216 protein-coding genes and 10 pseudogenes (2 of these 226 cut by a window edge) are annotated in these 222,065 nt (G+C 65.9%); 106 read left to right on the top strand and 120 right to left on the bottom strand.

The features are described 5' to 3' along the window. The 4 genes from ABL844_RS32335 to ABL844_RS32350 all read left to right on the top strand — a co-directional run. Window positions 1–393, top strand: partial view of an SDR family NAD(P)-dependent oxidoreductase gene (locus ABL844_RS32335; protein WP_418126142.1) — the 3' portion only. The gene continues 387 nt to the left of window position 1, outside the view; the window shows 393 of its 780 coding nt (coding positions 388–780); the start codon falls outside the window, past its left edge; its stop codon occupies window positions 391–393. Window positions 394–406: 13 nt separating this feature from the next. Then, window positions 407–1,597, top strand: coding sequence for a CaiB/BaiF CoA transferase family protein (locus ABL844_RS32340; RefSeq protein WP_418132180.1), 1,191 nt, complete (start codon window positions 407–409; stop codon window positions 1,595–1,597). A gap of 13 nt (window positions 1,598–1,610) precedes the next feature. Then, the gene (locus ABL844_RS32345) at window positions 1,611–2,387 is read left to right on the top strand and encodes an enoyl-CoA hydratase/isomerase family protein (RefSeq protein WP_369662768.1); all 777 of its coding nucleotides are present in this window, start codon (window positions 1,611–1,613) and stop codon (window positions 2,385–2,387) included. A gap of 113 nt (window positions 2,388–2,500) precedes the next feature. Beyond that, window positions 2,501–3,484, top strand: coding sequence for a Bug family tripartite tricarboxylate transporter substrate binding protein (locus tag ABL844_RS32350; RefSeq protein WP_418132181.1), 984 nt, complete (start codon window positions 2,501–2,503; stop codon window positions 3,482–3,484). Window positions 3,485–3,503: 19 nt separating this feature from the next. On the opposite strand, the gene ABL844_RS32355 is transcribed toward ABL844_RS32350, so the two are convergent. The 13 genes from ABL844_RS32355 to ABL844_RS32415 all read right to left on the bottom strand — a co-directional run bounded on the left by ABL844_RS32355 (window position 3,504) and on the right by ABL844_RS32415 (window position 15,251). Further along, the gene (locus tag ABL844_RS32355; RefSeq protein ID WP_418126145.1) at window positions 3,504–4,376 is read right to left on the bottom strand and encodes a LysR substrate-binding domain-containing protein; all 873 of its coding nucleotides are present in this window, start codon (window positions 4,374–4,376) and stop codon (window positions 3,504–3,506) included. A gap of 103 nt (window positions 4,377–4,479) precedes the next feature. After that, on the bottom strand, window positions 4,480–5,202 hold the full coding sequence (locus ABL844_RS32360; RefSeq protein ID WP_184642426.1) for an ABC transporter ATP-binding protein: 723 nt from the start codon (window positions 5,200–5,202) through the stop codon (window positions 4,480–4,482). Then, a complete protein-coding gene (locus ABL844_RS32365; RefSeq protein ID WP_184642425.1) occupies window positions 5,183–5,950 on the bottom strand; it encodes an ABC transporter ATP-binding protein in 768 nt (255 codons plus the stop codon). The genes ABL844_RS32360 and ABL844_RS32365 overlap by 20 nt, the downstream gene beginning before the upstream one ends. Beyond that, window positions 5,947–6,960, bottom strand: a complete 1,014-nt coding sequence (locus ABL844_RS32370; RefSeq protein ID WP_184642424.1) for a branched-chain amino acid ABC transporter permease — start codon at window positions 6,958–6,960, stop codon at window positions 5,947–5,949. The genes ABL844_RS32365 and ABL844_RS32370 overlap by 4 nt, the downstream gene beginning before the upstream one ends. After that, complete coding sequence (locus ABL844_RS32375; protein WP_418132182.1) at window positions 6,957–7,826, bottom strand: branched-chain amino acid ABC transporter permease; 870 nt, start codon at window positions 7,824–7,826, stop codon at window positions 6,957–6,959. Before ABL844_RS32375 ends, ABL844_RS32370 begins: the two co-directional genes overlap by 4 nt. Window positions 7,827–7,841: 15 nt before the next feature. Further along, window positions 7,842–9,020: an ABC transporter substrate-binding protein gene (locus ABL844_RS32380; RefSeq protein WP_184642422.1), complete on the bottom strand. Its 1,179-nt coding sequence runs from the start codon at window positions 9,018–9,020 to the stop codon at window positions 7,842–7,844. A 91-nt stretch (window positions 9,021–9,111) separates the two neighbouring features. Continuing rightward, window positions 9,112–9,756 (bottom strand): isochorismatase family protein, encoded by a 645-nt coding sequence (locus ABL844_RS32385; protein WP_184642421.1) that lies wholly within the window; start codon window positions 9,754–9,756, stop codon window positions 9,112–9,114. Next, window positions 9,753–10,796 (bottom strand): 2,5-dihydroxypyridine 5,6-dioxygenase, encoded by a 1,044-nt coding sequence (locus tag ABL844_RS32390; RefSeq protein ID WP_184642420.1) that lies wholly within the window; start codon window positions 10,794–10,796, stop codon window positions 9,753–9,755. Before ABL844_RS32390 ends, ABL844_RS32385 begins: the two co-directional genes overlap by 4 nt. A 24-nt stretch (window positions 10,797–10,820) precedes the next feature. After that, entirely contained in the window at window positions 10,821–11,816 is a 996-nt protein-coding gene (locus tag ABL844_RS32395; RefSeq protein ID WP_184642419.1) for an amidohydrolase family protein, read from the bottom strand. A 17-nt stretch (window positions 11,817–11,833) separates the two neighbouring features. Further along, entirely contained in the window at window positions 11,834–12,349 is a 516-nt protein-coding gene (locus tag ABL844_RS32400) for an aromatic-ring-hydroxylating dioxygenase subunit beta (RefSeq protein WP_184642418.1), read from the bottom strand. After that, window positions 12,346–13,656, bottom strand: coding sequence for an aromatic ring-hydroxylating oxygenase subunit alpha (locus ABL844_RS32405; protein ID WP_418132183.1), 1,311 nt, complete (start codon window positions 13,654–13,656; stop codon window positions 12,346–12,348). The genes ABL844_RS32400 and ABL844_RS32405 overlap by 4 nt, the downstream gene beginning before the upstream one ends. Window positions 13,657–13,665: 9 nt before the next feature. Further along, window positions 13,666–14,937 carry an NAD(P)/FAD-dependent oxidoreductase gene (locus ABL844_RS32410; protein WP_184642416.1) on the bottom strand — a complete coding sequence of 424 codons (1,272 nt, stop codon included), beginning with the start codon at window positions 14,935–14,937 and terminating at the stop codon, window positions 13,666–13,668. After that, the gene (locus ABL844_RS32415) at window positions 14,934–15,251 is read right to left on the bottom strand and encodes a non-heme iron oxygenase ferredoxin subunit (protein WP_184642415.1); all 318 of its coding nucleotides are present in this window, start codon (window positions 15,249–15,251) and stop codon (window positions 14,934–14,936) included. Before ABL844_RS32415 ends, ABL844_RS32410 begins: the two co-directional genes overlap by 4 nt. A 429-nt stretch (window positions 15,252–15,680) precedes the next feature. On the opposite strand from ABL844_RS32415, the gene ABL844_RS32420 reads away from it, so the two are divergent. The 6 genes from ABL844_RS32420 (at window position 15,681) to ABL844_RS32445 (ending at window position 23,435) form a co-directional block, all read left to right on the top strand. Further along, complete coding sequence (locus tag ABL844_RS32420; RefSeq protein WP_184642414.1) at window positions 15,681–18,062, top strand: xanthine dehydrogenase family protein molybdopterin-binding subunit; 2,382 nt, start codon at window positions 15,681–15,683, stop codon at window positions 18,060–18,062. Beyond that, window positions 18,059–18,910, top strand: coding sequence for an FAD binding domain-containing protein (locus ABL844_RS32425; RefSeq protein ID WP_418126147.1), 852 nt, complete (start codon window positions 18,059–18,061; stop codon window positions 18,908–18,910). Before ABL844_RS32420 ends, ABL844_RS32425 begins: the two co-directional genes overlap by 4 nt. Before the next feature lie 6 nt (window positions 18,911–18,916). Beyond that, window positions 18,917–20,122 (top strand): xanthine dehydrogenase family Fe-S subunit, encoded by a 1,206-nt coding sequence (locus ABL844_RS32430; RefSeq protein WP_418132185.1) that lies wholly within the window; start codon window positions 18,917–18,919, stop codon window positions 20,120–20,122. Then, complete coding sequence (locus tag ABL844_RS32435; RefSeq protein ID WP_418132186.1) at window positions 20,119–20,925, top strand: alpha/beta fold hydrolase; 807 nt, start codon at window positions 20,119–20,121, stop codon at window positions 20,923–20,925. Before ABL844_RS32430 ends, ABL844_RS32435 begins: the two co-directional genes overlap by 4 nt. Window positions 20,926–20,999: 74 nt before the next feature. Continuing rightward, entirely contained in the window at window positions 21,000–21,536 is a 537-nt protein-coding gene (locus tag ABL844_RS32440) for a MarR family winged helix-turn-helix transcriptional regulator (RefSeq protein ID WP_184642410.1), read from the top strand. A gap of 108 nt (window positions 21,537–21,644) precedes the next feature. Further along, window positions 21,645–23,435, top strand: coding sequence for an acyl-CoA dehydrogenase (locus tag ABL844_RS32445; protein ID WP_418132187.1), 1,791 nt, complete (start codon window positions 21,645–21,647; stop codon window positions 23,433–23,435). Window positions 23,436–23,548: 113 nt separating this feature from the next. On the opposite strand, the pseudogene ABL844_RS32450 reads toward ABL844_RS32445, so the two are convergent. Next, window positions 23,549–24,408 (bottom strand): annotated as a pseudogene (locus ABL844_RS32450) (EamA family transporter). Then, window positions 24,408–25,292: a MurR/RpiR family transcriptional regulator gene (locus ABL844_RS32455; RefSeq protein ID WP_418132188.1), complete on the bottom strand. Its 885-nt coding sequence runs from the start codon at window positions 25,290–25,292 to the stop codon at window positions 24,408–24,410. The pseudogene ABL844_RS32450 and the gene ABL844_RS32455 overlap by 1 nt, the downstream one beginning before the upstream one ends. Before the next feature lie 85 nt (window positions 25,293–25,377). Between ABL844_RS32455 and ABL844_RS32460 the strand changes: the two genes are divergently transcribed. Then, window positions 25,378–26,274 (top strand): oxidoreductase, encoded by an 897-nt coding sequence (locus ABL844_RS32460; RefSeq protein ID WP_418132189.1) that lies wholly within the window; start codon window positions 25,378–25,380, stop codon window positions 26,272–26,274. Between the two features lie 206 nt (window positions 26,275–26,480). Here the strand turns inward: ABL844_RS32460 and ABL844_RS32465 are convergent, their stop codons facing one another. The 4 genes from ABL844_RS32465 to ABL844_RS32480 form a co-directional block, all read right to left on the bottom strand. Continuing rightward, complete coding sequence (locus ABL844_RS32465; protein WP_418132190.1) at window positions 26,481–27,326, bottom strand: tetratricopeptide repeat protein; 846 nt, start codon at window positions 27,324–27,326, stop codon at window positions 26,481–26,483. After that, window positions 27,323–28,255 carry a Ku protein gene (locus tag ABL844_RS32470; protein WP_418132191.1) on the bottom strand — a complete coding sequence of 311 codons (933 nt, stop codon included), beginning with the start codon at window positions 28,253–28,255 and terminating at the stop codon, window positions 27,323–27,325. The genes ABL844_RS32465 and ABL844_RS32470 overlap by 4 nt, the downstream gene beginning before the upstream one ends. Before the next feature lie 96 nt (window positions 28,256–28,351). Then, window positions 28,352–30,874, bottom strand: coding sequence for a DNA ligase D (ligD, locus tag ABL844_RS32475; RefSeq protein ID WP_418132192.1), 2,523 nt, complete (start codon window positions 30,872–30,874; stop codon window positions 28,352–28,354). Window positions 30,875–30,922: 48 nt separating this feature from the next. Continuing rightward, entirely contained in the window at window positions 30,923–31,852 is a 930-nt protein-coding gene (locus ABL844_RS32480) for a Ku protein (RefSeq protein WP_418132193.1), read from the bottom strand. A 188-nt stretch (window positions 31,853–32,040) separates the two neighbouring features. Between ABL844_RS32480 and ABL844_RS32485 the strand changes: the two genes are divergently transcribed. Then, window positions 32,041–33,222, top strand: a complete 1,182-nt coding sequence (locus tag ABL844_RS32485; RefSeq protein ID WP_418132194.1) for a serine hydrolase domain-containing protein — start codon at window positions 32,041–32,043, stop codon at window positions 33,220–33,222. A 237-nt stretch (window positions 33,223–33,459) separates the two neighbouring features. Next, window positions 33,460–33,645: a helix-turn-helix domain-containing protein gene (locus tag ABL844_RS32490; RefSeq protein WP_418132195.1), complete on the top strand. Its 186-nt coding sequence runs from the start codon at window positions 33,460–33,462 to the stop codon at window positions 33,643–33,645. A gap of 30 nt (window positions 33,646–33,675) precedes the next feature. Here the strand turns inward: ABL844_RS32490 and ABL844_RS32495 are convergent, their stop codons facing one another. Together ABL844_RS32495 and ABL844_RS32500 are read right to left on the bottom strand one after the other, a co-directional pair. After that, on the bottom strand, window positions 33,676–36,780 hold the full coding sequence (locus tag ABL844_RS32495; RefSeq protein WP_418132196.1) for an EAL domain-containing protein: 3,105 nt from the start codon (window positions 36,778–36,780) through the stop codon (window positions 33,676–33,678). After that, window positions 36,777–37,796 (bottom strand): TRAP transporter substrate-binding protein, encoded by a 1,020-nt coding sequence (locus ABL844_RS32500; protein WP_418126528.1) that lies wholly within the window; start codon window positions 37,794–37,796, stop codon window positions 36,777–36,779. The genes ABL844_RS32495 and ABL844_RS32500 overlap by 4 nt, the downstream gene beginning before the upstream one ends. A 248-nt stretch (window positions 37,797–38,044) precedes the next feature. On the opposite strand from ABL844_RS32500, the gene ABL844_RS32505 reads away from it, so the two are divergent. After that, window positions 38,045–38,494, top strand: a complete 450-nt coding sequence (locus tag ABL844_RS32505) for a hypothetical protein (protein WP_418132197.1) — start codon at window positions 38,045–38,047, stop codon at window positions 38,492–38,494. A 307-nt stretch (window positions 38,495–38,801) separates the two neighbouring features. On the opposite strand, the gene ABL844_RS32510 is transcribed toward ABL844_RS32505, so the two are convergent. The 4 genes from ABL844_RS32510 to ABL844_RS32525 all read right to left on the bottom strand — a co-directional run bounded on the left by ABL844_RS32510 (window position 38,802) and on the right by ABL844_RS32525 (window position 39,988). After that, window positions 38,802–39,122, bottom strand: coding sequence for a hypothetical protein (locus ABL844_RS32510; RefSeq protein ID WP_418132198.1), 321 nt, complete (start codon window positions 39,120–39,122; stop codon window positions 38,802–38,804). A 6-nt stretch (window positions 39,123–39,128) separates the two neighbouring features. Then, window positions 39,129–39,416, bottom strand: coding sequence for an RNA recognition motif domain-containing protein (locus ABL844_RS32515; RefSeq protein ID WP_184641719.1), 288 nt, complete (start codon window positions 39,414–39,416; stop codon window positions 39,129–39,131). Window positions 39,417–39,477: 61 nt separating this feature from the next. Continuing rightward, a complete protein-coding gene (gene infA, locus ABL844_RS32520; protein ID WP_418132199.1) occupies window positions 39,478–39,744 on the bottom strand; it encodes a translation initiation factor IF-1 in 267 nt (88 codons plus the stop codon). A 28-nt stretch (window positions 39,745–39,772) separates the two neighbouring features. Next, complete coding sequence (locus ABL844_RS32525) at window positions 39,773–39,988, bottom strand: hypothetical protein (RefSeq protein ID WP_184641721.1); 216 nt, start codon at window positions 39,986–39,988, stop codon at window positions 39,773–39,775. 376 nt (window positions 39,989–40,364) lie between these two features. Here ABL844_RS32525 and ABL844_RS32530 point away from each other — a divergent pair, with 376 nt between their 5' ends. Further along, window positions 40,365–40,577, top strand: a complete 213-nt coding sequence (locus tag ABL844_RS32530) for a hypothetical protein (protein ID WP_184641722.1) — start codon at window positions 40,365–40,367, stop codon at window positions 40,575–40,577. A 15-nt stretch (window positions 40,578–40,592) separates the two neighbouring features. After that, the gene (locus tag ABL844_RS32535) at window positions 40,593–40,787 is read left to right on the top strand and encodes a hypothetical protein (protein ID WP_369662800.1); all 195 of its coding nucleotides are present in this window, start codon (window positions 40,593–40,595) and stop codon (window positions 40,785–40,787) included. 83 nt (window positions 40,788–40,870) lie between these two features. On the opposite strand, the gene ABL844_RS32540 is transcribed toward ABL844_RS32535, so the two are convergent. Both ABL844_RS32540 and ABL844_RS32545 read right to left on the bottom strand, forming a co-directional pair. Beyond that, window positions 40,871–41,677 (bottom strand): transglutaminase-like domain-containing protein, encoded by an 807-nt coding sequence (locus ABL844_RS32540; RefSeq protein WP_418132200.1) that lies wholly within the window; start codon window positions 41,675–41,677, stop codon window positions 40,871–40,873. A 617-nt stretch (window positions 41,678–42,294) separates the two neighbouring features. After that, window positions 42,295–43,239, bottom strand: a complete 945-nt coding sequence (locus ABL844_RS32545) for a LysR family transcriptional regulator (RefSeq protein WP_369662802.1) — start codon at window positions 43,237–43,239, stop codon at window positions 42,295–42,297. Between the two features lie 310 nt (window positions 43,240–43,549). Between ABL844_RS32545 and ABL844_RS32550 the strand changes: the two genes are divergently transcribed. Then, window positions 43,550–46,309 carry an endo-1,4-beta-xylanase gene (locus tag ABL844_RS32550; protein WP_418132201.1) on the top strand — a complete coding sequence of 920 codons (2,760 nt, stop codon included), beginning with the start codon at window positions 43,550–43,552 and terminating at the stop codon, window positions 46,307–46,309. A 293-nt stretch (window positions 46,310–46,602) separates the two neighbouring features. On the opposite strand, the gene rrtA is transcribed toward ABL844_RS32550, so the two are convergent. The 7 genes and pseudogenes from rrtA to ABL844_RS32585 all read right to left on the bottom strand — a co-directional run bounded on the left by rrtA (window position 46,603) and on the right by ABL844_RS32585 (window position 54,480). Continuing rightward, entirely contained in the window at window positions 46,603–47,196 is a 594-nt protein-coding gene (gene rrtA, locus ABL844_RS32555) for a rhombosortase (RefSeq protein WP_418132202.1), read from the bottom strand. A gap of 358 nt (window positions 47,197–47,554) precedes the next feature. Continuing rightward, the gene (locus ABL844_RS32560) at window positions 47,555–48,046 is read right to left on the bottom strand and encodes a hypothetical protein (protein ID WP_418132203.1); all 492 of its coding nucleotides are present in this window, start codon (window positions 48,044–48,046) and stop codon (window positions 47,555–47,557) included. Between the two features lie 268 nt (window positions 48,047–48,314). Then, window positions 48,315–49,169 (bottom strand): annotated as a pseudogene (locus tag ABL844_RS32565) (MFS transporter); the annotation flags it as partial. Between the two features lie 298 nt (window positions 49,170–49,467). Further along, window positions 49,468–49,857: an ester cyclase gene (locus ABL844_RS32570; protein ID WP_418132292.1), complete on the bottom strand. Its 390-nt coding sequence runs from the start codon at window positions 49,855–49,857 to the stop codon at window positions 49,468–49,470. Window positions 49,858–50,273: 416 nt separating this feature from the next. Then, entirely contained in the window at window positions 50,274–50,708 is a 435-nt protein-coding gene (locus ABL844_RS32575; protein WP_418132293.1) for a DUF7281 domain-containing protein, read from the bottom strand. Window positions 50,709–50,995: 287 nt separating this feature from the next. Continuing rightward, window positions 50,996–52,261, bottom strand: coding sequence for an HNH endonuclease (locus ABL844_RS32580; RefSeq protein WP_418132204.1), 1,266 nt, complete (start codon window positions 52,259–52,261; stop codon window positions 50,996–50,998). A 152-nt stretch (window positions 52,262–52,413) separates the two neighbouring features. Beyond that, window positions 52,414–54,480 carry an esterase/lipase family protein gene (locus ABL844_RS32585; protein ID WP_418132205.1) on the bottom strand — a complete coding sequence of 689 codons (2,067 nt, stop codon included), beginning with the start codon at window positions 54,478–54,480 and terminating at the stop codon, window positions 52,414–52,416. Window positions 54,481–54,821: 341 nt separating this feature from the next. Between ABL844_RS32585 and ABL844_RS32590 the strand changes: the two genes are divergently transcribed. The 3 genes from ABL844_RS32590 to ABL844_RS32600 all read left to right on the top strand — a co-directional run bounded on the left by ABL844_RS32590 (window position 54,822) and on the right by ABL844_RS32600 (window position 58,758). Next, window positions 54,822–56,618 (top strand): phospholipase D-like domain-containing protein, encoded by a 1,797-nt coding sequence (locus ABL844_RS32590; RefSeq protein WP_418132206.1) that lies wholly within the window; start codon window positions 54,822–54,824, stop codon window positions 56,616–56,618. 185 nt (window positions 56,619–56,803) lie between these two features. Beyond that, a complete protein-coding gene (locus ABL844_RS32595) occupies window positions 56,804–58,621 on the top strand; it encodes a 3'-5' exonuclease (RefSeq protein WP_418132207.1) in 1,818 nt (605 codons plus the stop codon). After that, the gene (locus tag ABL844_RS32600) at window positions 58,618–58,758 is read left to right on the top strand and encodes a hypothetical protein (RefSeq protein ID WP_418132208.1); all 141 of its coding nucleotides are present in this window, start codon (window positions 58,618–58,620) and stop codon (window positions 58,756–58,758) included. Before ABL844_RS32595 ends, ABL844_RS32600 begins: the two co-directional genes overlap by 4 nt. A gap of 47 nt (window positions 58,759–58,805) precedes the next feature. On the opposite strand, the gene ABL844_RS32605 is transcribed toward ABL844_RS32600, so the two are convergent. The 5 genes from ABL844_RS32605 to ABL844_RS32625 form a co-directional block, all read right to left on the bottom strand. Next, the gene (locus tag ABL844_RS32605; protein ID WP_418132209.1) at window positions 58,806–59,147 is read right to left on the bottom strand and encodes a hypothetical protein; all 342 of its coding nucleotides are present in this window, start codon (window positions 59,145–59,147) and stop codon (window positions 58,806–58,808) included. Between the two features lie 334 nt (window positions 59,148–59,481). Next, window positions 59,482–60,783, bottom strand: a complete 1,302-nt coding sequence (locus ABL844_RS32610; protein ID WP_418132210.1) for a DUF5677 domain-containing protein — start codon at window positions 60,781–60,783, stop codon at window positions 59,482–59,484. 23 nt (window positions 60,784–60,806) lie between these two features. Then, window positions 60,807–61,190, bottom strand: coding sequence for a DUF6527 family protein (locus ABL844_RS32615; RefSeq protein ID WP_418132294.1), 384 nt, complete (start codon window positions 61,188–61,190; stop codon window positions 60,807–60,809). 74 nt (window positions 61,191–61,264) lie between these two features. Next, window positions 61,265–62,455, bottom strand: coding sequence for a ThiF family adenylyltransferase (locus ABL844_RS32620; RefSeq protein WP_418132211.1), 1,191 nt, complete (start codon window positions 62,453–62,455; stop codon window positions 61,265–61,267). Then, on the bottom strand, window positions 62,430–63,179 hold the full coding sequence (locus ABL844_RS32625) for a multiubiquitin domain-containing protein (protein WP_418132212.1): 750 nt from the start codon (window positions 63,177–63,179) through the stop codon (window positions 62,430–62,432). Before ABL844_RS32625 ends, ABL844_RS32620 begins: the two co-directional genes overlap by 26 nt. Window positions 63,180–63,453: 274 nt before the next feature. Between ABL844_RS32625 and ABL844_RS32630 the strand changes: the two genes are divergently transcribed. The 3 genes from ABL844_RS32630 (at window position 63,454) to ABL844_RS32640 (ending at window position 66,604) form a co-directional block, all read left to right on the top strand. Beyond that, a complete protein-coding gene (locus ABL844_RS32630) occupies window positions 63,454–63,840 on the top strand; it encodes a helix-turn-helix domain-containing protein (protein ID WP_418132213.1) in 387 nt (128 codons plus the stop codon). Between the two features lie 35 nt (window positions 63,841–63,875). After that, window positions 63,876–64,991 (top strand): protein kinase domain-containing protein, encoded by a 1,116-nt coding sequence (locus ABL844_RS32635; protein WP_418132214.1) that lies wholly within the window; start codon window positions 63,876–63,878, stop codon window positions 64,989–64,991. A gap of 86 nt (window positions 64,992–65,077) precedes the next feature. Continuing rightward, a complete protein-coding gene (locus ABL844_RS32640) occupies window positions 65,078–66,604 on the top strand; it encodes a hypothetical protein (RefSeq protein WP_418132215.1) in 1,527 nt (508 codons plus the stop codon). Window positions 66,605–67,329: 725 nt separating this feature from the next. Here ABL844_RS32640 and ABL844_RS32645 read toward each other — a convergent pair. Continuing rightward, window positions 67,330–67,572 carry a helix-turn-helix domain-containing protein gene (locus ABL844_RS32645; RefSeq protein ID WP_418132216.1) on the bottom strand — a complete coding sequence of 81 codons (243 nt, stop codon included), beginning with the start codon at window positions 67,570–67,572 and terminating at the stop codon, window positions 67,330–67,332. A 239-nt stretch (window positions 67,573–67,811) separates the two neighbouring features. On the opposite strand from ABL844_RS32645, the gene ABL844_RS32650 reads away from it, so the two are divergent. Together ABL844_RS32650 and ABL844_RS32655 are read left to right on the top strand one after the other, a co-directional pair. Next, window positions 67,812–68,333 (top strand): helix-turn-helix domain-containing protein, encoded by a 522-nt coding sequence (locus tag ABL844_RS32650; RefSeq protein ID WP_418132295.1) that lies wholly within the window; start codon window positions 67,812–67,814, stop codon window positions 68,331–68,333. Window positions 68,334–68,533: 200 nt separating this feature from the next. Further along, window positions 68,534–68,728: a YqaE/Pmp3 family membrane protein gene (locus ABL844_RS32655; protein WP_184641781.1), complete on the top strand. Its 195-nt coding sequence runs from the start codon at window positions 68,534–68,536 to the stop codon at window positions 68,726–68,728. Window positions 68,729–69,009: 281 nt separating this feature from the next. Here the strand turns inward: ABL844_RS32655 and ABL844_RS32660 are convergent, their stop codons facing one another. Then, entirely contained in the window at window positions 69,010–69,282 is a 273-nt protein-coding gene (locus ABL844_RS32660) for a helix-turn-helix domain-containing protein (RefSeq protein ID WP_418132218.1), read from the bottom strand. A gap of 307 nt (window positions 69,283–69,589) precedes the next feature. On the opposite strand from ABL844_RS32660, the gene ABL844_RS32665 reads away from it, so the two are divergent. Continuing rightward, the gene (locus tag ABL844_RS32665; protein ID WP_418132296.1) at window positions 69,590–70,111 is read left to right on the top strand and encodes a helix-turn-helix domain-containing protein; all 522 of its coding nucleotides are present in this window, start codon (window positions 69,590–69,592) and stop codon (window positions 70,109–70,111) included. Between the two features lie 25 nt (window positions 70,112–70,136). On the opposite strand, the gene ABL844_RS32670 is transcribed toward ABL844_RS32665, so the two are convergent. Together ABL844_RS32670 and ABL844_RS32675 are read right to left on the bottom strand one after the other, a co-directional pair. Next, window positions 70,137–70,676, bottom strand: a complete 540-nt coding sequence (locus tag ABL844_RS32670) for a hypothetical protein (protein WP_418132220.1) — start codon at window positions 70,674–70,676, stop codon at window positions 70,137–70,139. 65 nt (window positions 70,677–70,741) lie between these two features. Beyond that, window positions 70,742–70,900: a hypothetical protein gene (locus ABL844_RS32675; RefSeq protein ID WP_418132222.1), complete on the bottom strand. Its 159-nt coding sequence runs from the start codon at window positions 70,898–70,900 to the stop codon at window positions 70,742–70,744. A gap of 77 nt (window positions 70,901–70,977) precedes the next feature. Here ABL844_RS32675 and ABL844_RS32680 point away from each other — a divergent pair, with 77 nt between their 5' ends. Further along, a complete protein-coding gene (locus ABL844_RS32680; RefSeq protein WP_418132224.1) occupies window positions 70,978–71,403 on the top strand; it encodes a hypothetical protein in 426 nt (141 codons plus the stop codon). A gap of 8 nt (window positions 71,404–71,411) precedes the next feature. On the opposite strand, the gene ABL844_RS32685 is transcribed toward ABL844_RS32680, so the two are convergent. After that, entirely contained in the window at window positions 71,412–72,296 is an 885-nt protein-coding gene (locus ABL844_RS32685) for a hypothetical protein (protein WP_418132225.1), read from the bottom strand. Between the two features lie 225 nt (window positions 72,297–72,521). Between ABL844_RS32685 and ABL844_RS32690 the strand changes: the two genes are divergently transcribed. Continuing rightward, a complete protein-coding gene (locus ABL844_RS32690) occupies window positions 72,522–72,785 on the top strand; it encodes a hypothetical protein (RefSeq protein ID WP_418132226.1) in 264 nt (87 codons plus the stop codon). Between the two features lie 70 nt (window positions 72,786–72,855). Here ABL844_RS32690 and ABL844_RS32695 read toward each other — a convergent pair whose 3' ends face one another. The 10 genes and pseudogenes from ABL844_RS32695 to ABL844_RS32740 all read right to left on the bottom strand — a co-directional run bounded on the left by ABL844_RS32695 (window position 72,856) and on the right by ABL844_RS32740 (window position 79,935). After that, window positions 72,856–73,050: a CcdB family protein gene (locus ABL844_RS32695; RefSeq protein WP_418132227.1), complete on the bottom strand. Its 195-nt coding sequence runs from the start codon at window positions 73,048–73,050 to the stop codon at window positions 72,856–72,858. Window positions 73,051–73,057: 7 nt separating this feature from the next. Beyond that, window positions 73,058–73,327, bottom strand: coding sequence for a type II toxin-antitoxin system prevent-host-death family antitoxin (locus ABL844_RS32700; protein WP_418132228.1), 270 nt, complete (start codon window positions 73,325–73,327; stop codon window positions 73,058–73,060). A 131-nt stretch (window positions 73,328–73,458) separates the two neighbouring features. Continuing rightward, a pseudogene (locus ABL844_RS32705) lies at window positions 73,459–73,650 on the bottom strand (transporter); the annotation flags it as partial. 138 nt (window positions 73,651–73,788) lie between these two features. Next, window positions 73,789–74,096, bottom strand: a pseudogene (locus ABL844_RS32710) (oxidoreductase); the annotation flags it as partial. A gap of 28 nt (window positions 74,097–74,124) precedes the next feature. Further along, window positions 74,125–75,147, bottom strand: a complete 1,023-nt coding sequence (locus ABL844_RS32715) for a porin (RefSeq protein WP_418132229.1) — start codon at window positions 75,145–75,147, stop codon at window positions 74,125–74,127. 34 nt (window positions 75,148–75,181) lie between these two features. Then, complete coding sequence (locus ABL844_RS32720) at window positions 75,182–76,168, bottom strand: Bug family tripartite tricarboxylate transporter substrate binding protein (RefSeq protein WP_418132230.1); 987 nt, start codon at window positions 76,166–76,168, stop codon at window positions 75,182–75,184. A gap of 84 nt (window positions 76,169–76,252) precedes the next feature. Beyond that, window positions 76,253–77,242: a quinone oxidoreductase family protein gene (locus ABL844_RS32725; RefSeq protein ID WP_418132231.1), complete on the bottom strand. Its 990-nt coding sequence runs from the start codon at window positions 77,240–77,242 to the stop codon at window positions 76,253–76,255. A 49-nt stretch (window positions 77,243–77,291) separates the two neighbouring features. Continuing rightward, the gene (locus tag ABL844_RS32730) at window positions 77,292–78,212 is read right to left on the bottom strand and encodes a dioxygenase (RefSeq protein WP_418132232.1); all 921 of its coding nucleotides are present in this window, start codon (window positions 78,210–78,212) and stop codon (window positions 77,292–77,294) included. Between the two features lie 91 nt (window positions 78,213–78,303). Continuing rightward, window positions 78,304–79,338 carry a tripartite tricarboxylate transporter substrate binding protein gene (locus tag ABL844_RS32735; protein WP_418132233.1) on the bottom strand — a complete coding sequence of 345 codons (1,035 nt, stop codon included), beginning with the start codon at window positions 79,336–79,338 and terminating at the stop codon, window positions 78,304–78,306. 60 nt (window positions 79,339–79,398) lie between these two features. Continuing rightward, window positions 79,399–79,935: a cupin gene (locus tag ABL844_RS32740; protein ID WP_184641791.1), complete on the bottom strand. Its 537-nt coding sequence runs from the start codon at window positions 79,933–79,935 to the stop codon at window positions 79,399–79,401. A gap of 186 nt (window positions 79,936–80,121) precedes the next feature. On the opposite strand from ABL844_RS32740, the gene ABL844_RS32745 reads away from it, so the two are divergent. The 5 genes and pseudogenes from ABL844_RS32745 to ABL844_RS32765 all read left to right on the top strand — a co-directional run bounded on the left by ABL844_RS32745 (window position 80,122) and on the right by ABL844_RS32765 (window position 84,104). Next, window positions 80,122–81,051: a LysR family transcriptional regulator gene (locus ABL844_RS32745; protein ID WP_184641792.1), complete on the top strand. Its 930-nt coding sequence runs from the start codon at window positions 80,122–80,124 to the stop codon at window positions 81,049–81,051. A 120-nt stretch (window positions 81,052–81,171) separates the two neighbouring features. Next, a pseudogene (locus tag ABL844_RS32750) lies at window positions 81,172–81,502 on the top strand (IS3 family transposase); the annotation flags it as partial. A 279-nt stretch (window positions 81,503–81,781) separates the two neighbouring features. Continuing rightward, window positions 81,782–83,149, top strand: a complete 1,368-nt coding sequence (locus ABL844_RS32755) for a HEAT repeat domain-containing protein (protein WP_418132297.1) — start codon at window positions 81,782–81,784, stop codon at window positions 83,147–83,149. Between the two features lie 433 nt (window positions 83,150–83,582). Further along, window positions 83,583–83,822, top strand: coding sequence for a hypothetical protein (locus tag ABL844_RS32760; protein WP_418132234.1), 240 nt, complete (start codon window positions 83,583–83,585; stop codon window positions 83,820–83,822). Window positions 83,823–83,903: 81 nt separating this feature from the next. Then, window positions 83,904–84,104: a hypothetical protein gene (locus ABL844_RS32765; protein WP_418132235.1), complete on the top strand. Its 201-nt coding sequence runs from the start codon at window positions 83,904–83,906 to the stop codon at window positions 84,102–84,104. Window positions 84,105–84,344: 240 nt separating this feature from the next. Here ABL844_RS32765 and ABL844_RS32770 read toward each other — a convergent pair whose 3' ends face one another. Continuing rightward, the gene (locus tag ABL844_RS32770; RefSeq protein WP_418132236.1) at window positions 84,345–85,481 is read right to left on the bottom strand and encodes a YihY/virulence factor BrkB family protein; all 1,137 of its coding nucleotides are present in this window, start codon (window positions 85,479–85,481) and stop codon (window positions 84,345–84,347) included. A 277-nt stretch (window positions 85,482–85,758) separates the two neighbouring features. Here ABL844_RS32770 and ABL844_RS32775 point away from each other — a divergent pair, with 277 nt between their 5' ends. Then, the gene (locus tag ABL844_RS32775; protein WP_184641809.1) at window positions 85,759–86,619 is read left to right on the top strand and encodes an IclR family transcriptional regulator; all 861 of its coding nucleotides are present in this window, start codon (window positions 85,759–85,761) and stop codon (window positions 86,617–86,619) included. A gap of 18 nt (window positions 86,620–86,637) precedes the next feature. On the opposite strand, the gene ABL844_RS32780 is transcribed toward ABL844_RS32775, so the two are convergent. The 5 genes from ABL844_RS32780 to gstA (ABL844_RS32800) are packed head-to-tail and all read right to left on the bottom strand — an operon-like array spanning window position 86,638 to window position 91,015. Further along, window positions 86,638–87,642, bottom strand: coding sequence for a Bug family tripartite tricarboxylate transporter substrate binding protein (locus ABL844_RS32780; protein WP_418132237.1), 1,005 nt, complete (start codon window positions 87,640–87,642; stop codon window positions 86,638–86,640). 38 nt (window positions 87,643–87,680) lie between these two features. After that, on the bottom strand, window positions 87,681–88,664 hold the full coding sequence (locus ABL844_RS32785) for a Bug family tripartite tricarboxylate transporter substrate binding protein (protein WP_418132238.1): 984 nt from the start codon (window positions 88,662–88,664) through the stop codon (window positions 87,681–87,683). Between the two features lie 35 nt (window positions 88,665–88,699). After that, window positions 88,700–89,677: a Bug family tripartite tricarboxylate transporter substrate binding protein gene (locus ABL844_RS32790; RefSeq protein ID WP_418132239.1), complete on the bottom strand. Its 978-nt coding sequence runs from the start codon at window positions 89,675–89,677 to the stop codon at window positions 88,700–88,702. Between the two features lie 32 nt (window positions 89,678–89,709). After that, window positions 89,710–90,357, bottom strand: a complete 648-nt coding sequence (gstA, locus tag ABL844_RS32795) for a glutathione transferase GstA (protein WP_418132240.1) — start codon at window positions 90,355–90,357, stop codon at window positions 89,710–89,712. A 31-nt stretch (window positions 90,358–90,388) separates the two neighbouring features. Beyond that, the gene (gstA, locus tag ABL844_RS32800; protein WP_418132241.1) at window positions 90,389–91,015 is read right to left on the bottom strand and encodes a glutathione transferase GstA; all 627 of its coding nucleotides are present in this window, start codon (window positions 91,013–91,015) and stop codon (window positions 90,389–90,391) included. Between the two features lie 581 nt (window positions 91,016–91,596). Between gstA (ABL844_RS32800) and ABL844_RS32805 the strand changes: the two genes are divergently transcribed. From ABL844_RS32805 to ABL844_RS32860, 12 genes are all read left to right on the top strand, one after another. Continuing rightward, window positions 91,597–92,583 (top strand): Bug family tripartite tricarboxylate transporter substrate binding protein, encoded by a 987-nt coding sequence (locus tag ABL844_RS32805; RefSeq protein WP_418120771.1) that lies wholly within the window; start codon window positions 91,597–91,599, stop codon window positions 92,581–92,583. A 50-nt stretch (window positions 92,584–92,633) separates the two neighbouring features. After that, a complete protein-coding gene (locus ABL844_RS32810) occupies window positions 92,634–94,193 on the top strand; it encodes an acetolactate synthase large subunit (RefSeq protein WP_418132242.1) in 1,560 nt (519 codons plus the stop codon). A 46-nt stretch (window positions 94,194–94,239) separates the two neighbouring features. Further along, complete coding sequence (locus tag ABL844_RS32815; RefSeq protein WP_184641816.1) at window positions 94,240–95,034, top strand: SDR family NAD(P)-dependent oxidoreductase; 795 nt, start codon at window positions 94,240–94,242, stop codon at window positions 95,032–95,034. 25 nt (window positions 95,035–95,059) lie between these two features. Continuing rightward, complete coding sequence (locus ABL844_RS32820) at window positions 95,060–96,097, top strand: WD40/YVTN/BNR-like repeat-containing protein (RefSeq protein WP_184641817.1); 1,038 nt, start codon at window positions 95,060–95,062, stop codon at window positions 96,095–96,097. 16 nt (window positions 96,098–96,113) lie between these two features. Beyond that, window positions 96,114–96,641: a VOC family protein gene (locus ABL844_RS32825; protein ID WP_418132243.1), complete on the top strand. Its 528-nt coding sequence runs from the start codon at window positions 96,114–96,116 to the stop codon at window positions 96,639–96,641. 55 nt (window positions 96,642–96,696) lie between these two features. Further along, window positions 96,697–97,299, top strand: a complete 603-nt coding sequence (locus ABL844_RS32830) for an amino acid synthesis family protein (RefSeq protein ID WP_176666444.1) — start codon at window positions 96,697–96,699, stop codon at window positions 97,297–97,299. Window positions 97,300–97,319: 20 nt separating this feature from the next. Then, window positions 97,320–98,171, top strand: coding sequence for an alpha/beta fold hydrolase (locus tag ABL844_RS32835; protein ID WP_184641818.1), 852 nt, complete (start codon window positions 97,320–97,322; stop codon window positions 98,169–98,171). A gap of 27 nt (window positions 98,172–98,198) precedes the next feature. Then, window positions 98,199–98,495: an NIPSNAP family protein gene (locus ABL844_RS32840; RefSeq protein WP_184641819.1), complete on the top strand. Its 297-nt coding sequence runs from the start codon at window positions 98,199–98,201 to the stop codon at window positions 98,493–98,495. Between the two features lie 47 nt (window positions 98,496–98,542). Further along, complete coding sequence (locus ABL844_RS32845; RefSeq protein ID WP_418132244.1) at window positions 98,543–100,225, top strand: bifunctional 3-(3-hydroxy-phenyl)propionate/3-hydroxycinnamic acid hydroxylase; 1,683 nt, start codon at window positions 98,543–98,545, stop codon at window positions 100,223–100,225. 90 nt (window positions 100,226–100,315) lie between these two features. Then, complete coding sequence (locus ABL844_RS32850; RefSeq protein WP_418132245.1) at window positions 100,316–101,767, top strand: NAD-dependent succinate-semialdehyde dehydrogenase; 1,452 nt, start codon at window positions 100,316–100,318, stop codon at window positions 101,765–101,767. 11 nt (window positions 101,768–101,778) lie between these two features. Continuing rightward, a complete protein-coding gene (locus ABL844_RS32855) occupies window positions 101,779–103,230 on the top strand; it encodes an NAD-dependent succinate-semialdehyde dehydrogenase (RefSeq protein WP_418132246.1) in 1,452 nt (483 codons plus the stop codon). A 117-nt stretch (window positions 103,231–103,347) separates the two neighbouring features. Further along, window positions 103,348–103,938, top strand: a complete 591-nt coding sequence (locus ABL844_RS32860) for a nitroreductase family protein (protein WP_418132247.1) — start codon at window positions 103,348–103,350, stop codon at window positions 103,936–103,938. Between the two features lie 27 nt (window positions 103,939–103,965). Here ABL844_RS32860 and ABL844_RS32865 read toward each other — a convergent pair whose 3' ends face one another. The 6 genes from ABL844_RS32865 to ABL844_RS32890 all read right to left on the bottom strand — a co-directional run bounded on the left by ABL844_RS32865 (window position 103,966) and on the right by ABL844_RS32890 (window position 112,988). Continuing rightward, window positions 103,966–104,994, bottom strand: a complete 1,029-nt coding sequence (locus ABL844_RS32865; RefSeq protein ID WP_418132248.1) for a WD40/YVTN/BNR-like repeat-containing protein — start codon at window positions 104,992–104,994, stop codon at window positions 103,966–103,968. Window positions 104,995–105,014: 20 nt separating this feature from the next. Beyond that, the gene (locus ABL844_RS32870) at window positions 105,015–107,285 is read right to left on the bottom strand and encodes an efflux RND transporter permease subunit (protein ID WP_418132298.1); all 2,271 of its coding nucleotides are present in this window, start codon (window positions 107,283–107,285) and stop codon (window positions 105,015–105,017) included. A 201-nt stretch (window positions 107,286–107,486) separates the two neighbouring features. Next, entirely contained in the window at window positions 107,487–109,151 is a 1,665-nt protein-coding gene (locus ABL844_RS32875; RefSeq protein ID WP_184641825.1) for a DUF1302 domain-containing protein, read from the bottom strand. Between the two features lie 46 nt (window positions 109,152–109,197). After that, window positions 109,198–110,598, bottom strand: a complete 1,401-nt coding sequence (locus ABL844_RS32880; RefSeq protein ID WP_184641826.1) for a DUF1329 domain-containing protein — start codon at window positions 110,596–110,598, stop codon at window positions 109,198–109,200. A gap of 267 nt (window positions 110,599–110,865) precedes the next feature. Continuing rightward, window positions 110,866–111,495 (bottom strand): cytochrome b, encoded by a 630-nt coding sequence (locus tag ABL844_RS32885; RefSeq protein ID WP_418126284.1) that lies wholly within the window; start codon window positions 111,493–111,495, stop codon window positions 110,866–110,868. 38 nt (window positions 111,496–111,533) lie between these two features. After that, window positions 111,534–112,988, bottom strand: a complete 1,455-nt coding sequence (locus ABL844_RS32890) for an aldehyde dehydrogenase family protein (RefSeq protein ID WP_418132249.1) — start codon at window positions 112,986–112,988, stop codon at window positions 111,534–111,536. Window positions 112,989–113,283: 295 nt separating this feature from the next. Between ABL844_RS32890 and ABL844_RS32895 the strand changes: the two genes are divergently transcribed. Beyond that, the gene (locus tag ABL844_RS32895) at window positions 113,284–114,246 is read left to right on the top strand and encodes a helix-turn-helix domain-containing protein (RefSeq protein ID WP_418126288.1); all 963 of its coding nucleotides are present in this window, start codon (window positions 113,284–113,286) and stop codon (window positions 114,244–114,246) included. A gap of 150 nt (window positions 114,247–114,396) precedes the next feature. Beyond that, complete coding sequence (locus ABL844_RS32900; RefSeq protein ID WP_418126290.1) at window positions 114,397–115,869, top strand: APC family permease; 1,473 nt, start codon at window positions 114,397–114,399, stop codon at window positions 115,867–115,869. A gap of 18 nt (window positions 115,870–115,887) precedes the next feature. Here ABL844_RS32900 and ABL844_RS32905 read toward each other — a convergent pair whose 3' ends face one another. Continuing rightward, on the bottom strand, window positions 115,888–116,436 hold the full coding sequence (locus tag ABL844_RS32905; protein WP_418126292.1) for a GNAT family N-acetyltransferase: 549 nt from the start codon (window positions 116,434–116,436) through the stop codon (window positions 115,888–115,890). A gap of 158 nt (window positions 116,437–116,594) precedes the next feature. On the opposite strand from ABL844_RS32905, the gene ABL844_RS32910 reads away from it, so the two are divergent. Beyond that, a complete protein-coding gene (locus tag ABL844_RS32910; protein WP_106937971.1) occupies window positions 116,595–117,335 on the top strand; it encodes an IclR family transcriptional regulator in 741 nt (246 codons plus the stop codon). Between the two features lie 34 nt (window positions 117,336–117,369). On the opposite strand, the gene ABL844_RS32915 is transcribed toward ABL844_RS32910, so the two are convergent. Continuing rightward, the gene (locus ABL844_RS32915; protein WP_418132299.1) at window positions 117,370–118,692 is read right to left on the bottom strand and encodes an aspartate aminotransferase family protein; all 1,323 of its coding nucleotides are present in this window, start codon (window positions 118,690–118,692) and stop codon (window positions 117,370–117,372) included. Window positions 118,693–118,975: 283 nt separating this feature from the next. Between ABL844_RS32915 and ABL844_RS32920 the strand changes: the two genes are divergently transcribed. Genes ABL844_RS32920 through ABL844_RS32930 form a run of 3 tightly spaced genes read left to right on the top strand, consistent with a single transcriptional unit; the run spans window position 118,976 to window position 122,307 of the window. Then, on the top strand, window positions 118,976–120,376 hold the full coding sequence (locus tag ABL844_RS32920) for a flavin monoamine oxidase family protein (protein ID WP_418132250.1): 1,401 nt from the start codon (window positions 118,976–118,978) through the stop codon (window positions 120,374–120,376). A 60-nt stretch (window positions 120,377–120,436) separates the two neighbouring features. Further along, on the top strand, window positions 120,437–120,814 hold the full coding sequence (locus tag ABL844_RS32925; RefSeq protein WP_418132251.1) for a nuclear transport factor 2 family protein: 378 nt from the start codon (window positions 120,437–120,439) through the stop codon (window positions 120,812–120,814). A 41-nt stretch (window positions 120,815–120,855) separates the two neighbouring features. After that, window positions 120,856–122,307 carry an APC family permease gene (locus ABL844_RS32930; protein ID WP_418132252.1) on the top strand — a complete coding sequence of 484 codons (1,452 nt, stop codon included), beginning with the start codon at window positions 120,856–120,858 and terminating at the stop codon, window positions 122,305–122,307. Between the two features lie 16 nt (window positions 122,308–122,323). On the opposite strand, the gene ABL844_RS32935 is transcribed toward ABL844_RS32930, so the two are convergent. From ABL844_RS32935 to ABL844_RS32955, 5 genes and pseudogenes are all read right to left on the bottom strand, one after another. After that, window positions 122,324–124,048 (bottom strand): cyclic peptide export ABC transporter, encoded by a 1,725-nt coding sequence (locus tag ABL844_RS32935; RefSeq protein ID WP_418132253.1) that lies wholly within the window; start codon window positions 124,046–124,048, stop codon window positions 122,324–122,326. 111 nt (window positions 124,049–124,159) lie between these two features. Then, window positions 124,160–124,480 carry a hypothetical protein gene (locus ABL844_RS32940; RefSeq protein WP_418132254.1) on the bottom strand — a complete coding sequence of 107 codons (321 nt, stop codon included), beginning with the start codon at window positions 124,478–124,480 and terminating at the stop codon, window positions 124,160–124,162. A 381-nt stretch (window positions 124,481–124,861) separates the two neighbouring features. Further along, window positions 124,862–125,365 (bottom strand): annotated as a pseudogene (locus ABL844_RS32945) (efflux RND transporter periplasmic adaptor subunit); the annotation flags it as partial. 179 nt (window positions 125,366–125,544) lie between these two features. Next, the gene (locus tag ABL844_RS32950) at window positions 125,545–126,414 is read right to left on the bottom strand and encodes an SDR family oxidoreductase (protein WP_418132255.1); all 870 of its coding nucleotides are present in this window, start codon (window positions 126,412–126,414) and stop codon (window positions 125,545–125,547) included. 54 nt (window positions 126,415–126,468) lie between these two features. Then, window positions 126,469–127,404, bottom strand: a complete 936-nt coding sequence (locus ABL844_RS32955) for an NADP-dependent oxidoreductase (RefSeq protein WP_418132256.1) — start codon at window positions 127,402–127,404, stop codon at window positions 126,469–126,471. 103 nt (window positions 127,405–127,507) lie between these two features. Between ABL844_RS32955 and ABL844_RS32960 the strand changes: the two genes are divergently transcribed. After that, the gene (locus ABL844_RS32960; protein WP_418126328.1) at window positions 127,508–128,383 is read left to right on the top strand and encodes a LysR family transcriptional regulator; all 876 of its coding nucleotides are present in this window, start codon (window positions 127,508–127,510) and stop codon (window positions 128,381–128,383) included. A 537-nt stretch (window positions 128,384–128,920) separates the two neighbouring features. On the opposite strand, the gene ABL844_RS32965 is transcribed toward ABL844_RS32960, so the two are convergent. After that, window positions 128,921–129,091, bottom strand: a complete 171-nt coding sequence (locus ABL844_RS32965; RefSeq protein ID WP_418132257.1) for a hypothetical protein — start codon at window positions 129,089–129,091, stop codon at window positions 128,921–128,923. Between the two features lie 66 nt (window positions 129,092–129,157). Here ABL844_RS32965 and ABL844_RS32970 point away from each other — a divergent pair, with 66 nt between their 5' ends. Continuing rightward, complete coding sequence (locus ABL844_RS32970; protein WP_418132258.1) at window positions 129,158–129,910, top strand: hypothetical protein; 753 nt, start codon at window positions 129,158–129,160, stop codon at window positions 129,908–129,910. Between the two features lie 75 nt (window positions 129,911–129,985). Here the strand turns inward: ABL844_RS32970 and ABL844_RS32975 are convergent, their stop codons facing one another. After that, entirely contained in the window at window positions 129,986–130,909 is a 924-nt protein-coding gene (locus ABL844_RS32975; protein ID WP_418132259.1) for a YihY family inner membrane protein, read from the bottom strand. 84 nt (window positions 130,910–130,993) lie between these two features. On the opposite strand from ABL844_RS32975, the gene ABL844_RS32980 reads away from it, so the two are divergent. Further along, the gene (locus ABL844_RS32980; protein WP_418132260.1) at window positions 130,994–131,260 is read left to right on the top strand and encodes a hypothetical protein; all 267 of its coding nucleotides are present in this window, start codon (window positions 130,994–130,996) and stop codon (window positions 131,258–131,260) included. Between the two features lie 57 nt (window positions 131,261–131,317). Further along, window positions 131,318–132,019: a hypothetical protein gene (locus tag ABL844_RS32985; RefSeq protein ID WP_418132261.1), complete on the top strand. Its 702-nt coding sequence runs from the start codon at window positions 131,318–131,320 to the stop codon at window positions 132,017–132,019. Between the two features lie 214 nt (window positions 132,020–132,233). Here ABL844_RS32985 and ABL844_RS32990 read toward each other — a convergent pair whose 3' ends face one another. Both ABL844_RS32990 and ABL844_RS32995 read right to left on the bottom strand, forming a co-directional pair. Further along, window positions 132,234–132,551 carry a CcdB family protein gene (locus tag ABL844_RS32990; RefSeq protein ID WP_184642815.1) on the bottom strand — a complete coding sequence of 106 codons (318 nt, stop codon included), beginning with the start codon at window positions 132,549–132,551 and terminating at the stop codon, window positions 132,234–132,236. Window positions 132,552–132,558: 7 nt separating this feature from the next. Next, a complete protein-coding gene (locus ABL844_RS32995) occupies window positions 132,559–132,828 on the bottom strand; it encodes a type II toxin-antitoxin system prevent-host-death family antitoxin (protein WP_418126340.1) in 270 nt (89 codons plus the stop codon). Between the two features lie 756 nt (window positions 132,829–133,584). Here ABL844_RS32995 and ABL844_RS33000 point away from each other — a divergent pair. The 4 genes from ABL844_RS33000 (at window position 133,585) to ABL844_RS33015 (ending at window position 137,005) form a co-directional block, all read left to right on the top strand. Then, entirely contained in the window at window positions 133,585–134,667 is a 1,083-nt protein-coding gene (locus tag ABL844_RS33000; RefSeq protein ID WP_418132262.1) for a type IV toxin-antitoxin system AbiEi family antitoxin, read from the top strand. Next, window positions 134,655–135,524: a hypothetical protein gene (locus tag ABL844_RS33005; RefSeq protein WP_418132263.1), complete on the top strand. Its 870-nt coding sequence runs from the start codon at window positions 134,655–134,657 to the stop codon at window positions 135,522–135,524. Before ABL844_RS33000 ends, ABL844_RS33005 begins: the two co-directional genes overlap by 13 nt. Before the next feature lie 442 nt (window positions 135,525–135,966). Continuing rightward, a complete protein-coding gene (locus tag ABL844_RS33010; RefSeq protein ID WP_418132264.1) occupies window positions 135,967–136,515 on the top strand; it encodes a signal peptidase II in 549 nt (182 codons plus the stop codon). Between the two features lie 331 nt (window positions 136,516–136,846). Continuing rightward, window positions 136,847–137,005, top strand: a complete 159-nt coding sequence (locus ABL844_RS33015) for a hypothetical protein (RefSeq protein WP_418132265.1) — start codon at window positions 136,847–136,849, stop codon at window positions 137,003–137,005. 74 nt (window positions 137,006–137,079) lie between these two features. On the opposite strand, the gene ABL844_RS33020 is transcribed toward ABL844_RS33015, so the two are convergent. Then, a complete protein-coding gene (locus tag ABL844_RS33020; protein ID WP_418132266.1) occupies window positions 137,080–138,072 on the bottom strand; it encodes a Bug family tripartite tricarboxylate transporter substrate binding protein in 993 nt (330 codons plus the stop codon). 34 nt (window positions 138,073–138,106) lie between these two features. Further along, a complete protein-coding gene (locus tag ABL844_RS33025; protein WP_418132267.1) occupies window positions 138,107–139,336 on the bottom strand; it encodes a M20 aminoacylase family protein in 1,230 nt (409 codons plus the stop codon). Between the two features lie 103 nt (window positions 139,337–139,439). Between ABL844_RS33025 and ABL844_RS33030 the strand changes: the two genes are divergently transcribed. Continuing rightward, window positions 139,440–140,402, top strand: coding sequence for a LysR family transcriptional regulator (locus ABL844_RS33030; protein ID WP_418126353.1), 963 nt, complete (start codon window positions 139,440–139,442; stop codon window positions 140,400–140,402). Between the two features lie 170 nt (window positions 140,403–140,572). Here ABL844_RS33030 and ABL844_RS33035 read toward each other — a convergent pair whose 3' ends face one another. Continuing rightward, complete coding sequence (locus tag ABL844_RS33035) at window positions 140,573–140,947, bottom strand: nuclear transport factor 2 family protein (RefSeq protein ID WP_418132268.1); 375 nt, start codon at window positions 140,945–140,947, stop codon at window positions 140,573–140,575. Window positions 140,948–141,051: 104 nt separating this feature from the next. On the opposite strand from ABL844_RS33035, the gene ABL844_RS33040 reads away from it, so the two are divergent. From ABL844_RS33040 to ABL844_RS33050, 3 genes are all read left to right on the top strand, one after another. Next, on the top strand, window positions 141,052–142,077 hold the full coding sequence (locus ABL844_RS33040) for a LysR family transcriptional regulator (RefSeq protein WP_418126357.1): 1,026 nt from the start codon (window positions 141,052–141,054) through the stop codon (window positions 142,075–142,077). Between the two features lie 550 nt (window positions 142,078–142,627). Further along, the gene (locus tag ABL844_RS33045) at window positions 142,628–142,924 is read left to right on the top strand and encodes a hypothetical protein (RefSeq protein WP_418132269.1); all 297 of its coding nucleotides are present in this window, start codon (window positions 142,628–142,630) and stop codon (window positions 142,922–142,924) included. 326 nt (window positions 142,925–143,250) lie between these two features. After that, window positions 143,251–143,742 (top strand): helix-turn-helix transcriptional regulator, encoded by a 492-nt coding sequence (locus ABL844_RS33050; protein WP_418132270.1) that lies wholly within the window; start codon window positions 143,251–143,253, stop codon window positions 143,740–143,742. Between the two features lie 248 nt (window positions 143,743–143,990). Here the strand turns inward: ABL844_RS33050 and ABL844_RS33055 are convergent, their stop codons facing one another. The 3 genes from ABL844_RS33055 to ABL844_RS33065 are packed head-to-tail and all read right to left on the bottom strand — an operon-like array spanning window position 143,991 to window position 145,455. Continuing rightward, window positions 143,991–144,470, bottom strand: a complete 480-nt coding sequence (locus tag ABL844_RS33055; protein WP_418132271.1) for an SRPBCC family protein — start codon at window positions 144,468–144,470, stop codon at window positions 143,991–143,993. Continuing rightward, entirely contained in the window at window positions 144,467–144,808 is a 342-nt protein-coding gene (locus ABL844_RS33060; protein ID WP_418132272.1) for an ArsR/SmtB family transcription factor, read from the bottom strand. The genes ABL844_RS33055 and ABL844_RS33060 overlap by 4 nt, the downstream gene beginning before the upstream one ends. Next, on the bottom strand, window positions 144,808–145,455 hold the full coding sequence (locus ABL844_RS33065) for a glutathione S-transferase family protein (protein WP_418132273.1): 648 nt from the start codon (window positions 145,453–145,455) through the stop codon (window positions 144,808–144,810). Before ABL844_RS33065 ends, ABL844_RS33060 begins: the two co-directional genes overlap by 1 nt. A 201-nt stretch (window positions 145,456–145,656) precedes the next feature. On the opposite strand from ABL844_RS33065, the gene ABL844_RS33070 reads away from it, so the two are divergent. The 3 genes from ABL844_RS33070 (at window position 145,657) to ABL844_RS33080 (ending at window position 148,171) form a co-directional block, all read left to right on the top strand. After that, window positions 145,657–145,749 (top strand): SEC-C metal-binding domain-containing protein, encoded by a 93-nt coding sequence (locus ABL844_RS33070; RefSeq protein WP_418132274.1) that lies wholly within the window; start codon window positions 145,657–145,659, stop codon window positions 145,747–145,749. A gap of 194 nt (window positions 145,750–145,943) precedes the next feature. Beyond that, a complete protein-coding gene (locus ABL844_RS33075) occupies window positions 145,944–146,300 on the top strand; it encodes a hypothetical protein (protein ID WP_418132275.1) in 357 nt (118 codons plus the stop codon). Beyond that, window positions 146,300–148,171, top strand: a complete 1,872-nt coding sequence (locus ABL844_RS33080) for a RecQ family ATP-dependent DNA helicase (RefSeq protein ID WP_418132276.1) — start codon at window positions 146,300–146,302, stop codon at window positions 148,169–148,171. Before ABL844_RS33075 ends, ABL844_RS33080 begins: the two co-directional genes overlap by 1 nt. A gap of 1,132 nt (window positions 148,172–149,303) precedes the next feature. Here ABL844_RS33080 and ABL844_RS33085 read toward each other — a convergent pair. Further along, the gene (locus ABL844_RS33085) at window positions 149,304–150,116 is read right to left on the bottom strand and encodes a hypothetical protein (RefSeq protein ID WP_418132277.1); all 813 of its coding nucleotides are present in this window, start codon (window positions 150,114–150,116) and stop codon (window positions 149,304–149,306) included. A 223-nt stretch (window positions 150,117–150,339) separates the two neighbouring features. Further along, the gene (locus tag ABL844_RS33090; protein ID WP_418126374.1) at window positions 150,340–150,930 is read right to left on the bottom strand and encodes a hypothetical protein; all 591 of its coding nucleotides are present in this window, start codon (window positions 150,928–150,930) and stop codon (window positions 150,340–150,342) included. Window positions 150,931–151,253: 323 nt separating this feature from the next. On the opposite strand from ABL844_RS33090, the pseudogene ABL844_RS33095 reads away from it, so the two are divergent. The 10 genes and pseudogenes from ABL844_RS33095 to ABL844_RS33140 form a co-directional block, all read left to right on the top strand. After that, window positions 151,254–151,513 (top strand): annotated as a pseudogene (locus tag ABL844_RS33095) (DUF2958 domain-containing protein); the annotation flags it as partial. Window positions 151,514–151,890: 377 nt separating this feature from the next. Next, window positions 151,891–152,664 carry an enoyl-CoA hydratase/isomerase family protein gene (locus tag ABL844_RS33100; RefSeq protein WP_418126375.1) on the top strand — a complete coding sequence of 258 codons (774 nt, stop codon included), beginning with the start codon at window positions 151,891–151,893 and terminating at the stop codon, window positions 152,662–152,664. A 135-nt stretch (window positions 152,665–152,799) separates the two neighbouring features. Further along, window positions 152,800–153,441, top strand: a complete 642-nt coding sequence (locus tag ABL844_RS33105; RefSeq protein ID WP_418126377.1) for a TetR/AcrR family transcriptional regulator — start codon at window positions 152,800–152,802, stop codon at window positions 153,439–153,441. Window positions 153,442–153,543: 102 nt separating this feature from the next. Continuing rightward, window positions 153,544–154,515, top strand: coding sequence for a Bug family tripartite tricarboxylate transporter substrate binding protein (locus ABL844_RS33110; RefSeq protein WP_418132278.1), 972 nt, complete (start codon window positions 153,544–153,546; stop codon window positions 154,513–154,515). A 10-nt stretch (window positions 154,516–154,525) separates the two neighbouring features. Beyond that, on the top strand, window positions 154,526–155,293 hold the full coding sequence (locus ABL844_RS33115) for an SDR family NAD(P)-dependent oxidoreductase (protein ID WP_418132279.1): 768 nt from the start codon (window positions 154,526–154,528) through the stop codon (window positions 155,291–155,293). Between the two features lie 14 nt (window positions 155,294–155,307). After that, window positions 155,308–156,498, top strand: a complete 1,191-nt coding sequence (locus ABL844_RS33120; RefSeq protein ID WP_418132280.1) for an acyl-CoA dehydrogenase family protein — start codon at window positions 155,308–155,310, stop codon at window positions 156,496–156,498. A 4-nt stretch (window positions 156,499–156,502) separates the two neighbouring features. Then, window positions 156,503–157,597: an acyl-CoA dehydrogenase family protein gene (locus ABL844_RS33125; RefSeq protein WP_418126385.1), complete on the top strand. Its 1,095-nt coding sequence runs from the start codon at window positions 156,503–156,505 to the stop codon at window positions 157,595–157,597. Window positions 157,598–157,607: 10 nt separating this feature from the next. Then, the gene (locus tag ABL844_RS33130) at window positions 157,608–159,722 is read left to right on the top strand and encodes an acetate--CoA ligase family protein (protein ID WP_418132281.1); all 2,115 of its coding nucleotides are present in this window, start codon (window positions 157,608–157,610) and stop codon (window positions 159,720–159,722) included. Beyond that, window positions 159,709–160,266 (top strand): nuclear transport factor 2 family protein, encoded by a 558-nt coding sequence (locus ABL844_RS33135; protein ID WP_418132282.1) that lies wholly within the window; start codon window positions 159,709–159,711, stop codon window positions 160,264–160,266. Before ABL844_RS33130 ends, ABL844_RS33135 begins: the two co-directional genes overlap by 14 nt. A gap of 189 nt (window positions 160,267–160,455) precedes the next feature. Next, the gene (locus ABL844_RS33140) at window positions 160,456–161,682 is read left to right on the top strand and encodes a porin (protein WP_418132283.1); all 1,227 of its coding nucleotides are present in this window, start codon (window positions 160,456–160,458) and stop codon (window positions 161,680–161,682) included. On the opposite strand, the gene ABL844_RS33145 is transcribed toward ABL844_RS33140, so the two are convergent. Then, window positions 161,679–162,473 carry an SDR family NAD(P)-dependent oxidoreductase gene (locus ABL844_RS33145; RefSeq protein WP_418132284.1) on the bottom strand — a complete coding sequence of 265 codons (795 nt, stop codon included), beginning with the start codon at window positions 162,471–162,473 and terminating at the stop codon, window positions 161,679–161,681. The two genes, ABL844_RS33140 and ABL844_RS33145, sit on opposite strands and share 4 nt — an antisense overlap. Before the next feature lie 199 nt (window positions 162,474–162,672). Here ABL844_RS33145 and ABL844_RS33150 point away from each other — a divergent pair, with 199 nt between their 5' ends. Further along, window positions 162,673–163,428 (top strand): IclR family transcriptional regulator, encoded by a 756-nt coding sequence (locus ABL844_RS33150; protein WP_418126394.1) that lies wholly within the window; start codon window positions 162,673–162,675, stop codon window positions 163,426–163,428. A gap of 148 nt (window positions 163,429–163,576) precedes the next feature. Further along, complete coding sequence (locus tag ABL844_RS33155; RefSeq protein ID WP_418126396.1) at window positions 163,577–165,250, top strand: flavin-containing monooxygenase; 1,674 nt, start codon at window positions 163,577–163,579, stop codon at window positions 165,248–165,250. A gap of 86 nt (window positions 165,251–165,336) precedes the next feature. On the opposite strand, the gene ABL844_RS33160 is transcribed toward ABL844_RS33155, so the two are convergent. The 19 genes from ABL844_RS33160 to ABL844_RS33250 all read right to left on the bottom strand — a co-directional run bounded on the left by ABL844_RS33160 (window position 165,337) and on the right by ABL844_RS33250 (window position 184,821). Next, on the bottom strand, window positions 165,337–166,125 hold the full coding sequence (locus ABL844_RS33160; protein WP_418132285.1) for an SDR family NAD(P)-dependent oxidoreductase: 789 nt from the start codon (window positions 166,123–166,125) through the stop codon (window positions 165,337–165,339). A gap of 14 nt (window positions 166,126–166,139) precedes the next feature. Next, window positions 166,140–167,099, bottom strand: coding sequence for a branched-chain amino acid ABC transporter permease (locus tag ABL844_RS33165; RefSeq protein ID WP_418132286.1), 960 nt, complete (start codon window positions 167,097–167,099; stop codon window positions 166,140–166,142). A 10-nt stretch (window positions 167,100–167,109) separates the two neighbouring features. Beyond that, on the bottom strand, window positions 167,110–167,991 hold the full coding sequence (locus ABL844_RS33170) for a branched-chain amino acid ABC transporter permease (protein ID WP_418132287.1): 882 nt from the start codon (window positions 167,989–167,991) through the stop codon (window positions 167,110–167,112). Between the two features lie 42 nt (window positions 167,992–168,033). Further along, on the bottom strand, window positions 168,034–168,753 hold the full coding sequence (locus tag ABL844_RS33175) for an ABC transporter ATP-binding protein (protein WP_418126403.1): 720 nt from the start codon (window positions 168,751–168,753) through the stop codon (window positions 168,034–168,036). Continuing rightward, a complete protein-coding gene (locus tag ABL844_RS33180) occupies window positions 168,746–169,495 on the bottom strand; it encodes an ABC transporter ATP-binding protein (RefSeq protein WP_418126405.1) in 750 nt (249 codons plus the stop codon). The genes ABL844_RS33175 and ABL844_RS33180 overlap by 8 nt, the downstream gene beginning before the upstream one ends. Window positions 169,496–169,515: 20 nt before the next feature. After that, window positions 169,516–170,268 (bottom strand): SDR family NAD(P)-dependent oxidoreductase, encoded by a 753-nt coding sequence (locus ABL844_RS33185; RefSeq protein WP_418126407.1) that lies wholly within the window; start codon window positions 170,266–170,268, stop codon window positions 169,516–169,518. A 15-nt stretch (window positions 170,269–170,283) separates the two neighbouring features. After that, window positions 170,284–171,177 (bottom strand): SMP-30/gluconolactonase/LRE family protein, encoded by an 894-nt coding sequence (locus ABL844_RS33190; RefSeq protein ID WP_418126409.1) that lies wholly within the window; start codon window positions 171,175–171,177, stop codon window positions 170,284–170,286. A gap of 51 nt (window positions 171,178–171,228) precedes the next feature. Then, window positions 171,229–172,452 carry an ABC transporter substrate-binding protein gene (locus ABL844_RS33195; protein ID WP_418132288.1) on the bottom strand — a complete coding sequence of 408 codons (1,224 nt, stop codon included), beginning with the start codon at window positions 172,450–172,452 and terminating at the stop codon, window positions 171,229–171,231. A gap of 88 nt (window positions 172,453–172,540) precedes the next feature. Further along, window positions 172,541–174,193 (bottom strand): long-chain-fatty-acid--CoA ligase, encoded by a 1,653-nt coding sequence (locus tag ABL844_RS33200; RefSeq protein WP_418126413.1) that lies wholly within the window; start codon window positions 174,191–174,193, stop codon window positions 172,541–172,543. 218 nt (window positions 174,194–174,411) lie between these two features. After that, complete coding sequence (tnpB, locus tag ABL844_RS33205) at window positions 174,412–174,582, bottom strand: IS66 family insertion sequence element accessory protein TnpB (RefSeq protein WP_418126416.1); 171 nt, start codon at window positions 174,580–174,582, stop codon at window positions 174,412–174,414. A 394-nt stretch (window positions 174,583–174,976) separates the two neighbouring features. After that, on the bottom strand, window positions 174,977–176,383 hold the full coding sequence (locus ABL844_RS33210) for an FAD-binding oxidoreductase (protein ID WP_418132289.1): 1,407 nt from the start codon (window positions 176,381–176,383) through the stop codon (window positions 174,977–174,979). A gap of 21 nt (window positions 176,384–176,404) precedes the next feature. Next, the gene (locus tag ABL844_RS33215; RefSeq protein WP_418126420.1) at window positions 176,405–177,157 is read right to left on the bottom strand and encodes an ABC transporter ATP-binding protein; all 753 of its coding nucleotides are present in this window, start codon (window positions 177,155–177,157) and stop codon (window positions 176,405–176,407) included. 22 nt (window positions 177,158–177,179) lie between these two features. Further along, window positions 177,180–178,310, bottom strand: coding sequence for an ABC transporter substrate-binding protein (locus tag ABL844_RS33220; protein ID WP_418132290.1), 1,131 nt, complete (start codon window positions 178,308–178,310; stop codon window positions 177,180–177,182). 78 nt (window positions 178,311–178,388) lie between these two features. Then, window positions 178,389–180,212, bottom strand: a complete 1,824-nt coding sequence (locus ABL844_RS33225; RefSeq protein WP_418131974.1) for an ABC transporter permease subunit — start codon at window positions 180,210–180,212, stop codon at window positions 178,389–178,391. A gap of 10 nt (window positions 180,213–180,222) precedes the next feature. Beyond that, window positions 180,223–181,095 (bottom strand): branched-chain amino acid ABC transporter permease, encoded by an 873-nt coding sequence (locus ABL844_RS33230; RefSeq protein ID WP_418131975.1) that lies wholly within the window; start codon window positions 181,093–181,095, stop codon window positions 180,223–180,225. 54 nt (window positions 181,096–181,149) lie between these two features. Continuing rightward, complete coding sequence (locus ABL844_RS33235; RefSeq protein ID WP_418131976.1) at window positions 181,150–181,755, bottom strand: DAK2 domain-containing protein; 606 nt, start codon at window positions 181,753–181,755, stop codon at window positions 181,150–181,152. Beyond that, window positions 181,755–182,753: a dihydroxyacetone kinase subunit DhaK gene (locus ABL844_RS33240; protein ID WP_418126430.1), complete on the bottom strand. Its 999-nt coding sequence runs from the start codon at window positions 182,751–182,753 to the stop codon at window positions 181,755–181,757. The genes ABL844_RS33235 and ABL844_RS33240 overlap by 1 nt, the downstream gene beginning before the upstream one ends. A 158-nt stretch (window positions 182,754–182,911) precedes the next feature. Continuing rightward, window positions 182,912–183,892, bottom strand: coding sequence for a Bug family tripartite tricarboxylate transporter substrate binding protein (locus ABL844_RS33245; protein ID WP_418131977.1), 981 nt, complete (start codon window positions 183,890–183,892; stop codon window positions 182,912–182,914). A 38-nt stretch (window positions 183,893–183,930) separates the two neighbouring features. Then, complete coding sequence (locus ABL844_RS33250; RefSeq protein WP_019655277.1) at window positions 183,931–184,821, bottom strand: dihydrodipicolinate synthase family protein; 891 nt, start codon at window positions 184,819–184,821, stop codon at window positions 183,931–183,933. 156 nt (window positions 184,822–184,977) lie between these two features. Between ABL844_RS33250 and ABL844_RS33255 the strand changes: the two genes are divergently transcribed. Continuing rightward, window positions 184,978–185,709 (top strand): GntR family transcriptional regulator, encoded by a 732-nt coding sequence (locus tag ABL844_RS33255; RefSeq protein WP_418131978.1) that lies wholly within the window; start codon window positions 184,978–184,980, stop codon window positions 185,707–185,709. 277 nt (window positions 185,710–185,986) lie between these two features. Here the strand turns inward: ABL844_RS33255 and ABL844_RS33260 are convergent, their stop codons facing one another. After that, entirely contained in the window at window positions 185,987–186,655 is a 669-nt protein-coding gene (locus tag ABL844_RS33260; protein WP_418131979.1) for a TetR/AcrR family transcriptional regulator, read from the bottom strand. Window positions 186,656–187,032: 377 nt separating this feature from the next. On the opposite strand from ABL844_RS33260, the gene ABL844_RS33265 reads away from it, so the two are divergent. From ABL844_RS33265 to ABL844_RS33275, 3 genes are read left to right on the top strand one after another with little or no spacing between them, the layout of a single operon-like run. Beyond that, the gene (locus ABL844_RS33265; RefSeq protein WP_418131980.1) at window positions 187,033–187,866 is read left to right on the top strand and encodes a tripartite tricarboxylate transporter substrate binding protein; all 834 of its coding nucleotides are present in this window, start codon (window positions 187,033–187,035) and stop codon (window positions 187,864–187,866) included. Continuing rightward, entirely contained in the window at window positions 187,866–188,639 is a 774-nt protein-coding gene (locus ABL844_RS33270) for a cyclase family protein (protein ID WP_418126441.1), read from the top strand. Before ABL844_RS33265 ends, ABL844_RS33270 begins: the two co-directional genes overlap by 1 nt. 19 nt (window positions 188,640–188,658) lie before the next feature. Continuing rightward, complete coding sequence (locus ABL844_RS33275) at window positions 188,659–190,353, top strand: CocE/NonD family hydrolase (RefSeq protein WP_418131981.1); 1,695 nt, start codon at window positions 188,659–188,661, stop codon at window positions 190,351–190,353. A 439-nt stretch (window positions 190,354–190,792) separates the two neighbouring features. Here the strand turns inward: ABL844_RS33275 and ABL844_RS33280 are convergent, their stop codons facing one another. After that, window positions 190,793–191,521: an alpha/beta fold hydrolase gene (locus ABL844_RS33280; protein WP_418131982.1), complete on the bottom strand. Its 729-nt coding sequence runs from the start codon at window positions 191,519–191,521 to the stop codon at window positions 190,793–190,795. A 94-nt stretch (window positions 191,522–191,615) separates the two neighbouring features. Between ABL844_RS33280 and ABL844_RS33285 the strand changes: the two genes are divergently transcribed. Together ABL844_RS33285 and ABL844_RS33290 are read left to right on the top strand one after the other, a co-directional pair. Next, window positions 191,616–192,017, top strand: a complete 402-nt coding sequence (locus tag ABL844_RS33285) for a MerR family transcriptional regulator (protein WP_418131983.1) — start codon at window positions 191,616–191,618, stop codon at window positions 192,015–192,017. Window positions 192,018–192,056: 39 nt separating this feature from the next. After that, window positions 192,057–192,770: pseudogene (locus ABL844_RS33290) on the top strand (IS5 family transposase); the annotation flags it as partial. 59 nt (window positions 192,771–192,829) lie between these two features. Here the strand turns inward: ABL844_RS33290 and ABL844_RS33295 are convergent. Beyond that, a pseudogene (locus ABL844_RS33295) lies at window positions 192,830–193,070 on the bottom strand (MBL fold metallo-hydrolase); the annotation flags it as partial. A 405-nt stretch (window positions 193,071–193,475) separates the two neighbouring features. On the opposite strand from ABL844_RS33295, the gene ABL844_RS33300 reads away from it, so the two are divergent. The 8 genes from ABL844_RS33300 to ABL844_RS33335 all read left to right on the top strand — a co-directional run bounded on the left by ABL844_RS33300 (window position 193,476) and on the right by ABL844_RS33335 (window position 201,018). Further along, the gene (locus tag ABL844_RS33300) at window positions 193,476–194,417 is read left to right on the top strand and encodes a ThuA domain-containing protein (RefSeq protein ID WP_418131984.1); all 942 of its coding nucleotides are present in this window, start codon (window positions 193,476–193,478) and stop codon (window positions 194,415–194,417) included. Window positions 194,418–194,523: 106 nt separating this feature from the next. Beyond that, window positions 194,524–196,746 (top strand): PQQ-binding-like beta-propeller repeat protein, encoded by a 2,223-nt coding sequence (locus ABL844_RS33305; RefSeq protein ID WP_418131985.1) that lies wholly within the window; start codon window positions 194,524–194,526, stop codon window positions 196,744–196,746. A gap of 39 nt (window positions 196,747–196,785) precedes the next feature. After that, window positions 196,786–196,860 (top strand): pyrroloquinoline quinone precursor peptide PqqA, encoded by a 75-nt coding sequence (pqqA, locus tag ABL844_RS33310; protein WP_080898329.1) that lies wholly within the window; start codon window positions 196,786–196,788, stop codon window positions 196,858–196,860. Window positions 196,861–196,914: 54 nt separating this feature from the next. Then, on the top strand, window positions 196,915–197,835 hold the full coding sequence (gene pqqB / locus ABL844_RS33315) for a pyrroloquinoline quinone biosynthesis protein PqqB (RefSeq protein ID WP_418131986.1): 921 nt from the start codon (window positions 196,915–196,917) through the stop codon (window positions 197,833–197,835). 30 nt (window positions 197,836–197,865) lie between these two features. Further along, window positions 197,866–198,594, top strand: a complete 729-nt coding sequence (gene pqqC, locus ABL844_RS33320; RefSeq protein ID WP_418132300.1) for a pyrroloquinoline-quinone synthase PqqC — start codon at window positions 197,866–197,868, stop codon at window positions 198,592–198,594. Beyond that, a complete protein-coding gene (gene pqqD / locus ABL844_RS33325; RefSeq protein WP_418131987.1) occupies window positions 198,591–198,860 on the top strand; it encodes a pyrroloquinoline quinone biosynthesis peptide chaperone PqqD in 270 nt (89 codons plus the stop codon). The genes pqqC and pqqD overlap by 4 nt, the downstream gene beginning before the upstream one ends. Then, window positions 198,838–200,022: a pyrroloquinoline quinone biosynthesis protein PqqE gene (gene pqqE, locus ABL844_RS33330; protein ID WP_418131989.1), complete on the top strand. Its 1,185-nt coding sequence runs from the start codon at window positions 198,838–198,840 to the stop codon at window positions 200,020–200,022. Before pqqD ends, pqqE begins: the two co-directional genes overlap by 23 nt. 12 nt (window positions 200,023–200,034) lie before the next feature. Continuing rightward, window positions 200,035–201,018 (top strand): alpha/beta fold hydrolase, encoded by a 984-nt coding sequence (locus tag ABL844_RS33335; RefSeq protein WP_418131990.1) that lies wholly within the window; start codon window positions 200,035–200,037, stop codon window positions 201,016–201,018. Here ABL844_RS33335 and ABL844_RS33340 read toward each other — a convergent pair. The 5 genes from ABL844_RS33340 to ABL844_RS33360 form a co-directional block, all read right to left on the bottom strand. Beyond that, complete coding sequence (locus tag ABL844_RS33340) at window positions 200,999–202,369, bottom strand: ELWxxDGT repeat protein (RefSeq protein ID WP_418131991.1); 1,371 nt, start codon at window positions 202,367–202,369, stop codon at window positions 200,999–201,001. The two genes, ABL844_RS33335 and ABL844_RS33340, sit on opposite strands and share 20 nt — an antisense overlap. A 69-nt stretch (window positions 202,370–202,438) precedes the next feature. Further along, complete coding sequence (locus tag ABL844_RS33345; protein ID WP_418131992.1) at window positions 202,439–203,719, bottom strand: TRAP transporter large permease; 1,281 nt, start codon at window positions 203,717–203,719, stop codon at window positions 202,439–202,441. Next, window positions 203,716–204,279, bottom strand: coding sequence for a TRAP transporter small permease (locus ABL844_RS33350; RefSeq protein WP_418126492.1), 564 nt, complete (start codon window positions 204,277–204,279; stop codon window positions 203,716–203,718). Before ABL844_RS33350 ends, ABL844_RS33345 begins: the two co-directional genes overlap by 4 nt. Beyond that, window positions 204,276–204,731 carry a type II 3-dehydroquinate dehydratase gene (locus ABL844_RS33355; RefSeq protein ID WP_184642287.1) on the bottom strand — a complete coding sequence of 152 codons (456 nt, stop codon included), beginning with the start codon at window positions 204,729–204,731 and terminating at the stop codon, window positions 204,276–204,278. The genes ABL844_RS33350 and ABL844_RS33355 overlap by 4 nt, the downstream gene beginning before the upstream one ends. A gap of 20 nt (window positions 204,732–204,751) precedes the next feature. Beyond that, the gene (locus ABL844_RS33360) at window positions 204,752–205,753 is read right to left on the bottom strand and encodes a TRAP transporter substrate-binding protein (RefSeq protein ID WP_418131993.1); all 1,002 of its coding nucleotides are present in this window, start codon (window positions 205,751–205,753) and stop codon (window positions 204,752–204,754) included. 152 nt (window positions 205,754–205,905) lie between these two features. On the opposite strand from ABL844_RS33360, the gene ABL844_RS33365 reads away from it, so the two are divergent. The 4 genes from ABL844_RS33365 (at window position 205,906) to ABL844_RS33380 (ending at window position 208,956) form a co-directional block, all read left to right on the top strand. Beyond that, window positions 205,906–206,688, top strand: a complete 783-nt coding sequence (locus tag ABL844_RS33365) for an IclR family transcriptional regulator (RefSeq protein ID WP_418126498.1) — start codon at window positions 205,906–205,908, stop codon at window positions 206,686–206,688. Window positions 206,689–206,714: 26 nt separating this feature from the next. Further along, complete coding sequence (locus ABL844_RS33370) at window positions 206,715–207,731, top strand: TRAP transporter substrate-binding protein (RefSeq protein WP_418131994.1); 1,017 nt, start codon at window positions 206,715–206,717, stop codon at window positions 207,729–207,731. A 330-nt stretch (window positions 207,732–208,061) separates the two neighbouring features. Then, window positions 208,062–208,313: a hypothetical protein gene (locus ABL844_RS33375; RefSeq protein ID WP_184642408.1), complete on the top strand. Its 252-nt coding sequence runs from the start codon at window positions 208,062–208,064 to the stop codon at window positions 208,311–208,313. Next, window positions 208,303–208,956, top strand: a complete 654-nt coding sequence (locus tag ABL844_RS33380) for a hypothetical protein (protein WP_418126502.1) — start codon at window positions 208,303–208,305, stop codon at window positions 208,954–208,956. The genes ABL844_RS33375 and ABL844_RS33380 overlap by 11 nt, the downstream gene beginning before the upstream one ends. A 260-nt stretch (window positions 208,957–209,216) precedes the next feature. On the opposite strand, the gene ABL844_RS33385 is transcribed toward ABL844_RS33380, so the two are convergent. Continuing rightward, entirely contained in the window at window positions 209,217–209,432 is a 216-nt protein-coding gene (locus ABL844_RS33385; protein ID WP_221297835.1) for a hypothetical protein, read from the bottom strand. A gap of 799 nt (window positions 209,433–210,231) precedes the next feature. Between ABL844_RS33385 and radC the strand changes: the two genes are divergently transcribed. From radC to ABL844_RS33415, 6 genes are all read left to right on the top strand, one after another. After that, window positions 210,232–210,858, top strand: coding sequence for a RadC family protein (radC, locus tag ABL844_RS33390; protein WP_418126504.1), 627 nt, complete (start codon window positions 210,232–210,234; stop codon window positions 210,856–210,858). Between the two features lie 311 nt (window positions 210,859–211,169). After that, window positions 211,170–211,565 (top strand): ATPase, encoded by a 396-nt coding sequence (locus tag ABL844_RS33395; RefSeq protein WP_418126506.1) that lies wholly within the window; start codon window positions 211,170–211,172, stop codon window positions 211,563–211,565. Between the two features lie 645 nt (window positions 211,566–212,210). Next, window positions 212,211–213,110, top strand: coding sequence for an ArdC family protein (locus ABL844_RS33400; RefSeq protein WP_418131995.1), 900 nt, complete (start codon window positions 212,211–212,213; stop codon window positions 213,108–213,110). A gap of 738 nt (window positions 213,111–213,848) precedes the next feature. Next, window positions 213,849–214,208 (top strand): DUF2958 domain-containing protein, encoded by a 360-nt coding sequence (locus ABL844_RS33405; protein WP_418131996.1) that lies wholly within the window; start codon window positions 213,849–213,851, stop codon window positions 214,206–214,208. 557 nt (window positions 214,209–214,765) lie between these two features. Then, the gene (locus tag ABL844_RS33410; RefSeq protein WP_418131997.1) at window positions 214,766–215,347 is read left to right on the top strand and encodes a hypothetical protein; all 582 of its coding nucleotides are present in this window, start codon (window positions 214,766–214,768) and stop codon (window positions 215,345–215,347) included. Window positions 215,348–215,785: 438 nt separating this feature from the next. After that, window positions 215,786–216,445 (top strand): relaxase/mobilization nuclease domain-containing protein, encoded by a 660-nt coding sequence (locus tag ABL844_RS33415; protein ID WP_418131998.1) that lies wholly within the window; start codon window positions 215,786–215,788, stop codon window positions 216,443–216,445. A 189-nt stretch (window positions 216,446–216,634) separates the two neighbouring features. Here the strand turns inward: ABL844_RS33415 and ABL844_RS33420 are convergent. Then, window positions 216,635–216,741, bottom strand: a pseudogene (locus ABL844_RS33420) (integrase); the annotation flags it as partial. Window positions 216,742–216,927: 186 nt separating this feature from the next. On the opposite strand from ABL844_RS33420, the gene ABL844_RS33425 reads away from it, so the two are divergent. Continuing rightward, window positions 216,928–217,332: a VOC family protein gene (locus ABL844_RS33425; protein WP_418131999.1), complete on the top strand. Its 405-nt coding sequence runs from the start codon at window positions 216,928–216,930 to the stop codon at window positions 217,330–217,332. Between the two features lie 178 nt (window positions 217,333–217,510). Here ABL844_RS33425 and ABL844_RS33430 read toward each other — a convergent pair whose 3' ends face one another. Both ABL844_RS33430 and ABL844_RS33435 read right to left on the bottom strand, forming a co-directional pair. Continuing rightward, complete coding sequence (locus tag ABL844_RS33430) at window positions 217,511–217,633, bottom strand: excalibur calcium-binding domain-containing protein (protein WP_418132000.1); 123 nt, start codon at window positions 217,631–217,633, stop codon at window positions 217,511–217,513. Window positions 217,634–217,797: 164 nt separating this feature from the next. Further along, window positions 217,798–218,034 carry a hypothetical protein gene (locus tag ABL844_RS33435; protein ID WP_418132001.1) on the bottom strand — a complete coding sequence of 79 codons (237 nt, stop codon included), beginning with the start codon at window positions 218,032–218,034 and terminating at the stop codon, window positions 217,798–217,800. A gap of 351 nt (window positions 218,035–218,385) precedes the next feature. Here ABL844_RS33435 and ABL844_RS33440 point away from each other — a divergent pair, with 351 nt between their 5' ends. Next, window positions 218,386–219,852 carry a PLP-dependent aminotransferase family protein gene (locus ABL844_RS33440; protein WP_418132002.1) on the top strand — a complete coding sequence of 489 codons (1,467 nt, stop codon included), beginning with the start codon at window positions 218,386–218,388 and terminating at the stop codon, window positions 219,850–219,852. A 204-nt stretch (window positions 219,853–220,056) separates the two neighbouring features. Here ABL844_RS33440 and ABL844_RS33445 read toward each other — a convergent pair whose 3' ends face one another. The 3 genes from ABL844_RS33445 to ABL844_RS33455 are packed head-to-tail and all read right to left on the bottom strand — an operon-like array spanning window position 220,057 to window position 221,452. After that, the gene (locus tag ABL844_RS33445) at window positions 220,057–220,248 is read right to left on the bottom strand and encodes a hypothetical protein (RefSeq protein WP_418125938.1); all 192 of its coding nucleotides are present in this window, start codon (window positions 220,246–220,248) and stop codon (window positions 220,057–220,059) included. 40 nt (window positions 220,249–220,288) lie between these two features. Then, window positions 220,289–220,759: a cyanase gene (gene cynS, locus ABL844_RS33450; protein WP_418132003.1), complete on the bottom strand. Its 471-nt coding sequence runs from the start codon at window positions 220,757–220,759 to the stop codon at window positions 220,289–220,291. Window positions 220,760–220,789: 30 nt separating this feature from the next. After that, on the bottom strand, window positions 220,790–221,452 hold the full coding sequence (locus tag ABL844_RS33455) for a carbonic anhydrase (RefSeq protein ID WP_418132004.1): 663 nt from the start codon (window positions 221,450–221,452) through the stop codon (window positions 220,790–220,792). Between the two features lie 123 nt (window positions 221,453–221,575). Between ABL844_RS33455 and cynR the strand changes: the two genes are divergently transcribed. Then, on the top strand, window positions 221,576–222,065 hold the 5' portion of the coding sequence (gene cynR / locus ABL844_RS33460) for a transcriptional regulator CynR (RefSeq protein ID WP_418132005.1). The gene runs 392 nt beyond the window's last position; only the first 490 of its 882 coding nucleotides appear in the window; the start codon lies at window positions 221,576–221,578; the stop codon falls past the right edge of the window.

Genomic DNA, 222,065 nt, shown 5'->3' on the forward strand with positions numbered 1-222,065 from the left:
TCCAAGGCGGTCCTGGCGCAGATGGCGCAGAACCGGTTCGGACGCATCATCAACATCGGCTCTCGCGCGTGGCTGGGCAACCGCGGCCAAGCGGCCTACTCTGCCTCCAAGGGCGCCGTGGTGAGCCTGACCCGCTCTCTGGCGCTCGAATATGCGCGCAAGGGCATCACGGTGAACGCTGTCGCTCCGGGCATCGTGGAGACGCCGCTGTTCGCGACGCTCACCGAAGAAGTGCGCCAGAGCCTGCACAAGACCGTGCCGATGGAGCGGATCGGCCAGCCGCAGGACATCGCCCGGGCGGTGCGCTTCTTCGCGGAACCCGGATCGAGCTACGTCACCGGCCAGCTCCTGTACGTCTGCGGCGGCCGCAGCCTCGGCAGCCCGTCGGTATAGCGGGCCGGATCGCATGCTCGCGAATGCATTGACCGGTTTGAAAGTGATCGACTTCACGCAGGTGATGGCCGGGCCGACCTGCACGCTGTACCTGGCCGATCTCGGCGCCGACGTGGTGAAGGTCGAGACGCCCACGGGCGATCTCTCGCGGGCCCTTTCGCCATGGGTCAACGGCGAGGGCGTCGCCTTCCTGGCGCTGAACCGCAACAAGCGCAGCATCGTGCTCGACCTGAAGCAGCCGTCGCACCGGCAGGCCGCGCAGGAACTGATCGCGCAGGCCGACGTGCTGGTCGAGAGCTTCCGTCCCGGCGTGATGGCGCGTTTCGGGCTCGACCACGCCACGGTGTCCGCGGACAACCCGCGGCTCATCTACTGCTCGGTATCGGCATACGGCCAGCATGGCAGCAGCAAGGATCTGCCCGGCGTGGACGGCGTGCTGCAGGCCGTGAGCGGCCTGATGAGCGTGACCGGGGCGCCCGATGGAGAGCCGTGCAAGGTACCGGTGCCGGTCGTCGACCTGGTCACCGGCTCTCTGGCGGCCATCTCGGTGCTGGCCGCCCTCCAGGAGCGGCAACGCACGGGGCTCGGTCAGCACGTCGAGGCGAGCATGTTCGCCAGCGCCATCGCACTCCAGCACGTGAGTTTCGCGTCCTACTTCGCGGATGGGCTCGTGCCCGGACCGCAAGGCAATGCAGCGCCGTATTCGACGCCTAACGAGGCCCTGCGCTGCGCCGACGGGTGGATCATGGTCGCGGCCTACCACCCTGCACGATGGCAGGCGCTGTGTGCCGCCATCGGTGCACCGGAGCTCGCCTGCGATCCGCGCTTCGCAGAGAACAAGAGCAGGCTGCAGCACCGCCAGGCGCTGCTGCGCGAGCTGGAAGCTCGCATGCTCGCGCATCCGCGCACCTTCTGGCTGGAGAAGTTCACTGCGGTGGACATCATCTGCGGCCCCATCAACGACTATGCCGAGGTGGCGCAGTCCGCCCCCTTCGTCGAGGCGTCCCTCGCGGAAAGCGTGCAGCACCGCGTCGCCGGCACGTTGACGCTGACGCGCAGCGTGCTCGGCGCGGTGGGCGAGCGGCCACGTGCGCGACGCGCCGCCCCCACGCTCGGCGAGCACACCCGCGAGGTGCTGGCCACACTGGGCATGCCAGCCGGCGCCATCGACTCGGTGGCCGCGGCCAGCCCTTCCCAGACCTGAAGAACAGAAAACCATGCCCATCGTCTACACAGTCCAGGATGGCGTCGCCATCGTCACCCTGAATCGGCCCGAGGCCATGAATTCCATCGACCCGGAATCCAACGAGCAACTGCTCGGCATCTGGGACCAGGTCTGCAACGACGAGGACGTCCGCGTGCTCGTCCTCACCGGCGCGGGCGAGCGTGCCTTCTGCACGGGTGCGGACCTCAAGAAGACGATGCCGTCGGGCGACGGCGTCGCGCGGGAAGTCTTTCGCGGCGGCAACCGGCACTTCAACTTCGGCACGCTGCACACCGACAAGCCCGTGGTCGCGGCGATCAATGGTTACGCCCTCGGCGGCGGACTCGAGCTGGCCCTGCTGGCGGACATCCGCATCTGTTCGGACAACGCCCAGTTCGGCTTGCCGGAGGTGCGCGTCGGCAGCATCCCGGGGGCGGGCGGCACGCAGCGCCTGATCCGCGCGGTAGGCCAGTCCGATGCCATGTGGATGCTGCTGACGGGCGAGCGCATCGACGCCGCCGAAGCGCTGCGCATCGGCCTGGTCAGCAAGGTGGTGCCGCTTTCGGCGCTGCAGGAAACGGCCATCCGGCTCGCGCGCACGATGGCGGCCAATGCCCCGCTGGCGATGACGGCGGCCAAGCGGCTCGCGATGAGCGGGCGCGAGCTGCCGCTGGCCGGCGGGCTGGCGCTGGAACGCCAGGCCTTCGGGCTGCTCAGGGACAGCGAGGACCGGCTGGAGGGGCGCCGCGCCTTCGCCGAGAAGCGCGCCCCGGTGTTCCGAGGCCGCTGAACTCCTCGACTGGAGGACGACGGCGTCGACGAAGACGCCGCCTCCAGCTGATCCGCCCCACCTTGCCCTACTTGCATCCGGACGACCGATCCGGCTTCCTCCTGGAGCATCTCTTGAAGACACTGCCTGCTTCCTGGCGCTGCAGCCTCGCACTCGCCATCGCCGCCTTCGTCGGCGCACCGCCGGCCATTGCTGAGCAAGGCGGCCGGCAACCGGCCAGGATCCTGGTGGGCTTCTCGCCCGGCGGCACCCTCGACGTGGTGACGCGTGCGCTCGCGGATCAGATGCACGACTCGCTGCACCGCACGGTCGTGGTGGAGAACAGGCCGGGCGCTGGCGGAAGGATCGCGATCGATGCGATGCGTGCCGCCCCTGCCGACGGCAGCGTGGCCATGCTGTGCCCCGACTTCCTGACGTCGATCTACCCCTTCGTCTTCAACAAGCTCAACTACGACCCGCAGCGGGACGTCCTCCCGGTGTCGACGGTGGTCGAGTTCGCGATGGCGCTGGCCGTACCCGCCTCCTCGCCGGTGAAGACCTTCGGCGAATACGCCCAGTGGGTGCGCGCGCATCCGCAAAGCGCCAACTTCGGCCATGCGGCGTCGGGTGGACCGACGCATTTCCTGGGGCTGCAGATCGGCAAGATCATCGGAACGCCGCTGCAGGACGTCCCCTTCCAGGGCGCGGCCCCGATGATCGTGAACCTTGCCGGCGCCAACATCGCGGCGGGCACTTCCACGGTCGGCGACTTCGCGCAGCACCACGAGGCCGGCAAGCTGCGCGTGCTTGCCGTCACCTCGGCCCAACGCTCCGCGCTCCTGCCGGATGTGCCGACCTTCGCCGAGCTCGGCCGCAAGGAACTCACCACGGTCGGCGTGCTGGCCATCTGCCTGGCACCCGGGACGCCTGCACCCGTCGTCGCTGAATGGAGCGACGCCGTGCGAAAGGCGGCCTCGACCGAGCAGTTCGCGAAGAAGGTCGGCGCGCTCGGTTTCGTGAACACGGGAAGCTCACCCACCGCTGCACGCGCCAGGTTCGCAGAGATGCGCGCATTCTGGGAGCCCGTGGTCAAGGCCTCGGGCTTCAAGGCCGACTAGCAGGCCCCCGGGGGCACGCCTAGCGGACCGACCGGATCCACTCCCTGAACAGCCGCACCGGGGCGGTGGCCGCCTTCATCGGGTCGCAGACGAGGTAGTAGCCGAGTTCCGTCCGTGCCATGTGGTCGACAGCGACCACCAGGCGGCCGGTTCGAAGGTCGTCTTCCACGTAGGCACGCTGGGCCATCGCGATGCCCAGGCCATCGGCCGCGGCCTGATAGCACAACGCGGCGTTCGCCAGGGTGATGCCGCGCGGGCGGGCGGGATCCGCAAGACCGGCGGAGCCGAACCAGAGCGGCCACGCTTGCGGCCGCATCATGGAGTGCAGCAGGTTGGCCTGCAGCAGGTCGCGAGGTGTCTGCAACGGCCCCGCCTGGCCCGGTGCGCAGACCGGGACGAACTCGTCGTCGAAAAGGTGGTCCAGCTCGACGTCGGCCCACTCGCCCATGCCATGGCGGATCGCGCAATCCGCGCCTTCGAGCCGCATGTCGTCGGCCATGGCGATCGTTGCGATCTCCAGTGCGATGTCGGGGTGCTCCGCGTAGAAGCCATGCAGGCGAGGAACGAGCCAGCGGATGGCCAGGCTCGGTGTCACCTTGAGGCGAAGCCTTCTTTCACTCCGATGCTCGGCCAGGTCGCCGAGTGCGTCCTGCAGGCGGTCGAAGGCATCGCAGACGCGGTGGGCGAGCCTTTCGCCCGCCGCCGTGAACCCGATCTCGCGGCCGGACCGCTGGAACAGCTGCACGCCCAGCCCGGCCTCGAGCTGCTTGATCTGCTGACTCACGGCCCCGGGCGTGACGTGAAGCAGCTGGGCTGCCCGCGAGACTCCCTTGGCCCGGTACACCGCATCGAAAGCCCGCAGCGGACTCAGGAGAGCGCGAAGGTTCTGCATGGCGGATAGAAGCCGTGCCGCATTCAGCCGCTGCTGCCGCTGCCGACGAAGGCGCGAGCCGGCGACGGCACACCGCACCCCGATCGCGCAGCAGGCATCGGCCTTAGCACTTCTGGATCCCGATGGTGCGGTTCAGGAGTTGCTCGTCCTGGCGCAGCGCGGCTGCCGAGCCGGCATACGCGGCGACGCCGCGCTCCAGCACGATGACGTTTGTCGAGAAGTCGAGCACGACGTCCACGTGCTGTTCCACGAGGATGCACCCGACCCCGAGCTTGTCGCTCATGCGGACGATGGCATCCATCAGCTCCTCGCGCACCATCGGGGCCAGGCCCTCCAGCGGCTCGTCGAGCAGCAGGATGCGCGGCTGCCCGACGAGCGCCCGCGCCACGGACAGCATCTGCTGCTCGCCGCCCGACAGCTGGGTGCCGCCGTTGCGCCGCCGCTCCTTCAACCTGGGAAACAGTTCATAGACCGCGGGAAGCGCCGCGCCGGCCGAGCGCCCCTGGAGACCCGACAGCAGGTTCTCCTCCACCGTGAGCGAAGGGAAGATGTCGCGGCTCTGCGGCACGTAGCCCAAGCCGGCGCGGGCGCGGGCGAAGGTGCTGGCGCCGCTGATGTCCTTGCCGCCGAAATGGACGCGCCCCTTCATCAGATCGGCCAGGCCCGTCGCGGTCGCCAGCGTCGTCGTCTTGCCGGCGCCGTTGCGCCCGATCAGCCCCAGCCGCTCGCCTTCGCGCACGCTGAAGCTCAGATGTTCGACCACGGGCACGCCGGCGTAGCCGGTCGTGACGTCGTCGAACCGAAGTTCAATGGGAGTGCTGGGCATGGTGGCCGTCTCGTCCGAAGTAGATTTGCTTGACTTGTTCGTTGGCCGCGACTTCCTGCGGAGTCCCCTCCACCATCACCGCGCCGGCAACCAGGACGATGATGTGCGAGGCGAAGCGGAACACCAGGTCCATGTCGTGCTCGATGAGCAGCACCGACAGGTCCTTCGGAAGGCTCTCGATGGCGCTCATGATGCGGCCGCCTTCTCCCTGCGGCACGCCCGCGCCGGGCTCGTCCAGCAGCAGCACCTCGGGTTTCATGGCGAGCGCGAGCGCGATCTCCGCAAGCCGCTGCTCGCCGAGCGCCAGCCGTCCCACCACCCGGTTCGCATAGGGCTGCAGGCCCAGCATGCCGAGCGTCTCGTGGACCTCGTCGTGCACACGCGCCGAACGCGCCGGCGAAGGCCACCACTGCATGGAGGCGCGCAGCCGCTGGAGCACCGCGACCTTGACGTTCTCCGCCACGGTCAGGTCCTTGAACAGGCGGCTGATCTGGAACGTGCGGACGATGCCGCTGCGCACGCGTGCGTACTGCGGCAGCTGCACGATTGAGCGGCCGTCGAGCTGGATGTCGCCGGACTTCGGACGGATCGCGCCGCTGAGCAGGTTGACCAGCGTGGTCTTGCCGGCGCCGTTCGGCCCGATCAGTGCCGTGCGCGCGCCCTGCGGGAGCGACAGCGTGACGTTCTGCGTGACGGCCAGGCCGCCGAAGGAGTGGCACAGGTTGTGGGTTTGCAGCCGGGGGGTCATCGGGCTCCTCCCTTGCGGCCCAGACGCCTGGCGTACGCCGCGGCCCGGTCCAGGAGCCCGATCAGGCCCTCGGGCAGGACGATGAGCACGAAGATCAGCATCGAGCCGATCACGAAGAGCCAGTGGTACGGGTTCAACGTCGATGCGATGTGGTGGATGGTCATGTAGGCGACGGTGCCGAGCACCGCACCCGACAGGCGGCGCGTGCCGCCCAGGACGATCATGACGACGACGCCCGCCGACGTCGTGAAGTCCAGCATGAAGAGATTGGCCACCTTGCTGGTCTGCGCGGTCAACGCGCCAGCCAGGCCCGCCACGACGCCGCCGACGGTGTAGACGGCCAGCAGGTGCAGGTACACGCGCCCGCCCAGCGCCTGGACGCGGCCCGGGTCCTGCCGGATCGCCCTGGCCGTCAGGCCGAAGGGCGAATCGACCAGGTTGCGCACGAGGAAAAACACCAGCACCAGCGCGCCCAGCGCGTAGAAATAGCCGGTGTGGCCCATGAAGTTGAACTCCCAGATGCCGAACAGCGGGGCGACCTCGAAGCCGGCAAGTCCGTCGTCGCCGCCCGTGAGCCATCGGGCCCAGTTGGCGAGCTCGAGCAGCAACTGCGCCACGGCGATGGTGAGCATGACCAGCGTGAGCTTGGTCGAGCGCAGCATGACGGCACCGCTGAGCAGCGCGATCAACCCTCCGCCCAGGCCGCCGAGCAGCAGCCCGACGATCGGATCGGCCGTCAGGTACAGCGCTGTCCAGCCCGCGACGTAGGCACCGGCGCCGTAGAGCGCGGCCTGGCCCAGGGTCGCGATGCCCGCCTGCCCGAGCACGAGGCTCAGCGACAGCGCGAAGATGGACATCGTCGCCATGTTGGTCAGCAACCCCAGGTCCTGCGGGAACAACGCGAAGGCCAGCAGCCCCGCCAGCGTCAGGACGATCTCGGCGCGCAACTGCGTCCACGGGCGGGCGCGGGGCGGCACAGCCATCACCATGGGTGGAATCACCGCACTCATGCTTGCCTCCCGAACAGCCCCTGGGGCCGCAACAGCAGGACGACGATCATCGTCAGGAAGAAGGCAGCCGATGCGAGCTGCGGAACCATGTATTTCATCGAGGTCTCCACGATGCCGAGCAGCAATGCTGCGAAGAAAGAACCAAACAGATTTCCGTTTCCACCCACGGCCACGACGGCCAGGAGGATCACGAGGTACTTGGAGGCATAGGTCGGCTCCATCGGCAGCAGCTCGGCACCGGCGATGCCGCCCAGCGCCGCGAGCGCGGCACCGATCGCGAAGGTGGCTGCGTAGATCTTCGTCGTGTCGATGCCGATGGCCCGGGCGATGGGCGCGTTGTCGACCGCAGCGCGCACCCGGATGCCGAAGGACGACCGGTCCACTGCGAACCACAGGACGACGACGACCAGCAACCCGCAGGCGACGACGATGAGCCGGTGCCGGGGAATGGAGCGAAAGCCCAGGTCCACCGAGCCGCCGAACGCCTCGGGAAGCGCGACGGAGGTCACCGACGATCCGAACATCAGGTTGACCGCCGCGGTGGCGACGAACATCAGTCCGATCGTCACCAGCATCTGGTCGAGATCGTCGCGGCGGTAGAAGCGGCGCAGCAGGGTGCGCTCGAAGATCAAGGCCAAGAGGGCCACCAGGGCGATCGCCAGCACGAAGCCCAGCCCGATGGGTACGCCCAGGCGCTGCGGAATGCTCGCTGCGAGAAAACCGCCGAGCATCGCGAAGGCGCCATGGGCCAGGTTCACCACACGCATCAGGCCCATGGTCATCGACAGGCCCACGGTGATCATGAACAGGATCATGGCGTACGTGACGCCGTCGACCAGGATGCTGCCCAGAAGCGCGAAAGACATGCTGCAGTCTCTGCGTTACTTGGCCGCGCCCTGGATGCGCCCGTAGTCGGGCTGCATCTCGAAGGTCCTGAACTCGCGGTTGACGAAGCGCCCCGAGGCGTCCTTCTCGACCACACGCATGTAGACGTTCTGCACGAACTCGCGGGAAGCCGGGTCGATCTTCACCGGGCCGCGCGGGCTCTCCCACGAAAAGCCCTTGGCGGCGGCCAGGGCCTTGGGCCCGTCGCGCTTGCCGTCGGTTGCCTTGACCATGTGATAGATCACATGCAGGCCATCGTACGCATTTGCGAGCTGGACGGTCGGAATGGCCTTGGGCGCCACCTCTGCCAGCGCCTTGACGGCAGCATTGTTCAGCGGCGAGTTGTGCGTCGCCGAATAGAACATGCCGGTCTCGATGCCGAGCAGCTCGGGGCCGATCGCGCGCAGTTGGTCTTCATCCGTCTCGCCCGTGCCCAGGAAGCGCACCCCTGCGGCCCTCAACCCCGCTTCGTTGTAGGCCTTGATCATTGCGTAGGTGGCCGGCCCCCCGGGTCCGAAGACGTAGAGCGCGTCGGGCTTGAGCGCCTTCACGCGCTGCATCAGGGGGCCGAAGTCCGTCGTCTTCAGCGGCGCACGGATCGCCTCGAGCAGCTTGCCGCCTCCGGCGACGAACGCGGTGTTGAAGGCCTTCTCGGCGTCGAGGCCGGGACCGAAGTCGCTGACCAGCGACACGACGTTCTTCACGTTCTTCTCGAGCGCGTACTTGGCCACCGGCACGGCCATCTGCGGCAGCGTGTAGGAGGTGCGCAGCAGGTAGTCGGACTTCTCGAGAAGCGACGAGGTCGACGCGTTGAAGATCACGACAGGTACCTTCGCCTCCTGCGCGAGTGCGGCGACAGCCAGCGTATCGGGCGTGAAGTACAGGCCGGCGATGTACTGGGCGCCTTCCTTGATGATGAGCTCCTGGGCCAGTGCCTTGGCCTGCGCGGGATTGATCTCCGGCAGGTCGCGGTAGACGACCTCGATCGTGTGCCCGCCTGCAGTGGTGCCGTTGAGCTTCTGGTAGGCCTTGGTCGCTCCTTCCCAGGTCTGCCCCACCGCGGAGAACGGTCCGGACATGGGCGCGATCACACCCACCTTGATGACGTCGGCGCGGCTTTGCAGCGCGAGCGATGCGAGTGAAACCGCGATCGCGGCAATGAGTTTGAGGGTCATCTTCTTCTCCAGGTAGTGGGGGTCGCTGGCGGGTTCATTCGCCCGGGTTTTGACGAGAGGTCGGTCGGGAGTCGTGGGGTGCGGCCAGGCTTCAGGCCGGGACGCCGCGCGGCTGCACTGCTTCGGTCGCCTGCAGTGCGGCGTCGCGAGGCATCAAGGTCGCGTACTTCTGGTCCATGTCGAAGAGGTTGGCCTCGTGCGCCTGCAGCGACCGGTCGCCCACGCAGTCCGTGACGACCAGGGGGCGAAAGCCGTGGCACATGGCATCGACCACGCTGGCACGGACACACCCGCTGGTGGTGCATCCCGCGATCAGCAAGGTCTGCACGCCGCGTTGCGACAACCAGGAAGCCAGCGAGGTGCCGAAGAAGGCCGACGGATGGATCTTGCGCAGCACCAGCTCGCCGTTGCGTGGCTGCAGCTGCGCGACGATCTGGCTCTGCGGCTCGTCCTCGCGCAGGGCCAGGATGGGCGGCACCTTGAGGGCGAAGATGTTCGCATCGGCGCCGTCGTCCTGGTACACGACCCGCGTGTGCACGATGGGCCATCCGCGCTCGCGCGCAGCGGCCAGCAGGCCGCGGGTGCATTCGATGGCCGGCTCGATGTTGCCGCCGCCGAACGTGAGCGGATCCGCGAACCCGTTGACGAAGTCGATGATCAGCAGGCCGTATGGCGCCTTCGGGGCGACGGCATTGCCAAAGCCCTGCTTCTGGTAGATGTCCGGATCGGCGCTCATCGGAAGGCCTCGTCGATGACCTTGCCGTCGCGAACCACGACGACGTCGTCGAGCTTCACCGTGCAGTTGCGCAAGGGAATGTCCAGGTGGCAGGGCGTGGTGCGAGGCCCTCCGGCCTCGTTGTTGGGGCCCAGCGAGAACAGGAAGTTGCCTTCGAACGCACGCGCGTCCTGCCCGGACGTGGCTTCGCGGTCCACCAGCGACAGCGTGTGCCAGTAGCAGCGCGGCTGCATCCCCCAGCCGATGTGCGCGATGGCGTAGGCCTCGGGGTCCTTGTAGGCCTCCATGAACTCGCGCAGCAGCGCGGCGTCGATGTCGCCCTCGATGCTGCGCACGAAGCCTTCGCGCAGCTGCATGGTGATTTTGTCCGAGACGTAGTTCTTCTGCGGCAGCAGGATGTCACCGCGATCGATCACGATGGTGCCGTCGCTGCCGCCCTCGTTGGCGAAGGTGAAGAGGAAGCCGCTGGGCCAGTGGTCCCAGCGCCCGGGCTCCTCGCAGAAGCCGTACTCGGAGATGGTCGGGTAATCACCGAGCTTGAAAGTCACGTCGGTACCGGCCGGCGAGGTCACGTGCATCTTCCTGGCGGCCTTGAGCAGCTTCGATGCGGCGAGCACGCGCTCGCGATCGGCCTCGGTGGGTACCGCCCGCACCAGCACCTCGGGCGGCTCGACGGCCAGGAGGATCTTCGTCCCCGACTCGAGGATCTCCATCTGCTCGGGCGAGAACAGCAGCAGCATCAGGTCCAGCACGATGTCGCTGTTCTTCATCGCCGCGAGCGCGACCGGGTTGTTGGTGAGGGGCGTTTCTCCCAGGTAGTTCATCAGGTCGCGGCTGGGGGCCTTCTCCGCGTTGATGGGCTGCAGTTCGATCCTGGTGACGACCGCGCCCGCGGCCTGCGCCGCGATCGTGGCGGTCTGCAGCGTCTGGGGGTGGGTGTGGGGGCCGCACAGGATCGAGACCTTCTGGCCCGGCTCCACCTTGCTGAGCTTCAGAACCTCGTTCCAGGCCTTGACCATCTGGTAATCGCTGACTGGCATGTTTCGTCCTTTGTTTGAAAAGTTTCAGATCTGCAGGAGCGCAAGGTCCTGCGGGCTGCCGAGCTTGAAGAGCCGGCGCGCATTGCCGTGGCAAACCAACTCGCGGGTGCGCGCGTCGAGCGGCGCCTGCTCGACGAAGGCGCAGGCTTCGGCGGTGGACTCGTAGGGGTAATCCACGGAGAAGAGCACGGCATGGGCGCCGAGCTCGCCGATGGCGCCCAGCAGTGCCGGCGCGGAGCACACCCCGGACGTCGTGATCAGGATGTTGCTGCCGATGTACTCGCTGGGCTTGCGCGCCAGCTTGATGCCCGAGGGGTACGCGGCGAAGCGGCTGTCGATGCGCCAGCGTTGATACGGCAGTGCCTCGCCCATGTGGCCCAGCAGCAGGGTCAGTCGCGGGAAGCGGTCGAACACCCCGCCGAACAGCAGGCGCAGCGCGTGCCCCGCGGTCTCCACGCCCCACCCCCAGGTGGCCCCCTGAAGCACAGGCATGCCCTCCAGCAGCGCCGGCGGCTGGCTGAACGCGTTGGGGTGCAGATAGATGGGCACGCCGAGTGCCTCGGCGCGCTCCCAGAACACGTCGAACTCGCTGCCTTCGTAGTAGCGGCCCAGGGTATGGCCGTTGATCAGCGCGCCCTTGAAGCCGCACTCGACGACGGTGCGCTCGAGTTCTCGCGCTGCGGCCGCCGGGTCCTGGAGCGCGACGTGCGCGAAGGCGCCGAAGCGCTGCGGATGGCGCGCCACGCGCTCGGCGAGGAACTCGTTGTTCTCGCGTGCGCGCCGCACGGCGGCGGCGCCGTCGGTCTCGGCCTGGACGCCGGGCATCGTCTGCGACAGCACGGCGTACTCGATGTTGCCCGCGTCCATCTCGGCCAGGCGCTGGTCGTCGAAGTCACTGAGCCTGGCGTCGAGCCGCGCCACGAAGTCGGCCGGCAGCGCTCGCGTGTACTTCGCGGAATAGGCATCGAAGCCGGGGGCGCTGAAGTGCTCTTCGAGCGCGATCTTGGGTGTTTGATTCATTGTCGTCCTCAATGGATTCAGGCCGGGTATGCCAGGGCCGTGTCGAGAATTTCCGTGTCGTGCACCACTTCGCGGCTGGCAATGAGCAGCCGTTCGCCGTCGCGCACGAAGCGGTCGTGATAGATGCCCGCGAGATGCACGGTGGAAGGCCCCTCGACCAGGGTCTGCATCAGGATGAAGGGGGTCTGCGAACTGATCGTGTCGCCCGTCTCCTGCAGCACGCGCGTGATTCCCAGCACATGCAGCATGTGCCGTGGCGCGAACATCTGCGAGTGCGCCACCGCGAGCGCGCGGTCGGTGATCATGTCCAGGCCCTCGCAGTAGACGAGGCCCACGGGCATGTCCAGCAGCGCGTTCTGGCGCGAGGTGATCCGGTAGGTCGCGTCCTTGCTGAAGAACTCGGGCCAACGCTCGATGTCGTTGGCATCGAGTGCTGCGCAGTACTCGACATGGAACGAGTCGACCTCGGCGCGCAGCTCGGCCGCGCGGCGCGGCGAGATCGTGGACCTGGCGTAGGCGAGCCGCTCCTTCATGCTGCCACCTCCGCGACACGGATGCCCATGACGTCCCGGTAGTACTGGTAGAGCGACCGGATGCACGACTCCGAGATCAGGTTGCGCGCCGTTCCCTGGTGGCCCGCGTCGAGCTTGACGACGTTGTTGTCGGTGGACGAATTGCGGATGCCTTCCTGCACGAACTTCAATGCCTCGTTGTCCTCGAGGCCCAGGAAGCCGGACGGGCCCATCAGGTTGCCCTGCCGAAGGCGGTGCCGCGTCATCTCGGGCGTGTCGTCCTCGTAGCCGAACATGGTCCACTGCATCACCATGCTGTTGGGGCCGTTCGGAATGATCTGGCGCACACCCATCGTGTTCATCTGGCGCTGCACGATCAGGTTCGGCCACATGGTCATCATGTTGGCGGACCAGGGCGAGTCGAACTCGCGCACGTAGTCCAGGAACCGCTCGTCGCGCAGACGGAGGTTGTCGCTGAACGACCGCATCTCGGCCTTGTCGTCGGCGGCGACCGTGGCATAGACCTGGTCGGGCTTGGACGATGCCATGTAGCCGTGGCAACCATGTTCCTTGTCGGCGAAGACGATCGACTTGATGCCGGGCACCAGAAGGCCGAACACCACGAGGAACGAATGCAGCAGCGTCGCGTGGTACGGGTCCTTGAGGTTCTCGTGGTACATCTTCCAGTTGCACGGAAGCTCGTTGCGGCAGTAGCCCAGGATCTTGAGCTTCCTGCCCGAGAACGGAACGTCGAACTCCTCGACGATCTCCTTGGTCATGTACTCCTCCAGCGGCGGCGTCTTGTCGGAGTAGGTGGCGAACACCACGCCGTTGCGCGTGGCCACGCGCAGTTGCCGGGTGCCGTGCTCTGCGTTCTTGAAGTCCGGCGGCATGCCGCCGACCTTGTTGATTCCGCGCTTGAACGGCACGCCCTGCAGGTTGCCCTTGAGGTCGTACGACCACTGGTGGTAGGGGCAGACGAACTCCTTCGCGTTGCCGTGGCTGGAGCGGCAGAACTCGGCGCCGCGGTGGGCGCATCGGTTCTTGAAGACGGAGATCGTGTTGTCTTCCGCGCGAACGATCACCACGGCCGTGGCGCCGACGTAGCCCCGCTTGTAGTCGCCGGGGTTTGGGATCTCGGCTTCCAGTGCGACGAAGTTCCAGGTGTCGCCGCGGAAGATGCGCTCGATCTCCTGGTCGTAGATGGCCTGGCTGGTGTAGACCCAGTCCGGAATGTTGTTGAGCGCGTCCGCGGGCCAGACGCACTGTTCCAGGGGCGGGTTCTTTCGGGCATTCGTGATGCCGATGACCGCCTGCGATTGATACATGAAAGCTCCTTAGGCTCTGAGGGGTGGTTGAACGGTGGAAGGGGGGCTGCCTCGCATCTGCCTGGCCCATGCACGCAGATCGGTGGCGTCGCGCTGGAATTCGTCGAGCAACACCGGCTGCCGCTGCTCGAAGAGGGGCCGGATGGCGCGCAGATCGGCCCCGGCGTTGATGGCCACGCCGTGCAGCGGCACGGCGCCGCGGTGGCCGATCCACAGCACCTTGCCGGTGGCCGGATCGCCCCGGCGCACATAGTCGAGACCGGGGGCCGGCAGGCCCAGCATCTGGATGTTGTGCCGGCCCTGGTCGGTCCAGAACCAGGGCACCGCCGGTGTCGGGCCGGTCGCACCGAGCATGGCGGCCGCGGCGGTGCGTGCCTGCTCGTTGGCGTTCTGCCAGGATTCCAGGCGCGTCGGCGCCGCGTGCCCCGGGCGTTGCTGGCTGGTGCAGTCGCCGCACGCGAACACGTGCTCGTCGCTGGTGCGGCACTGCGCGTCGACGAGAACGCCGCCGCCCGCCGCGATCTGCAGGCCCGCATCGCGGGCCAGTGCGTCGTTGGGCGAAAGGCCGATGGCCACGACGATCTCGTCCGCCTCCAGATCGCCGGCATGGGTCGACAGGCGCATACGGCCATCAGGCAGAGCGTTGACGCCTTCGAGGGCAGTGCCGAGCAGCAGTCGCGCGCCTGCCTGCCGCAGGCCGGACTCGAGCCACGCCGATGCTTCGGGCGGAAGAAATCGATCGAGCACGGACGTCGCGCGTTCGATCACGGTCACCGCCGCACCGGCCGACAACGCGGAACTGGCGATCTCGAGGCCAAGAAAGCCGCCACCCAGGATCGCGACCCGCGGCTTGCCCTGTAGGGCCGCGCGCAGCCGCCGCGCATCGTCGAGAGTGCGCACGTAGTGCACGTGCGGTCGGCCCGCCGGTGCGCACGCCAGCGTGCTGGCCTCGCCGCCCGTGGCGATCAGGCACATGTCGTACGGGAGCACCTGGCCATCGGCAAGGCGAACCTGCCTCTTCGAGAGATCCAGGGCTACCGCATCGCTGCAGCTTCGAAGATCGATGTCGCCGAGTGCCCAGGCGTCCTGCGCGAGGACGTCGAGGCGCGGCTCCTCGGCCGCGACCAGCACGGCCTTGGACAACGGGGGCCGCTCATACGGCCTGTGACGCTCGCGCCCCAGCATCGTGATGCGTCCGCGGTAGCCGTGTTCGCGCAGCGCATGGGCGGCGACCGCCGCGGCCTGGCCCGCACCCACGATGACGATGCCGGGCGAAGTCATTTCGCGGCCGGCGACATCACGTAGATGTCATCGCCTTCCTGCTTCACGGCGTGGGTACGCAGGTCCACGGTGACCGGCGCGCACAACGCCTTGCCCGTGCGGATGTCGAAGCGCCCCTGGTGCAGCGGGCATTCGACACAGCCGTCCTCGACGTAGCCTTCCGAGAGCAGCGCGGTGGCATGCGTGCACATGCTGTCCGTGGCGAAGAACTCGTCGTCGACACGAAACAGCGCGACGCCGTGGCCTGCGACGTTGAGGGTTTTCGCTTCATCGTTTTTCAGCTCTCGCGCCGAAGCGACTTTGATCCAGTTCATGGCTCCATCCGGGGATTTCCGGACCTTTCAAAAATAGTCAGTGAACTGTCATATTAGTTGGGCGTGGCTGCGATTTCAAGTACGGGTTTTTACTGTCCGAAGCTGCACCAGATTGGATTTGAAAAGGGGCGAACAAACGCCAATAAAGGGCGATATGCCAATGCAGATGCACCACTTTCGAGATGTACCGTCGTTAGGGTTTGCATCGACAGCAGCCGGCTTCCATTGCGCCGACATCAGTCATATACTTGTGCATGTGAACTGTCATATCGTGCGATGCAGGTGTCGAAACGCACATTGACGATCTAGGCCCTTTTGCGGGGTTCGGCGAACAGACCTGTTCTTGCGCGTCGATCACCTGGGCATTGCCGGGCACGGGCGGATTCGATGAAGTCCGGCACCAGGAAACCAGTCAAGAAAAGGAAACGCATGGACCGAGCAGACATTCCGGCGAGGCTGTTGAAGCGCGAGGGCATCGGCGCCCGGGTGCCTCGCAAGGAGGACGCGCGCCACCTCGTGGGAAAGGGCAACTTCGTGGGCGACTTCGTGCTGCCAGGCCTGCAGGAGGTCGCGTTCCTGCGCAGCCCGCTCGCGCATGCGGTGGTCACCGGCGTCGAGATTCCCGAAGCGCTTGCGGGGAAGGTGTTCCTGCGCGACATGATGTCGGATGCGGTGGACATCGGGTCGCCGTCTTCGGTGCCCACCTACCAGTATTCGGCGCTGCCGCCATTGGCGTCGGGCAAGGTTCGTCACGTCGGCGAGGCGATCGCGATGGCAGTGGCCCCCACGCGCGCCATGGCGGAAGACCTGCTGGAGGAAGTGGAGGTCACGTACGACGAACTGCCCGTGTACCACAGCACGGACTCCGCGCTCGCGGCCACGGGGGAGTTCATGCACCCCGAATGGAAGGACAACGTCTTTCTCACGCTGCGGGCCAATCGCGACTTCGAAGAACTCGCCGCGAAGGCCGAGGTGAAGGTCAGCCGCACGGTCGAGCTGTCGCGCCAATGCATCGTGCCGCTGGAGGGCAAGTCCGTCCTGGCCTACTGGGATTTCCAGACCGACCAGCTCGTGGTCGTCAGCGCCACCCAGGTCCCGCATCTGCTGCGCGTGGGCATCGCCCAGCACCTCGCGATGAACGAGGAAGCCGTGCGGGTCGTGTCCCCGGACGTCGGCGGCGCCTTCGGCTACAAGGGACAGCTCTATCCCGAAGACCTCTGCGTCGCCTGGCTGGCCAAGACCTATCGCACGCCGTTTCGCTACCTCGAGGATCGGCGCGAGCACCTGATCGTCGGCGCCAACACACGCCAGCATCACTACCGGCTCACGGCCTATGCGGACCGCACGGGCAGGCTGCTGGCGCTGGATGCCGTCATCACCATCGACGGCGGCGCCTATTCCTACTATCCCTTCTTCGTCGGCCTGGAACCTGGCCAGGCGATCGGCAACCTGCCGGGGCCCTACAGCTTCCGCGGCTATCGGTGCGAGACTCTCTGCGTTGCGACCAACAAGCCCGGGTTCATGGCCTACCGCGGCGTCGCGCGCACGGGCGTCTGCTTCGCGATCGAGCTGCTCATGGACGCCGTGGCCCGCGAGGTGGGACGGGAGCCGTGGGAGGTGAGGCTGGAGAACCTGGTGCCGGCCTCGGCCATGCCCTATGTGAACGTGGCCAACAAGCACTTCGACAGCGGCGACTTCCCGGCGAGCCTGCGCCGCGCCGTGGAGATGATCGGGCTGCAGGCCGTGCGTGAGCGCCAGGCGCGCGGCGAGCCCGACGGGCGGCTGATCGGCTTCGGCACGGCCACCTATACCGAGCAGTCCGCCCACGGCACGACGGTGTTCGCGAACTGGGGGCTGCCAGTGGTGCCCGGCTTCGACCAGGCGGTCGTCAGGATGACCGCGGACGGCGGACTCGAAGTGCGCGTGGGCGTGCACTCGCACGGCCAGGGCATGGAGACCAGCTTCGCGCAGATCGCCAACGACGTGCTCGGCATTCCGGTGTCGAGGATCCGGGTGGTGCACGGGGACACGGCGCTCACGCCGTTTTCTTCGGGCACCTATGCCTCGCGCGCCACCGTCATGTCGGGAGGCGCCATCTCGGTCGCGTGCAAGGAACTGCTGCCGCGGATCCAGTCGATCGCCGCCTACCTCATGGGGGTGGATGCGCAAACCGTGGCGTTGATCGAAGGACGCGCGGTGTCCGGCGACAAGTCGATCCCGCTGTCGCAGGTCGGGGGCGCGTGGTATCTCACGCCGCAGGACCTGCCTGCCGACGTTCATCTCGGCGGCCTGGAGGTGTCCCGTGCGTACAAGCCCAACGTCGATACCGGCACATTCACCTATGCGACGCATGCGGTGGTGGTGGCCGTCGACACCGAAACGGGCGAGGTCGAGATCCTCGACTACGTGGTCGTGGAGGACTGCGGGACCATGGTCAATCCGATGATCGTGGAGGGCCAGACCATCGGCGGCATCGCACAGGGCATCGGCACCGCGATGTACGAGGAGAGTCCGTACGACGAACAGGGCCAGCCGCTGGCTTCCACCCTGGCCGACTACATCCTGCCGGGCGCCACCGAGGTGCCGCGCATCCGCATCGACCATTTCGAGACGCCTTCGCCGCACACCGAATTCGGAGCCAAGGGCGTCGGTGAAGGCGGTGCGATCGCGCCGCCTGCGGTGATCTTCAACGCGGTGAACGACGCCCTGCGCGGTACCGGCGCTGCCGAGGTGCTCATGACGCCCCTGACGCCGCGCCGCCTGCTCGCGGCCCTCGAAGGCGCCAATCGCGAAGAGGAGCACGCCCGATGAAAGCGCCCAAGTTCGCATACACGCGCGTCCTCGATGTCGGCGAGGCGATCGCTGCACTGGCGGCAGGCGCAGGCGCCGCGAAGGCGATGAGCGGGAGCCAGTCCCTCGGCCCGATGCTCAACCTGCGGCTGGCGCGGCCTGCTCAGGTGGTCGACGTCGCGCAGATTCCCAGCCTTCGCACCGTCAGCCGCAAGGGCGACTGGATCGAGATCGGCGCCGCCGTCACCCATGCGGAGATCGAGGACGGCATGCACCCGCCGCTGGCCGCGCACCCCATGCGCGAGGTCGCAGGCGGGATCGCCTACCGCGCGATCCGTACCCGCGGCACCGTGGGCGGCAGCCTGGCGCATGCCGATCCCGCGGCCGACTGGGTGGTGGTGCTGGCGGCACTCGGCGCACGCATGGTGGTCAGATCGCCACGCGGCGAACGCACGATCGACGCCGACGCATTCATGCTCGGCGCCTACACGACCGTGCTCGAGTCCGATGAGCTGATCGTGTCGGTCGCCGTGCCTTCGGAGACATCCTTCATGCACTGGGGATATCACAAGGTCTGCCGCAAGCCGGGCGAGTTCGCGGAGGCCAGCGCCGCGGTGTATTTCGACGCTTCGCGCGAGCGTGCGCGGATCGTCCTCGGGGCGGCCGACGGCCCCCCCCTTCTGCTGAATCCGCTCGCAGCCGAGATCGCGCGCGACGGTGCCGGCGCGGCCGGCCGCGAGTCGCTGCGGGCAGCCGTACGCACCGCACTACCGGAGCGCGACGCCATCGACCGGAAGCTCTTCACCGCCTGCCTGGAGCGTGCACTCGAGCAGTCGGGCGTCCTGGCCGGTGCCAAACACGCGGAGTAAAAAGACTTGGACCCGATTTCCATTCAAGTGAACGGTCGCAGCATCAGCCGGCCGGCCGAGCCCAGGGTGCATCTGGGCGATTTCCTGCGCGACGAACTGCGCCTCACCGGAACGCACCTCGGCTGCGAGCACGGCGTGTGCGGCGCCTGCACCGTGCTCGTCGACGGTCAGCCCACGCGCTCGTGCATCACCTTCGCCGTGGCATGCGAAGGCCGGGAGGTCACCACCATCGAGGGCTACGACGACGATGCGGCGATGCAGCGGCTGCGGCAGGCATTCACGCGCCACCATGCGCTGCAGTGCGGCTTCTGCACGCCGGGAATGCTGACCACGGCGCGCGACATCGTGCTTCGACTGCCCGACGCCGACGAAGCGCGCGTGCGCCTGGAGCTGTCGGGCAACCTCTGCCGCTGCACGGGTTACCAGGGCATCGTCGACGCCATCCTGGACGTGCTCCAGCAGCAGCGCGACACCCCCGACGTGCAGTTCGAGAAGCTGCGCCAGAGACTGGTCGCGCCGCGAACGGTCGCGCTGAAACGCGTCGACGCAGCGACGCCCATCACATCGCCTTCGCCGGGCCGGAGCGCGGCATCCGATACGGCCGCCGTGGCGGACATGCCGGAGGTGGACCCCGTGGCGATGGCCAAGGCCAAGGCGAAGGGCAACGCCATCGAGGTCCATTTCGACGTACCCCATCCGGTCGACAGGGTGTGGGCATTCATGGGCGACCTGCCCGCGGTGGCGTCCTGCCTGCCGGGCGCGACCATCGACTCGCACGAGGGTGAAAGGGTCAAGGGCACGATCGCCATCAAGTTCGGGCCGATGTCCGCAGCCTTCGCCGGCGCGGCGCGGCTGGAACGCGACGATGCCGCCAGGCGCGCCGTCCTCAGGGGCGCGGGCCAGGACAGCCTGAGCAAGTCGCGCACCCAGGGCGACATCACCTATCGGCTCGAAGCGCTGTCCGCGGACAGCACCCGGGTCCACGTGGACATGATCTACGCGCTGCAAGGGCCGCTCGCGCAGTTCTCGCGCTCGGGGCTGGTGAAGGATTTCGTGCGCCGCATGGTGGCGGACTTCGGCAAGCAGATCTCCCGCCGGCTGAGCGGACAGGCTGCCTCGGTCGACGAGCCGCAACCCACGGTCTCCATGGCCGCGATGATGTGGAGCGTGCTGTGGAACCGCATTCGAGGCTGGTTCGGAAGGCCGCAATGAGTTCATTTCTTCATGGCTATCACGTGCGGGCCAACGGGGTGCGGCTGCACCTGCTGCGCTATGGCGGCCAGGGCCCGCGCATGCTCCTGTTGCCCGGCATCACGAGCCCGGCCATCACATGGGGCTTCGTCGCCGAGCGGCTGGCTCGCCACTTCGACGTCCATGTGCTGGACTTCCGCGGGCGGGGCCTGTCCTGGAGCGTGCCCGGCATGGACGCCAGCCTCGATGCCATGGCGGGCGACGTGCTCGATCTGCTGCAGGTGCAGGGGTGGTCGTCCGCCACGTTGCTGGGGCACTCCATGGGAGCGCGCGTCGCGATCCGCGCCGCGTCGCGCGACGCGCGCCGCCTCGACAGGTTGCTGCTGATCGATCCGCCCGTCTCCGGCCCCGGCCGCCGACCCTATCCCGTGCCGCTGTCGTGGTACGTGGATTCCATCCGGATGGCCATCCAGGGCATCACGGCCGACGAGCTGCGTCCCTACGCGCAAACCTGGACGGACGAACAACTGCAACTGCGCGCCGAATGGCTTCACACTTGCAGCGAGGAGGCGGTGGTCCAGGCGCATGCCGGTTTTCACAACGACGACATCCACGCCGATCTGGCGAGGTTGCAGACGCCCGGGCTGCTCATGACGGCGGGGCGCGGCGGCGTGGTGCTCGCGGAAGACCTGGCGGAGATCGAAACCCTCGCACCCCGCTTGAAGCAGTGCACGGCCCACAGCGCCGGCCACATGATCCCATGGGACGATGAGCTGGACTTCCACCGCCTGTTGGGCGAGTACCTCGAGGTCGACCTGCTGTAGATGCGGGCGTTCTCGTTCCTTTGCATATGGGGGAGCCGATACACTCGCCGGCTGACACTATTGGCGATCTCGAGATGATGACGAAGCGTTCTCCCGCCCGGAAGAAGACAGGTGGCACCACCGAGGTTGAGGCGGCAAAGCCCAAGGGTCCAGAGCCGTTCAATCCGCTGCGCGAAGTCATGTGGCGGCGCCCGGGCTTCCTGATCCGCCGGCTCACTCAGATCGGCCAGGCGATATTCTTCGATCTCTGCAAGTCCGAGAGCATCACGCCGCTGCAGATCGGCATGTTGACCGCGCTGTCGATGAATCCGTGGCTCGATCAGAAGGCCCTCGGCCGCGAGCTTTCCCTGGATCGAACGACGACGGCCGAAGTGGTCAAGCGCTTGGTCGACAAGGGGCTGGTCGAGACGCGCGTCAATCCGGACGATCGTCGATCGAGGCTGTCGGTGATCACCAAGGACGGGCTGAACCTGATCAACGACCTGCAGGAGAGCATCCACCGCTCGCAGGAGCTGCTAATCGAGCCGCTGTCACCAGAGGACCGCGCCGTCTTCATGAGATTGCTGGCTCAGCTCGTGGATGCCCACGAGAAGATGGAGAAGCAGGGCTAGTCGGCCTGGCTTGAAGCTCCGCGTCGTCCTGACGTCTACCCGGCGCTCCTGTTGTGGAGGGGCCGAGCTTTTCATTTACTTTGGATCTGCTTCGAAAGAAAAATCGAGATGAGTTACGTCGCGCCCCTCAAAGACATGCTGTTCGACATCGAGCACCTGGCCAACATCGGCGAGATCGCGAAGCTGCCCGGCTTCGAGGATGCCGGCCTCGAAACCGCACAGGCCGTGCTCGAAGAGTGCGCGCGCTTCAACCAGGACGTGATCGCGCCCCTGAACGTGGCGGGCGACCGCAATCCCTCGTCGTTCAAGGATGGCGCCGTCACCACTACGCCGGGCTTCAAGGAAGCCTTCGCGCAGTACGTGGCGGGCGGCTGGCAGGGGCTGCAGCATCCGGCGGACTTCGGTGGCCAGGGCCTGCCCAAGACCATCGGCGCTGCTTGCGGCGAGATGCTCAACTCGGCCAACATGAGCTTCGCACTGTGCCCGCTCTTGAGCGACGGCGCCATCGAGGCGCTGCTCACGGCCGGCTCCGACGAGCTCAAGGCGACCTACCTCGAAAAGCTCGTGAGCGGCCAGTGGACGGGCACGATGAACCTCACCGAGCCGCAGGCCGGCAGCGACCTCGCCATGGTGCGCAGCCGCGCCGAGCCGCAGCCCGATGGCACCTACAAGGTGTTCGGCACCAAGATCTTCATCACCTACGGTGAGCACGACATGGCGCAGAACATCGTGCACCTCGTGCTGGCCCGCGTAGCCGGTGCGACCGAGGGCGTGAAGGGCATCAGCCTGTTCGTCGTGCCCAAGTTCCTCGTGAACAAGGATGGCTCGCTGGGCGAGCGCAACGACGTGCACTGCGTGAGCATCGAGCACAAGATGGGCATCAAGGCGTCGCCCACGGCCGTGCTGCAGTATGGCGACCACGGCGGTGCCATCGGCTATCTCGTCGGCCAGGAGAACCGCGGCCTTGAATACATGTTCATCATGATGAACTCCGCCCGCTACGCCGTGGGCATGCAGGGCATCGCGATCGCCGAGCGTGCCTACCAGCACGCCGTGGCCTACGCGAAGGAGCGCGTGCAGAGCCGCCCGGTGGACGGCTCCATCAACGCCAGCGCGCCGATCATCCATCACCCCGACGTCAAGCGCATGCTGATGACGATGCGCGCCTATACCGAGGGCTGCCGCGCGATGTCCAGCGTGGCGGCTGCGGCCTACGACGCCGCGCACCATCACCCCGACGCGGACGCTCGCAAGCAGAACCAGGCCTTCTACGAATTCATGGTGCCGCTGGTGAAGGGCTACAGCACCGAGATGAGCCTGGAGGTGGCATCGCTGGGCGTGCAGGTGCACGGCGGCATGGGCTTCATCGAGGAGACCGGCGCGGCGCAGTACTACCGTGACGCCAAGATCCTGACGATCTACGAAGGCACCACCGCCATCCAGGCCAACGACCTCGTGGGCCGCAAGACGGCGCGCGACGGCGGCCAGACGGCCAAGGCGATCGCCGCGCAGATCGAGAAGACCGAAGCCGAGCTGGCCAGGATCGACAACCCTGCTGCAGCGGCCGTGCTCAAGCGCCTGAAGGCTGCGCGCCAGGCCTTCGTCGAAGTCGTCGATTTCGTGGCCGGCCAGACCAAGGCCTCGCCCAACGCGGTGTTCGCGGGCAGCGTGCCCTACCTGATGCTCGCGGGCAACCTGGTGGCAGGCTGGCAGCTCGCGCGTTCGCTGATCATTGCGCAAGACCTTGCCTCGCGCAGCTTCGACACCGACTTCATGCTGGCGAAGATCGCCACCGCGCGCTTCTACGCCGAGCACATCCTCAACAAAGTGCCGGGCATCCGCGACAGCATCGTCGACGGTGCCGAGAGCGTGACGGCGCTGGCGCTCGAGGCTTTCTGAAGCAAGGATGCAGGCCTCTTCCTCCGCGCGACGAAGGTCAAGTCCGGTGGTTCTTCTCTGCTGCCGAAACCACGATTCGCAATCGCGCTATCCCATGGCCACCCGTATGAACATCAAAGGCTGATCGCCGCGATCCCGGCCAGCACGATCACGCCCCGGCTATGCGGCGCGCGAGATGGTCTTCGCGAAAGAGCCAGCACGCGAGGAAGGCGCCTATGACGATGGACGACTCTCGCAGCGGCGCGATCAGCGCCACTGGCGCACTCAGCATGGCGGTGAGAACGAGGATGTAGGCCAGGGGGGACAACACGGCCACGACGAGGATCGGCACAGCGTTGGCACGCAGGACATCGGGAATCCGATGCCGCTGCATCAGCGCGATGGGTGTCAGGATCAGGCCTTGCAGAAGGAGCGTGCCCGCGTAATAGCTCACGGGCGCCAGGTGCCACGCGGTGACCGCGTAGCTGTCCCAGAGGGTGTATGCGGCGATGGTGGCACCTGTCGCTGCTCCCCAGAGGATCCCCGGCACGGTACGGTGGCTGCCGCTTCTGAAGAGATTTCCGACGACGACGAGGATGCCCGTGACGATGAGCAACGCTCCGAGCATGGCGACCGCGCTGGGCCGTTCTTCCAGCAGGACAACCGCGAACAGCATCGTCAGCATGGGTCCCGTACCGCGGGCGACCGAATAGACCACCCCCAGCTCTGCGCGGTCGTAACCGGCCTGCAGGATCAGGGAATAGGCGATGTGCAACGCGGCCGAGACGGCGGAACCCACCGCGAGCCGCCAATCAAGCAGCTGTTGTGCCTTGGCCAAGAGGGCCATGCCGATCGGCAGGCACAGCAGCGCCGAGGCGCAGGTATAGGCCCAGACGAACAGGAAGGTGTCGCCGCGCTTGTATTTCGAGGCGATGTTCCACAGCGCATGGGCTGCCGCCGCAGCAAGCACGAGCGCGACGGTGCCGGGCCGCATCAGCAGATGCTGGGCAGGTCGATGCCTGCCCGCTCCGCCAGGCGGCCGCGCTCGGGGTCGCGCAGCGCAAGCATTGCGACCAGCGCGTCGATCACGACGAGCTGGGCCACCCGGCTCCCGGCTGCGGCCATCTGCGCCGGCAGGGGCGCACCGCCGACGACCAGCGCAATATCCGCGAGGGTCGCCAGGGGTGTGCCGTACTGATTGGTGAGGGCGATGAGCAAGGCCCCGGCAGACGATGCTGCATCGGCGATGGCGAGCGTCGTCGAAGTACGTCCGGTCGAACTGACGGCGATGACGACATCGCCGGGGCCGAGGAGACGCGTCGCGATCATGGCCGACAGGTGGTCCTGGATGCCGATGGTCGTTACGCCGACCGCGCGCAGGCGGAAGACTGCGTCTGCGGCGACCGTCGCCGACGGGCCGGCACCGAATGCGACGACCTGTCGCGCAGACTGGATGGAGCCGACCGCTTCATCGAGCGCGGAGATTTCGACGGCCCCGGCCAGCGCGGCCAGCGCGTCGGTGCCTGCGCGGATGGAGGTCTCGAGCACAGTGGCCGGGGTTGCATCCGCAGCGAGCGCTTCAGGCGGCGCGAAGAACCGGGTGGTGCCGCGGGCGCGAGCGATCTCGATCTTGAGTTCGGTGAAACCAGTGAACCCGATGGCCCGTGCCGCGCGGACGACGCTCGGCGGTGAAACGCCGGCACGAGCGGCTACCTGCGCGGTCGTGCTGACGCCGACGAACAGGGGATCGGCGAGCAGCAGAGCCACCACCTTCGCTTCGCTGGGGGCCAGATCGCCGCAGCGGGCCTGGATGCTCCCCAGCCATTGCCCAAGTTGCCTATCGCTGGAAGAAACTCCATTACAAACTTCATAATTCATTTGGAATACATTACATTTCGCATCCGAAGCAGTCAACCGCCGCGCAAGCGGATGCCCTGAAACCAAGTCGCAGGAGTCGCGTTGCGTGAATCCAGAAAGCAGTCCATCCGTCGCCGTCGTGGGTCCGGGTGCCATCGGCACCACGATCGCGGGGGTGCTGCACGAGGTCGGCCGCGCGCCGGTGCTGTGCGGCCGCACGTCCCGCGATCATCTGGCGCTGCGCGATGGCGATCGCCTGATTCCCATTCCCGGTCCGGTACGGACCGATCCCAGGCAGATCGATCATCCGGTCGACCTTGTCTTTCTCGCCGTCAAGTCGACGCAGATTGAGGCAGCTGCGGCATGGCTGGCCGCATTGACCGGTCCGGAGACCGTCGTGTGTGTTCTGCAAAACGGCGTGGAGCAGCTAGAGCGGGTCGCTCCCCATTGCCCGCGTGGGCGGATCACGCCCGCCGTGGTGTGGTTTCCTGCGCAGGCGCAATCCGATGGCTCGGTGCGCTTGCGTGGCGACGCTCGACTGAGCTTGCCGGACACGCCGGCTTCGCGCGTGATCGCCGAAGCGCTGCAAGGCACCCGCTGCGTCGTCGAGCTGGCGGCCGATTTCAAATCCCTGGCCTGGCGCAAGCTGATGCAGAACGCGGTGGCCGGACTTATGGCGCTCACGCATCGTCGCTCGGGCATGTTCACTCGATCCGACATCGCCGTGCTCACTCTGGCGTACCTGCAGGAATGTCTGGCGGTGGCCCGCGCCGAGGGCGCCCAACTCGGCGACGAGGTGCCGCACGCGATCCTCGACAAGTTCCAGGCGTCTCCCGCCGACATGGGCACGTCCATCCTCACCGATCGCGAAGCCGGCCGGCCGCTCGAATGGGACATTCGCAACGGTGTCGTCTCACGTCGCGGCCGGACCCACGGCATTCGCACACCCATCAGTGATGTCTTGGTCCCCCTCCTCGCGGCAGCGAGCGATGGTCCTGGCTGATTCCACATCTACGCCCTCGCTGTCCTTCCGCCTCGCTCCTGGCCGATGGGATCCTCAGCGGGTCGTCGACATGGACTCCCGTGGAGGATGCCGTGGGCGGGCAGGCCATGCCCTCTTCGATGCGGTCGGGCCGATGCGTCAGGACCGGCAGCTCACCGTTGGCCACCTCTTCGATGACATCACGGCCATGGCCATGGCTGGCAACGTCATTCCCGCGGCATCTTCGGACCGAGGCGCCGAAATGCGCTGAAATGGCGAATCGCCATCTTCTGATCTCCGATGTCCGCATAAAGCAACGCCGCGTTCCTGTGGGCGTCGAGCAGGTCCGGCTGCAGCCGAAGCGATTCTTCATAGGCCGCCAGCGCTGCGTCAGCTTTGCCGCATCCTTCCAGGGCCACTGCGAGATTGAAGTGCATCAGCGGGTCATCAGGACAGAAATGCAATCCGTCCGCGTAGAGGTCTGCGGCGATCTCGCATCGGCCGGATTCGCAGAGCATGAAACCCAGATTGAGGTACGCGTGCGCATACGAAGGGTCTTCCGAGAGGATATCCCGGTACATCGCTTCGGCGGCTTCAGGCCTTGTTTCTTCCAGTGCTTCGGCTCGGGCGAACCGTGCATCTAGTTGGGCACCATCGGGGACGGGCTCGCGCGGGCCGGGGAAAAGGCTCACGGCGCTGCCGCCGGACGCGATCTGCAGGTCAAGGACGAACTGCCCCGTCTGAGGTTCCCAATGGGCCTCGCCGAACCTGACCGTCACACGGTCCCCCTCGGAGGTGATGCGCATGCCCTGAAGCGGCTGCTCTTCAGGCAAGCTCGCCTTGAGGTGGCGAAGCGCTTGAAGGATCTGGCGCGTGGGAATGCGCGCGGCGCGCAGGTCGTGGGCGGAGCGAAGCAGCACCAGGTCCTGGAAAGAAAACTTCCAGGCCCGGTTCTGCTCCTTGACCGGCCTCACGAACCCCAATTCGATGAGCTTGAGCACCGCGTGGCGTGACAATCCCAACGATTGCAGCACCGCGCGAAGCGTCTGTGAGGATTCCGCCGGCGTCTTCACTTCTTCATTCTCGTGCGCGATGCGGGTACGAGCGTCTTGGTCGTGGACGGCGGAGCACGCTTGGCCTTGGCAGCGGGCTTTCGCAGCGGGACGACCGTCGGGGCGCTCTTCGCAGGCGAAGTGCGCGGCTTGTGTGCCGCCGTCGGCCGCTTCTCCAGGCTCGCCTTGAGCATCTGGGTCAGGTCGACGATCTGGCCGGAGGAAATGGCGTCTTCGGGATGTTCCGCGGCCACGATTTCCTCGCCGGCGATCTTCGCATCGATGGCCGCCAGGATGCGCTTCTTCTCCTCGTCCTCGAACAGCGTCGGGTCGTAGGTGTCCTGGGAAATCTGCTGGATCAATTGCAGCGCGAGCTTCAGCTCCGCCGCCGAGGGCTCGAGTTGCTCGATGCGCAGGTCCTTGAGGGAGCGCACCTCCTGCGCATACAGCAGCTGCTGCAGGATCAAGCCTTCCTCCTGCGCACGCACCTGCACCACGTACTGCTTCGACTTCCATGCCCATTTGGCCAGAGCACAGCGCCCGCTTTGCAGCATGGCTTTTTTCAGCAGGTTGTAGGGCTTGCCTCCCCGCTTGTCGGGCGCGAGGAAATAAGGCTTGTCGTAGTAGATCGGATCGACCGCATCGGCCGGGATGAACGCGACGATGTCGATCAGATGGCTGGCGCCGTCCTCCAGTGCCTTCAGTTCGTCCGGCTGGAAGACGACGAAACGGTCCGTGTCGAACTCGTACCCCTTGATCAGCTCCGCCCGTGGAATGACCCGCTTCGGATTGACCGCGGACACGTACTGCTGCTTGACCCGCTCCCCCTGCCTGGAGAGCAGGTTGAAATGCACCGCGGCCGCGCTTTCGGTGGCGGTGTACAAGCGCACGGGAATCGACACGAGGCCGAATCCGAGCGACAGGGAAGCGATCGAGCGAGGGGTGGCCATGGATGAACCTCCGCAAGGAAAAATCAACATGCCACTTTTCTGGCGGGTCGGAAAGAGGTGAAGGCCGTCAATTGCGCGCGGTCCGCGGCGATGGAGCTACTTCCTGTAGCCGAGGCGCTTCATCGCTTCGGCCAGCGGCTGGCGCTTCTTCCAGTAGCCCTCCCAGGGGTCCTCCGTCTGAAAGGAGAGGTACTCGCGCGCGGTCCGGATATTCCACTGCGCACCGCTCTTGAGCTGCCCGAGGTCGTCCCAGGCCACCGGCATCGAGACGCCAAGGCCGGGCCTGGCGCGCGTGGAGAAGGCCACGGCCGTCGTCGCCCCATGCCCGTTGCGCAGGTAGTCGACAAAAAGCTTGCCGACGCGGTTGCTTGGCCCGCTCTTGGCCACGAAGCGCGCGGGGATCGTCCGGGCCAGGTGCTGGACGATGGCTTGCGAAAAGCCCTTGACGGTCTCGTAGTCGTAGCGCGGCGCCAGCGGCACGACGACGTGCAGTCCCTTGCCGCCGCTGGTCTTGAGCCAGGCCTGCAGCCCCAGGGCGTCGAGCATCGCGCGCACGAGTGCCGCGGCCTCCTGGACATGGTCCCAGGTCGTTCCCTCGCCGGGGTCCAGGTCGAACACCATCCGGTCGGGCTTGTCGATGTTCTTCGCGGTGGAATTCCACGTATGGAACTCGATCACGTTCATCTGCGCGGCCCCCACCAGCGCCTTGGCGCTTGCGATCTCGAGCAGGGCGGCATGGCCCGGCCACAGGTTTTCAGGCAGCTCGGTGATGCCGGGAATGCCGATCTTCTCGCCGTGCTTCTGGAAGAACAGTTCGCCGGTCACCCCCGTGGGACCCCGCACGAGGGAGCAGGGCCGCCCCTTCAGGTGCGGCAGGATGAACTGCGCGACCGACTCGTAGTAGCGCACCAGGTCCAGTTTGCTGGCCCCCGTGGCTTCGTCGATCACGCGTTCGCCATGGCTGACCTTGACGGAAGCCACCGACGATCGGCCGGCCTTCCCGCCGGTCGGTGCGGCGGATGGCCCGAGCTGCTTGGGCCGCTCGCGCACGATGACCTTCGCGGGCTTGTCGTCGCGCAGCCCGATGAAGGACGCATGCCGTATCTGGTCGTCCGGCGTCCACTCGGCAAAACTCACCTCCGCCAGCAGCCGGGGCTTCACCCAGCGCTCGCTGCCGGCCTTGCGCCTGGACCAGCGGCCCGGCCTCGCGTCGCCCTTCTCGAACGGGGACTTCGCGGCAGCCAGCGACAGCAGCCTCTGCTTGACCTCCCACGCTTCTTCGCTGCTCCAGCCGGTGCCCACGCTGCCCACGGACACCAGCTTGCCGCCGGCATCATGAATGCCCAGCAGGAGGCTGCCGACCTGGTCGGTACGGTCCGTCCGGTCGGTGTAGCCGCAGATCACGAACTCCTGGCGCAGCTTGCACTTGAGCTTGAGCCAGGTTTCGCTGCGCCGGGAGACGTACGGTGCATCGGCGCGCTTGGCGATCACGCCTTCCATCTGCATCTGGCAGGCGGAGCGCAGCAGCGATGCGGGATCGGCTTCGAAGTTGTCGCTGAAGCGCACGTGGTCGGTGGATTTTTCCGCGAGGAAGTCCCGAAGCAGCTGGCGGCGCTGCGTCAGGGGAAGAGGGCGCAGGTCGTGCCCCTCGAAGAACGGGACGTCGAAGACAAAGAACACGATGTGGTCAGCGCCTTGCCCGCGGTCGAAGGCGTTCTGCAGCGCATTGAAATCCGGCGCGCCGTTCTCCCCGAGCACGACGATCTCTCCGTCCAGGAAGGTCGAATGAAGGCCCAGGCTGCCAAGCTCGCGCGCCAGCGTGGGCATGCGTGCCGACCAGTCGTGTCCGCCACGGGTGATGAGCGCAAGCTTGCGCTTGTCGAACCGGGCCATCAGCCGATAGCCGTCGAACTTGATCTCGAACAGCCATTCACCGCCCGAGGGGATGCCCGCAACAAGGGTGGCCAGCTGCGGCTTGATCTCGGCGGGCAGGGCCGCCTTGCGCGCAGGCCTGGAGGGGCCGGATGTCTTTCCGGCCGGCTTCGCCGCAGGAGCCGCCTGCTTGAGAGGCCTGGCGATGACGCTGTCGGGCAGGGCGGCGATCACGTCGTACTCGGCGTGGGCGCGCGCGAAGGCATCCTTCTTCTTGAAGAGGATCCAGGGCTCCTGGCGCTCGCCGCCCTTGGCGATCTTCACGAGTTCCCACAGCCCCTCGAGCTTCTGGCCGTGCAAGCGGAACAGCAGCTTCCCGGCGGCTAGGCCTTGGTGGGGGTCGCCGACCGGTTCCCACGTGCCGTTGTCCCAGACGATGACGGTTCCTGCGCCGTACTGCTTGGGCGGGATGGTGCCTTCGAACGAGGAATAGGAGATCGGGTGGTCTTCCACGTGGATGGCCATCCGCTTTTCCTTCGGATCGAAGCTGGGGCCCTTGGGCACGGCCCAGGACACCATCACGCCGTCGAGTTCGAGCCGGAAGTCGTAATGCAGTCGCGAAGCGGCATGCTTTTGCACCACGAAGGTGAGCGCATGCGGGCTCGGCTGGCCTCCCTCGGCGGGCTCCGCAGTGACGGCGAAGTTCCGCTTCGCCTTGTACGTGGACAGCGCGTCACTCTTGGCCATCGGGCGTCCCTCTCAGGGGCCGGGCGGCGAGGCACCCGTGGCGCCTCCTCAAGCCGCCTTTCGGGTCTTGGCGGACGCCTTCTTCGAGGCCGTCTTTCGCGCGGTTCCGGCGGATTTGGCCGGCGCCTTGGCACTGCTGCGCTTCTTGGCTGCCGCATCGCTCGCTTTGGGAGACTTGCCGCCTTTGAGGCTGCGCTGGAGCAGTTCGGTCAGGTCGATCACGTTCGAGCTGTCTTCCGGGGCTTCTTCCTCGGGCTGGATGACGGTCTCGGTATCGCCGGCCTTGACCTTCTTCTGGACGATCTTCATGACGGCGCTCTTGAACTCGTCCTTGAAGTCTTCCGGGTCCCACTTGCCTGACATGCTGCCGACCAGTTGCTCGGCCATCTTCATCTCTGCCGCGCTCACCTTGGCGCCCTTGACCCCCGCAGGAGGCAGGTCGAGGCCTTCCAGGCTTTTGACTTCGTCGCCCCATCGCAGCAGGTTCAACACCATCGCCTTGCCAGAGGGCACCAGCACGGCCAGATGTTGCTTGGTGGCGATGACCACCTTGGCCAGTCCGATCTTGCCGGTCTTCAGAAGCACCTCGCGCAGCAGCGCGTAGACCTTCTGGCCCTTGTTGATCGGCGCAACGTAGTAGGGGCGTTCCAGATACAGGAAGGGCAGCTCCTGGGCATCGATGAAGCGCTGGATCTCGATCGTCTGCGTGGTGCGGGGATAAACGGCTTCGATCTCGTCGGGGGAGATCACGACGTACTTGCCGTCCTCGTACTCGAAGCCCTTGACGATGTTGTCCTTGTCGATCTCCCGGCCGGTCTTCTTGTTGATGCGCTTGTAGCCGACCGGATCCATGCTGCGCTTGTCCAGCCAGTCGAAATCGATGCCCTGCTCGATGCTGGCGGTGTGCAGGCCCACGGGGATATGGACCAAGCCAAAGGTGATGGCGCCTTTCCAAAGGGTTCTGCTGCCTGTTGCCATGTCGATTGCCTTTTCTCAGTCCTCGGTCGCGCGGAAGATCGTCGTGGCATAGCCACCTAGGGGTCAGACCTTCCCGCCGAGGGACCTCGGGCCTTGTGGGACATCGGCGGTCTCTCGCGGAGGACAAGTGCTATCTCTGTGCGCGGCGTGCTAGCTGCCGCGTTTGGCGAAGTTCTGCGCACCCTCCCATGAACCGCGGCCATGTTTTGAGGGCTGAGGTCGGCCAGGAGCAGCCGTTCGAGGTATCCGGCAACTTTGCCCTGAAGGGGCATTCGTGCTGCCGCCCGGTCACGGTTCGCCGGCAGAATGGAGGCTGGGCTGTCGTTCAGCGGCGACGCCCTTCAACAAGCAGCGCGAGGGACAAGATGCGAAGATTCATCGTCTGGCTTTGTGCGATGGTTGCGTCCACAGCTTTTGCGCAGGCGCTGCCGGCTTGGCGAACGTCTACGCCGGAAGAGCAGCGCCTGGACGCCGCTGCCTTCAAGAACCTCGACAAAGACATCGAGCAGGAACTGGGCGATGTCCAGAGCTTGGTCGTTGTCCTCCAAGGTCGGACCGTATACGAGTACTACCGCGATGGCGACCCGAACGCATTGCGGGACACCCAATCTGTCACCAAGAGCGCCTTGGCGCTCCTGGTAGGCACTGCTTTGAAGCGAGGGCAACTGTCTTCTCTCGAGCAGCCGGTTGTCGAACTCATGCCGGAGTGGCGCGCTCTCAACTCGGACCCTCGCGCGCAGAGCATCACGTTGCGACACCTGATGGCCATGACTGCTGGATTTGCGGTAGATGACCGTTCAGGAACTGCAGCACCGCTCACGCCGACTTCCGCTTGGGCAAGGTCAATTCAGACAGAGCCAGGGCAACGCTTCGCCTACGACAACAGTGGACCTCCCATGGTTCGAGCCGTCCTCGAACGAGTGACCGGACGTCCGATGGCAGACCTCGTGCGCGAGCAACTCGTGACGCCTCTTGAAATGCGGCAGCCTGCGTACTCTCGTGACGGCATTGCTTCCATGAGAACTGTGGACATGGCAAAGCTGGGGCACCTGATGCTGCTGGATGGCACCTGGGCTGGCGCCCCGTTGCTGCCTCCGGGCTTCGTAGCCCAGATGGTCAAGCCTCAAAGTTCGGGCGGGCCGCCCGCTCACTTGCCCTATGGACTGTTCTGGTGGGTGCCTTCGGGTTCCACCTTCTTCGCCAGCGGCTACGCTGGGCAGCTGATCTGGGTCCACTCCCCTCTCGGCTTGGTTGTGGCCGTGACATCCACGATTTCGCCGGATAGCGCGCATCGCGGGCAGGCCCTGAGGCTCGCGCGAGGCCCTGTGTTTCAGGCAGCCCAGCGGCGACTGGCTTTGCCCCCCAAATAGGCCTGAAAAGCTCATCAGATTTCAGAGCGAGCCCAGGCGAAAGAAACAAGAATCCACGAGTGGAATATTCTTGCCGGTCGGATGAGAGACGACATTGGGGAACCTGGTCGAAGTCAGATGTTGCCGTGCTGACCGAGTGTGGATTTCCGGGGCGTCAGGCGGGCGCTGCGCCTGAAAGTTCGGCCGGGCGCATGCGAGGAGAAATATCCGCGACATCGGTCGAGTTGCGCTCAAGCCATGATCGACACCCCGTTATCGGCACTCCGAACGTACCAGGCATTGGCACGCTGCAGGAGCTTCACAACCACTGCACGCGACCAGGGCTTGGCTCGATCCGCCGTGAGCCGACACGTCGCTGCGCTCGAAGCTCAGTTGGGCCAGACGCTGGGGCGCGGTCGGGCGAGCGGAGTCTGTGAGCCCTGAAGGCATCCATCCGCGATGCCAGGCAGCCGTTCACTGCCGTAGGACCATCGGGTTCGATGACGGAAACTTCGTATCCAGCTCGCGCTCGTAGCTTTCGAGGGGCTGGGGGACGCCGAACAGGTAGCCCTGGCACACGTCGCAGCCGTGGCGCATCAGGAACTCGCGCTGCGCATGAGTTTCCACGCCTTCGGCCACGATCTCCAGTTCCAGGTTGCGCGCCAGGCCGATGATGGCCTGGATGATCGACTCCACCTTCGGATCGAGCCCGATGTTGTGCACGAAGAACTTGTCGACCTTCACCTGGCTCAGCGGCAACTGGGTCATGTAGGACAGCGACGAGTAGCCGGTGCCGAAGTCGTCCATGGAGAATTGGATGCCCAAGGCGGCCAGGGCTTCCATCTTGCCGATGGCGTCGGCCACCTTCTCGTGCAGCAGGCTTTCGGTGAGCTCCAGCTTGAGCCTGCCCGGATCGGCGCCGGTTTGCATCAGCACTCGGCTCACCTGGTCGACGAAATCCGCCTCTCGGAACTGCCGGGCGCTCACATTGACCGACAGCTGCAGGTGCCGCCTCCGCGGATCGCCGCGCCATGCCGTGAGCTGCCTGCAGGCGGTCTCCAGCACCCACAGGCCCAGCGGGATGATGAGCCCGGTGTCCTCCGCCACGTCGATGAACTGGCCTGGCATCAGCAACCCGCGTGTCGGATGGTTCCAGCGCACCAGCACCTCCGCGCCCACCACCCGGTCCTCGCCGGTGACCTGGCTCTGGTAGTGCAGCACGAACTGCTGTGCCGCGATGGCGGCATGCAGTTCGTTTTCCAGCGCGGCGCGCGCGGTGATGCGGGTCTGCATTTCCGTCTCGAAGAAGCGCATCGCGTTGCCGCCGTCCGTCTTGGCGCGGTACATGGCGATGTCGGCCTGTTTGAGTACCTCCTCGATCGAGGCAGTCCGGGCATCGAACAGGCAGGCGCCAATGCTGCACGTGGCGTGATGATGCTGGACACCGAGCTGGTACGGCTGGTTCAGCTGCGCGAGGATGGCCGCACCGACGGTCTCGGTCTGCGAGGTGGCCCCACCGAGCTGGTCACTCAGGTTTTCCAGGATCACCACGAACTCGTCGCCGCCCAGACGCGCCACGATGTCGCCCTCGCGCAGGCAGCGCTTGAGTCGCTGCGCCACCTGCTTGAGCAACTGGTCGCCCACGTCGTGGCCGAGCGCGTCGTTCAGCGTCTTGAAGTTGTCCAGGTCCAGAAAGAGCAGCGCGCACAGCCCCGGCTGCCGCGCGGCATTGCCGATGGCATGGTGCAGGCGATCGAGCAACTGCCGGCGGTTGGGCAAGCCGGTGAGCGTGTCGTAGAAAGCCAGGTGCTCGATCTCCCGAGCCGCGCGCTTGCTTTGCGTGATGTCGCGCAGGATCACGATGAAGCGCGCACTGCGTTCCTCGCCGTGGCCGCGCGAGGCTTCGGCCAGTGCGTTGGCTCTTTCATCGGTCATCACCTCGACCGACTTGCGCGATGCAGAGATCTCGAACCAGCTGCGCTCGCCCTTGTCGCGTCGCTCGAACTGGCGCCCGGCCGAATAGCCCTTGACCTGCGCTTCGCGCACCGCCGCCATCACCTGCGAGGCGGCCTCGAACGGCAGCAGCTCCTGCAGCGTGCGGCCCACGGGATCTCCGATGTCGGCGGCGGGAAAGGGCACGCGCGGCGCATGATAGCCATGGCAGCGGCCATCCAGGCCGACCTCGAGCAGCAGATCGGGCAGGGCATCGAGCGTGGCCTGCAACTGCGCCTTGCTCTCGATGATGGCGGCCGTGTGGCGACGCTTCTCGGTGATGTCCTGGTAGACGCAGACCATGCCGCCGTCCGGTGTGCGGTTGCGGGTGGCGCGGATCACCTGGCCGTTCTCCAACAGTGCTTCCTGCTCGGAATGCGGTTGGACCAGCTGCGCCGCATTCAAGGCTGACCAGCCGGCGGGGCCCTGGCTGTGCACCACGTGCCGGGCGGTTTCGTCCATGATGCGGCGAAAGGGCAGCTGTGGCGCGATCATCGATTCGGTCCACGGGAACATTGCGACGAAGCTGCGGTTCCAGGTGAGCACGCGGTGCTCGGCGTCCAGCAGGATGAAGCCGTTGACCATCGATCCCAATGCCTGGTCCAGCGTGGCCTTGGAGCGCATCAGCTCCATCCGGGAGCGCCATTGGCGGCGCAGCTGGATGTGCGTGAAGCACGCCACCGCCAGGATCATCAAGCCGATGACCACGCCGGTCCAGGCGATCAGATCGCGCTCGCGTCGCCAGTCCCTGAGCGCAGCGCCCAGCGGCATGCTCGCCACGATCAGCAGATTGCGGTGCAACGTGGGCCGGGCCACCACGATGGCCGGCTCACCGCTCAGGCGCGCGGCCATCCGCCGCGGCTTGCCGTCGCTGGTCTGCTCGTGCAGGGGCGGCTCGATCTGCCGATCGGCCAGGTCGTCGCGTGGCGGCAGGCTCGCCAGGAGGGGGCCGGCGTCGCGCTCCAGCGTGACCTCCAGGTCGCGCAAGCCGCTGCCTTGCGTCATGATCGTCGCGAGCAGCGACAGCTGCACCTCGGCCACCGCCAGCATGCGAGAGCTGTCCGCCAGCGTCACGGCGCGGGCGAAATACAGCACCTTCTGCGAGGTGACTGCGCTGAGGGCCGGCGCGCTGATCGCCAGCGTCGACACCGGCTTGGCCAGCACGCTGTCCACGAAGCCCGCGGGCAGAGCGAGCGGCAGGTGTTCGCCGCGCCGGTCCGACGAGGCCACCACGGCCCCACGCGCATCGACGAAGGCCACGTGGCGCACCAGCAGGTTCTGCCGCACCATGTTGCCGAGCAGCTGGTGTGGCCCGGGGCTGCTTGCGTCGTTGCCGGCACTGGCGGCGTTCGAGTCGCGCAGCAGTTCGTTGGCTCCTGCAAGCAGCATGTCGACGCTCAGCAGCGCGCGATTGAGGGCCGCCTCGGAACCGGTCACGAAGCGGACCGTCTGGCCCTCGTGATCGGTGATGGCCTTCTGCCTGGACTCCCAGACGATGAGGGACGCCACGGTCCCCGCGGTGGCGAGGAAGACCAGCGCCACGCCGAAGACGATGGCGGTGATTCGGCGGGGAAAACGCGCCGTCACGGTGCTGCTGCCCGGGCCTGGATGCCGACCACCGGTGCGACCGTCTGGTTCCAGGTCGTGGCGCACACCGGACCGCAGCGCTGCACCCATCCGGGCAGCACGCGGGTCGCAAGGATCTCGCGGCGGCGGGCCTGGTCCTGCGGCGATGGCCGCACGGCCACCATGCGCCCCTTGAGGGCCTTGCTGCAGCCCGCGGTGCCCGTGTTGCAGGCGATGCCTTCCTCGGTATCGCGCTCCGACTGGGCCCAGACGGCGGCTTCCAGCCGCGGCAGTTCCTTGCGCAGCAGCGCCTGCAGCTCGGGCGGCAGCGCATTCAGGCTTTCGCGGTTGGCCGCGAACACCGCCACGCCCCAGTTCAGCGGCATGGCATAGAGGGCGCTGGTCACCGCGTGCAGGCCGAGCGTGTGCCCGGACATGGTGCCGGTGATGACGCAGTCGGTATTGCCCGATTTCATGTTCGCCATGATCTGCGAGAACTCGGTGTACACCGGCGTGCCGCCCAGTGCCGTGACGAAGTCGGCCTGCGTCGAGCTGGATACGCGTGTGCGCCGGCCCGCGAGGTCGCCGAGTTGTTGCATCGGCTTGTTGCAGAACACCTCCTGCGCCGGGTAGATGTAGACCGCCAGCAGCTCCACGTCATAGCGCTCGCGCAACGCGTGCGTCAGGTAGGGGCGGAACGCGCCGACCACGCGGCGCAGCGTGGCGATGTCGGGGTTCAGTCCGGCCATGTCGGGCGCGCCGAGCTCCGGAAATTGGGTGGAAACCTGGCTCAGCAGCGCCGTGCCGAAGGGCACCACGCCGAGCTGCATCAGGCTCAGCATTTCCTGGCCCGGCACCCCGGCACGGTCGAAGGGCACGATGCTGGCGGTGTAGCGGCCGCCGGACAGCGCCGCGAGGTCACGCGTCCAGAACTGCTCCTCCTGCCCCGTGTACTGGGTGACCCCGGCCAGCCCTCCGACGATGCGCAGGCGTTGCACAGGCGCCGTCTGCGCATGGCACAGCGATGCGACGAACATCAGAAGTGCGACGAGGTAGGCCAAGATGACGCTGTGCGAGCAAGGGCGGGCAAAGCCCGGGTGTAGGGAGTGGATCGGCGAACTTCATCATGGCACAGGAGCGCCGGACGGCGGCATGTCTGGGGGCCCCCGTGTTGCGCGCCGGGCACGCTTGCCAGCCTGGCCAGGCCGGTGTGGCCGCCAAGACGGGCGCGCAGGGGCTTTCGGGGCCATCGGCAGGCGGATCCTTTCCTGCCTGCGCTGCAAGCTTGCCGACGCAGACCGTCCACTCGTGCAAGGCCCTCAACGGGGGCAGTCGCGAACTCCAGCGGCTGTGGTCGCGATTCGGCTTCGAAGGCGGGATGCGGACTCGGTGCGGCAAGGATGCTCGCATCCAGATATCCGGATCCACCGGACTCTCCCTAGCCTGTTGCGCGAAAAGTCAAGAGGCGACCGCCTCGAACGCAGGCACTCTGGCGGCGACCCGCATCAATGCTTGCAACACCGATGTTGTCCCCGAGTTATCCACAAAGATTTCAACAAACTCGTGGAACAACTCCTTGCCGGAAACCATTCCGCGCCGCGGCCTCATCCAAGCTTGGCGGGTCCCGGCGGCACGGCCGCGTGAAGTTGATGCGGTCTTGATATGGCTCGGCGATGAGGCGATGTTCGACCTGCCCACCGACCTCACGCTGAGCTGGAGGCTTGCCTTGTGGTGATTTCCTTGTGCCGATCGGGACGAGGGGGACGACTTGATGCAAGCGCTGGTCGTGTCGTGTCGGGCGGCCGCTGCCTGCAGTGCGTCTTTTCTGACGCACCACCACGGCCATGCCTTGTATCTCATTGCGAGAACTGGGCGAATGAATCGAAATATCCGCTGTATCGCGAATTCCCGAGCGAGACGGCAACGCACGGCCCGGACGACAACACGCTGTGCAGCGACGCTGCTGCGCGCCATGCATGCCAGGCAGCGTTCAACGTGCGCGCCCGCCGGTCGGCAACTGAGCCAGTTGGGCGCGATTCCTGTCAGGCTTGCGACTTCTTGCGCCACTCCCAGGGCCCGAAGGTCTGCCGGCGCCGCAGCTCGGCGCGTCCTTCTGCGGTGATGTCCTCGATCACGATCGATAGGGGATCGGCCGTGTCTGCTGGACGAGATTTCGACCCTGCGTTTTGCAGAAGGATCCATTTCTTCGCATTCAGCGCCCCCGTGAAGGAAACCTCCTCGGGTTTGAGGATGCTCAGCGGAAAGACCGCATGCTCGATGCTCCGGAGGAAGGCAACATGCGCAATGGACTCTGCCTTGTCTGCCTCTGTCAAGCCCAGTACGAAAGAGGGGCTGATGGTCATGGCGACTCAGTAGCGGGGGCCACCGCCAAAGCCGCCGGCGCGCGGCTCCATCGGACGTGCCAGATTGACGGTCAGCGCACGTCCATCAATTTCCTTGCCGTGAAGCCCCGAGATGGCGGCCTGCGCTTCCGCAGGTGAGCCCATCTCGACGAAACCAAAGCCCTTGGAGCGACCGGTATCGCGCTCCATCATGACCTTGGCCGAGGAGACAAGACCGAAGGCCGAAAATTGTTGCTGCAGCGCGTCTTCGCGCACCGCGTACGAGAGATTGCCGACGTAGAGTTTGTTGTCCATGATTTGCTTTCTTGAGTGAACCGAAATTCGGTATGAAATGGATGGGAGTCGGCGCGCAGGCTTACCGAACAGGGCGCCGCACGAGCGAAGAGCCGCTCTGGGTGCGAGGCTCCAGATGACGGAACGTGATCCGCCCCTTGTTGAGATCGTAGGGCGACATCTCCAGCGAGACTTTGTCGCCTGCGAGTACGCGGATGCGGTGCTTGCGCATCTTTCCGCCCGAGTAGCAGATCAGGCTGTGCCCGTTGTCGAGAGTGACGCGAAAGCGCGAATCAGGCAGCACCTCCTGCACCCGGCCCTGCATTTCAATCAGTTCTTCCTTGCTCACGACGCTCCTTCAGTGATCGGCCGGATGCTCAGGCCAGTTGGTTGTTCAGTACGAAATGGCGGCCTTGCATCAGTGCATAGCGCGCCGCACGTGCGGCACTGTCGAAACGCGGAATGAGCCGGAAGACCCGGTCATGCATGCCACGGCGGATGGAAACCGAGGCTGCGTACTGCCCGGTATCCGTGAGTTTGGTCATGGGGGTGACGAGGTATCTGCCCACCTCGTGGGCCTGTGGAATTTGCATGTGATAAAGCGAGCGCTAGCCCTGAAGGCGCGCCGAGGCGCGCGTGCCGGCACTGGACCGGTCAGGCGCGCGAAGTGGATGCGTGAAGGAAACGGCAGAACGGTCCGTGGGATGTTCTCTATTGAACGGACCGAAGATGAAGCTCGCTGAGAGGGATGGCGCTCCGGCGAGGGTGGCGAAAATGGGCCACCTTGTCGGAGAGTTGAGGCCTTTGCGGCGGGCGATTGCCGCGAGGTGCCAATCAGGGATTGAGGCAACGAGCACGCCGCAATCGATGCACTGAGTGTAGGTGATTTCGGGGCGCGGTGGTTTTTCATGCCCCGCAGGCGGTGTTCCAGTGTTACGCTGACTCGCTCCATTCGCATGAAGGACCCGCATGACTCAGGCGCTTCTCTCCCTCTCTCGGCAGGAAGCGCTTCGCGCGGATCTGCCCCAAGTGGCCGATCTGCTGCACCACCGGCGTGCGGGTGAAATCGATGAGGCAGTGATCGACGATATGGTTTCGTTGTCCTGGCTCGAATGGCTGGGCGGATCGCTTCAGCTGACGACCACAGGTGTGAACATCTGCCGCCAGCAGCAGCCGAAGTAGGAATGTGCCTGAGCCATGAACCAGACGGACGTGATGCTCAAGATCGTGGAGATGGCTCGCATTGGTGGGGCACTTCCCGCAGACGAGGCTGTGTCACTGGTCGCGGCGAAAGTCGCGGGCTTGGACATGTCATGCGAGGGCGTTCAACAGGAAGCGACCGACCTGATGCGTCTGGGCGCGACGATCTGGTCACTGGCCGGCCCGAGATAGCCAACGGCTGCCAGCCCGTCCCGCCCCGTCCGCTCCCAGGCGACAGCAGGGACCACAGCGAAGATTCGCGGTGCCTTTGGGGCTCATTGAACTTCGTCGCACCAGACCTTGAAACCCTCCAATTGATCCGGTCCGAAGGTGCAGGACAACGCCACGTCGCTGGCATCCCGCCCCTGTGCAATCAACACGCGACCGATGCGCGGCATGTTGTTGCGCGCATCGAATGTGTACCAACGATCACCCAGGAATGCCTCGAACCAGCCTGCGAAGTCCATCGGGCCGAATGGTGGCGCAGTTCCGACATCGCCCAGGTATCCAGTGCAATAGCGGGCTGGAATGTTCAAACAGCGACATAGAGCGATGGCCAGGTGCGCATAGTCCCGGCATACGCCTTTGCCCTCCTTGAAAGCCTCCAGGGCCGAGCGGGTACGTCGGGCATGCTGATAGCCGAACTCGATATGCTGGTGCACGAAATCGCACACCGCCTGCACACGCGCCCATCCGCTGGGTCCGCTTCCAAAACGCTGCCAAGCAAAATCGGACAGCAAGTCGGTTTCGCAGTAACGGCTGCCCAACAGATACACCAAGGTGGATTCGGGCAGGTGTTCCACCGCTGTCTGCGAAGCAGAAGGGGCAATACTGTCCGGCAGGCCGCTGTCGCGGATCAAGGCATCCGTGCTCAATACGAAGCGCCCTGCGGGAGCGACCAGGCGCGTGCACCAGTTCCCAAACAGGTCTCGGTAAGCCGCCGTGGACACCGCCGGATGCGTGAGCAGATGATCTGGACGCAGGAGGTCCGATGCTCTTGAATAGTGGATGTTGAGATTCAGAATCATCGGAGTCGGCCGAGGAAACTTGTAGGCGATCTCGAAGCCGAGTTGGATGTTCATGGCACCATCATGCACCCTGATTCGATGCTTCCTTGAAGAATAAGTAATTCCTGAGCTCCGGCCCTTGCCCGTTGCATCGCAGGTTGTTCGGCTTTCGGGACAGGCGCCACCTCCGAAGCGTGTGGGCCCAGATCCCTAGGAACGGCGCGCCGTCCTACACGAGATCGCCGCTGAAGCGCTACCGTCTGCTGACTTGCCGCTCGCGCCAACCATCGATCTTGATGTCGTACCCGTGGGAAGCTGTCCGGAGACCACCATGGGGAGCGAGCGTCTTGTCCACGAAGGAAGATTGGGACTCTGGGCGTGCTCTACCGTTCGTCAACCCATCGAAAGCGGCGGACTATGTGCCAGTGCCGAGGTCACCTTGGACGGCAAGCATCGCTGCAGATTGACGTTGGTCCTTCCACGATCCTGGGTTGAAACTGATCTTGAATCCTTCAAGCGGCGTTGCCTGAACTGGATCTTGGAAGCAGACGGTCGCACGAACGTCAATGCCCCGGTGAGTTCGCCTTGACGGCCAGTCGGTGATCAGCTGCTGCCCGCAATGCGACAGGCGCCCTTCGATACGCGATTCGACTGGCGGAATAGGGCGGCTGTTAGCGCCAGTGCAATCGCCATCAGCGGAGGATGCCCGACGCCGCTTCGGCCTCGTGGTCCGCCATGTTGCGGATCACGTCCATGAACGCCAGCACGGCCGTGCTGGGGGGCTCGCCTTGCAGCGTGATCAGGCCGAAGTCGGGCATGCGGGTGGGGAGTTCTGTCGCGATGCGCGTCAGCAGACCGCGCCGTACATATTTGTCCACGAGCGCGGCAGGCTGCAGCGACAGCATGGTCGTGCTCTGCATCAGCTCCAGCGCGAAGAGAAACGATGGCGTCTCGACGATGCCCGAGGTGAGCGACAGGCCTGTGCTGCGCAAGATGTCATCCGACACCTTGCGCAGCGCGGTGGACGCCGGATACAGGATCCATGGCCAGTTGGACAGCTCCCTCAGCCCAGGGGCGTTCGGCCCGCGCAACGGATGGTGCACGCCCGCGGCGATCTGCAGGCTTTCACTGCTCAGGTTCTCGTAGTGGAACTGGTCGCGCTGGGATTCGTCGGTGAAGCGGCCGATCATCACGTCGATCTTGCGCTCGGCCAACCACACGATGAGCTGGTCGCTGCTCTGCTCCAGCACCTTCACCACCAGCAACGGCCGCAGGCGCTGCAGCTCGGCCACCGCGGCAATCAGCAGATGCGCCGCACCCGAGATGGCGCCGATCGACAGATGGCCGTGCCCGCCCTGCTTCAGGGTGCTGAACTCGTCCACGAACTTGCGATAGCCGTCCAGTGCCGAGTGCGCATAACGCAAGGTGAAGAGTCCCAGCTCGTTCGGTTGCATGTCGCGCGGCAGGCGATCGAAAAGCCGCGCTTCCAGCATCTCCTCGATGTCCATCAACACCTTGGTGGCAGCCGGCTGCGTGATGTACATCTGCTCGGCAGTCAGGCGCAGGTTGCGTGTCTTTCCGAGGATGTCGAGGAACTGCAGATGCCGGAAACGCAGACGCGAGACTTGGGCCAGCATCAGCGATTTACCAGGGGTCTTGCCTGAACTCATCAGCATTTGGAATGGATGCTAGCGAAAAAGTCAGTGGACCGGCAGGGGGCGCTCACCTAGCCTTCGTATACGTCACCCAGGGCTCCGCAGAGAGCCGGCGAGTCGCGGCAAGTTCGCCGCACCCCGCATATTCCATTCCGGAGACATCATGAAATTCAGATCACTGGGTCTGGCGACTGCACTGCGGGTCGCATTGGCCGGCTCGCCTTGGCGCAGATCAAGGAACACGTGCAACGAGAACTCCCCGATCGTCGGAACCACCAGGAGGATCGGGATCATGTTCGGCAGACTGGACATCAAGAGCCTCCTGATTGCGCTGCCAGCCGGACTTGTGATCGTGAACGCCGCCCTGGCGGCCGATCGGCCAACGAACCCCGCCGACTGGCCTGCGCTGAAGGACGTGTACAAGAACCACTTCCTGATCGGCAGCACCAATCTCGACGCGCGCAACTTCGGCGCCGAGGTGGTGCCGGGCGAAAACTCGGTCGCTGCGATGACCGTGAAGCACTTCAATGTGGTGACGCCCGGCAACGCGATGAAGCCGGAGTTCTGGAATGGGGGAATCAGCAATCCGACCCCCAACTTCCTCACCAACCTGAGCTCGGGCATCAACGCAGACATCGGCGCGGCCAATGCGCGCGGCGTCAAGGTCACCGGGCACGTGCTGGTCTGGCACAACCAGTCGGCCCAATGGCCTGCTCCCAACGTCGCGACTGCGAATGGCGGATGGGAAACCCCGTGGGACTACGCAACGGCGAAGACCAACCTGGAGTACTACATCCGGACCGTGGCCGGGCATTTCGATCAGGAACCGTTCAAGACCTACGCCTGGGACGTCGTCAACGAAGCGTTCAAGGACAACCCCGACAACCCCGCCGACTGGAGGAACGCCCTGCGAACCGGCTACAGTCCCGAAGAGCGCCCCTCCCGATGGGCCCAGGCCTACGCCAAAGGCGGGAAGAGCTGGGACTACATGTATGACGCCTTCCACGCGGCGCGCCAGAACACGACCGCGATCCTGAACTACAACGACTTCAACGACAACGAGCGAGCCTCGAAGGCCACCGCGATCGCCTCGATGGTCAAGGAGTTCAATGAACGGTACGCGGCCGAATCGGCCGCGGGCAAGGGACGCATCCTTCTGGATGCCAAGGGAAACCCCAGGCCGCTGGTCGACGTCATCGGCACGCAGGGGCACTGGGACATGAGGCTCAACCTGGACGCCTTCGAGAGGACCATCAAGACCTATCTCGAAACCGGGGTGAATGTCGATCTGACCGAGCTGGATCTCGCACCGCTCCTGGGGCTGGACAAGGGCCAGCGGATCCAGAACGGCCCCGAGATGGACGCCCTGTTCAAGGAGCAGGGCATCCAGTACGCGAAGCTTTTCAGCCTGCTCAAGGAGTACGCCGCCGGCCCGGGAGGTCGTCACCCCGAGTACAAGGGCGGCGTGCACCGGGTGACCTGGTGGGGAATGACGGACCCGGGCTATCACACCAACGGATATCCGTGGTCCGCCGTCGGCCAGCCGAAGGAGGCGTACTGGGCCACGACGAACCCCGAGCAGTACCTCATCGATGCGGGCTTGCCGCCGAACGGGGTCACCGCGACCTTCAGCTATGGCGGAGAAAGCTTCACGGCCAGGACCTGGGGCGGCAGGAACGCTCAGGCGACGCTCGACATCAACGTGCCGGTGGGAACGAAGAACGTCGTCTTCACCGCCGCCAACGTCTCGCTGCCCGCGGGGTTTGCCGTCGAGAGCATGAAGTTCAACCCGCCCGACTGCGCCGTGGCTCCCGGAAAACCGTGCCATGTGACGGTGACCGCGCGAGGAGCCGCGCCGGCCACTGCGTCCGTCGAGAACACGGCGACGTTCGTACTGTCCTTTGGAAAGATGAGCGTCGGGTGGATGGATGCCGCCAACGCCCTGGAGGCACCTCTGTCCTATGCGGAGGTGCGCTTCAGCGACGGCGTGACCGCATTCAAGCGGTACAAAACCTCGTATGGAAGCGACGGGATGGCGAGAGCGTCCGGCGTCGTGGAGACGAAGGCTGTGCCGAAACATGGCCGCACCACGCTCGTCCTGCAGCCGCAGGACCCGATCGTCGGCCCGTTCGGGTTGAGGTTGCAAAAGAATGCGTCGACGCAGAAAGCCTGGCGACTCGCCACGAGATTCGAGCCTGGCAGGACGTACATGGTCGTGTCCTCGGAATCGGCTTCCAACGGACAGACGCAGGCCGCCGCGTTGACCAACAGGAGCAAGCCCGCGACCACGTCATCGCCGGAATCGCTGTCGCGCACGCCTGTCGTCCTGCGTGGCGACATCCTTGTGCCATTGCGCAATTCGAATGCGCCCCAGAGCGAGCCCGCGCTCGCCCAGGACAACCTCAAGTTCGTCTTCGAGGAGGCGAAGAGCCCTGCCGCAGGACCGTACGCGGCGCAGGAAGGGCACACGATGCAGAGCTTCATCCATGGCACCAACGCCTACCCGCATGTCGTGTTCAGAGGCAACGGTGCGGCCGGCACCGTCGTGGCGGGTCGGAATTCGCTGATCACGCGACAGACGAATGGCCAGGAGGGTTCGCAGGTCGCCGACAGGGCACTGGATCAGGCGGTGTGGTTCAACACGCCCATCGATCCGAAGACCGGCGAGATGAAGATGTTCCTGTACACCGACAAGGATGGTGCCAAACAGCATCACGTCCTGAAGGAAGTGAGCGATGGCGAGACGCCGAACAGGGACGCCGGGAACGCCATCAGCCAGCGACAGGGGGCCGTGGGCGGGTTCGTCGCCATGCAGGCGGAGAGTCCCAAGGAAGGCACGAGTGTCAGGCTCTACGCCTACGACATCGAGTCCTACGCGCCGGACAACGAACCGCCGCCGACGACCACCCCGCCGACGACGGAGCCTCCGCCGCCGGCAATGCCGATTGCCTTCCCATTCCGCAGACGCGGCGGATCGCTGGACGCGGGCGACCTCGCCCTGGCGCTGGCCGGACTCGCGGCGCTTGCGGTCGCCCGGCGCCGTCGGCGGTGACGCCGGCCCCGGGGGGCAGGCCTCGGCCGCGGCTGCATCGCAAGCGCGCCCTCATGCGTCCTCGTGGCCCGCCTTGACGGCAAGGCGGGTCAGAAATCGATGGTGTGGCGGGGCGCGTGAATGCAAGGGCCGAGTCGCTGCCGCCGTCCTGTGCACTCGGCGCGCCAGCTTGATCCTGAAAGGAGAAAGGATGCGGTGCTGGTGGAGCGTCGATCGATCTGGCCATGCAGAGCCGGCGATGGTCGTGATCCCCTTCCCGTCAGAACGGGAGGAAGGGCTCCAATGAGGTCGGCTCAGGCCCGCCGCAAGTGCGGCCAAACCTCCTGCCAGAGGCAGAGCGCCAGCGCGCACAGCGCGCCGTACAGGTGCGCCTCGACCATCACGTCGCCGCCGATCAGCGCACGCTGCGCTTCCGAAGGCGGATGGAACATCTGCCAGCCGATGCGTGCGAGGACGGCGACCAGGACGATCAAGGCCACGCGATCGCCACGCCAGGCGCGCGGCGCCAACACCCAGATGAACAGCCCATAGAGCACGCCGGAGAGGCCCGCGTAGTTCGTGGCCTCGGGCGAGGCGGCCACCAGCAGAATCCCCACGCCGAGGGCCAGCACAACGATCGCGGTGGCCCAGGCGCGCCAGCTGCGGGTGCCCGCCGCGAACGCGGCGCACAATGCCAGCCCGCCAGCGTTCATCAGGCAGTGCCCCCAACCGAGATGCACCGCATGCGCCGAAAGCAGGCGCCAGGGCTGTCCGCCGAGCACGGCCGCGCGTTCGTAGCGCAGCGCTTCGTACACCGGCTCACCACCCGCCTGCAAGACCAGCACCAGACAGGCGAGCGCGATGGGAACGAGCCAATTGGCAAAGGACCGCTGTGAGAGAGGTCGCATGCGGGGCGGCCCATTCAGGGATTCGGGTTAATGTCCATGAGGGAAGTGTGTCCGCATGCAAACCACGGGCGCCCGAGTGTATCGCCGAGGCCGTGCAGCATCTTCAGAAGGGGACTGAAGCACTCCTTCTCTTCGCCCACTCTTGCGGCGATCACGAAGCCGAGCGGACTCCGTTGCCCCCTTGAATGCATTGCGCGCGAAGGAAGTCCGACTCAGGTTCGAAGAGCGGTCGCCCGCCGTGCTCCCCGGCCTCGTCGATCGACGCCTCATGGACAGAAGGGCGATCCGATCGAGCGGAGACCAGCCCGGAGCCTGGCGTCGAGTCAGCCTCTGCCCAAAAGCGCCCAGGGTGAAGCGCTCATTTCCTTTGCGCCATTGGCACGGACACCGAAATATTGTCGATCTGCGCACCATCGCTGTAGTACGTTCGCACTTGGCGGCCATCGAACGTCCATTGATCCCATTCGAAAACGTCATCATCTTCCATGGAGCGTTGAGGCTTGCCATAAACACGCAGCGCATCCTCTCGCGTAGCCACGGCGGATTGGCCGAAGGGCGCGATACCCACGTACGCGTCGACGTCTGCGGCGCCACCAGGATAGAAGAAGGCGCCCGCGAAGATGTAGGGGCCGTCACCGCGAGGCTCGCCACGCTTCAGTTGGAAGGCTGCACGAGGAACGAAGGTCAGACTCACGCCCTTCGCCTTCAGATGAACGAAATCGCTGCCTTCGGAGCTGAGCTTTTTCTCCGACAGGCTGGAGAGAGATCCTTCGTTGGCCTCGATGGCCTCGACGATCTGCGCGTCCGCGTTGCTGAGGCCAAGCAGCTGATGAATGTTCTCAATGCCCATACGATTTCTTTGCTGTTTTTCGCGATCTTTTTTGTGGTCCGGCCCATCCGCTCTTCCCGCGCTCGTCGGTGGCGGCGGAGAACGCCTTGGCTGATCTCTCATAGGTGCCATGGCATTCCGATGGCGAGCCATCGGTGCTGGGAACGTGGGGCCGTGCGCATTTTGCTACGAAGTTCCCAGCAGTCGATCAACCGGGGCACGGTCTCGAGCCAGCGCAGGCGCCATCCGAGTTCGGTGGTTCGTTGCGCTGCTTCTGCTGAAACGCCGCCTTCTCATTCTTCGCTGCAGCAGCGCTTCGCCCGAGGGCGAAAATCAGTGCGACCGTCGCCAGGCTCAGCGGGACGAACGAGACCCACAGCACCGTGTTCCATCCATAGGCCGAAAGCAACCCCCCGGAGGAGAAGGAGCCGATCGCCATCAGGCCGAACACGATGAAGTCGTTGAGGGACTGCACCCGAGTCTTCTCCTCGGGGCGATGAGATTCCAGCACCAAGGCCGATGCGCCGAGGAAGCCGAAGTTCCAACCAAGCCCGAGGAGGATCAAGGCCCACCAGAAATGCGCCACGTCGATGCCGCCGAGCCCGACTGCCGCCGACAGGCCGGTGAGGACCAGGCCGACGGTCGCGACGCGCCCGGCGCCAAAACGCGCGATCAGGTGGCCCGTGAAGAAGCTGGGTGCGTACATGGCGATGACATGCCATTGCAGGCCCAGATTGGCCGATGCCTGGGAATGCCCGCAGATGTGCATCGCCAACGGCGCGGCCGTCATCAGGAAATTCATCAGCATGTACGACACGGCGCCGCAGATGGCTGCGGCCACGAAGCGCGGCTGTCGTGCTATCACCGCTAATGGCCGCCCGCCGGCGATTTCGGCGGCCGAAGGCATCGGCAGCCGCACACCCATGAGGATGAATGCCGAGACTGCCGCGACCGCAGCCTGCACGAGGAAGGTGGCAGCGAACGTGTGCGCAGGCCACAGGTCCATCGTCCATGTCACCAGTTGCGGCCCCACGACGCCCGCGGCCACGCCTCCGGCCATGACGAGCGACAGCGCGCGTGCCCGCCGCTTCGGCTCGACCCCATCGGCCGCAGCAAAGCGGAACGACAGCACCACGGCCGCGTAGCGGAAGGTCGCTCTCGATAGCGGCACTCAAGCGGCCAAGTTCTCTGAGGCCTCCGAGCGCTTCAGCGCCGAGTAAAGTAGCCTGCTCGAACGGGTCATGGACGAAGACCTCGATGCCTTGGCCCGCGAGGTCGAGAAGCTTCAGACCACGACAAGGAAGCCGGCGGATAGGCACACCCTTCAACGCCAGCCCTGCCATCAGACCTGCCGCGGCGTGACGTTCACTACGAGCCCAAGACCATCACACGCCGCACGCCGGGGCTGCGGCCTGTGCCGGCGGCAGCCATTCACCTAACGCTTATGGAAGTTGCGCTTCAATTGCTGACTTGTCGATGACGGACCAGACCCGAGCGATCTTGTGATCGCGAAGTTCGTAGAACACGTTCTCCGAGAACACGATCCTCTTGCCGTTCACGGTCAGGCCCAAGAACTCGCCTTGAGGCGAGCAGTCGAATCGAAGTCTGCTCCCCACGCAGTTCACATCCGCGACCAGCAACTCCACTTCGTAGCGAAGGTCAGGAATAGTGGCGAAGTCGTTTTGAAGCATCGCCCGATAGCCCGCCAAACCGAGCTGCCGGTCGTTGTGACGCACGTCGGCCTCAACGAAGTCGCCAAGCCGAGACCAGTCCTGCGCATTGAGACAAGCGACGTAGGCGAGGTAGAAGTCTTTGATGTGTGTTGCCTGCAATTCCGTTCTCCAAAGCGTTTTCATTCATCCCACTGACCCATCTTCGCACCGCACCGCACCGCATCGCACGGCGTTCCGACGGGCTCAAGATGGCAGAGGCGGGGCATATGTCGCCGGCTGCAGAAACGATGTACAACGATATGGCAAGCCAATATATGCTTGAGTGCCCATATTGGGAGAAAGCCCCTCTCTTGCTATGCCGGTCGGGCTCACGAACGTGCGCGTATCAGGACTGCTGAGAGAGCGTTCGGTCATGACGCCACATCCCTCTTTGGCAGCAGTGAGTGAATGCTGCGGCCGAAGACGCTGCCGTCCGAGGTCAGTTCTTGAATGTTTGCGGCGAAGCGCCGGCGGTCGCTTGAATTGCTCAATCACGCCGACTCGCAACGGCGGGGCGAATCACGCTGATGATCCGCTCAGCGGGGAAAGCCTTCCTGATTGAGGCCGGTCGCAAGGCTACGCAGCCGGCCCCAGGCCAGAGTGATCGAAGCATCGTCGACGGCGTCCAGATGCGCCGAACTGTGCTGGTAGGAGTTCGTATAGAGGTGCGTGCGCTTCTGAGCCAGCACGGCCTCACGCAATGCAGGCCAAGGCGGCAGACAGACGGCCTCTCGCCGGGGTAATGACGCCGCCATCGACAGTCCCTTGGGGTCGAAGTCGAAGAAGGCGAGGGTAGGGCGGTCGTCGTGCGCGAGCAGCCTTGCGGCCGCGTCGGTGCCGAAGAGGCGCGGCCCGCCCCGATAGATGGCCATGCAGGGCCGTCCCTTCACGTGCTCGTTCAGCCAGGTGAATTCGTGCAGCTGCAGCAGCGGTTCCAGGTTTTCACACACCAGCAGCACCTCGTAAGGCACGGCCAAAGCCGCAGTTCAAGAAGCAAGTGTTGGCCGTCGCCTGAGTTCCACGTTTTCTTGCCGTACCAGCGCAGCTTGCCTGCGTTCGCCCGCAGGCGAGCTTGAGGCCATGCGGGCGAAGAAGGGATTTCCGGTATAGATTTCCGCGCCCATCTGACCTACGGTTCCATCAAGCGCCGACCTAGCGTATTTGCCTTCACCCCTTGTTCGGACACGCGTGTGTCCAACAGCATGCGGGTCAAGGCTCCGTGAAAAAGCGAGCCGGCCCTGGGTGGGAAATCAACACGTCACGATTCAAGATTGAGCCAGCCGCACCTCAGCTCGTGATGTTTCAAGGCTTCAGAAAGTGCGGCCATGCTCGGGTCTATGGGCTCTCGCAGTGGCACGTCATTGAAGCTTGCGTACTCGGAGTTGCCAAGCGCTGCGCTCAGCCGGATCTTTCTAGTCCTGGAGTCGACGCATAGCAGGTGCAGGTCGAACAGCTTGTGGAGGTCCGATCGTAGTAGCAGGCCGTTGCCGACCAGATTGGTGTGCACGCCTTTGTAGGGAATGATGTGTGCCGCCTCGAGAAGTGCCTCGACCCTGCAGCCTGAGATGGCACACGCGCCGCCGTAGGCAGTCAGCAGCGCCTTGCGGAACTCCGGTTGACCGTCACGCTGAACGATGGCCGCCATGATGCGGCGACGCGCATCCTCTGAAGGATCGAACATCCCTGCCGTCGAGGCGGCGTCGCGTGCGTCGTCGAGTTCGGCGAGATCCGCATTGCCGAGGAATCGGGGCCGCAGGACCATATCGCCAACGTCGGCGAGTTCCCAGACACCATCGATATTGGGCTTGTACGTGTCGAACAGCACGCCCCGACCCCTGCCTCTACGTATGAGCTGATCGTAAGGATGCCCCGTGTCGGTTCTTCGTGGTTTCAGATTCACGGCATGGTTGCCGCGGGAGTTGCAGTTCACCGATAGAACCGAAAGATCCGGTCCCATGTTTGACTTGACGAAATCCGGGATCCTCGATGCGATGAGTTCGCCGACCTCTGCGGAAGAAGCCGGGCGGCCGAATTCGCGCACCGCGTCCAAGACTATTTCCCACGTAGGCTTATCGCCGTAGCGATATGCGCGGCTCCGAGGTTCCGGTGATCGTGTGGCATGACGGCTGAGTGGGGCGCTGTCGGGGTTGACGCCGAGAACGTCAGCATCCCCATCGACTTCGCCGACGTTTAGATGCGATGCGAACCATGCTTCGATCTGCATCGGGGACGGGCCATCCCCTGGCTTGAACCCCGATAGAAGAAGAACGGGAAGGCGTACATGCTCGATCCCGAGGCTGTCCCCTGGCTTGAGCCGGAATCCATGAGCCTCCTCTTCATCGTCATCCCAGACGAAGACGGCTCGCACCTGTCCGTGGCTGGCAATCCTGTCCGGCGCGCGACCGAGATTGCGCAGTAGATTCTTCGCCCCATCCTTCCCCGAGATCGCCTTCTCGAGGGTCGTGTGCTTCGGATGCTGGCGCCATCCGTTTCGTTCGTGCACCGCGGCGAATTGAATGCCCATTGGGTTGGTCCTCCGTATGCGGATGATCTTGTGTTTGCGGTCAGGCAAAGGCGCGATGAGCACGACGCGGGGCACGTCTGGCTGCGCGAATGATCGTGCAAACCGTCCGAACCGCGGAGAAGGCGCTCGCCTAGTCAGACCGCTGACTCTCTTCATCTGGCGGTGGGGGACCTCCGACAGAAGTCCCCTTGGTCGAAGCAATATTGCAGGCCCGATTCGACATCGTTGCAGGGCCTGGTCAGCGCCTCCTTGGCATAGGGCCAACCGACGGCCGCCGTGCGAAGGTACGGTTCTGCCTCCCTGCATTGCCCTGACTCGAGAAGCGACTTGCCAAGGTTCCTGCGCAACGTGCTCGCGAAGTCGGCCTCGGGCCTGGAGAGCTGCTCCTTCACAGCTTCCAACTCCCTGACGCCATATTCGGCGCGCGTCAGGCTCATCGAGGCGGCCTTCCAGTCGAGTTGCTTGGCCAGGGCCAAGCCGCGGTTGCCTTCTGCGAATGCGAAGTCAGGATTGCCCTGGTCAAGAATGCGCGCCGAGGCCCCGAATTGCTTCAATGCAACCGCGCTTCGGTTCGCCGCCGGTGCCGCTGCGACCTTGGCCTTGGCAATTGAATAGGAGGCGGCGCAGTCACCGCGCTTCTGGCACAGAAGCGCATTGAAGTTGGCGATGGAATCCAGAGCCCCCTGGAGCAGCCGCGATTCCTTATTGGCCGCCCCTTGCGGTTCCAGTGATGCGCGTATTTGCGCGGCATCCGGGCCGTTCGACATGAACTTTGCAATGGCGGCCATCCAGTCGGGGCGAAGGGTCGCTGCCTGCGCGATATCGGAAACCCAGATGGCGGCGAGCGCCTGTGGCAGGTGGTTGCCGAAGTAGTCATCGAAGAAATTAGGGTCGCCCGGAAGATTGCCATGAACGCTCTCCACGCCCATTCGCCGCGAGAAAGTCCCGACGCTCGGCTGGTTCATGGCGCTCGCGTAGGGGACGCGTCCATCGCCCCAGGTCGACCCCCATTGGTCGTACTCGGAGATGTAGGGTGCCCGGTAGCCGGCTTGGTCGGGCACCTTCCAGATGCGTGAGTAGTACAGCCAGGTGGGATAGCCGAGTGGCGCGGGCTGGAACTGCGAGCGGAACTCTCTGGCTTTCGCGAGCACCTTGGGCAATGAAGCAGGAAGGGCATAGCTCTCGGAGCTGCTGCCCTTGCGAAGCATCTGCTTGCCCGCGGGGAGGGCCCAAAATGCGACGTCGTAGTAGCTGGTGCCTGGTGTTCCTTCGGGCTGATCATTCCCTGCGGGAACGCCCACGCAGGAGACGATGTCCCCATTGTCAGACGGTGGCGGGCTGAGCTCGATGGCACCGGGCCAGCTCAGCAGCAGCGGGCGGATGCCCTGCGTGAATTGCGCGGCAACGCCGTTCTGGAACGCGTCGGCCAGTTTCTCGGTCCAGGAGGTCAGCGCCTTCAAGGTGCTTCGCACCTGAAGTTGATCATCGCGGGTGGGCTGGATGTAGCCGCTTTGCACCATCCGCACGATCTCGCAGCTGCCGCGCAGGGGAGACCCGAGCATTGTCAACTGGAGCACGCGACGGCCGTGTCCGTACTCGCCGCGGGCGTGCTTGCTGGCCCACGTCCAGCTCACCAAGCCGCCCATGCTGTGAGCGACGATCACCAGATCGGAATGCTTTGCCTCCAAGCCGGAGATGCACCTGTCGAGATCGCGCGCGCCCGAACGGATGTCTCGCCGCCAGTCGTAGCCGCATGCCAATACCTTGACGCCGTTGGCTGTACCCCAATTCTCGATCGCTGAGAAGGCATCGCCGTAAAAGTCCATCGGACCGATCGATCGCAGGAGTGCCGCCTTCACGCCGGACTCGGCCTGTTCGTCCACCAGCTCTTCTGGGAGCTCGAGGCGGGAAATGAGGGAACCGGGGTTCTCCAGGCGGCCGAAGATGTTCTGGCCATTGGGCGCTGTGAGTTCGGAGCCAAGAATCCCGGGTACGAAGACAACGGCCAGCCGAGCGCGCGCCGCGTCGAGCTCCACTCCTATCTCCGGCTGAACTGCGGCGGCCTTGCGCAGTGCATCCAATGTCCCCGTCAAGGTGGTTCCTGCGGCCGTGTCCGACCACGCGATGACCGGCGACTGTGCCAAGCTCGTGGCTGAAAAGAGCAGGCAGAGGCAAGCTGTGCCGAAACGGCGCGCGAGCAGTCCGGAAGAATTCGACATGCCGATGCCTCTCTCTCCTCAGCGCAGCGCCCGGCGCCTGGATCGGTCGTCGAGCGGGTCAGCGAACTCAAACCTTGGGCTGTCGAGAACGGGTGCGTGGCATCTGTCGCCGCGCATCCGCATTCTCAGGCAGGCCGAAATCGTACTGCGCGAACGGGCACTGCATCGCTACCTTGTTTGTGGGATGCCGAGCCGGCTTCTGTCTCGCATATTCATGGCTTGAGGCGCAGGTGTGGACGGGGACCTCGCCAAACTCGCTCTTGGGTTCCCGCAAGCTTGTCTTGATGGCGTCATAACTGGGGACCAGAAACCCGCCTACGTCAACGTTGAGAGGGGGACCTATGCGCTTTAAGTCTGAAAAGAAGGGCGGCTTCCAGATCTTTGCCGTTGCCGGCGTCAACACCATATCGTTCGGCATCTCGGCCTCTGCTACGGCGAGAAAGGGGCTGCTGGGTTTCGCGGTGGAGCGGGTCGATCCTCGAAGCGGGGAGAAGTACTTCGTGTACGGCATGAAGGTCTTCCCCTCCGTCATCCCCAACCCGGACGAGTCCACGCGCGTCTCGACCTTCGACCATCCGATCCAGAGTTTCGTGTGGGACGACTTCACCGCCAAGGACGGTCGAGACTACACCTACAACTTCTACCCTGTCAGGGGGAAGCCCAAGAACCTTGACCGCTCGGCCGAGCCGGTATCCATCGATGTGAAGACGGAGAAGCTGTTCACCAAGGGCACACACGACGTCTTCTTCAACCGCGGGGTCGCCAGCAGCCAGGCGTACGCGCGCGAGTTCCACAACATGAAGCCGGATGACATCGCCGACCCGAAGGAGCGCGCGCGTGCGATGGAATGGCTCAGCCGCAGCCTCGACGAGGCCCTGCTTGCCTTCATCGAACAGGCCAAGGCGGGCGACGAACTGTTCGGGTGCTTCTATGAGTTCCGATACGAGCCGGCCGCCCGGGCCTTTGCCCAGGCCGCGGAGAAGGGGGTCCGGGTCCGCTTGATCGTGGATGCCAAGGACAACGCATCCACGGACAAGAAGGGCAAGTTCCACGAGGCTTTTCCGCGCACGGAGAACCTCGCGATGCTCAAGTTGGTCAAGCTGCCGACGAAGCACTATGTCCTGCGCGAGATGCGGGCGAATGACATCCAGCACAACAAGTTCATGGTGCTGCGCAGGAAGGGCGAGCCGCGCGCATCGCAGGTCTGGACAGGGTCGACCAACCTGTCTGTGGGTGGTATTCACGGCCAGACGAATGTCGGCCACTGGGTGCGAGACAGCGACACCGCCGAGGGCTTCGCCGCCTACTGGAATTTACTCGGGGCCGACCCGGGCGCAGCGGACGGAAAGACCGCCGAAGGCCGGGCGGCCAACAAGGCCTTCACCACCGCCGTGGAGCAACTGAGTCCGACGTTGACGGAGGACGACGCGATCGCCCAAGGCATCACCCCGATCTTCAGCCCGCGTGCTGGGCTCAAGATGCTCGAGCGCTACGTCGCGATGCTCTCGGGGGCCCAGACCCATGCCTGCATTACGTTAGCCTTCGGCGTCGGGAAGCAGTTTCGCGAGTCGCTGTTGAAGAAGAACAGCATGAGTGCCCTGACCTTCCTGCTGCTCGAAAAGGAGGACCAGCCCAACCCGAAGAGCAAGGACAAAGACGAGTGGCAGCCGATCAACGCGAAGAACAACGTCTACAAGGCCTTCGGCTCCTACCTGCAGGATGCGGCCTATCAGTTCGCGCGTGAAACGAACGCCCGCATGCTCGAGCTCAACAGCCACGTGGCCTACATCCACTCGAAATTCATGCTGGTGGATCCCCTGGGGGCCGATCCCGTGGTGGTCACGGGGTCCGCCAATTTCTCGGAGCCGTCCACGCGCAGCAATGACGAAAACATGATCATCGTGCGAGGCGACCGGCGTGTGGCCGACATCTACTTCACCGAATTCAATCGCCTGTTCTTTCACTACTACTATCGATCCGTCGTGGAAGTCACCTCCCGCATGCGCGGAGAGAAGTCGCGCACGCCCAAGGATGCGCCGCAGTTCCTGAAGGAGGATCCCAAGGAGTGGCTCGCCAGCTACGCGCCGGGAAAGTTCAGGGACAAGCGCGTGGCGATGTATGCGGGAATGACGCTCTAGATGTCCCCTGAACCGGCGCGGGCGGCCCCGCGGCTTTGCTTCGATTCGGCCGGTCGAAGGCGCTCCGATGAACGGCGGGGTTCAAGGTGCATTCCTCCGTGGGGCCTGCTGGCGTTGAACGCGATTGACGGCCACTGCTTGTTACGGTAGCTTGCTTTCATCGACTCCTCGATGTCATCTCTTCAATGGCCGTCCTGATTCCTGCGTTGAGCACCTGCGTCGCCCGGATGACCCCGGGTGAGCGGCGATTGGCCGAGCGGCTGCAGCAGAAGCTCGATGAAGACTACCTGCTGTGGTACGACGTGCCCATCGGTCCCAAGCTGTGCCACCCCGACTTCGTGGTGCTGCATCCCAGCCGGGGCCTGTTGATCCTGGAGACCAAGGATTGGCGCCTGGACACCATCCAGCAGGCCAGCCGCGGCGACTGGCTGATCGCGCCGGATGGGGTGGCCAAGAGCGTGTCCAATCCGGTCGAGCAGGCCCGCCACCAGGCGCAGCAGGTCGTCGATGCCCTCAAGCGCGACCCTCAGCTGATCCAGCACGAGGGCAAGTGGAAGGGCATGCTCACCTTTCCGTGGAGCTACGGGGTTGTGCTCACGCGCATCACGCGCAAGCAGTTCGAGTCCGCGGGGCTCGGCAGCGCGATCGAGCCCAACCGGGTGGTCTGTTCCGACGAGATGCTGGAGGATGCCGAGCCGGAGGACTTCCAGAGCCGGCTCTGGGACATGTTCCCGGTGCTGATGCGCGGCACGCTGTCGCTGCCACAGATCGACCGGGTGCGCTGGAACCTGTTTCCGGAGGTGCGGGTGCCGGAGCAGGGCGCGCTCTTCGACGACGCGGACGACACGGCGACGATCCCCGACCTCCTGCGCGTGATGGACCTGCAGCAGGAACAGCTGGCGCGCAGCCTAGGCGACGGCCACCGCGTCATCCACGGTGTCGCGGGATCGGGCAAGACCATGATCCTGGGCTACCGCGCCGAGTACCTGGCCAAGGCCGCGGTGGATTCGCACAATCCGGTGCTCGTGCTTTGCTACAACGAGCCGCTGGCGGTGAAGCTGCAGGCTACGATGCAGGCCAAGGGATTGGCCGAGCGTGTCCAGGTCCGGCATTTCCACAAATGGTGCCGGGACCAGCTCGTGGCGTTCGGCCAGCCGCTGCCACCCAACGACCTTCCGGTGGGCGCCAAGATGGAGCAGATGGTGCGCAACGTCATCGAGGGAGTGGACCGCAAGATGATCCCGTCGGGCCAGTACCTGGCGGTGCTGGTCGACGAAGGCCATGACTTCGCACCTGAGTGGCTCAAGCTGGTCACCCAGATGGTCGACCCGGCGACCAACAGCCTGCTGTTGCTGTACGACGATGCGCAGAGCATCTACGACAAGCGCAGCGGCAAGCCCTTCAGTTTCAAGAGCGTGGGCGTGCAGGCGCAGGGCCGTACGACGATCCTGAGGATCAACTACCGCAACACCCGCCAGATCCTGCAGACGGCGAGTGCGATGGCGACCGAGCTCCTGCGGCCCCAGGAGAAGGACGACGACGGCGTTCCGCTTGTCCAGCCGGTGAGCTGCGGCAGGGAAGGGCCGGAGCCGATCGTCATCGATCTGCCGAGTACCCAGGCGCAGGCCGACCGGATTGCGGAACTCATGGCCAGTGCGCACAACGAGGGGCATGCCTGGGGCGACATGGCGGTGCTGTGCCGGAGCTGGGCGCTGATGGACGAATGTGCGCGGGCGCTGGGGCGTCGCCGCCTGCCGCACAAGGTGCGCAAGGGCACGCATGATTTCGACCCGAGCGCGGACACCATCAAGGTGATGACCCTGCATGCCAGCAAGGGGCTGGAGTTTCCGGTGGTTGCGGTGATGGGGGCACGCCAGGCCGGTGCGGGCCAGGAGGAGGGCGTGAAGGAAGGCCGCGAGGCACTGGAAGAGATGCGCTTGTTCTATGTCGGTGCGACGCGCGCGACGTCGCGGCTCATGATTGCCAATGCCATCTCGCAGTGAGCAAGACCTATCTGTTGATCGATTTGCAGAACCGGCACCCGCCGCCGGAGGACGTCGCGTCGTGGATGGGCTCGAATGGCGAGGCCTGGATTTTCTATGGTGAGCACGAGATCGGATTGCTCGCACAGTATATGTAGTTGAGTGAGTGGAGACGATCAGGCCTCCTGGCACTCGGGCCTGTGTCTTAGCTCCTTTGAGCGCGAGTGCTTGGCACGGAGGTCAGCCAGCCACAAAACATGTTGACTCCCAGACCGCCGAGCAGCAGCGAGATGATGACGTCCCATCGCTCAATGGCCGTGCGGCCAACCTTGGCTTCGACGGACGAAATCCCCCCGTGCTCGCTCATGACAGAAATTGATTCCTTGAACACGTCCGACGAGAAAACGTGTCCGATCGCAAGCCCGATCAGAATCAATGATGCGACAAGAACGCAGAACGAGCCTGGACCGCGACCTCGCACCGTCATGACAACCATGAACAGCACCACGAGGTACCCGAGGTTGTGAGCGTTGATAAGTCCTGACATTTGTTTGAGACGCCTCCGGGCAGATGTGTGTATGTTGAGGAAATTGAAAGCGAAGACCGCTCGCGTCGAGAAGGATTCGCATTCGGGCTTGATTGTGAGGATTCAACGTTAGCTGTCTTACGCCCTCAGAAAAATCGAGGACTTGTGCGTCACGCATGGAAAGTAAGGGTGAGTGGTGGGATCGAAATTGCTTAACTTTCCCCTCTTGGGTGAACGTATATTGACTTATAGGACTCTTGACTACTGGCGCTTCACGCTGCCGCCTCTCAGATTTTTTGGCGAAAGCGGCAGCTCATGGCCAATAGCCAAAGTTAATCTCTCGATTTCAGAAGTATCAAGCCATTGAGGAAGGACGATCAGCTTGCTCAACTGCGACTCTTTTTGTTCGCCGTTTCTCCAACTTGGTTCGACGCGCAAGTTCATCTTTGCGAAGGAGCGTGTCTGCGGCAAGAAGTGCAGGTGCTACAGCATCCTTGACATGAAGAATACTGTTTAACTCAGTGAGGCGGTCCAAATCAGTGTCTCGTCCCAGGTAGAGGCTGGTGATAAGCGCTAGCGTCTGCGCTGTGCGTACGCCTGGTTCAAGAAGACCGGCGTTGCTGCGTCCTGCCAGGAGTACGCCTTCGTCAGCCATTGAACCGAGATTGAAAAACAGGCTTCGAGCACCTGCATGGACGTTGAAGGAGGCCAACTTGTAGTAGCTGTTCATTGACTCGCGGCCGGCCGACTTTTGCAAATCCTTGAAAGTCGGCTTCTTGAGGTTCAGTGCGTCCGCAGCCCATCCATATGGATGAGCGAATGTTGGACCGAATCGATCAATGACCCGCTTATATTGGCGCTCGATCTGGCTTCGCTCGCGCTTTCCCACAGGTGCAAAGCCCAACGGCACCTGTGTTGCATCGTGATCGTCCGCCTGGCGCTTTACATCGACGGCGTCATGAAGTATGTAACGTTCTGCCAGATTCTCGTCACCCTCCGAGATCACGGCAGCCGTGACAGCGAGTTCATGCAGCGTCCGCCAGCGCGCCATTGCCCCGTCAGCGAAGCCATTCTCCATAAGGCAGATGACTTCATCCGCAACTTGGCATGCTCGCGTGTGAAGTCGGACCAGCACCCATCTACGATGTACATGTCCGCGGGCACGGGATTTTCGGTGCCGCATGAGTGTCTCCCGGCCAAGTTCGCGGCAACAGGTGAGCAGCATCCGCAGAAAGCTGAGCCCGCCGCCCCAACGCTCTTCTAGACGTTGACGAAAGCCTTCTTGCTCTTCCGATTGGTTCGCTGACTCGACAACCCATTTTTCACATAGGCCTTCGAAATAGAGCAGACTGACTTTGCTCGCTGCCTTGGCAATAGTCTCGGGCAGAGCTTCTCTCATCCTTGCAACTGTGGCTTCGAGTTCTTTCAGGTCGGCATTCGTGAAGACCAATTCAAGTTCGCGAATCGAGCTTGATCTACCTTGTTTCCAGGAAAACTTACCGGGCGAGCCATTCATCACATGAGCCGCGAAGGATTTTGCTATCTTCGCTGAGATCTCGATGCCTACTTCTTTGGTTTTTCGACGTAGAAGCTTTTGCAAAGCTATCGCAGGCAACTCATCAACAGCCCGGCGGACTGATTCCTTGATCACAGTCATATGTCTACAGGGTCATCTCTCGGTTACCTGAATAGGTCGATGAACCACACCCATCGCGAACGGGATTTCTGCGCAGGTGGCCCTGCAGGTTCATTCAGTTGAGTAATCGGAGCATTTTCTTCGTCGCGCCGAACCTCGGATCGCTTGGCATAGTGCGCTTGCTTGGATACACGGTCCCTTTGTCTGCCACGTTCAATCATGTCTTCGGACATATTGGCTGCCCACTTGATCTTCCCCTGCCGGATGAAGTAGTGCGATCGGCAGGGAAAGCTCCAATTCCCGATAGATGGCTCGAGCGAAACATTTTCACCATCGAATAGCAGCGTCCAGTCCGTTGGTGATAGCGGGGTGACTACTTCGAGACCGCAGCCGCATGCGCATCGGTGTGCGGCCAATGAATACGACATAGAAACGTAGAGAACGCCTTCTTCCAAGGCGTCTGGAACGTACTCAACGAATCGATGGGCGAGTCGGCTGTGCGTCAAAGCCTGACCTCGTTGTTGACGATCTTGTTGAGGCTGCTGGTGAACGTGCAGTCGTGATCACCACTGTCGTCGTGGTAATAGTTGCAGAGCCTTTTCCATCGGATCACGGCGAGCACCGCGTTCATGGCATTAAGTTCAGCCACCTGGATGTTGCTGCGATACAGTTCGTCCGCCTCGCGGTCCCCTGTCGATACTCTTGTGGCCAAGTGTTCGCGCATGCTTGGCGTGCTCGTCGTCACCCGGCAAGTACCCCAGAGTCTGTTGGTCTCCTCAACAACTTGGACCTCCATCCCAACATCAATAAACGGAACGTTTGTGCCACTTAGGAAATCGAGTATCGTTCGCCTGGCAGATCCGCGATCCACGCAAACAAACACAAAGTCGAACTGTGATAGCTCTGCGACATTCGCTTCCGAAATGTATGTGTCGTGGCTGATGATGCCTCGTCGCATCTGTGCATATCGTTCTCTCAGGTACTCGACCTTTGGCAATCCTTTTTCTAGATCGTCGCGCGACGCTGCGCCGGGCGCGCGAAAAGCGTTGTGTTGCCTGAACCGATCTCCATCGAACATGTGAATTTCTGCAACGTGAGTCTTGGCTGCCAGATCCAAGATGTAAGCGCCGGTCCCGCCTACTCCGACGATGCAAATCTTCTGGTTCTTCATCTGCTGCGCAATCATCTGAATTCCGGCGCGGCTCGATGCCGTGTCTTCGTACTCGAACACCGAGTCCGACTCCTGAGGCTCCACTACCCGGAATGTCATTGGATCGCAGTCGGGATATCTTGCGCGGGCCTGATGCCAGATGACGTTCACATAGCTGACCATCTTTTCAAAGTAGTCGATGAACGCGCCCGAACGAGGCTTATTCGAAAATGAAAAGTTGGGCGCAAGCCCTTCTGCCCATTGAAATGGCCCTGTTCCGTGCTCCAAGGCAGTGATTCGCGTCCCGTCAGCATTGTGGGGATAGGAACCAAAAAAATAGGCGACGTGCGTGCTTGGTGCCGCAGTTTGTAGCGGTGATGCAAGCGTCAACTCGCTGGCGAGCGTCCCGTACAGCAGGTTGCCGGCAGCATCGAGGTAAGGTACCGCGTGGACCAACAAGTAGTTGGAGCGGACCTCCACCTCATATCCAGCATCGCGTAGCCGCTTGAGGTCTGCACTACGACTTATCAGTAACTGTGACATAGAAAGTCATCCCGTCCTTGATCCACACATGCTGCTTGTCGACCATCGAGCCCTCTGGGTTTTGGTGTGGGCCACGCGCATAGGTGATCGAGTAGACCGTGTTGGGTTGCGGGACCGCGTCAGGGAAGGCCATCTTAACTACGTCCCAATAGCTGAGCATTCGCTTGTGGACCTCCCGTGGCCGCGCGTTCACAATGATCCGAACCAAAATTGGCTTGATCACATAGCGTTCCACGCCAGGGGTGGTCAGGTCGGCAAAATCGCTGTCGCCGACGATATGGTCTCCGCCAACAGGCAGGACTTGCCAAACGTCATGAGCGTGCGTCTTGACGCCAGCCAGCCGCTTGATCGTGGCGCCAGTGATCTGACTCGCGCCCCAGTCGAATGTCCTATCGTCGACCAAGAGGCGGAAGGTCCGATCGCTGCGAAACACCACAAATCGCTCTGTGCCTGCCGTACGCAAATCAACATGCTCGTCGGGGCGCAAACTTTCCAGTTGGCCGTCCAGCAAGAGCTGGAACGCAATGTGTTCGACAGGATTCGTCACGCCTGCTGCTGCGAGCACCTGTGAGCCCGTCACAACGGCCGAGGGTACGACCGCAGTTCGATAGACGAGATTTTCGTCCCCGATCAAGATGCCATAAGGCCCGTCGCCACGTAACGCGCGCCCATCAGCGACCGCGGCCGCGACATCCTCGACGCCTGATTCAAATCTGCTTTCCATAAGTCGCCCTTCTTTGCCCGCCTGTGCTTCGGTAACTGCCTGACCCAAATTGACCAGTGGCCTCAATTTAGTGGGTTGTGCTAATAATGTCAAGCATGCTAATGATAAGCTATGTTCGCTTAGGGGAGATTGAACTTTTTACCGAGAGAAATGAGCGCGATTCGGATGTGGCTGTGGCTCGGTTTCCCAGGAGAAGCCGGCTTGAAGCCTCTGCCTTACTTAGCGGCCAATCTAGGTGCTTGATAAACTTAGCAATCGGATGCATACTTCGGTCATGACCGAGTTGAATGAATCCGTAGGGCGAATGCCGAGCCTTCTTGGCGCGCACTTGGCGGCAGTCCGTAAAGACCGTGGCTATTCCCTGCGCCACGTGGAAGACCTGACCAAGAAATCTGTTTCCAACGCGTACTTGAGCCAGGTGGAGAGCGGGAAGATCCAGCAGCCGTCTCCCAATATCCTTCATGCGTTGGCTGCGGCCTACAAAATCAACTATGAACAGCTGATGGAGATGGCTGGATACATCTCCACCGGTAGCAAGCGAGGAGGAACTGCACGCAAGTCCAGCGCACTTGCGGAGCTGAACCTGAGCCCCGAAGAGGAAGTGGAGCTTCTGGAATACCTGCAATTCAGGCGCGCCCAGAAGGAAAAGTTGGGCAAGTAATCGACCGCAACGGTCCAGTGGAGGAGCTACAAGAGATGAGTGCGATACCCGCAATTGCTGCCCCGGCGGCTGCGACAAATCCTGCGTTTGATCTGATAGGGCAAACCCTTGGAGGTGGATGGCTGGTGACGGAGCGCTTACCTCGTAGCGGTGAACCTGGCGCTGAGGATCAAACGGGGGGCTATTTCTCGGTGGGCTACATCGCAACGAAAGGCACGAGGAAGGCTTTCGTTAAAGCGATTGACGTCCAGGGCGTTATAGAAAACAAGAACAGCGGCAAGACCCTGATGCAGCGCCTGAAGGAGATGACGGACAACCACTCGTTCGAGAGCGCAATCCTGGAGGTATGCAGAAAGGCCAAGCTGGATCGGGTGGTGGAGGTCATCGATAGCGGTCAGTTGGAGTTGCCAGGCTCGCTCCTTGGGCTCGAGGTGCCTTTCATCATGTTCGAGATGGCCGATGGTGACGTTCGCAAAGCTATTGGTGCTAGCGAGAAGATCGACGCCGCTTGGAAATTCAGGGTCTTGCATGATGTGGCGATAGGTATTCAGCAACTCCACCGCAACGACATTTCTCATCAGGATTTGAAGCCATCCAACGTCTTGGTGTTTGAGCAAGGAGGCGCCCTGGCCAAGCTCGGCGACCTCGGGCGTTCTTCCCGCCGAGGCCTGAGTGCCCTACATGATGCAGCCCCACTTCCCGGCGCTGTCGCCTATGCCCCCCCGGAGCAGGTTTTCGGGATTACACCTGAGCGATGGGAGGATCGCCGCGAGGGTTGTGACATCTACCACCTCGGCTCCCTGGCCGCATTTCTTTTCACCGGCGTGGTCCTCTCCGCAAGGCTGGCACAAGCACTACCTTCAGGCATGAGGCCGTACCTATGGGGAGGCGAAGCTGGGTGTGACTATGAAACAGCTCTACCCATATTGAAGAAGGCCTTGACCGAATTCATCGCCGATTCGCAGGCGAACTTTCCCGTTTGGGCAGCCGAGGACCTTGGCCAAATCATTGTTGCTGCATGCGACCCTGACTACCGGGTGAGGGGCGACGCTGCTGCACGTCAGCGAAGCGGCAATACAGTCGGTATCGACGCATTCGTCTCGCGCTTCGACCGACTGGCGAAGAGCGCAGCGGTCAAGACCAGGAACTGATCGTGCTTCGCGACAAGACTCAGCGACGGATCGTTCCTCGTTGGCGCCCTTCTGGCTTGGCGTCTTCCTCGGCAGATTTCACTGCCTTGAAGAAGCCCTCCATCCGGGCGTCGCTCGCCCTTGACGAAAGAGGGCAAGCACTGCGCGCATTCCTCGCGGACCGAAATCTCGGCACCGCGTCAGAGGCCCTTACTGAGGCCCTCCTGGAAGGGAATGCCGACGGAGCCAAACGCTGCGCTGCTTACATTCGCCAGAATGCCGATAGTGCGCCAGCTCCGCTTCTACGACTCGCAAACGAAGCTGCTCCTGGGGAACTACCGTCCCCGAACGGCGCTGTTGAGGTTGCGCGTTGGCGATCGCTCTTGAAGCTCTCGCCGAGAAATGCAGTTGTGTGGGCAGATATGGCCCGCCACTATGCGGCTCAGGGCGACAAGAAGCAGGCGACCAGATGCATGCAGACGGCGCTGCAACTCGCTCCGGATCACCGTTGGATGCTGAGGACTGCCTCTCGGTTTCTGGTGCACCAGCAGGACTATGCCGCGGCGCACAAGCTTCTGGCTAATCACCCCCGCACGAAGACCGATCCCTGGTTGATGGCTGCCGAGTTGGCGTGCGCGCACGTGGCCGGCAAAGTTCCCAAGTCGTGGAAGGCAGGGAATGACGCACTGCGATACGATCGCTTCTCTGCAGTCCACGTTTCCGAACTGGCGACGGCGATCGGCATGATGGAGTTGGAAGGCGGAAACAAAAAGCAAGCAAAAAAACTGGTGCAGCGCGGTCTGATCGTTCCGACGGAAAACACTCTCGCTCAAGTCATTTGGGCAAAGGAAGCGAAACATCTCGGCGATGGATTTGTCGGCCTGAGCAAACTCGTCAGTGCGCGAGAAGACGCATTTGAAGCCAGCTACAAAATCGGGCTTCGGCAGGGCGACTTCCCGCGAGCTTTCGCGGCCTGTCGACAATGGATGGACGATGAACCCTTCGCTGCGCGGCCGAAGATGGAGACAACGTTCATCGCGTCCTTGCTGGACGACTACGATCTGATTCAGCGTATTGCGCGAAAGATATCGAAGACGGACGGCAAGCTCTCCTCCGAAATGGAGATGAATGTCTTATTTGCCGAATTGAGTTCGGGTCAGATAGACGCCAAAGATCCAGACACCTTCGGCAAGACCGTGGCGCGCCTCAAGACTCTCATGGATATCGGGGGGCTGCTGACCGTTCATGCCACAGCGAATCTCGCCTTGCTTAGCTACCGTAGCGGAAATCCTGAGGCTGGAAGAGATCTATATAGGGTAGCCATCGACCTGGCCCGCAAGCAGGAGGGCATCGAGAATGCGGCACTTGCAGCAACCTTTGCCGCCCGAGAGGCAATTCTCGCCGGGGCCACCGACGCAGAGCTTCACTTGAACGAAGCTGATGAACTGGCGACGAAGGCCGGAAGTGAGGCATCGCAGTTCTATAACAGGAAGCTTCGTGCGTTGATTGCAGCGCCGGACCGAGCGGGAGTGATACTTTCTCCAAGTTCAACGGATCAGTTTCTGAAGCCCATCAAGATACTGAAGATGGCAAAGGACGCAGGGGGATTTGTTCTAACGATTGGGCGGCGCTAGCAACGCAAGCGTCTGGCGAAGTCAGGACGGCAAGTGCGACCCGAGACCATCTATCGTTCCGGGCGGCCCTCGGTGGCGATGACCTTCAACAATCCGCTGAAGCGAGGGCTGTCGTACCTCAGGGGTGCGATGAACTGCTTGGCTTCGAACCAGATCAGCGTTTGCACGGCTTGACCGCCGCTCACGCCTTCAAGGTAAATCGCCGGCGGTCGGTGAACGGGTAGTCCATTCCCAGTGAGCTGAACTTGCAAAAAGAGATCGTACCAGCGCCCGTCATCTGCGTCGAAGCACAAGCTGTATGAACCGCCGTCCCGGCAGATGTCCGCAGCTCAGATCCTTTGCACTTTCATGGTTGCATTGTCACTGAGCCCTGTTTGAGTTCAGGCTGCTTCCAGCGATGCGGCAGCAAGTCTTCAATCCGGCTGGCCGGTTGCCGGCGACGATTTGGGCTGTATATGGGCTGGGGCAGTACAAGACCGACAAGAAGATCGAAAGGCGATCAGCCGAAGGTTGTGATGGTGGCGGTTGGCACCGAAAGGTGGCCCGTCTTCATTCAATCTCAATGCTGGCCGCACAGGTCCTTGATGATTAGTCGACATCCCCGGTAGAGGATTCCGTTTCGAGGCGGCCCATCTACTTAGTCATCGTGCGTGCACAGCGCCTAATGAGTTGGCGCGGCGCTATAAGGCCTTGCAGTACGGATCAACGTGCAGAGGGGGACGCCCTCATTCCTCGAGGAGCTGATAGGGCCGGATCTCCAAGGCCAAGGCGAGACGCTCGAGGTTGTCGAGAGAAATGTTGCGGGCTTGACGCTCAACGTGAGCGACAAAGGTCCGATGCAGTCCCGCCTCGAAGGCCAGTGCTTCCTGCGACCATCCCCTCAATCCGCGTTGCCGGATCAAATTCAGTGCGAGCACTTCCCGCGCCGACGCTGCGGGGTGCTTCGAAGAATTCTTAGGGCCAACCACGTGGGAAGTCTTCGAGAAGGATGCTTTTAAGTCAGCCGTGTTTGAGTCACAATCAGCGAGCCGTCTGCATCTACGAAGAGCATGCGTTCATGCGAACTTCCCGGCTTCCATCTCCGTTTCCCACCGCCCGGTCGCCTAGGTTGCCGGCATCGATCGCGCGCGCGCGTCCCAAAAAATCGTCGCAGCCTTTGCGGAGTTCGTCTGCGTCACGCATCGGAGCACAGGTGAGGGCGCTGCGCATGGCGGCGGGGATGTCTGCTGGGCGACTGGCGTTGGCGTCGGGGATCTCCGCCTCGATGCTCTCGCGGATCGAGCGCGGGCTGGTCTCACCCTCGGTGGAGACTCTGGAGCGGCTTGCGCAAGGTTTGCACGTGCCGGTGTCTCGCTTCTTCGGTGATCAGTCCCGGCGCACGGACTTCTGTCATGTGCGGGCGGGCCAGGGGCTCGTGGTCGATCGCGTCGGGGCCGTGGCGGACTATCGGTACGAGCTGCTGGGGCATTCGCTGTCCGGCAACCTGTTCGTGGAGCCCTACTTGGTGACGCTGCTGCCGGAGGCAGGGCCGTACGTGACCTTCCAGCACCCGGGGCTCAAGTTCCTGTACTTTTTGTCAGGGGTGGTCACGTACCGTTATGGCGCGAGGGTGGTCGAGGTGGGGGTAGGGGACACGCTGATGTTCGATGCGACGATGCTGCATGGCATCGAGGTGATCCATTCGGGGCCGGTGTCGTACCTTTCGGTGGTGTTCACGCTGCGCGAGTGACGCAAAGTTGGCTCCACCTCTACATTGATTCTCATCAATGTGATGTGATCCTGCTTCGAGTCGTTGGTCTCGGGTTCGGACGAACAGGTTTCATCGCTGCCTGAAATTCGTGGGCAGCGTGGCTTGGCGTCAAGCTGGTCACGGCGGGGCTTGAGATTCCAACGGGTTGAATGACTGTCCGACGATCTAGGAGAGAAAAAGTGCGCCTGCTGATTGCTTTGATCCTGCCTTGGCTGACATTCTTCACCATCGGCAGGCCGATTGCCGGTGTGATCTGCCTCGTTCTCCAGCTCACGATCATTGGCTGGCTGCCCGCGACGATCTGGGCTGTGTATGGGTTGGGGCAGTACAAGACCGACAAGAAGATCGAAAAGGCGCTCCGTCAAAGGGCGTGACCAAGGCGGCGGGCGCCGGAAGGATACGCTCGCCTGTTCCATGCTGGCCGCGCTCATCGTTTGAGGGGCGGTCAGCAGCACGGCTGGCTTGGAGGAAGGTCGGCGTCCCCAGGTGCGATTGCGCGTGATCCGGTCGATGGCCCGCTGTTGCATCGGCAGCGCGATGCACCCCTTTCTCTTCCTATCCTGATGTTCGGCATGCCGAACATCAGGGGACTGCGCGCGGGAATCCGCGTCCGCCTGTCCTGCCTGATCGTGGGAATTGAGGTCTGCTGAAGGCCCTACCCGGTTGCCGGCTTGGCTCGGAGTTCCTTCCGGTAGCGCTTCATGAGGGAGTGCATGAGCTCTGCCGGATCTGTTTCGAGCCCGTTGCACAGAAGAACGAGGCTGGTCAGCGAAGGGCTCGAGGTGCCGGTCTCGAGCTTGGCGATGAATGTCCGATTGAGTCCCGACGCAAATCCAAGCTCCTCCTGATTGAAGCCGCGCACTGCCCGCCGAGCTTTGAGCTCGGCCGCAAAGGCTTTCAGCAGTGCGGGATCCTGCGTCGATCGCATGCGATGACTCTCATCGCACGGTCTTCTTTATGCACCCGCTTGTATGGTACAAAATGAGAGCGCGGCGCCCTCCGTATCGAATTTGGATCGCAAGGGGTGTCGGAGAACTCGGCCAGAACTCTCCCGTTCAGGCTTTCCTTGCGGGCACGAAATCCAAATGACGCATCGCCACATCGCCTCGCCTCTCCCTACGGGACGCCCGTTGCGCCTGCCAGCCTCGGTAACGCGCGTCCGACCGCGGCGACCGGCACCCGTCGCTCGCAGTTCGTCCGCGTCGCGCATCGGCGCTCAGGTGAGGGCCCTGCGCATGGCGGCGGAGATGTCCGCTGGCCAACTGGCGCTGGTCTCGGGGATCTCCGCCTCGATGCTCTCGCGCATCGAGCGGGGGCTGGTTTCACCCTCGGTGGAGACTCTGGAGCGGCTCGCGCAGGGACTGTCTGTGCCGGTGTCGCGCTTTTTCGGGGATCAGGCCCGACGCACGGACTTCTGTCATGTGCGGGCAGGGCAGGGGCTCGTGGTCGACCGCATCGGTGCCGTGGCTGACTACCGGTATGAGCTGCTGGGGCACTCGCTGTCGGGCAATCTGTTCGTCGAGCCCTACCTGGTGACGCTGCTGCCGGAGGCCGGGCCCTACGTGACCTTCCAGCATCCCGGGCTAAAGTTCCTGTACTTTTTGTCAGGGTTGGTCACCTACCGCTACGGCGCGAAGGCGGTGGAGGTGGGGGCAGGGGACACGCTGCTCTTCGATGCGACGGTGCTGCATGGCATCGAAGTGATCCATTCGGGGCCGGTGTCGTATCTCTCGGTGGTTTTCACGCTGAGGGAGTAGGGCGGCGTGCCGCCCGCCTGGACTGTCAGCGCTGCGCACCTTCCTGTTTCGCGAGGTCGGCGATGAACCAGTCCCTGGCGAACTGGTTGACGTCCTCCATCTGCCTGCTCAGGACCCCCAGCATGCCTCCGGTCCAGGTCTCGTAGGCGGGCGTGCCGTCGAGCTTGCGCACGTTCTGCGGGAACGTGCGGATCGTGTACACCGGATTCTGTTCGCCGAATTCCTGGCCGAGTTGCGCGTAGTACGCGCCGTCGAGGGAGAACTTCGGCGTGCCTCTGTGCGCAAGGAGGACCTTGTCGAAGCGCCTGGCCTTGTGGGACTGCGCGCTCTGGAAAAGTGCCCTCAGCACATCCACCGTCGCCGCGTCGGCGTCGACTCTGCGCAGGTCGATGACCAGCACGGACGGCATGACGCCATACCGGTGGTATGCCCAGAGCGAGACCTTCTGGTTGCGCGCGTCCTGCGCGAGACGCTCGCTGACGGGCCGGTGCGCTGCGACGTAGTTCCAGCCCGCCAGGGCGAGGGCGCAGGCGGCCACCGCCGCGATCAGGATGCGTTTTTTCATGGGGGCTTCTCCTCGCTGAGTGCGAGGCATTGTGCCGCGCGCGGCCGCGACCCGGACGGGCCTGCTCAGTGCCAGTCGCGCCGTGCCACGAGGAACGAAGGCAGCGCGAAGAAAACGGCCAGCTCGCACAGCAATGCCGCGAGGCAGGCGAACGGCAGCGATCGGTCGATGCCGTACAGCGCGGTGCTGACGGCCGGCGTCACCACCAGCGCCACGCCCTGCATCGTGGCGATCAGGCCCGCGACGGCACCTTGCCGCTCGGATGGCGGCCAATGATGCGCCGCCGTCCGAGGAACCTGGCGTGCAGCATCTGCGTGCCGAACAGGGCCAGCCCGTCGTCGTGAGCGCCATGACCAGCCTCGGGCCGACCTGCGCCGTCTCGAGGCCAAGCCGGTCCTGGAAGTGGGAGCCCGCGATGATCTGGATGGAGACGATGGCGATTCACGACATCGGGCTTGCCACCCTCCACGGCCACAGCCCTGGCGCGACCGGATTCACGGGCGGGGGCTTCCTGCCCATAGGCCGCCTGGCGTCCGGTGGCACCGCCGCCCAAACCACGAGGAAGGCCAGCAGGCACAGCGCCCCGTCCACCACGAGCGGCCATTCCACACCGTTGGCCGCACCGATCAGCGCCATGCCGCTTGCGCAGTTTCTGGTGCCGGCGACGGTAGGCAGTCGCCGGCATGCGCTGCCGCGCTGCTGGGCTTTTAATTCTGAAGTTGCATAGGGCCGGCGCTACAGGACCTTGACGAAGCCACTGCCCGGTGCTTTCACCATTCGCTCGAAATTCCTGCTGTAGTTGTATTTCGCGTCGACCAGAAGAGCAGGCGGGAACAAATCTTCAATCGTCATCTCTCTGCCCAATACTTCCTTGGTGACAAACTTGCAGTAGTCGTTCACGCCGAATGCCTTGTGAAAACCTCCTGGATTCGATGCTTGATATGTGGCGAGCGCCACCTTCTTTTTCTCTCTTCCGACTTCGACAAAAGCTTCGTAGCGGGCGGGTTTGGGAAGCTTCTCTCCACGAAGCTCCGTGAGCAGCATGAGGCCTTTGGAAACTTTCTTGTGATCACCGCCCATATGAAAATCAACCGAAGACGCTTGGAAGCATGCGGTGACGAAAGCGCAGCAGGTGGTTCCGCGATTCTCGCTAAAACCCGCTCGCTGGCGGGCAGCCCACTTGAAAGCTCGATATAGTGCATCGAATCCAAATGGCGGATTGATGTCTGTTCGCAGGGAATTCTGAACCCCGTAATAGCGGCTTATGTCGATGCCTGACTCAGACAATCCATAAGAATATGGGGTCAGTTTGCCCCGGGCGCCGTCTTTCTTGATGCTGTAGGTTGTCAGAGGCCCTTGTTTTGTCTGCTTTTGCGTCGCGGTCCTGAGGTGGGCCCAAAGCCTGGCAAAGGGCAATCCGTTTGACAGCTCGACGGAATGAGGCGCCGGGCGATAGACGGTGAACCAATTTCCGCTGGCTTCACTCTTGTCGATGTCGATGATTTCTCGATAGACGGCCGTATCCCTGGACGCAGCATGAATCACCTCAATTTCTTGAGAGGCATCGCCCGGCAATATGCTGTCCAGACTGACGAAGTTCTTGGGATCAGTTACCAGCATCGTGTGGTGGAACGCCCCTTGCCGAAAGATGATATCGCCCCGCTGAATCACGAAAATCCCTCCCGTGCCTTGAAGTGCTGGCGGCGCAAACTTTAGCGGCGCCGCGACAGGTTCGCCAAACGGTCGTCACCCGCAAATATATTGCGCCTCCCATCGTCGATAAGAGGTACTGCGGGATTGTCGTTCCAGTCTCGAAAACTGCAAGTGCGGTGCGATTGGAACTGTTTGGATTTCACCAAGGATCGGCTGCTGGTACTTGAACTGCTGATTGGCAATCGAATGGTGAGCGGGGAACGGCATGCCTTCTTTGAAGTACCTGGCTCGATGCCGGCCGGCAGGGACGTGGTGGCCGCCGGTCGTTCAGCGTTCGCCGAGATCGTGCGGGGTTCGCTTTGGCGCGGGTGCGGAGCGCCGGAGCGTCGTGCCAGAGGCTCGACTCAGATTCCGCTGATCACTGCATCCAGTGCACCCACGAAGTCGTTGGCCTGAGATCGCAGGTTGCCCCGGACAGAACCCAGATCGTTGACCCGAAAGGGTGCGGCCAGATGGGGCAATGCCATCAGCATCGCTGCGTTCCCGCCGATGGTCGGGCAGAGGGACCGCGGCATCGCAGCCGGCATGTGGCACGCAGTGCCAACGGCATCACGAGGCAGGTCGGGAGCTTGTCGAGGATCTTGCTCTGGATGTCCACCATCCAGGGAATCTCGCCGCGCTGCGCCTTGGACGGGTTGGCATAGACGTCGAACTGGGCCATCGTGCAATCACCAGGGGCGGTAGTCCTCGCCGAAAACACCCACGCGCTCGACCAGCCCGTTCTGGGCTGCAATCCACTCCGCATAGGTTTCGTTGAATTCGCGCTTGTGCTGGCCGGGCGTCTTCTTTCGTTCGAGTGCCTCGAGTTCGGCGTAACGGGCAGCCGAGACCATCACAACCGCGACGCGGTCGTTCTTCATGACCTGCACGGGCTCGCGCTCGGCCTGACCGAGGCAGTCGCCGAAGCGGTTCTTGGCATCGGTGGCACTGACTTGCATGCTTGGACTCGGGTGAGAGTGATCAGCCATCTTGGCCATTCTTCAGCAAGAATGCCTTGGCATTCCCGTTGGCGCATTGCATGCAATGCGCCCATGGTGTGCGCTGGTTGCCAGGCCACCGAGACCAAACATCAAAGACTGACCGCCGCGATCCCGTCCAGCACGATCACTCCCCCGCCCATCCGGCGTGCGAGATGGTCCTCGCGGAAGAGCCAGCACGCGAGGAAAGCGCCGATGACGATGGACGACTCGCGCAGCGGCGCGATCAGAGCCACCGGCGCGCCCAGCATGGCGGTGAGAACGAGGATTTAGGCGAGCGGGGACGGTCTGCCTCGCCCCTGGTGGATGTCGCTTTTTTCATATGAGCGGGACGAGCAGCTCGAAGGCAGTGCTGGGAATACCGCACGAACTCGAAGGCCCGCGTTCGAAGAAGTGACCTGGCCGATGGTCCAGGCAAGCCTTCAGAAGGCGCTCTTGACGATGCTGCCGTCGACGCGAAGGGCCACCCCCATGGTCGCCGAAGCGAGTGGACTTGCCACGTGGACCACGAGGGAGGCCACTTCCTGTGGCGATGCGAAGCGCTTGATCAGCGAGGTCGGGCGGATGTGGTCAAAGAACTCCGCCTCGACCTGCTCGAAGCTCTTGTCGCTCGAGCGCGCTATGCTTCCACGAAGTCGCCGACGCCGCGCGACACAGCGAACTGGGCGGTCTTCGTCATGCCGTAGTGGATCATCTCGGTGAGTATCTGCACCGCGGTTTCGCTCGAGACATCGTATCGGTCGGCTCATGGGCTGCGTTCAGAAGGCGTGGTTCACGCCGAGCTGCAAGCCCGACGAGCGCCGGCCCGCCACACCGGCGGGCGACGAATCGGCTACCACGTAGGCAGCATTACCGCGGTTGCTGATGCGTGAGTAGGCGCTGTACAGCGTGGTGCGCTTGCTCAGGTTATGTGCGTAGCCGATGGCGAACTGGCGGGCGGTGCCGCCGGTGCCGGGGCTCGGGCCGGAGCGTTCGGAGCGCGCGAACGATACCCGGATTTGCCCCGCGCCCACGGGAACCGACGCACCGATCAGCGCGTTCGTCTGCCGCTCGCGTCCCAGTCGATGGCGCAGGTGGTTGGCGTAGGCCTTGACCGCGCCGAAGTCATAGCTGCCGCCGACGGTCACGGTACGGTAGTCGTCGACGCCCACAGCGGTCTGCCCGTAGGCGGCGGCTACGTTGAGCGGGCCCGACTCGTAGCCCAGCCGGCCGCCGCGGTAGCCGGCGCCCTGGGCGCCTTCGGCCGCCGCGAACATGAACTGCCCGTACAGGCCGCCGAGGCCGCGCGGCAGGACGTAGCCGGCCGAGTTGCTGGCGCGGGCCTGCGTGCGTGCACGGCCCAGGCCGAGCGGCCAGCCTTCGACGATGTTGCTGCTGCCGCCCACGCCGACCGTCCCGAAGGGCGAAAAGCTCGACACGTTCCAGAACGTGGGGGTGTAGTCACGGCCCAGCCGCAGCTCGCCGAGGTCCTTGGTCATCAGGCTCACGGTGGAGCGCCGGCCGAAGCCGCCTTGCGTCACGCCAGTGTCGGGCAGCACGGCGGTTTCGAGCCAGAAGCCGGCCGCGAGTCCGCCGCCCAGGTCTTCCATGCCGCGAAAACCCAGGCGACTGGGCAGCAGGTAGCCGCCCTGGTCCATGGCCTTGGTCGAGGCGTGGCCGGCCTTCGAGTAGGTGAAGTTCAGGTCGATGCTGCCGAACACCGTCACGGACGATTGGCCCTGGGCGGCGCCAAACGCGCCCATGGCCGCAAGGGCAAGCAGAAGTTTGAGTTGTTGTCTCATGTCTTTCTTTCGAAGCGCTGCGGTCGAGGGGTGATCAGCTGTCGATGCGGATGCCCGCGCGCCGGATGAGCGCGGTGGTCGAAAGGACCTCTTCGCGCACCTGCTGCGCAAAGGCCTGCTGCGGCATCGGTGCGGCGTCGGCGCCGAGCTTGTCCAGGCGCGCGCGCACCTCGCTGGTCTTCAGGGCGCGCACGGTCTCGGCATGCAGATGCGCCACGGTGCGCTCCGGTGTCCTGGCGGCCACGAACATGCCGACCCAGAACAGGTGGTCCGCGTCACCGACGCCGCTTTCGGCGGTGGTCGGCACCTGCGGCAGCAGTGGCGAACGCCGCGGCGCGCCGATGGCCAGCGCGGCGAGCTTGCCGCCTTGGACCAGTGGGGCGGCCAGCGCCAGCGGCGCCAGGAACCAGTCAAGCCGCCCGCCCATGAGGTCGGTGAGCGCCTGCGGCGTGCCCCGGTAGGGGATGTGCGCGGCCTCGATGCCGGTGGCGATGCGGAACTTCTCGCCCGCGATGTGCGAGGCGCTGCCGTTGCCCGAAGAGCCGTACACGAACTTCTGCGGGCCTGCCTTCACCTTGCGCACGAGGTCCTGCAGCGAAGTGAAGCCGCGGTCGGGCGGCACCACCAGCACATTGGGCATCGACGCCAGCATGGTGACCGGCGTGAAGTCGTTCAGCGTGTCGTACTTGAGCCCGGGGTAGAGCGCGGCGTTGGCGACGTGGCCGGTCGAGTGGATCAGCACCGTGTGACCGTCGGCTGCGGCGTTGACCACCGCGCTGGCGCCGAGCGTGCCGCCCGCGCCGGGCCGGTTGTCGACCACGCAAGGCTGGCCGAGGTACTGCTGCAGACGTTCGCCGACGATGCGGCCTACCACGTCGGTGGTCGATCCGGCGGTGAAGGGAATGACCAGCTTCACGGGCTGGTTGGGGTAGGCGGGCTGCGCGAAGAGCGTAGTGGGAAGGCCGGCGATGCCGCCCGCAGCTGCTGTGAGGCGAAGCAATGTCCTGCGATGGATGTCCATCGTTGTCTCCTTGTTGTGCGTGGGGGAGGGCCTACCTGCCGGGCAGGCCCCGAAGTGATGAACGGGGCTGCACCCCGGGAACGTTCAGGGCGCCAAAACCAGCCGCTCCATCGAGCCTTCGAGCACCTGCAGGTAGGCCTGGCGTGCACGGTCCAGCGGCAGCACCGAGCCGTCGTTCACGTCGAAGCCCTGCAGGCTGCCGTCTTCGAAGCCCGGCAGCAGCGTGCGGAACACATCCGCGCATTGGCTGGCCGTGAGCTTCAGGCTGTCCACGCCGAGCATGTGCAAGTCGCGGCGATAGAAGGCCATGATGTCGAAGGGCACGTTGCGGTCGGGCGTGGAGATCAGGATCTGCGTGCCGCCGACCTTGAGCGATGCGAGCGCTGCGGCGAAGTACGGTGAGCCGACGGTGTTGTAGGCAATGTCCACGCCTTTGCCATCGGTCATCGACAGGACTGCCTGTGCGATGTCGTCGCGCGTGCCGTCGATCACATCGACCTGCGCGCTCGCGTGGCCCGTGTACCGGGTGGCGCCGCGCTCGACGCCGATCACGCGCGCGCCGGCGCGCGTGGCCAACTGCACGGTGGCCTGGCCGACCTTGCCGTTCGAGCCGAGCACCAGCACGGTCTGGCCGGGCCCCGCGAGGTGGGCGCGGCGCAGGCCTTCATATGCCGTCACGAAGGGCACGCCCACCGTGGCGGCCGAAGCCATGGCGATGCGTTCGGGCTTGGCGACGAGCGCTGCCACGGGCAGCACGAGGTAGCGCGCGTGCGTGCCGTCGCGCGTGATGCCGAGGTCGCCGCCGGTGCCCCACACGGCGCGGCCGATCCATTCCGACGGACCGGCGACGACGCGCCCGGCGTAGTCGCGGCCCGGCGTGCGGGGCCAGATGGCATACGGCATCAGGCCCAGCGCCGCCTTGACGTCGCTGGGGTTGATCGCCGCGGCAAGGACTTCGACGATGGCGCAGCCGGCCGGTGTCTCGGGCTGTGCGATGTCAACCAGGTCGGGGTTCAGTGCATCGGAGCTCGGGGCCCTGGCGCTGAGGCGAAGGGCGCGCGGTGGTGTCCTCATGGTGCTATGTCTCGTGGTACGGAGTGAAGTGAAGAAAATGTGTGTGCGGTCAGGGCAGCGGCGGCGTGGGCAGGCACGTTTCGCCGGGCTCCAGCCGCAGTTCGAAGTCGAGGTGGAAGTGGCCCGCGCTGTCGGGTTCGAAGTCGCGCAGCAGCGAGCCCACCGCGCCGAAGGCCGCGTCGCTGTAGGCGTACGGATCGCGCGCATCGAAGATCTGCGTCGCCAGCACCTTGTGGCCCGGCGCGATGGCGATGAAGTGCAGGTGTGCCGGGCGCATGTGGCTGCGGTTCTGCAGCGCCAGCAGCTCGCCGCAAGGTCCGTCGGTGGGCACGCCATAGCCCGAGGGCTGCACGCTCTCGAACCAGAAGCGGCCGTCGGCGTCGGTCTCGAAGACTGCGCGCAGGTTCATGTCTTCCTGCTCCGGGTCCTGGTTTTCGTACAGTCCACTGGGCGCGGCCTGCCAGGTTTCGATGCGGGCACCGGCGAGGGGCGTGCCGTCCAGCGACAGCACACGGCCGCGTACATGCAGCGTCTCGCCGGCCGTGTCGTCGGTCGCGATGCGCACGCCGTTGGGCCTCACCGGCTGGTTCGCGCGCCAGAAGGGGCCGATGAGCGCCGGCTCGGTGCCGCCCGCGGCGAGCACGGCCTTTGCGTCCATGAGCAGCACCAGCGTGGCGAGGCCGAGGATGTCGGCAAGCAGGATGCCTTCGTGCTTGCTCGGGCCGGTGGCCTGGCCGATGCGCACCATGAAGTCCAGGCCCTTGAAGAGCTCTTCATAGGTCAGCGTCACTTCCGAGGCGAAGGCGTGCAGGTGGCGGATCATCGCGTCGAGCACAGTGCGGGTGCGCGCGTCGCGCGTGCCCTGGTTGGCGTCCAGCACGGCCTGCAGCAGCGCCTGGGCGTTGGCGGGAATCGAGCGCTGCGCAGGCGGTGCCTCGGTATCCGTGGGCGTCTCGGTGGCAGAAATCATGGGAAGTCCTGGAGAGTGAAGAAAATGAAATCGGCACGATGCCGCCCGGCACGCATCGGCGCACCGCTGTGGCTGAAGGGGCGTGGGGCCGCTAGTCGGCGCGGATGCGCGCGCGGCTGGCGACGGCGGTCCAGCGCGGCACGTCTTCGGCGACGCGCGCGGCGAGGTCGGCGGGCAGGCTTGCGACCGTCTCGAAGCCGAGTTCTCGGGTCTGGCGCTGCACGTCGTCGAGCGCCAGGATGCGCCGCACCTCGGTGTGCAGTCGCTCGATGGCGGCGACAGGCGTGCCCGCCGGCGCGAACAGCGCCTGCATGGTTTCGGAGCGGTAGCCGGCAAAGCCCGACTCCGCCACCGTCGGCACCTGCGGCAGCTCGGCCCAGCGCGCGCGGCTGCCGACGGCCAGCACCCGCAGCGTGCCCGCCGCAATGTGGGCCTTGGCAGCCGGCAGTGCGGTCAGCGCGCAATCGACCTGTCCGCCGAGCACGGCCTGCACGGCAGGGGCCGCGCCGTTGTAAGGCACGTGCAGCAGCTCGATGCCGGCGCGCTGCCACAGCAGCTCGCCGCCCAGGTGCACGCTGTTGCCCTTGCCGGGCGTCGAGTAGGTGAGCGCGCCTGGTCGGCGTTTAGCGGTGTCGATCAGCGCCGACAGGCTGGTAAGCGGGCCCGTCGCCGGCACCACGATCACGTCGGGCGAGCTGACGGCGAGCGACACCGGTGCGAACTGGCGCAGCGGGTCATAAGGAGGCTTGTCGGCAAACAAGGCCGGATTGGTCACGAACGCGGACGAGACCAGCAGCAGCGTCTGGCCGTCGAGTGCAGCGCGTGCCACCGACGCGATGCCGATGTTGCCGCCGGCGCCCACGCGGTTGTCGACGAGCACCGGCTGACCCAGTGCTTCGGCGAGCCGCACGCCCACGATGCGCGCGATGATGTCCGAGGTGCCGCCGGCGGCGAACGGAACGACGATGCGCACAGGGCCTTTGGGGCTCCAGGTCGGCTGGGCGCGAACAAGGCCGGCGCCCAGCGCCGCGAGTGCAGCGGCGAGGGCGTGTCGCCGGTTCATGCCGTGTGCCACGCCGCACGTCGGCATGCGGCATGCGGCCTCGAAGTCCTGGGGGATCGTCATTTTTTGTCTCCTCGGGTGGTGCCTATGAGCCTTGCGCAGTTCGGGCGGTCGGCGCGGCGACTACTTGCTTTCTGGCGCCGTCTCTTTGATATAGCCGTCGGTTCCGTAGACCAGGCCGGTGGCCTCTGCAGCCCTGACGACATCCTCGTGCCAGGCGATGCGCCCGCATTCTTCGTCGGTTCCACCGACGACCGAATACACCACCAGCGCGTGATCGTTCGGATTGCGGAAACCGCGCATCACGCCGATGGGGCACGAGATCACGTCCCACTGGTTGAGCATCACGGAGTACTGGCCCTTCTCGCCCCAGATGACCTCCATCTGCCCGTTCAGCGGACAGAAGACTTCCTCGGTCTTGTGCGCGTGAAGGCTGGCACCCTGGCCAACCGGGATTTCGATGAAGGTCACGCCGAAGCGGTGGTTGCCCGGAATTGCCGGCTGGACGCCTTTGTTCTCCAGGACGCCGCGGTTCATGATCTTGTAGATGTTCTTCTTCATGCCCGGCAGCCGGCTCTCGATGAAGGTCTCGCCGTACGGCGTGACCTTGCCCCAGCGGGCGATGCGGGTGGATTCCATTTCCTGGAGGGTGGGGTCCATGTCTATTCCTTGATGCGATGATGTTCGGATTCGTTGAAAAAGCAGCGGATTACGTTCTGCGAGGCCCACTGTAGGCAACGGTCATTCGTGCGTCCATTACCATTTTTCGAGCGGCTCGATAACATTTCGGTATGGGGAGTGCGATGCCCATCGACCACTCTTGCTGCAACGACTTGGACTCCCTGCATGGACCTCAGACAGCTTCGGTATTTCGTGGTACTCGCCACGCAGCAGCACTACGGCCGCGCCTCTGCCGTGCTGCACGTCGCGCAGCCAGCGCTGAGCCGGCAGATCCGCCTGCTCGAGGAAGAACTGGGCGTGCGCCTCTTCGAGCGGCACGCGCGCGGCGCGACACCGACCGAAGAGGCTGTGTTCCTCATGGAGCGCGCATCGTTCCTGCTGCGCTATGCCGAGCAGATGAAGCAGGACATGACGGCGCGTCAACGCGACCCGAGCGGCCCGGCGGCCATCGGCTTGTCGCCCGCTCTCGCGCTGCTGCTCGCCGTGCCACTTGCGCGCGCGGTGCGCGAGCAGTTTCCCGATGTGCGGCTGCGCATCGTCGAAGGCTTCTCGCAGTCTCTACTGGGCATGCTGGAGCAGGGGGCGGTCGACATCGCGATCCTCAACGGGCCGATGCAGTTGACCAACGTGCTGGCGACGCCACTCATGACCGAAGCGCTGTGCCTCATCGGGCGCACCGATGACGCGCGGCTGATGCGCATGACGAAGATCAAGCTGCCCCGGCTGGCCGGCCTGCCTCTGGTGATGACGGGCGTGTCCAAGTCGGGCGTGCGGCTCGAGTTGGAAGCGGCGGCGGCGCGCGCGGGCGTGGTGCTGAACCCTGTGGTCGAGGTCGAGACCTTGAGCGTGGCGGCCCGCCTGGTGGAAGAAGGCCTGGGCCTCACGGTTCACTTCGCCGCGGTCGTGCAGGACGAGATCGAGGCCGGACGCCTGGTCGCGATTCCCATCGAGGGGCTGCGGTTGCGGCGCGTGCTGGCTCGCGCTTCCGACCGGCCGCCATCGCGCGCGACCGAAGTGCTCATCGACATCCTGCGGGCCGTGGTGCAGGAGCGCGTGGATTCGGGGCGCTGGCCGCATGCGATGCTGGACCGCTGAGCGCCGCCACGCCAGTTGGACGATGTCGACACTCGCGGTGGCATCTTCAGAAATTCTGAGTACTTCGGATTTTCGCAAGTGAAAATTCTTTTACTTCAAGCATGTACGCCCAGCACGAAGATGCTGGATGCTGCCATCGAGACCGTGGCCGAAACCACCGACTGGCCCGTGGCGCACCGCGATCGTGGTGACCACTACGCTGGCCAGGCTGGCTAACAAGAATGAGCGACGCGCATCTCGCTCGCTCGACGCCTTGCAAAGCCTGCCCGCCTGGCAACGCGGCCCGCGAAGACGCTTCGGTCGACCGAAGACCGAACTGTTTTATCCTCGGTACCGGACGAGCACCACCGTTGAGGAATTCATGGAAGCGGTGGGTTCCTGCATCCGTGGATGCAACCAGAAGCGGATCGAAATCTCTCTTGGCCCCGTCGAATACCGTGAGAACCTTGGTCGGCTGCGACGAAATTCGCTCGGCCGCGCCAGCCTCACAAAAATGAGCTATGAAATGCTGGACCAAGCACGTGTAGAGGCCGCGGAAAAAGAGGCCGAACAAGCGACGGACATCGCCGGGCGACTTGCTCCCTGGTTGCCGCTGTGGGCCGACGGGGATGAAGAAACGCGCAGTGCCGCCTTGTCTGCCTTGGCAGATTCTCGATCGAGAGGGGATGCAGTGACGAAGGTGTTCGTCGAAGCCGCCTGCGATCCCCTTCCAGCCGCGAGATGTCAAGCCATGTGGTGGTTCGGCGACGAGGAGGACAGGGGCGTCGGCACGGCGGCATTCGAGGCGTTGACGGCGGGCCTGCGGGACGTGGATGCCTGCGTGCGCGCCGCCGCCGCTCAAGGTCTGCGTTTCAGCGACCCCGCTGCGATCGAACCGCTGTTGGTCGCACTGCGCGATACGGATGCCGATGTGCGCAGCAACGTCGTGATCGCTCTCAAAGACTTCGACCTGCCCGTCCCGTCCATCTTCGAGGCATTGATCCGCGTTTTCCACCACGATCTCGACTTGGAGGTTCGAGAGAATGCGCTCCATGCACTGGCTTACCTGGACGCAACCCAGGCATTGGATGTGCTCCGATCGGCCGCTCGCGCCGAGGACTTGAGGCTCCGGTTGGCCGCTGCAATGGCGCTTGGCGATTCACGCTCGCTGCCTGAGACGCATCGGCTTGAACTCGTTTCGTTGATGCTGGCGGATACCGATGGGGAAGTCCGTGAGCGTGCCGTCCGCTCGCTAGCCCCTTTGTTTGACGAGCAGCCTGGCGCTGCTTCGCTTCCGCTTTGGCACGCTGCGCTGCACGACCCAGCTGAAAATGTCCGGGTGGCGGCGCTGGAGGCATTGCCGCTTGCAGGCCAAGGCGTTGCGCAGCGCTTGTCGTCGCTCGTGTCCGAGCTGCTTGAGGACCCCGTTGACGAGATACGCCATGCCGCGATCAAGGCACTTGAGTTCGACGCGGGCGCGCCGATTCCTCCGGCATTGCTCCGTCTATTGCAGTCGCCTGGGAAGACTGGCCTCCATGCTCGCAAGCTGGCGGTGCAGGCACTCGCCGACCGTGGTCTCGCCGATGACGCGGTCCCGCTGTTGTTGCCACTCCTGAGTGAGGACGAGCTGGCAAGGGACGTGACGGACGCGCTCATCGATCTACCGGATCGCCGAGCACTCGCCCCGTTGATAGCGCAGCTCGATAACGAGGATGATGACTGCTGCGCCAACGCCGCGCTGGCGCTGGCTGCGATTGGCGATAGCGAAGCCATCGAACCGTTGATCCGCACTTTGGACAGACGTGAGCCTTACGTGCGTCGACGCATCGTGTGGGCATTGAGTTTCTTCACCTCAACGCGTGTGATGCCGGTATTGACCGGGAGCTTGTCGGACCCTTCGCCCGACGTGGCCCGTACCGCAGCCAAGGCGCTGCTGGAGACGCTTACGCCAGCCCAAGTTCGTGCGTTGCTATCTCGCGTGCCTCTGCTTCGTCGGTTACCGGCGCCAGCGCGCGAGCTACTGCGCCGCGAGCGCGAGTACGTATTGGAAGAAGGTGATGCTTCTTCGGGTCCGAGGTGTCAGCGTCTGGTTCGTCTGGGAGCCACAGAGTATGAATAAGCGCGGCTAACGAATCGAGCGAGGTCGCGAAGCTGACGCAGCAAGCCCGAGGCAGCGGCGCGACATGAACGTCAATTTGACGTTCCGCCGGCGCTTCGCTGGTGGCACTGGGAGGTGGGCGATGCTCGCTTCAATGTCCTGGCCAGGGGTTCGTCTCGTCCCGGTACTGCGTCTCATGGGCGATGCCCGGGCGGGGCTGCGGAAACAGGGGCGGTCGTTCGCGAACCCGCGCGAGCGCCTTCAGCGACCACCGCCAGCAGGGCCGCCGGGTCGGCCTGCGCCTCGCGGTTCCTCCTACAACTGTGAGAGGGACCAGCCGACGAGCTGCGGCGTGCAGTCTGCCTACCTTGTCGCGAAGTCCTTCCCGAGGGTGAGGGCTCCGACGATCGGCGTCGTTGCGTTCGGTCCAAAAATTGCGATGAGAACAATCGTCATGGACAACATGCTGGATCTGGTTCAGTGGCCGGCTTTTCTGGCGTCACTCGCTGCGGCCTGGCTGGTTGCATCCGATACGAGGCGGCGCAGAAACTGGGGGTTCTGGGTGTTCTTGCTCAGCAATGTGCTGTGGACGGCGTGGGGCTGGCACCGCTCTGCTTATGCACTGATCGCGCTGCAGGTCTGCCTGGCGGCCCTCAACATGCGGGGGCTGCTCAAGACAGAGCCTTCGGGGTAGGCGTTCCACATCTCTCATGCTGCGGCTTGTTGAACTGCCGGGCGAGAGCACTGTGAATGACGCACTGAATGAGGAAACCACATGCACCGCAGACATCGGGACACGAAGGTGCGCATCGGCCGCCGCCTCCTGGCCGCGCTGCTCGCGGCAGCCGTGGTCAGCGTTGTCAGCTTGCTCTTCGCCTATGGCATGCACGCGCCAAAAAAAGCACCCGGCGATGTCCCTGCCCGAGGCGCCGCGACGCTGCCGCAGGACAACGCGGGTCCGTCCACTTTGAAGTAGCTGCACGGTTGCCGGGCCGGCCACGTGCATTGCCGGCAAGGACTTATTCCACGGAGGAACCATGTTCGCCGCCGTGCGGGGTGGTGCCGGCCCGACGGTCTTGCTCATGCGTGGCCCCTGGCCCCTTGCGGAGCGCATTGCCGGCCTGATGCTCATCCGAGCAGATTCGCCCGTCCCAGCGACCCAGCCTGAGCGATATCTCCCTTCAGGTGCAGGCCTCGAAAGCAAGCAGCGCCGGCTTCAGCTCCGGCCTCGCCGATGCCGGTCGGGTCGAGCGCGGCGCTTGCCGTTGAGCAGCGAGTGAAGCATCACGAAACCCGCCGCCACGGCAAGCCGCCCAGCGAGCGCCACGATCAGGTCCTTGCGCTCCAGAGCCGCGTGCGCCTCAGAAGGCTTGCGCAGGCCCCCGGGCGTTCCTTCTACATCGTCTGTTCCTGCTTCGGCCTTGTGCGCTGTTTCCTGGGTGGCGGCTTGCGCCTTGGCCGCCGCCACAGAACCGTGCGCATGGGCGTAGACCTTGGTGAACTCGGCGCCGAGCAAAAAGATCTGCGCCGCGTAATAGACCCAGGCCAGCAGGACGACGAGGGAACCTGCCGCTGCAAATGATTCGTTGACACCGCTCTTGCCGAGATACAGACCGATCAGCACCTTGCCGATCTCGAACAGCACCGCCGTGACGGCCGCGCCGGTCCAGACATCCCGCCACGCGATGGGGGCGCTTGGCATGAACTTGAAGATCATCGCGAAAAGGACCGTCAGGATGCCGAGCGACACGAGCAGGTTGAGGCCCTGCAACATCACCTCCCATCCCGGCACCAGGGTCGCGCTCCAGGTGCCGAGCGCGGCCAGGGCGGCACTCACCACGAGGGAAACCATCAGCAGGAAGGCCAGACCCAGGATCAGCCCGAACGACAGCACGCGCGCGCGCAGGATGCCCCATAAGCCGTGAGGCTTCGCGCGCTCCGGCACGTGCCAGATGCGATCGAGCGCACTTTGGAGCTCCGCAAACACCGTCGTTGCGCCCACCACGAGCACGGCGATGCTGATCGCCCCGGCGATCAGCCCCCGGGAGGGCTCGCTGGCACTTCGGATCAGGCCTTGCACCGCGAGTGCGCCTTCCTCGCCCACCAGGCCCGAGAGCTGTGCGGCGATCTGGCCCTGCACGGCCTCCGTGCCGAACAGGGCGCCTGCCACCGCGATGACGATGACCAGCAGCGGCGCCAGCGAAAACATCGTGTAGTACGCGATCGCCGCTCCCATGCTGGGCGCCAGATCGTCGATCCATGCACTGATCGCCTCCTTGCACAGAGGCAGGAGGCGGACTTTGCGAGGGTGGCTGCCTGAAGCATCGGGTGCTGAGAGACGGGCTCGTGTCATCCGGTGCCCTTCGCTGTGTATGGCGCGTGGCGCGGAAATCGGTCCATGGCGGCATGATGCGCAGTTCAGGCGGCTGTTCAGTAGGAAAGCGGCGGCAGTGGGCGTCGGGCAGCGGACGGCCGGCCGTACAACGTTCCCATTGGCGGACGGATGGACGCGAACGAGGCGAGCATGTTGATCGGCGCAGCACTGGCGGACATCGGCGCGGTATGCGTTCCCGACCTGCTCGCGCAACCTTACGTGTTTCCCACGAATCGCATCCACTAAGATCAGTTCGATGAAGCAAGAGGGCGGGCGCGGGGCGCGCCGGATGGAAAATATGGAGCGCGGGGCGCGTGCCGGTGCAGGCGCGCCGGCGGCGGCCGACGAGCTCGATGGGGGATCGCGCGGCGCCCCTGAGTCGAGTCTCTCGCGCCTGCTTGGCACGCTGGGGCTCTTCTCCACGGCCAGCCCCTCGCTCACGGTCGAAGAGATCGCCACCCGCCTCAAGGTGCCCAAGAGCACGGCCTACCGCTACATCCAGGAGCTGTCGAAGGTGGGCCTGCTGGTGCGGCTGGACCGCAGCATCACGCTGGGTCCGCGCATCATCGAGCTGGACCGCTGCATCCGCGAGTCCGACCCGGTGATCCGCGCCGCCGCGCCACCCATGCGCGAACTGGCCGAGCAGACGGGCCTGGATGTGTTCCTGTCCAAGCTCTATGGCCACTCCATCATCACGGTGCACACCGAGTTCAACGACCCGCTGCCGCACCTGCGCTATGGCCGCGGGCGGCCGGTGCCGGTGTCGCGCGGCGCGAGCGCGAAGGCCCTGGTGGCCTTCCTGCCGGCCGCGCGGCTGCGCAAGCTGCACCAGGAAATGGCCGGCGAGGCGGCCGACACCCCGCCGTGGGATGCGTTCTACGAAGAGGCCCAGCGCATCCGCCGCGAGGGCTACTGCCGGACCTCGGGCGAACTCAACGAGGGAAAGACAGGCGTCTCTGCGCCGATCTTCGGGCGCGGGCGGCTCGTGGTCGCCAGCGTCACCGCGCTGGGCAGCGATGCGCGGCTGGCGCTTTTCGATGCGGAGGCGATCGCCGAGCTGGTCAAGCGCACCGCGCACATGATCAGCGTGCGCCTGTCGGCCGACGGGCACCTGTAGACGCGCCAGCCAGCTCGTTCAGAAGACGATGTTGGCCTTCTTGACGATGGGCGCGGCCGCGGCCAGCGAGCGGCGCCAGGTCTCCAACGCCTGTGCAGGCGTGCTCACCACCGGCTCCAGGCCCAGCCCCACCATGCGCGACTGCACCTCGGCGTCACCCGCGATGGACTGCAGCGCCGCCGCGAGCCTGGCCACGACCGGAGCCGGCGTGCCCGCGGGAGCGAACACCGCGAACCAGCCGGCGTTGCCCATATCGCGCACACCCAGTTCCTCGAAGGTGGGCACCGCGGGCAGCGAACTCACGCGGCGCAGGCCGGTCACCGCCAGCGGGCGCACCGAGCCGGCCGTCACCATGGCCTCGACGGCGGCGACGGTGAGGAACACCGCATCCACCTGGCCGCCCATCAGGTCGGTGATGGCGGGCGACGAGCCCTTGTAGGGCACGTGCAGCAGCTCGACGCCGGCCGATCCGGCCAGCACCTCGCCCATCACGTGGGCCGAGGAGCCCGCCCCGAAGCTGCCGTAGCTGAGCTTGCCGGCCTTGGCCTGCTGCAAGAAGGCGCGCAGGTCCTTGGCGGGGCTGTCGGCGCGCACGGCCAGCACCAGCGGCGCATTGGCCATCACGCTGACGATGGTGAAGGCCTCCTGCATGCTCTTGCCGGGCGCGACCTGCTGCTTCGAGGCGAGCGCGGCGATCACATGCGTGGAGTTGCTGCCGAACATCAGCATGTGGCCGTCGGCCGGCGGCTGCAGCACGGTGCGCGCGGCGATCAGGCCATTGGCGCCAGGCTTGTTGTCGATCACGACCGTGCCGCCCAGTGCGCCCTGCAGCTTCTGGCCGATGAGGCGGGCCACCGTGTCGGTACCGCCGCCGGCTGCGAAAGGCACCACGAGGTTGATCGGCCGTTCCGGCCAGGTGACGGCGCGTGCCGGGCCGCTGCCGCAGGCGACCAGCGCAGCGAGTGTGCCGAGAGCCTTGCGGCGATGGACGAGAAGTTCGCGATGGAACGAAGCTGAAGTCATGGTGTGGCGGGAAAACTGGAGAAGAAGAGGGCTGTGCGTCAGTCGACGCGGATCTGCCGCGCCTTGACGATGCGGTCATAGGTTGCGCGGCCCTCGGCGATGCGGGCCGCCATCTGCCCGGGCGTGCTGTAGACGGTGGTGAAGCCCAGGTTGCCGAATGTCTTGGTCACAGGCTCGGAAGCGAGGGCGGCGCGCATGGCCGCGTTGAGCCGCGCCACGATCTCCGGCGGCGTGCCGGCGGGCGCCAGCAGGCCGAAGAAGCCCTGGATCGTCATCTCGGGCAGGCCGGCCTCGGCGGCGGTGGGAATGTCGGGAAAGGCCGGGTCGCGCCGCTCGCCGGTCATGAACAGCGGCACCAGCTGGCCGGCGCGCAGGGCGCCGATCAGGGGCGAGGTGACTTCGTCCATCAACTGCGCCTCGCCGCGGATCACCGCGTCCTTGGCCATGACGGCGCCCTTGTAGGGCACATGCACCACGGGCGCGCCGGTGGCGGCCAGAAAGATCTCGCCCAGCAGGTGGTTGCTGGAACCCGCGCCGGCCGAGGCGAAGTTGAGCTTGCCCGGCTCGCGCTTTGCGAGCGCGACGAATTCCTGCGCCGTGCGGACCCCCAAGCCCGGATTCGTGACGAAGACGAAGGCCTGCGTGGCGCCCAGGCTCACCGGCACCAGCGTGGCGACGTGCTCCTGGTGGGGATAGATGGCCGGGGCCGCTGTCAGGCTGCTGCCGCTGCCCCACAGCAGGGTGTAGCCGTCGGGCCTGGCCATGGCCGCCGCCTTGGTGCCGATGCGCCCGCCCGCGCCCGCGCGGTTCTCGACCACCACGGGCTGCTTGAGCTCCACCGACAGTGCCTGCGCGACGGCACGCGCCGAGATGTCGGTGGAGCCGCCCGGCTCGAAGGAGACGATGAGCGTGATCGGGCGCGAGGGCCAGGCGTCGGCACGGGCGACAGTGCCGCCGAGCAGGCATGCCGCGGCCAGAAGGGAGAGGGCGGCGCGGCGACGGATGGAGAAAAGGATCGGCATGGCAGGGCTCCTTGGGAAGATGTGCAATGGCAGCCTCAGTCCAGCGACACGTTGGCCTCGCGGGCCACGCGGCGCCACTTGTCCAGCTCGACCTGCAGCTTGGCGCGGAACTGCGGGCCGTCGGCCGCCGTCACCGCCACACCGCGCGCAGCGAGGCGCGATTCCATGTCGGGCGTGCGGATCACCTTGTCCAGCGCGGCGGCCAGGGTTGCCACCACGGCCGGCGGCGTGCCCGCGGGCGCGAACACGCCCATCCAGCCTTCGGCCACCAGCCCGCCGTAGCCCAGTTCCTGCAGCGTGGGCACATCGGGCAGGCCAGGCAATCGGCTGGGAGACGGCGTGGCCAGAGCGCGAAGCTTGCCGGCCTTGACCTGCGGCAGCACCACGGCGGTGGTGTCGAAGGTGAAGTCGACGTCGCCGGCCAGCAAAGAGGTCATGGCCTGTTGGCTGCCCTGGAAGGGCACGTGCGCGGCCCGCGTGCCGGTGGCTTTCAGGAAGAGCTCGCCGATCAGGTGGTTGGTCGAGCCCATGCCGAAGGACGAGTAGTTGAGCTTGCCAGGCTGCGCTTTGGCGGTGGCGATGAGTTCGCGCACGTCCCGCACCGGCGAGCCCGCGGGCACGGCCAGCACGAAGCTCACGGTGCCCACCTCGGTGATGGGGACGAAGTCTTTCAGGAGATCGTAGGGTGCGGTCTTGCGCGTGACCGGGTTGATCAGCAGTTCGGCGCCCGTGCCGAAGAGGAGCGTCTGGCCGTCGGGCCTGGCGCGTGCCACCGACTGCGCGCCGATGGTGCCGCCGGCACCGGCGCGGTTGTCCACCACGACCGACTGCCCGAGTTCCGGCGCCAGCTTCTCGGCGATCAGCCGCGCCGCGCCGTCGGTGCCGCCGCCGGGCGGAAAGGCGACCACCAGGTGGATGGGTGCCGAGGGAGAGGCCTGGGCGCAGGCCAGTGCAGGCAACAGGCCGGCGAGGGCCGCCAGGCAGGGCAGCAGGAGGCGTCGGAGCATGGGCATGGTCGTTCCTTGCGAGGGTGGCGAAGACGGGCTCAGTGCGCGACTGCGGCTGCCGCTGCCGCACGCTCGCGTTCGCCCTGCGCGGCCGCGGCGGCCTCGGCCGCGCGCACGCTGGGCCGGGCGCCGCAGCGCGCCAAGTAGGCCTCCAGGTGGGGCCAGCGCCGCGTGTCGATGGTATGCGCGTGCGTCCACATGGCGATCGTGTAGCAGTGCGCGTCGGCGATCGTGAAGGTGTCGCCGGTGAGGTGGGCGCGGCCTGCCAGCTGCTCGTCGATCCACTGCAGCTTGGCCTCGACGATGCCGTGCGCGATGGCCTTGTACTCGGGCGGCGTGACGGCCTTGAACAGCGGCATGAAGCCGCCCTTGTGCAGATCGGCCGCGATGAAGCTCATCCACTCCAGCACGCGGTAGCGCGGCAGTCCCGACGCGGGCAGGAGCGTGTTGCCGGGGCACTGGTCGGCCAGGTACTGCATGACGATGCAGCCCTCGCTCAGGTGCTGGCCGTCCGGCATCTCCAGCGTGGGCACCGTGCCCTTGGAGTTGACGCTGAAATAGTCGCGGCCGTCGGCCAGCCGCTTGGTCTTCATGTCGACCCATTCGAGGGCGAGGGGCAGCTGCAGTTCGCGCGCGACGATGTCCACCGCGAGCGAGCAGCCGCGGACTTCGTGATAGAGCTTCATGGGTTCTCCGGATCGAGGGGGTGCCGGCGGCTCAGGCCGCGGCTTGGGTGGCGAGCTCGTCGCGCTCGGCGGCCAGCGCCGCCTGCACGCTGGGGCGCGCCGCGACGCGCTGCAGGTAGGCATGCAGGTGCGGCCACTGCGCCAGGTCGATGGCGTGCAGCTCGGCCCACATGACGATGGTGAAGCAGTAGGCGTCCGCCGCGGTGAAGCGCTGCGCATGCAGGAAGCCCCGGGTGGCCAGCACCCGGTCGAGCCAGGCGAAGCGGCGCAGCAGGTTCTCGATGGCGATGTCGCGGTAGGCCGGCGGCGTGTTGGCACGGAACAGCGGCGTGAAGGTCTTGTGCAGCTCCGAGCTCATGAAGCCCATCCACTCCAGCACGCGGTATCGCTCCATGTCGAGGCTGCGAGGCAGCAGGTGGTCCGCCCCGTGCCGGTCGCACAGGTACTGAATGATCACGCCGCCCTCGGTGAGGAACTGGCCGTCGTCCGTCTCGAGCGCCGGCACCTGGCCCTTGGGGTTGATGCGGTGGAGGTCGCCGCCGTCCTTGAGCTTCTTGGCCCGCACGTCGACCCAGACGAGCTCGAGCGCGAGGCCGATCTCGCGCGCCACGATGTCGACGGCCAGCGCGCAGGTCCTAGGCGTGAGATAGAGCTTCATGGCGGGAAGGCGCTTTCTGGGGATGGAGAGGCAGGCCTGCGCGTCGGCAGGCCCGAGGCGAACGCCGATGCGGGCGCTCTTGCGGTGCCGGCCCGCCGCTTGCGCGGCGTTCTGGTGCAACGGCGCCCCGTTTTGTTGCATAGGGTCGAAGACATAGTCATCAAATTATTTCTATGCGATAAATATGCCATTCGATGCGGGCCTAGCGCGTCGGTAGAACTACTCGGATCACTGGCAAACATTGGGTTCGGTGCTACTTCGACGATCTCCAGGACCTCTTCCTCCTCTTGGCGGCTGCCATGGATCGCAACTTATCACTATGCAGTAATAGCCACATCGACATCGCAAAACCTTCCCGGAACGCCGATTGCTTGCTCAAGCGTCACATGGACGAAAGTTGATCCTAAGGGAAACCACTAACAGTCGTTTTATTTGCTGAATTTCGCTTATTCGACAAAACAGCATATGATTCGGTGACCGATGAGTGTTCGGTGCCGTCAGTCGTCCATTGCCGCCCAGGTGCATCCCCTCTGGTTCCTGGTGCCGGCCCCGTCTTCGCAGGGGTGCCTAGGAATCGCGCAATGAAAAGAAAGTCCGTTCTGCAGGTCTGTGGTGCCGTCGCCTTGGCGGCGGCATGCGGACTGGTGTCGCCGCTGGCTTCGGCCCAGGGCAGCTGGCCCTCGCGGCCGATCCGCATCGAAGTGCCCTACCCGCCGGGCACGGGTCCCGACGTCATGGCGCGGCTCGTGGGCGAGGGGCTCTCCAAGGAGCTGAAGGCCTCGGTCGTGGTGGAGAACAAGGCCGGGGCCAACGGCATCATCGGCACCGCCGAGGTGGTGAAGGCGCCGGCCGACGGCTACACCTATTTGCTGGTCGACCGGCTCACGCTCACCGTCAACCCGCTGCTCTACCAGCCGCCCTACGACCCGAAGAAGGACCTCGTTTCCGTCAGCAACATCGCCGACGTGAACCTCTACCTGGTCACCAGCGCGCAGCTGCCGGCCAACGACTTCAAGTCCTTCATCGCCTATGCCAAGGCCAACCCGGGCAAGGTCACCTTCGGCACGGGCGGCGTGGGCAGCGTGATGCACCTGAACATGGAGCTGCTCGAATCGGGCACCGGGGTCAAGTTCCTGCACGTGCCCTACAAGGCGCTGGCGGAGGTGATCCCGGCCATGCTGGGCGGCCAGGTGGAAGTCACCTCCGGCGGCGTGGAGGCCATGCTGCCCTATGTGCAGAAGGGCAGCTTCAAGCTGCTGGCCGTGGGCGCGCCCACGCGTCAGGCCATCGTGCCGAACGTGCCCACCATCGTGGAGGCGGGCGGCTCGGACATGCTGCTGTCCACCTCCTACTCCTTCCACGCGAAGAGCGGCGTGCCGCCCGAGATCCTGGCGCGCATGAACGCGGCACTCACCAAGGTGCTGGCGCAGCCCGAGCTCAAGCGCTGGGCAGCCGAGCGCGGCCTGGGCGCCGGCGCCTCCACGCCAGCGGAACTGGACGCACGCATCGCCGTGGACAACGACCGCATCGGCCGCCTCGTGCGCGAGCGCGGCATCAAGGTGCAGTGACGCCGGTCGCGGCATTCCCAACAGAGAGAAGCAACGAGAGGACATCGGCGATGACTGAGCAGACTGGCGCGCAGGCCCTGTGGGCGGCGCTTTCCGGCGAAGGGGTGGACACCTGCTTCGCCAACCCCGGCACGACGGAGCTGGACCTGGTGCGCGCGCTGGAAGGCCAGGATTCGATCCGCTGCGTGATCGGCCTGCAGGAGAACGTCTGCACCGGCGCGGCCGACGGCTATGGCCGCATGCTCGGGCGGCCCGCCGCCACGCTGCTGCACCTGGGCCCGGGCTTCGCCAACGGCATCGCCAACCTGCACAACGCGCGGCGCGCGCGCACGCCGATCGTCAACCTGATCGGCGACCACACCAGCTGGCACCTGCCCTTCGATGCGCCGCTGAGCTCGGACATCGAGTCGCTGGCGCGGCCGGTGTCGGGCTGGGTGCACCGCATCGCCAGCACGGCCGATGTGCCGCGCGCTGCAGCAGAGTCCGTGCGCCAGTCGCTGGCCAACGGCGGGCAGGGTGCGACGCTGATCTTTCCGGCGGACTACCAGGCCGATCCGCTGCAGGGCGCGGCGGCCGCAGCCGGCACGCCGGCGCCGGACGCGGCATCAACCGCGCCCGTCGACATCGCCACCTGCGCGCAACGCCTGCGCTCGGCGCGCCGCATCGTCTTCCTGCTGGGCGGCGGTGGCGAACTCGGTGGCCTGGGCGTGCGCGCGCAGCACGCCGCCGCGCGGCTGTGCGCAGCGCTCGGGGCCACGGCCTATGCCGAAACCTTCCCGGCCCGCGCGGAACGCGGCCAGGGCCTGCCGGCGTTCGACCGGCTGCCTTACTTTCCCGAGCCGGCACGCGCCGTGCTCGACCCCGCCGACCTGGTGGTGCTGGCCGGCGCACTGCCCCCCGTCACCTACTTCGGCTACACGGGCCACCCCAGCCTGATGGTCGAAGCCGCTCGCCTGCTGAGCCTGGGCGAGCCCGGCCATCCGGTGGCCGAGGCGCTGGAGCAACTGGCCGATGCGCTGCAGGCCTCCGCCTTCGAGGCGCCGGTGCATCCGCTGCCGGCGGAGCCCGCCGGCGCGCTCACGCCCGCGGCCATCGGCGCGGTGCTCACGCGCGCATTGCCCGAAGGCGCCATCGTCTCGGTCGAAGGCGGCACCTGCGGCTATCCCTTCTATGCGGCGTCGGCCGCCGCGGCACCGCACACGACGCTGACCAACACCGGCGGCGCCATCGGCCAGGGCCTGCCCGTGGCGGTGGGCGCGGCCATCGCCTGCCCCGGGCGGCGGGTGGTGGGGCTGCTGTCGGACGGCAGCACCCAGTACACGATCCAGTCGCTGTGGACGATGGCGCACGAGCAGCTCGACGTGGTCGTACTCATTGCCGCCAACCACCAGTACGCCATCCTGCGCAACGAACTGCGCCGCGGCGGCGCCGCGCTGGGTGCGCGCGCCGAGGCGCTCACCGCGCTCGACTCGCCGCGCATCGACTGGGTGGGCCTGGCGCAGTCCTATGGCGTGCCGGCCACGCGGGCCGCCACGGCCGAAGAACTCTCGGTCCAGCTGCGCGAGGCCTTCGGGCGCCGCGGGCCGGCCCTCATCGAAATGGCGCTCTGAGCCACTCGGACTGGCGCCTTTCCCACCATTCAAGGAGCAATCGAACATGGATCTCAGACTCAAGGGCAAAGTGGCCGTGGTGACGGGCGGCAGCCTGGGCATCGGCCGGGCGGTGGCGGAAGCTTTCGCGGCCGAGGGCGTGCGCGTGGCCATCGTGGCGCGCAGCCAGGGCGCGCTGGAGGAAGCCGCGCGCGAAATCACCGCGAAGACGGGCGTGGAGGTGCTGGCCACCCCCGCCGACGTGAGCGACACCGCGCAGGTGCAGGCCGCCGTCGACAAGGCGGCGGCGCACTTCGGCCGCATCGACATCCTGGTCAACGGCGCGGCCCATCCGGGCGGCCTGGTGCGCAGCGAGATCGAGAACGCCGACCCCGAAGGGCTGCTGCAGGACATCGACATCAAGGTCGTGGGCTACATGCGCTTCGCGAAGGCCTGTGCGGCGCACATGCGCAAGGGCGGCTGGGGTCGCATCATCAACATCGGCGGCCTCACCGGCCGCGGCAGCAAGCAGCTCTCGGGCATGCGCAACGTGGCCGTGGCGCACATGACCAAGACGCTGTCGGACCAGCTCGGCCCCTCGGGCATCACGGTCAACGTGATCCACCCCGGCGTGGTGGAGACGCCGCACATCCACGAGCTCTACGCGAAGGAAGCCAAGCTGCAGGGCCTCACGCCCGCGCAGGTCGAGGCGAACTACGCGAAGGCCACCCCCATCCGCCGCGTGCTGCAGGTGGGCGAGATCGCCGACGCGGTGCTCTTCCTCGCTTCGGACCGCGCGGCGGCCATCACCGGCGAATCCATCGCGGTCGATGGCGGCATCACCCGCGGCATCTTTCTCTGAGCCATCCATCCAAGGAGTCGCAGACATGAACGGAACCATTCTCGTGGGCACGGCAGGGCAGGGCATCCTGCGCAGCGTGGACGACGGCGCCACCTGGCACCGCCTGGGCCTGAAGGAGGCCATCGAATTCGACGGCACGGTGCGCGCGCTGGCCGTGGACCCGTCGGACCCCAGCCGCGTGCTGGCGGGCGCCGACGCGGGCATCTGCCTGTCGACCGACGGCGGCGCGCACTTCCAGCGCATGGCCTCGCCGGCCGATGGCCAGACCGTGTGGGCCCTGGCCTTCAGCCCGCTGGACCCGCAGCTGGTGTTCGCCGGCACCGGCGCGCCTTCGCGGGCGCGCATGTACCGCTCGCGCAACGGCGGCCTGAGCTGGCAGCTGCTGGACGTGGAGCTGCCCGAGTTCTGCTCGGGCGTGCACCGCCCGCGCATCCTCACCATCGCCTTCCACCCGCAGCGCGCAGGCGAGGCCTGGTTCGGCGTGGAGGAAGGCGGCGCCTGGCGCACGCGCGATGCGGGCGACAGCTGGGAGCGCATCGACACGCCCGGGCGCGGCATCAACAACTCCGACATCCACGCCATCTCGGTACTGCCGGCCACGCCGGATGCGCCGGCCAAGCACATCGTGGTCACCGTCAACTCGGTGTGCGAGAGCATCGACGATGCCCAGAGCTTCGTCTGCCACCCCTCCAAGGACCGCTTCGACGGCCTGTACTACACCCGCACGGTGCAGCCGCTGGATGCCGATGGCCGCGAGCTGCTGCTGGCCCTCGGCGACGGCACGCCGGGTTCGCGCACGCGCATCTATCGCTCCGCCGACCGCGGCGCGACCTGGGTGCCGACGCTGCTGAACACCGCGCCCAACTCCACCGTGTGGGCCTTCGGCGCGCATGCGAGCAACCGAGGGCTGCTCTTTGCGGGCACCAAGTACGGCCACCTGCTGCGCTCCACCAACGGCGGACGCAGCTGGTTCAAGGAGTGGCGCGATTTCAGCGAGATCACCTCGGTGGCCTGGACGCCCTTCGTGGCACCGGTGCACGCGCATCCGCAGTCCATCCACTGAAGCACGGAGGCCGGCCATGAACACCCGCGACCCCGCTTCCACCGACGGCACCGGCAACACCGGCAACACCGGCAGCACTGGCGAAGAGGTTCGCCCGCGCATCCGCCGCACGCACCTGGCGCTGTTCGTGAAGGACCCCTTCGCCTCCGCCCCCTGGTATGAAGAGGTGCTGGGCATGCAGGTCACGGCGCGCGGGGCGCGCTGGGTGTTCCTTTCCTTCGGGCAGAAGCACCACGACATCGCGCTCATCCAGGTGGACGAGCCCGAGGCCGCCACCCGCGGCACCGTGAACATGCAGCACTACGGCCTGGAGATCGAGGGCGGCCTGGACGACCTGCGCCGGCTCTACGGCATGTTGCTGCGCAAGAACGTGGAGGTGGTCAAGACCACCGACCACAAGGTGGGCTACGGCCTGTACTTCCACGACCCCGACGGCCACCGCTTCGAGTTCTTCCTCGAGCTCGTCCACGACGACGAGGAAGCCAAGCGCCTGCTGGGCGAATACAACGCGCCCAGCAACGCCTTGGACCTGCAGCCGCTGTGAGCGGCCGCCTGCGGCACATCCATCCCATTCACCCCCATTCCCGGAAAAGATCACCATGAGCACCCCCGACCTCAGCGCCTTCCACATCCGCAAGTGGTACCTCCAGATCGAGGACACCCTGGCCGGAGAGACCGGTGCACCCGCCGACGGCGAGCCGCTGCGCAAGATCGTCATTGCCGCCTGCCTGCGCAACCCGTTCGCGGGCCGCTACGTCGAAGACCTGTCGTCCTGGATCGCGCCTTCGCCCGAGCTGGGCAAGGAGTTCGGCCGCCGCATCCGCGAGGCCGCGGGCGGGCAGGCCATCGAGAGCTACGGCAAGGCCTGCCTGGTGGGCATCGACGGCGAATACGAGCATGGCAACGCGCTGCTGACCAACCCCGCCGCCAACCCGGTGCGCGAGGGCGTGGGCGGCGGCAAGTCGTGGGTGCCTTCCACCGGCAAGCGCGGTGGGCCCGGCACCGTCATCGACATTCCGCTGGCGCACAAGGACGCGCTGTACGTGCGCTCGCACTACGACACCGTCTCGGCCATGTTCGGCGACGGCCCCAACCGCGACGAGGTGGTGCTGATCTGGGCCTTCGCCACGCGCGGGCGGCTCAACGCGCGACTGGGCGGCCTGAAGGCCTCGGAGATCAAGGGCGAGGACGGCCTCGTCTGAGCGCCGCCGGAGCAACGCACATGCAGCGCCGCGACTACCGCCTGAGCCACGATGGCCTGGGCTTCCACGTCACCGAATGGGGCGAGCCCGATGCCTGGCCGGTGCTGATGCTGCACGGCATCCGCGGCTATGCCGAGACCTTCGTGGGCGTGGCTGCCGCACTGCAGCCCGGGTTCCGCGTCATCGCCTTCGACCAGCGCGGCCGCGGCGAGACCGACTGGGACCCGGGGCACGACTACTACACCGACACCTATGTCGCCGACGTCGAGGCGCTGGTGGCGCAGCTGGGCCTGCAGCGCTTCGACCTGCTCGGCCATTCGATGGGCGGCATCAACGCCATCGTGTATGCCGCGCGGCATGCCCGCCAGATCCACCGCCTGGTGATCGAGGACGCCGGCCCCGGTGCCTTCGACACCAGCGACGGTGCCACCCGCATCCGCAGGGAGCTGGCGAGCACGCCCACCGCCTTTGATTCCTGGGACGAAGCCGCCGCGTTCATGCGCGCGCTGCGCCCCACGGTGACGGAGGAAGCGCGCCAGCAGCGGCTGCACAGCATGCTCAAGCCCATGAGTGGCGGCGGCTTCACCTGGCGCTACGACCATGCGGGCATCGCCGCCACGCGCCTGAACCCGGATCCCGCCCGCCAGGTGGACCTTGCCGCCGATGTGAGCCAGCTGCAGTGTGAGACGCTGGTGGTGCGCGGCGGCCGCTCCGACTACCTGCAGCCGGCCATGGCCGAGCACATGCGCGCGCTCAACCCGCGAATCTCCACGCGCGAGATTCCCGATGCGGGCCACTACGTCCACGACGACCAGCCGGCGCTCTTCGCCGAGGCGGTCACCACCTTCCTGAAGCGGCCTGACGCGGCCTGATGCGGCCGCCTCGGGCCAGTCCCATCCATGATCCACGAACTCAGAACCTACACCCTCGTGCCCGGCGGCGTGCGCGACTACCTGCGCATCTACAACGAGTGCGGCCGCGCGCTGCAGACCCGCACGCTCGGGCAACTGGTCGCGTTGATGACGCCGGAAAGCGGCGACATCAACCAGCTGGTCTTCCACTGGGCCTTCGACAGCCTCGATGAACGTGCGCGCCGCCGTGCCGCGCTGATGGCCGATCCGGCCTTCGCGGAGTTCCGCAAGCAGGTGCGGCACCTGCTGGTGCGCCAGGAGAGCCGGCTGCTCTCGGCCGCCTGAGGCGCTCGCGCAAGCCGCCGTTCCCCTCTCAGTCCCAAGGAGTTTTCATGAGCGCTTCCGTGGAAGCCCCCGTCCTCATCATCGGCGCCGGACCTGTCGGCGTGACGCTGGCCAACCTGCTGGGCACCTACGGCGTGCAGACCCTGGTGGTCGAGCGCAGCACGGCGGTGTTCGACTTTCCGCGCGCCGTGGGGCTGGACGACGAGGCCCTGCGCACCTTCCAGGCCACCGGCCTGGCCGAGGAGATGCTGCGCGACATGATCCAGAACGTGCCCATGCGCATGTACACCGCGCGCAAGCAGTGCTTCGCCGAGATCCTGCCGAGCACGCGCGAGTTCGGCTGGTTCCGCCGCAACCTGTTCTCGCAGCCGCTGGGCGAGAAGACGCTGCGCCGCGGCCTGGCGCGCTTCGACCATGTGCAGCTGCGCCTCGGCCTGGAGCTGGTGGGCCTGGTGCAGGACGAGGCGGGCGTGACCGCCACCCTGCGCGACGAGGCCGGCGCCGAGCAGCAGGTGCGCGCCGCCTACGCGGTGGCCTGCGACGGCGGGCGCAGCGCGGTGCGCGAGATGCTGGGGCTGTCCTACGAGGGGCGCACCCACCCGGCCAAGTGGGTGGTGATCGAATGCGACCAGGATCCCCTGGACGCGCCCTACACCGCGCTGCACTGCGAACCCGGGCGCCCCTACGTCTGCCTGCGCCTGCCCTACGGCCTGCGGCGCTGGGAGTTCATGCTCTTTCCCGGCGAGGACGGCGAGCAGATGCTCGCGCCCGACAAGGTGCGCGAGTTGCTGGGCCGGCATGTGGCCGACCCGGCGGCGCTCAATGTCATCCGGGCGCGCGTCTACACCCACAACTCGCGCGTGGCGGGCGGCTTCGTCGCGGGCCGCGTCTGCCTGGCCGGCGATGCCGCGCACATCACGCCGCCGTGGATCGGGCAGGGCCTCAACGCCGGCGTGCGCGATGCCTTCAACCTGGGCTGGAAGCTCGCCTGGGTCCTCCAGGGCCGGCTGCGCCCCGAGCTGCTGGCCAGCTACCACGACGAGCGCCATGCCCATGCCAGGGCCATGATCGACCTGGCCGACACCTTCGGCGCCGTGCTGTCGCAGCGCAACCCGCTGCTGGCCTGGGCGCGCGACCGTTTCTTCATGGCGATCCGGAACATTCCGAAGGTGCGCGACTACGTGCTGCAGATGAAGTTCAAGCCCATGCCGCGCTTCGCGAAGGGCATCGTGCGCAACAGCGGCATTGCCGGGCGCGACGCGCTCGTGGGCCGCATGTTCATCCAGCCCAACGTGGAGCGCGAGCGCGGCCTGCCGCGCAAGCTCGACGACGTGGTCGGCGCGCGCTTCGCGCTGCTGAGCTGGCGCTGCGATGCGCTGGCCGGCGCGCCCGCCGCGCTGCACGACCAGCTCGCCCGGCTGGGCTGCGACCACTACGTGGCCGTGCGCTCGCGCAGCATGGGCAACGAGGCCGGCTCGCCGATGCCGGGGCAGCTCACGGGCACGGTGATCGAGGACCTGGAGAATACGCTGCATTCCTGGTTCCACGGCAAGGACGTGGACTGGGTGCTGATCCGCCCCGACCGCTTCATCGCCGCCGTCGGCCGCCGCACCGATGCCGCAGCTGAGCTGGGCAGCTTCTGCGAAGCCGTGCTGGCGCCGGGCGACACGGCGCGCCCGCAGCCCGCGCCCGCCCCATCCCTCGTGCAGGCCGAGGCCCTCGCGGCCTGAAGCCTCGCGCGAACCGCTCCCCGATACCTGCGCCCCATACCCGCGCCCACATACCCGCGCCCACATGCCCGCGCCGCGGTCTCTCTCACCATGTACCCAGAACTCTCGCTCTATATCGCCGGCCGCTTCATCGACGCGCAGGGCCGGCGCACGCAGCCCGTGCACGATCCGGCCACGCTGCAGCCGCTGGGCCTGCTGCCGTGGGCCGAGGCCGAAGACGTCGAGGCCGCCGTGCAGGCCGCCCATGCAGCCTTCGCCGGTTGGCGGCGCGTGTCGCCGCTCGAGCGCTCGGACCTGCTGCGCCGCGTGGCCGCGCTAGCGCGCGAGCGCGCGCCGGAGATCGGCCGCGCCATGACGCTGGACAACGGCAAGCCGCTGGCCGATGCCGTGGCCGAGGTGCTGAACGCCGCCGAGCACGTCGAGTGGCATGCGGAGGAGGGCCGCCGCGTCTACGGCCGCGTGGTGCCGGCGCGCCTGCCCGGCGTGCGCCAGCTGGTAGTGCGCGAGCCGGTCGGTGTGTGCGCCGCCTTCAGCCCCTGGAACTTTCCCTTCGGCCAGGCGATGAAGAAGGCCGCCGCCGCCATCGCGGCCGGCTGCCCCATCGTGCTCAAGGGGCCGGAGGAGTCGCCCAGCGCACTGGTGGCCATGGCGCGCCTCTTCCACGATGCCGGCGTGCCGCCGGGCGTGTTCAATCTGCTGTGGGGCGTGCCGGCGGACATCTCGCGCCAGCTCATCGAGTCGCCGCTGGTGCGCGTGGTCTCGTTCACCGGCTCGGTGCCGGTGGGCCGGCAGCTGGCCGCGCTGGCCGGCCTGCACATGAAGCGCATGACCATGGAGCTGGGCGGCCATGCGCCGGTGCTGGTCTTCGACGATGCCGACGTCGACGCCGCCGTGGCCTTGCTGGCGCGGCTGAAGACGCGCAACGCCGGCCAGGTCTGCGTGTCGCCGACGCGCTTCCATGTGCAGTCGGGCGTCCACGACCGCTTTGCCGCCGCCTTCGCCGATGCGCTCGGTGCGGTGAAGGTGGGCCACGGCCTGGACGATGGCGTCCAGATGGGCCCGCTGATCCACGAGCGCCGCTTCCAGGCCGTGCGGGCACTGGTGGACGACGCCCGCGCACGCGGCGCCGAGCTGCTGGCGGGCGGCGGGTGCGTGGACGGGCGGATTGGCGCGCATATTGGAGCCAAAGGCCATTTCCATGCGCCGACGCTGCTGACCAACGTCCCTCCCGATGCGCGCGTGATGCACGAAGAGCCCTTCGGCCCCGTCGCCGCGCTGTCGCGCTTCGACACGGTCGACGAGGCGCTGCAGCAGGCCAATGCGTTGCCCTTCGGCCTGGCGAGCTACGTGTTCACCCGTTCGCTGCAGACCGCGACCCGCGTGGGCGACGGCCTGGAGGCCGGCATGGTGAACATCAACCACTCGGGCATGGCGCATCCGGAGCTGCCCTTCGGTGGCGTGAAGGACAGCGGCTTCGGCAGCGAAGGCGGCACCGAGTCCTTCGACAGTTTTCTCAGTACCAAGCTCATCACCCAGATCTGAATCGGAACCCCATGCTGACTCTCGACGACCCCTCGCTGCTGCGCGCGCAATGCCTGGTGGCGGGCGAATGGATATCCGCCGAGCGGACCATCGCCGTCACCAACCCCGCCAACGGCGCGCTGATCGCGCACGTGCCCCGGCTGGACGCCGCCGCCACGCGGCGTGCCATCGAGGCGGCCGATGCCGCCTGGCCGCAGTGGCGCCGCCGCACCGCGCACGAGCGCTCGGCCATCCTCGCGCGCTGGCACGCGCTCATCCTGCAGAACCAGGAAGACCTCGCCCGCATCATGACGGCCGAGCAGGGCAAGCCCCTGGCGGAGGCGCGCGGCGAGATCGCCTATGCGGCTTCGTTCATCCAGTGGTTCGGCGAGGAAGCCAAGCGCGTGTATGGCGAGACCATCCCTTCACCCGTGGCGTCGCAGCGCATCGTGGTCGTGCGCGAGCCGGTGGGCGTGTGCGCGGCCATCACGCCCTGGAACTTCCCCGCGGCCATGATCACGCGCAAGGCCGGCCCCGCGCTCGCGGCCGGCTGCACGATGGTGGTCAAACCCGCGAGCCAGACGCCGCTCACGGCCCTGGCGCTGGCGGTGCTGGCCGAGCGCGCCGGCGTGCCCGCAGGCGTGCTGTCGGTGCTGACCGGGTCGGCCGGCGACATCGGCACCGAGCTGGCCACCAACCCGGTGGTGCGCAAGCTCAGCTTCACCGGCTCCACCGAGGTGGGGAGGCTGCTGATGCAGCAGACGGCCTCCACGGTCAAGAAGGTGTCGATGGAGCTGGGCGGGAACGCGCCCTTCATCGTCTTCGACGACGCGGACCTCGACGCGGCGGTCGAAGGCGCGCTGGTCTCCAAGTTCCGCAACGCGGGGCAGACCTGCGTGTGCGCCAACCGGCTCTACGTGCACGAGGGCGTCTACGATGCCTTCGCGCAGAAGCTGGCCGAGGCGCTGCGCGCGCTCAAGGTGGGCCCCGGCGACCAGGAGGGCGTGCGCATCGGCCCGCTGATCGACGAGGCCGCGGTGCGCAAGGTGCAGGAGCACCTGGCCGATGCGGTGGCGAAGGGCGCGCAGGTGCTCAGCGGCGGGCGCCGCCATCCGCTGGGAGGCAGCTTCTTCGAGCCCACCGTGCTGACCGGCGTGACGCAGGCGATGACGGTGGCGCGCGAAGAAACCTTCGGCCCGCTTGCGCCGCTGTTCCGCTTCAGCGACGAAACCGAGGTCGTGCGCATGGCCAACGACACCGAGTTCGGCCTGGCGAGCTACTTCTATGCCCGCGACCTGGGCCGCGTGTGGCGCGTGGCCGAGCAGCTGGAGTACGGCATGGTCGGCGTCAACACCGGCCTCATCAGCAACGAGGTCGCGCCCTTCGGCGGCGTCAAGCAGTCGGGCCTCGGCCGCGAGGGCTCGCGCCACGGCATCGACGACTACCTGGTCATCAAGTACATCAACATGGCCGGCATCGCCTGATGCGCGGCTGAAGCGCCTTCTCCTGCGCCTTCGTTTTCCCGCGCGGCGTCTTCGCGGCGCGTCCCTGCGCGGCACCGCCATGCCGCATCTTCCTTCATCGTTCCCCTGGAGTCTTCAATGAGCAATCCCCGCCAATCCACCCACCCCATCGACCCGCTGTTCACCAACCGGTGGTCGCCGCGCGCCTTCGCCGAAGAGACCATCGCCGAGCCCGCGCTCATGAGCCTGCTCGAAGCGGCCCGCTGGGCGCCTTCCGCGTACAACGTGCAGCCCTGGCGCTTCATCTATGCGCGCCGCGGCACGCCTGCCTGGCAGCCCATCTTCGACAGCCTCGTCGAGTTCAACCAGATGTGGACGAAGCGCGCCGCCGCGCTGGTGGTCGTGATCTCGCAGCGCGAGGCCCTGTTCCCGGGTCGCGCCGAGGCGGCCCCCAACCAGTGGCATTCCTTCGATGCCGGCGCCGCCTGGGCCAGCCTCGCGTTCCAGGCCACGCTGTCGGGCTGGTCGGCCCATGCGATGGCCGGCTTCGACGCCGAAAAGCTGCGCGCGGCCATCCAGCTGCCGCAGGGCTACGCCATCGAGACGGTCGTGGCCGTCGGCAAAAAGGGCGATCCGGCCGTGCTGCCCGAGGGCGTGCGCAAGCTCGAAGCGCCCAGCGATCGCCGGGCGCTCGCCGAGACGGCCGCTGAGGGTGTGTTCCGCCAGTAGCCTGCGTTCCTGCCGGGTCCGAGGCGCTCAGCGCGCCGACGGATCCTTCGTGCTGGTGGCTGCCACCACGCCCTGGCGCGAATACATCGTCGCGCGGCCCTGTCCGTCCAGCACCACGCTGGTCAGGGGCAGGCGGTCTTCGCGCGTGCTGGCGGCGAAGCTCGCACCGCCGTCTTCGCTGGTCAGCACCAGCCCGTCGAGCCCGACACCGACGATCCTCGAGCCCGCGCCGGCCAGCGCGGTGATGGACGACTCCGTGTGCGTGTCCACGCGCTGCCAGCTGCCGCCGTCGTCGACGCTGCGGTACATCGAGCCGCGCAGCCCCGCCGCCAGCAAGATGCCGCCAGGTCCCGCGATGCCGCTCCAGAACGAACCCGCATAGCCGGTCGGCATGTAGTTCCAGCTGCGGCCCTTGTCTTCGGAGCGAAGCACCATGCCGCGCTCCGCCGGCGCGAACAACCGGCCGCGCGCGTCGGCGAACAGCCCGAAGAGGTTGAGGTCGGCGCGCTTGCCGCCTTGCGGCGGGGCCAGTTCAACGGGCTGCCAGTGGGCGCCGCCATCGTCGGTGCGCAACACCAGCGACCACAGGCCCACGGCCACGCCTTGCTTCTCGTCGAAGAAGTGCACCGCGAAGAGCGGCCGGTCGTGCGCCGCGTCGCTGCGCTGCACCTGCCAGGTTTCGCCGCCGTCTTCGGTGTGCAGGATCACCCCCCAGTGGCCCGCGGCCCAGCCGCGACCGGCGTCGATGAAGGAGACCGAGGTCAGCGCCACGTCCACCGGCACCTGGCGCGCCTGGCGGTGGCTGCGGCCGCCGTCGTCCGACAGCAGCACCACGCCGTGGTCACCCACCGCGACGATGCGCTCGCCCGCGCGGGTGCTGGCCAGCATCGTGGCGCGGGCGGCATGCGCGGCGCGAACCGCGGGAACCAGTAGGGGTACGCCATCAACAGCAGCTGGGGCCTGTTGGGTCTGCGGCGCCTGCGCCGCGCAGGCCAGCGACAGGGAAACGAGGGCGCCGGCCAATGCCGTGCGCGCAAGAAGGGAAGTCGATTTCATCGTCGATCGTCAGATGGATGTCAGTGCTGCTGCAGTCCGGTCGCTCGCACGGGCTTGCGGCGCGGGAAGAGCCTTTCGAGCCATACCGCCAAGGCGGGCAGGGCGGTCATCGCCATGACCATGTTCACCATGAACATGAAGGCCAGCAGCTTGCCCATGTCGGCCTGGAACTTCAGCTGCGAGAAAGACCAGGTCGCCACGCCCACGGCCAGCGTGATGGCGGTGAAGATGGTGGCCGTGCCCACTTCCAGGATGGCGTGCTCGATCGCCTTGACGATGGTCTGGCCCGCGGCCATGTGCATGAGCAGGCGGTTGTAGATGTAGAAGGCGTAGTCCACGCCGATGCCCACCGCCAGCACCATCACCGGCAGGGTCGCCACCGTGAGGCCGATCTGCAGCTCCTTCATGAACCAGTAACCGATGAAGGTGCCCACCGTGAGCGGCAGGCAGCAGGCCGCCACGGCGCGCAGGTCGCGGTAGACCAGGAACACCAGCACCACGATGGCCGCGTACACGTACAGCATCATCGGCAGCTCGCTCTTCTCGACCTCGTCGTCGATGGCCGCCAGCACGCCGGCGTTGCCCGCGGCCAGGCGGATGTTCACGCCGGGCATGGGGTGGCCGCCGCGGAAGGCTTTCACCGCGTCGATCACGCGCTGGATGGTGGTGGCCTTGTGGTCGGTCAGGAAGAGGTTCACCGCCGTCATGCTGCAGTCCTTGCGCATGGTGCCGCGGATGCGCGCGATCTCGGTGGATAGGGCGGCGTAGTTGCCCGCATCGATGGGCACCACGGCCATCTTCGGGTTGCCTTCGTTGTAGCCCTCGTTGTACAGCCGCAGCTGTCCGGCGTAAGAGGATATCGAGAGCACACCCTCCACCGGCTGCATCGCCCAGACGAAGCGGTCCTGGTAGAGCCCGATGTTCACGTTGCCGCAGCTCTCGGGCGGTGCCTCGAACACCACGGTCAGCCAGTCCAGGCCGGTGTCGAAATTGCGCGCGATGGACGCCGCGTCGCGGTTGAAGCGGGCGTCCTCGCGCAGTTCCGGCGCACCGGGCTGCAAGGTGCCGACCACGCGGTCGCGGCTTTGCCACACGGCGGCGCCGAACACCACCGCGGTGACCAGCAGCATCACGGCCGCCGCGCGCGGCTGCGCGAGCCGGGCCAGCACGCGCAGCCAGCCCGAGCGGCGCTCGCGCTGCAGCAGGGCCTGGTCGGCGAAGTCGCGGCTCACCTCGAAGAAGGAGGCCGCCACCGGCAGCATGACGAGGTTGGTCACGATCTTGTAGGCCACGCCCAGCGAGGCTGCGATGGCCAGCTCGCGCACCATCGGGATCGGGATCATCAGCAGCGTGACGAAGGAGACGAAGGCCGTCACCAGCGCCAGCGTGCCGGGAATCAGCAGCCCGCCGAAGCTGTCGCGGCAGGCCTCGTAGGTCGTGTGGCCCTGCGAGATGCGTCGCACGATGTAGTTGATCTGCTGCACGCCGTGCGACACGCCGATGGCGAACACCAGGAAGGGCACCAGCACCGCGAGCGGATCGAGCCCGAAGCCCAGCAGCCGCAGCGTACCGAACTGCCACACCAGCGAGGCGAGCGAACATGCGATGGGCAGCAGCGTGAAGCGCACCGAGCGGCAGTACCAGTACACCGCGCCGGCGGTGAGCAGCAGCGCGACCAGGCAGAACTTGAGCACCGACTGCGCGCCGTCGGCGATGTCGCCGATCTGCTTGGCGAAGCCGATGATCTGGACCTCGAAGTCGCCGTCCTCGAAGCGCGCGCGGATCTTCTCTTCGAGCAGGTGGTTGTAGGCCACGTAGTCCAGCTTGCGGCCCTGCGCGTCGTACTCGGCCAGCTCGGCCGTGACCATGGCGCTGGTCTGGTCGCGCGAGACCAGCGTGCCGATGAAGCCGCCCTGGGCGGCCGCGCGCTGGATGCCGGCGATGATCTCCGGCGTGAGCCGATCGGGCGTGATGGTGGCGTCGATCAGCGGATCGGCGCGAAACCCTTCCTCGGTGATCTCGTTGACGAAGCTGTTGGGCGTCCACATCGACTGCACGCCCAGCCGCTCGATGCCCGGCAGGTAGGTGACGGCCTGGGTCACCTCGTACAGGCGCTTGAGGGCCGGCGCGGTCCAGATGGTGCCGTGGCGGGCCCTGACCACCACGTTGAGCCGGTTGGCGCCCAGCACGTCCTCGCGGTAGGCCTGGAAGGTCTGGATGTACTCGTGGCCCGAGGGCATCTGCTTGTCGAAGCCGGCGTCCATGCGCAGCTGCGCCGCGAACCACGCCATGGCCAGCGTGAACAGGGCCAGCGCGACGAGGATGCCGCGGCGATGGGAGAAGCAGAAGGCCTCGAGGCGCTGCACGGCGCGCTGCAGCGCGGAGGCCTGGGCGGGAACAGGTGCGGGGGCGGGGGCGTGATTGGGATCGGACACGGAGTGCTTTCAGCAGGCGGCGCCGCCACCGCCGCGGGCGGTGCGCGGCGCGACAGGTCAGAAGTTGCGCGACAGGGTGAGGCCCACGAAGTTGCGGTCGCGATAGGGCTGGTCGAACACGCGCTTGCCGCCGAAGAAGGCCGCGTAGTTGATCGAGGCCTGCCACTTCGCCGGGTTCTGCACGAAGGTCACGACCAGGTTGACGGACTTGGCGCCCTCCATCAACTGGCCCGCGCCGTTGGGCGTGCGCCCCTTCACGGCCTGGAAGTAGTACACCTCGGGAATCACCTGCCAGCCCGGAATCAGCGAGCCGTCGTAGACCCAGCTGAAGTCGAGGTTGTAGCCCCACGCCGTCTTGGAGCCCACCGGCTGCGGCGTGCCCGCGGCGCTGAACTCCTGGCCCCAGCCCCATGCACCGGCAGCGATCGGATCGGACCCGTAGTACTTCTTGAGGTTGGGATAGCGCACCACCACGGCCTCGGCCATCAGCGTCGCGGTGTCCGCGCCGAGGGCGCGCAGCACGCCGCCTGCATTGCTCGGCGTGAGGCTGAGCATGCCGGTCAGGTGCCACTGCAGCTTCTTCTCGTCGACCCAGCAGTTGCCGTGGTTGAACGAGCAGCCGCTCGCCGCCGGGTTCAGCGCCACGGCATCGCGCGGACGGTACGACAGCTCGGTGCCCACCGACCAGTCGCCCACCGGCATGTTGGCGCTCAGGCCGTAGAGGCGGCGGTTCTCCGGGTAGGCCCAGCCCGCGCGGCCGGTGCCGCCCGCATTGGTGCTGAAGTTCAACGACTTGTCGTTGTAGTTCATCACGTAGGCACCCAGGTTCAGCTGCGTGCCCTCGGGTTGCCACTTCAGGGCGGTGCCCCACTGGCCGCCGTTCTTCGGCTTCGTCTCGATCAGGCCGTAGGCGTCGTGGCCCTTGCCCATGCCGTTGGCCACAGACCAGTAGGAGCCGGTGGGTGCCATGTAGTTGCCGTTCCAGCGCGCCTGCACGTAGGCCTCGAAGTTGAGGCCGTGGCCCAGGCCCGTGGCGAAGCTGGCGATGGGCGCGGGCAGCACCGCCTCCTTCAGCTGCGTGCCGGGCTGCGACAGCCGCATGATGTCCAGCGCGTTGGTCGCGTTGATGCCGCCGGGCAGGAAAAGGCTTTCCCCCCAGCTGATCACCTGGTTGCCCACACGCACGCGCGCCGTTTCGCCGCCGAGCTGGAAGGTCTTGCTCACCCAGAAGTCCAGCAGCCGGGCCTTGAAGCGCAGGTCGCTGCGCGCGTCGCTGGCCAGGCCGTCGGGCAGGTACTGCGTCGCGGCGGCGCTGGTGTAGCCGGTGGTGTGGGTGGCCGTGAGGTCGCGGACCCAGTTCACCCGCCCGAGGAAGGTGATGTCATCGGGCATCTTCAGGAGCAGCTCGTGGCTGCCCTTGACGTAGGTGGTGAAGGCATCGCCCTTGCGGTAGTTCAGGTTGCCCTGGTCGCCCATCGACGAGGTGGGTGCCAGGCAGCCGGCGGGTGCGCCGACGCCCACCGCACCCTGGATGACGAGCGTGCAGGAGGGGTCCTTGACGCGGATGCCGGTGCCGATGGTGATGGTGGAATCGAAGCTCCCTCGAACGTTGTCGGTCTCGAAGGTGAAGGCATGGGCGGCCCCCGTCGCGGCGAGCAGGCAGGCGGCGGGCACGGCGCTCAGCCGGGCGAGGGTGCTGGAGGGGCGGGCGGTGAAGTTCATCGGTTCTTCTCCTCGGGGCTTGTTGTCGTCGTTCTGGGCGCGGCGTTCAGCGCTCGCTGATGGCGCGCAGGTTGTCGGCCGTGTAGAAGCCCGAACGCATGCGCGGGCCGGTCGGCTCGGTGAACCAGCGGATGTCCTTGCCGACGCCCACGGTGTGCGTGTCGAAGACGTAGCGGCCCTCGGCCAGGTTGTTCTGCACCATGGCCATCGCGTCGCAGGAGCCCGTCTCGTACACCGGGATGAGGAAGCCCTCGCGCATCTTGGCGAGCTTGTTCTGCCCGTCGAAGTCGTCCATCAGCAGCGGCGCCCAGCTGTCCTCATCGAGGTAGACGGTGCGCTTGGGCGCCGAATGGCGCATGCCGGCCTTGACGGTGGCCTCCACCACCCACACGCGGTGCAGCTCGTAGCGGCGATGCGACTGTGCGATGAAGTCGTCGCGCGCCACGTCCTCGAACTTGGCCTTGAAGTCATAGGCGCCGAAGGCGTTGTAGGGAACGTAAATCTCCTTCTTGCCCACCAGCTTCCAGTCGAAGCGGTCGAGCGCGCCGTTGAAGACCTGCGGTTCGTCCAGCGTGTACTGGTTCTCCATGCCGATCTGCGGGGAGTCGTGCGAGTAGGTCGGCATGCGGCGCACGCGGCGCTGGCCGGGGAAGTAGTAGAAGGTCTCGTTCTCGGCCTGGTTCATGTACTGGGTGATCGCCAGGGCCTGCCCGGCCAGCGCGGCGGGCGAGGTGTAGCCGAAGTACACATAGAACTCCACCGGAGGCAGCGAGGACAGCTGCTGCGAGCCCTTGGCGCCCGAGGGAATGAACACCGTCTGCTCCGAGTCGGCGCGGATCCACTCCGTGCTGCCGCGGCGCGGCGAGACGGCGGTGATGGTGCCCTTGTAGTCGACGCCCACGCCGCGGTAGCGCATCTTGGAGTTCCACATCGCCTCCACCCCATTGGAGGGCAGGGGGAATGGATAGCCCGGCACGGTCGCCTCCTTCAAGCTCCAGCCGTCGTCGTTGAGGCGGGCGGTGCCCACGTTCTTGCGCGTGTTGGCGGCCACGAAGTCCGGCACGCCGCAGGTGCGGTGCGACGGATAGACGTCCATGCGGTAGTCCTTGCGCTGCTTGAGCATGGCGACCTGGCCGGCCGAGAGCTTGTCGGCGTACTTGTCGACGTTGGCCGCATCGATGGTGAACAGCGGCTTCTCGTCCTTGTGCTTCCAGAAGTCGCGCCGCAGCTTGCCCCACTCCCAGCCGGCCAGCGGCGGCTCCGCGCCCTGCCAGGCGGGAATGCTGCCGTCGGCGTTGCCTTCGCGCTGGGCGCCCGAGGGCGTGAGCTTGTCGAGCTGGGCCGCGTCGGGCGCGGCCATGGCGGAGAAACCGGGGCAGAGCAGGCCGGCGGCGATGGCCGCCGCCAGGGCGAGAGGGCGAAGGGTTCTTGCACAGTGCTGGGTCATGGGAACTCCTGAAAGATGAAGAGGCGAGGTGTGTGGATCCGGATCGCCCGGACCGTGGCCGGGCTGCGCCGATGCCCGCTTTACCAACCGGCAGTGGGGTCTTTGGACTATCGAAGGGAGGCGGCGCTGGCCGTTATCCGAGATCGGCATCTGCTTGCGGCCACGCGATCGCGCCGCTCCCGGCGTGGCTGCACGACGCCGCACCACGCCGCAACGCACCGCAATGTGGTGTGTCGTGGTGCGGGTCGGGTAGCGGAGGGGGGTGGATCAGCCGGTGCTGCGACGCAGCGGCAGCATGCGGCGCAGCACGGCGTCCTTGCGCACGAAGTGGTGCAGCAGCGCGGCCCCGATGTGCAGCACCACCAGCGGCCAAGCCAGCCAGGCGCCGATGAAGCTGTGCACCGCCCAGGCCGCATCTTCCAGCTGCGCCACGGAAAGGTCGAATGCGCCGCGAATTGCGGCTGCGAAGGCGGTGTCGCGGCAGGCCGGGATCACGAACAGCCCGAAGTCGGTCGGGTCGTAGGTCGTCATGTAGCCCGACAGGGGCATCAAGATCAGGATGGCGTAGAGCGCCCAGTGCGCCGCGTCGGCCGACAGACGCTCCAGGCGCGAGCCCGCGACATGCCGCGGCACGCCGCCGGCGATGCGCCACACGAGCCTGGGCAGCGTGAGAAAGCCGATGGACAGGCCCAGCACCCAATGGATGTTGAGCAGCGGCACGACCCGTTCGGCATTGGGTGTGGTGCCAAAAAGCGCCGGCTTGATGCTGGTCTGCGGATCGACGAACCAGATCACGTAGTACACGACCACGTAGGCAGTGATGAAGGCCGCGGCCGTGGCCCAGTGAAAGAGCATCGAGGCCCGGCCCCAGGCGTCGATCGTGTTGCGCCAACCCATGTCAGGATTCCTTGTGTGGTGCATTGTGAGGCCGGGCCTCAGGCCGGCAGCAGGACGGTGACGACCTTCTCCTCGGTGTACGCCAGCGCGCCGGGCAGCCCGCCCTCGCGGCCGATGCCGCTGGTCTTGAGGCCGCCCCAGGGCAGGTTGGCGTCCAGCGGACTCCAGCAGTTGACGCCCACGGCCCCGGCCTTGACGCGTGCGGCCACGCGGTGCGCCCGGGCGAGCTGCGTGGTCCACACCGTGGCCGCCAGCCCATAGGACGAATCGTTGGCCAGCGCGATGGCTTCTTCCTCGGTGTCGAAGGGGATCACGGTGCCCACCGGGCCGAAAATCTCCTCCCGGGCGATGGTCATCTGGTTGGTGGCCTCGGCAAAGATGGTGGGCTGCACGAACCAGCCCTTCTCGGGCCGGGAGACGCCGCCGGCCAGCAGCACCGCGCCTTCATCCTGGCCGAGCTGGATGTAGCGGTTGACGCGTTCGAACTGCGCCTTCTTGGCCACCGGCCCCATCTGCACGCCGGCCTGGCGCGGGTCGCCGACAGTGACCGCGCGGGCGGCCTCGGCCAGTGCCTGCGCGAAAGGCTTCGCGAGGCTGCGCTGCACCAGGATGCGCGAGCCGGCGGCACACACCTGCCCCTGGTTGACGAACAGGCCCATGGCGCAGCCGCGCAATGCGTCGTCGAACGAGGCATCGTCGAACACGATCTGCGGGCTCTTGCCGCCGAGCTCCAGCGTGACTCGCTTGAACAGCGGCGCGGCGATGCGCTGGATGGCGCGGCCGGCCTCGGGACTGCCGGTGAAGCTGATCTTGGCGACCAGCGGGTGCTCGCACAGCGCGCGGCCCACGACGTCGCCGAAGCCGGTCACCACATTGATGACGCCGTCGGGAAAGCCCGCTTCCTGCGCCAGCCGCGCCAGGTGCAGGGCGGACTGGGGCGTTTCCTCCGCGGGCTTGATCACCACTGTGCACCCGGCGGCCAGCAGGGCGGCGAGCTTCCACACGGTGATCATCAGCGGCGAGTTCCAAGGCACGATGGCCCCGACCACGCCCACGGGCTCGCGCAGCGTGTACGACAGCGTGGGCGTGCCCATGTAGCCCCCGGTGGGCACGGTGCGGCCTTCGAGCTGTTGGGTCCAGCCGGCGGCCGCGCGTAGGTTGGCGACGGCGTTGGGCACGTCCATCATGCGCGGCTCCATCGGCGAGCGGCCGATGGCGTTGGCGTCCATGTCGGCCAGCAGGGCCGTGTCACGCTCGACCAGATCGGCAAGGCGCAGCAGCAGCTGGGCGCGCTGGCCGGCATGCAGCCGGCTCCAGGTGCCGCCTTCGAGCTGGGCATGGGCCGCGGCCACGGCGCGGTCGACATCTTCGGCGGTGCCGCGGGCGGCGCTGCCGTATTCCTGTTCGTCCACGGGGCTGAGGAGGCGCATGCGCGCGCCGTCGGAGGCTTCGGCGTGGGCGCCTTCGATGAAATGCTTCAGGTTCTGGGTCATGGGGTGTCTGCGGATGTTCGAGCGGCCGCAGTGTCCGGGAGGGCGCCGTGCGGCGTTAGCCCAAATCAGCAACGGTGCGCGACAACGACGCACCGCAAGGGTGCGGTTGGCTTGCGGCATGTGTGCACGATTGTTGCTGTGAACAAATCAAGCAAGCAGAAGATCAGCTTCGCGGCGGGATCCATCGGGTTTCCCCTGTCTGGCGTCAGGCATGAAAAATGCAGAATTTTTCCTATTTGAGAAAAGTGCATATCTGTTGATCGACGCAGCCCTTCCAGATCGAGGACTCCGCACCATGAACCGAAGCATCCACCACTTCCAGGACGTGCATGCGCATGCCGCATCAGTCGCTCATTGGAGCCAGCTCGTCTACAGCCAACTCGCGTCGGGCGCACTGGAGAGCTCGCTGCAGCAATTGTCCAGCGAACACTGCCACGCTTTTCGCGAGCGCATCAACAAGCGCGTTGTGCAGCAGGGCGAAGCACCCCGCGACAGCGTGTGCTTTGCGGTCCCCATCTCCATGCCGGGGACCGTCCGGATGCAGGGGCGCGATGCGGACGGCAGCAGCCTTTACTTCCTGCGCGGCGGCGAGGAGTTCATGTGCCACATGCCCACCGGGATGGACCTCCTGTCCATCGCCTTCGACCGAGCCTTCTTCGACGCCACGCTCCGGGAGGTGCCGTTCGCCGACGACATCGCCCGGCTGCTGCGCCAGCCCGTCATCAAGGTGCCGCAGCAGCGCTTCGTCGAATGCCGCCAGCGCCTGCTGGCGATATTCTCCGAGGCCTTGGTCAACGACGAGATGAGCGGCACGCCCGCGCGGCAGGACGAACTGGAACACGCGCTGCTGGGCGAGTTGCTGCGGCTGGTGATGGATCCGGCCTGCGACCGGCACCAGCGCAGCGGCAGTTCCACCCAGGACTTCATCGTCGAGAAGTGCCACCGGATGGCCATGGCCGAGACCATGAGCGCCCCCAGCGTGATGGAGCTGTGCGAGCGCTTGCAGGTCAGCCGGCGCACGGTGCAGAACAGCTTTCGCGCGGTGGCAGATACCACGCCGCTGAGCTACCTGCGCTCGGTGCGCCTGAACGGGGTGCGGCGCGCCCTGATGGGCAGCCGCGCCGGTGACCTGACCGTGGGCGACGCGGCGGGGCAGTGGGGCTTCTTCCACCTGAGCCATTTCGCAGCGGAATACCAGGAGCTTTTCGGTGAACTGCCGTCGCAGACGCCGCGGGCGGCGAGGTGGCATGACGCCTGAAGCGGGCCTGCGCGTCCGGATTGCCGATCCGGGATACCGCTGCGCGCGCATGCCTTCCTAGACTGCCTGTCTCAGCGGCCGGCGCTCCGGTGCACGGCCTTCTCTCTCCAAGCTGCACGCGTTTGCGCGCGGCATGCATTGCGACGCACCATGGAAACGCTGACCCCCGCGATGACGCCTGCCCAGGAAACGCGCCACCCCCACGCCACCAGCCTGCGCCGCGGCACGCTGAGCGCCGGATTCATCACGCTGCTGGTCATCTCGGCCGCGAGCCCGCTGAGCGTGGTGGCGGGCGGCTTCCCGATCGGGATGATGCTGGGCAATGGCGCCGGCACACCGGTGCTGGTGCTGGTGGCACTCGGCCTGCTGCTGATGTTCGCGACCGGCTACACCGCCATGGCCACCTGCGTGACCAGCGCCGGAGGCTTCTATGCGATGGTGGCGCGCGGCCTGGGCGGCAGGGCGGGCGGGGCGGCGGCCATGGTGGCCGTGTTCGGGTACGTCACGCTGCAGTTCGGGCTCTACGGCCTGCTGGGCGCGGTGGCGTCCGAGGCGTTGCAGGCGCAGTTCGGCCTGGCGGTGCCCTGGTGGGCCTGCGCCTTCGCGGCGATGGCCAGCGTGGCGGTCTTCGGCTACCGGCAGATCGACTTCTCGGCCCGGGTGCTCGCGGTCTTCGTGGTGGCCGAGTACCTGGCGGTGCTGGCACTGGACGTGCTGATCCTGTCCAAGGGCGGTGCCCACGGCATCGATGCCCACTCCTTCTCTCCCGAGGCCTTCACCAGCGGCAACCCCTTCATCGGCCTGCTGTTCTGCTTTGCGGCCTTCATCGGCTTCGAGGCCACCACCATCTACAGCGAAGAGGCCAAGGACCCGAAGCGCAGCATTCCCATCGCCACCTACGCGGCGCTGTTGCTGGTGGGGGGCTTCTATTCCTTTTCGCTGTGGTGCCTGGTGCTCGGTGCGGGCAGCGACCGGGTGGTGACCACCATCGCGGCGCTGGCCGATCCGACCAACCTGCTGTACCTGCTGTCGGACACCTATGCGGGCCATGGCCTCACCGTGCTGCTGCGCCTGATGTTCATTGCCAGCATCTATGCGGGGCTCATCGCCTTCCACAACTCCAGCGCGCGCTATTTCTACGCGATGGGCCGCGAGGGGTTGATGCCCGCTCGCCTGGGCTGGACGCATGCGCGCCACCGCAGCCCGCACGTGGCCTCGGTGCTGCAGACGGTGCTGAGCGCCGTCGCGGTGGGCCTGTTCGCGCTGCTGGGCGCCGACCCGGTACTGACCCAGTTCGCCTGGCTCAGCAACCTGGCCACGCTGTGCCTGCTGGTGCTGATGATCGCGACGGCCGTGGCGGTGGTGCGCTTCTTCCGGGCCGACTCGCACGGTTATGGCCGACTACGGATCCGCGTGCTGCCGCTGCTGGCGTGCGCGGGCTTGCTGGTGGTGCTGGTGCTGGCCGTGGGCAACTTCCATGTGCTCACCGGCGCGAGCCGGGGTATTTCCGCGGCCCTGGTGGTCACCGTGCTCCTGGCCGCGGCGGCCGGCTGGCTGGCCGCATCGCGGCTGGCGAGACGCGATCCGCAGCGCTTTGCCGCGTTGGGCCAGGACCGCGGCTGAGCGCCGGCGTGGCGCCCGTCAGGCCGATGAAGCGCGCAGCCATTCCTTGTGCAGGATCGCGTACTGCATGGTGTTCTCGTAGATGGGCTCGCCCTGCGCGTCGTTCTGGAACGAGATGAACTCCAGGAACAGCCCTTCGGCGCGCATGCCCAGCTTCTCGCACAGCCGCCGGGAGGCAGCGTTGTGGTCCTCCACGTAGGCATAGAGCCGGCGGGCGGCGCGGGCAGTGAAGAGATGGGCGAACAGCGCCGAGGCTGCCTCCTGGGCGTAGCCCCTGCCACCGAAACGCGGGTTGAGGTTCCAGCCGACCGAGAAAGTGTCTTCCTCCTGCATGGCGAACAGATCGCCGATGAGCCGCCCCGATTCCTGGAGGCACACAGCCACGTGCTCGCCGTCGGTACTGCGTCTTCGGGCCTCGGCCCGCGCGGCTTCGAGGTCCGCGAGCGCGAGCGACAGGAAGCAGCTCGCGGTCGGCGCATGCAGGTAGTCGAACAGGTCCGCCGCGTCCTGCTCGCGAAAGCGCCGCAGGACGAGCCTCGGGGTGTGGATGGATTTCTCAAGGGGCATGGTCTTTACTTGCGTCCTGTCTCAGGTGTCTGTGCCTCGGGGATCCGGCACCGCCGCGGGCCTCGATCAGGTCCACGGATGGTGCCCGACAATGAAGGGCGCCACGCCTTCGCGTGCCCGTACGATTTCTTGTTTCACGACCGCAGCCTTCCCAGACGATGAACAGCCTTCGCCGCATGCTCGATGTCCTCGATCTCTTCCGGCCCGACCAGCCGGTCATCGACGTCGAGATCATCTGCAACCAGCTCGGCTACACGCCCGCCAGTGCCTACCGCTACCTGCGCGAACTCGGCGATGCCGGCCTCCTCGTGCGCCTGCCCCGCGGCTATGCGCTGGGGCCGCGCATCATCGCGCTGGAGCACCAGATGACCGACTACGACCCGGTGCTGGTGCGCAGCCGCGACCTCGTCGAGAAGCTCGTGGCCGAGACGGGCCTGGACGCCGTGATCAGCGAGTGGTACGGCGACTCGGTGGTCAACGTGCTGATCCGGCGCGGCCCCGACCCCGGGCCCGTGGGCGGAGGCCGCGGCCGCCCCATCGACCTGTTCCACAGCGCGACCTCGCGCGTGGTGCTGGCCTACCTGCTGCCGCGGCAGATCCGCCGCGTCTTCGATGCCCATGCCAGCACGCCCGAGGGGCAGCAGCAGGGGCTGGAATGGAAGTCTTTCTCCAAGGGCCTGCTGGCGATCCGCAAGCAGGGCTACTGCATCAGCGAAAGCGAACTGCATCCGGGCCGCACGGGCGTGGCAGCGCCGATCTTCGACGAGAAGCAGCGCGTGCTCGGCAGCATGACGCTGGTGGGACGCAACGAACGCTTCAGGGCCTTCCAGGAAAGCTACCTGTGCACGCTGATCACCACCGCCGCGTCGGAGCTCACCGCCCGCATCGCCCAGCAGTAGGCGAGGGGGGCGTACCGCGCGCGGCACGGCCGGTTCAGAGCGAGGCCAGCGCCTCGCCGAAGACATCCAGCGCGCGGTGCAGCAGCCGCCTCGAGATGGTCAGCGACGGCATCACGCGCATCACGTTGCCATAGCGCCCGCAGGGCACCATCAGCACGCCGTGGCCGAGCACGTACTCCATGATCCGGCCGACTTTCTCCGGCGCCAGCGGCTCCTTGGTGGCCTTGTCCTCGACGAGCTCGATGCCGATCATCAGGCCCTTGCCGCGCACTTCGCCCACGTACGGGCTCTGGAAGCCGCGCACCCGCTCCTGCACCTCCTGGCCCAGCAGCTCCGCGCGCGGCATCAGCCCGAGTTCGGGGTCGTGCAGGATCTCGAGGTTGGTGAGCGCCACCGCGGCCGACAGCGAGTTCGCCGCGAAGGTGTTGGGGACCGAGCCATCGGGAACGCGCGCGGCCAGGTCGCTGCGCATGGCGATGCCGGCCATGGGGACGTCGCCGCCGATGCCCTTGCCGAAGGTCAGCATGTCGGGCTTCACACCCGTGTGCTCCACCGCCCACATGCGGCCCGTGCGGCCCGCGCCGCACTGCACCTCGTCCACGATCAGCAGCGTACCGCTGCGGTCGCAGGCCTTGCGCAGCAGTTGCAGGAACTCGGGTGAAGGCGGCACATACCCGCCTTCGCCCTGCACCGGCTCCACGATCACGGCGGCCACGTCGTCGGCGGCCGTGTAGGGCGTGTTCAGCAGGTAGTCCACGTATTCGCCGGCGATCTGCTCCGCCGACTTGTGGGTGGTGTCGAACGGGAAGCGATAGGCGTACGGGTAGGGCGCATGGATCACGCCGCCCATGAACGGCCCGTAACCCTTGCGGTAGGCCGTGCCCGTGGTCAGCGCATTCGACGCATGCCACACACCGTGATAGCCGCCGTGGAAGGCGATGATCTGGTGGCGGCCCGTCACGCGCCGCGCGAACTTCACCGCCGCTTCGAGCGCATCGCTTCCGCTTTGCGCGAAGAAGGTGATGCAGTCATTGCGCAGGCCTTCGGGCATCAGGGCCGACAGGCGCGCGGCCAGTTCGGTGCGGCGGGTGCTGTTGACCTCCATCGCATGCATCAGCTGCTGCGACTGCTCGACGATCGCCTTCTGCACCTTGGGATGGCAGCGGCCCACGCTGCTCACGCCCACGCCGGCCGACAGGTCGATGAAGGTGCTGCCGTCGGGGTCCTTGAAGGTGGCGCCGAAGGCGCGGTCCATCACGACCGGCATGCGTCCGCCGCCGCGCGCCATGGATTCGGTGCGCGCCGACAGCGCCAGGGCTTCGGCCGCGCGCGGTCCGGGATAGGGGCCCGCAACCATCTTCGGTGCGTCCGGGAAGTGCAGGGTTTCAAGAATGGATTCGATGTCGGTCACAACATGCCTCGTTGAGTCTCTGGGTGCTTGAGTGCAGGCGCGTTCAGCACGCCGGCTGCAGCCATGGTTGCATCGATCACCGGAGTCCGTTAGCCCGAATCGGCAAGTCCGCTGCCCTGCCGATGGCCCGCAACGCGCCCCGCAGCGCTTGCCGATTTCGGCTACTTGCACCCGGCGGGCTTCGCAATCATTGGGCCCCATTCCCGACACAACACCATCCATTCATCCCGTGAAAAAAACTTCAGACGGATTCAACATCAAGCCAGGACTCCCATTGAGCCGCGGTCTGACTTCGCCCGCGGCGCTTCCTGCAAAAGGCCTGCCGCACGACGACTACGACGTGGTCGTGATCGGCGCCGGGTTTGCCGGCCTGACGGCGGCCAGAGAGCTGGGTCTGAGGGGCCTGCGCGTGGCCATCATCGAGGCGCGCGATCGAATCGGTGGCCGGACCTTCACCGCGGAGCAGGCCGGCCAGAAATTCGAAGTCGGCGGTACCTGGGTTCACTGGGGCCAGCCGTACGTCTGGAATGAGCTGCATCGATACGGGCTGGAGACCACCGAGTCCGTCAGCGGCACGGCCGACTCGATCAGCCTGCTGACTGCCGAGGGCCTGGTGACGGACTCGGCGCAGGCGATGGGCAATGACCTCGACGCCGCGCTGAGCGCGTACTGCAATGTGGATGGAGCGAACGGCCGGATCGCATTCGCGAACCCTCATGTCGATTCCGATAACCTGCTATCGGACTTCGATGGCCAGAGCCTGACGGATCGATTCAGGGACGTGCCCGTCTCCGGCCGGCAGCGCGATCTGCTGCTCTCGTTCATCTCCATGAACGCCGCGACCGATCCGGCAAAAGGCGGCCTGTACGACCAGCTGCGCTGGTGGGCGCTGGGCGACTACTCGGCGGACTCGCTGCTCAAGCGCCTGGGACGCTACAAGATCGCGAAAGGCACGTCCGCACTGGCGCTTGCGTTGCTGAAGGATTCGAATGCCGATCTGGCGCTCGCAGAGCCGGTCTCCAGCGTTGAAACGGTGCAAGGCAAGGTCCGGATCCAGGCGAAGAGCTTTTCCGTCGGCTGCAAGGCGGTGGTCCTCGCGGTTCCGATGAACGTGTTGAGCGACATCGACTTCGTGCCGAAGCTGCCGGAGGCACGCTCGGCTGCACATCGCGAACGACATGTCTGCGCGGGCACGAAATTCATCGCCCGTGTCGATCGCAATGTCGGCGCGTGGGTCGGCTTCGCGCCTTATCCCAATCCGCTGACCATGGTGGTCGCCGATCGCGAGGTCGACGGCAAGTCCGTCCTGGTCGGCTTCGGGCCGGACGATGCGGTCGACCTTCGGGACATCCGCGTGGTCGAAGCAGAACTGCGCAAATTCATACCGGAAATCAATGTGCAGGAGGTCGTTGCGCACGATTGGACGCACGACCCGTATGCCAAGGGCGGCTGGACCTGGTTCTCGCCAAACCAGACCTCCAGGGTTTTGGCAACGCTCCAGACCCAGGCACCGCCGCTCTTTTTCGCCAGCACCGATTGGGCCACCGGCTGGAGGGGGTTCATCGATGGCGCGATCGAAGACGGGATTCGAGGTGCCAGGGATGCACTCGAATTCTTGCGATCGCAGTAGCAATAAAAGTCCCAAGAGCCCCCGATCCCGACACACCATTTTTCAAAGGAAAACAAAGCAATGACACTGGAACAGGCCATCGAAAGACTTCAGAGCTTGTGCCGCCAAGGCGACGCTCGCTTGCTGCAACAGGAGATGTTCGCGCCGGACGCGAGCGTCAGCGGCGAGGGCGCTCCCGGCATCACCGTGGGTGCCGACTTGCTGCCAGCGCTCATGGAAATGCTCAAGATGACGCCCAAGCTCTCGATTCGCTCCGTGCGGACGATGGAGCTCTCGGAAGGCGCGGCGGTCACCTGGCTGGAGTGGACTTCCCCGCCGGCAGAGGGGCCGGCCGGCGAGGTGATCGCATTGCGATCGCTCACGGCCTGGCGCAGGCAAGGGGCTTCCTGGGTCATCGCGGCCGACATGTATGGCATGGGCGATTTCGGTACCTCCTAGGCCGGCGGCCAGACCCCTGATTTATGTGCAAGGAGCATGCGATGTCTGAACCAGCGAGTCCGCCAGCGGGACACACGGGCCTCAAGCGGGATGCGATCGGTTGGTTCGGCATCTTCCTGATGGTGATCACGACGAATGGTCCGCTGACCTCCATGGGCGGCGGTGTACCCGTGAGCATCACGCTGGGCAATGGCATCGGCCTTCCGGGCTCCTACGCCATCGTCTGTGCCGCGTATCTGCTCTTTGCCGTCGGCTTTTGCGCCATGAGTCCCCATGTGGAGAACGGCGGAGCCTTCTACGCCTACATCACCAAGGGCCTGGGCACCATTCCGGGCATCGGGGGCGCATGCATTGCGGTGTTGTCGTACATCGCGATCCTGCTGGCCTGCTATGCGATGCTGGGGCACTTCGTCCACATGGCGATGGCTTCACTGGGCCTTGACGCGCCATGGTGGGCCTGGGCAATGGGCTGCGCCGTGGGCGCACACTTGCTTTGCGTACGCGGCATCGAGTTCAGCGGGCGGCTGCTCCTGATCCTGATGCTGTCGGAGGTCGGCGCCATCTTGTTGGCGGACCTTCTCGAAGTCTTCAACCTGCGGCTTGCCGGCCACGCGCTGTCCCTCGCGCCGTTTTCGCCGCAGGCCGTGTTCACCCCCGGGTTCGGGCCTTCGCTGATCTTCGTCGTCGCATCGTTCATGGGTTTCGAAACCGCGGCGATCTACTCGCAGGAAGCCAGAGATCCTCGACGCTCGGTGCCTCGAGCGATGTACCTGTCGATCGCATTCATCGGCATTCTGTATGCGGGGTCCATCCTGCTGATGCTGAACCATTTCGGCCTCTCGCAGGCGGTGGTCGTGGCAACAAGCGACCCCGGCGGCATGTGGCTGTCGATGTTCTCGACCCTGGCCGGGCCCACCGCAGCCAGGATCGGCGCGGTGCTGGTCATCACCAGCCTCTTTGCCGCCGTCCTGAGCTTCACGAACGTGCTGGCGAGATACTGGCACGCGCTCGCCGTCTGCGGCCTTGTCTGGAGCCGGCTGTCCCGCACGCACCACAGGCACAGATCCCCGCACGTGGCGTCCGCCGCAACGCTGTGCATATCGGTGATGCTGGTTCTGCTGTGTGCAATGGCGGGCCTGGATCCGATGCTCCAGGCCCTGCCCTGGGCGAGCGTCCCGTCGGCGATCGGCGTGTTGACCTGCCAGGTGCTCGCCGCGCTGGCTGTCATCGCGTTCTTCCGGAAGCATCCGATGAAGGTCTCGCGCTGGCGATCGCTGCTTGCACCGGTGATCAGCGCGGCCGTGCTGACGTTCTTCCTGTGGCAGATGATCACCCACGTCCAGCTCCTGTCGGGGCTGCCGGCCGGCCCGAGCTACGCGTTGGCCTTCAGCGTGCTGGCCGCCGGATTGCTGGCGGCGATCTATGCGCTCCATCTGCGCGTTCGATCCCCGCAACGGTTTGCGCAGCTGTCATCGCTGGTGCGGCTGCAGTGATGCAGCGCCGCCAGGCCTATCGAACATCCGCCACGTCGGACCTGGATGACTTCGGCTCCCCAGGCGGGAGGAACTCCTCGACGATCCGACCCGCGCTCATCCGGATCACGCGGTCCGCGACGTCGAAGTAGCGGTCGTCATGCGAGACAAGGATCAGGGTCTTGCCCTCGCGCTTGAGCTCCCGCAGCAGCTCGCGATAGAAGACGCTGCGGAACTCCGGGTCCTGGTCCGCGGCCCATTCGTCGAACATGACCACCGGGCGGTCCTCCAGCCAGGCATGCACGAGCGCGAGGCGCTTGCGCTGGCCCGTCGAGACGTCCGTCGTGGAAAACTTGCCGTCGACGAGCTGGACCTTGTCCGCGACTCCCAGGCGGCGCATCAGTTCGCCGGCGGCCCGGATGTGCTCGGCATCCTGCGCAACCAGTTCATCGAACAGGTGGTAGTCGGAGAAGATGGCGGAGAAGAGCCCGCGATAGGCTTCGCGGCTGCGGTCGTTCACGGGCGCTGCGTCGAGCAGAAGCTGTCCTTCGCTCGGCTGGTAGAGGCCCAGGAGCAGCTTGACGAGCGTCGTCTTCCCGCTGCCGTTGCCGCCGACGATGAACAGCGTCTCGCCGCGCCGGAGCCTGAGGTCGATCGGCCCCACCTCGAAGGGTTTGGCGCCTTCCTGCCGCGCTTCGAAACGGTAGCGAGCCTGCCGCAGCTCGATGTGGCTCGCAAGAAATGCCGGCTGTGCGGAATCGACGGCGTGCGGCTCCTTCCGGAACTCCGCCGACAGGCGCGCGATCCGGCGGAAAGCCACCTGGGCCTGGCTCAGGAAAGGCAGCAGGGCGGCCAATTCCTCGATCGGTCCCTTGACGAAGAGCAGCACGATGATGAAGCCGCTGACGACCTGGGCATCGATTCCCAGCGACGGACGCGCGGCCAGGATCCACACGACGACCAGGAAGAAGATGGCCGAATTCGTACCTTCGGCGGCCCAGAACAGGCCGAGCGCCCGGGCCTTGAGCCGCGCGATGAGATCCGCCGCGCCCGACAGGCGCACGCCATGCACCTGGGCCCGGCGCATCCGGTTGAGCCGGAGCTCCTTGGCGCCCTCCACGACGCTGCGGTAGTGCTTCTGCAGTTCGTCCTCGCCGGTCCGGGCCTTCTCGAAGTTGCGGCTCCAGGCCCTTGCCGCGGCGAAATTGATCCAGATGCCCACGACCAGCGCGAGCGCGCTGACGAGGAAGAGAACGGGCGAGAGCTTGAACAGGTAGATCGCGCAGCCCGCCGTGACCGCGAAGGCCGAAGCATGGCCGGCGAACTCCGACGTGAAGTCGCTGATGGTGTCGATGTCCTCGTTGAGGATCGCCTGCAGCCGGTGGCTCTTCATGCGCTCGACGGCAGCGATCGGCGCGCCCATGATCCGCAGGGAGACGTCCTTGCGAAGGGCCGCGACCACCCGCTGGCCGGTGACGCTGTTGAGAACGCCTGCCACCGTATGCCCGCCCACGGCGAACACGGCCAGGACCGCGAGCCCGGCGATGGCGGAAACGGAAATGGCCGCACTGCCGTGCAGCGCTGAATTGATCTGCTCCAGCAGGGCGGCCGTGGCCAGGCCACCCACGCTGCCGATGAGCGTCGCGACCGCAGCGACACCGGCGAAGGGTTTCAGGAGACGCCACATGTCGGTGGCAAAAGGGGAAAGGCCCGCAGGCAAGGCATTCATCGGAGCAATGGAGTTCTGCCGCCGCGCATGCAACGGGCATGTCGGGCAGCGGCGCAGGCGAGCGATGACCCTGCGGTTGGACGATGACTTCAGGGCAGGCGCGTGCTGCGCGGCGCCTCGCGCCGCGCAGCTCACCGGCGAGCGTCAGTCGTCATCGCAGTCGTCGTCGTGCCTGTGGTGGTAGTAAGGGTCGGGGTCATGGTCGACGCGCAGGGCGACGGACGGCGGCTGATAGATGACCGGCGGAGCAACGACGACCCGCGGCGCGACCGGATACACCGGCGCCGGGACCACGTAGGCCGGCGCGGGTTCATAGACCATGGCCGGCGGCCGGGGCGCCACGACCACATTCGGCGAACCGATGCCGATGGACCAGCTCACGCCAGCGGTCGCCGACCCCGCTGCCAGCAGCAGGAGCGCAGCCATTGCGGAGGAACACCGTCTTTTGCGTTGCGGGTTCTTCATGAAAAGTCCTTGCATTGAAGTCCTTGAGGTGTGACAGGAGGGGCGGACCTGCGTTTGCGGAAGCAGCAACGGCGTGCGGTTTCCGAGGCCCTGAAATTGATCCATGCCGCCATGCTGCCGATGCTTCATTGAAGTTCGGTGGGCGCAGCATCAAGGATTGGTCAAGCGGCCTTCTTCTCGAAAGCTATGTAGCGCGACGTTGCGCCGTGAGCAGGCGAACGGCGCTTCGAACGGTGCTTACTCCCTCCCTCCCGGGAAAGAGCGCTTATCCGCCAGTTGATCTGCTTCTCGCCGCGCTGGATCTTGGACGGGTCGACATAGACGTCGAACCGGGCTATCGTGCAATCACCAAGGACGGCATGCCAGCGGTGTGCTGATCGGCTGTCTGCGCGCCAGGGTCGCGCGGGCCTGCTTCACGTCGGCGGCGGCCTGTTCGCGCTGGGAGACGGCGTCGTCATAGGCCTGGCCACTGACCGCATCGGCCTCGACCAGGGGCTGCAGGCGCGCCGTCTGCGTCCGTGCGCGTGCCAGCGCGGCCTCGGCACGCTGCAAGCTTGCCGCAGCCGTGTCGACTTCTGCCTTGAACGCAGCCGGATTGATCTGGAACAGGCCCTGGCCTGCGCGCACCTCTGTGCCCTGCTCGAACAGCCGACGCTGAACGATGCCGCTGACCTGGGGACGGATTTCGGCGACACGCACGGCCGCCACGCGACCCGGCAGGTCCTGCGTCAGCGCCAGCGGGGCGGCACGCACCGTCATGACCGAGACGATGGGCGCGGGCGGCGCGGCCTGCCCGGTTTCGGTCTCCGCGCCGCCACAGCCGGCGATAAGGACCAATACCAGGGCGAACGTGCCGCCCTGGCGGAGCAGAAAATCGATCTTCATGGGTGTCTTCGAGAAGCTGGCGGACCTCCGCCGCTGAATGCCAGCAATCGCTGCACCACGGAACAGATATCAGGGGCCTCGGAGCGCATCTGGTGATGAATCCTGGATACCTGTCCGCGTGCACAAATCAGCATTGCTTGTGGCCCGTGGTCCCGGCCGACGTACGCGAAGCGCTCCGCCTACGACGCGGCCGTGGCCTCTTTGACAAAGTCGGCGTACTTGCGCAGGGGACGGCCAAGGATGGCCTGTAGGCGGTCGATTGTGCCGTCCGTGCCGTGCATGCCAAACTTCTGGATGCCGACCATCATCAGGCGCATGTCATAGGCAAGCCAGGACGGCCCCAACGCGGCCAGCTGTTCTTCGAAGGCCGCCGCGTCGTCCCCGCCGTAAATCACTTCGCGATCGAGCGCGGCACTCCAGATCCTGGCCACCGACTCGCCGGTCAACAGCTCTGGCCCGACCAGGTCCAGCGTCGTGCGCGGTGAGGGGCCGGGCTCGCGATCGCGACGCAGCAGTTCGGCGACGGCGGCGTCCGCGATGTCGCGCGCATCGATCATCGCGACGCCCGCCGAGCCGATCGGCATAGGATAGACGCCGTAGCCCTGGATCACCTGCTGGACCGAGCGCTCGTTCTGCATGAAGTACGCCGGTCGCAGGATGGTCGCCGGAATGTCGAGGGACTCGATCATTCGCTCGACCGTGTGCTTGCCGGTGAAGTGCGGCACGTTGGTGAACTTGTCCGCGTGGATGACCGACAGGTAGACCACGCGCTCGATGCCGGCCTCGCGCGCCAGGTTCAGCGCGACGAGGGCCTGGGTCACCTCGTCGGGCGTGACAGCGTTCAGCAGAAACAGCGTGCGCACCGATGAGAGGGCCGCGCGCAACGACGGCACGTCGGTCAAGTCGCCGACGACCTCCTTGACGCTGGCCGGAAAGCTTTGTTTTCCGGGTGTGCGAACGAACGCGCTGACCTGTGCGCCGGCGGAGGCCAGCCCTTGGATGACGAGGGAACCGATGGTGCCGGTGGCACCGGTGACGAGAATGCTCATGAAGATCTCCAGGTGGTTGAGGGAAACGGTTGAAGGGATGGATCACAAGGTCGATTAACGTGAGAAATCCGCGACGACCTTGCCGATGCGAGCGGCTGTGCGATTGCGCTCGATGGCCACGGGGACGTCGTCGAAGCCCACGACTTCGTCGAGCTTCGAGACCAGGGTGCCTTGGGCGATCTCCGCTGCGAGCCGCTCCAGGAGGGCTGCGTCCGGCTGGTTCATCAACCACAGGCCACGACGGCCGGCGGGCGTTCGGGCAAGGATGTCGGGCGATGTCGTGCCGACGATCGCGCCGTCCTTCGCCAGCACCTGCCACGAGCGATCGAGCACTTCGCCCCCGACGTAATCGAGCACCAGGTCGATGTCGCTCGCGACCGATTCGAAGCGTTCGCGCCGGTAGTCGATGACGCGGTCTGCGCCCAGGCTGCGAACGTATTCGACGTGCGCAGCCGACGCTGTTGCGAAGACCATGGCGCCTGCCCGCTTGGCGTACTGCACGGCATAGCCACCCAGGCCTCCGGCCGCGCCGTGGATCAGGATTCGCTGACCTGCGGCGATCGGACCGGCGTGGTGCAAGCTTTGCCATGCGGCCACGGCCGCCACCGGGACTGCAGCCGCATGGACGTCGTCCAGGCTGTCCGGCGTGCGCACCAGGTTGGCCTCGTCGACGGCCACGAAATCGGCATAGGCACCCAGCCTGCCAAGCGGCCCCATGACGCGATCGCCCACGAGAAAGCGTGAGCTTCCGGCCCCGACGGCCTCAACGACACCCGCGAGTTCGATACCCAGCACGGCCGGCAGTTGAAGCGGGAAAGCATCCCGGACGAATCCTTCACGAACTTTCCAGTCGATGCCGTTCACGCCGGCGGCTCGAACGCGGACCAGGACCTGGCCCTGTCCGGCAGCGGGCCTCGCGATCTGGGCGACCTCGGCGGCGGCGGCACCGCCATAGGCCCGGATCAGGACAGCACGTTGAGTGGTGGTCATTTCAATTTCCTCGTGTCGAAGTTGCGATGGGGAGAAGATAGTTCGTTGCATTAATAAAACGAAGATGCGAAGATAAAGACACCTCGTTTCAAATTCGGAACACATGGACCTGAATGCATTGACCGACTTCGCCCTCGTCGCGGCGAATGGAGGCCTTGGCAAGGCAAGTCGCGCGAGCGGGCGATCGAAGGCGACCTTGTCCCGGCGCATCGCGGAGCTGGAAGAGCAACTCGGCGTGCGGCTCATCGAGCGCAGCGCCCGCGGGCTCAAGCTCACGGAAGCCGGACAGATGCTCATGGATCGCACCGAAGGGCCGATGCACGAGGTGGCCGATGCCATGACCTCCGCGCGCGAGGGCTTGTCGGTGCCCCGCGGACGCTTGCGCATTGCTTCGCCGGTGCTGTTCTCGCAGTTGGCGATGGGGCGCATCTCCGCCGGGTTCTGCGCGGCCTACCCGGATGTCACATGCGAGGTGGTGGCGGACGATCGCCTGGTCGACCTCGTCGAAGAGCAGTTCGACGCCGCGATCCGGATCAATCCAAGCCCCGACAGCAGCCTCGTAGGCCGGTGCTTCGCCAAGGACCGGCTAGTGGTCGTGGCGGCGCCCTCCGTTCCCTTGCCGCCCCCCGGCAAGGTCAGCCCCGTTCCGGGCATCGTGTCCACAAGTTTTCAACCCACGAACTGGACGCTCGACGATGGGCGCCTGGTCCTGGAGCCGATTCCGAGGCTGAGGCTTTCCTCATTCCTGATGATTCGCGACGCTGCAGTCGCCGGCGCTGGTGCTGCCCTGATGCCGCAATCCATTGCGTGGAACCAGCTGACGCGCGGAGAACTGGTTCAATGGGGCCGGGTCTCGGGTGCGGAGGTCGAGCTCTGGGTCCTGCATACATCACGACGACTTCCCGCGCCGAAGGTTCGGGCGTTTGTCGATTTCATGTGCGAGCAATATCCGCAGGGATCTCTCGTATTGAATGGCTAGAAGACCCGCAGGGAGCGCATCGGCGAGACCATGGGGCCGGGCTGGGCCTGGCAATCTGCCATGAAATCGCCGTGGCGCATGACTGGTGGCTCAGGGCCCAGTGGGCAGCGCCCGGAATGCGCTTCCGGCTGTCCAATGAGGTGGCGGAAAAGTTTGCCTGAGCGACCAGGCCCGTGTTCGTTGGGCCGCAGGCTTGACGGATGCTGAGCGCGAGCACTGTGCACGTAGCACATTGAACGTGCCACGTTCGAAGACTTCGATGCGTGCCGACGGAACGCGGTGCAGTAGTCCAGCGGAAAGACTTCCTGATGGGCCAGCCCGAGGCGTTTCAGGTTACGCTGGGTTTGGGCGGGTGAATCGCCTTGCGAAAAAAGGCCCTGACCTTCGGTCGTGAACAGCGCGACCGCCGCGACATCGAAGCCAGCTTGCGTGTCGCAAACATCACGCCTGGATAGACCCGCCCGCCGGCCAGCCTCAGGGCGACGGCGACACCGAGCGAGGAGTCGTTGTCCGGCACTTCGCTGGTCGGGTCCGGCTTCACCCCAGGTGGTCCTGCTCTTCGCCGTCTCCATCCTCATCCACGGCGAACTCCCAGACAGGGAACGTCTCCAGTTCGGCGGCCGTGAGTTCATCGACGGGCTTGCGTGTGGCGAGGGTAGGGGGCATGGGCTGCAGTTTCAGATCGAAATCGATGGGCGAAAAACGCATTCGTGTGGCTTCTGCCTTCGCGCGAAGCCCCGGGGACGCCGCGGTGCCGCGCGATACATTGCAGCCATGGAAAAGTCTGTGAAACGCGCCAGACCGCTGCGGGACGTTCGCTACTTCGAGAGTCCCGAGCACCTGCGGCCCGGTTCTCCCATGCCGGGCTACGCGGGCGAGCTCTTCAAGCTCCCGAAGGACGCGATCGCGCTGGGGCAGCGCATCGGCAGAAAGTGCGAGGAACTCGGCATATCGATCGGGGATGCCGACCACCTGTATGTCTGCCTCACGCCCTGCATCCCTGAGGCCAGCCTGCTGCACACCGACTACGCCCTGGAGCGATGGCACAGGTTTGTCATGGTCGGACTGGCCAGCGACTACAGCGATCGCCCGCCGGGCGAGCAGTTGTCAGTGGTTCAGAGCGCGACCTTCGGGGCGATCGCGGCGCTGGCAACAAGGGGTGTGGAGTTGCTGCCCCTGCTGCAGCAAGAGATGGCCAGCAAAGGCAATGCGCTGCGGGTGACGCTGCGGACCAAGGAAACGAAGAAATACCGCATACGCGTGGAGCAGGACATTCCGGTCCATCCCGCGCCGAGCCGGGTGTTCGCACGCATCGAGGAACGCGCCACTTCGCGCGCTCTGGAGGTTCAGGTCGCGCAGGTCCGGTTCCATGATGATGCCCCCAGTCTGGTCGACCGGCTGTCCCTCGTGGACGAGGTGCTGACGATCCATCCTCGCAAGTCCTTCCGGGCGGAGCTCATCGGTCGCGACTACGAGCTTCCGCTGAAGGTCAGTCTGCGGGAGCTTGTCGAACCTGGCGGAGGCTGAGGCCCTTGCGCCGCGACTGGAGCCAGTGCGGCGCGCAGACGCCTTCCTCGCCGATGGGGCGACCGGCGGCCGAGTTCACGCCCGGGCAGGTTTGCCTGCCGCTTGCCGGCGGTTGAGCGCCAGGTTGGCCGTCACCATGGCCGCGACCAGGGTGACCAGCCACGAGAAGTACACCCACAGCAGGAACATGGGAAGAACCGCGAAGGCTCCATACAGGGCCTTGTATGTCGGGATCTTGACCAGGTAGGCGGTGAAGCCCCGCTTGCCGAGTTCGAAAACCATGCTGGCGATCAAGCCGCCCGCGAAGGCATCGCGCAGCCGGACCTTGGTGTTCGGCACGAGGTAGAACATGCTGGTCAGCATTGTGACGCCGAGCAGGAACGGCCCGAGGTCGAGCACGAACGCGAGCGATGGCGGCAGCGCGCCGATCAGGCCCATGGAAATGCCCAGCAGGTACGACGTCGCCCACAGGCTCAAGCCGAGGGCGGGCGGGCCGATCGCCAGCATCAGCAGGTACAGGCCGACCCTTTTGAAGAACGGCCGGTTCCTGCGCACCTTCCACATCTGGTTCAGTGCGTTCTCCACCGTCAGCAGCATCGCGATGGCGGTGCCCAGCAGGAAGAGCGAGCCCACCCAGGTCATGCCGCTTGCATTCGCGGCGAAATGGTTCAGGTACTTCAGCACCGTGCGCGCGATGTCCGTGGGAAGAAGCCTCCTCAGCAAGAACTCCTGAAGCGCGTCCTGGAACCGCGAGAAGACCGGGAATCGCGTGAAGAGCGCAAAGCTCGTCGCGAACAGGGGCACGATCGAGAGCAAGGTGGTGAACGCAAGGCTTCCGGCGACCTGGGGCAAGCGCTCCTTCCGGGCGCGGTCGATGGTCAGGCTGATCAGTGCAAACATGTATCGCTGGGAGAAGAGGGGAGGAGTCGACCGGCGTCGCGGGGCAAGAGCCGCCACCGCTGGGGGCGCTTGCGGCCGGCAGACGATAACAGCCGCCATCAGGTGCTTGCCGCAGCGCCGTTGTGGGGCCACTCGAGGGCTGCCGACCCTTCCGGAAATGCTGCAGGCCGAACAGAATGGACCATGCCGCGCCCTTCCGATCCTTCGCCGACCCCACCCGCGCAACGCCACCCCGTGCTGCGGCTGCTGATCACCCTTGCCTGGGTGGTGCCGGCCGGCCCGGTCCTCACGCTCGTTCTGTATCCCTTCTGGTCATGGTGGGAGGCCACCACGGGCTGGGAGTCCGTCGGTCATTCGGGGCCTGCGGACCGGTGCTATCTGGCGACCTGGGCGGTATTGCTTGCCGTGGCCTGTCTGGTGCCGCTGGTTGCACGTCGCAGGGCCGGCTGATGGTATAGAAGGTGTAGAAGAGGCCGGCACTCCACCACATTCTCTTGATGGCTACCGATGGCTGCTGATTTCCACCTCCACAGGGCGATCCTGATCGCCATCACTGCCGGTCTGGCCGCGCTCGCCGGCGGCGCGAATGCCGCGGGTCCCGCCGACGGTGCTTCGCGCCCGGAGTCGCCGGCGGTGACACCGGCCAGATCCTGCAGCTTCGGTGCCTTCGTCGCCGAGACCGACCCGGCCGGACTCAACGTCCGCGAGGCGCCGAGCACTGCGGCCAGGGTCTTGGGCAGGCTCCCGCCGACCTTCGTCGAGCCTGCGATGAACTACGGTGTTCGCGTCGAGGTCGAGGTCATCGGCGTGCGCGACGGCTGGTTCCTGATTCGCAACGCCAAGGACAACGCCGATCTCACCGGTCGTCCGGCGCGGCCGATGTACAGCGGCAGGGGATGGGTCAGCGGCAGCAAGCTCACCGTGAAGTCCCAGGCGGATGCGGGCCGCGCGCGACCGGCGCGTGCCGCCGCGGTCCATCTGCGCGTGGGCGACGGCGAAACCTTCGATGGCGACAGCTTCATCGAAGCCGCCCGCCTGAGCGACTGCCAGGGCGAATGGGCGCAAGTCGAGTTCGCGGATCAGCGCTTCCCCGCCCAGGATCGCGCCACGCTGAAGGTCGAACCTGCTGCGCGCGCGGGCCTGCCGCCGGGCCGTTTTCGCGTCTGGGTGGATCGCCTCTGTGGCATCCAGGAAACCAGTTGCTCCTGACCCGTCCGATCCGTGCGCCTCGCCCTGTGGCGTTCTCGCGAGTGGGCAGCGTCCCGCTCAGCTCGGGCTGGCCATGTGCCCGTAGCAGGCCTTGAGGGCTGTGTAATCGCGGTGGTGCGCCGTAGCCGTATTGATTTCCATGGATCCTGACCCGGCGGGGGCGGCATGAAAACCAGTCCAAGTTTTCGTCCGCACCCCCTGCCGAAGGCTCGACTCAGATTCCGCTAATCACTGCATCGAGCGCGGCCACGAAGTCGCTGGCTTGAGATCGCAGGTTGCCCTGGACAGAGCCCAGATCCTTGACCCGAAAGGGTGCAGCCAGATGGGGCAATGCCACCAGCATCGCTCCGTTCCAGCCGATGGTCGGACAGAGGGACCGCGGCATCGCCGCCGGCATGTGGGCACGCAGTGCCAACGGCATCACGAGGCGGGTCGGGAGCTTGTCGAGGATCTCGCTCTGGATGTCCACCATCCAGGGAATCTCGCCGCGCTGGGTCTTGGACGGGTTGGCATAGACATCGAACTGGGCCATCGTGCAATCACCAGGGACGGTAGTCCTCGCCGAACACACCCACGCGCTCGACAAGCTCGTTCTGGGCTGCAATCCACTCCGCATAGGTTTCGTTGAATTCGCGCTTGCGCTGGCCGAGCGTCTTCGTCCGTTCGAGTGCCTCGAGCTCGGCGTAACGGGCTGCCGAGACCATCACAACTGCGACGCGGTCGTTCTTCATGACCTGCACGGGCTCGCGCTCGGCTTGACCCAGGTAGTAGCCGAAGCGGTTCTTGGCATCGGTGGCACTGACTTGCATGATTGGACTCGGGTGAGAGTGATTAGCCATTTTAGCCATTCTTCAGCAGGTATGCCTTGGCATTCCCCTGGAGTCAACGCACCGAAGAGTTGCTGTCTCATCGCTGGCAATCCTGGAATTTCCCTCGGAGCCAATGTCATCCCCTGCACGGGCCGGCTGGCCGAGGTCAAGGGGTTCGAGCGCGGGGCCGGCGAGCTGGTGCGGGCCTTCCTTGAGGCGCATCGCGGCGAGCTGCGCCGCGACCTGGACCTGGGGCTGGCCACCTTCGTCTGCGTGTCGAGCGTGGAAACCCTGGCGCACGGCGCGGTGCTGCATCGACCGGAGCTTCTTGCGGGTGACAGGGGGACCCTTCATCGACGAAGTGACCCGGTTGGTGGTCCGGTACCTCACCTAGGCCGGCAGATAGCTGCGGCCGGCGTCAGGTAACAGAGCCACCCGCGGGCTGGATGCGCCTTCACCTCGGCGTCGGGCCGCAGTTCACTGGACTCGTAGAGGATGTAAACGTCACACAGCACTGTTTAAATATACAGTACTATTTCGCCATGGACGACGAGATCTCCCGACCTTTGGATCTACTACTGCGCGCTGCAGCTGAAGCGGCACTGGCGCACGATCGATCCTGACCAGCTCGAGGCGCTGTCCGGCGTCGATGCGTTGCCGCAATTTCACCAGTTTGCTGCATTTCAGCGGTTGCTGGAAGCGGGATTTTTGGTGAAATTCCCTTGATAATTTCATCAAAAATGGTATTTTCAGCAGATGCTGAAAATCGATGATTCGGTGAAAAATGTCGAGCGCCAAGCTGCTGCTGCCCTTCGCGTGCTCCTAGAGCAAGTGCCAGCCATCCAGCTTCTGGACATCGAGCACGAAGCGCTGAGCCCCGATCACGGGGTCGGCATCGTGGCGCACTTCGAGGTGTACGGCAGGCGACAGGCGTTGGTCTGCGAAGTGAAGTCCAGTGGCCAGCCGCGCCACGTCCGCCTCGCGCTGCTGCAGCTGCGCGACTACGTGATGAATCAAGCAAAGGATGCCGTGCCCGTCTTCATCGCACCCTACCTGTCGCCTGAGGCCCAGGCACTGTGTCGCGAGCACGAGGTGGGCTACCTTGACCTGGAAGGTAACGCGAGGTTGGCGCTCGACAGCGTTTTCATCGAGCGCCAGGTAGCGAGCAAGCCTGCTGTGGAGCGGCGTGAACTCAGGTCGCTTTTCAAGCCGAAGTCCGCCCAGGTGTTGCGCGTGATGCTTCGAGATCCGCAGCGTGCATGGCGCGTTACGGAGCTTGCAGAGGCCGCCGAGGTCAGTCTGGGGCATGTGAGCAATGTGCGCGTTGGATTGTTGGACCGCGAGTGGGCGCAAGTCTCCAGCGAAGGCCTGTACCTGTCCGAGCCCGACGCGCTTCTCGATGAATGGCGCGACGCCTACGAGCCGCCAGTCGGCCGGCGTATGAGTTTCTACACGACGTTGCACGGCAGTTCGTTCGAGGAGGCTGCGCGGCGAGTGATGGGTTCGCGGCATGCAACGGGACTTTTGGCAATGGCGTCCTTCTCGGCGGCGCACTGGCTTGCTCCGTATGGCCGCACCGGCACGCAGTACTTCTATGCGGACGATGCGGGCCTGGAACATCTGCGCTCGGGCCTGAAGCTGTCTTCCGCCTCGAAGGGCGAGAACGTGACGGTGACCTTGCTCAAAGACCTCGGTGTATTCCGCGATACGGTGGAGCCGGCACCTGGCGTCACCTGCACCAGTCCCGTCCAGACCTACCTGGATCTCGCAGCAGCCGGCGAGCGGGGGCGGGAGGCGGCCGACCATCTACGACAAGAAGGGTTGAAATGGCAGAAGTGACCCCAGGCGAGCCACAGTCCGCCGCCGACTACGACGATCGCACGACGGCGGCAGTCAAAACGGTGTTGCTCGAAATCGGCCAGATCCTCGGAAGTTTCAAGGGCAAGTTCGCCATCGTCGGCGGTGCCGTACCGTGGCTGCTGCTTGGCAATGAGGACATGCCGCACGTCGGCACGCTCGATGTGGATCTCGGGCTAGATGCTGAGGCCTTGGGTGACGGCGAATACGCCACGCTGGTCGAGGCTCTGCAGGGGCACGGCTACCAGCAGCGTCATGACCTTCGGCGTTTTCAGCTCGTGCGCCAGATCGCGACTGAAGAGGGCGGTGCTCCGATCGACATCGTTGTCGACTTTCTGATGCCTCGCAATGCCGAGATCATCAAGAACGTGCCGCCGCTGATCACCGACTTCGCGGTGCAACGAGCAGACGGCGCTGATCTGGCCCTTCGCTTCTATCAACTGGTAGCGATCACTGGCTCGATGCCCACCGGTGGTACGAACCGCGTCGAGATCGCAGTTAGTTCGATACCGGCTCTTCTGGCCATGAAGGGGCATGCGATCGAGGGGCGCTACAAGCAGAAAGATGCCTACGACATCTACTACTGTGTCCGGAACTATCCTGGAGGGCCGGAGGTGCTGGCTGAGGAGTGCCGGCCGCTGCTTGACCATGCCAGTGGCGCCGCAGGCTACGAATTCATTGCCGGCAAGTTCGACACGGTCGATGGTTTTGGACCGACCTGTGTGCGTCGCTTTGTCGAGGAAACGAAAGTGCTCGGTGAACGCAGCCCCGAGCAGTGGCAGCAGGATGCTTTCGGTCAGGTCGATGCTTGGTTGCGCGCACTTGGTTTGAGAGGATAGGTACCGTGGTGCAAGCGTCTTTCAACAACTTCGATGCTGCCGCAGGCGGTCGCGGAACGCGCGACTCAGGCGTGGCTGATCGCCGTCAACGGCCGCTTGCAAGCAGCGTCTAGAAAGATGCGGTCGGGGCAGTGCCCAAGCCAGCTCATAGCGCCATGCAACTGCTTCGCCGATTCGGTCACGGCGCGCCTGAATCACCGCGGCCAAGCGATCTTCAGATCCTTGTCTTGGAACGCAATGTGCTTCTCAGAAAAGATCATGACGTCATCGCCGAAAAGCATGTGTCCGGCGAATCCATCTTGAATCGGCTTCTGGGCTCGGCCAGCATGGCGCCCGCCAGGTCCCGGGCTGATTCACGCATTGGGAGGCAAGACCAAAACCCGCTGCGGAGCCCAAGGTCACGAGCTGCCTATGCGGCGACGACGCGGGGTAAACTTGTTCGATGTCGAGCAACCAGCGCCTCAGGCCAATCACGTCCGAGACCTCCGCCGTACGTAAATCCGTTCCGGCGCGTCGGTCCCGGCTTGGCTTGCTGACTTCCCTTGCGTTGATCGTGTTGATGGTCGATCAGGTCACCAAAGCATGTGCGCTCTCCGGTCTGGAGCAAGGGGTGCAGCACCCAGTCCTGGGCAACGCACTAGGCATCCAACTGCTGTTGAACCCCGGCGCCGTCCTTGGCCTGGGCAGCGGGAGCACTTGGCTGCTCACCGTAATTGCCGTCGCGGCAACCGTCCTCATCGTCCGTTTCTCCCGCCGTCTGAGCAGCACCTGGTGGACGATGACGCTCGGTTTGCTGCTCGGCGGCACGCTTGGGAATCTGATCGACAGGCTGATGCGCGACCCCGGCTTCGGTAGGGGCCACGTGATCGACTTCATTGCCTACGGCAATTTCTTCGTCGGCAATGTCGCAGACATCGCTATCACGGTGGCCGCGGGGCTGATGATGATTCTTTCCTACCGCGGAGTGCCGTTGGACGGGACCCAGTCCTGAAGCCGCGCGGCCCTCAAGGTGAGATGCTTTCGACTTGAGAAATGAGTTCTCGGCTGACGCCGAGCTCGAAGTACGCCTTGTAGCCACTGAAGTCGCCGCATACCAGCGTGCCGCGCCATGCTCGGCTGGCGGCCGGGGGAAGGCGCGAGCGTGCTGCCGCAGGTGCCGGTGTGACGTGGTCCCCGCCGCTCATCGGCCGGCACGACGGCCACATATAGCACGCTGAAGCGCTGCTTGCTTTGCTTGTCGAGCAGCGGACCTGTCGGTCCTTCATCGCCGCAATGCGAGCCTCGCGCAGCTTGCAGGTGCTTCAGTCCCTACTGCACCAGAGTTGGCCTGGAAGCTGAGGTTCGGCTGCGGCGCGGGCATGGTGGCCACCCTCGTCTTTGCCAAGGTCTATCGCGTGGGAAATCCGCGCCACGTGACGATCCTGTTCCAGGGCGGTTACCACGGCATGGGAGATGACCGGGACGTTGCGGCGGAACCCTGAGGTTTTCTGCCGCCACCAGTTGTTGAAGTCACCGGTATCGGGTTGCCGCATGGGTGACGGGTGGGGCGCGGTGCTCACTCGCGGATGTTCGCGAACTTCACCAGCGTCCCATAGCGTGCCACGTCCTGCTCGATCAGGCGCACCATGTCCTCGGCGCCCGCCGCGGGAAGCGCGCCGTTTTCCTGCAGTCGCCGGCGCACCACCGGATCCTGCAACCCGGCCTGCAACTGTGCACGCAGGTGCTGCACGACGCCGGACGGCATGTTGTGCGGGCCGACGAGTCCGAACCAGCCGGAAAGGTCGAAGCCCTGGAGGAGGGGGTGCTCGCCGAGCGAGGGCACCTGCGGCAGGCCGGGCCAGCGGGACGCGGAACTCACGCCCAGAGCGACCATCCGTCCATCCTGCAGGAAGGGGGCGGCGATGGTGGGCGACAGACCCGCGAAATCGACCGCGCCCCCGATGACGTCGCTCACCAGCGCGCCGCCGCTGCGATAAGGGGCGTGGATGAAGGCCACCTGCGCGCGTTGCTTGATGAGTTCGCCGACGAAGTGCTGCAGCGAACCCACACCGGAGGTGCCGTAGCTGCACTTGCCCGGATTTTTCTTCACGCGTTCGAAGAATTGGTCGAGGTTCTTCACCTGGGTGTTCGCGCTGGCCACCAGCAGCACCGGCGCGGTCGCAATCAGCGCGATCGGCGTGAAGTCCTTGCGCGGATCGTATTTCTGCGCCGGGTTCACCGTGATGGTGGCTGCGAGCTCGTTGCTGCTGCCCATCAGCAGCGTGTAGCCGTCCGCGGGACTGCGGGCGACGCGCAGTGCGCCGATGGCGCCAGCCGCGCCGGCCTGGTTCTCCACGATCACCGCCGATCCGAGCTTCGCGGCCATCAGGTCGGCGACGATGCGACCGATCACGTCGACCGAGCCGCCCGCCGCGTAGCCGACCACGAGCTTGATGGCATGGGCGGGATAGGCTTGGCCGAACGACGGGACGGCCAAGCCGACGCTGGCAGCGCCGAGGCCGGCGACAACCTGACGGCGGGTCAGAAGCGTGCAGGGATGGGAGCGCATGATGAACCTCGAAGCGAGATGTTGGGGGGAATGCTCAGCCCCGCGGAGCGAGGAAGCGCCGCGCGAGGCGCACCCAGTAGCTGGCTGCGATAGGCAGGATCGCATCGTTGAAGTCATAGCCGGGGTTGTGCACCTGGCAGCCGCCGGTGCCGTGCGTGTCGCCCTCGCCATTGCCGACGATGAGGTAACTGCCGGGGCAGCGCTCGAGCATGAAGGAGAAGTCCTCGCTGCCGGTCACCGGCTGCAGGTCCTGAACGATGCCTTCTTCGCCCAGCCATTCGCGCGCCACCTCGCGCGCCAGGCGCGTGGCCTCGACGTCGTTGATCACGGCGGGATAGCGCCAGTGGTAGTCGACTTCGGCGCGCACGCCCAGCGTTGCGGCCTGCGCCTGCACCAGTTCGGTGATGCGCTCGCGCAGCATGGCACGGGTTTCCGGCCGGTAGGCGCGCACCGTCAGGCGCAGGGTCACGGTTGCTGGAATGACGTTGGGCGCGTCGCCGCCGTGGATGGCGCCGACCGAGACCACCGCCGTGTCGCGCGGATCGACGTTGCGCGAGACGATGGTCTGCAACGCGATGACGATGTACGCCGCCGCGACGATGGGGTCAGCCACCAGGTGCGGCGTCGAGCCATGCCCGCCGCGGCCGAGGACCTTGATCGTCACCGAATCCGACGATGCCGTGAACTGCCCTTCGCGAAAGCCGAAGCGGCCCGCGGGGAACCCCGGCATGTTGTGCAGCGCGAAGACGGCGTCGCAGGGGAAGCGCTCGAACAGGCCCTCTTCAACCATGCGGCGCGCGCCGCCCAGGCCCTCCTCGGCAGGCTGGAAGATCAGGTGCAAGGTGCCGTCGAAGCCGCGCTCCTGCGCGAGCACGCGCGCCGATGCCAGCAGGATGGCCGTATGCCCGTCGTGACCGCAGGCGTGCATGCGCCCGGCGTGCTGGCTCGCGTAGGGCAGCCCTGTTGTTTCGTGGATCGGCAGGGCGTCCATGTCTGCGCGGATGCCCAGCCGGCGCGTGCCCTGACCCAGCTTGAGCGTGCCGACGACGCCAGTGCCGGCCAGGCCGCGGTGGACTTCGTAGCCCCATTCGGCCAGACGCGCAGCGACCAGGTCGCTGGTCTCGAATTCCTGATACGCAAGTTCCGGGTGCGCGTGCAGGTGCCGGCGCACCTGGATCATCTCTGCTGCGATGCTGCGTACTGCCGGCAGCACGTGGTCGGTTTGGGCGGGATAGGGGGCCGGGTGTTCGGTCTTGTCTGTCATGCGGCCAGTCTAGGCAGCGGCTGCGCCGGCCGGCAGACAGGCAGGGCTGTGCGCTGCGCGGCTGTGCCTGTCTGTCCTTCTGTCTGCCGCGGATAATGCCGCGATGAAACTGCACCAGCTGCGCTATCTCGTGGCCATCGCAGCCGACGGCAGCATCCGCGCTGCGGCACGATCGCTCGGCGTCACGCAGTCCACCGTCACGCAGGGCCTGCGCGAGCTCGAAGCCGAATCCCGCGTCGCACTGCTCACGCGCGGCAGCGCAGGCATTGCACTCACGTCCGCCGGCCAGGAACTGCTGGAGCATGCGCAACGTGTGATGACGCAGCTTCGCCAGGCCGAAGACGCACTGGCGCGCCATCGCGACGGTGCATCGACGCAACGGCTTGCCATCGGTGTCACGGCGTGGATCGCCCAGACGTTGCTCGCGCGCGTGCTGCCACCGTTTCGCGCCGAACTGCCGCACGTGCAGCTGGAGTTCTTCGACGGCTTCTCGCGCTTGAGCTATCCCATGCTGCGCGAGGGCGCTCTGGACCTGATGATCGGGCGCATCGCTCCACCCGAAGCGATGGAGGGCCTGCAGGCGACGGCCCACTTCACATACGACACGACGGTGGTGGCCCGCGACGGCCACCCGCGCGCTGGCGCCCGGACCATGGCCGAACTGCTTGATCAGGACTGGATACTGAACTTTGCACCCACCGAGCGGGCCGCCCTGATGGACAACCTCTTTGGCCAGCACGGCCTCGAGGCGCCGCACCATCGCATCCACCTGGCTCATTCGGCTGCCTTGTCGCTGGCGCTCGTGCAGCAGACCGACATGCTGAGTCTATGCCCGTGGCCGCTGGTGGAAAGCCTGCGAAGCGGCCTGGTGCCGCTGCCACTGCGCGAGCGATTCCACGCGAGCCGTGTCGGCATCGTTCGCCGCGCCAATGAAGCACTGCCGCATGCCGCATCGCGCTTTCTCGAACACTTCATGGCGCAGACGCGCGCCTGCCTCGCCTCCGATGATCCGCAGTTGCGGCGGGTGTTTCGTTCAGTGGAGCTGGTCGGCGACGACGGTGCCTAGGTCGCGATGCGTGCTGCTGTCGCCATGCAGGTGCTCGACCTCCATGTCATTGATGCGCCCCCTTCTGTTCTGTCTTCCGAGATGGCGGTAGGGACGGGTCGGATCGTTTCGAATCCCTGGTCGCTCGGAGATTGGCACACGGGTGCCGGCAGGCGGCGCTGCGCTCATGTTCAATCGAACAAGTGCACCACGACGGACGACTTGTTCGTGATCAACCAGCTTCCCTGTATCTTGTGCAGGACGAAATGATCGTTGAACAGCTTCGGCCCGATCCGCACTCTCACCGTTGCGGTTGAAAGGCTGTCCGAGAGGTTCTCCAGGGAGAGAATCGCCTCGTCACGGGGCGCATCCATCGATCGCGGACTCGGCCTTGCGTGAACGAGCTGCGCGTAGTCCGGCGATGTCAGCGTCTGCAACTGGCCTTCATGAAGCCACTGCACCAGACAGCTCGGATGGAAGACCTTGTCGAAGTCGCGGCTCTTCGGTTCATAGGCCAGGTTGAAATAGTCATCGATCAAGGCGACGACGGCTTGGGTTTGGGTCATGGCGAGCTTTCCTTTTGCATTTGAAAGATGCGTATAGTGAAAGATCGCCTCTCCCTCGGCTACGGCGAAGCGGTTATCGCTGCCATTACCGGAACACATAGATCATGGACGACCTCGACGCGGGCCTTGTCAGCGGCCTGATTGCGCTTGCAGCCGTGGCCGAATCCCAGAGCTTTGGCCGTGCCGCATCGCGCCTGGGCAAGACGCAGCCCGCGGTGAGCCGCGCCGTCCAACGCTTGGAGGACCGCCTGCGCGCCAAGCTCGTGCACCGCACGAGCCGACGCGTGGAGGTGACGGACGCGGGGCACGAGTTGTTGTCCACGGTGCTTCCGCTGCTGCAGGGCATCGAAGAGGCGAGCGCTGGCATCTCGGCGCACACCACGGTCGTCCAAGGGACGCTGCGCGTGGCGTGCGATGCGGTGTTCGCCCGTCTTGTGCTGGCGCCGGAGCTGGCTCAGTTCCTGAGGGCCCATCCTGCTCTCCAACTGAAGCTGGAGACCAGGAGCGACTTTCCGGACCTGGTGAGTGAAGGATTCGATCTCGCCATCCGATTCGGACAGCCCTCCATTTCAACTTTGGTCTGTCGCAGGCTCTACAGTCCGCGGGTCCTGACGGTGGCGGCGCCTTCCTACCTGGCGCAACGCGGTCGGCCAGGATCGCCTAAGGATCTGGTCGAGGATGGTCATGAATGCATCCATGCCATCGACCCAGCAACCGGAAGGCCGTTCGACTGGGAATTCTGGCGGGGCGATGAGAAGGTGAAGGTGGCCGTTGGTGGCAGCCTCACGGTCACGGATGCCGGAACCAAGATCGGAGCCTGTCTTGCAGGCTACGGGATCGCTCAGGTCATCGACCTTGGAATCGACGCGCACCTGCGCGCGGGTACGCTGGTGCCGATCCTGACGGACTGGCCTGACGAGACGTACCCTCTGTATGCCTACTATCCCAGCCGAAGCCACGTTCCCGCCAAGGTCAGGGCGTTCATCGACTTTGTGGCCGGCATGATGCCGGAGCTGGAATCGAAGGCAGTGGTGCGCGCCGGCGATGGCCCTCCGGACTCGCGGATCGAAGCTTCCCGCTCGAGAAAGAGCAGCGAGGAATCCGTCCTCCAAGTCCAACTGAGCGAATAGCGCCGGTGGCAGACGGGGCCTGGCGAGCTCGAGGCTCGGCGACCGTCTCGGCGTGCCACGCTCACGCGGCTTTTCCAAGCGCTGCCGGGTGCCCAAGCCTCTCTCAGGAATTGTGCGAGATGCCCAACTGCAGTCCGCTCGTCCCCGCGCCAGGCATGCCTCCTGGGGGCGAAGCATCGCTGACTACATAGGCCGCGTTCCCTCAAGAGCCCTGGAGAGGGGGGATTCAACCGGTCGCTGCAACACACCACCGCCGCATGGTCGGAAGGAGTGTTGCAGATGAGAGGAGGCCCGGGACCCGATACATCCATTCGCCATGCCAGGCAGCGGCTCACGGCCGCTGGATCACCCGGTTCCGCGCCGACGTACTTTCCGCCATACCAGGTGGGCGATCTGGGCTACTTCGCCGACGGCGGCACCTTCGCCAACAACCCCTCGACGACGGCGATTGTGGAGGCGATCTACCAAGGTTATGCGAGCGCGACGTCGGACATCGTGATGCTCTCGCTGGGCACCCGGTGTCAATCCGGTGGGCATGCCGACCGGCGCCGTGTCCAACCCTCTGGACTGGGGCGTCACGCATTGGCTGTGGCCGTTCAGCAATGGTGTGATCCCGGCCACGGCACTGCTCAACCTCACGATGGATGCCACTGCGGAACTCGCGGCGCACCAGGCTGCGCAACTGCTCGGCGGCAACTACATGCGCGCCAACGTGCCACTGGCCCAGCCCTTCGGCCTGGACGACTACAAGAACGTGGGCGAGTTGGTGAGTGCGACGCAGAACTACATCGAGAACTCGCCCGATTGGGCCAATGTGCGCACCTGGATGGGGAAGAACTGGAAGTGAACGAGGGGCGTCGCCGTGGCGCTCGACCGTGACCCGCGGGCCCGGACGGCGTAGATTGTCCAGCGTCTCCGGTGGCCGCTGTGGCCCGCGGTTATCGCGCGGCGTGCTCCGTTGCGCAAGTGGTGCGATGAAAGGGCGACGGCACCGCTCCCGCCGCGCATCCAGCCAGCGGCGGCGTGTCGGGTGTTCTGTTCCTACAGTGGGCGCTGCTTCATGATGTGAGGTCAAGGCGTTGCCGTGCAGGGCGAAGACACCCGTCGTTGCAGGAGGGTGTGGATCGGCATAGTATGTCAAATATTTTTGACATCTTTCGGCTGCGACTTTCCGTGAACCTCATCGACATCGGCCATGCCGTGCGGGTGCGACGTACGGAACTGGGCCTGTCCCAGGTGCAGTTGGCACGCCTGAGTGGCTTGTCTCGTCAGACCGTGATCGGCCTGGAAAACGGTGCTCTGAGCGATCTGGGCGTCAATCGTTTAGGGCAGGTGATGGCGGTGCTGGGTTTGGACACCCCCAAACCAGATACGCTGGCGCGGCGCAAGAAGCGCGGCCTGTGGATGGCCGCCAAGACGGCCAGCGTCGGCTATGCGCGCGAACTGGCCCCCGAGGCGCTCGAACAGGTCCTGGCAAGCGGTGACGTGCCGCCTCCATTTGCCCCGCACCTGATGCATTTGCTTGACGAGGCACCCGTGCCGATCATGGTGATGGCCGTGGAGGAGACGGCCTCACGCGCGCACCTGCCTCCAAAACAGATATGGCGAAATGTGGCGAAGCTGGCCGAATCTTTGTCCGTGCATCGGCAAGCGTTGTGGGTATGAATTCAGGATCGCTGGCCGCCGGTGCTACCGACATCGGCGTCGTCACACCTCGCTTGAGCGACACGGCGGCGGACCTGACGCAGGACTACACCGAGCAGCTCGGCGCTTTCGTCAACTGCAGTTCGAGGATGGCGAGGTCGACTTCGTGCGTACGCTGGTTGAGCGCCACACTGCACATTCCAAGAGTTCGATCTGCAGAACGATCTAATGATGCTTACCTCGAGCTTGAACTCAGCCATCGCCTTCCGTCAGTGCTGCAGATACGCAGTGAGCTTGTCGATGATCTCGCGGGTGCCGCGCTCCCGGCTGCCGTTGTCATCGAAGCCGTCGAGGAATGCCCCCTGTTCCGTCATGATCAGCCGGGTCCCTGTGCCCGATGCCTTGAACTCGAGGGTGGCCAGCGAGATCGAGATCTTGCGTGCGTCCAGGTGCATCTCGTAGGTATAGACGATCCGTTCACCGGGAATGATGTCGAAGTAGGTCGCGTCGAACTCGGTCACCATGCCGGATTTCCATTGGCCCTTCAGCCGCTCGCGGCCGCCGACCTTGAAATCCATGGTCCGCTCGACGATCTCCCAGTTGTCGTTGGGTGCGGTGAACCAGCCGTTCTTGCCCTCGATGCTCGCGAAGGCGTCGAATACCCGTTGCGGCCTCACGTCCGCATAGGTGCGTTCGATGGTGAAGACGCCGTGGGCCACGCTGCGGGTCGGTTCGGTCTGAGGGGTCATTTGAGTTCTCCTTCTGGAAAGCGCTTGAGGTGTTCGCCGAGGCGGTCGAGACGCTGGTCCCACTCCGCCCGGCGCCGGTTGAACCACTGCTCGGCCAAGCTGAGCGTGGCGGTATCTATGCGGCAGGTGCGCACCCGCCCGATCTTCTCGGAGCGCACCAGGCCACTGGCCTCCAGCACTGCCAGGTGCTGGACGATGGCCGGCAGCGACATCGCGTAGGGTTCGGCGATCTCACTGACAGTGGCCTGGCCGCGCGACAAGCGCTCCACGATGCCGCGCCGCGTCGGGTCCGCGAGCGCCTGGAACGTCAGGTCGAGATTGGCGGTCGCATGTGGCATCAGCCATTCCTCAAGGGGAAGTACTGGAAGTAGGGTTCGGCCTCGGCCAGCACGCGGGCCACGCTGGGGCGTGCCTTCAGGCGAAGGAGATAAGCCGCGAGTTCGGGCCATTCGCTCAGCCGAACGGCGTGGTCGGCGTAGAACAGCGCCGGCAGGGCTGCACAGTCGGCCATGGTGAAGGATTCGCCCATGGCCCAGGGTCCGCTGATCATGGGGGCGACGAGGTCATAGCCCGATCGGATCTGGCGACGCGCCTGTTCGGCGCCGAAAGGATCATGCTGTCCTTCCGGGCGCAGCCGCTCGGCCACCACTTGCTGGAACGGCGCGTGGATGTAGTTGTCGATGAGGCGATCGATGAGACGAGTCTGCATCGCCCACTCGGGATCGCCGGAAAGCAGAGAAGTGGCGCGGGGCTCGGTGCGCGCCAGGTAGTCGATGATGATGCTCGACTCGGGGATCGTCTTGCCTCGCGCGTCATGCAGCACGGGGAACTTCGCCAGCGGCCAGACCGCTTGGAAGGCGGCACGGTCGGCCGGGTCGCCGAGGTTCACCAGCCGCGGCTCGAAAGCGATGTCGGCTTCATAGAGTGCGATCAGCACTTTCCAGCAGAACGAAGACAACGGGTGGTAGTAGAGGGTGAATGGCATCGCAGGCCAAAACTTAAGAAGATGCTTAAGTATCGAGATTGGCCGGAGAAGCGTCAAGCGGTTTGTCGGGGGCCAGAATCGGGGCCGATGCCCGTTCCGTAGCGTGCTTGCGAAAAATCTACGGCTCGCCGTCGTCGTGCTCACGCTCCATGGCGCTGCGCTGAGCACTCCGATTCCCGTGCACGCGAACTGATGCAGGCGATGCAGCGCAAGATCGGGTGCAACGGTCCTTGTCCCTGCGGCAGTGGCAACCAGTTCAAGAAGTGCGGCGGCGCGGCAGGCGAACTGCGCTGAAGCAGCGCTCTCCGCACGCACCGCATGGCCTGCGCTTGAGGGGATCGGGTGGCTGCCTGCGTCGCGCATGGACCTGCCATGACCTGCTGGGTCTCGACCGAAATCAGAAGCGGCCGGAACGCGCAAATCTCCTACTTCCTCGGCGTCCGGCGGCGCGCAGTCTTGGCGCATCTTCCTATCGAGGCAAAGAGATCATGGCAACCAGCAGCATCCTCGGCGGCGAGCACGCGCCCATCACACCCAAGGGCACCGATGCGGAGAGCCTCGGGCCGAGTGACTCCAGCGACAGCGGCAGCGACGCATCGGGCGACAACCGCGCGGCGGCCGAAGGCGGGCTCGAAATCCCCACCAATGCCGACATACTCCCGGACCGCACAGGTGTCCTCCCGGATGCCGCGGCCGAGGTGGCGAACTCGGTGGACGACCCGGAGGCGCTCAGCGTGCAGGACCTGGCCGACGAAGTCGCAGCCGATCGAGAAGACGAAGAGGAAGCGGGTGGGCGCGAAGAGGGCGGAGAGGGCGGAGAGGGCGAAGGTCGCCGGCACCGCTGATGCCTTCCACCCGCGCCTCTGCCGCCACCGGACAGTGGCCATCCTCCAACCCGCTGAACCGCACCCTGCGCCGCGTGTTCGGGCACACCCGGCTGCGCGCCGGCCAGGCCGAAGTCATCGAGCGGGTCATGCAAGGGCTGTCAACCCTCGCCGTGATGCCCACGGGCGCAGGAAAGTCGCTGTGCTATCAGTTGCCGGCGCTGCTGCTCGAGGGACGCACGGTGGTGGTCTCCCCGCTGATCGCGCTGATGAAGGACCAGTGCGACAAGCTCACAGCCTTGGGCATCCAGGCGATCCAGGTCAACAGCGCCCTTTCCGCGGACGAGCTCGCTGCGGCCGAAACGGCGCTGCGCGATGGCAGCGCGCGCATCGTGCTGACCACACCCGAGCGGCTCGCCGATCACGCCTTCTTGGAGCAGCTCGCGGCCCATCCTGTGGCCCTGGTGGCGGTGGACGAGGCGCACTGCATCTCGCAATGGGGCCATGACTTTCGGCCGGCCTTCCTCGACATCGGCCCTGCCATCCGGGCGCTGGGCACTCCCACCGTGCTGGCGCTCACCGCGACGGCCGGCTCGGAGGTCGCCGCCGACGTGATGAAACACCTCGCGATCCCGCGCGGGGGATTGGTCGAGACGGGCGCCTATCGCGCCAACCTGCACTTCGCGGTGGAGCAGATGCAGCAGGAGGAAGATCGCCAGCGGCGCATCGTGGAACTGGTGCAGCAGGAAGCCGGCAGCGGCATCGTCTATGCCGCCACGGTGAAGGCCGCCGAGCAGGCCTGCGAGCTTCTGCGCGCGCGGAACGAGTCGGTCGCGATCTATCACGGCAAGTTGGGAACGCGCGAGCGCGGGGAAGCACAAGAGCGTTTCATGAGCGGCGCCGCGCGGGTGATGGTGGCGACCAACGCGTTCGGCATGGGCGTCGACAAGCCCGACATTCGCTTCATCGTTCACTGCCAGATGCCGTCGAGTCTGCACGCCTACTACCAGGAAGCGGGGCGCGCCGGCCGCGATGGGCAGCGCGCACGCTGTGTGCTGCTCTTCCAGGCCAAGGACCGGGTGGTTCAGCAGTTCTTTCTGGCCGGAAAATATCCCCAGCTCGAGGACCTCGATGCGGTCTATCGCCAGTTGCTCGCCACGCCGCCCGGGGACGAGGGCTGGACCACCGCCAGCCTCCTCGAGGCATTGGATCGCCCGCGCAGCAAAATGCAGGCGGCTGTCGCTTTGCTGCGGCAGGCAAAGTTGCTGCGCATCGGCCGGCGAGGAGAGATGGCACTTCGACAGAAGGCCGCCTCGCGCGTCGATCTGAGCACGATGCTCGACGCCTACAAGGAGCGCCGGCTGCAGGACCGGCAGACGCTCGAGCGCATGCTGTCGTACGCGCAGACGGGGCAGTGCCGCTGGCAACTGCTGCTGGCCGAACTGGACCCCTCGGCCGAGGCGAAGCGCTGCGGCACATGCGACAACTGCCGTCGTATTGCAGCCCATGAGGCCACGCTGGCGCAGCCGATCCTCGTGGGCACGCCGTCGACAACGGCGGCTGCGGCCGCTGCTGCGAACCCTGAGGCGAAGGCGCGCGCACGCAAACCGGTGCTTTTCGCCGAAAGCGATCCGGTCAAGGTCAGGCGTTTTGGTGCGGGCGTCGTCGTCGCCTCGACGGAGGGATCCGTCACGGTGGCTTTCGAGGATGGCACCCAGCGCTGCATCCATCCGGACTACGTCACCCGTCGTCGCATGCCGCGAAAGTCGGCGAGCTCCGATTCCGAGATCGAGACCGGTGGCCTCTTGGCCAGCCGTGCGTCGGCGCGCGCCCTGGCCAAAAGTAAGCATGCCGGCTTGAGTGCCTCTGCAAGATGGAGTCAGCCCGGCTGAGCGGCTCGACCTGAGCGATAGGCCGCCTCGGATCGTGGGCTCGAAAGCATGGCAACACTGAGCTCAGGTGGGGCCTCGGGACGCTGTCTCCTGGGCAGCTTGAGCCTTCCACCCCCGCAGAACCAGACCATGGCCATTGTTATCAACCGCGGCCATGGTACAGGCTTCGAAAGGTGCTCAAGTCCTGACTGCCTGGAAACAATAAAGTTGGTCGAAAAGAAAAAAGACGATCGAAAAAGGGGCGCCTTGAAGTCCGTCGACGCTTCAATGGAGGGTAAGGCCTCGGAGTAGGCCTATTTTGTGTTTCGGAGGCAGGGACGCGATGGCCCGTGCGGGTGACTTCACGGCTGAGCGTCTGACGTAGTTGTTTCTGCTATTCACTGGGCTCGACGCGAGGTTTCAGCGTTGAGCAGATCGGTGCACCACACGCGATCGCGCATCGATCACTGGGCTGGTTGGCCAGTGCTCAATGCTCAGCGCCGTTCGGCGGGAGACGAGGTTCAGCATCAATGCTTGGTGGCCCTCGTTCGATATGCTGGGCCTGGCCACGGAGTGAACGACATGTCGAAGAGCGGCTCAGCGCGTGTCAGGTCTCCAGATACAGCGGATACGAACAGAGCATCGCGAACGAAGCCCTCTGGCTCAATGCAACGATGTGATCAGAGCGTTTTCACCAGTTCCGGCGCATGCACTGGTGCACGCACAGGCCGTCAAGGTAGCGCGCATCGGGCTTCATGGTGACGGAGATCATCGTGTGAGCCCCGACAACGTGATCAAGATGTTGTGGAAATCCGCGCGGCCGACTTGGTGATCAGCAGCAGTCGCAGGGCGGCCAGCACCGACACGTTGAGCTGGTACTCATAGCCGGCTTGCGCCGCCGCCGCGCCCGAAGTTGGCGTCGACGACGGGGATACCCCCGGCGGCGGGCCGGCCGGCCGGCATCCTCAGTAGAGCTGTTGTGCTTGCGTGGCTCCAAATTCGATGGATGGCATCCGGTGGTGGTTCTTGCCGCGGGGGACGCCCCCCGGGCAATGGGTGCCTGGGTCGGGGGATGCCTGAAGGGTGGGCGAGCCTAGGCCTGCCCACTTGCGCTCCCCGTTGCGCCCATCGAGGGAGAGACCGATCGGCTGCGTTACCGCTCGATGAAGTCCGTCACGGTATCGGCGGCCGTGAACCTGGAGTCGGCGTATTTGGTGGCGAGCAGCAGGCCATACTGTGCGAAGTACACGTTCGTGAACTTCGATTCGCCGCCTGACTCGTGCGTCGCATTGCAAGCGAGCCACACCGCGTTGCCCCGGATTTTGGGGTGGATTTCCGAGGCCGCGCCCAGTCTCTCGGTCGTGCAAGTGACCTTCGACCAGCGGAAGTTGAACTCTTGCAGCGGGAAGGCGTTGCCGTAGTCGACGGAGAACCTGCTTCCCGGCGTGAGCTTGGAGGGATCCAGCTTGAAGGGTTTCACTTCCTTCACGACGGATTCAAAGGTCGTGAGCTTGGCGTTGGTGTACGCGTTCTCCTTCTTGAGGCTGAGAGCGCCCAGGAAGGTCAGCTCGTAGCTTCGATTGACGAGGAAGCCGTTGTTCTCGAGCGTCCTGACATGCTGGAAGAAGCCGTTGCCCAGCGGCTTGTATGTGGCCTGCGGTGCAGTGACTGAGTCTTCGGTCGCGCCGATGTTTCTATAGCGGTGGTCGAACTTGAAGGTGATCTCCTTGAAGTCGGTCGGCCCCGGTGCGCCCACCGCCTTCAAGGTCTCGACATAGCTGGGACGCAGCGCCTGCAAGGTGTAGTTCTTCGCCAGGAAAGCGTCGGGATTTGCATTCGCTTCCTTCACCTCGGTCGGCGGCGTGCCGCAGCCGGCCAAGCTGATGACGGCTGCCATCGACGCCAACGTCATCGGAATGCAAGTTGTCGTCATGCGCTTCGACTTCTTCGTCTCTTGGAATCCCACGATCACTTCCCTCCATTGGTTGTAAAGAGGTGTATCTTAGCCAGCACCGAAGTGCTGCAGGACCATCATCTCCCGACTGGAATCGCGTTGAACCCAGGCTCGGCATGCGTAAACGCAAGGCTTCCTGCGACCTGGGGCAAGCGCTCCTGTGGACGCGCTCGCCGCGCCGCGGCGATGAGACCGGGGACGGGACAGAACGAAAGCGCGGCAATCCCGCGCGCCATCAGAGATTGGCGTTCTTCTTGGATTTGAGCGACGCACTGCATGCGTCGAAATTGTCGAACTCATACTCGAGGTTGATCGAGTACCTGCCAGAACTCGTCGCGATCGCCTCCACGGCGATCCTCGAGACCTGATCGACGGGCGGCGTGGGCGTCCAGAACGCGACGAGCTTGCGCTCCTTCTTGGCGAGCGACATCGTCCAGTCCTTCGGTTCGTTCCAGATGCTTCCGGAGCGCAGGTAGTCGAACTTCTCGGGCGCGCCGTACTTCGCGGTCAGGGCCTCCTGCCAGGAGCGGAAATCGCGCCGGATCTCGTCACCGTAGGCGCTGGATTGGGCGGCCGGCGTCCACGCCGCGATCCGGCACAACCCGGTGGCGGGGCCGAAGATCAACCGGTAGCTGTCAAGGTCGGGATGACCGTTGGGAAGCCGGCTTACCGTGTAGACGCCTTGCTGCTCGGTGGGCTTGAGTTGAGCGACCTTGCCCACGGTCTCGACGGTGTCTCCTGCATTGAGCCCGAAGGGGCCGGCGGCTGCCGCCACGGCTGCAGTGGCCATGCAGATTCCGATCAGCCCTCGTGCTTTTTTCTTCATTGCCTCGCTCCTGTGAATAGAGATCGATCCTAACCAGGTGCGTGCTCGCGATGGCATCCGTTGTTCGTCTTTGCCATTGGAGCGAGTTCACAATCTGGTTGGGGCTGCGGGGCTCGGGAGCGGCTCGCTTCGGCTCGCAATTACCCGAAGAAGGAGAAAAGAAACAAGGCCGCAGTGACGGTGTGTGGCTTGTCGGCGCCTTGATCGTGGCACACCGTTCTCGCCGTCAACGTCTGCACGCGCCTCTCTCATCGCGGCGCGCTGGCGGCCTCAGGGCCGTCTCTCGAAACTGACGGCTGCGCTGCGGCGTGCCGGCAACGGTGCCGAGCCCCGTTGTCAAGCTGTTCGCGCCCGATGCGGGCGCCACCCGGCTGCTCGGCGCCGATCGACCCCTGGGGACCCCGACATCGCGTTCGGCCTGTGCGGTCTCGGGATGGGCCTTCCCGAACTGGGCTGCGTGCGCCTGCCGGGACTGGCGGCCCTGCGCGGCATCCTTTTGGGGCCCAGTGAGCAGAATCTGAATTTCCGCGCCGACCGGCGATGGAGCGCCTATGCGAGACAGGCCCGCATGGCCGCGCGCATCCAGGCCCGAAGGTGCCAGATGCAGACGGGCCATGGGGCATGCGGCATGCGCTGCGGGGTGGGCGGCGAGAGTCACAGCGCCGACGGGCCTGTCGCTCGGCGGCGCTGCCGACGCCTAGAAGTTCTTCAGCGTGTCCCACTGGACCTGCGTGAGGCCGCGTTGGTGGGCCATTTCCGTGTCGTGGCGTTGATTCAATGCGATCACCCGCGGCAGCGAGCGCGGGACGTGGTGCTCTCGACGGCGCGATCGTGGCGAAGGCTGCACCGCCACAGTCCCCATGGGGACAGATGTGTGGGCGGCAACCATTGCCAACGCCTCAGCTTTCACGCACCATTACTTACCGTGCGACAGGTAATTTATTCACACACGAGGCAACCATGGAACTGAAAACCATCCAGCTCACCGTGAGCGAGCGCATCGCGCTCGTCACGCTCAACCGCCCGCCGGTCAACGCCCAGAACGCCGAGTTGCGCAGCGAACTGACCCAGGTGTTCGACGAGCTTTCCGATCGTGAGGACGTCTCGGTGGTCGTTCTCACCGGCAGCGGCAAGACCTTCTCCGCCGGTGCTGACATCCGGGAGCGCCCCAACCTGGGAGCGACGCCGGGCGCCTACGGCCGCCACAACCGTCTGGTGCGTGAGTCGTACTACGCGGTGGTGGAATGCGCCAAGCCCGTCATCGCCGCCATCAACGGCCCGGCAATGGGTGCGGGCTTCGGTCTGGTGATGGCGTCCGACATCTGGGTGGCCTCCGAGGATTGCTTCGTCTCCATGCCCGAGATCAACGTCGGCCTGGCCGGTGGCGTGACCTTCCTGCAAGAAGTGTTCGGCCGCTCGCGTGCACGGCGCATGTTCTACACGGGCATGAAGGTCACCGGCCAGGAGCTGTACCGGCTCGGCTTGGTGGAGGCCTGCCTGCCCGCCGACCAGCTCATGCCGTACGCGATGGAGATCGCTGCCGAGATCGCCTCCAAGAGCCCGATCGCGCTGCGCCTGGCCAAGGAGGCCGCTCGCATGACGCAGGTAATGCCGTCACGCGATGCCTATCGTTACGAGCAGGGGAACACGGTGGCGCTGTCCAAGACGGACGATGCCAAGGAAGCGCAGCGCGCATTCCTCGAGAAGCGCGCACCTGTCTACACGGGGCGCTGACGGCAGTCGCTGCAGGCCTGGCGCCAACACGGTGCGTGCTATTATTTTTTGATCAGCCGTGGGTCGCGCGCAGGGGCCCAACTACGCGCCACCGCCGCCGGCTCCCAGCCAAGAACTTCAAGAGGACCTTCGCCCATGGCCACCCTGTCCAACGCCGCCGAAGCGGCAGATCCGGAACGGGGCTCCAGGCGCAAGTCCGATGTGCGCCAGGAGCAATTGACCGAGATCGCGTGCCGGCTCTTCGCCAAGAAGGGCTATGAGGGCACATCGTTGCGCGACATCGCCGACGAAGCCAAGATCACCAAGGCCGCGCTGTACTACCACTTCCCCAACAAGGAGGCGCTGTACGAGCGCATCGTGCTGGAGTCGATGCAGGCGCTGGTGGATTCGGTGCGCGAGGCGATGTCCCGCGGCAAGGGTCCACTGGACAAGGTGCGCCTGTTCATGGAGGCATCGGCCGACTTCCTGGATCGCAGCCGCGATTCCTGGATCGCGGGTTCCAACGCCTTCTGGTCGGGCAGCGAGGGTGATCCGCGTGCTGGCGCTGTCTACCTGCGCGACGAGTACGAGCACCTCCTGCGCGACTGCATCGCCGAAGCCATTGCGAAGGGGGAAGTCCGCAAGGTCGATCCCGCCATCGCCGGGCGCATGCTGCTGTCGATGCTCAATCACATCTGCCGCTGGCATTCGCCCAAGGGACGCCTGAGCACGCGCGAGGTGATCGAGCAATACCTCGACATGGCCTTCGGCGGCCTGCGCGCGAAACCGCGCGCCTGACCTTCCTTGAACCTGCGGCGCGAACATGCGCTGCACCTCTGGAAGGGTAAACCCGCGCATTAACTTACCGGCCGTTAGGTAAACTGAATTGGAGATTCAGCGATGCGAGTCCTTCGATCAATCCTTCTTTCGGTGTGCTGCGGCATCGTCGCCGCAGTGCCGACGCTGGCCCTGGCGTTTCCCGACAAGCCGGTGCAACTGATCGTCCCGTACGCGGCCGGTGGTCTGACCGACAACCTGGCGCGCCTCATCGCGCCGGCGCTGTCTGCCCGCTGGGGGCAGCCGGTGGTGGTCGACAACCGCAACGGGGGAGGGACCTCGATCGGCACCGCCGCGGCGGCCCGCGCACCCGGCGATGGCTACACGCTGCTGCTCACCGCGTTCGGCTACATCGGCAATCCGCTGCTGATGAAGAACTTGCCGTACGACCCCGCCGCGCTGGTGCCCGTCACCATCGTGGCCGATGCGCCCAGCGTGCTGTTCGTGTCAGCCAAGCTGCCCGTAGACACGGTGCCCCAGCTGATCGCCTACGCGAAAGCCCATCCGAAGGAGGTGGTGTTCGCTTCCTCGGGCAACGGCTCGAGCCCTCACATCGCTGCGGAGCTGCTGGCGTCGCTCACGGGCATCGAAATTGTGCACGCGCCCTACCGGGGCAACGGACCCGCGCTGAACGACCTGCTCGGTGGCCAGGTGCAGGCCATGTTCGATTCCTCCGCCTCGATGTCCTATGTGCGCGCCGGACGGCTCAAGGCGCTTGGCGTGGCCAGTGAAGCGCCCGTGGCACGCCTGCAGGGGATGGTGCCCATCGCGCGCTCGGGCGTGCCGCAGCTTTCGAACTTTGCCGCGGGCGGCTGGTTCGGCTTCTTCCTGCCAAGCAAGACGCCGGCCGAGCTGCAGCAGCGCATCTATGCCGATCTGCGTGCGGTACTGGAGACCCCTGAGGTGCGCGAGGCCATCGAGCGCGCGGGCGTGGAACCCAGGCTCATGACACAACCCGAGTTCGCGGCCTATCTGCGCGCGGAGCACGAGCGCTGGGCACCGGTGATCCGCGAGCGTCGCATCCAGCTTGATTGAGAACGAAGCGATGACCATCTTCCAAGCCGATCCTGGCCGACCGCTCGACCTGCGCGCGCCACGCCTGCAGGGACGGCGCATTCTTGTGACGGGCGCGGCCTCCGGCATCGGTGCCGCGGTGGCCGAACTCTTCGCGTCCGAGGGAGCATGCGTGGCGCTGGCCGACTGCCAGCCGCTTGCCTCCTTGCCGCCGGGCGACACTATTTCCTTGTCCATGGACATCCGCGACGAGGCGTCGGTGGCACGCGGCGTGGCCGAGAGCGTTGCCCGCTTCGGCGGGATTGACGGTGTCGTCAACGCCGCGGGTGTCGCCAACACCGACTTGCTGGCCGACCTGGCGCCTCGCGCATGGCGAGAGGTGATCGACATCAACCTCACTGGCACCTTCCTGGTTTGCCAGGCTTGCGAGCCGCACCTGCGGCGCTGTGCCGGCGCCACGATCGTGAACTTCTCTTCGGGCCAGGGGCTGCAGCCCTTCAAGCGCCGTGGGGCCTATGCCGCGTCGAAGGCTGGGGTCATCTCGCTGACCAAGACGCTGGCGCTCGAATGGGCTCCCATCCGCGTCAATACGATCTGCCCCGGTGCCGTCGACACGCCCATGGTGCGCGGCGGCTACAGCGCCGAGGTGCTGCGCGACGAGGTCGCCCCGCGCTACGCGCTGCAACGCATCGGCCAGCCGCTGGAGATCGCGCATGCGGCGCTCTACCTGAGTTCCCGCGAGTCGTCCTTCGTCACGGGCATCGCCCTGGCCGTCGACGGCGGCCGCAGTTTTCATTGAGACCTCCCCGACACATGACCAGCCCCACATCGACCGACCCCTACGCCGCGTTCCGCGAGGAGCTGCGCCAGTTCGCCACCGAGCAGTGCCCGGAAGAACTCAAACAGTTCGTGCGCAGCAATCGCAAGATCACGCGCAACGAGTACCGCATCTGGCAGGAAAAACTTTTCGCACGCGGCTGGGCCGCCCCTAATTGGCCGGTGGAGCACGGCGGCACCGGCTGGGACCTGCAGCAGCGCTACCTCTTCGAGGAGATCACGGCCCAGGCCGACTGTCCGCCGCAGTACCACCATGGCCTGGGCCACATCGGCCCGGTGATCCTGCATTTCGGCACCGAGGCGCAGAAGGCGCGCTTCCTGCCACGCATCCTCGACGGTAGCGAGTGGTGGTGCCAAGGCTATTCCGAGCCCGGCGCCGGCTCCGACCTGGCCTCGCTCAAGACCTCCGCGCGCTTGGACGGCGATCACTACGTGCTCAACGGCCAGAAGATCTGGACCTCGCATGCGCAAGAGGCGGACATGATGTACACGCTGGTGCGTACTTCGAACGAAGGCCGCAAGCAGGCGGGCATCTCGCTGCTGCTGGTGCCAATGAACACGCCCGGCATCGAGGTGCGCCCGATTCCCACCATCGACCACTGGCACCACGTCAACGAGGTGTTCCTCAACGAGGTGCGCGTGCCGCGTGAGAACCTGGTCGGCGCCGAGGGCGAAGGCTGGAAGTGCGCCAAGTTCCTGCTCGACCGCGAGCGCCTCTCGCCCGCGACCGTGCCGCGCCTGGCCCGACTCGCCGAGCAGGTCGGGGAGTTGCTCATGGCCAGGCGCCGCGCCAGTGCGGCTTCGCCCAGCTTCCACGTGCTGCTGGAGCGCCTCTACCTGGCCCAGGCTGGCGTGAAGGGCGCGCGCGAGATGCTGCTCAGCGCCATCCAGGAGGAAATGCAGGGCACGCTGGCCGCGTCGAAGTCCTCGGCGCTCAAGCTCTTCTGTTCCGAGTTGTCGCAGCAGATCATCGGCATTGCGCTCGACATCGCGGGCCCGGCCCACACGGCGCGGCTGGTAGCGTCCAGTGGCATCGACACGCAGCAGGGCGTCGACCTGCAGCGCGAGCTCGTGCACACCTATCTTTTCTACCGCTCGCGCACCATCGCGGGCGGCACCAGCGAAGTTCAGAAGAACGTCATCGCGCGCGACCTTTTCGGAGCCTGAATTCATGCCATTCCATGCAGAGCCGATGTTCCCCGGCGACCTCTACGACACCACGCTGCGCGTTGCCTCTGCGGCGCCCGCTGGCGCCGATGCGGACGCATCGGGCGCGACCTGGCGTCAATTCCTGAACCTGGGCTGGCAGGCCGTGCTGGTGGCAGAGTCCAGCGGTGGCGCGGGCGCCACGCTGGGCGACATCGCGGCGATGGCCGAGGCAGCGGGCCGCCACGCGCTCGTCGCACCGCTGGTCGAGCGATGCGCCGTGGTGCCCGCCCTGCTGTCGGGCATCGCAGGCAACCCCGCCGCCCAGGCGCTGCTCGGCGACATCGCCAGCGGCGAGGCTTCCGTCTGCCCGGTGCTCGCGCTCGGCGAACCCGCCCCGAAGGGGCGTCTGCAGGGCGCGCGCGTGGTGCTTGACGGCTGCCTGCACGGCGCCGACCTCACCGAGCCCGTGACGCACCTGCTGGCGCTGGTCGAACTCGACGGAAAGAAGGCCCTCGTGCTGCTGCCGCGCGCCGCGCTGACGGGCGCGGCGCGCAGCTACACGGGCATCGATGCAAGCCACATCACCGATGTGGATCTGACGGGGCTCGCGCTGCCCGAATCCGCCGTGCTGCTGCACGGCGACCCGGTCGCACCGCTGGTGGACCATGCCAACGCACTCGGGGCACTGCTGTCCTGCGCGCAGATGGTCGGCGCCATCGGCGCGATGATCGAGCAGACCATCGAGTACCTGAGCACGCGCGAGCAGTTCGGCGTTGCGCTCGCCACCTTCCAGGCCCTGCGTCACAAGGTGGTCGAGATGTATGTGGCCTACGAGAACGTGCGCGGCATGGTGCGCCAGCAGGTGTGCGTGCTCGACGATGTTGCCCCGGCGCTGCCGCAGCGCGAGTTGCGCCGCGAACTGTCGCTCGTGAAGCTGTACCTGGCCGTCACCGGCCGGCAGGTCGCGGAGACCGCGATCCAACTGCACGGGGGCATCGGCATGTCGCGCGAGTTGCCCGCCGCGCGCCTGGCCATGCATGCACTGGCCTGTACCCTGCGGTGGGGCGACCGCTTCAGCCAGCTCGACCGGCTCGCCGCCGATGCCGTGCTGCATTGAGGAGGTCGGCGTGCACTTGCTCGATTCACTTTTCAATCCTTCGTCCGTGGCGCTGATCGGCGCCTCCTCCGATCCAGAGCGTATCGGCGGGCGGCCGCTGCGCTTCATGCTCGAAGGCGGCTTTGAGGCGCCGCTCTATCCGGTCAACAAGAGCGGCGACACGATCCAGGGCCTGCCGGCCTTCCCCAGCGTGCTGGACATCCCGCACCCGGTCGACCAGGCCGTCATCGCCGTGCCGGTTCCCGGCGTCGAAGCCGCGGTGCGCGACAGCATCCGCAAGGGCGTGAAGGCGATCCAGGTCCTGACGGCTGGCTTCGCCGAGATCGATGCCGCCGGGCGCGCGCTGCAGGACCGTCTCGTGCAGATGTGCCGCGAGGCCGGCGTGCGCATGGTGGGGCCCAACTCGCTGGGCCTGCTCAATGTGCCGACGCGTTTCTTCTCGACTTTCTCCACGGCGCTCAACGGCCTGAAGCCCAAGGCCGGGCCGATCGCGCTGGCCACGCAAAGCGGGGCCTTCGGTTCGGCCGCCTACGGCATGGCCTCGCTGCGCGGGCTGGGCTTCAGCAAGATCATCGCGACCGGCAACGAAGGCGATGTCGATGTGGCGGAGTGCATCGACTACCTCGCCGACGATGCCGACACGCGCATCATCTGCGCCGCGCTCGAGTCGTGCCGCGACGGCGAGCGTCTGCGGCGCGCGCTGCTGAAGGCGGCGGGCGCCGGCAAGCCCGTGCTCATCATGAAGGTGGGCCGCACGGAAGTGGGCGCCGCTGCGGCCTCGACCCACACCGGGTCGCTGGCCGGCAACGACACGGTCTACGACGCGGTCTTCGCCGAATGCGGCGCGTGGCGGCCCGAATCGCTGGAAGAAATGCTCGACATCGCCTATGCGTTCTCGGTGGCGAACGCGCTGCCCCACAACGCCGAGATGGGCATTGTCACCGGCTCCGGCGGCATCGGCGTGCTGATGGCGGACGATGGTGGCGCCCGGGGCATGTCCCTGCCGCCCCTGCCTGCGGCTGCGCGCCGTGCCGCCCTCGAGCTGCTGCCCTTCGCGGTGGCGAGCAATCCGCTGGACATGACGGCGCAGGTGACTGCGGTCCCGAGCGGTGTCTCGCGCACCGTGGGCGTGATGCTGGATCACACGGCCTACGGCGCCGTGTTCGCCTACCTCGCCCACGTGGGACTCTCGCCGGAACGCTTCGCCTCGACGCAGGCGGAGTTGATCGCGCAACGCCAGCGGCATCCGGATCGGCTCATGGTGCTCGTGATGCTGTCCAGGCCCGAGGTCAACCAGGCGCTGGAACAGCATGGCATCCCGGTGTTCGAGGATCCTTCGCGCGCGGTGCGCGCGGTAGCCGCGCTGGCCCATCTGCGCGCGCGCCGCGAAATGCTCTATCGGCCGGTGCAGCGCCAGGCCGCAGCGGCGCTGCGCAGCGACGTGTCGACGGAGGACGGCGCCAAGCGCGTATTGGCACTGGCCGGCCTGCCCGTGCTGCCCGAGCGCCTGTGCCGCAGCAAGGACGAAGCGGTGGCGGCCGCACGTGCCCTGGGCTTCCCGGTGGTCGCGAAGATCGTTTCGCCCGATATCCCCCACAAGACCGAGGTCGGCGGCGTCATGCTGCGCCTGCAGGACGCGGCGGCCGTGGAGGCCGCGCACGAGGAACTGATGGCGCGCGCGGCCACCGCGCGGCCCGATGCCCGGCTCGAGGGCGTGCTGATCGCGCCGATGCTGCAGGGTGGGGTCGAGGTCATCCTGGGCATCCATCGGGACCCGACCTTCGGGCCGATGGTGATGTACGGCTGCGGCGGCACGGCTGTCGAGCTCTTCAAGGACGTGGCCTTTGCCTCCGCGCCACTCGTGCCGGCCCGCGCCGCTGCCCTCGTTGATCGCGTGCGTTCCACGCAACTGTTGCGCGGTTGGCGCGGCGGTCCGCGTTATGACGAGGCCGCGCTGATCGATGCGATGTGTCGCCTGTCCGATTTCGGCATCGCGCATGCGAACGAGCTGGAAAGCGTCGACATCAATCCGTTCGTCGTGCGCGTCGATGGCGCAGCCTGCCTCGACGCCGTGATCGTGTTGCGAGCTACGGATGCCAAGGAGCAAGCGCATGCAGACCACTGAAGAGCGTCTTCTCGTCCTGGAGGCCCGGGTTGAAGCGCTGAGCGCCCAGGAGGCGATCCGCGCCTGCCTCTATCGCTACTGCCGCGGCATCGACCGCTGCGACGAGGCGGCGCTGCGCTCGACGTACTGGCCCGATGCCACCGATCGGCACGGTCCCTACAGCGGGAGCGCGAACGGTTTCATCGACTGGGCTCTGGCCAAGATCAGGGAGAGTGGCCGGGTCATCCACACGCTGGGCAACATCTCGATCGAGTTGCGCGGTACCGAAGCGGCGGTGGAGAGCTACTTCCAGGCGTTCCAGACCGATATCGATGCGTTGGGCCAGGAGCGCGCGACCTTCCTCATCGGCCGCTATGTCGACCGCTTCGAGCGGCGCGGCTCGGGCGAATGGCGGGTGGCTGCGCGTACGGTGGTCTATGACTGGATCCGTGAATCGCCCGTACCGATCGGCAGCGAGGCCGAACGCTTTGGCGTACGCCAGCCCAACGGCGGCCGTTTCCCCGACGACCCCTGGTACGCGTTGACGGCATCGCTTTCCCGCTGAAGAGGCCGCGCCAGGCATCTTCCTGGCGAAGCCTTCAGACCTTCCTTCCTGTCTCCTCCCATCCGCCCCCGGCAGTGCCGCAGGGCGGCTTCGTGCATGCCAGCCGGCAGCCATGCGCGAACGGCGGCCAGGCCCGACGCTGTGCGGGCCTGCAATCAGAAATGCCATACGCATACGAGGAGACAAATCTTGAGCTTCCTGAAATCGTCGAGCGCGCGCGACCGCGCTCAGCATCCCGTGCCGTGGGCCGCAGCGTTGGTCGCGGCAGGGTTCTGCGGCGCTTGGCCGGTCCATGCCCAACAGGCACAGAAGGAGGAATTGAGGCAGATCGTGCAACCGGCCGGCGGCATGGCCTCGTCGCCGTCGAGCCTGACGCTGTACGGTCTGGTCGACACCAGCCTGGCCTTCGCCAGCAATGCTGGAGGGCGGGTGCGGCGCATGGACAGCGGACACATGAACGGTTCGCGCCTTGGCTTCAAGGGCAGCGAGGATCTCGGCGCAGGCCTGCGCGCCAATTTCCTGCTGGAGATGGGCTTCAACTCCGATGCCGGGACCCTGGGACAGAACCAGGGCGCGGGTGCCAAGTCTTTCGGCCGGGGCTCGGTCGTCGGTCTTTCGGGGCCGCTTGGGGAAATCCGCCTGGGGCGCACCGTGGTGGCGATCGGTTCGGAGGTGCAGGCGGTCGGCGACGCCTTCGGACTCGGTGGTGGTGGCAACCTGCAGGGCATCCAGCCCGCGCCGGGGCGCGTCAACAACACCATCTGGTACCAGACGCCGAGCTTCGGCGGCTTCCTCGCCAAGATGTCGTATTCGCCTGGAGAAACCACGGTCACCAGCAACGGCACGGGACGCTTCAAGGCCGGCGCGAGCACGGCCGTGTCGGTGTTCTACGCGAGCCGCGGCCTGAGCGCTGCCATCGGCTATTCCACCTACAAGCAGTTGGCGGACGCCAGCACCTTGCGCTGGTTCCACTCCGCGGCTGCCTACGACTTCGGCGTGGCCAAGCTCTTCGGTTCGTACGCAACCTTCCGCAATCCTGGCATGGCCACGACGCCGGCGACCCAGGCTGCAGCGGACAACAACCTCATGTTCGCGGGTTTTCCATTGGTGGGCTACTACAGTGGGCAGAACGACCGCAGCGGCTCCATCGGCATTGCCGTTCCCTTCGGGGCGAGCACGGTGCTCGCACAGGTGGTGCGGGTCGATGACAGGGGGCCGCTGAATCGCGACGCGACGCAGTTCGGCATCGCCTATATCTACGCGTTGTCCAAGCGCACCAGCCTCTACGCCGACTACGGGCGCGTGCGCAACCGCAACGGTGCGGCATACGCGGTGACCGGTGCCACCACCCAGGCGGGCCTCGGCAGCAGCGGCAACAGCCGCGCCACCCACGTCGGCGTGCGCGTGGCGTTCTAGCGCGCACCGGCGGCTTGCCAGCCCGACATCTGCAGCGAACCCATGAGCGTGTTGCCCAGGCCGCCGTCGATCACCAACTCGGCACCCGTGATGTACGCCGCATCGCGGCCGAGCAGGAAGGCTGCCGCGCCGGCCATGTCCTGCGCTTCGGCGAGTCGTCGCAGCGGCACGCGTTGCTCGCGCTGCCGCCGCGCGGCGGGGCTGGCATACGCGGCGGCAGTGCCGGGTGTGAGCGTGAGGCCGGGCGAGATCGCGTTGACACGGATGCCATCCGTTCCCCACTCGTTGGCCAACTGCTTGACCAGCATCAGCGCCGCGGCCTTGCTCGGGCTGTACGCCCCCAGCGGCGAAGTGGCGTGCGTGCCGGAGATGGACGCAGTCAGAAGGAACGCGCCCCGCGAGTCCTTCAATGCCGCGTGCGCGGCTTTCGCCAGCAGCCAGGGTGCGCGCACGTTGACTGCGAAGACGCGGTCCCACGACGCCAGCTCGTACGTTGCGAGTTCGCCGGGAATGGCGCAGCCTGCGTTGCTGACCACGGCATCCAGTCCCCCGAACGCTTCGAGCGCAGCCGCCACGAGGCGCGGCGTCAGCGCCGGATCGCAGAGGTCACCGGTCAAGACCAGCGCCCGGCTGCCGAGCGTGTGCAGTTCGTCGGCCAGCATGTCGAGTTCGCCGTGGTGCTGGTCGATCAGCGCGAGCTGCGCGCCACCATGCGCCACAGCGTCGTGCGCGAGCCGCTGTGCGATGGCCCGCCCGATGCCGCGTGCGGCGCCTGTCACGAGGCAGCGCATCCGCGTACCTCCATGCAGGGGGGCTCGGTCGCGCAGGGGCGCGACGGCTTGTGCAAGACGCCGGACGCTTTCTTCATGGGTGAACCTTCGAAAGTAGGTTGGTGGGGCTCGTCCCATGATGCTCGCCTCATGGTTCACCCGCTAGAGAAAGGGCCGATGCGGTCACTACTATCACATGTGTGATTCCGGAAGGAGATCGATGCCCGCAGGCACAGTCAAATCGGCCACACGCGTGTTGCAGGTGTTGGAATATTTCGCGCAGGTGCGCAAGCCATTGGCCCTCAAGCAGATCAGCGAGGCCTTGGGGTATCCGCAGTCCAGCACCACAGTGCTGCTGAAGAACCTCATCACACTGGGCTACCTCAACTACAACCGCGCCGACCGCGTCTATTTCCCCACGCCGCGCGTAGCGTCGCTGGGCGACTGGGTCACGCAGGCGCTGTTCGGGCAGGGCCGCATCGTCGAGGTGATGCGCGACCTTCACAGCGTCACGGGCGAGACCGTGTCGATCTGCATGCTCAACGACATCTACCTGCAGTACATCCGGGTGATCCAGTCGACGCATCAGCTGCGCTTTCACACGGACGAGGGAAGCATGCGGCCCCTGACTCTCTCGGCAGCGGGATGGCTCCTGCTGACCGATCGCTCCGATGCGGAGATCGAGAACCTCGTGCGCCGCGCCAACATCGCGGCATCGCGTAAGGAGGACCGCGTGGCGCTGGATGTCATCGCGCCGCAGGTGGCCGATGCGCGCGAGCGCAAGTCGCTCTACATGGAGAACATGCCGCTGCTTGGCGGTGCCACCATCGGGGTGGTGTTGCCGTGCCGGGTACAGGGGCGCATCGCGGTGCTGGGCATGGGCGGCACCATCGAGCGCATGCGGCCGAACCGTGCGCGCTACACGGCCCTGATGCGAAGGCTGGTACAGCAGCTGGACGAAGGCGCGCAGGCATAGAGAGGGGCTTCTTGACCTTCCTCAGAAAATCATGGATGTGATGTTTTCGAGCGCCGATGTGATTTTCTTGATGGCCTGAAAAGCGCTGGGCATCATTTCTCCTGAGTGCATCGCCGTCCGTCGAGGGCGGAACAAACAGGAGACAGACATGACAGCCGAGGCCCGCACCCTGCATCCATCCACCCCCGCATCGCGCCCGCAGCCGGGCACCAGGAGGCTTGACGTGGTCGTCGTCGGCGCCGGTTTCGGGGGTATGTACGCGATCTACCGTTTTCGTGAAATGGGCCTCAGGGTCCAGGGCTTCGAAGCGGGCGCCGATGTCGGTGGCGTCTGGTACTGGAACCGCTATCCGGGCGCGCGCGTCGATCTGCCGAGCATCGACTACAGCTTTTCCTTCTCGCCGGAGATCGAGCAGGAGTGGACCTGGTCGGAGCAGTTCGCGGCCCAGCCCGAGCTGCTGCGGTACATCAACTTCGTGGCCGACCGGCTCGACCTGCGCCGGCAGATCCAGTTCAACACGCGCGTGACCCGCGCGGTATGGGACGAGGTGCGCAAGCTTTGGAGCGTGACGACCGACAAGGGTGAAAGGTACGAGGCCACCTACTGCATCATGGCGACCGGTCCGCTGTCGATCCCGAAGGATCCTGAAATTCCGGGTGTCGAGCGCTTCCAGGGGCAGTTGCTGCGCGCGGCCAAATGGCCACACAAGCCTGTCGACTTCACAGGCCGGCGCGTGGGGGTCATCGGTACGGGATCGACCGGCATCCAGATCGTCCAGGAGGTGGGCAAGGAGGCCGGCGAGCTCTTCGTGTTCCAGCGCACGCCGAGCTTCACCATGCCGATGCGCAACGAGGCGCTCGAGCCGGACTACGTGGCCGAGGTCAAGCGCAACTACGCCGGCATCCGCGAGTCCGCGCGCAACAGCGCGGTGGGTGGCGTGCGCCCGCAATCCACGCGCGCGTTCTTCAGCGTGACGCCGAAACAGCGCCGGCAGCTGCTGGAGGATGCGTGGAAGAACGGTGGCCTGGCCATGCTCGGCACCTTCGCCGACTTGTTGACAAACCCGGAGGCCAACGAGCACGTGGCCGAGTTCGTGCGCGGCAAGATCGACGAGATCGTGAAAGATCCCGAGACGGCCGAAAAACTGAAGCCGCGCGGCTACCCCATCTTCGCGAGGCGCCCTTGCCTGGACAGCAGCTACTACGAGACCTTCAACCGGCCGAACGTGCACCTGAAGGATTGCCTCTCGGATCCCATCGAGGAAATCACTGAGCGCGGCGTGAGAACACGCTCGGGCGAGGTCGAGCTGGACGCACTCATCTTCGCCACCGGCTACGACGGCCTCACGGGCGCACTGCTGGCCTTCGACATCATTGGGCGCGACGGACGCACGATGAGCGACAAGTGGAAGGACGGTGCGCGCTCGCACCTGGGCCTGATGATGGAAGGCTTTCCCAATCTCTTCATGACCACCGGGCCGAACGGACCGGCCGCGCTCGCCAACATCATCCGCATCAGCGAGCACGACGTCGACTGGATCGCGGCGGCGATGACGCACATGGACCGGAACGGGCTGTCGACCATCGAGCCGACGCCGCAGGCCGAGCAGGCCTGGATGGACATCGTCTTCGCGCTTTCGCAGCGCTCGCTGCTGCTCAAGGCCAAGACTTGGTATGTCGGCGCCAACGTGAAGGACAAGCCGCAGGGGCTCACGCTCTTCACGGGCGGGTTCCACAAGTACAGGGAGTACTGCGCCGCGGCGACGCAGGGCGGCTACCGCGACTTCGTCTTCGATCACGCGCAGGAGGCGCTCGCGGCTTGAGCCCGGCGTGTTGCTATGGAGGGCGGTGGCGGCATCGCCTTCCAGGGCCTCGTTCAGCCCTGCCCGCGAGACGCGGGTCGGAAAACCTACACCGCCAGCGTGCCGCCGTCCACAGGCAGGGTCGTGCCGTTGACGAAGCTCGCAAGCCCGGAGGCAAGGAACACCGCGGGGCCCGCGAGTTCGTGGGGCTGGCCCAGGCGGCCGGCTGGAATGCGTTGCATGAAGCGGCCCAGGCGCGCGGGGTCGGCGCGCGTCGCCTCGGTCATGGGGGTCTCGATCACGCCCGGTGCCAGCGCGTTGACGCGGATGCCGTCCGGCGCGAGGTCGAGCGCCAGTGTCTGCGTGAGCATCTTCACCGCGGCCTTGGAGGCCGAGTAGCCCAGCGCGCCGCCTTGCGCGATGAACGCGGCACCCGACGCCACGTTGATGATGCAGCCGCGCGTGCGCCTCAATGCCGGCAGCCATGCGTGCACGGTGTTGAAGACGCCGAACAGGTTCACGTCCATGGTGCGGTGCAGGTTCTCCTGCGCGCGCGGGCTGTCGATGCCTTCGCGGATGATCACGCCCGCGTTGTTGACCAGCGTGTCGATGTCGCCAGCGGTGTCCTTCACCGCTTCCGCCAGCGCGAGGCAGGCCTGGGCATCGGACACGTCCAGCGCATAGGCCCAGCCCTCCGTGCCCGCGGCCCGCACCGCCTCGAGTGTCTCGGCGCAGCGCTCGCTGCGCAGGTCCGTGACCACGACGCGCGCGCCCGCCTGGGCGAAGGCCATCGCGATGGCGCGGCCGATGCCGCTGGCGGCGCCGGTGACCAAGGCCAGGCGGCCGGAGAGCAGCCCGGGCGTGGCGGGCCAAGTCGGGGGAAGGTCATGTGCCATTGGCGGTGCCTCGGTCAGGGTGCCGTGGCCGCGCGACGCTGGCGGCGGGTGGCGAGATGCGAATGGATCTGGCCGACGATGCCCTTGCGGAACATCATGACGACCAGCACGAAGACGACGCCTTGGATGATCAGCACCCATTCGGCGAACGATGCGAGGTAGTTCTCCATCGACACGATGACGATGGCGCCGACGACCGGGCCCAGCAACGTATGCATGCCGCCGACGATGCAGATCAGCAGCGCCTCGCCGGAAGTGGCCCAGTGCACGTCGGTGAGCGATGCCAGCTGGAACACCAGCACCTTGAGCGAGCCGGCCATGCCCGCCAGCGCGGCCGACAGCACGAAGGCCAGCAGCTTGTAGCGGTTGACGCGGTAGCCCAGTGACTGGGCGCGCGGTTCGTTGTCACGGATCGCGCGAAGCACCTGACCGAACGGCGAATGCACCACGCGGTGGATCAGCCAGAAGCCGAAGACGATCAGCGCGGCGACGAAGTAGTACAGCGTCATGGTTTCGTGCAGCGAGAACAGCCCCAGCACCATGGGCCGAGGAATCTCCTGGATGCCGTCTTCCCCGCCCGTGAAGGGCATGCGAAGCGCGATGAAGTACACCAGCTGCGCGAAGGCCAGCGTGATCATGGAAAAGTAGATGCCCTGGCGGCGGATCGCCAGCAGGCCGGTGAAAAGGCCCAGCAGCGAGGCTGTCGCGATGCCCGCGAGGATGCCGGCCGCGCCGTCCCAGCCCCAGACCTTGACCGCATGTGCCGTGATGTAGCCCGCCGCGCCGTAGAACATCGCGTGCCCGAAGGACAGCAGCCCCACGTAGCCGACCAGCAGGTTCACCGAGGCGGCCAGCAGCGCGAAGCACATCAGCTTCATGAGGAACATCGGATAGACCGCCAGGGGAGCGAGCGCGAGCAGCGCCACGGCGGCGGCCAGCAGTGCGATGTTCGTGCGGCGCGAAAGTGCGTCCATGTCGGGTTCCTCAGTGGGCGCGGCCGAACAGGCCGTGGGGACGGACGGCGAGGACCAGGATCATCACCACGAAGATGACGACGCCGGCACCGTCCGGATAGAAGATCTTCGTCAGGCCCTCGATGGCGCCGAGGCCGAAGCCGGTGACGATCGAACCGAGGATCGAGCCCATGCCGCCGATCACCACCACTGCGAACACCACGATGATGAGGTTCGACCCCATCAGCGGGCTCACCTGGTAGATGGGCGCGGCCATCACGCCGCTGAGCCCGGCCAGGCCCACGCCCAGGCCGTAGGTCAGCATCAGCATGCGCGGCACGTTGATGCCGAAGGTGCGCACCAGCGGCGCGTTCTCGTTGGCGGCGCGCAGGTAGGCGCCGAGCTGCGTCTTCTCGACGAAGTACCAGGTGCCCAGGCACACCGCCAGCGCGGCCACGATGACCCACACGCGGTACAGCGGCAGGAAGGTGACGCCCACGTCCAAGCCGCCCGACAGCGGGTTGGGGTAGGGCTGGCCGCTCACGCCGAACTGCAGGCGGAACGCGCCCTCCATGAGCAGGGCGACGCCGAAGGTCAGGAGCAGCGCGTAGACATGGTCGAGCGCGTACAGCCGCCTGAGCATCCAGCGCTCGAACAGCAGGCCGAAGGCGGCCACCACCAGCGGCGCGATGACGATCGCGCCCCAGTAGCCGATGCCGAGGTATTCCAGCAGGCCCCAGGTGACGAAGGCGCCGAGCATGTACTGCGCGCCATGCGCGAAGTTCACCACCCGCAGCAGCCCGAAGATGATCGACAGCCCGAGGCTCATGAGCGCGTAGAAGGCGCCGTTGATGAGGCCCACCATCAGTTGCCCGATCAGTGCCGCCGGGGGGATTCCGAATAGCCCGTCCATCGTGATGTGTGTCCGTGTTCGTCTGAGGGATGGCGGCCGTGCTCAGAGTCCCAGCAGGGACTCGACGTGGCCGCGCTGCGCGCCGAGTTCGTCGCGATGGAAATGCGCCACGACCTGGCCTTCCTCGATCACGTAGAAGCGGTCGGCCAGCGTGGAGGCAAAGCGGAAGTTCTGCTCCACCATCAGCACGGTGAAGCCGCGCTCGCGCAGCATGCCGATGGTCTGCCCGATTCGCTCGACGATGACCGGCGCGAGGCCTTCCGTGGGTTCGTCCAACAGCAGCAGCCGGGCCCCGGTGCGCAGGATGCGCGCGATGGCCAGCATCTGCTGCTCGCCACCCGACAGCCGCGTGCCGGGGCTGTGTCGGCGCTGCTGCAGGTTGGGAAAGAGCGCGTAGATCTCGTCGATGCCCAGCCCGCCCGGGCGCAGCACTGGCGGCAGCATCAGGTTTTCCTGCGTCGTGAGGCTCGCGAAGATGCCGCGCTCCTCCGGGCAGTAGGCCAGTCCGAGCCGTGCAATCGCTTCGGGCTGCAGGCCGATGGAGGATGTCGTGCCGACGTGGATGCGTCCTTCGCGGCGCCCCAGCAGGCCCATGATCGCGCGCAGCGTGGTGGTCTTGCCCGCGCCGTTGCGTCCGAGCAGGCAGACCACCTCGCCCTCGTGCACCTCGAGGTCAATGCCCTGCAGCGCCAGCGTCTCTCCATACCAGCCGCGCAGGCCTTCCACTCGCAGCATGGGCGTGGTTTCGGTGACCTCAGGCATGCGCGCCCCCCACGTAGGCCTCGATGACGCGTGGGTCGCGCGACACCTCGTCGTAGCTGCCTTCGGCCAGGACCTCGCCGGCCTGCAGCACGGTCACGCGATCGCACAGGGCTTCGATGACCTTCATGTTGTGCTCGACCATCAGCACGGTGCGGCCCTTGGCCGCGTCGCGGATCAGTTCGACCACCGGGGCGATGTCCTCGTGGCCCAGACCGGCCATCGGTTCGTCCAGCAGGATCATCTCGGGGTCCATCGCGATCGTGGTCGCCAGCTCCAGCGCGCGCTTGCGGCCGTAGGGCAACTCGCCGGCCTGCGTGTCGCGCCAAGGCGCGAGCCCCACGCGTTCGAGCAGTTCCATGGCGCGCGCGTCTAGGCTGCGCAACACCCGCGCGTTGCGCCAGAACGCGAAGCTGCCGCCCGCCTTCTTCTGCAAGGCGACGCGCACGTTCTCCAGCACCGTCATCTGGCCGAACACGGCGGAGATCTGGAAGGAGCGCACCAGGCCGGCCATGGCGACCGAGGCGGGGTTGCTGCGCGAGATGTCGCGGCCATTGAAGACCACCTGCCCGGCGGAGGGCCGCAGGAAGGTGGTCAGCAGGTTGAAGCAGGTGGTCTTGCCCGCGCCGTTGGGGCCGATCAGCGCATGCACGGAATGCCGACGCACGCGCAGGTCGACGTTCTTCACGGCGAAGAAGCCGCTGAACTGCCGGCTGAGTTGCCGCGCCTCGAGGATGGTGTCCATGACGGGGACGGTGCCTGCGTTCAGAGGAAGGCGTGCGTCACGCCGCCGTCTACCAGCAGCGACTCGCCGGTGATGAAGCTGCTGTCGGACGAGGCGAGGAAGCAGGCCGCCCTGGCGACGTCGTCCACGGCCCCGAGGCGCTTCATCGGCGTCTTGGCGAGACGGACCTTGACGTGCTCGGGCGTCAGGTTGATCTTCACGCCCTCGGTTGCGATGGAGCCCGGACAGATCGCGTTCACGCGGATGCCGCGCGGCCCCAGGTCGGTTGCCGCCGAACGCGTGAGCCCCAGTACGCCGGCCTTCACGCCGCAGTACAGCATGCCTTCGGGCAGGCCCAGGTAGGCCGCCGACGAGGCGATGTTGACGATGCTGCCGCCTTCGCCCATGGCTTCGGCCGCCACCTGGATGCCCCAGGCGACCGAGTTGAAGCCAGTGCCGACCATGCGCTCGAGCATCTCGGGCGTGATGGCTTCGATGGGTCCGTAGCGCACCCAGATCGCGTTGTTGACCAGGATGTCGAAGCTGCCGAACTGCTGCTTCAGCGCCGGGATGGACTGAGCGAAGGTGTCGCGGCGTGCCACGTCGCCGCCGAAAGCCACGGCACGGCCGCCTTGCGCCTGGATGGCCTCGGCGGCTTCGCGGGCCAGGTCTTCCTGTCGGTCGAGCACGCCGACGATGGCGCCTTCGGCCGCCAGGGCCTCCGAGATGGCGCGGCCGATGCCACGGGCGCCTCCGGTGACGAGCGCCACCTTGCCTTCGAAACGTTGGGTCATGTCGTCTGCCTTCATTCAGTTGGATGGGGGGACGTCGGCGAAGCGGGCCTCTTCGAGCCCGCGCACGCCGGCGCCGTGGATGGCGAACACCGCGCCGGCGTCCGGATGGTCGCTGCGCAGCAGGTTGCCGCTGTTGCTGATCGAGGTGACGTAGATCACGTCGAGATCGGGGCCGCCGAAGCAGGGGCAGGTGACGTAGGTCACCGGCAGCTGGATGGTGCGATCGAGCCGTCCCTCAGGCGTGAATCGTGCGAGCTGGCCTGTCTGCACGAGCGCCACCCAGAGGTGGCCTTCGGCATCGACGGTGGCGCCGTCGGGCGCCGAGTCGAGCGCGCGTGTGTCCACCAGCACTTCGCTCGGCCCCGCGGTGCCGGTGGTCCGGTCGTAGGGGTAGCGGCGGATCTGGTGCGTGTGGCTGTCCGCGAAGTAGAGCCAGCGCCCGTCGGGGCTGAAGCAGGTGGCGTTGGCCAGCATGATGCCGGTGTCCAGCGTGGTCACTGCAAGGTCCGGGGCCAACTGGTACAGCGCGCCCGCGGGTTCGGCGCGGCCCAGGGTCATCGAGCCCACGACGAAGCGGCCTGCGCGGTCGGTGCGGCCATCGTTCAGGCGCATGCGCCCGGCGGCATGCGTGATGCCCGCTCCTGCGGGCACGAGCGAGCCGCTGCCGGGGTCGAGCAACCAGAAGTCGTCTTCCAGCGCCAGCAGCAGGCGGCCGCTTTCGCACAGCGCGATGGAGCCGATGTGCTGCGGCGCCTGCCATTGCGCGCTCGCGCCGGTGGCGGGGGTGTGGCGCCGCACGTGCTGCGCGCGACCGTCGATCCAGTACAGCGACTGGCTGCGCACGTCCCACAGCGGGCATTCGCCGAGCAGGTCGCGCCCGGGCACGAGGATGTCGATGCGCAATCCCATGGTGCTTGGTGCTTTCTGGTCTTCATGTGTGCGGTGGCGGGCAAGGGAGGCTCACTTGGCCTTGATGAAGTCGCAGCTGCTCTCGGCCAGCGGGCGCCAGGTCTGCTCCTGCGGGATCTCGGCGCGCACGGAGTAGTAGTCGTTCGCGCCCTTGGATTCGGCCGGTTTCTTCACCTGCACGGCATAGACGGGGCGAAGTGCCTGGCCGTCCTCCCGGATCTTGACGTCCTTCGAGAAGAAATCGTTGATCGGCATGGCCTTCATCTTCGCCGCGACCGTGGCGCCGTCGTCGGTGCCTGCGGCCTTGACGGCATTCAGGTAATGCAGGGTCGCACTGTAGGCACCGGCATGGATGTAGGTCGGCACCACGCCCTTGTTGCGGGCCATGAAGCGCTTGGACCATTCGCGCGAGGCATCGTCGCGGTCCCAGTAGAAGGGCACCGTGAGCTGCAGGCCCTGGGCCACGTCCAGGCCCATCGCAGCGACGCTGTTGATGGTCATGCCGAACACCGACACCACCTGGCCGTTGCGCGTGAGCTTGTATTCGGCCGCCTGCTTCAGCGCGTTCGACAGGTCCAGGCCCGCGTTGAGGATGACGATGGCCTGCGCGCCGCTGGCCTGCGCCTGCAGCAGGTAGGACGAGAAATCGGTGGCGCCCAGCGGGTGCTTGACCGAGCCCACCACCTTGCCGCCCGCGGCCTGGATGAACCGGGTGGCGTCGTCCTGGAAGGCCTGGCCGAAGGCGTAGTCCACGGTGATGAAGTAGAAGCTCTTCACGCCCTGCTTCATCAGGCTCTGCACGCCCGCCTTGGGCAGCGCATAGGTGTCTGTGAGGAACTGGAAGTTCATCGGCGAGCACGACTTGTTGGTGAGCTCCGCGCTCACCGTGCCGGCAATCAGGTACGGCTTCTTGCGCTCCTTGAGCAGCGAGGACACGCCCAGCGCGATGGAGGAGGCCGAGCCGCCGACGATGGTGTCCACCTTCTCGGTGTCCAGCCATTTGCGCGCGATGTTCAAGCCCACGTCGGGCTTGTTCTGGTCGTCGGCCACCAGCACCTCGATCGGCTTGCCGAGCACCTTGCCGCCGAAGTCCTCGACGGCCATCTTCACGGCCAGCGAGGAGCCGGGGCCGCCATTGCCCGAGTAGGGGCCTGTCTGGTCGGCCATGACGCCGATGCGCACCACGTCGTCGCTGACGGCGCTGCCTTGTGCCGAAGCGCCCGCGCAGGCGAGCAGGGCGACCATGCAGGCCGCGAGGCGGAATCGATGTTGCATGCTTGTCTCCGTTGTGTGTGTAGGTGCTGTCGCTTGAAACCTGGTTGCTGCGCGGGCGTCCGGGCTCGCGGGGGGGAGGGCGAACGCCTCAGGCGCCGGGCACGTCGGTGGGCAGCCGGTGGTCGCGAAACTGTTCACGCAGCCGGGTCTTCTGCAGCTTGCCGGTGGCGGTGTGGGGCAGCTCATCGACGAAGACCACGTCATCGGGCATCCACCAGCGGGCCACGCGGTCCTGCATGAAGCCGAGGATTTCCTCGGCCGTGACCTGCGCGCCGTCATCAGGCACCACGATCAGCAGCGGGCGTTCCTGCCACTTGCTGTGGTACGCGCCGATGACGGCGGCTTCCTTGACCTTGGGGTGGCCGACAGCGAGGTTCTCCAGGTCGATGGACGAGATCCATTCGCCGCCGGACTTGATGACGTCCTTCGAGCGGTCGGTGATCTGCACGTAGCCGTCCCGGTCGATCAGCGCGACGTCGCCGGTGGCGAACCAGCCATCGGCATCGAGCACCGCACCGGGCTCCTGGCCGTAGTAGGCAGAGACAACCCAGGGGCCGCGGACCTTCAGTTCTCCCGGTGTGTGCGCATCGTCGGGCAGCCGGTGTCCTTCGCTGTCGAAGACCGCGATCTCGACGCCGAAGATGGCCCGCCCTTGGCGCGCCTGCACGTCGAAGCGTTTTTCCAGGGCAATGCCCTCGTGGCGCGGCAGCAGATTGCAGATCGTCGAAAGCGGGCTGGTCTCGGTCATGCCCCAGGCCTGGATCACATAGGCGCCGAACAGATGCTCGAATTTCTCGATGATGGCGCGCGGCGCGGCGGAGCCGCCAACTACAACGCGTTCGAGGCACAGGGCGGCGCGCGCGGTCGCGTCGAGCTTCTCGGCGTGCTGGAAGAAGCCGAGCCACACGGTCGGCACACCGAGCGAGAAGGTGCAGCGCTCGTCGCGCATCAGCTCGAAGAGGCGCTCGCCGCCAAGGTCCGGCCCTGGCAGCACCAGCTTGGCACCGCACATCGCGGCTGCGTACGGAATGCCCCAGGCGTTCACATGGAACATCGGCACCGCGAGCAGCACGCTGTCGCGCGTGCCCAGTTGCAGACCGTCGGCCGCGCACGCCGCCCACGAGTGCAGCACGGTCGAGCGGTGGCTGTAGAGCACGCCCTTGGGGTTGCCGGTGGTGCCGGAGGTATAGCAAAGCGAGGAGGCCGTGTGTTCGTCGAGGGCGGGCCAGCGGGCCAGCGGCTCGGCGTCATTCACGAGGTCTTCGTAGCAAAGCAGCGGGCTGGGCAGGTCCAGCGCCGGCAGCTCCTCGCGGGAGCACAGGGCAACGAACGCCTTGACGGACCCCAGTTGGGGCGCGACCTGTGCGAGCAATGGCGCGAAGCCGAGATCGAAGAAGAGCAGTTCGTCGGCCGCGTGGTTGACGATGTAGCTGATCTGTTCGGGAAAGAGCCGCGGGTTGACCGTGTGCAGCACCGCCCCGATCCCCGAGACGGCGTAGTAGAGCTCCAGATGCCGATGCGTATTCCAGGCCAGCGTCGCGACACGCGCGCCGGGCTGGATGCCATGTGCCTGCAGGGCCGAGGCCAGCCTGGCCGCACGCTGCGCCACCTGTCGCCAGTTTGTTCGCTCGCACTGTTGCAGGTTGACGTGCGAGACGATTTCCACGTCTGGATGGTGTCGCGCCGCATGCTCCAGCAGCTTGGAAATCAGGAGCGCATTGCTCTGCATCAAGGCGTTCATCTCGTTGTCTCGTGTCTTTCTTCTGTCACGTCGAGCGATGGGCTTGGCATTGTTTTTACATGCCGGCCGGTAAGTTAAGTCATGCTAGCAGCTTTGATTGCCTGCCACAACGCGGGCCGGCCCCGGGGGAAACCCGGGGTGCCCGCGGCGAAGTAGAAGTGAGCCACCGTGCACGCCCACGCATCAGCACATTCGGCAATTGCACTGCAGCACGCAGATCACCCCAGCTTCGCCGATCTGCTGCCACGGCGGTCCGAGCACCAGCGCATCGAACTGGGGAGGGGCGGGCTGAGGGTGATGCCGCTGTCCTTGGGCCAGACGAACTTGTCCTGGTGCAGGCGTCGTGCCGACAGCCAGATTCCGATGCCGTCGTGCACCAGGACCTTCATGCGATTGGCGAACAGGTAGGGCTCGGAGGTTCGGGGGCGAGCATCGCGCACATGCTGTGCAAATCCTCGCACGCATTACGGATGTATCGGTACTAGCCGGCTCGCTGAGGTCGAGATGCGATCCATGCATCAAGCTCGTCTTCTCTATATCCCGAATCAGTTTCTTGGCATTCCAGGGAGGCGCAGGCTGTTAGTTTGGGGGCGTCTGAAAGTCGGCCAGCCACATTTGTTCCCAGAAACACCCGGTGAGCGTCCGGCCTCCCATTGGCCTAGCGAGAAAGAATGCATATGCGGGCGACGTGTGCGTGAGCGAACTGGTCTGACGCACGTGATCGAAACACTGGCTGCCGTGAAGAGCGACGGTGTGGAGCGGGCTTTGAGGCCTATCACAGGACTACATCTGCAGCATCTTCCCTGGGTTCATGATGCCTCGGGGGTCCAATGCGCGCTTGATGTCGCGCATGAGTTCGATGGCCTCGCCGTGTTCGATTTCGATCTGCCCGATGCGGTGCAGGCCGACGCCGTGCTCGCCGGTGCAGGTGCCGCCGAGGCGGATCGCACGCAGTGCCACGTCCTCGGCCAGGGCCTCCGCCTTGCGTCGTGCCGTAGGATCGGTGTCGTCGTAGATGATGCCCAGATGGAAGTTGCCATCGCCCACGTGGCCGACGATGGGTGCGTACAGGCCGCTCTCCCGGATCGCGGCCTCGGTCTCGGTGATGCATTCCACCAGCGCGGAGATAGGCACGCATGCATCCGTACCCATGGAGCTCCAGCCGGGGTGCATCGCGAGGTTGGCGTGGTAGCAGGAGTGCCGCGCCTTCCACAGCCTGGAGCGGTCTTCGGGCTGGTGGGCGTAGCGAAATCCGCTGCCGCCGTTGTCGAGCGCGAGCGCTTCCACCGTCGCGACCTGTTCCGCCACAGCGCTCTCGCTGCCGTGAAACTCGATGAACAGGGTGGGGCGAGCCTCGAATTCGTCGAGCTTCGAATAGCGGATGCAGGCGTCCATCTGCACGTCGTTGAGAAGCTCGATGCGCGCGACCGGCACGCCCAGCTGCAGCGTGGCGATCACAGTGTCCATGGCGGCGCGCAGGCTGTCGAACTGGCACACGGCCGCCACCACGTGCTCCGGCAGGCCGAAAAGGCGCAGCTGCACTTCGGTGATGATCCCCAGCAAGCCTTCGCTTCCGACGTACAGCCGTGTCAGGTCGAGCCCCGAGGCCGACTTGCGCGCGCGCGTGCCGGTACGCACGATGCGTCCGTCGGGCGTGACCACCGTCAGGCCCATGACGGTTTCACGCATGGTGCCGTAGCGCACCGCGGCGGTGCCGGAGGCCCGCGTCGAGGCCATGCCGCCCAGCGACGCGTTGGCGCCGGGGTCCACCGCGAAGAAAAGTCCGCTGGCGCGCAGGTGCTCGTTGAGCTGCTCGCGCGTCACGCCCGCCTGCACGCGGCAGTCCATCGATTCGGTGGAGACCTCGAGCACGCGGTCCATGCGCGATACGTCGATGCAGACGCCGCCGTGGATCGCCGCGACGTGGCCCTCCATCGAAGTGCCGCTGCCGAAGGCGATGACCGGCACCGCCTCGCGATGGCACAGCTTCAGGGCGGCCGCCACTTCCTCGTTGCTCAGCGGGAACAGGACCACGTCGGGCTGGCCGGGGTCCGGCAGGCCCTCTCCATGGCTGTGGTGCGCGCGCACCGCCGCGGACGTGACGGCACGATCTCCGAAGATCGCGCGGAACTCGGGCATGAGGGATTCGACTGCGGCGGCAGTCTGGGCGAGTGTCTGGTGAAAGGCCATGGTCTCTGATGGGTGGTCGTGTCAGGCCCCGAGGTAGGCGTCCCGCACATGGTCGTCGTGCAGCAGCTGCGCGGCGGAGCCTTCGAGGGCGATCCGCCCGCCTTCGAGCACGTAGCCCTGGTCGGCCACGCTCAGTGCCGCGAATGCGTTCTGCTCGACGATCACGACAGTGCGGCCGGCGCGCGCGATGCGGCGGATGTCGAGGAACATCTCGGTCGTGAGCTTGGGCGACAGGCCCATCGACGGTTCGTCCAGCAGCAGGATGCGGGGACCGGCCATCAGTCCGCGTGCGATCGCCAGCATCTGCTGTTCTCCGCCGGACAGCACGCCGCCCATCTCGCCAGCCTTGCGCTTGAGCACCGGGAACAGCTCGTAGATCTCGTCCAGCGTGGCGCTGATCGCGCCCTTGTCGCGCCGGCGCACGTAGGCGCCGACCTCCAGGTTCTCCTTGACGCTCAGGGTCGAGAAGATGCGTCGGCGCTGGGGCACGCAGGCGATGCCCGAAGCCACGATCTGCTCCACCGAAAGCCCGCCGATGTCCTGGCCTGCGAATTCCACGCGCCCCGCGCCGGCCTTGAGCCGGCCGACGATCAGGTTCAGCGTGGTCGACTTGCCCGCGCCGTTCGCGCCGATGACCGCGACGATCTGGCCCGCATAGGCGCGGATCGACAGGTCGAACAGGATCTGCACCTTGCCGTAGAACACGTCGACATGCGAGAGCTCGAGTTCGGGCCGTTCGGTGACCATGGCACGCGGCAGGTCTGCTTGCATCATGGGGTTCCTCGCTGCGTGGGGCTCAGAACTTGACCGCCGAGCGAACGACCGGCTGACCGCCCTTGATCTCCACGATGTTGACCTGCCGGTTGCAGTCGCCGGCCTTGTCGCACTTGTAGTCTGCGAGCAGGCCGCTGTAGCCCACCCTGGAGAACGCCTCGCGGATCTTCTCGACGTCGGAAGACCGCGCCTCGTTGATGGCCTTCGCGGCAAGAATGGTCGCGTCGTAGTAGGTGGCGGACCAGACGTCAGGCGCCATCCTGTACTTCGCCTCGTACTTCTTCACGAAGGCCTGCACGGCGGGGTTGGGATCCGTCGGCACGAAGTAGGAGGCGCTCATCGAGCCTTCCGCGGCGCTGCCGGCCAGCTTGAGGAACGCTTCCTCGGACAGCACGGCGCCCGCGAACTTGAAGGGCAGGCCGAACTGCTTGGCCTGGCGCAGGATCAGCGCCGCATCCGTGTCGTGCGCCCACAGGATGACCAGCTCCGCACCGGCCTTTTGCAGCTTGGCGAGCTGTGCCGAGTAATCCTTGTCGCTGGGGTTGTGGCTTTCCACGGCGACGGGCTTGAGCCCCAGCGAAGCCATCTGGGCGACCACGCGCGCCTGCCCCGACTTTCCGAAGTCGTCGTTGGCATAGAAGATGGCCGTCTTCTCCCCGGCCTTGAGTTCCCTCTGGGCATAGGCGATCAGCGCCTTGGCCTGCACGTCGTCGTCGGAGCGGGTGCGGATCACGTAGTTGCAGCCGCTGTGCGTGATGGCCACCGACGTGCCGCCGGTGAGCGACACCACCTTGCCGTTGCAGTAGGTCTTCTGCGTGGCCATCTGCGTGACCGAGTAGTGCGGGCCGATCATCACCGGCACCTTGCTCACCTGCATCAGCTTGTTCACCGCGTTGATCGCGCCGTTCGGGTTGTCGCCCTGGTCGTCCTCGAACACGACTTCGAGCGGCTTGCCCAGAACGCCGCCCGCGGCGTTGATCTCCGTGACCGCCAGCTCCACGCCCTGCTTGAAGTTGCGCCCGACGAGCGCCTTGGGGCCCGTCTGCGGCAGCGAGACGCCGATGAGCGCATCGGCCATCGCGGGCAGCGACAGCGCGAGCGACGCTGCGGCGATCCATGCGCGGCGTGACGAGGGAAGGGTGGTTTTCTTCATGCTTTTGTCTCCAGTGGATGGCGCGGTGCGCATTGATCTGAGAGGGAACGAAAACTGGGAGGGCGCACGGCCGGCGGCTCAGCCCGCCACCGGCTGGACGGCGAGCGGGCGTGCGGTCTCTTGGGGCACGCGTTCGCCCAGGTAGGCCTCGATCACTGCCGGCGTGTTCATGACCTCGGCCGGCGCGCCGTCCGCGATCTTGTGGCCCAGGTTGAGCACCACGACGCGGTCGCACATGTTCATGACCAACTTGATGCGGTGCTCCACCACGAGAATCGACATGCCCTGCGCGCGCAGGTGCTGCAGGATCTGCGCGAGTTCCATGATCAGACCGCCGCGCAGCCCCGCCGCCGGCTCGTCGAGCAGCAGCAGGCGGGGCTTGTTGACGATCGCGCGCGCCATCTCCACCAGCCGGCTCTGTCCGAAGGACAGGTCGCCGCCGCGCCGGTAGGCGAGGTGCGCGACGCCCATGCTGTCCAGGGCTTCAAGCGCCGCCGTGCGGCAAAGCGTTTCGCGCGAACCGGGCACGCCCCTCGGTGGTTGCCACGCGACCATGACGTTCTCCAGCACCGTCATGGATTCCCAGAGCCGCACGTTCTGGAAGATTCGGGCCACGCCCTTCGCGTGGATCGCCCATGGCGCGTGGTTGTCGATGCGCTCGCCTGCCAGTTCGATGCCGCCTTCCACGCCCACGGTGCCCGAGCAGGCGTTGATCATGGTCGACTTGCCCGATCCATTCGGGCCGATCAGTCCGAGGATCTCGCCGCGGCGCACGTCGAAGGCGACGTCGTCGAGGGCCTTGACGCCGCCGAAGCTGCGCGACACGCGGCGCACCTGGAGCAGGGGCTCGCCGCTCACGGGCACCGGCGTGCGGCCGGCCAAGGCCGCGCTCGCGGCGGATGCGGCCGCACCCAGGTTCAGCGGCGCGGCGGGCGCTTCGCCCACCGGCTCGCGCCGGCCCGTCAGGAACGCGCCGAGCAGCCAGTCGCCGACCACGCCGAGGCCGCGCGGCGCAAGCAGCAGGATCGCCACCACGCCGATGCCGAACGCGGCCAGGTAGTAGGTCTGCAGGCCGCGCAGTGCCTCGGGCAGCACGGTGATCACCACCGCGCCAAGGAAGGTGCCGGCGATCGAACCCAGGCCGCCGAGCACCACCATCAGCATCACCTTGATGCTCTCGAAGACCGTGAAGTTGTTCGGTGCTGCGAACCCGACCAGCAGGACGTAGAGGCCGCCTGCGAGCGAGGCCCAGACGCTGCACACCGCGAAGGCGATGGTCTTCACGCGGCGCGAATCGACGCCCATGGCCTCGGCGGCGATCTCGTCGTCGCGCACCGCACGCATGTCGCGGCCGAGGCGCGAGCGCTGGAGCCAGACCATCGCGGCGTAGGCCGCCAGGCTCAGCACGAGTAGCGGAAAGTAGAGCTGCTTGTCGATGTGATCGCCCAGCGCAGGGATGTTCAGCGTCGGGATGTCGCGCATGCCCATCGGCCCGCCGGTGAGGGCTTCCTCGTTGAGCGCGACCATGCGGAAGATCTCGTTGAGCGCGAGCGTCACGATGGCGAGGTAGTGGCCCTTGATGCGCGTGCTCACCGCGCCCAGCAGCACGCCCACGGCGGCGCTCAGCAGCATGGTGGCCGGAAGCGCCACAAACCAGGGCAGCGGCAGGCGCATCATGAGCAGCGCCGTCGCATACGCGCCGAAGCCCACGAGCGCGGCCTGGCCGAGCACGATCTGCCCGGTGATGCCGGTTGCCACCTGCAGGCCCAGCGCGGCGATCGCGAAGATCCACGCCAGGTTGAGCACGTGCAGGTAGTAGATGTTGAGATCGAGTGCGATCGGCAGCGCCAGCGCGGCGAGCACGGCGACCCACGCCAGGGGGCGCATCCAGGTGTTGTGCATGATGGACTCCTCAGGCGCGGTCGGCGTTGCGTTCCGGAAGGATCCCCTGCGGGCGCAGCAGCAGGAAGATCAGCAGCACGCCGAACGCGATCGCGTCCTTGTAGGTGGAGGAGATGGTGAAGGCGCCGACGTTCTCGATCACCCCGAGCAGGACGCCGCCGAGGATGGCCCCCGGCACGCTGCCGAAGCCGCCGATGATCATCGCCACGAATCCCTTCAGCCCCACGAGCGTGCCCATCTCAGTCGTCACGTAGAACAGCGGCGCGAGCAGGATGCCCGCGAGCGCGGCCAGCACCGAGGAGAACGCGAACGTGCCGGCGAGCACGCGGTTGACCGGAATGCCCATGAGCTGGGCGGTCTCGCGATCCAGCGCGGTGGCGCGCATGACCTTGCCGATGGTGGTGTAGCGCAGGGCCAGGTATTGCAGCACCATCACCAGCACCACGATGACCATGATCACGAGCTGCTGCACCGGAATGCGCAGGCCGCCTACGTCGATCACGCCGTCGCCGAAGGGGCTGGCGTACAGCAGCGGTTCGGGCCCGTAGATGATGCGGGCCATCTCCTTGAGGAAGATGCCGAAGCCCACGGTCGCGATGATGGCCACCAGTGCCCGTTGCCGCTGGAGCCGGGCGAACACGAGCCGCGAGAACAGCGCCCCCAGCAACGCCATCACCGCGGCGGTCAGCAGCGCGGCGAGCCAGAAGGGCAGGTGCATGCTCGTCGTGAAGGTGGCGACGAAGACGAACGCGGAAAAGGTCAGGAACTCGCCGGCCGCGAAGTTCACGATCGCCATCGTGTTCCAGACGTAGGCGTAGCCGAGCGCGATCAGCGCGTAGATGCAGCCCATGGCGAGGCCGCTGACGATCACTTGTCCGAGCATGTCGATCTGTCTCCGTGTTCGTTTTTCTTTGGCGAGGGGCGCGCGCGGGTGCTGTCAGAGCGCTTCGACCATGCGCAGCAGCGCGACCATGCCGGGGTCGTCCAGGCCGATGGTCTTGTCCGCGAACATGCGGGCACGGCCCATGCGGTTGGGCTTGTCGCGGAAGGCGTCGAGCGATCCGCGCAACGCCGCGCCGGCGAGCGCGAGGGCGGGAGCATCGGCCGCGGCACCGGACAGGGCGCGCTGGATCGCATCCAGGCCGTCGAGCACGGTCTTGTCGCCGAGGGCGGCGCCGCCGCGCGCGGACAGCGTAGTGATCACTTCGGACAGCAGCGCCGCGACGTCCTGCGCCGAGAGCAACTCCCTGCCGGCACAGTGCTTACCGGCCGTCATGAGCGCGACGGTCAGCAGCGTGCCGAAGCTCGAGCCGGAGGCTTTCGCCGAGGCCTGCGCGCAGCGCTTGAAGATGCCTTCCAGCGAGTCGGGTGAAGCGGGTGAAACGGGCAGCGCCTGCTCCATCAGCGTGGCGCACTTGTCGAGCGTGGCGCCGAGATCGGCGTCGCCCAGGCGGCCGTCGAGGGCGTTCAGTTCAGGCGCGGCGGCATGCATGGCGGCGCACCAGCGCGGCACCGCGCGGGCCAGGACGTTGGCATCGAGCATCACCGCACGCTCCAGAACGGGCAGGTTGCGGGCGCTGTCAGCAGTGCCTCGAGGTCGGCGTCCAGCTTCATCACGCTGAGGGAGGCGCCGGCCATTTCCATCGAGGTGGCGTAGCGGCCCACGAGCGAGAAGGCGATGTCGACGCCGCGCCCGGCGAGCACGGTCGCAATGCGGCGATAGAGGATGTAGAGCTCTTCGGACGGCGTGGCGCCCAGGCTGTTGACCAGCACTGCCAGGCGGTCGCCGCGCGAGACCGCCAGTTCGGGCAGCACCCGCTCGAGCATCTCGTCGGCCAGGGCGTCGGCGGTCTTGAGCGGGCCGCGCCAGATGCCCGGCTCGCCGTGGATGCCCATGCCGAACTCCACTTCGTCGTCAGCGATCTCGAACGAGGGCTTGCCGGACTCCGGCACCACGCAAGGCGTGAGCGCGACGCCGATCGTGCGGCAGGCGTCGTTGGCCTTGCGCGCCGTGGCGGCCACCTCCTCGAGCGTCGCGCCCGCGGCCGCCCTGGCACCGGCGGCCTTGTAAACCAGCACGAGGCCTGCCACCCCGCGGCGCTTCTCGCGCTGCTCGGGCGGCGCGCTCGCCACGTCGTCCGACACGCGCACCGAGGCCGTCTTCATGCCCTCGAGTTCCAGCATTTCGGCGGCCATCTCGAAGTTCATGCGGTCGCCGCCATAGTTCCCGTACAGCTGCAGCACGCCGGCACCGCCATCGGCCGCGCGCATCGCCTCGATGCAGTCGTCCATGCGCGGTCCGGCGAACACGTTGCCGACGGCGCAGCTGTCCAGCAGGCCTTCGCCGACGTAGCCGAGGAAGACGGGCAGGTGGCCCGAACCGCCGCCGGTGACGATGCCGACCTTACCCGCGACGGCGCCGCCGCGCCTGACCACCACGCGGCCGCCTTCGCCGCGCCGCGCCAGCTCTGGATGCGCCAGACAAAGTCCGTCGAGCATTTCGTCGACGTAGGCCTGAGGGTCGTTGAGGATCTTCTTCACGTTGCTGTCTGCCTTGCTATGGGTCTACGGAGTGCCCCTGCATGCGGGCGCGTCCGCGCGCCGGTGGCGGCCGGGCCGCACCGTGCGAATGGATGAATGTGCGAGGGCTTCTTGCGCATTCGCAGGCACGCGGCCCGCGCTGCGCAGAAGCACGGTCTTCAGTCGACCTTGAGGCGGCCGTCCCGCGTGGCCTGCGTGGCCAGCGCGTATTCGGCGTCGAGGATCCGCGCGAACTCCTGCGGCGTGCTCGACAGCGCGACGCTGCCGAGTTCGCGTGCGCTCGCCACGGTCTGCGGGTCCTTCACGGCCTGCGCGAGCGCCGCGGCCAGTTTGTCCTGGATGTCCTTCGGGGTTCCTGCCGGTGCGAGCACGCCCACGTAGGTCGTGCCGTCGATGTCGCCGAACCCGAGCTCCGCGACCGTCTGGACGCCTGGCAGCGAGGGGTCCTGCGTCGGACCCAGAACCGCCAAGGCCTGCAGCGCGCCGCCCTTGATGTGTTGCAGCGAGCTGGTGACCTGGTCGAAATGCACGTCGACCTGGCCGCCGATGACGTCCACCAGCGCGGGGCCGGAGCCCTTGTAGCTGACCGTCGTGAACTTCGCCTTCAACAGGCTCTCGAGCTGGAGCAGCGCGAGGTGGTTGGGCGTGCCGGGCCCCGAGTGCGCCGCCGTGACCTTGCCATCGCCGGAGCGCGCATAGGCGGCGAACTCCTTGAAGTTCTTGAAGCGGGTTTCGTTCTTGCGCGCGAGCAGCACCATGGAGCTCTTGTTGACCAGCCCCAGCGGCGCGAAGCTCGCACGGCTGTAACTGGTCTTGACCATCTCCGGCACGGTGACGATGACGCCGGCCCCGCACAGCAGCAGCGTGTAGCCGTCGGCCGGCGAGCGCGAGACCTGCATCGCGCCGATCGAGCCGCCAGCGCCTGCGCGGTTGTCCACGATCACCGATTGGCCCAGCACCTTGCCGAGGGCGACGGCGACGGTGCGCGCCACGATGTCCGTGTTGCCGCCCGGCGCGAAGGGCACGACGAGCGTGATCGGCTTGGCCGGAAAGCCCTGTGCCCACGCGGTGGGCAGCAGCGTGGTTCCCAAGGCTGCAGCGGCGCCCATGCCGAGGATCTGCCGACGCTGGATTCTCATGTTCATGTCTCCTGTCTTTCTTGTTTGCGGGGCCTGCTTCAGGCGTCGAAGCGCAGGACGTCTTCCATCGCGGCCTCGATCTTCCTGCGCTGCTCCTCGCCGGTGGCCGGCATCGGCGCGCGCGGCAGGCCGGCCTGGCAGCCCTGCAGCGTGATAGAGGTCTTGATGTTGGCAGGCAGGTTGTCGCCGACCAGCGCGTTCCAGAATGCCAGCATCGACTTGTGCATTTCCAGCGCCTTGACGTGGTCGCCGGCCTGGACCGTGTTCCACAGGTTCACGCAGACGCCGGGCAGGGCCGCGGGCGTGGCGGCGATGGTGCCGTGGGCGCCGAGCGCGAACGACGAGTACAGCAGGGCATCGACGGCGGAGAACACCTTGCAGCCTTCGGGAACGCCCAGCAGCAGGTCGGCCATGAGCTTGAGGTCGCCCTGGCTCTGCTTGATGCCCTGCACGCCGGGCAGCTCCTTCATCAGGCGGATCATCTGGGCCGGGTTCAGGTAGTTCCAGGGCACCACGTTGTAGATCACCACCGGCGTGTCGACCGCCTCGGTCAGGGCCTTGAAGTGGTTGTGGGTGGCCTGCTCGTCGGGCTTGAAGAGATAGTGCACCGGCGTGACCTGCAGCGCCGCGACCGGCAGATGCGCGATCGCCTTGGCGCGGTTGATCGCGTCGCGGGTGCTGTTGGAGATGATGCCGGCGACGATCGGCACCTGGCCTGCCACCTCGGCGGCGGTGATCTCCATGACGCGCTTGAACTCGTCGACCGTGAAGGTGTGACCTTCGCCGGTGCTACCGCCGGGGCACACGCCGTGGACCTTCTTGTCCAGATTGAAGCGGATGACCTTGCGGTAGGCCGCTTCGTCGATGCTGCCGTCGGCGGTGAAAGGGGTGACGAGGGGAGGGATGACGCCGGTGAGACCGAGACCCATGGAACTGCTCCGTTCTGAATGCCTGTGGATTGAAGACACGGCTGGCGCCGCGCTGGTATCGGACTATACGCCGACTAACATGTTAGATGAATGTCAGTATTAACCCTAGATCGAGGACAATGCGCTCCAAGGCCCTCAGCCCCTTACGATGACCCCATGAACATTCCCGCCGCAGCCTTGTCCGAGCCCACCACGAAGCCCTCGTCCCCAGGGGGCGAGGGCGAGCCGGTGAACCAGCGCAGCCGCGCCTACCAGGGGTTCCGCCAGCAGATCATCGATGCGCGGATCCGGCCCGGGCAGTTCGTCTCCCAGCGCGAGCTGATGGAGCTGCTGGAGATGCCGCTGGCGGCCGTTCGCGAGCTCGTGCCGCGGCTGGAGGCAGCCGGTCTGATCAAGACGGTGCCCAAGCGCGGACTGCAGATCGCCTCGGTCGACATGAAGCTGATTCGCAACGCATGGCAGGTGCGGGCCATGGTCGAGCGCGAGGCGGTGATCAACTTCGCCCGCGTGGCAAGCCCCGAAACGCTGGCCCGGCTGATCGAGCGCCATGAAGCCATCCTAGAGCGCGCCCTGCAGCCCCAGCCCGACGCGACGCTGGAGCGAGACGCGCAGGCCGTCGACTGGGGCCTGCACGATCTCATGGTCGACACGATCGGCAACGAGATCCTCTCGGAGATCTACCGCGTCAACAGCCTCCACGTCCGGCTGATCCGCTACGACGCGGATTCGATGCGGCCCGTTCAGGTCGTGCCCGCGATGCGCGAGCACCTGGAGTTCCTGCATGCGCTCGCGTCGCGGGACTTCGACGCAGCGCTTGCGCACATGATGTCGCACATCGAACAGTCCAAGCACAGGGTGCTGGCGGGCATGCTGCGCGTCGGCCAGTAGACGCGCAGCGAGGCCAAGTGCATCGTGGTCATCAAGGAAGGAAAACTCTGCGCGCCCTGGCTCAATCAGGCGCTCGCCGGCCGGGCGGCGACGGAGTAGCGCAATTGGCGCAGGGTGGGTTGCATGGAGGCCGTCTCCGGAGGGGCCTTCTGGGTCACGCCGCGGCTGTCGACCAGGTCGACCACAACGGCGCAGCACGTCGTAGGCTGTTCTGGCTTTTGGTGCCGGCTTGCTCAAACGCACAGCGCTCGCGGTTGTTGCGTGGACAGGCGTGGTTTCACCCCGAAGCCGGCGCCCGTATTCCTCCAACAATGAAGTCAATCAGTGCGGTTCGGATAGTCTGGCGGTCGGCTGCCGTGGCCTTGCTGCCCGAAAGGCGCTGAAGGCGGCTTGTCCGTCCCCTGTCGCTCAACGAGAGCACGACGGTGCTGACCATCAGCATGTAGCGCAGGTACATCAACTCCAGCGGAATCTCCGGCACTGCGTCGTGCAGGGCCGCGACGAATTGCTTGGCCATCGGATCGAAGTGCTTCTTGATCACGCGCTCGGTCATGGCTGAAGGCACCAGGCGATGTTTCAGGATCAGCTGCGCGAGCAATTGGCCCTCGGTGGCGGCATCGGGTCCGACGTATGGGGCAACGAATGCGTCCACGATATCTTCGACATCGGGCTTGTGTCCGGTCGCCTCGGCGGCCGAGGTGAGTTCTTGCAGCGCGCGTGTGCGACGTTTGTTCACACGTGCGGAGAGTTCGCCGAAGACGGCTTCCGCCAGCGCCTCCGTGCTTCCGAAATGGTAGTGGATCGCCGCGACGTTGACCCCCGCGTGGCTGGTCAAGGCGCGGACAGGGACGCCGTCGATGCCCTTCTCGGCATAGAGCGCCAGCGCGGAATCAATGATCTTCTGCTGTGTCAGGCGATCGGATGAGGGAGACGGTCGTCCAGGCATATCCACAAGAAGGAGGAAAAGGAGCCGGTTCCGGAGCTGTCGTAGAGAGGCCGGGTGGGGCGTGCCGATTCTGCATCAGTTTCGGACCGGGCATTCATCGATCAATCGACTGTTTGAATCATTCGATTGGAACGGCCATGCAAGAAAACAATTGATTGAAACATGTGTTTTATTTGCCTAGAATTCGCGCACTGACGGTTCCCAGTGCAAAACATGCGCCCCGCGGCGCTTCAGGAGACAAGCCCATGTTGAATCGAAGAGCGGTACTCGCCGGTGCGGCGGCTACCTTGGCAGTCCCGATGGCAAAGGCCGCGACGCTCCTGCCTGAAATGCTCAGGATCGTGATGCCGTTCCCTGCGGGAGGAGCCTTGGACGGAATGACACGCATCTTTGCCGACACCTATCAGAAGGTGACGGGCCGCACGTGCATCGTCGACAACAAGCCCGGGGCCGCGACGACCATCGGGGCGGCCGAGGTGTCGCGCGCGAAGCCCGACGGCTCGGTCGTGCTGTGGACGACCGGCGGACATCTGACCAACGGCGTGTTGATGAAGAAGCTGCCCTACCACCCGATCGAGGGTTTCACACCCTTGTCGATGGTCTACACGACCTACGGCTTCGCTCTGCTGCACAGGGCGAACGGGCCATTCCACTCCCTGGCTGACTTCATCGCGGCCGCGAAGAAGCAGCCGGGCAGGTTCAGCTACGCCTCGGCCGGCAACGGCAACACCACGCACGTGGTGGGTGCCCTGTTCGCGAAGCAGGCCGGCATCGAGCTCATCCACGTGCCCTACAAGGGCACGCCGCTGACGGACCTGATCAGCGGCGTGGTGGATGCGTCCTTCATCGCGCCGTCTTCGGTGATGCAGTACATCGAGGCCGGCAAGATCAGGGCGCTCGCGATCACCGGCCCGCAGCGCGCCGATACGCTGCCGAGCGTGCCCACGTTCGCGGAACTGGGAATGCCGGACATCGACATTCCCGCATGGATCGGCATGCTGGCGCCCCCGAACATGTCGCCCGACGTGCTGGCCGCCTTGTACGGCGGCGTCTCGAAGACGCTGGCTGACCCGGGTTTCAAGGCCAAGATGACGACGTTCGGCAACCAGGTCTCGGGCATGCCGCCGCAGCAATTCAAGCCCTACCTCGAAAAGGAGTTCGCGCGCTATCAGCGCATCCTTCCTCCTCTCGGCATCGAAATGGACTCGTGATGTTCAAGAAGATCGTGGACCTTTCCATCTTCCTGGAGAACGACGTGATCTCCGATCCGCCGGCCTTCGCTCCCAGGATCCACTACATGGACCATTCGCAGAGCTTCGGCCGCCTGGCCCAGTTCTTCCCGGGGCTGAAACCGGAGGATCTTCCCGACGGCGAGGCGTGGGCGGTCGAGAAGGTCGAACTCAGCACGCACAACGGCACGCACCTCGATGCGCCCTGGCATTTCGCTTCGACGATGAATCGCGGCGAGCCTGCGATCACCATCGACCAGGTGCCGCTCGAATGGTGCCTGCAGCCTGGCGTGAAGCTGGATTTCAGGCACTTCGAGGATGGCTACGTGGTGCAGGCCGCGGACGTCGAGGCAGAATTGCGGCGCATCGGCCACACGCTGCAGCCGCTGGAGATCGTGATGATCAACACGCGCGCCGGCAGTCGATACGGCCAACCCGATTTCGTGCAGTCGGGCTGCGGCATGGGCTACGAAGCGACCATGTATCTCCTCGAGCGCGGCGTGCGTGTGACGGGCACGGACGCCTGGAGCTGGGATGCTCCTTTCCAATACACCGCAGAGCGATACGGGCGCGACAAGAACCCCGCCGTGATCTGGGAAGGCCACAAGGCAGGCCGCGACATCGGGTATTGCCATCTCGAGAAGCTGCACAACCTGGAAGCGCTGCCTGCCGACGGATTCTTCGTGTCCTGCTTTCCGGCCAAGGTCCGGGGCGGTTCGGCGGGGTGGACGCGCGCCGTGGCGCTGTTCCAATGAACAAGGAAGAGACAGGAAAATGATCTTCGAAAAGAACGTGCCCATCCGCCTGAGCGATGGGACGGTGCTCAGGGCCAATGTATTCAGGCCCGACGATGGCGTGCCCGCACCCGTTCTCATGACGCACGGGCCCTATGGCAAGGATGCGCATTTCGAGGACGCCTTCAAGCCGCAATGGGACGAGCTCAAGCGGCTGTACCCGGGCATCGACACCGATGGCAGTTCGGGCCGGTACCTGCGCTGGGAGGTGGCCGACCCGGAGCGCTGGATTCCCTGGGGCTACGCGATCGTGGTCGTGGACAGCCGCGGTGCAGGGGAGTCGCCCGGCAAGCTCTGGGCCTGGTCGCCGCAGGAGACGGACGACTATGCCGAATGCATCGAGTGGGCCGGTACGCAGGAATGGTCGAACGGCAAGGTCGGCCTGCTGGGCATCTCCTACTACGCGATGAACCAGTGGCAGGTTGCCGCGCGCCGTCCGGCCCATCTGGCCGCCATCTGTCCATGGGAAGGCGCCAGCGACCTGTATCGAGACGCCAGCCATCATGGCGGAATCTTCGGCAACGTCTTCTTCGAGTACTGGTTTCCCAAGCAGATCCTGTCGGTGCAGAACGGCAATGCCGGCAGCCCCTACTTCGATCGGGAAACGGGCGGGACGAGCACGGGCACTGCCCTGGATCAAGAAACGCTTCGCAGCAACCGCGTGGACGTGATCGAGGAATTCAGGTCGCATCCGCTGATCGATGACTGGTACGACGCCCGAACGGCGAAGCTCGCGGACATCGAGGTGCCGGTGCTATCCGCCGGGAACTGGGGTGGGATGGGATTGCACCTGCGCGGCAACGTGCAGGGCTTCATGGGCGCCGGCTCGCGGCAGAAGTGGCTGCAAATGCATGGGGGGACGCACTGGGAGTCCTTCTACCTGCCCGAGTACGTACAGCTGCAGAAACGCTTTTTCGACAGGTTCCTCAAAGGCGAGCCCAACGGCTGGGACGCACAGCCGCCCGTGATGCTGGAGGTCCGCCATCCCGACCAATTCGAGCAGCGCTCCGAACACGAATGGCCGATTGCCCGCACGCAGTGGACGCGCCTGTACCTTGACGCGGGCCACCGCGAATTGGCGTTCGAGCCATTCAGCGCCGTCGCCGTCGCGACTTATCGGGCACCGGGTCGTGGCATCGAGTTCTTGAGCGCGCCCATGGAGGCGCAGACGGAATTCACAGGGCCTGTGGCACTGGTGCTGTGGACCCGGTCGAGCACGACGGACATGGACCTCTTCGTGACGCTGCGAGCCTACGATCCCGAGGGGAAGGAAGTGCCCTTCCGTGGAGCGACGGATCCGCAGGTGCCGATCGCGCAAGGTTGGCTGAGAGCTTCGCACCGCAAGACGGATCCTCTGCGTTCAGGGCCGGCCCAACCTTTTCACATGCACACCGAGGTCGAACCTCTCACACCTGGCGAAGACTACCGTGTGGAGGTCGAGATCTGGCCGACTTCCATCGTGCTGCCGCGCGGATATCGGCTGGCGGTGAGGATCGATGCTCAGGACTTCGAGCGTGAAGGTGCGGCTGGACCGCGCAAGGGATCTGGCCCGTTCCTGCACACCGATCCCCGAAACCGCAGGCCGGACGTCTTCGATGGTCAGAACGCCATCCTCACTGGCGGGCGCTACGACTCTCACTTGGTGCTGCCGTTGATTCCTCCCGCCGACCACTGAGCGACATGGAAAAAACGGACGTTCTTGTGACGACGATCGAGATCGCGCGGGCCGGCCTGGGCTTCACTCCCGCAGCAGGGCTTGACTGCATCTGCGAGTTGATCGGTCGGGAGAATCCCCGGGACTTGGATCACGACCAGAACGTGGAAAGGCTACTTCGACTCGCTGCGTGCATTTGGAGCCTGAGGCATTCCCTTCTTGCGCCCACTTCCGCCTCAGTTGCGCATCCGCCGTAGTTGAAGTCGCGGGGCAATGTCACGGCCTCGCTCGATCTCGAGTCCAACACGCGAAACGCCCACTCGCTCGGACGGAACCAGATGGACCAGACGACGCAGCAGAACACAGCACTGGTCGAGGAGCCCGCCGCAGCGGGAACGGGTGCCTTATTGTATTTTTGGGCCAAACGTTTTCACACAGCCTCGGCCCAAAGCAGCCGTTCTCAGATCGACGCCGGCCTTTGGGCTTGGCGCGCGCTTGCGGCGTCGACACGTCGCAACCAACGCAGCAAAGCCGCAACGACCGCTGCCGGCTGCTCCAGGATCGACATATGACCCGCCTCGGCCACCGCCACAAGCTCGGTGTCCGGCAGCAGTGAGGCCATCTCCTGGCTCAGGCCGAAGGGTGTGATCTGGTCCTCACGCCCACACACCACCACGGCGGGCACCCGGATGCGAGGCAGCAGGTCGCGGGTGTCCACCCGGTTCATTGCGGCCCGCTGCTGGCGGACGAAGCCCTTGCTCCCCCCGGTCGACGCCATGTCGAACAGCAGTTGCAACAGTTCCCGGTCCTGCATCCTCGATGCGTGAACGAGCCGCGCGGCAAACCCCTGGGCGACTTGGCCGAAGGCGGAAGTGCCCGCGCCTTCGGCACCGTCCACGGCTTGGATCATCCGTTCTCGGGCCTCTTTCACTTCCTCGGCGTCAGCGCGGGCGCCCGTGTCCAGGAGCCCCAGTCCCGCAACGCGGCCGCCCGCCTGGCGGCACACCTCCTGCGCGACGTAGCCACCCAGCGAGAACCCTGCGACCGCGAATGCGCCGGCCGGCATGGCCGCTATCGCATTCCGTGCCGACTCGGCGATGCTGTCGTGCAGGTGCGTGGGAGCGACATGGCACGTGCGCTCTCCGGCGATGGCGGTCGTCAGCGGACGCCAGATTCGGGCATCATTCATCAGCCCGGGAAGGAGAAGAAGGGGTGTCGCTTGGTTCATAGCCAGAGTTATAACTATGCAGTTGGATGCATAGTCAAGACGGAGTACACGACAGGTGTGGATCGCTGAATTCGCGCGCCGCGCGGGAGTGAGGGAGACGACCGTCAGGCACTACCTGCGGGAAGGCCTGTTGTCGCCGCGAACAGGGGCCGCCGGCGGGTCGCGGCCTTACCTGGAGTTCACCGAATCCGACCTTCGCCTGCTGTCGGCCATCCGGGCCGGCCAGGCTCTTGGCCTCGCACTGCCGGAGATCAAGCTGCTCATCGGGGAGCGGCGTTCCGGGAGCGGGCACGCGCGGATGCTCAAGGCCTTGACCGCGCAGCGAGACAAATTGCGCGGCAGGGCTCTGGACTTGCAGACGATGCTCACCTTCCTCGACCGCAAGATCGCCTGGCTCGAAGCGGGTGCGAAGGGGCCGCCGCCTTCACATGCAGCCGCCCGTGCCGCGAAGAGATGAGGGGGATGCGATGTCTGCTCCTGGCCGAAGCAGACTAGGAAGGCGCTGCTCAAGGTCATCGAACCCCACTATCCAGTGGCAGGCCGAGGCCGTCGGCCCTACCCGTTGCAAGCCATGCTGCGCGTGCACCTGATGCAGAACTGGTTCGCGCTGAGCGACCCGGCGATGGAGGAGGCTTTGTATGAGATCGCCTCGCTGCGCACTTTCGCCGGACTCGGTCTGGAGGCAATCCCCGACGAGACAACCATCCTGAACTTCCGTCACCTGCTTGAGGCCAGCGACTTGGCCGAGGGCATCTTCAAGCAGGTCAACGCCCACCTGGCCAGGAAGGGACTGCTGCTGAAGCGCGGCTCCATCGTGGACGCAACCATCATTGCGGCACCCAGTTCGACCAAAAACAGCAACGGGCGAGCGAGACCCCGAGATGCATCAGACGAAGAAGGGCAACCAGTGGTACTTCGGGATGAAGGAGCACATCGGCGTGGATGCAGACTCGGGGCTGGTGCACACAGTGACGACCACCGCAGCCAACGAGGCAGATGTGGAACAGGTGAGCGATCTGCTGCACGGCAAAGAGGACGCGGTGTGGGCAGACTCAGGCTATCGCGGAGCACAGGGCCGAGTCGAGCGCTGCGTGCAATGGCACATCGCCGGCCGGCCCAGCGACCTGGCGAAGATGCCGGAGGGCCGCGCCAGGCCAGGGCGCGCAAGCAGGAGTACCGGAAGGCCAGCATCCGGGCGAAGGTGGAGCACCAGAACTTGACCTCGGCCGCGGAGACATGAATGCGCACGTCCGGGCGCAGGCGCTCCTAAACGCCCGGGACCAGCAGCCCGCCTACGTGGTCCATGTGCATGTGAGTCAGGATCACATCGGTGACGGACCCGAGCGCGATGCCGGCGGCTTGGAGTCGCTGGGGCAAGATCGGCAGGGTCTGCATTGGTGTCCATCGTCGAAGTTGGCAGCGGCAGCACGCCGTCGCTGACCACCAGCGCATCGATCTCGCCGACTTTCAAGGTGTCCGGTCGTTGATCGCACGCCGGATATTCCGCCACGCGTCTGCGTCCCCTCCTTGCGCACACGGCGCAACAGCCGCCGAGGTTCACTGCGGCCCCCGAGACCGGCTCGGCTTTCGGCCGGCGTCCATTACTTGTTCAAAGCGGGGAGTGGCTTCATCCGTCTGAAATAGGAAGGGATTTCCATTATGGAAATATTTTCCATAAAATTCTTATGATCGCTTCCGGTCAGCCCCGCCGCAGCGGACACGGCCGGCCGGCATCGGCAGAGCGTTCGCACTCTGCGCCATCGATCAGAACGAGGAGACTCCCTTGGAACTTGCCAAATCATTGACTCTCCGGCTCGCCTTGGCGGCGGCCTTGGCGGCGGCCGTGACGCTGGCCGTGACTGCATGCGGAGGAGGAAGCGGAGGCGGGGGAGGGGTGCCGCTCACGGCACTTCCCGTGTCGCCGACAGCACCGAGCAACCCGACCGAGCCCGCGGGAGAAACACCGGTCCAGCCCACGGACCCGGTGGCCGAAGCCCCCGACGACAGCTTCGACACCTACTACAACGTCTGCAGGGGAACGAATCCCAAGTGCTACAACGACTGGGGCGCCTTTGCTTCGACGCCGGACCGGGTGCTGGTCTATTCGCGCACGGCGGGGCCGCGTCATGCCGTGCTGGGCACGCCGATGGGCGCTGGCCTGAACCCGGTGATGAACCCGGACAACGTGATGCAGGCCGGCTTGGTGCGCATGCTGTCGGCCGAAGGCATCACGGTCGACTGGACCGAAGACGTGGCGGTCCTCAGCAGCCGCATCAACAACTACAAGGCGATCATCTTCGCGAGTTCGAACCGTGACACGCTGTGGAACGGCGCGGTTAACACGAGCCAGGACGCCGCGCGCACCGCACTGCGCAACTACATGCGCCGCGGCGGCGGCTTCGTCGGCCTGCACAACGCGTTCGGTGCGGAATACAACTGGCCCTACTACGAAGGCCTGCTCGGCAACGCGAACTTCTACAACCATGGGCCGAACCGTGCCGGTGATGTCGAGATCGTCTCGGACGACCCGTCGACGAAGGATGTGCCCAAGCGTTTTTCCTTCCAGGACGAGTGGTACAACCTCATGCCCTTCCCCACGAAGGTGAAGTTCCTGGCCAAGGTCGACACCTCGACGCTGAAGCCGCTGACCGCGGCGCCGCATCCGGGCCATGCGGACTTCCATCCGGTCGCCTGGTGCCAGTACTACGACGGTGGCCGCGCGTGGCTGACGACCCTCGGGCACAACGCCCACTCGTTCACTGCGGACCTGTCGGGCGTGGGGGCCATCGAGTTCCAGAAGCTCGTGGTCCAGGGCGTCAAGTCGGCCATGGGCCTCACGCCCTTCTGCACCGAATAACGATCGAGCAATTGGCTGCCAGGCCAGCTTCGCGCACCGCGCCCTGCCTGCGGTGCGTGCGGCCTCGCGCACATCCGTTTCCCAACTTCACCAGGTAGAGACATCCATGAAACAAAGATCATTGGTCACGCTGCTGGTTTCCTGCGGCGTGCTCGCATCCCCCTTGTTGCTCGGCGCGTGTGGCGGTTCGAGCGGCGGCGGCGCGCCGGTGCTGCCCATCAGCCCGGCCCCTGCGCCGCCGCCGGCATCGAGCGCGCCGCCACCGGCATCGCCGCCGGCGGCCGCCGCGCCCGCGGCCAACCTGTCCGAGTGCTGCACGGCCGGCGACAAGGACTTCCCCAAGGTGGGCGGCAACCTGGGCAACCAGAACTACTCCAGCCTGCGCAAGATCAACAAGGGCCTCGTCGGCCAGCTGGGCGGCGCCTGGGTCAACCAGATCGAGGGCGGCATGACCACCGGCACCAACCAGAGCACGACGGTGGCGGTCGACGGCGTGCTCTACATCGAGTCCGCGCTGGGCAACGTGATCGCGGTGGACGGCAAGACCGGCCTCACGAAGTGGAAATGGACCACGCCCTACGGGGCCATCACCCGCCGCGGGGTGGCGGTCGCGAAGGACCTGGGCCTGGTGTTCACCGTCGCCACCGGCAACCGCCTGGTAGCACTCAGGACGGACACGGGCGCCATCGCCTGGATCAAGCAGTACCCGAGCAGCAGCACCGACCCCGACTACCAGGGCGCGCTGCAGAAAGTGGCGCTCGTCTATCACGACAAGCGGCTCTACCTCGGCACCAACGACGGCAACCGCGGTGCGGCGTTCTCCGCCGATGCGTTGACGGGCAAGGTGCTGACCTCGTTCTGGGGAGTCCCGCGCGCCGGCGAGATCGGCTACGACACCTGGGGCGGCGCCGCCGAATCCGACCGCACCGGTGCGACCCCGTGGATCCATCCCGCGGTGGATCCCGAACTGGGCCTGGTCTACTGGACCTTCGGCAACGTGCGCGGCGGTTCGTCGCAGAACGGCTCCACGCGCCCGGGCCTGAATCTGTTCGCCAATTCGATCGTCGCGCTGGACCTCAAGACCGGCGAATACAAGTGGCACTTCCAGTCCGTGCACCACGACATCTGGGACATGGACAACGTGATGTCTCCCGTGCTCGCCGACGTCAAGATCGACGGGAAAGACCGCAAGGTCGTGATCTACGGCAGCAAGACGGGCATGTACTACATCCTCGATCGCAAGGATGGCAGCGCGCCGCTGGGCATCGACGAGGTGCCGGTGAAGCAGGACGCCCGCCAGGCCAGCTGGCCGACCCAGCCCTTCCCGCGCCAGGGCGCCTGGACCGAGACCTGCATCGTGGACCAGCCGCTGGGCACGACGATCCCCGGCGATCCCAACCGCGCGGTCCCGAACTACGTGAAGGGCTGCCTCTACGACGCGCACTGGGACGTGCCGATCCTCTCCATTCCGGGACACGGCGGCGGCGCCAACTGGAACCACCAGTCCTTCAGCCAGCGCACGGGCCTGGTCTACACGGGCATGGGCTACGTGTCGGCGGCGCACTCACTCACCGAATCGAGCAACGGCCTGCGTCCGCCGGGCACCTACATGACCGGTGCGGTCGTGGCGGTCGATCCGAGCACCAACCTCGTGAAGTGGAAGAAGCAGATGCCGTATTCGCTGGCGCACGGCAACGGCATCCTGAGCACGGCCACCGACTTGCTGTTCATCGGACAACCCGACGGCAACCTGCTGGCCCTGGATGCGCAGGACGGCAGCGAGCTGTGGCGCTTCCAGACCGGCGCGGCGATCAGTGCCAGCCCGGTCTCCTACGAGATCGATGGCGAGCAGTACATCGCGGTGTTCTCGGGCGGCACAGGCATCCCGTACGGCGATTCGGCACCGCGCGGCGACCGTCTGTGGGCCTTCAAGGTCGGCGGCTCCGTCGCGCCCGCGCCCACGCCGGTGCCGCCGGTCGTGCGCCGGCCGGTGTCGGGCTCGGCGGTGGACGGCGCGGCATTGCCGACGCCGAACACGGTGTTCCTGGCACGCGTGCAGACCGCCGCGAACGAGCCGGGCGCCACCGAATCGACGGCCGTGAATGCCATGACGCCGACCTTCATGCGCGTGCCGGCGAACACCACCGTGACCTTCACCAATCCGGGGACCAATGCGAACACGCACTGCGCCACGCAGTTCTTCGAAGGCCGGTTCGACTTCAGGCTGGCTCCGGGCCAGTCCGCGACCCACACCTTTGACATGCCGGGCGAATACTTCTACAACGACTGCCATAGCCCGCGCCCGACGGGCAAGATCGTCGTGTACTGATTCCGTTTCCTAACCCTCAACCACTGAAGGAGCAATGCGATGAAATGGTGCAAGCCTGAGTTCGAAGAACTGCGTTTCGGCTTCGAGATCACGATGTACATCTCCGCGCGCTGAGCGCGGCCCCCGACGGCACCGGCTTCGCGCCGGTGCCGTCTTTTTCTTGTGCCCATGAAGATTCTGGTTCTTGGTTCGGGAGCGGGCGGTGGCTTCCCTCAATGGAATTGCAACTGCCGCCTGTGCGCCGGCCAGCGAACCGGGCGGATCCGGGCCCTTGCTCGCACGCAGAGTTCGATTGCCGTGTCGGCCGATGGCGAACGCTGGGTGCTGCTGAACGCCTCGCCCGACATCGGCGCACAGCTGCGCGCGTCGCCGGCGCTGTGGCCTCGCCATGGCCTGCGCGACTCCGCGATCGAGGCCGTGGTGCTGATGGATTCGCAGATCGACCATGTCGCGGGGCTTCTGAGCCTGCGCGAGGGATCGCGGCTGCAGCTCTACTGCACGCCTGAATCGCATGAAGACCTCACCGGCAGCCTGCCGTTGTTGAAGGCGCTCGAAAGCTACAGCGGCGTGGACTGGCACCCGATGCCGCTCGCGCCCGGCGGCGGCGCGTGGCACGAGGTCGCCGGCCTGCGCCTGCAGGCCGTGCCGGTTCCCGGCAAGGCACCCCCTTACTCGCCGCGCCGGCAGGCCGAGGCGCGAAGCGACAACGCGGCCGTGCTGATCGAAGACCCGGCCAGCGGCAGGCGCCTGTTCTATGCACCGGGCCTCGCACGCGTGGGCGAGGCCGAGCGCCGGTGCCTCGACGGCTGCGACACCGTGCTGGTCGACGGCACCTTCTGGAGCGAGGACGAGATGGTCGCGGCGGGCCTCGGCAAGAAGCACGCCGCCGACATGGGCCACCTGCCGCAATGCGACGGGCCGCACGGCCCGGGCATGCTGGGGGCGCTGGACGCCTGCGCCGCGCGCAGGAAAGTGCTCATCCACATCAACAACAGCAACCCGATCCTCGACGAAGACGGGCCGGAACGCGCCGAGCTCGTGCGCCGCGGCATCGAGGTGGCCTTCGATGGCATGGAACTGGAGATCTGACGCGTGACGCACCAGCAACAACGGCAGCAGATGCAGCAGGAGCCCTGGCCGCCGCAGATCTTCGAATCGCAGCTGCGCGCGATGGAGTCGCGCTATCACAGCCACCATCCGTTCAACCGGCGGCTCAACGCCGGCGAACTGCAACCCTTCCAGGTCCGGGGCTGGGTGGCGAACCGGTTCTACTACCAGTGCCGCATTCCCGTGAAGGACGCGGCGATCCTCTCCAACTGCGACGATCGCGCGACGCGCAGGCGCTGGGTGGTGAGGATGCTCGACCACGACGGGCACGGCGACCACGAAGGTGCCCATGCCGGTGGCATCGAGATATGGACCCGCCTGGGCCTCGCGACCGGCCTGCGCCGCGATGTGCTGGAGTCGCACGCGCTCGTCCTGCCGGGCGTGCGCTTCGCCGTGGATGCCTACGTCAACTTCGCGCGCATGGCGCCCTGGCAGGAAGCCGTGATCTCCTCGCTGACGGAGATGTTCGCGCCGCGCATCCACAAGGACCGGCTCGCGGGCTGGCCCACGCACTATCCGTGGATCGACACCTCGGGCCTGGACTATTTCCGCAGCCGCATCCCGCTGGCCGACCGCGATGTCGAGCACGGCCTGGAGGTGGCGATGCAGTGGTGCACGACGCGCGAACGACAGGCCCGTGCCCTGCAGATCCTGGGCTTCAAGCTCGACATCCTCTGGGCCATGCTCGACGCGATCGAGAAGGCCTATCCCGACGACCTTGCGAAAGAGCAGCAGCCATGAGCGCATGGACCGACAGCGCGCAGCCGGCAATTGACCCGATCTACAGGATGCAGTGGGAAGAGGCGCAGCAGTGCCACGTGCTGCTGTTTCCCGAGGGCATGATCAGGCTGAACCAGCCGGCGGCGGAGATCCTGAAGCGCTGCGACGGCAAGACCTCGGTCGCGGCGCTCGTGGCCGACCTCGAAAGCACCTTCGGCGAGCCCGATCTGCGTGCCGACGTGCTCGAGTTCCTGGAGCAGGCCCGTGGACGCCACTGGATCCGCTGAGCGCGCCTGTGCGGCGGCTGTGAAACCGCCGCTGTGGTTGCTCGCGGAGCTGACCTATCGCTGTCCGCTGCACTGCGCCTTCTGTTCGAACCCCGTGGACTACACGCGCTACGGCAACGAACTCGACACGGGTGAATGGATCCGCGTATTCCGCGAGGCGCGCGCCATGGGGGCCGTCCAGCTCGGGTTCTCGGGTGGCGAGCCGCTGGTGCGCGAGGACCTCGAGGAGCTCGTCGCCGCCGCGCACGAGCTCGGCTTCTACACCAACCTGATCACCTCGGGCGTGGGCCTCGTGCCGCAACGCGCCCAGGCGCTGAAGAAGGCCGGCCTCGATCACATCCAGCTGTCGTTCCAGGATTCCAGCCGCGAGCTGAACGACTTCCTGAGCTCCACGCGCACCTTCGACCTGAAGCAGCGCGTGGCCCGCACGATCAAGGACTTGGGCTATCCGATGGTGCTGAACTGCGTGATGCACCGCTACAACCTGCCGCATGTCGGGCGCATCATCGAGATGGCCGAGTCCATGGGGGCGGATTTCCTGGAGCTGGCCAACGTGCAGTACTACGGCTGGGCATGGCGCAACCGCGAGATGCTGATGCCTTCGCGCTCAGCGCTGGCGGGCGCCGAAGCGGTGGTCGAGGCGCACCGGCCGCGCCTGGCGGGGCGCATGAAGATCCTCTGGGTGGTGCCCGACTATGCCGAGGGAAAGCCCAAACCCTGCATGGCCGGCTGGGGCAGCGTGTTCCTGGTGGTGGCGCCCGACGGCGTGGCCCTGCCGTGCCACAGTGCGCGGATGCTGCCCGGGCTGGAGTTCCCCAACATTCGCGAGCACGCCATTCGCAGCATCTGGCACGACAGTCCGGCCTTCGGTGCCTACCGCGGCACTGGCTGGATGAGCAGCACCTGCGCAAGCTGCGACGACCGGGACAAGGACCATGGCGGCTGCCGCTGCCAGGCCTTTCTGCTGACCGGCGATGCGGCCTCGACCGACCCGGTCTGCCCGAAGAGTCCGCGCCACGCGCAGGTCGAGGCCATGGTCGCGGCCGCGGCCGCGGCGGACGTGCGCGACAACGGCGGCGCGCCGCTTCGCTTCGTGCCGGGCGCCAGGCGGTCGGGCGAACTGGTCTTTCGCACGGACGCGAATGCACGGGCGCAGGGCTGAGCGGACCCGCGTGTGACGCAGGGTCCTCGTCCGATCGTTCACCGGCTGCCGCTGGACGGCGGACATGTCATGCATGTCGAGGAGCATGGCGATCCGGCGGGCCTGCCGGCGCTCGTGCTCCACGGCGGACCGGGCTCGGGCGGCTCGCCGGTGTTGCGGCGCGAGTTCGATGCGCGGCGCTACCGCATCATCTGTCCCGACCAGCGAGGATCGGGTCGCAGCACGCCGGCAGGCACGATCACGGCCAACACGCTCGCCGATCTGCTTGACGACCTGCGGCGCCTGCGCGATCACCTGCGCATCGAGCGCTGGCTCGTGGTGGGCGGCTCCTGGGGCGCCACGCTCGCATTGGCCCATGCGCTGGACCAGCCCGGCGTCGTGGCGGGCCTGCTGCTGAGGAACGTGTTCCTGGCGCGCGGCGGCGACATCCACGGTTTCTTCGCGCAGGCGGTACGCCACGGTGATTCCGAATGGCGCGCGTTGTGGAACGAGGCGTGGCAGCGGCAATGCCCGATCACCGAGGTGATCGCGCAGGTCCTCGCGCACGGAGCGCCGCAGCGCCAGTGCCGGATCGCCGCGCTCTGGTTCGGGTGGGAACAACGCATGGCCACGGGAAGGCCCGCGCCGCAGCCCGACGACGCGACGCTGCAGCGGCTGGTGGCGCGCTACCGCGTGCAGGCTCACTACCTGAGGCACGGGTGCTGGCTGCGCGCGCCCGCGCTCCTGGAGCGCTGCGTCGCATTGCCCACGGTCCCCACGCTGATCGTGCATGGCACGCAGGACCGCCTGTGCCCGCCGCAGGGGGCCCGGGCGCTCGCGCATGCCTTGCAGGGGCGCGCCATCCTGCGGTGGGCGGCGGGCGCCGGCCACGACCCCACGCACCCGGCCATCGCCGCAGCCATGCGGCGGGCGTTGCACGACTATGCGGTCACGCAGGCCTTCAGCGGCGCCGCAGAACCCGCGCCCGGCCTGCGGATCAGCGCAGGCGCTGGCTGAGCGGATCGCCGACCAGGACCAGCTGGCCGTCCTTGCGGTGCGCCCACAGCCGTTCGTTGCCGTTGCCATCGTCTGCAACGAAGAGCACCGAGTTGCCCAGGCGGCGGAAACCCTGCGGCATGGAATGTCGCGCGCCCGGCGCGATGTCTGCCACGGCGCGGGTGCCCGCTCGCGTACCGTCGCTGGTCCACGGCTCGACGCCGCTGGCGCTGCCGCCGTTGGCGGAGAACCAGAGGCGGGAGCCGACGACCGAGAAGCGCGCGGGCGATCCGTTCTGCGCGCCCGGCGCGATGTCCTTGACCAGGACGGTCCCTGCGGCCGTCCCGTCGCTGCGCCAGAGTTCCGCGCCCGAGGCGCCGTCGGTCGCGGCGAAGTAGAGCTGGGCGCCCATGGCCGTGATCGGGCTGGAAATGGCGCCGGAGGGTCCCGGGCGGATGTCCTTCACCAGTGTGGTCCCGCCCTCGGTGCCGTCGGTCTTCCAGAGCTCGAGGCCGTGCGCGCCGTCGTCGGCGGCGAAGTACAAGGCGCGGCCGAGGGCCGTCAGGTGCATCGGGCGGGAGGGCCCGGGACCGGGCCGCAGGTCTTTCACCATGTGTGTGCCGCGTGCCGTGCCGTCGCTCTTCCACAGCTCGGTCCCGTGCAGGCCGTCGTGGGCGGTGAAATAGAGTTCGTCGCCCACCGCCGTCAGGTTCTGGATGCCCGCGTCCTCGGGGCCGGGCCGGATGTCCTTCATCAGGCGCGTGCTCTCGGGCGTGCCTTCGCTGACCCAGAGTTCGTGGCCGTGCTCGCGCGTGGTCGCGGTGAAGAACAGGCGTTGGCCGGCCACCGTGAGCTGGCGTGCCAGCGCGCGCGGGCCGGCTTCGATCGAGGACACGCGCACCGTGGTGGGCGCGCTGCCCAACGTCTTCCACAGCTGGAATCCCGAACGCCCGTCGTTGGCCACGAAGTACAGCGCATCGCGAAACACCGTCAGCTCGCTCGGCAGCGCGCTTTCCTCGCCCGGCTGGAGGTCGATCACCAGGGCGGTGCCCGCGGCGGTGCCGTCGGTGCGCCAGAGCTCGATCCCGTGCACGCCATCGGTGGCGGCGGTGTAGACATGGCCCTTGAACGCCGTCTGGCCGGCGGGGAAGGCGCCCCGGAAGCCCGGGCGGATGTCCTTGAGCATCGCGGTGCCCGCGCGGCTGCCGTCGGTGACCCAGAGCTCCTGCCCGCTTTCGGCATGGAAGGCGCTGAAGATCATTTTTCCGCGCAGCGGCGTCAGCCCCGTGGGCGAAACGAAAGCCAGCGGCTGGCGCTGCTCGGGCAGCACCTCGCGCTCGGGGTCCTGCGCGGCTGCGGGCAACTGCGTCATGAACGCGAGCATGCACAGCAAGATGCGGCCGCGCCGCCGCAGGCCGGGAAAAGCGCAGATCGCCACCGCCTAGCCTCCGAACCATCGCGCGGGCGCGATGACCAGTTGCGGGAATGCGACCATCGCGAACAGGATCGCGAACTCGGCAATCATGAAAGGCACCACGCCGCGCGTGACGTCGTCCATCGAGATCTTGCCGACGCCGGCCACCACGTTCAGCACCGTGCCCACCGGCGGGGTGACCAGTCCGATCGAGTTGTTGATGATGAACAGCACCCCGAAGTACACCGGATCGATCCCCGCGGCCTTGACGATCGGCATCAGCACCGGCGTGAGGATCAGGATGGTCGGCGTCATGTCCATCGCCGTGCCCACGACCATGACGAGCACCATGATCGCCGCCATCAGCAGGACCGGATTGCCCATGAAGGGCTGCAGCAGGCCCACGACCTTCGACGGCAGGTCGGCCACCGTGATGAGCCAGGCGCTCACCATGGCCGCGGCGATCAGGAACATCACGATGGCGCTGGTCTTGGCCGCGCTCACGAAGATGCCGTAGAGATCCTTCCACGTGATTTCCCGGTACACCACCGTCGACACGAACAGCGCGTAGACGGCAGCCACCACGGCCGCTTCGGTCGGCGTGAACACGCCCATGCGCAGGCCCACGAGGATGATCACGGGCAGCATGAGCGCCCACAGCGCCTTGCGGAAGGCCGAAACGATCTCGGCCGAGGATTTGCGCGGCGGCGGCACGATCTTCTCGCGCCGCACCAGCCATGCCCAGGTGATCCACAGGGCACCCCCGATGAGCAGGCCGGGCACGATCGCCGCGAGGAACAGCTTGGAGATCGACACGTTGGCCGCCACGCCGAAGATCACGAGGCCGATGCTCGGGGGGATCACCGGGCCGATCACGCCGGTGGCCGCGATGAGGCCGCCCGCGCGTGCCTTGTCGTGCCCCGCGCTCACCATCATCGGCAGCAGCAGCGCGGTCAGCGCGGCGGCGTCGGCCACGGCCGAGCCGGAGAGCGCTGACAGCAGGCAGCCGGCCATGATGGTCACGTAGCCCAGGCCCCCCTTCACATGGCCCACCAGCGCAAGCGCGAAATCGACGATGCGCTTGGACAGGCCGCCGACGTTCATGATCTCGCCGGCGAGCATGAAGAAGGGCACGGCCAGCAATGGGAAGCTGTCGGCGCCGCCGATCACGTTCTGCGCAAGGATCTGCGCATCGAACAGGTCGAGGTGCCACATCAGCGCCACGCCGCTGGCGAGCAGCGAGAACGCGATGGGAATGCCCATCGCCATGGCCAGCAGCAGGGTGCCCACGAAGACGAGGATGGTCATCGGCGCGCTCCCTGCGCATCGTCCTTCGCGCCGAGGATCTGCTGCAGCTGCACGGCTTCCTCCGACTCCTGGACCATCACGAGGTCGTTCTCGGCGATGCGCCCGGTGAGCAGGCGCAGCAGGTCGAGCGCCAGGATCAGGCCGGCGAGCACCGAGAAGACCACGCCCGAGGCATAGACGATGGCCATCGACGCGCCGGTGACGGGCGCGGTCACGTCCCAGTTGATGCGCGCCTGCGCGACGCTGCCCTGGAACAGCAGCCAGACGATGTAGAGCATGACGACATGTCCGACGGCCAGGCAGACCTTCTTGCCCAGGGGCGGCAATTTCTGCACCACCATGTCCACGCCCAGGTGCCCGTGCTCCTTCAGGGCCACCACGGCGCCCAGGAAGGTCATCCAGATGAAGAGCCAGCGAGACACCTCTTCGGACACGGTGATGCCCGAGTTGAAGCCGTAGCGCAGCACGACGTTGCCGAAGACGAGCACGACCATCACCGCGAGCGCGGCCGCGATCAGCGCCTCGATGCCGCGGCAGCACCGCTCGATCCAGCGGCTCATGCGGCGGCCCGCGCTTCGGTCTGCCTGTGCATCTCCACCAGCGCGCGCAGGGCGGCCAGGTACGACTGGGGCCCCAGGCCCTGGATGGTGCCCTTGACCGCCGGCGAGATGATCGAGTGGGCGCGCCAGGTTTCGCGCGCGGCGATGTTGGACATGTGCACCTCGATGGTCGGGAAGGGCATGGCCTTGATCGCGTCGTGCAGCGGCACGCCGTGCTGCGTGAGCCCGGCGGGGTTGACCAGCGCGCCCTGCGCGTCGTCGATGTGCGCGTGAAGGAAGTCGATCAGGTCGCCTTCATGGTTCGACTGGAGGGTCTCCAGCGTCACGCCGAGTTCGCCAGCCAGCGCCTGCAGCCGCGCATCGATCTCGGCGAGCGTGGTCTTGCCATAGATGTGGGGTTCGCGGCGTCCGAACAGGTTCAGGTTGGGGCCGTGGAGGACGAGGATCTTCATGGAGGTGGGGCGTGCAGCAGTCATTGTTTGCGGATGCGGGCGAGCTCGTCGTTGTAGAGCTTGACGATGGCGGGGTCGTACTGGGCCGCGAACTTGTCGATCGCCGGCTTGGCGATCTCGCGCATGCGCACCTGCTCGGCCGCGCTCACCTCGTTGAACTGGGCGCCCTTGGCCTGCAACTCGCCCACGGCCTTCTGGGCCGCCGCCCGGCTGACCTGGCGCTGATAGCCGCGCGCCTCGTCGGCGGCCTCGTGCATCATCTTCTGCTCGGCGGGGGACAGCGAGTCCCAGAACTTCTTGCTGACCAGCACGATGTTGGCGGCATACACGTGATTCGTCGCGCTGACGAACTTCTGTACCTCGAAGAACTTGTTCGACAGGATCACCGAATACGGATTCTCCTGGCCGTCGACCGCCTTGGCTTCGAGCGCGCCGTAAAGTTCCGCGAACGGCATCGGCACGGGGTTGGCCTTGAAGGCCTTGAAGGTCTCCAGGAACACGGGGTTGGGAATGACGCGGATCTTCAGGCCTTCGAGGTCCTCGGGCCTGCCGATGGGACGCTTGCTGTTGGTGACGTTGCGAAACCCCAGGTCCCAGTAGCCGAGGGCCACGAGGCCTTTGTCGGGCAGCTTGGCGATGAGTGCCTGGCCCAGCGGACCGTCGAGCAGGGCGTCGGCCTGGGCGAAGCTGCTCACGGAGAAGGGGAAGTCGACCAGGCCGAACTCCTTGACGATGCCCGCGAGCGACGTGGTGGCCGGCGCCGACATCTGCTGGACGCCGCCTTGCAGCGCGGACTGCTGCTGCATCTCGTTGCCGAGCTGGGAGGCCGGGAACTCCTGCACCTTCATCTTGCCGCCGCTCTTGGCCGCGAGCAGTTCGGCGAAGCGCTTCACGCCGAAGCTCACCGGATGGTCCGCATTGTTGAGATGGCCGAAGCGGATCACCCGTTCCTGTTGGGCCCAGCTCGGGGCGACAAGGCCGATGCACAGGCCGGCGACGGCAAGCGTACGAAGAAGTTTCACGGAAGGTCTCCAAAAGGAAGGCAGAAAGGACGGATTGCGGCGATTCTGGGTTTTCCGGAAAATCTTTCCATTATGGAAATCCCTTCCCGCGATCTGATAGAGTGATGCCGTCGAGACAGGCGGCTGGCCGCGATTGAACCGGGAGACATCAGATGAGCGAGATGCTGGGACGCAGCTTCAAAGTGTTGGAATATCTGGCGGAACACCCGCAGGGTGTTGCGCTGTCCACCGTGGCCAGTGAATTGAAGATCCCCCTGAGCGCATCGCACCGACTGCTCACGGAGCTGATTCGGTGTGGCTACGTACGGCAGAACGCGATCGATGGCCACTATGTGCTGACCATCAAGCTCGTTTCCGTCGGCCTGTCGTTCCTGAGCAATTCGGGCATCGTGGACGTGGCCCAGCCGCTGCTGGACCAGCTCGCCGCCGCCTCGGGCGAACTGGTGCGCCTGGCGGTGGTCGACGGCGAAGACCTGACTTTCGTGGCCAAGGCGCAAGGGGCCACGCACGGGCTGCGCTATGACCCGGACATGGGCCTGTCGGTGATGCTGTCGTGCAGCGCCGCGGGGCATGCCTGGCTCTCGACGATGAGCGAGGACGATGCGATGGCCCTGGTGGCCAAGAAAGGGCTGGGCAAGCCCGAGGACTTCGGCCCGAAGGCGCCCACCACGCTCAAGGCCGTGATGGCCTACGTGAAGGCGGCCCGCCAGCGCGGCTTCAGCATGATCAACGAGGTCTTCGCGCCGGGAATGACCGCCATGGCCGCCCCGGTCTTCTCCGTCCACGGCGCGGTGATCGGCGTGGTCACCATCGCGGGACCGGCCGTCAGGCTGACGCCGCATCGGATGGAAGCGCTGGGGCCGGCGCTGCTCGGCACGGCCGAGGAAGTCGCACGCGCCAGTGGCGCCTCGGCGCTGTTCAAGAAGAGAGCCTGACCAACCCCAACGAGGAGACAACCGCCATGAAGAAGGATCCGATTCGCAAGCTGTTCCTGGCCGCGGTGGCCGCCACGGCTGTCCTTGCCGCGCCAGGTGCGCTCGCACAGGTCAAGGAGCGCACGCTCAAGTTCGCGTTCCAGAACCAGACCGGCCATCCGCAGGCACAGGGCGCGCAGAAGTTCGCCGATCTGGTGGCCGCCAAGTCGGGCGGCAAGATCGCCGTCAAGCTGTTCGCGGGGGGCGTGCTCGGCGGCGACCTGCAGACCGTGTCGGCGCTGCAGGGCGGCACGGTCGAACTCACGGTGCTGAACGCGGGCATCCTCTCGGCGCAGGTGAAGGAGTTCGCGGCCTACGACTTCCCGTTCCTGTTCAACAGCGGCAAGGAAGCCGATGCGGTCACCGATGGCCCCTTCGGCCAGAAGCTGATGGCCAAGCTGGAGGACAAGGGCCTGCATGGCCTGGGCTATTGGGACCTGGGGTTTCGCAACGTCACCAACAGCAAGCGGCCGATCACCAAGGCGGACGACATCGCAGGCCTGAAGATCCGCGTGATCCAGTCGCCGATCTACATCGACATGTTCGCTGCACTGGGCGCCAACGCCACGCCGCTGCCGTTCCCGGAGCTGTATTCCGCCCTTGAGCAGAAGGCGGTCGACGGCCAGGAGAATCCGAACACCACCATCCTGTCGTCCAAGTTCGCCGAGGTGCAAAAGCACATCACCCAGACCCGGCACATCTACAACCCGCAGGCGCTGCTGGTCAGCAAGAAAACATGGGATGGCATGAGTGCCGAGGAGAAGAAGATCCTTACCGAAGCCTCGGCCGAGGCGACGGTGTTCCAGCGCCAGGCCTCGCGCGGCGCGGCCGACAGCGCGCTCGATGCGTTGAAGACGGCAGGCATGACCGTGTCGGAATTGCCGTCCGAGGAGATGGCCAGGCTGCGCGCCAAGGTCAAGCCGGTGATCGACAAGTACTCGGCGTCCGTGGGCGAGGCCACCGTCAAGGAGTTGATGGCGGAAATCGCGAAGGTGCGCAAGTAGCCGACGCGACAGCCGATGCGTGATTTCAGTTGATATTGCTTCCTGCGATTGCTTCATCCGGAGGTGGGCGTGGATGGAGTGGTGTCGAGCACCCGCAGGTTCATCAACGCCCTGATGTCCTCGAAACCGATGCGCGTCCGAGCGACCGACGGGGCACGGCGCGCCGCGGGGGGTGAAAAGTTCGCATGTGAAATACTTTGAGCTTCAATTTATATAAAAAGTTTCTCAAGGCGATACTTTTCCCGCTGGTATGGGAATACCTAATCCGGCAAAATTGCGTCATTAATTTCGATGCACCGAAAAGTGCTTCGTTAACTCATCAGTATCAAAATGACCAAGCCAAACGCTCAAATTCGCAGTGCGCCAGCACGCGGTGGCCGTGTTTCGGATCATGGTACTGATTGGGTTCGAGTGGTGGCAAAGACGGGCCGTCCCGTCACTTTGGCTGATCCCGAGATGGCCGAGTCTGTTCGCCGCCTTGAGAAGGCGGTGACGCAATCCCCGGTGAAAGCGCTCGAACTTCTGCAACTCGCTGGGATCGCGACGCCGACTGGACGCCTGAAGAAGGTATATGGCGGCTAGAAAGCCGCCTGACATCCCCGGCTACAGCAATTACCAGCGCCTGCCCAGCATGGTGCTGGGATTCCACGGCTGTGACAAATCTGTAGGCGAAGCTGTTCTCAAGGGCAAGGTGCCCCACCTTGAGACAAGTGCCAACGAGTACGACTGGCTGGGTGGAGGCATCTACTTCTGGGAGAACGATCCCCTCCGAGCCATGGAGTGGGCAATTGCTGGCATGAGCAAGCCAAACATTACCAAGGGAAAGATCACCAAGCCCTTCGTTATCGGCGCCGTCATAGAGCTTGGCCATTGTCTGAACCTGCTTTCGCGCAACAGCATCGAAGAGGTGAAGGTGTCGCACAGGGTGATGCTGAAGGCGATGGAAACCGCTCAGATTGAAGTACCGAAGAACACTGGCTATGGCGGGTTTCGGCGAAGCCTGGATCGAGCGGTGATCGAGTTTCTCCACGTGTCTCGTGGAAGGGAAGTGCCGCCGCTGCAGCCCTACGATACAGTCCGGGCGGCGTTTAGAGAGGGTGGTCCCGCCTATGGGGGAAAAGGTCCTCTCGAAAGCATGGCAGGTTTCGACAACCGAAGCCACATCCAGATCGCTGTTCGTGATAAGACCAAGATCAAGGGCTACTTTCGGCCCATTCACGACTGAGGCCATCGGCTATTTCCAGCAGGAAAAGCGCAACGCGTTGCGGGGCCGATGCGGAACAAGTCCAGGAATGTCAGCGAGCACTATCGTGTCTCGCTCTCCCAAACCGGGGCCGGAATCGCAGATCCGGCTGCAGGCCGCATAGATACTGGACTCTTGACGGTGTCAGCCTTCAGTACCGACAAATCTCAAGTTGTCCCCCGTTGCGGCAGAAACTGGTGCGTTCATTCGGGGCGCCCCGGCCGGTATCGAGCAACCCGCTTTCACAATCGAACGCCCCGGACAGGGGCGGTTTCAGCGCAGGCAAGAACCAGATCGATATCGTGATGCGGTGAAGCTTGCAGCGCGTCGACCAAGACTTTGCCTGTTTGCGCTCCCTGCAGTCGCCGGAATTCCTCTGTCGCGCCGGCCACGATCTCGTCCCGACCATGAACGCTCACGTGCTGCGGCATCGCCAAGGGCGCGCCGTACAAGTTCACTGAAACGTGTGTGTCTTGGCATCCTGAAGCGGCCAGTACCCTGGTGGAAAGGGCTGGCCGCTTGGCTGGGGAATTGGGGGGCTCTGAAAATCTGCTCATGCCGATCAGATTGGCATCGCCGCCCGCGTGATGCAAGAAAAATCCGGTGCCACCATTTCTATGGCGTCCAAAGGCCGCGTATGCCCAAGCCTTTTGAGCTGGATGCAGGCTTCTGCGCGGCGCTTTGCCGGCGCAGGGAAAGCTTGCTTCGGCAAGCCGTTTCCCCCGACTCCTTCGCGGCGTTGTGGCCCCCCAAAAAAAGCATGTCTGGCCCACACCTTCCTGTGCCCCCTGCGGCCTTCGCAGAGGCCGCGATAAGCGCGGGCCTCTAGCCAAGGAGGGCGCCAGGATTTCCTCTCCAAGAGGCTGGATTACTGAGGAAATGCCCTCGGTGGCTGCAAAGCGCCCACTCATGGCCACCCAAACTGCTCCCTCCTGGCTGCGGTAATGCGCCATTGCGTCCCGTCTCGCTTCGCCTCGTGCGGGCCGGCGTAGAGGGACGTTTGGTTGGCCTCCTCGATGCGCCGGGCCTGGAGAACAGAGGCAGCGGGCTCCTACGTGACCTCTGTGCAGGGTGGGGGAGGGCTTGCCTGTGAGCCCTGAGGCTACCCCCTCGTTCTCGCGTTCAAGGCCCTGCGCGCGCACCGTGGGTGCGTGCTCGGCGCGTGCCGCGCGCCTGCGGCGGCCCTGAGCGCTGCGCTGCGACGGGGTGGCGGGGTCTCGCAGGCAATCCCGCCTGTGTCACCCACAGGAGTTCGTCATGAACGCTTCCTCTTTCTCTTCCTTCTCCTCTTCCTCCATGCCTTCCGCTTTCACGGCGCGCGAGCTCCAGGTGCTCGATGCGCTGCGTCCGTTCCTCGGTGCCGATACCGAGGGGCTGTACGCGGCGCAGGGCCGCTCGCTGCACCGGCTGGTGTGCTTCGCGCGGGACTCGTCGCTGCCGGGATGCGCGCAGCTGCTGTGCGGGCTGCGCCTGGCGCGGGAGCTGCTGGCCGAGGAACTGCGCCCCGGCGAGGCGTTCCGATCGCTGTACGCGGTTTCCGACTACCTCAAGCTGCACTTCGCGGGGCAGGCGCACGAGAGCTTCGCGGTGCTGTTCCTCGATGCGCGCCACACGCTGCTGGCGTTCGAGGACCTGTTTCGCGGGACCGTGACGCAGACCGAGGTCTATCCGCGCGAACTGCTCAAGCGCGCGCTCCATCACAACGCCTCGGCCGTGATCCTGGCGCACAACCATCCATCGGGCGCGGTGGAGCCGTCGCGGGAGGACCTGGCCGTGACGCAGGCGCTGAAGTCGGCGCTCGCGCTGATCGACGTGCGGGTGCTCGACCACATCGTGGTGGGCGCGAACCGGGTGGCCTCGATGGCCGAGCGCGGCCTGCTCTGAGGGCGGCCGCGGGGGCGCTTCGGCGCCCCTGAAGCGATCCGGTCCGGGCGGCTCATGCGGTGCATGTGTCCGTCCTGCGCTGCGGGGATGCGGAGAGATGGAAGCCGAGAGATGGAAGCGGGGGGGAAGGAGCAGGACGGGGAGGGCGGTCTTGCTATGGCCTTCAGCGTTGCACGGCGTTCTCGCCGTCAAGGGCTGCGCGCCGCGCTGCGGCGCTGGCGGCCTGGCGGCCGTCGTCGACCCCTGACTGCTGCGCTGCGCCGTGCGGGTTCCGGCCGCGGGCAATTCCGCCCGGACAACCGGAGATCGTCATGGACGAGAAATCACACGTTTCGCTGGAACAGCACCTCTGCCTGGTATGCGGCCTGAACTTCGATACCGGCGGCATCCTGCTCGAAAGGCGCCTGCGTCAGAGCATGCAGCGTCACACGGTGACAGGGTGGGGCCTGTGCGGCGAGCATCGCAGGCTCTTTGACGAGGGCTTCGTCGCACTCATCGAATGCGACCCCGAGCGCAGCGGTGTGCCGGCGGACCAGGACCACATGCGGCCCGAACAGGCTTGGCGTACAGGGCGGCTGGCGCACCTGAAGCGCGAGGCCCTCGCCAGGGTGACCCACGTTGCGCTGGCGCCCGACGTGCCCTGCGTCTTCGTGGAGCCGGGCGTGATCGAGCAGCTGCAGGCGATGGTCGGGCCCGAGGAGGACTGAGGATCCCTTGAGGTCCTCGGTGCGCCGTTTCGTGACTGCGAAGCGGCGCACTTTCTTTCCTGCCTGCCGTGTCTCGTTCCGGCGGCGCATGGCGGAACGTCGACGCCGGGGCGACGGGCGCGGTTGTCCGCTACGACCCGCCGGAGCCCCGGCATGCGCGCACGTGCGCCGGCAGGCGCATCAAGGCGCTCGATGCGTATGGCGTGTGGTCTCGTTGGCCGTGGCTGTGGCTGTGCCCGCTGTCGGTGGTCGGTCTGCGGTCGTCCCGCCTCTGGATCGACGCATGGCGCGGGTCGCTCCCCGCTCCAGGGTGAAGGCGCTGCCCCCGTCCTCGCCCGGTCCTCGCGACGCTCGGCTGCGGCCTGCGGGCGGGCCCCGGACCGTCTCGCTGGCCCCTTGCCGGCTTTGCGTCGAGGCGGCTCCGACAGCAGATTCCTTCCACCATCGCGGCATGCGCCGCAGAAAGGCTTCACCATGGCCACGTCTTCTCGCACTTCTCGCTCTTCTCGTTGCGTCGTGCCCGCTCCGGCCGTGGTGCCGGATCCGAAGACCCCGGGCGTTCCCCCCGTGCCCCCCGAGGACTCTCCCACGGCAGGTGAATCAAATGAGGGGCGCGCCTGGCGGCGTTCGGGCAAGCGCGTGGGCATGGACATGGATGTCCGGCGCGTGATCACGGACCGGATCATGGCGATGCTGGCGCAGGGCGAACACGTGTGTCGTGCGCGCTGGGTCCAGGCCGCGACGCGCGGGGCGCCGCGCAATGCCGGCACCGGGCGGTCCTACCGGGGCGTGAACGCGCTGCTGCTGTGGGACGCGGCGATCGTGCAGGGTTACGAGGTGCCGCTGTGGCTGACCTACAGGCAGGCCAAGGCTCTTGGCGCCCAGGTGCGCAAGGGCGAGCGCGGCGTGCTGTGTGCGCAGTTCGAGCGGACGGGGGGCCGCGGCGATAGAGACCCGCACACCGAGTTACAGGACGGGCTCCTGCAATGCCGGCCATTCTGGTTGTTCAATGTCGCGCAGGTCGACGGGCTCCCGGCGAAGCGCCTCGATCCTCCGGCAGTCGCTGCCGCAGGCCCCTCGGCTGCGGAGCACGGGGCGATGGAAAGGGTGTTGCGGCTGGTCGGTGGCTGCAACGCAACGCTTCGCCATGGGTTCGAACGCGCAGCGTATGTGCCGGAGTTCGACGAGATCCGGTTGCCGTGGCCGAAGCGATTTGCAAGCGGCGAGAACTATGGGGCGACGCTGTTGCACGAACTGGTGCACTGGAGCGGACATCCGCAGCGGTTGCATCGCGAGTTCGGCACGCGCTTCGGCGACGCCGCTTGCGCGTTCGAGGCGCTCGTGGCCGAACTCGGTGCGGTCTTGCTGATGGGGCATTGCGGGCTTGTCGGCGCCGTCGTCGAAGGCCATGCGGACCCTCTCGCGGACTGGTTGGAGGTGCTGCGCCATGACCGCAGCGCGATCTTCACGGCCATGCGCTTTGCCGGCGAGGCCTGCGATTTCATCATGGAGCGGGAGATGCTGGTGCTCGCGCCACTCTCGTGACACGATCGCCTTCAGGCGACCGAGCTTGCCGATCTTCAGCCGATGGATCCTGCGCCCAAGGCGCTCAGGATCTTGGTGACTTCGTTCGGCGATGCTCGAGCTTCCTTATCGTCCTGTGCGACGGCGCGAGGACATCGGGTATCTCGCTGGATGCCGCGCGGGCGCAGGCCGCCGGCCGCTTCGCTCCGTGCTGGACCTCCAGCCCGGAGGCCGGCCGTCACGCGCGTCCATGGCGCGCGTGCGTCGCGAACCTTCGGCTCTGGCCGAGACGGCTACCGATCGCCGGGCGGCGCGCCAGTCTTGCGCATGTGCGATTTCTCGCACAACCGGTGCGAGAAATGCCGGCGCGTTGCAGACCGGATGGAATCGGCGTCTGCGCGCTGGCCCGCTGTCGACAAGCCGCCGCCACGGGCTACGGGGTGCGAGGCGGTCCGGGTTGGCGGCGGGCTCAGCGACACCGACGGTCCGGCGTGTGCGAACGAGCGATCCCCGGGGCGCGCCGAAGCTGAGAAAGCGGAGAAGGCAGCATCAGGGAGAAAGAAGAAAGAGGCCGTGATGTGAGTGAGTGGCTGGCTAGCTGGCTCCTTCAGCGTGGCACACCGTTCTCGCCGTCAAGGTCTGCGCGCGCCGCTGGCGCGCTCGCGGCCTCTCGGCCGTCTTCGAACCTTGACCGCTGCGCTGCGGCGTGCCGGTGACGGTGCCGGGCCATCCCGCCCGCAACCGTTCAAGGAGAACGCCATGGCTGCTTCCAGTTTTCCCTTTCTCACCGATGCGCAGTTCGACCAGTTGCTGGCCAACGGCCGGCAGTCGCAGGTGCGGTCGGACTTCGATCCGCTGCCCGTGGTCAAGCTGTTCACGCCCGATGCCGGTGCCACCTGGCTGCTGGGCGGGATCGATCCCGATGCACCCGATATCGCCTTCGGCCTGTGCGACCTCGGGCTGGGCTTTCCGGAGTTGGGCTGCGTGAGCCTCGCCGAGCTGTCCCAGCTGCGCGGGATGCTGAATCTGCCGATCGAGCAGGACCTGCATTTCCGCGCCGACCGGCGCCTGAGCGTCTATGCGAGGGAGGCCCGCAGTGCGGGGCGTATCCAGGCCTGACGCGCTGGTCGACACACGCCGGGGGCATGCGCGTTCTTCATGTGCGTGCCTTGCGAGCGTTTTTCGCGCACCGTGTGGCGGCGCGTGATCTGCGCCAGGTGCCAGCACGCGTCCAACGCGTGCGCATTCCCTGTGTCGTGCCGAGCTTTCTAGCCCCTCTTCATGTCGCTGAAAAAGTCATGCTCGACACGCAAGTCTCCTAGCGCGCGAAGGACCCCGTCTGGTACACCGCGCAAGCTGCGCGCCGTCCATCACGCGGATTGGTGCCCTCTGATGTTGCTTGGGAGATGAACTGCTTTTTGCATCTCTCCAGACTTGCAGCATGAGGCCAAAAAGGAGGCTCGGAGACGTGATGGAAAAGTACGTTGCTCACCTGGCAACGCATGATTTTTAACGAGCGCGGCGTAGTGAGGTGAAGTGCGGCAGGCGTGGCGCTCAGCCGGGGCGAGCTTGGACGGAAAGCGAATGAAAGACTGGCTGCCAACCGTCGGGTTCTTGTGCGGCGATGAGGGCAGGATAGACTGCCGTCAGACATTGTCTACAGCGATGGTGTTGCGATGGCCCAGATCCCTCAATCAAGCAGCGTGATCAGTACCCGAGTGCCACTCGGTACGAGGGCGAGCTTCGCTGCGCTGGCCTCGCGCCATCAGCTCAGCGAATCCAGCTTGCTGGCCAAGTTGATCGACGATGTATTGACAGCCCACGGCGCAGGCGCGAGCAACATGAGCGGACGGCGGGGCTCGCGTGATGCGACCGCCGAGGGTGTCGCCGCGGATCGCATCACGCTGCGGCTTCGCCCCGGCGACCGAGCACTGGCGACACAGCGCGCCGAGGCCCGCGGGATGAAGACGGGCAGCTACCTGGTCATGCTGATCCACAACCATGTTCGCGGTTCGACCGTGATGCCGCCGAACGAACTGGGCCAGATCAAGGCGGTCTGCGCTCAGTTGGCGGCGCTCGGGCGGCAGCTCAAAGTGTTCGGCATGCCGAACACTTTGGCTCAAAAAGTGGATTTGGAACCGGGTGATGCGCTCGAATCGATTCGACGGGAGGTCGAAGCTGCGCGCGAGGCCACCGCTGCCGTCGTGCGCTGGAACCTCATGAGCTGGGAGAGCGATCGCGAGGCAGGCCATGCCTAAGCAGACCGTGCGCATGGGCAGAAGCCGTGGCGGGCCGAACGGTGCCTCGCGCGACATGGCGCTGGACATCGTGAGCTACGGCCGGCGCGGACCCGGCGGCACCCTGCGCTTCGGCGCCGGCGAGATTGCGCAGATCCAGCGCACGGTGGGCCGCGCACCCGAGGTGATGGTGAAGGTCTCCGGCGGTGGTCGCGATGCCGGCGGCGTCAAGGCGCATCTGGACTACATCGGGCGGCACGGCAAGCTGCCCATCGAGACCGACGAAGGGCTGCCACGTCAGGGGCGAAGCGCAGCCGGGGAGATCACGCTCGACTGGCAACTGGACCTCTGCAGAGGCCAGCACAAGCCCAGGCCGGAGCCCGGCCAGAAGGACACCCGTGCGAAGCTCGCCCACAACATCGTCTTGTCGATGCCGGCCGGCACGCCCCGGAGAAGGTGTTGGCGGCGGCACGCATCTTTGCGCGCGAGAACTTCGCGCTGCAGTACCGCTACGCCATGGTGCTGCACACCGACCAGGCGCATCCGCACGTGCATCTGGTGGTCAAGTGCGAGCACGAGTTCGAGCCTGGCGAGCGCCTGTACATCCGCAAGGACACGCTGCGCCAGTGGCGCGAGCAGTTCGCCGCGCTGATGCGCGAGCAGGGCGTGGCGGCCAATGCGACGCCGCGGCAGGTGCGCGGGCAGATCCGCAAGCCGCAGAAGGACGCCATCCATCATCGGCTGCGTGCACTTCGGGCGTTCGGGCAACTGCCGAGGGGCGAGCGGGCAGGGCAGCGGCCGCCGAAGACCTCGACCTTCATGCGTGCCAAGCTGGACGGCGTGCTCCAGGTTCTTCGGACGAGGCGAGGCGCCTTGAATGCTGGTCAGGACGTGATGCAGGGTACCCGCCAGCAGGTCTTGGCAAACTGGCGCGAGACCGCCGAGGTCCTGCGAAGGCAGGGTGAATCCGGACTGGCGGTTCAGGTCGAGCGCTTTGTCGAGCGCATGCCCTCTGTGCGGACCGATGCGCAGCGCATGGCCGAGCGCTGGGGGGAGGCGGAGAGAAACCGAGTGCAAGAGCGTACGGATGCCAAGTTCCCTGGGGCGCCTGTTCGGTGACCCTGGAATTCCTGCAACGGCCGATGAAGCTTTGCGCAATGCCGTAGTTCTGCGCTGTTAGTGAGAGCCATCGATTTGGCTGAAGGTGCTCTGTGAGACCAGCGTGCCGTTCACGCAGCGCGCGACAGCAGTCTCTGCTTCATTTGCTCCAGTTGCTTTCACGGGCTGCGATAGCGAGATCCAATGTTGCCGCATCCGAAGCGCCCAAATGTCCTTGAGCTTGAAGGGCGCCTTCTGGCCGACAATCTTGCCTTTGTCCAGGGCGCGCGGCAGGTTGCAGTGTTTGCTGATCCCATGAAGGTCTCCCATTGAGTTGAGAGAGTCTCAGCATGCGCGCGCCGGAGTGCAGTTGTCCTTGATGCAGCGCTTGCTTTCCATGGGGCAGGCATCAGCTTCGCGGCTATGTCTGACCCACGGCAAAGGGCACAATCGGCCAACACCTGACAGTCGAAGCTGTCCTCCAGATTTCCTGAGGAGCCAACGTGTTTTCCCACATCTTTGTGAGCGTCAGTGATTTCGAACGCGCCTTGCGCTTCTACGGCGCGGTGATGGGTAGCCTTGGTGTGGAGCTGCGCTTCTGTGAGCGAGACAGGCCGTGGGCCGGCTGGCACAGCGCAGGTGACGCTCGCCCCTTCTTCGTCATCTGCAAACCGTACGACGGGCAGCCGCACGAGCCCGGGAATGGGCAAATGGTCGCCTTTGCCGCTGCCACGAGGGCGGTGGTCCGAGCTGTGTACCAGACCGCCTTGGAGCATGGCGGCACATGTGAAGGCCCTCCAGGGCTTCGCCCGCACTACCACGACAACTACTACGGCGCCTATTTTCGAGACCCCGACGGGAACAAGCTTTGCGCTGCCTGTCATGCTCCGTCGCCCGACGACGCATGAGGGGGTCAGCGAACGCCTCGGCTGGCTACAGTCGGCCAGTACCGGCCGGCCGCCGACCCCGCTCAATTTGACTGTAAGCAGACATTCGCGACGCGTGCTCACAACGGGTTGAGTGCGGGCCGCTCAAGCTTCGCCGGAAGCGCGCGCGGACCAAGAGCGGCCGGTCAGATGCGCGGGCCTATTTGGGAAGAAGGCCGGTCCACCATTGCTGTTCGCAAGGCACGCCATCATGGTTCCTATCCATTTGGGTGCCGGGGCAGTTCTTGAGGAAGAACTTTGCCTCAATGCATGACGACGTCATCTGCGAGCATTACCTGCGTCCGTCGCACTAGAAGCTGCTAGACAGGGGCATCGAGGCCTGCCGCGTCTTGTGACGCCACCGCAGGACTTTGGCCGCGACCTTTGAGGCGTACCGGTCGTACTTCCCATAGCTGAATGCGCCCAATGCAAAACGAAAACTTCCAATCACCGCATGGTCAGGTCCAGACCGATCCACTTGCAAAACTCAAAGGTGAGGAAGAGCACGAGGAACGCAGAAGCGACGAACGCCGAGCCCACCTTGATGGATGTCAGGATCACTGCAGCTGTCTTTTGATTCTTGTACTTCTGTCCCCGTTCGTAGTGCCACTTGACGGCCAAATACATGCCCACGCTGAGCACGAGAACCTTGAAAATAACAAAGGAGATAGGGATTGAATTCATGATTGAAAAGACATCAGGTGACAGACCAAGAAATGCCCGAGTGCGGCGAGCAGCTCAATAGACCGATGAAGAAGCGGAAAGATTAATTAATTGGTTGATTAATCAATCCAACGAAACGGTAACGGTCAGCTGAATGGGCGTCTGCAAGACGCGTCGAAAGGCGGAGCGATCCGCCTGCACACAGAAGCACTCTGTCGAGTGTTCATCTTCCAGGCTGATACGTACAGAACCAGATCAGCTGAAAATCTTCGTATCAGATGCAAGGAGGCCGGTAGTCGCGTAGGGCAGGCCGACGTCTGATACGACAATCTCGGGAGCGGTCCAGAACGCCCGTATCAGAAAGAGATTCCCATGAACCGCTACGAGAAGCTTGCCGACAACATCGCCCAGCGTATTCGCGCGGGTAGCCTGAAGGCGAACGATCGCCTTCCCTCCGTGCGCGAACTGAAGTCGCAAATGGGCATCAGTGCGTCCACCGTGTTCTCTGCCTACTACCTGCTGGAGGCGCAAGGGCTTGTCGAAGCGCGGCAGCGGTCGGGATACTTCGTTCGAGCGGGGGCGGAAATGCCGACCAATGAACTCGCCGCCAGCGAGCCTGTCCTCCGGTCCATGCCGGTCGACGTCTCGTCGCTTGTCTTTCAGGTCCTTGCGCAGGCTCGCGAGCGCGATATGGTCCCGCTCGGCTCGGCCTTTCCGTCGCCAGAGCTGTTTCCCCTCGAACAACTTGCCGCCGGCCTGACGCGAGCGCTCAAGCGGATGGATCCCTGGCAGACCGTCGAAGATCTGTCACCAGGAAACGCCCAACTACGCCATCAGATCTCCCTGCGTTACGGCAGCGTCGGAATGAATGTTCCTGCGTCTGAACTGGTCATCACCAGCGGGGCGATGGAGGCCCTCAATCTTGCGCTCGAATCGGTGACGCAGCCGGGCGACGTCGTGGCGATCGAAACGCCGACCTTCTATGGTGCGTTGCAGGCACTGGAGCGGCGCGGTCTTCGCGCGGTCGAGGTCGAGACCCACCCGCGTACAGGCGTAGATCTCAGCTCTCTTGCTCGGGTGATCGACCAGCATCCGGTGAAGGCCTGCTGGTTCATGCCGACCTTCCAGAATCCAATGGGCTGCACCATGAGCGACGCAGCCAAGGAGCAACTGGTCAGCATGCTCGCCACCCGCGCCATACCGCTGATCGAAGACGACGTGTACGGCGAACTCGCGCATGGGGCTCGGAGACCGCCACCAGCCAAGGCCTGGGACCGGGCTGGCTGGGTGCTGCACTGCAGTTCCTTCTCGAAATCCCTGGCACCCGGATATCGCATCGGTTGGGTAGCGGGCGGTCGCTTCGCGGCCACTTTGGGTCGGAACAAGTTGATGAGCTCGCTGGCGACGGCACTCCCCTCGCAACTGGCGTTGCAGGAGTACCTCCAACACCGGAGTTTTGATCGTCACCTGCGCGTCCTGCGGCGTTCGCTCAGCCGCCAGCAAGCTGCATGCTTGCGACTTATCGATCGATACTTTCCGACTGGAACGCGGGTCACGCGCCCCGAGGGTGGCTATTTCCTGTGGCTCGCGCTGCCAGAAGGCGTCGACTCGCTCGCACTGCATCAGGACGCTCTTCAGCTCGGCATAGGCGTAGCGCCGGGCCATTTGTTTTCAGCCGACCGCCGATACACCCGGCACCTGCGCATCAACTACGGGCATCTCGGCGACCCGCGCTTGGAAGGGGCTATAAGAAATCTTGGAGAACTCGCCAACGCGCAGCTTAAATCTACAACTGGAAGATCGGGGCCAAGCTTCGAAGAACGTTCGTCGAGACCCTAGTTGGCGTCAATGCAGGTGGAGGTCCGCTGCCGTCGACTGACTCTCAACGTCACGCGCGCCGCTTCTGTCCAGTCGTCGGCGCTTCGCCGCAAGATTGACGGGCACCCCCAAGTCTTGGAAGGTGCCCGCCGAAATGGATGCAGGGGGCACGCTGCCCGCCCACCGGTCCGATCACGAAACACAAGATCAGACCGACGACCGCGATCACTCATAGGCCGATTTGTGACTCATGATGAAGGTCCACGTCACCGCTACGCGCGGCGTTTCCCCGTACGACATCGGGAAGCCGTCCAGACTCGCCAGCCACCCCTCGGGGATCTGGTGAAGGGTGAGGCGCCGCGCCGTCACCAGTGGCTTGCTCCACGCAAGCATGAGTTCGTTTTCGTCCGTATTCATCGTGGCGCCCTTCATTCATGTGGGAAAGACCGATGGAGCCTTAGAAAGGTTTGTTGGGCAGGAACTTCCCATCCAGTGTGATCACCGCTCGTGAGCCGCCTTCGGGATCCTCTACCTTCTTGATGTCGAGCTTGAAGTTGATGGCGCTGATGATGCCGTCACCGAACTGCTCGTGAACGAGCGCCTTGAGCGTGGTGCCGTAGATCTGGACCATCTCGTAGAAGCGGTAGACGGTGGGGTCGGTCGGCACTCCGCCGGGGATGCTGCCGCGCAAGGGAATCGCCCGCAGTTCTTTGGCATCGGCAGCGTCCAGGCCAAGTCGGCTGCAGACCAACTCTGCGGCGTGCTGCGGCAGGGCGTGCTGCCCCAGCAGTGCGGCGGTGACATAGGCCACCCGAAGGCCGGTGCCTTCTGCCAATTCACCGAAGCTGATGTCTTTGCTTGCTTTTGCGGCAAGCACGCGGGAGGTCAATTCGACGCGAGAATCTTGGGTCACATTGGAATGAAGCATTGCAGTTTTCCTTTCAGAGGGGAGGGAGAGTCAGGCCGCTTTCAGCTGCGGGTGGGGCTCGGAAGCGACGGTGTCGGGATGCTTGGCAAGGCTGACAAAAATGCCGTGCTTGCCATCGAGAGCTTTGACGTCACCGGATTCAATGTCGTAGACCCAGCCATGCAGACTGAGCCGGCCCTGTTCGAGCGCAAGCGCAACGGTCGGGTGGGTCCGTATGTTGGCCAGCTGGGCCACCACATTGGCATACACCATGGAGCTGACCTTTGCTATCGGCGTGTCATGGGTATGCGCCTCGTTCACCGCCTTGGCGGCGTCGGCATGGCGCAACCAGCCTGCTACCGCGGGAAGGTGATCCAGACAGGTATGCTTGGCGATGGCCGTCATGGCGCCGCAGTCGCTATGACCACAGACCACAATGTCGGTCACACCCAGCACACCGACCGCATACTCGACGCTGGCGGTGACGCCGCCAGGTTCTGAGCTGTAGGACGGAACAATGTTGCCGGCGTTGCGGATCACAAAGACATCGCCAGGCTGTTGTTGGGTCAGCAACTCCGGAATGACGCGGCTGTCGGAGCAGGTGATGAAGAGGGCACTGGGGTTCTGGCTAGTCGCCAGTGTCTTGAACAGGCTCGACATCTTGGGGAAGACATCGGCCTGAAACTTCATCGCGCCTTTGATGAACGGTTTCATGTTAACTACCGTGTTGTTGCGAGGAGTTCATCTTCAATCGTTTCCTCCGGCCGGTCCAAGACCGGTTTCGGATGGACCCGATAGGAACCACCAATAGCACTCTCACCACCGGAAAGGCTGGGCATGCAGCTTCGTCATATTCGCTATCTACTTGCCGTTGCTGAACACGGAAATTTCACGCGCGCCGCGGAGGCCCTTCATGTCTCCCAGCCAACCCTGTCGCAGCAGATCATCCAACTGGAGGAGACGCTGGGTGTGGCGCTTCTAGACCGCAGCGGCAGGACCGTGAAGGTGACAGACGCGGGCAGCGTCTACATTGAACATGCGCGCCGGGCGCTGTATGAATTGGCTGCTGCTCGACGGGCCATCCATGACGTGCAGGATCTCCAGCGCGGCGAACTGCGTCTGGCGACGACGCCGACCTTCACCGCCTACCTGGTCGGCCCCTTGGTGACGGCCTTTCATGTCAAGTATCCCGGGATCGTTATTCGGCTGAAGGAGATGTCTCTCGACACCATTGCTGCAGCGGTTGCGGCCGACGAGGTGGACCTGGGCATCGCGTTTCATGTCTCGCCACCTGTGGACAACATTGAGTGCGAGACTGTTCTGGTGG

It is taken from the genome of Variovorax sp. 278MFTsu5.1 (assembly GCF_048305045.1).
GTDB classification, from domain to species: domain Bacteria; phylum Pseudomonadota; class Gammaproteobacteria; order Burkholderiales; family Burkholderiaceae_C; genus Variovorax; species Variovorax guangxiensis.

What these genes read in the sequence shown, in the direction of transcription:
- ABL844_RS32365 (WP_184642425.1), bottom strand. Translation starts at nt 5,950, where the DNA reads ATGACCCCCCGGCTGCAAACCCACAACCTGTGCCACTCCTTCGGCGGC.
- ABL844_RS32735 (WP_418132233.1), bottom strand. Translation starts at nt 79,338, where the DNA reads ATGACGATCCCCCAGGACTTCGAGGCCGCATGCCGCATGCCGACGTGC.
- ABL844_RS32340 (WP_418132180.1), top strand. Translation starts at nt 407, where the DNA reads ATGCTCGCGAATGCATTGACCGGTTTGAAAGTGATCGACTTCACGCAG.
- ABL844_RS33275 (WP_418131981.1), top strand. Translation starts at nt 188,659, where the DNA reads ATGATCTTCGAAAAGAACGTGCCCATCCGCCTGAGCGATGGGACGGTG.
- ABL844_RS32545 (WP_369662802.1), bottom strand. Translation starts at nt 43,239, where the DNA reads ATGCTGGCCCAAGTCTCGCGTCTGCGTTTCCGGCATCTGCAGTTCCTC.
- ABL844_RS33260 (WP_418131979.1), bottom strand. Translation starts at nt 186,655, where the DNA reads ATGCCTGGACGACCGTCTCCCTCATCCGATCGCCTGACACAGCAGAAG.
- ABL844_RS32425 (WP_418126147.1), top strand. Translation starts at nt 18,059, where the DNA reads ATGAAAGCGCCCAAGTTCGCATACACGCGCGTCCTCGATGTCGGCGAG.
- ABL844_RS32500 (WP_418126528.1), bottom strand. Translation starts at nt 37,796, where the DNA reads ATGTTCGTCGCATCGCTGTGCCATGCGCAGACGGCGCCTGTGCAACGC.
- ABL844_RS33105 (WP_418126377.1), top strand. Translation starts at nt 152,800, where the DNA reads ATGGCCACCCTGTCCAACGCCGCCGAAGCGGCAGATCCGGAACGGGGC.
- ABL844_RS32685 (WP_418132225.1), bottom strand. Translation starts at nt 72,296, where the DNA reads ATGCTGGTAACTGATCCCAAGAACTTCGTCAGTCTGGACAGCATATTG.
- ABL844_RS32470 (WP_418132191.1), bottom strand. Translation starts at nt 28,255, where the DNA reads ATGGCCACCCCTCGCTCGATCGCTTCCCTGTCGCTCGGATTCGGCCTC.
- ABL844_RS32485 (WP_418132194.1), top strand. Translation starts at nt 32,041, where the DNA reads ATGAACCGCGGCCATGTTTTGAGGGCTGAGGTCGGCCAGGAGCAGCCG.
- ABL844_RS32670 (WP_418132220.1), bottom strand. Translation starts at nt 70,676, where the DNA reads ATGAAAAAACGCATCCTGATCGCGGCGGTGGCCGCCTGCGCCCTCGCC.
- ABL844_RS33230 (WP_418131975.1), bottom strand. Translation starts at nt 181,095, where the DNA reads ATGCTCGGACAAGTGATCGTCAGCGGCCTCGCCATGGGCTGCATCTAC.
- ABL844_RS32385 (WP_184642421.1), bottom strand. Translation starts at nt 9,756, where the DNA reads ATGAGCGCCGATCCGGACATCTACCAGAAGCAGGGCTTTGGCAATGCC.
- ABL844_RS32395 (WP_184642419.1), bottom strand. Translation starts at nt 11,816, where the DNA reads ATGAATCAAACACCCAAGATCGCGCTCGAAGAGCACTTCAGCGCCCCC.
- ABL844_RS33100 (WP_418126375.1), top strand. Translation starts at nt 151,891, where the DNA reads ATGGAACTGAAAACCATCCAGCTCACCGTGAGCGAGCGCATCGCGCTC.
- ABL844_RS33165 (WP_418132286.1), bottom strand. Translation starts at nt 167,099, where the DNA reads ATGGACGCACTTTCGCGCCGCACGAACATCGCACTGCTGGCCGCCGCC.
- ABL844_RS32785 (WP_418132238.1), bottom strand. Translation starts at nt 88,664, where the DNA reads ATGCCGATCCTTTTCTCCATCCGTCGCCGCGCCGCCCTCTCCCTTCTG.
- ABL844_RS32895 (WP_418126288.1), top strand. Translation starts at nt 113,284, where the DNA reads ATGAACCGAAGCATCCACCACTTCCAGGACGTGCATGCGCATGCCGCA.
- ABL844_RS33055 (WP_418132271.1), bottom strand. Translation starts at nt 144,470, where the DNA reads ATGACCCCTCAGACCGAACCGACCCGCAGCGTGGCCCACGGCGTCTTC.
- ABL844_RS33215 (WP_418126420.1), bottom strand. Translation starts at nt 177,157, where the DNA reads ATGATGCAAGCAGACCTGCCGCGTGCCATGGTCACCGAACGGCCCGAA.
- ABL844_RS32870 (WP_418132298.1), bottom strand. Translation starts at nt 107,285, where the DNA reads ATGGCGTGGTTCGCGGCGCAGCTGCGCATGGACGCCGGCTTCGACAAG.
- ABL844_RS33040 (WP_418126357.1), top strand. Translation starts at nt 141,052, where the DNA reads ATGGACGACCTCGACGCGGGCCTTGTCAGCGGCCTGATTGCGCTTGCA.
- ABL844_RS32885 (WP_418126284.1), bottom strand. Translation starts at nt 111,495, where the DNA reads ATGGGTTGGCGCAACACGATCGACGCCTGGGGCCGGGCCTCGATGCTC.
- ABL844_RS32980 (WP_418132260.1), top strand. Translation starts at nt 130,994, where the DNA reads ATGCCGCGCCCTTCCGATCCTTCGCCGACCCCACCCGCGCAACGCCAC.
- ABL844_RS33355 (WP_184642287.1), bottom strand. Translation starts at nt 204,731, where the DNA reads ATGAAGATCCTCGTCCTCCACGGCCCCAACCTGAACCTGTTCGGACGC.
- ABL844_RS32665 (WP_418132296.1), top strand. Translation starts at nt 69,590, where the DNA reads ATGGCGGCGGAGATGTCCGCTGGCCAACTGGCGCTGGTCTCGGGGATC.
- ABL844_RS33185 (WP_418126407.1), bottom strand. Translation starts at nt 170,268, where the DNA reads ATGACCCAACGTTTCGAAGGCAAGGTGGCGCTCGTCACCGGAGGCGCC.
- ABL844_RS33010 (WP_418132264.1), top strand. Translation starts at nt 135,967, where the DNA reads ATGTCGAGCAACCAGCGCCTCAGGCCAATCACGTCCGAGACCTCCGCC.
- ABL844_RS33200 (WP_418126413.1), bottom strand. Translation starts at nt 174,193, where the DNA reads ATGAACGCCTTGATGCAGAGCAATGCGCTCCTGATTTCCAAGCTGCTG.
- ABL844_RS33370 (WP_418131994.1), top strand. Translation starts at nt 206,715, where the DNA reads ATGAAGAAGGATCCGATTCGCAAGCTGTTCCTGGCCGCGGTGGCCGCC.
- ABL844_RS33035 (WP_418132268.1), bottom strand. Translation starts at nt 140,947, where the DNA reads ATGACCCAAACCCAAGCCGTCGTCGCCTTGATCGATGACTATTTCAAC.
- ligD (WP_418132192.1), bottom strand. Translation starts at nt 30,874, where the DNA reads ATGGCCAAGAGTGACGCGCTGTCCACGTACAAGGCGAAGCGGAACTTC.
- ABL844_RS33410 (WP_418131997.1), top strand. Translation starts at nt 214,766, where the DNA reads ATGGCCCAGATCCCTCAATCAAGCAGCGTGATCAGTACCCGAGTGCCA.
- ABL844_RS32420 (WP_184642414.1), top strand. Translation starts at nt 15,681, where the DNA reads ATGGACCGAGCAGACATTCCGGCGAGGCTGTTGAAGCGCGAGGGCATC.
- ABL844_RS33225 (WP_418131974.1), bottom strand. Translation starts at nt 180,212, where the DNA reads ATGCACAACACCTGGATGCGCCCCCTGGCGTGGGTCGCCGTGCTCGCC.
- ABL844_RS32675 (WP_418132222.1), bottom strand. Translation starts at nt 70,900, where the DNA reads ATGCAGGGCGTGGCGCTGGTGGTGACGCCGGCCGTCAGCACCGCGCTG.
- ABL844_RS32590 (WP_418132206.1), top strand. Translation starts at nt 54,822, where the DNA reads ATGCGCTTTAAGTCTGAAAAGAAGGGCGGCTTCCAGATCTTTGCCGTT.
- ABL844_RS32515 (WP_184641719.1), bottom strand. Translation starts at nt 39,416, where the DNA reads ATGGACAACAAACTCTACGTCGGCAATCTCTCGTACGCGGTGCGCGAA.
- ABL844_RS32540 (WP_418132200.1), bottom strand. Translation starts at nt 41,677, where the DNA reads ATGAACATCCAACTCGGCTTCGAGATCGCCTACAAGTTTCCTCGGCCG.
- ABL844_RS33005 (WP_418132263.1), top strand. Translation starts at nt 134,655, where the DNA reads ATGGCAGAAGTGACCCCAGGCGAGCCACAGTCCGCCGCCGACTACGAC.
- gstA (WP_418132240.1), bottom strand. Translation starts at nt 90,357, where the DNA reads ATGAAGCTCTATCACGAAGTCCGCGGCTGCTCGCTCGCGGTGGACATC.
- ABL844_RS33060 (WP_418132272.1), bottom strand. Translation starts at nt 144,808, where the DNA reads ATGCCACATGCGACCGCCAATCTCGACCTGACGTTCCAGGCGCTCGCG.
- pqqB (WP_418131986.1), top strand. Translation starts at nt 196,915, where the DNA reads ATGAAGATTCTGGTTCTTGGTTCGGGAGCGGGCGGTGGCTTCCCTCAA.
- ABL844_RS33110 (WP_418132278.1), top strand. Translation starts at nt 153,544, where the DNA reads ATGCGAGTCCTTCGATCAATCCTTCTTTCGGTGTGCTGCGGCATCGTC.
- gstA (WP_418132241.1), bottom strand. Translation starts at nt 91,015, where the DNA reads ATGAAGCTCTATCTCACGCCTAGGACCTGCGCGCTGGCCGTCGACATC.
- ABL844_RS32605 (WP_418132209.1), bottom strand. Translation starts at nt 59,147, where the DNA reads ATGTCAGGACTTATCAACGCTCACAACCTCGGGTACCTCGTGGTGCTG.
- ABL844_RS33025 (WP_418132267.1), bottom strand. Translation starts at nt 139,336, where the DNA reads ATGACAGACAAGACCGAACACCCGGCCCCCTATCCCGCCCAAACCGAC.
- ABL844_RS32400 (WP_184642418.1), bottom strand. Translation starts at nt 12,349, where the DNA reads ATGAAGGAGCGGCTCGCCTACGCCAGGTCCACGATCTCGCCGCGCCGC.
- ABL844_RS33080 (WP_418132276.1), top strand. Translation starts at nt 146,300, where the DNA reads ATGCCTTCCACCCGCGCCTCTGCCGCCACCGGACAGTGGCCATCCTCC.
- ABL844_RS33405 (WP_418131996.1), top strand. Translation starts at nt 213,849, where the DNA reads ATGGCTGCTTCCAGTTTTCCCTTTCTCACCGATGCGCAGTTCGACCAG.
- ABL844_RS32625 (WP_418132212.1), bottom strand. Translation starts at nt 63,179, where the DNA reads ATGGAAAGCAGATTTGAATCAGGCGTCGAGGATGTCGCGGCCGCGGTC.
- ABL844_RS33305 (WP_418131985.1), top strand. Translation starts at nt 194,524, where the DNA reads ATGAAACAAAGATCATTGGTCACGCTGCTGGTTTCCTGCGGCGTGCTC.
- ABL844_RS33155 (WP_418126396.1), top strand. Translation starts at nt 163,577, where the DNA reads ATGACAGCCGAGGCCCGCACCCTGCATCCATCCACCCCCGCATCGCGC.
- ABL844_RS33065 (WP_418132273.1), bottom strand. Translation starts at nt 145,455, where the DNA reads ATGCCATTCACCCTCTACTACCACCCGTTGTCTTCGTTCTGCTGGAAA.
- ABL844_RS33235 (WP_418131976.1), bottom strand. Translation starts at nt 181,755, where the DNA reads ATGCTCGATGCCAACGTCCTGGCCCGCGCGGTGCCGCGCTGGTGCGCC.
- ABL844_RS32630 (WP_418132213.1), top strand. Translation starts at nt 63,454, where the DNA reads ATGACCGAGTTGAATGAATCCGTAGGGCGAATGCCGAGCCTTCTTGGC.
- ABL844_RS32480 (WP_418132193.1), bottom strand. Translation starts at nt 31,852, where the DNA reads ATGGCAACAGGCAGCAGAACCCTTTGGAAAGGCGCCATCACCTTTGGC.
- ABL844_RS32815 (WP_184641816.1), top strand. Translation starts at nt 94,240, where the DNA reads ATGGATCTCAGACTCAAGGGCAAAGTGGCCGTGGTGACGGGCGGCAGC.
- ABL844_RS32755 (WP_418132297.1), top strand. Translation starts at nt 81,782, where the DNA reads ATGTGGTGGTTCGGCGACGAGGAGGACAGGGGCGTCGGCACGGCGGCA.
- ABL844_RS33445 (WP_418125938.1), bottom strand. Translation starts at nt 220,248, where the DNA reads ATGAATACGGACGAAAACGAACTCATGCTTGCGTGGAGCAAGCCACTG.
- ABL844_RS32720 (WP_418132230.1), bottom strand. Translation starts at nt 76,168, where the DNA reads ATGGACATCCATCGCAGGACATTGCTTCGCCTCACAGCAGCTGCGGGC.
- ABL844_RS33030 (WP_418126353.1), top strand. Translation starts at nt 139,440, where the DNA reads ATGAAACTGCACCAGCTGCGCTATCTCGTGGCCATCGCAGCCGACGGC.
- ABL844_RS32760 (WP_418132234.1), top strand. Translation starts at nt 83,583, where the DNA reads ATGGACAACATGCTGGATCTGGTTCAGTGGCCGGCTTTTCTGGCGTCA.
- ABL844_RS32810 (WP_418132242.1), top strand. Translation starts at nt 92,634, where the DNA reads ATGACTGAGCAGACTGGCGCGCAGGCCCTGTGGGCGGCGCTTTCCGGC.
- ABL844_RS33120 (WP_418132280.1), top strand. Translation starts at nt 155,308, where the DNA reads ATGACCAGCCCCACATCGACCGACCCCTACGCCGCGTTCCGCGAGGAG.
- ABL844_RS33400 (WP_418131995.1), top strand. Translation starts at nt 212,211, where the DNA reads ATGGACATGGATGTCCGGCGCGTGATCACGGACCGGATCATGGCGATG.
- ABL844_RS33270 (WP_418126441.1), top strand. Translation starts at nt 187,866, where the DNA reads ATGTTCAAGAAGATCGTGGACCTTTCCATCTTCCTGGAGAACGACGTG.
- ABL844_RS32610 (WP_418132210.1), bottom strand. Translation starts at nt 60,783, where the DNA reads ATGACTGTGATCAAGGAATCAGTCCGCCGGGCTGTTGATGAGTTGCCT.
- ABL844_RS32415 (WP_184642415.1), bottom strand. Translation starts at nt 15,251, where the DNA reads ATGAACTGGATCAAAGTCGCTTCGGCGCGAGAGCTGAAAAACGATGAA.
- ABL844_RS33210 (WP_418132289.1), bottom strand. Translation starts at nt 176,383, where the DNA reads ATGGCCTTTCACCAGACACTCGCCCAGACTGCCGCCGCAGTCGAATCC.
- ABL844_RS32970 (WP_418132258.1), top strand. Translation starts at nt 129,158, where the DNA reads ATGGAAAAGTCTGTGAAACGCGCCAGACCGCTGCGGGACGTTCGCTAC.
- ABL844_RS32410 (WP_184642416.1), bottom strand. Translation starts at nt 14,937, where the DNA reads ATGACTTCGCCCGGCATCGTCATCGTGGGTGCGGGCCAGGCCGCGGCG.
- ABL844_RS32650 (WP_418132295.1), top strand. Translation starts at nt 67,812, where the DNA reads ATGGCGGCGGGGATGTCTGCTGGGCGACTGGCGTTGGCGTCGGGGATC.
- ABL844_RS32455 (WP_418132188.1), bottom strand. Translation starts at nt 25,292, where the DNA reads ATGAATTATGAAGTTTGTAATGGAGTTTCTTCCAGCGATAGGCAACTT.
- ABL844_RS33190 (WP_418126409.1), bottom strand. Translation starts at nt 171,177, where the DNA reads ATGGGATTGCGCATCGACATCCTCGTGCCCGGGCGCGACCTGCTCGGC.
- ABL844_RS33265 (WP_418131980.1), top strand. Translation starts at nt 187,033, where the DNA reads ATGACACGCATCTTTGCCGACACCTATCAGAAGGTGACGGGCCGCACG.
- ABL844_RS33135 (WP_418132282.1), top strand. Translation starts at nt 159,709, where the DNA reads ATGCAGACCACTGAAGAGCGTCTTCTCGTCCTGGAGGCCCGGGTTGAA.
- ABL844_RS32770 (WP_418132236.1), bottom strand. Translation starts at nt 85,481, where the DNA reads ATGACACGAGCCCGTCTCTCAGCACCCGATGCTTCAGGCAGCCACCCT.
- pqqC (WP_418132300.1), top strand. Translation starts at nt 197,866, where the DNA reads ATGCAGCAGGAGCCCTGGCCGCCGCAGATCTTCGAATCGCAGCTGCGC.
- ABL844_RS33250 (WP_019655277.1), bottom strand. Translation starts at nt 184,821, where the DNA reads ATGGGTCTCGGTCTCACCGGCGTCATCCCTCCCCTCGTCACCCCTTTC.
- ABL844_RS32620 (WP_418132211.1), bottom strand. Translation starts at nt 62,455, where the DNA reads ATGTCACAGTTACTGATAAGTCGTAGTGCAGACCTCAAGCGGCTACGC.
- ABL844_RS32995 (WP_418126340.1), bottom strand. Translation starts at nt 132,828, where the DNA reads ATGCAAGTCAGTGCCACCGATGCCAAGAACCGCTTCGGCTACTACCTG.
- ABL844_RS33090 (WP_418126374.1), bottom strand. Translation starts at nt 150,930, where the DNA reads ATGAAGAAAAAAGCACGAGGGCTGATCGGAATCTGCATGGCCACTGCA.
- ABL844_RS32780 (WP_418132237.1), bottom strand. Translation starts at nt 87,642, where the DNA reads ATGACTTCAGCTTCGTTCCATCGCGAACTTCTCGTCCATCGCCGCAAG.
- ABL844_RS32990 (WP_184642815.1), bottom strand. Translation starts at nt 132,551, where the DNA reads ATGGCCCAGTTCGATGTCTATGCCAACCCGTCCAAGACCCAGCGCGGC.
- ABL844_RS32580 (WP_418132204.1), bottom strand. Translation starts at nt 52,261, where the DNA reads ATGGGCATTCAATTCGCCGCGGTGCACGAACGAAACGGATGGCGCCAG.
- ABL844_RS32845 (WP_418132244.1), top strand. Translation starts at nt 98,543, where the DNA reads ATGAGCGCTTCCGTGGAAGCCCCCGTCCTCATCATCGGCGCCGGACCT.
- ABL844_RS33380 (WP_418126502.1), top strand. Translation starts at nt 208,303, where the DNA reads ATGGCGGCTAGAAAGCCGCCTGACATCCCCGGCTACAGCAATTACCAG.
- ABL844_RS33255 (WP_418131978.1), top strand. Translation starts at nt 184,978, where the DNA reads ATGAACATTCCCGCCGCAGCCTTGTCCGAGCCCACCACGAAGCCCTCG.
- cynS (WP_418132003.1), bottom strand. Translation starts at nt 220,759, where the DNA reads ATGCTTCATTCCAATGTGACCCAAGATTCTCGCGTCGAATTGACCTCC.
- ABL844_RS32525 (WP_184641721.1), bottom strand. Translation starts at nt 39,988, where the DNA reads ATGCAAATTCCACAGGCCCACGAGGTGGGCAGATACCTCGTCACCCCC.
- ABL844_RS33070 (WP_418132274.1), top strand. Translation starts at nt 145,657, where the DNA reads ATGCAGCGCAAGATCGGGTGCAACGGTCCTTGTCCCTGCGGCAGTGGC.
- ABL844_RS33455 (WP_418132004.1), bottom strand. Translation starts at nt 221,452, where the DNA reads ATGAAACCGTTCATCAAAGGCGCGATGAAGTTTCAGGCCGATGTCTTC.
- ABL844_RS32695 (WP_418132227.1), bottom strand. Translation starts at nt 73,050, where the DNA reads ATGGCCCAGTTCGACGTCTATGCCAACCCGTCCAAGGCGCAGCGCGGC.
- ABL844_RS32375 (WP_418132182.1), bottom strand. Translation starts at nt 7,826, where the DNA reads ATGTCTTTCGCGCTTCTGGGCAGCATCCTGGTCGACGGCGTCACGTAC.
- ABL844_RS33340 (WP_418131991.1), bottom strand. Translation starts at nt 202,369, where the DNA reads ATGACGCAGTTGCCCGCAGCCGCGCAGGACCCCGAGCGCGAGGTGCTG.
- ABL844_RS32730 (WP_418132232.1), bottom strand. Translation starts at nt 78,212, where the DNA reads ATGATTTCTGCCACCGAGACGCCCACGGATACCGAGGCACCGCCTGCG.
- ABL844_RS32965 (WP_418132257.1), bottom strand. Translation starts at nt 129,091, where the DNA reads ATGCGTTTTTCGCCCATCGATTTCGATCTGAAACTGCAGCCCATGCCC.
- ABL844_RS32775 (WP_184641809.1), top strand. Translation starts at nt 85,759, where the DNA reads ATGAAGCAAGAGGGCGGGCGCGGGGCGCGCCGGATGGAAAATATGGAG.
- ABL844_RS32745 (WP_184641792.1), top strand. Translation starts at nt 80,122, where the DNA reads ATGGACCTCAGACAGCTTCGGTATTTCGTGGTACTCGCCACGCAGCAG.
- ABL844_RS32715 (WP_418132229.1), bottom strand. Translation starts at nt 75,147, where the DNA reads ATGAGACAACAACTCAAACTTCTGCTTGCCCTTGCGGCCATGGGCGCG.
- ABL844_RS33220 (WP_418132290.1), bottom strand. Translation starts at nt 178,310, where the DNA reads ATGAAGAAAACCACCCTTCCCTCGTCACGCCGCGCATGGATCGCCGCA.
- ABL844_RS32950 (WP_418132255.1), bottom strand. Translation starts at nt 126,414, where the DNA reads ATGAGCATTCTCGTCACCGGTGCCACCGGCACCATCGGTTCCCTCGTC.
- ABL844_RS33175 (WP_418126403.1), bottom strand. Translation starts at nt 168,753, where the DNA reads ATGCCTGAGGTCACCGAAACCACGCCCATGCTGCGAGTGGAAGGCCTG.
- ABL844_RS32700 (WP_418132228.1), bottom strand. Translation starts at nt 73,327, where the DNA reads ATGCAAGTCAGTGCCACCGATGCCAAGAACCGCTTCGGCGACTGCCTC.
- ABL844_RS32660 (WP_418132218.1), bottom strand. Translation starts at nt 69,282, where the DNA reads ATGCGATCGACGCAGGATCCCGCACTGCTGAAAGCCTTTGCGGCCGAG.
- ABL844_RS32860 (WP_418132247.1), top strand. Translation starts at nt 103,348, where the DNA reads ATGAGCAATCCCCGCCAATCCACCCACCCCATCGACCCGCTGTTCACC.
- ABL844_RS32915 (WP_418132299.1), bottom strand. Translation starts at nt 118,692, where the DNA reads ATGGTTGCGGGCCCCTATCCCGGACCGCGCGCGGCCGAAGCCCTGGCG.
- ABL844_RS32910 (WP_106937971.1), top strand. Translation starts at nt 116,595, where the DNA reads ATGAACAGCCTTCGCCGCATGCTCGATGTCCTCGATCTCTTCCGGCCC.
- ABL844_RS33195 (WP_418132288.1), bottom strand. Translation starts at nt 172,452, where the DNA reads ATGCAACATCGATTCCGCCTCGCGGCCTGCATGGTCGCCCTGCTCGCC.
- ABL844_RS33145 (WP_418132284.1), bottom strand. Translation starts at nt 162,473, where the DNA reads ATGCGCTGCCTCGTGACAGGCGCCGCACGCGGCATCGGGCGGGCCATC.
- ABL844_RS33280 (WP_418131982.1), bottom strand. Translation starts at nt 191,521, where the DNA reads ATGAATGATGCCCGAATCTGGCGTCCGCTGACGACCGCCATCGCCGGA.
- rrtA (WP_418132202.1), bottom strand. Translation starts at nt 47,196, where the DNA reads ATGCGACCTCTCTCACAGCGGTCCTTTGCCAATTGGCTCGTTCCCATC.
- ABL844_RS32380 (WP_184642422.1), bottom strand. Translation starts at nt 9,020, where the DNA reads ATGACCCTCAAACTCATTGCCGCGATCGCGGTTTCACTCGCATCGCTC.
- ABL844_RS32615 (WP_418132294.1), bottom strand. Translation starts at nt 61,190, where the DNA reads ATGTCGTATTCATTGGCCGCACACCGATGCGCATGCGGCTGCGGTCTC.
- ABL844_RS33150 (WP_418126394.1), top strand. Translation starts at nt 162,673, where the DNA reads ATGCCCGCAGGCACAGTCAAATCGGCCACACGCGTGTTGCAGGTGTTG.
- ABL844_RS32740 (WP_184641791.1), bottom strand. Translation starts at nt 79,935, where the DNA reads ATGGACCCCACCCTCCAGGAAATGGAATCCACCCGCATCGCCCGCTGG.
- ABL844_RS32900 (WP_418126290.1), top strand. Translation starts at nt 114,397, where the DNA reads ATGGAAACGCTGACCCCCGCGATGACGCCTGCCCAGGAAACGCGCCAC.
- ABL844_RS32725 (WP_418132231.1), bottom strand. Translation starts at nt 77,242, where the DNA reads ATGAGGACACCACCGCGCGCCCTTCGCCTCAGCGCCAGGGCCCCGAGC.
- ABL844_RS32560 (WP_418132203.1), bottom strand. Translation starts at nt 48,046, where the DNA reads ATGGGCATTGAGAACATTCATCAGCTGCTTGGCCTCAGCAACGCGGAC.
- ABL844_RS32765 (WP_418132235.1), top strand. Translation starts at nt 83,904, where the DNA reads ATGCACCGCAGACATCGGGACACGAAGGTGCGCATCGGCCGCCGCCTC.
- ABL844_RS32360 (WP_184642426.1), bottom strand. Translation starts at nt 5,202, where the DNA reads ATGCCCAGCACTCCCATTGAACTTCGGTTCGACGACGTCACGACCGGC.
- ABL844_RS33350 (WP_418126492.1), bottom strand. Translation starts at nt 204,279, where the DNA reads ATGAGCCGCTGGATCGAGCGGTGCTGCCGCGGCATCGAGGCGCTGATC.
- ABL844_RS33365 (WP_418126498.1), top strand. Translation starts at nt 205,906, where the DNA reads ATGAGCGAGATGCTGGGACGCAGCTTCAAAGTGTTGGAATATCTGGCG.
- ABL844_RS32960 (WP_418126328.1), top strand. Translation starts at nt 127,508, where the DNA reads ATGGACCTGAATGCATTGACCGACTTCGCCCTCGTCGCGGCGAATGGA.
- ABL844_RS32985 (WP_418132261.1), top strand. Translation starts at nt 131,318, where the DNA reads ATGGCTGCTGATTTCCACCTCCACAGGGCGATCCTGATCGCCATCACT.
- ABL844_RS32830 (WP_176666444.1), top strand. Translation starts at nt 96,697, where the DNA reads ATGAGCACCCCCGACCTCAGCGCCTTCCACATCCGCAAGTGGTACCTC.
- ABL844_RS33395 (WP_418126506.1), top strand. Translation starts at nt 211,170, where the DNA reads ATGGACGAGAAATCACACGTTTCGCTGGAACAGCACCTCTGCCTGGTA.
- ABL844_RS32855 (WP_418132246.1), top strand. Translation starts at nt 101,779, where the DNA reads ATGCTGACTCTCGACGACCCCTCGCTGCTGCGCGCGCAATGCCTGGTG.
- ABL844_RS32805 (WP_418120771.1), top strand. Translation starts at nt 91,597, where the DNA reads ATGAAAAGAAAGTCCGTTCTGCAGGTCTGTGGTGCCGTCGCCTTGGCG.
- ABL844_RS32940 (WP_418132254.1), bottom strand. Translation starts at nt 124,480, where the DNA reads ATGAAGAACCCGCAACGCAAAAGACGGTGTTCCTCCGCAATGGCTGCG.
- ABL844_RS32975 (WP_418132259.1), bottom strand. Translation starts at nt 130,909, where the DNA reads ATGGCGGCTGTTATCGTCTGCCGGCCGCAAGCGCCCCCAGCGGTGGCG.
- ABL844_RS32850 (WP_418132245.1), top strand. Translation starts at nt 100,316, where the DNA reads ATGTACCCAGAACTCTCGCTCTATATCGCCGGCCGCTTCATCGACGCG.
- ABL844_RS33180 (WP_418126405.1), bottom strand. Translation starts at nt 169,495, where the DNA reads ATGGACACCATCCTCGAGGCGCGGCAACTCAGCCGGCAGTTCAGCGGC.
- ABL844_RS32635 (WP_418132214.1), top strand. Translation starts at nt 63,876, where the DNA reads ATGAGTGCGATACCCGCAATTGCTGCCCCGGCGGCTGCGACAAATCCT.
- ABL844_RS33375 (WP_184642408.1), top strand. Translation starts at nt 208,062, where the DNA reads ATGACCAAGCCAAACGCTCAAATTCGCAGTGCGCCAGCACGCGGTGGC.
- radC (WP_418126504.1), top strand. Translation starts at nt 210,232, where the DNA reads ATGAACGCTTCCTCTTTCTCTTCCTTCTCCTCTTCCTCCATGCCTTCC.
- ABL844_RS33345 (WP_418131992.1), bottom strand. Translation starts at nt 203,719, where the DNA reads ATGACCATCCTCGTCTTCGTGGGCACCCTGCTGCTGGCCATGGCGATG.
- ABL844_RS32585 (WP_418132205.1), bottom strand. Translation starts at nt 54,480, where the DNA reads ATGTCGAATTCTTCCGGACTGCTCGCGCGCCGTTTCGGCACAGCTTGC.
- ABL844_RS33170 (WP_418132287.1), bottom strand. Translation starts at nt 167,991, where the DNA reads ATGGACGGGCTATTCGGAATCCCCCCGGCGGCACTGATCGGGCAACTG.
- ABL844_RS32925 (WP_418132251.1), top strand. Translation starts at nt 120,437, where the DNA reads ATGACACTGGAACAGGCCATCGAAAGACTTCAGAGCTTGTGCCGCCAA.
- ABL844_RS32535 (WP_369662800.1), top strand. Translation starts at nt 40,593, where the DNA reads ATGAACCAGACGGACGTGATGCTCAAGATCGTGGAGATGGCTCGCATT.
- ABL844_RS32490 (WP_418132195.1), top strand. Translation starts at nt 33,460, where the DNA reads ATGATCGACACCCCGTTATCGGCACTCCGAACGTACCAGGCATTGGCA.
- ABL844_RS33435 (WP_418132001.1), bottom strand. Translation starts at nt 218,034, where the DNA reads ATGAATTCAATCCCTATCTCCTTTGTTATTTTCAAGGTTCTCGTGCTC.
- ABL844_RS32595 (WP_418132207.1), top strand. Translation starts at nt 56,804, where the DNA reads ATGGCCGTCCTGATTCCTGCGTTGAGCACCTGCGTCGCCCGGATGACC.
- ABL844_RS33245 (WP_418131977.1), bottom strand. Translation starts at nt 183,892, where the DNA reads ATGAGAATCCAGCGTCGGCAGATCCTCGGCATGGGCGCCGCTGCAGCC.
- pqqD (WP_418131987.1), top strand. Translation starts at nt 198,591, where the DNA reads ATGAGCGCATGGACCGACAGCGCGCAGCCGGCAATTGACCCGATCTAC.
- ABL844_RS32530 (WP_184641722.1), top strand. Translation starts at nt 40,365, where the DNA reads ATGACTCAGGCGCTTCTCTCCCTCTCTCGGCAGGAAGCGCTTCGCGCG.
- ABL844_RS32890 (WP_418132249.1), bottom strand. Translation starts at nt 112,988, where the DNA reads ATGACCCAGAACCTGAAGCATTTCATCGAAGGCGCCCACGCCGAAGCC.
- ABL844_RS32905 (WP_418126292.1), bottom strand. Translation starts at nt 116,436, where the DNA reads ATGCCCCTTGAGAAATCCATCCACACCCCGAGGCTCGTCCTGCGGCGC.
- ABL844_RS32835 (WP_184641818.1), top strand. Translation starts at nt 97,320, where the DNA reads ATGCAGCGCCGCGACTACCGCCTGAGCCACGATGGCCTGGGCTTCCAC.
- ABL844_RS33020 (WP_418132266.1), bottom strand. Translation starts at nt 138,072, where the DNA reads ATGCGCTCCCATCCCTGCACGCTTCTGACCCGCCGTCAGGTTGTCGCC.
- ABL844_RS32880 (WP_184641826.1), bottom strand. Translation starts at nt 110,598, where the DNA reads ATGACCCAGCACTGTGCAAGAACCCTTCGCCCTCTCGCCCTGGCGGCG.
- ABL844_RS32930 (WP_418132252.1), top strand. Translation starts at nt 120,856, where the DNA reads ATGTCTGAACCAGCGAGTCCGCCAGCGGGACACACGGGCCTCAAGCGG.
- ABL844_RS32370 (WP_184642424.1), bottom strand. Translation starts at nt 6,960, where the DNA reads ATGAGTGCGGTGATTCCACCCATGGTGATGGCTGTGCCGCCCCGCGCC.
- ABL844_RS32865 (WP_418132248.1), bottom strand. Translation starts at nt 104,994, where the DNA reads ATGAAATCGACTTCCCTTCTTGCGCGCACGGCATTGGCCGGCGCCCTC.
- ABL844_RS32390 (WP_184642420.1), bottom strand. Translation starts at nt 10,796, where the DNA reads ATGCCAGTCAGCGATTACCAGATGGTCAAGGCCTGGAACGAGGTTCTG.
- ABL844_RS32435 (WP_418132186.1), top strand. Translation starts at nt 20,119, where the DNA reads ATGAGTTCATTTCTTCATGGCTATCACGTGCGGGCCAACGGGGTGCGG.
- ABL844_RS32790 (WP_418132239.1), bottom strand. Translation starts at nt 89,677, where the DNA reads ATGCCCATGCTCCGACGCCTCCTGCTGCCCTGCCTGGCGGCCCTCGCC.
- ABL844_RS32820 (WP_184641817.1), top strand. Translation starts at nt 95,060, where the DNA reads ATGAACGGAACCATTCTCGTGGGCACGGCAGGGCAGGGCATCCTGCGC.
- ABL844_RS33160 (WP_418132285.1), bottom strand. Translation starts at nt 166,125, where the DNA reads ATGGCACATGACCTTCCCCCGACTTGGCCCGCCACGCCCGGGCTGCTC.
- ABL844_RS33125 (WP_418126385.1), top strand. Translation starts at nt 156,503, where the DNA reads ATGCCATTCCATGCAGAGCCGATGTTCCCCGGCGACCTCTACGACACC.
- ABL844_RS33440 (WP_418132002.1), top strand. Translation starts at nt 218,386, where the DNA reads ATGAACCGCTACGAGAAGCTTGCCGACAACATCGCCCAGCGTATTCGC.
- tnpB (WP_418126416.1), bottom strand. Translation starts at nt 174,582, where the DNA reads ATGAAGGTCCTGGTGCACGACGGCATCGGAATCTGGCTGTCGGCACGA.
- ABL844_RS32840 (WP_184641819.1), top strand. Translation starts at nt 98,199, where the DNA reads ATGATCCACGAACTCAGAACCTACACCCTCGTGCCCGGCGGCGTGCGC.
- ABL844_RS33075 (WP_418132275.1), top strand. Translation starts at nt 145,944, where the DNA reads ATGGCAACCAGCAGCATCCTCGGCGGCGAGCACGCGCCCATCACACCC.
- ABL844_RS32550 (WP_418132201.1), top strand. Translation starts at nt 43,550, where the DNA reads ATGTTCGGCAGACTGGACATCAAGAGCCTCCTGATTGCGCTGCCAGCC.
- ABL844_RS33115 (WP_418132279.1), top strand. Translation starts at nt 154,526, where the DNA reads ATGACCATCTTCCAAGCCGATCCTGGCCGACCGCTCGACCTGCGCGCG.
- ABL844_RS32355 (WP_418126145.1), bottom strand. Translation starts at nt 4,376, where the DNA reads ATGCAGAACCTTCGCGCTCTCCTGAGTCCGCTGCGGGCTTTCGATGCG.
- ABL844_RS32875 (WP_184641825.1), bottom strand. Translation starts at nt 109,151, where the DNA reads ATGAACTTCACCGCCCGCCCCTCCAGCACCCTCGCCCGGCTGAGCGCC.
- ABL844_RS32510 (WP_418132198.1), bottom strand. Translation starts at nt 39,122, where the DNA reads ATGACCATCAGCCCCTCTTTCGTACTGGGCTTGACAGAGGCAGACAAG.
- ABL844_RS33000 (WP_418132262.1), top strand. Translation starts at nt 133,585, where the DNA reads ATGCTGAAAATCGATGATTCGGTGAAAAATGTCGAGCGCCAAGCTGCT.
- ABL844_RS32825 (WP_418132243.1), top strand. Translation starts at nt 96,114, where the DNA reads ATGAACACCCGCGACCCCGCTTCCACCGACGGCACCGGCAACACCGGC.
- ABL844_RS32955 (WP_418132256.1), bottom strand. Translation starts at nt 127,404, where the DNA reads ATGACCACCACTCAACGTGCTGTCCTGATCCGGGCCTATGGCGGTGCC.
- ABL844_RS33430 (WP_418132000.1), bottom strand. Translation starts at nt 217,633, where the DNA reads ATGACGTCGTCATGCATTGAGGCAAAGTTCTTCCTCAAGAACTGCCCC.
- ABL844_RS32440 (WP_184642410.1), top strand. Translation starts at nt 21,000, where the DNA reads ATGATGACGAAGCGTTCTCCCGCCCGGAAGAAGACAGGTGGCACCACC.
- ABL844_RS32445 (WP_418132187.1), top strand. Translation starts at nt 21,645, where the DNA reads ATGAGTTACGTCGCGCCCCTCAAAGACATGCTGTTCGACATCGAGCAC.
- ABL844_RS32405 (WP_418132183.1), bottom strand. Translation starts at nt 13,656, where the DNA reads ATGTATCAATCGCAGGCGGTCATCGGCATCACGAATGCCCGAAAGAAC.
- ABL844_RS32345 (WP_369662768.1), top strand. Translation starts at nt 1,611, where the DNA reads ATGCCCATCGTCTACACAGTCCAGGATGGCGTCGCCATCGTCACCCTG.